This window comes from Cellulosimicrobium sp. BMG9.23 (assembly GCF_059159985.1).
The window spans coordinates 228,674-448,083 of sequence record NZ_JBZGBZ010000005.1 but is presented as its reverse complement, the minus strand read 5'-3'; the positions used below and the strand labels follow the sequence as shown (position 1 = coordinate 448,083).

General features: G+C 72.6%; 191 protein-coding genes and 2 riboswitches (1 of these 193 cut by a window edge). Of the genes, 96 read left to right on the top strand and 95 right to left on the bottom strand.

Going from position 1 to position 219,410, the window contains the following annotated elements:
• Nucleotides 1-61 precede the first annotated feature (61 nt).
• Both AC4H2G_RS10750 and AC4H2G_RS10745 read right to left on the bottom strand, forming a co-directional pair.
• Nucleotides 62-2,308, bottom strand: a complete 2,247-nt coding sequence (locus AC4H2G_RS10750; protein WP_494365746.1) for a hypothetical protein — start codon at nucleotides 2,306-2,308, stop codon at nucleotides 62-64.
• On the bottom strand, nucleotides 2,305-2,634 hold the full coding sequence (locus AC4H2G_RS10745) for a hypothetical protein (protein WP_494365745.1): 330 nt from the start codon (nucleotides 2,632-2,634) through the stop codon (nucleotides 2,305-2,307). Before AC4H2G_RS10745 ends, AC4H2G_RS10750 begins: the two co-directional genes overlap by 4 nt.
• A 248-nt stretch (nucleotides 2,635-2,882) precedes the next feature.
• Here AC4H2G_RS10745 and AC4H2G_RS10740 point away from each other — a divergent pair, with 248 nt between their 5' ends.
• Complete coding sequence (locus tag AC4H2G_RS10740; RefSeq protein ID WP_494365744.1) at nucleotides 2,883-3,974, top strand: ribokinase; 1,092 nt, start codon at nucleotides 2,883-2,885, stop codon at nucleotides 3,972-3,974.
• A gap of 143 nt (nucleotides 3,975-4,117) precedes the next feature.
• Here AC4H2G_RS10740 and AC4H2G_RS10735 read toward each other — a convergent pair whose 3' ends face one another.
• Nucleotides 4,118-5,725 (bottom strand): asparaginase, encoded by a 1,608-nt coding sequence (locus AC4H2G_RS10735; protein ID WP_494365743.1) that lies wholly within the window; start codon nucleotides 5,723-5,725, stop codon nucleotides 4,118-4,120.
• 204 nt (nucleotides 5,726-5,929) lie between these two features.
• Between AC4H2G_RS10735 and AC4H2G_RS10730 the strand changes: the two genes are divergently transcribed.
• From AC4H2G_RS10730 to AC4H2G_RS10715, 4 genes are all read left to right on the top strand, one after another.
• Nucleotides 5,930-6,889, top strand: a complete 960-nt coding sequence (locus AC4H2G_RS10730) for a WXG100 family type VII secretion target (RefSeq protein ID WP_494365742.1) — start codon at nucleotides 5,930-5,932, stop codon at nucleotides 6,887-6,889.
• A 52-nt stretch (nucleotides 6,890-6,941) separates the two neighbouring features.
• Entirely contained in the window at nucleotides 6,942-7,574 is a 633-nt protein-coding gene (locus AC4H2G_RS10725; RefSeq protein ID WP_494365741.1) for a hypothetical protein, read from the top strand.
• Nucleotides 7,571-7,834 (top strand): hypothetical protein, encoded by a 264-nt coding sequence (locus tag AC4H2G_RS10720; RefSeq protein ID WP_494365740.1) that lies wholly within the window; start codon nucleotides 7,571-7,573, stop codon nucleotides 7,832-7,834. Before AC4H2G_RS10725 ends, AC4H2G_RS10720 begins: the two co-directional genes overlap by 4 nt.
• Nucleotides 7,835-8,194: 360 nt before the next feature.
• On the top strand, nucleotides 8,195-9,364 hold the full coding sequence (locus AC4H2G_RS10715; protein WP_494365739.1) for a pyridoxal phosphate-dependent decarboxylase family protein: 1,170 nt from the start codon (nucleotides 8,195-8,197) through the stop codon (nucleotides 9,362-9,364).
• A 179-nt stretch (nucleotides 9,365-9,543) separates the two neighbouring features.
• Here the strand turns inward: AC4H2G_RS10715 and AC4H2G_RS10710 are convergent, their stop codons facing one another.
• The 3 genes from AC4H2G_RS10710 to AC4H2G_RS10700 form a co-directional block, all read right to left on the bottom strand.
• Nucleotides 9,544-10,761 carry a ScyD/ScyE family protein gene (locus tag AC4H2G_RS10710; RefSeq protein ID WP_494365738.1) on the bottom strand — a complete coding sequence of 406 codons (1,218 nt, stop codon included), beginning with the start codon at nucleotides 10,759-10,761 and terminating at the stop codon, nucleotides 9,544-9,546.
• 314 nt (nucleotides 10,762-11,075) lie between these two features.
• Nucleotides 11,076-12,194, bottom strand: coding sequence for an endonuclease/exonuclease/phosphatase family protein (locus AC4H2G_RS10705; protein ID WP_494365762.1), 1,119 nt, complete (start codon nucleotides 12,192-12,194; stop codon nucleotides 11,076-11,078).
• Nucleotides 12,195-12,510: 316 nt separating this feature from the next.
• Complete coding sequence (locus AC4H2G_RS10700) at nucleotides 12,511-12,696, bottom strand: hypothetical protein (protein WP_435737398.1); 186 nt, start codon at nucleotides 12,694-12,696, stop codon at nucleotides 12,511-12,513.
• Between the two features lie 180 nt (nucleotides 12,697-12,876).
• Here AC4H2G_RS10700 and AC4H2G_RS10695 point away from each other — a divergent pair, with 180 nt between their 5' ends.
• A complete protein-coding gene (locus AC4H2G_RS10695; RefSeq protein WP_494365737.1) occupies nucleotides 12,877-13,722 on the top strand; it encodes a VOC family protein in 846 nt (281 codons plus the stop codon).
• Between the two features lie 144 nt (nucleotides 13,723-13,866).
• Here AC4H2G_RS10695 and AC4H2G_RS10690 read toward each other — a convergent pair whose 3' ends face one another.
• The 3 genes from AC4H2G_RS10690 to AC4H2G_RS10680 all read right to left on the bottom strand — a co-directional run bounded on the left by AC4H2G_RS10690 (nucleotide 13,867) and on the right by AC4H2G_RS10680 (nucleotide 18,296).
• A complete protein-coding gene (locus tag AC4H2G_RS10690; RefSeq protein WP_494365736.1) occupies nucleotides 13,867-15,834 on the bottom strand; it encodes a glycerophosphodiester phosphodiesterase family protein in 1,968 nt (655 codons plus the stop codon).
• A 402-nt stretch (nucleotides 15,835-16,236) separates the two neighbouring features.
• Entirely contained in the window at nucleotides 16,237-16,965 is a 729-nt protein-coding gene (locus AC4H2G_RS10685; RefSeq protein WP_494365735.1) for a histidine phosphatase family protein, read from the bottom strand.
• 98 nt (nucleotides 16,966-17,063) lie between these two features.
• Nucleotides 17,064-18,296: a hypothetical protein gene (locus AC4H2G_RS10680; protein ID WP_494365734.1), complete on the bottom strand. Its 1,233-nt coding sequence runs from the start codon at nucleotides 18,294-18,296 to the stop codon at nucleotides 17,064-17,066.
• A gap of 199 nt (nucleotides 18,297-18,495) precedes the next feature.
• On the opposite strand from AC4H2G_RS10680, the gene AC4H2G_RS10675 reads away from it, so the two are divergent.
• Entirely contained in the window at nucleotides 18,496-19,362 is an 867-nt protein-coding gene (locus tag AC4H2G_RS10675; RefSeq protein WP_494365733.1) for an alpha/beta fold hydrolase, read from the top strand.
• Between the two features lie 93 nt (nucleotides 19,363-19,455).
• Here AC4H2G_RS10675 and AC4H2G_RS10670 read toward each other — a convergent pair whose 3' ends face one another.
• The 3 genes from AC4H2G_RS10670 to AC4H2G_RS10660 form a co-directional block, all read right to left on the bottom strand.
• On the bottom strand, nucleotides 19,456-19,845 hold the full coding sequence (locus tag AC4H2G_RS10670) for a hypothetical protein (protein WP_494365732.1): 390 nt from the start codon (nucleotides 19,843-19,845) through the stop codon (nucleotides 19,456-19,458).
• Complete coding sequence (locus tag AC4H2G_RS10665; RefSeq protein ID WP_494365731.1) at nucleotides 19,805-20,092, bottom strand: hypothetical protein; 288 nt, start codon at nucleotides 20,090-20,092, stop codon at nucleotides 19,805-19,807. Before AC4H2G_RS10665 ends, AC4H2G_RS10670 begins: the two co-directional genes overlap by 41 nt.
• Before the next feature lie 152 nt (nucleotides 20,093-20,244).
• Nucleotides 20,245-21,393: a saccharopine dehydrogenase NADP-binding domain-containing protein gene (locus tag AC4H2G_RS10660; protein WP_494365730.1), complete on the bottom strand. Its 1,149-nt coding sequence runs from the start codon at nucleotides 21,391-21,393 to the stop codon at nucleotides 20,245-20,247.
• A 524-nt stretch (nucleotides 21,394-21,917) separates the two neighbouring features.
• Here AC4H2G_RS10660 and AC4H2G_RS10655 point away from each other — a divergent pair.
• The 5 genes from AC4H2G_RS10655 to AC4H2G_RS10635 all read left to right on the top strand — a co-directional run bounded on the left by AC4H2G_RS10655 (nucleotide 21,918) and on the right by AC4H2G_RS10635 (nucleotide 32,503).
• Nucleotides 21,918-23,054: a multicopper oxidase domain-containing protein gene (locus AC4H2G_RS10655; protein WP_494365729.1), complete on the top strand. Its 1,137-nt coding sequence runs from the start codon at nucleotides 21,918-21,920 to the stop codon at nucleotides 23,052-23,054.
• A gap of 153 nt (nucleotides 23,055-23,207) precedes the next feature.
• Nucleotides 23,208-27,131 (top strand): ThuA domain-containing protein, encoded by a 3,924-nt coding sequence (locus AC4H2G_RS10650; RefSeq protein WP_494365728.1) that lies wholly within the window; start codon nucleotides 23,208-23,210, stop codon nucleotides 27,129-27,131.
• A 144-nt stretch (nucleotides 27,132-27,275) separates the two neighbouring features.
• Nucleotides 27,276-29,747: an OmpL47-type beta-barrel domain-containing protein gene (locus tag AC4H2G_RS10645; protein ID WP_494365727.1), complete on the top strand. Its 2,472-nt coding sequence runs from the start codon at nucleotides 27,276-27,278 to the stop codon at nucleotides 29,745-29,747.
• Between the two features lie 235 nt (nucleotides 29,748-29,982).
• A riboswitch (SAM riboswitch) is annotated at nucleotides 29,983-30,099 on the top strand.
• A gap of 68 nt (nucleotides 30,100-30,167) precedes the next feature.
• Nucleotides 30,168-30,773, top strand: a complete 606-nt coding sequence (locus tag AC4H2G_RS10640; RefSeq protein ID WP_494365726.1) for a hypothetical protein — start codon at nucleotides 30,168-30,170, stop codon at nucleotides 30,771-30,773.
• Entirely contained in the window at nucleotides 30,770-32,503 is a 1,734-nt protein-coding gene (locus AC4H2G_RS10635) for a nuclease-related domain-containing DEAD/DEAH box helicase (protein WP_494365725.1), read from the top strand. The genes AC4H2G_RS10640 and AC4H2G_RS10635 overlap by 4 nt, the downstream gene beginning before the upstream one ends.
• Before the next feature lie 15 nt (nucleotides 32,504-32,518).
• On the opposite strand, the gene AC4H2G_RS10630 is transcribed toward AC4H2G_RS10635, so the two are convergent.
• Nucleotides 32,519-33,643: a PDDEXK-like family protein gene (locus tag AC4H2G_RS10630; protein ID WP_494365724.1), complete on the bottom strand. Its 1,125-nt coding sequence runs from the start codon at nucleotides 33,641-33,643 to the stop codon at nucleotides 32,519-32,521.
• 138 nt (nucleotides 33,644-33,781) lie between these two features.
• On the opposite strand from AC4H2G_RS10630, the gene AC4H2G_RS10625 reads away from it, so the two are divergent.
• The 4 genes from AC4H2G_RS10625 to AC4H2G_RS10610 all read left to right on the top strand — a co-directional run bounded on the left by AC4H2G_RS10625 (nucleotide 33,782) and on the right by AC4H2G_RS10610 (nucleotide 36,043).
• Nucleotides 33,782-34,315, top strand: a complete 534-nt coding sequence (locus tag AC4H2G_RS10625) for an MmcQ/YjbR family DNA-binding protein (RefSeq protein ID WP_494365723.1) — start codon at nucleotides 33,782-33,784, stop codon at nucleotides 34,313-34,315.
• 23 nt (nucleotides 34,316-34,338) lie between these two features.
• A complete protein-coding gene (locus AC4H2G_RS10620; RefSeq protein WP_494365722.1) occupies nucleotides 34,339-34,914 on the top strand; it encodes a nucleotidyltransferase family protein in 576 nt (191 codons plus the stop codon).
• Between the two features lie 73 nt (nucleotides 34,915-34,987).
• Nucleotides 34,988-35,626 carry a nucleotidyltransferase domain-containing protein gene (locus tag AC4H2G_RS10615; RefSeq protein ID WP_494365721.1) on the top strand — a complete coding sequence of 213 codons (639 nt, stop codon included), beginning with the start codon at nucleotides 34,988-34,990 and terminating at the stop codon, nucleotides 35,624-35,626.
• A gap of 231 nt (nucleotides 35,627-35,857) precedes the next feature.
• Complete coding sequence (locus tag AC4H2G_RS10610) at nucleotides 35,858-36,043, top strand: hypothetical protein (RefSeq protein WP_494365720.1); 186 nt, start codon at nucleotides 35,858-35,860, stop codon at nucleotides 36,041-36,043.
• Nucleotides 36,044-36,130: 87 nt separating this feature from the next.
• On the opposite strand, the gene AC4H2G_RS10605 is transcribed toward AC4H2G_RS10610, so the two are convergent.
• The 3 genes from AC4H2G_RS10605 to AC4H2G_RS10595 form a co-directional block, all read right to left on the bottom strand.
• The gene (locus AC4H2G_RS10605; RefSeq protein ID WP_494365719.1) at nucleotides 36,131-37,813 is read right to left on the bottom strand and encodes an SIR2 family protein; all 1,683 of its coding nucleotides are present in this window, start codon (nucleotides 37,811-37,813) and stop codon (nucleotides 36,131-36,133) included.
• 258 nt (nucleotides 37,814-38,071) lie between these two features.
• The gene (locus tag AC4H2G_RS10600) at nucleotides 38,072-39,331 is read right to left on the bottom strand and encodes an McrC family protein (RefSeq protein ID WP_494365718.1); all 1,260 of its coding nucleotides are present in this window, start codon (nucleotides 39,329-39,331) and stop codon (nucleotides 38,072-38,074) included.
• Nucleotides 39,315-41,696, bottom strand: a complete 2,382-nt coding sequence (locus AC4H2G_RS10595) for an McrB family protein (protein ID WP_494365717.1) — start codon at nucleotides 41,694-41,696, stop codon at nucleotides 39,315-39,317. Before AC4H2G_RS10595 ends, AC4H2G_RS10600 begins: the two co-directional genes overlap by 17 nt.
• Before the next feature lie 127 nt (nucleotides 41,697-41,823).
• Here AC4H2G_RS10595 and AC4H2G_RS10590 point away from each other — a divergent pair, with 127 nt between their 5' ends.
• The 4 genes from AC4H2G_RS10590 (at nucleotide 41,824) to AC4H2G_RS10575 (ending at nucleotide 44,467) form a co-directional block, all read left to right on the top strand.
• A complete protein-coding gene (locus tag AC4H2G_RS10590) occupies nucleotides 41,824-42,213 on the top strand; it encodes a hypothetical protein (RefSeq protein ID WP_494365716.1) in 390 nt (129 codons plus the stop codon).
• A 53-nt stretch (nucleotides 42,214-42,266) separates the two neighbouring features.
• A complete protein-coding gene (locus AC4H2G_RS10585) occupies nucleotides 42,267-43,355 on the top strand; it encodes a hypothetical protein (protein WP_494365715.1) in 1,089 nt (362 codons plus the stop codon).
• Between the two features lie 137 nt (nucleotides 43,356-43,492).
• The gene (locus AC4H2G_RS10580) at nucleotides 43,493-43,933 is read left to right on the top strand and encodes a hypothetical protein (RefSeq protein WP_494365714.1); all 441 of its coding nucleotides are present in this window, start codon (nucleotides 43,493-43,495) and stop codon (nucleotides 43,931-43,933) included.
• A gap of 231 nt (nucleotides 43,934-44,164) precedes the next feature.
• The gene (locus tag AC4H2G_RS10575; protein ID WP_494365713.1) at nucleotides 44,165-44,467 is read left to right on the top strand and encodes a helix-turn-helix domain-containing protein; all 303 of its coding nucleotides are present in this window, start codon (nucleotides 44,165-44,167) and stop codon (nucleotides 44,465-44,467) included.
• Between the two features lie 91 nt (nucleotides 44,468-44,558).
• Here AC4H2G_RS10575 and AC4H2G_RS10570 read toward each other — a convergent pair whose 3' ends face one another.
• Genes AC4H2G_RS10570 through AC4H2G_RS10560 form a run of 3 tightly spaced genes read right to left on the bottom strand, consistent with a single transcriptional unit; the run spans nucleotide 44,559 to nucleotide 53,781 of the window.
• Complete coding sequence (locus AC4H2G_RS10570; RefSeq protein ID WP_494365712.1) at nucleotides 44,559-44,933, bottom strand: hypothetical protein; 375 nt, start codon at nucleotides 44,931-44,933, stop codon at nucleotides 44,559-44,561.
• Between the two features lie 41 nt (nucleotides 44,934-44,974).
• Entirely contained in the window at nucleotides 44,975-47,263 is a 2,289-nt protein-coding gene (locus AC4H2G_RS10565; protein WP_494365711.1) for a 3'-5' exonuclease, read from the bottom strand.
• 17 nt (nucleotides 47,264-47,280) lie between these two features.
• Nucleotides 47,281-53,781, bottom strand: a complete 6,501-nt coding sequence (locus AC4H2G_RS10560; protein ID WP_494365710.1) for a DEAD/DEAH box helicase — start codon at nucleotides 53,779-53,781, stop codon at nucleotides 47,281-47,283.
• A 158-nt stretch (nucleotides 53,782-53,939) separates the two neighbouring features.
• Between AC4H2G_RS10560 and AC4H2G_RS10555 the strand changes: the two genes are divergently transcribed.
• Entirely contained in the window at nucleotides 53,940-54,704 is a 765-nt protein-coding gene (locus AC4H2G_RS10555) for a hypothetical protein (protein ID WP_494365709.1), read from the top strand.
• Between the two features lie 79 nt (nucleotides 54,705-54,783).
• Nucleotides 54,784-55,416 (top strand): ribonuclease D, encoded by a 633-nt coding sequence (locus AC4H2G_RS10550; RefSeq protein ID WP_494365708.1) that lies wholly within the window; start codon nucleotides 54,784-54,786, stop codon nucleotides 55,414-55,416.
• Nucleotides 55,417-55,419: 3 nt separating this feature from the next.
• Here AC4H2G_RS10550 and AC4H2G_RS10545 read toward each other — a convergent pair whose 3' ends face one another.
• The 8 genes from AC4H2G_RS10545 to AC4H2G_RS10510 form a co-directional block, all read right to left on the bottom strand.
• Nucleotides 55,420-56,175, bottom strand: coding sequence for an HIRAN domain-containing protein (locus tag AC4H2G_RS10545; protein WP_494365707.1), 756 nt, complete (start codon nucleotides 56,173-56,175; stop codon nucleotides 55,420-55,422).
• A 43-nt stretch (nucleotides 56,176-56,218) separates the two neighbouring features.
• Nucleotides 56,219-57,160: a HipA domain-containing protein gene (locus AC4H2G_RS10540; RefSeq protein WP_494365706.1), complete on the bottom strand. Its 942-nt coding sequence runs from the start codon at nucleotides 57,158-57,160 to the stop codon at nucleotides 56,219-56,221.
• Nucleotides 57,161-57,271: 111 nt separating this feature from the next.
• Nucleotides 57,272-57,691: a hypothetical protein gene (locus tag AC4H2G_RS10535; RefSeq protein WP_494365705.1), complete on the bottom strand. Its 420-nt coding sequence runs from the start codon at nucleotides 57,689-57,691 to the stop codon at nucleotides 57,272-57,274.
• A 15-nt stretch (nucleotides 57,692-57,706) separates the two neighbouring features.
• On the bottom strand, nucleotides 57,707-59,557 hold the full coding sequence (locus tag AC4H2G_RS10530; protein WP_494365704.1) for a DUF262 domain-containing protein: 1,851 nt from the start codon (nucleotides 59,555-59,557) through the stop codon (nucleotides 57,707-57,709).
• A gap of 92 nt (nucleotides 59,558-59,649) precedes the next feature.
• Entirely contained in the window at nucleotides 59,650-60,714 is a 1,065-nt protein-coding gene (locus tag AC4H2G_RS10525; RefSeq protein WP_494365703.1) for a DUF2510 domain-containing protein, read from the bottom strand.
• 66 nt (nucleotides 60,715-60,780) lie between these two features.
• Entirely contained in the window at nucleotides 60,781-61,131 is a 351-nt protein-coding gene (locus tag AC4H2G_RS10520; protein ID WP_494365702.1) for a TM2 domain-containing protein, read from the bottom strand.
• A 55-nt stretch (nucleotides 61,132-61,186) separates the two neighbouring features.
• A complete protein-coding gene (locus tag AC4H2G_RS10515) occupies nucleotides 61,187-66,127 on the bottom strand; it encodes a class I SAM-dependent DNA methyltransferase (protein ID WP_494365701.1) in 4,941 nt (1,646 codons plus the stop codon).
• Nucleotides 66,127-69,168 carry an SNF2-related protein gene (locus AC4H2G_RS10510; RefSeq protein WP_494365700.1) on the bottom strand — a complete coding sequence of 1,014 codons (3,042 nt, stop codon included), beginning with the start codon at nucleotides 69,166-69,168 and terminating at the stop codon, nucleotides 66,127-66,129. The genes AC4H2G_RS10515 and AC4H2G_RS10510 overlap by 1 nt, the downstream gene beginning before the upstream one ends.
• Nucleotides 69,169-69,476: 308 nt before the next feature.
• Between AC4H2G_RS10510 and AC4H2G_RS10505 the strand changes: the two genes are divergently transcribed.
• Nucleotides 69,477-75,746 carry a DUF4011 domain-containing protein gene (locus AC4H2G_RS10505; protein WP_494365699.1) on the top strand — a complete coding sequence of 2,090 codons (6,270 nt, stop codon included), beginning with the start codon at nucleotides 69,477-69,479 and terminating at the stop codon, nucleotides 75,744-75,746.
• A gap of 110 nt (nucleotides 75,747-75,856) precedes the next feature.
• Here AC4H2G_RS10505 and AC4H2G_RS10500 read toward each other — a convergent pair whose 3' ends face one another.
• Nucleotides 75,857-78,844 carry a DEAD/DEAH box helicase gene (locus AC4H2G_RS10500; RefSeq protein WP_494365698.1) on the bottom strand — a complete coding sequence of 996 codons (2,988 nt, stop codon included), beginning with the start codon at nucleotides 78,842-78,844 and terminating at the stop codon, nucleotides 75,857-75,859.
• The gene (locus AC4H2G_RS10495) at nucleotides 78,841-79,245 is read right to left on the bottom strand and encodes a (deoxy)nucleoside triphosphate pyrophosphohydrolase (protein ID WP_494365697.1); all 405 of its coding nucleotides are present in this window, start codon (nucleotides 79,243-79,245) and stop codon (nucleotides 78,841-78,843) included. The genes AC4H2G_RS10500 and AC4H2G_RS10495 overlap by 4 nt, the downstream gene beginning before the upstream one ends.
• Nucleotides 79,246-79,551: 306 nt before the next feature.
• On the opposite strand from AC4H2G_RS10495, the gene AC4H2G_RS10490 reads away from it, so the two are divergent.
• From AC4H2G_RS10490 to AC4H2G_RS10475, 4 genes are all read left to right on the top strand, one after another.
• Complete coding sequence (locus AC4H2G_RS10490; protein WP_494365696.1) at nucleotides 79,552-79,722, top strand: hypothetical protein; 171 nt, start codon at nucleotides 79,552-79,554, stop codon at nucleotides 79,720-79,722.
• Nucleotides 79,719-79,868 (top strand): hypothetical protein, encoded by a 150-nt coding sequence (locus AC4H2G_RS10485; RefSeq protein WP_494365695.1) that lies wholly within the window; start codon nucleotides 79,719-79,721, stop codon nucleotides 79,866-79,868. The genes AC4H2G_RS10490 and AC4H2G_RS10485 overlap by 4 nt, the downstream gene beginning before the upstream one ends.
• Before the next feature lie 331 nt (nucleotides 79,869-80,199).
• A complete protein-coding gene (locus AC4H2G_RS10480) occupies nucleotides 80,200-80,556 on the top strand; it encodes a transposase domain-containing protein (RefSeq protein ID WP_494365694.1) in 357 nt (118 codons plus the stop codon).
• 69 nt (nucleotides 80,557-80,625) lie between these two features.
• Nucleotides 80,626-84,039: a helicase-related protein gene (locus AC4H2G_RS10475; protein WP_494365693.1), complete on the top strand. Its 3,414-nt coding sequence runs from the start codon at nucleotides 80,626-80,628 to the stop codon at nucleotides 84,037-84,039.
• Nucleotides 84,040-84,045: 6 nt separating this feature from the next.
• Here the strand turns inward: AC4H2G_RS10475 and AC4H2G_RS10470 are convergent, their stop codons facing one another.
• Together AC4H2G_RS10470 and AC4H2G_RS10465 are read right to left on the bottom strand one after the other, a co-directional pair.
• The gene (locus tag AC4H2G_RS10470; protein ID WP_494365692.1) at nucleotides 84,046-85,674 is read right to left on the bottom strand and encodes an Hsp70 family protein; all 1,629 of its coding nucleotides are present in this window, start codon (nucleotides 85,672-85,674) and stop codon (nucleotides 84,046-84,048) included.
• Nucleotides 85,671-87,830: a hypothetical protein gene (locus tag AC4H2G_RS10465; RefSeq protein WP_494365691.1), complete on the bottom strand. Its 2,160-nt coding sequence runs from the start codon at nucleotides 87,828-87,830 to the stop codon at nucleotides 85,671-85,673. The genes AC4H2G_RS10470 and AC4H2G_RS10465 overlap by 4 nt, the downstream gene beginning before the upstream one ends.
• 362 nt (nucleotides 87,831-88,192) lie before the next feature.
• Here AC4H2G_RS10465 and AC4H2G_RS10460 point away from each other — a divergent pair, with 362 nt between their 5' ends.
• Together AC4H2G_RS10460 and mug are read left to right on the top strand one after the other, a co-directional pair.
• On the top strand, nucleotides 88,193-88,609 hold the full coding sequence (locus AC4H2G_RS10460) for a DUF4352 domain-containing protein (protein ID WP_494365690.1): 417 nt from the start codon (nucleotides 88,193-88,195) through the stop codon (nucleotides 88,607-88,609).
• An 82-nt stretch (nucleotides 88,610-88,691) separates the two neighbouring features.
• Nucleotides 88,692-89,294 carry a G/U mismatch-specific DNA glycosylase gene (mug, locus tag AC4H2G_RS10455; RefSeq protein ID WP_494365689.1) on the top strand — a complete coding sequence of 201 codons (603 nt, stop codon included), beginning with the start codon at nucleotides 88,692-88,694 and terminating at the stop codon, nucleotides 89,292-89,294.
• 58 nt (nucleotides 89,295-89,352) lie between these two features.
• Here mug and AC4H2G_RS10450 read toward each other — a convergent pair whose 3' ends face one another.
• Nucleotides 89,353-90,642, bottom strand: coding sequence for an FAD-dependent monooxygenase (locus tag AC4H2G_RS10450; RefSeq protein ID WP_494365688.1), 1,290 nt, complete (start codon nucleotides 90,640-90,642; stop codon nucleotides 89,353-89,355).
• 200 nt (nucleotides 90,643-90,842) lie between these two features.
• Between AC4H2G_RS10450 and AC4H2G_RS10445 the strand changes: the two genes are divergently transcribed.
• Entirely contained in the window at nucleotides 90,843-93,053 is a 2,211-nt protein-coding gene (locus AC4H2G_RS10445; RefSeq protein WP_494365687.1) for a family 43 glycosylhydrolase, read from the top strand.
• Here AC4H2G_RS10445 and AC4H2G_RS10440 read toward each other — a convergent pair.
• Entirely contained in the window at nucleotides 93,050-93,988 is a 939-nt protein-coding gene (locus tag AC4H2G_RS10440; RefSeq protein ID WP_494365686.1) for a ribonuclease Z, read from the bottom strand. The two genes, AC4H2G_RS10445 and AC4H2G_RS10440, sit on opposite strands and share 4 nt — an antisense overlap.
• A 211-nt stretch (nucleotides 93,989-94,199) precedes the next feature.
• Here AC4H2G_RS10440 and AC4H2G_RS10435 point away from each other — a divergent pair, with 211 nt between their 5' ends.
• From AC4H2G_RS10435 to AC4H2G_RS10395, 9 genes are all read left to right on the top strand, one after another.
• Entirely contained in the window at nucleotides 94,200-94,754 is a 555-nt protein-coding gene (locus tag AC4H2G_RS10435; RefSeq protein ID WP_494365685.1) for a DUF6318 family protein, read from the top strand.
• 1 nt (nucleotide 94,755) lies between these two features.
• Nucleotides 94,756-95,628, top strand: a complete 873-nt coding sequence (locus tag AC4H2G_RS10430) for a hypothetical protein (protein WP_494365684.1) — start codon at nucleotides 94,756-94,758, stop codon at nucleotides 95,626-95,628.
• A gap of 117 nt (nucleotides 95,629-95,745) precedes the next feature.
• Nucleotides 95,746-96,429 (top strand): histidine phosphatase family protein, encoded by a 684-nt coding sequence (locus AC4H2G_RS10425; RefSeq protein WP_494365683.1) that lies wholly within the window; start codon nucleotides 95,746-95,748, stop codon nucleotides 96,427-96,429.
• Nucleotides 96,430-96,598: 169 nt separating this feature from the next.
• Nucleotides 96,599-97,492 (top strand): tryptophan 2,3-dioxygenase, encoded by an 894-nt coding sequence (kynA, locus tag AC4H2G_RS10420; protein WP_494365682.1) that lies wholly within the window; start codon nucleotides 96,599-96,601, stop codon nucleotides 97,490-97,492.
• Nucleotides 97,489-98,916, top strand: coding sequence for an amidohydrolase family protein (locus AC4H2G_RS10415; RefSeq protein ID WP_494365681.1), 1,428 nt, complete (start codon nucleotides 97,489-97,491; stop codon nucleotides 98,914-98,916). The genes kynA and AC4H2G_RS10415 overlap by 4 nt, the downstream gene beginning before the upstream one ends.
• Nucleotides 98,913-100,265 (top strand): kynureninase, encoded by a 1,353-nt coding sequence (gene kynU / locus AC4H2G_RS10410; RefSeq protein ID WP_494365680.1) that lies wholly within the window; start codon nucleotides 98,913-98,915, stop codon nucleotides 100,263-100,265. Before AC4H2G_RS10415 ends, kynU begins: the two co-directional genes overlap by 4 nt.
• Nucleotides 100,262-101,272, top strand: a complete 1,011-nt coding sequence (locus tag AC4H2G_RS10405; RefSeq protein ID WP_494365679.1) for a PaaX family transcriptional regulator — start codon at nucleotides 100,262-100,264, stop codon at nucleotides 101,270-101,272. Before kynU ends, AC4H2G_RS10405 begins: the two co-directional genes overlap by 4 nt.
• Before the next feature lie 91 nt (nucleotides 101,273-101,363).
• Complete coding sequence (locus AC4H2G_RS10400; RefSeq protein ID WP_494365678.1) at nucleotides 101,364-101,594, top strand: FitA-like ribbon-helix-helix domain-containing protein; 231 nt, start codon at nucleotides 101,364-101,366, stop codon at nucleotides 101,592-101,594.
• Nucleotides 101,595-101,668: 74 nt separating this feature from the next.
• On the top strand, nucleotides 101,669-102,052 hold the full coding sequence (locus AC4H2G_RS10395; RefSeq protein ID WP_494365677.1) for a type II toxin-antitoxin system VapC family toxin: 384 nt from the start codon (nucleotides 101,669-101,671) through the stop codon (nucleotides 102,050-102,052).
• Nucleotides 102,053-102,130: 78 nt separating this feature from the next.
• Here AC4H2G_RS10395 and AC4H2G_RS10390 read toward each other — a convergent pair whose 3' ends face one another.
• Together AC4H2G_RS10390 and AC4H2G_RS10385 are read right to left on the bottom strand one after the other, a co-directional pair.
• The gene (locus tag AC4H2G_RS10390; RefSeq protein ID WP_494365676.1) at nucleotides 102,131-102,802 is read right to left on the bottom strand and encodes a sugar O-acetyltransferase; all 672 of its coding nucleotides are present in this window, start codon (nucleotides 102,800-102,802) and stop codon (nucleotides 102,131-102,133) included.
• A 137-nt stretch (nucleotides 102,803-102,939) separates the two neighbouring features.
• Nucleotides 102,940-103,614, bottom strand: a complete 675-nt coding sequence (locus AC4H2G_RS10385) for a hypothetical protein (RefSeq protein ID WP_494365675.1) — start codon at nucleotides 103,612-103,614, stop codon at nucleotides 102,940-102,942.
• A 206-nt stretch (nucleotides 103,615-103,820) separates the two neighbouring features.
• On the opposite strand from AC4H2G_RS10385, the gene AC4H2G_RS10380 reads away from it, so the two are divergent.
• Nucleotides 103,821-104,246 carry a ChaB family protein gene (locus tag AC4H2G_RS10380; RefSeq protein ID WP_494365674.1) on the top strand — a complete coding sequence of 142 codons (426 nt, stop codon included), beginning with the start codon at nucleotides 103,821-103,823 and terminating at the stop codon, nucleotides 104,244-104,246.
• A gap of 178 nt (nucleotides 104,247-104,424) precedes the next feature.
• Here the strand turns inward: AC4H2G_RS10380 and AC4H2G_RS10375 are convergent, their stop codons facing one another.
• Nucleotides 104,425-104,655: a hypothetical protein gene (locus AC4H2G_RS10375; protein ID WP_494365673.1), complete on the bottom strand. Its 231-nt coding sequence runs from the start codon at nucleotides 104,653-104,655 to the stop codon at nucleotides 104,425-104,427.
• Between the two features lie 210 nt (nucleotides 104,656-104,865).
• Here AC4H2G_RS10375 and AC4H2G_RS10370 point away from each other — a divergent pair, with 210 nt between their 5' ends.
• Entirely contained in the window at nucleotides 104,866-105,411 is a 546-nt protein-coding gene (locus tag AC4H2G_RS10370; RefSeq protein ID WP_494365672.1) for a heme-degrading domain-containing protein, read from the top strand.
• A 134-nt stretch (nucleotides 105,412-105,545) separates the two neighbouring features.
• On the opposite strand, the gene AC4H2G_RS10365 is transcribed toward AC4H2G_RS10370, so the two are convergent.
• Nucleotides 105,546-106,058, bottom strand: coding sequence for an Hsp20/alpha crystallin family protein (locus tag AC4H2G_RS10365; protein ID WP_494365671.1), 513 nt, complete (start codon nucleotides 106,056-106,058; stop codon nucleotides 105,546-105,548).
• Between the two features lie 187 nt (nucleotides 106,059-106,245).
• Here AC4H2G_RS10365 and AC4H2G_RS10360 point away from each other — a divergent pair, with 187 nt between their 5' ends.
• Nucleotides 106,246-106,596 carry a hypothetical protein gene (locus AC4H2G_RS10360; protein WP_494365670.1) on the top strand — a complete coding sequence of 117 codons (351 nt, stop codon included), beginning with the start codon at nucleotides 106,246-106,248 and terminating at the stop codon, nucleotides 106,594-106,596.
• 61 nt (nucleotides 106,597-106,657) lie between these two features.
• Here the strand turns inward: AC4H2G_RS10360 and AC4H2G_RS10355 are convergent, their stop codons facing one another.
• Nucleotides 106,658-107,653: a hypothetical protein gene (locus AC4H2G_RS10355; RefSeq protein WP_494365669.1), complete on the bottom strand. Its 996-nt coding sequence runs from the start codon at nucleotides 107,651-107,653 to the stop codon at nucleotides 106,658-106,660.
• Nucleotides 107,654-107,805: 152 nt separating this feature from the next.
• Nucleotides 107,806-109,191 (bottom strand): exonuclease domain-containing protein, encoded by a 1,386-nt coding sequence (locus AC4H2G_RS10350; protein ID WP_494365668.1) that lies wholly within the window; start codon nucleotides 109,189-109,191, stop codon nucleotides 107,806-107,808.
• A gap of 112 nt (nucleotides 109,192-109,303) precedes the next feature.
• On the opposite strand from AC4H2G_RS10350, the gene AC4H2G_RS10345 reads away from it, so the two are divergent.
• Complete coding sequence (locus AC4H2G_RS10345) at nucleotides 109,304-111,124, top strand: acyltransferase (protein ID WP_494365667.1); 1,821 nt, start codon at nucleotides 109,304-109,306, stop codon at nucleotides 111,122-111,124.
• Complete coding sequence (locus tag AC4H2G_RS10340; protein WP_494365666.1) at nucleotides 111,121-111,795, top strand: SDR family oxidoreductase; 675 nt, start codon at nucleotides 111,121-111,123, stop codon at nucleotides 111,793-111,795. The genes AC4H2G_RS10345 and AC4H2G_RS10340 overlap by 4 nt, the downstream gene beginning before the upstream one ends.
• Nucleotides 111,796-111,868: 73 nt before the next feature.
• Here AC4H2G_RS10340 and AC4H2G_RS10335 read toward each other — a convergent pair whose 3' ends face one another.
• The 7 genes from AC4H2G_RS10335 to AC4H2G_RS10305 form a co-directional block, all read right to left on the bottom strand.
• Complete coding sequence (locus AC4H2G_RS10335) at nucleotides 111,869-113,632, bottom strand: M20/M25/M40 family metallo-hydrolase (protein ID WP_494365665.1); 1,764 nt, start codon at nucleotides 113,630-113,632, stop codon at nucleotides 111,869-111,871.
• A gap of 177 nt (nucleotides 113,633-113,809) precedes the next feature.
• Nucleotides 113,810-114,280 carry a hypothetical protein gene (locus AC4H2G_RS10330; RefSeq protein ID WP_494365664.1) on the bottom strand — a complete coding sequence of 157 codons (471 nt, stop codon included), beginning with the start codon at nucleotides 114,278-114,280 and terminating at the stop codon, nucleotides 113,810-113,812.
• A gap of 104 nt (nucleotides 114,281-114,384) precedes the next feature.
• Entirely contained in the window at nucleotides 114,385-115,704 is a 1,320-nt protein-coding gene (locus AC4H2G_RS10325) for an NAD(P)/FAD-dependent oxidoreductase (RefSeq protein WP_494365663.1), read from the bottom strand.
• Between the two features lie 130 nt (nucleotides 115,705-115,834).
• Nucleotides 115,835-117,694: an AMP-binding protein gene (locus tag AC4H2G_RS10320; protein WP_494365761.1), complete on the bottom strand. Its 1,860-nt coding sequence runs from the start codon at nucleotides 117,692-117,694 to the stop codon at nucleotides 115,835-115,837.
• Nucleotides 117,695-117,754: 60 nt separating this feature from the next.
• A complete protein-coding gene (locus tag AC4H2G_RS10315; protein WP_494365662.1) occupies nucleotides 117,755-118,042 on the bottom strand; it encodes a hypothetical protein in 288 nt (95 codons plus the stop codon).
• A 12-nt stretch (nucleotides 118,043-118,054) separates the two neighbouring features.
• A complete protein-coding gene (locus tag AC4H2G_RS10310; RefSeq protein WP_494365661.1) occupies nucleotides 118,055-118,573 on the bottom strand; it encodes a hypothetical protein in 519 nt (172 codons plus the stop codon).
• Nucleotides 118,570-119,181 (bottom strand): class I SAM-dependent methyltransferase, encoded by a 612-nt coding sequence (locus AC4H2G_RS10305; protein ID WP_494365660.1) that lies wholly within the window; start codon nucleotides 119,179-119,181, stop codon nucleotides 118,570-118,572. The genes AC4H2G_RS10310 and AC4H2G_RS10305 overlap by 4 nt, the downstream gene beginning before the upstream one ends.
• Before the next feature lie 34 nt (nucleotides 119,182-119,215).
• Here AC4H2G_RS10305 and AC4H2G_RS10300 point away from each other — a divergent pair, with 34 nt between their 5' ends.
• Both AC4H2G_RS10300 and AC4H2G_RS10295 read left to right on the top strand, forming a co-directional pair.
• The gene (locus AC4H2G_RS10300; RefSeq protein WP_494365659.1) at nucleotides 119,216-119,941 is read left to right on the top strand and encodes an MOSC domain-containing protein; all 726 of its coding nucleotides are present in this window, start codon (nucleotides 119,216-119,218) and stop codon (nucleotides 119,939-119,941) included.
• A 115-nt stretch (nucleotides 119,942-120,056) separates the two neighbouring features.
• A complete protein-coding gene (locus AC4H2G_RS10295) occupies nucleotides 120,057-121,388 on the top strand; it encodes an enterochelin esterase domain-containing protein (RefSeq protein ID WP_494365658.1) in 1,332 nt (443 codons plus the stop codon).
• 41 nt (nucleotides 121,389-121,429) lie between these two features.
• Here the strand turns inward: AC4H2G_RS10295 and AC4H2G_RS10290 are convergent, their stop codons facing one another.
• On the bottom strand, nucleotides 121,430-121,999 hold the full coding sequence (locus tag AC4H2G_RS10290) for a PH domain-containing protein (RefSeq protein WP_494365657.1): 570 nt from the start codon (nucleotides 121,997-121,999) through the stop codon (nucleotides 121,430-121,432).
• Nucleotides 122,000-122,082: 83 nt separating this feature from the next.
• Entirely contained in the window at nucleotides 122,083-122,727 is a 645-nt protein-coding gene (locus AC4H2G_RS10285) for a histidine phosphatase family protein (protein WP_494365656.1), read from the bottom strand.
• 356 nt (nucleotides 122,728-123,083) lie between these two features.
• Here AC4H2G_RS10285 and AC4H2G_RS10280 point away from each other — a divergent pair, with 356 nt between their 5' ends.
• From AC4H2G_RS10280 to AC4H2G_RS10270, 3 genes are all read left to right on the top strand, one after another.
• Nucleotides 123,084-123,782 (top strand): DinB family protein, encoded by a 699-nt coding sequence (locus tag AC4H2G_RS10280; RefSeq protein ID WP_494365655.1) that lies wholly within the window; start codon nucleotides 123,084-123,086, stop codon nucleotides 123,780-123,782.
• Between the two features lie 25 nt (nucleotides 123,783-123,807).
• Nucleotides 123,808-124,482 (top strand): DsbA family oxidoreductase, encoded by a 675-nt coding sequence (locus tag AC4H2G_RS10275; protein WP_494365654.1) that lies wholly within the window; start codon nucleotides 123,808-123,810, stop codon nucleotides 124,480-124,482.
• Between the two features lie 147 nt (nucleotides 124,483-124,629).
• Nucleotides 124,630-124,800 carry a hypothetical protein gene (locus AC4H2G_RS10270; RefSeq protein WP_494365653.1) on the top strand — a complete coding sequence of 57 codons (171 nt, stop codon included), beginning with the start codon at nucleotides 124,630-124,632 and terminating at the stop codon, nucleotides 124,798-124,800.
• 76 nt (nucleotides 124,801-124,876) lie between these two features.
• Here AC4H2G_RS10270 and AC4H2G_RS10265 read toward each other — a convergent pair whose 3' ends face one another.
• Together AC4H2G_RS10265 and AC4H2G_RS10260 are read right to left on the bottom strand one after the other, a co-directional pair.
• Nucleotides 124,877-125,899 (bottom strand): DNA-3-methyladenine glycosylase family protein, encoded by a 1,023-nt coding sequence (locus tag AC4H2G_RS10265; RefSeq protein ID WP_494365652.1) that lies wholly within the window; start codon nucleotides 125,897-125,899, stop codon nucleotides 124,877-124,879.
• 137 nt (nucleotides 125,900-126,036) lie between these two features.
• Complete coding sequence (locus AC4H2G_RS10260) at nucleotides 126,037-126,642, bottom strand: ribonuclease H family protein (RefSeq protein WP_494365651.1); 606 nt, start codon at nucleotides 126,640-126,642, stop codon at nucleotides 126,037-126,039.
• Between the two features lie 278 nt (nucleotides 126,643-126,920).
• On the opposite strand from AC4H2G_RS10260, the gene AC4H2G_RS10255 reads away from it, so the two are divergent.
• Nucleotides 126,921-127,634: a DedA family protein gene (locus tag AC4H2G_RS10255; RefSeq protein WP_494365650.1), complete on the top strand. Its 714-nt coding sequence runs from the start codon at nucleotides 126,921-126,923 to the stop codon at nucleotides 127,632-127,634.
• A gap of 70 nt (nucleotides 127,635-127,704) precedes the next feature.
• Here AC4H2G_RS10255 and AC4H2G_RS10250 read toward each other — a convergent pair whose 3' ends face one another.
• Complete coding sequence (locus AC4H2G_RS10250; protein ID WP_494365649.1) at nucleotides 127,705-128,076, bottom strand: FKBP-type peptidyl-prolyl cis-trans isomerase; 372 nt, start codon at nucleotides 128,074-128,076, stop codon at nucleotides 127,705-127,707.
• Between the two features lie 107 nt (nucleotides 128,077-128,183).
• Between AC4H2G_RS10250 and AC4H2G_RS10245 the strand changes: the two genes are divergently transcribed.
• The gene (locus AC4H2G_RS10245; RefSeq protein WP_494365648.1) at nucleotides 128,184-129,296 is read left to right on the top strand and encodes a VIT1/CCC1 transporter family protein; all 1,113 of its coding nucleotides are present in this window, start codon (nucleotides 128,184-128,186) and stop codon (nucleotides 129,294-129,296) included.
• 132 nt (nucleotides 129,297-129,428) lie between these two features.
• Here the strand turns inward: AC4H2G_RS10245 and AC4H2G_RS10240 are convergent, their stop codons facing one another.
• Nucleotides 129,429-130,811, bottom strand: coding sequence for a GntP family permease (locus AC4H2G_RS10240; RefSeq protein ID WP_494365647.1), 1,383 nt, complete (start codon nucleotides 130,809-130,811; stop codon nucleotides 129,429-129,431).
• Nucleotides 130,812-130,910: 99 nt separating this feature from the next.
• A complete protein-coding gene (locus tag AC4H2G_RS10235; RefSeq protein WP_494365646.1) occupies nucleotides 130,911-131,495 on the bottom strand; it encodes a gluconokinase in 585 nt (194 codons plus the stop codon).
• 152 nt (nucleotides 131,496-131,647) lie between these two features.
• Between AC4H2G_RS10235 and AC4H2G_RS10230 the strand changes: the two genes are divergently transcribed.
• The gene (locus tag AC4H2G_RS10230; protein ID WP_494365645.1) at nucleotides 131,648-132,355 is read left to right on the top strand and encodes a FadR/GntR family transcriptional regulator; all 708 of its coding nucleotides are present in this window, start codon (nucleotides 131,648-131,650) and stop codon (nucleotides 132,353-132,355) included.
• Nucleotides 132,356-132,468: 113 nt separating this feature from the next.
• Here AC4H2G_RS10230 and AC4H2G_RS10225 read toward each other — a convergent pair whose 3' ends face one another.
• The 5 genes from AC4H2G_RS10225 to AC4H2G_RS10205 form a co-directional block, all read right to left on the bottom strand.
• Nucleotides 132,469-134,634 carry an ABC transporter permease gene (locus AC4H2G_RS10225; RefSeq protein WP_494365644.1) on the bottom strand — a complete coding sequence of 722 codons (2,166 nt, stop codon included), beginning with the start codon at nucleotides 134,632-134,634 and terminating at the stop codon, nucleotides 132,469-132,471.
• The gene (locus AC4H2G_RS10220) at nucleotides 134,634-134,759 is read right to left on the bottom strand and encodes a hypothetical protein (protein WP_494365643.1); all 126 of its coding nucleotides are present in this window, start codon (nucleotides 134,757-134,759) and stop codon (nucleotides 134,634-134,636) included. Before AC4H2G_RS10220 ends, AC4H2G_RS10225 begins: the two co-directional genes overlap by 1 nt.
• Nucleotides 134,756-135,538 carry a molybdate ABC transporter substrate-binding protein gene (modA, locus tag AC4H2G_RS10215; RefSeq protein WP_494365642.1) on the bottom strand — a complete coding sequence of 261 codons (783 nt, stop codon included), beginning with the start codon at nucleotides 135,536-135,538 and terminating at the stop codon, nucleotides 134,756-134,758. Before modA ends, AC4H2G_RS10220 begins: the two co-directional genes overlap by 4 nt.
• Nucleotides 135,535-135,939, bottom strand: a complete 405-nt coding sequence (locus tag AC4H2G_RS10210; protein ID WP_494365641.1) for a TOBE domain-containing protein — start codon at nucleotides 135,937-135,939, stop codon at nucleotides 135,535-135,537. Before AC4H2G_RS10210 ends, modA begins: the two co-directional genes overlap by 4 nt.
• 291 nt (nucleotides 135,940-136,230) lie before the next feature.
• Nucleotides 136,231-136,803, bottom strand: a complete 573-nt coding sequence (locus AC4H2G_RS10205) for a TetR/AcrR family transcriptional regulator (RefSeq protein ID WP_494365640.1) — start codon at nucleotides 136,801-136,803, stop codon at nucleotides 136,231-136,233.
• Between the two features lie 72 nt (nucleotides 136,804-136,875).
• Between AC4H2G_RS10205 and AC4H2G_RS10200 the strand changes: the two genes are divergently transcribed.
• The gene (locus AC4H2G_RS10200) at nucleotides 136,876-137,454 is read left to right on the top strand and encodes a dihydrofolate reductase family protein (RefSeq protein WP_494365639.1); all 579 of its coding nucleotides are present in this window, start codon (nucleotides 136,876-136,878) and stop codon (nucleotides 137,452-137,454) included.
• Nucleotides 137,455-137,532: 78 nt separating this feature from the next.
• Complete coding sequence (locus AC4H2G_RS10195) at nucleotides 137,533-138,027, top strand: GNAT family N-acetyltransferase (RefSeq protein ID WP_494365638.1); 495 nt, start codon at nucleotides 137,533-137,535, stop codon at nucleotides 138,025-138,027.
• Between the two features lie 170 nt (nucleotides 138,028-138,197).
• On the opposite strand, the gene AC4H2G_RS10190 is transcribed toward AC4H2G_RS10195, so the two are convergent.
• The 6 genes from AC4H2G_RS10190 to AC4H2G_RS10165 form a co-directional block, all read right to left on the bottom strand.
• A complete protein-coding gene (locus AC4H2G_RS10190) occupies nucleotides 138,198-138,758 on the bottom strand; it encodes a DoxX family protein (protein ID WP_494365637.1) in 561 nt (186 codons plus the stop codon).
• 119 nt (nucleotides 138,759-138,877) lie between these two features.
• Nucleotides 138,878-139,636, bottom strand: coding sequence for a respiratory nitrate reductase subunit gamma (narI, locus tag AC4H2G_RS10185; RefSeq protein ID WP_494365636.1), 759 nt, complete (start codon nucleotides 139,634-139,636; stop codon nucleotides 138,878-138,880).
• Nucleotides 139,633-140,496 (bottom strand): nitrate reductase molybdenum cofactor assembly chaperone, encoded by an 864-nt coding sequence (gene narJ / locus AC4H2G_RS10180; RefSeq protein ID WP_494365635.1) that lies wholly within the window; start codon nucleotides 140,494-140,496, stop codon nucleotides 139,633-139,635. Before narJ ends, narI begins: the two co-directional genes overlap by 4 nt.
• Nucleotides 140,493-142,325, bottom strand: coding sequence for a nitrate reductase subunit beta (narH, locus tag AC4H2G_RS10175; protein ID WP_494365634.1), 1,833 nt, complete (start codon nucleotides 142,323-142,325; stop codon nucleotides 140,493-140,495). The genes narJ and narH overlap by 4 nt, the downstream gene beginning before the upstream one ends.
• 28 nt (nucleotides 142,326-142,353) lie before the next feature.
• Complete coding sequence (locus AC4H2G_RS10170; RefSeq protein WP_494365633.1) at nucleotides 142,354-146,541, bottom strand: nitrate reductase subunit alpha; 4,188 nt, start codon at nucleotides 146,539-146,541, stop codon at nucleotides 142,354-142,356.
• 115 nt (nucleotides 146,542-146,656) lie between these two features.
• Nucleotides 146,657-147,769 (bottom strand): 3-keto-disaccharide hydrolase, encoded by a 1,113-nt coding sequence (locus AC4H2G_RS10165; protein ID WP_494365632.1) that lies wholly within the window; start codon nucleotides 147,767-147,769, stop codon nucleotides 146,657-146,659.
• Between the two features lie 161 nt (nucleotides 147,770-147,930).
• On the opposite strand from AC4H2G_RS10165, the gene AC4H2G_RS10160 reads away from it, so the two are divergent.
• The gene (locus AC4H2G_RS10160; protein ID WP_494365631.1) at nucleotides 147,931-148,446 is read left to right on the top strand and encodes a MogA/MoaB family molybdenum cofactor biosynthesis protein; all 516 of its coding nucleotides are present in this window, start codon (nucleotides 147,931-147,933) and stop codon (nucleotides 148,444-148,446) included.
• Between the two features lie 124 nt (nucleotides 148,447-148,570).
• On the opposite strand, the gene AC4H2G_RS10155 is transcribed toward AC4H2G_RS10160, so the two are convergent.
• Genes AC4H2G_RS10155 through moaC form a run of 3 tightly spaced genes read right to left on the bottom strand, consistent with a single transcriptional unit; the run spans nucleotide 148,571 to nucleotide 150,398 of the window.
• Nucleotides 148,571-148,807: a MoaD/ThiS family protein gene (locus tag AC4H2G_RS10155; protein ID WP_494365630.1), complete on the bottom strand. Its 237-nt coding sequence runs from the start codon at nucleotides 148,805-148,807 to the stop codon at nucleotides 148,571-148,573.
• A 2-nt stretch (nucleotides 148,808-148,809) separates the two neighbouring features.
• Nucleotides 148,810-149,931, bottom strand: coding sequence for a DUF6457 domain-containing protein (locus AC4H2G_RS10150; protein WP_494365629.1), 1,122 nt, complete (start codon nucleotides 149,929-149,931; stop codon nucleotides 148,810-148,812).
• Nucleotides 149,928-150,398 carry a cyclic pyranopterin monophosphate synthase MoaC gene (moaC, locus tag AC4H2G_RS10145; protein ID WP_494365628.1) on the bottom strand — a complete coding sequence of 157 codons (471 nt, stop codon included), beginning with the start codon at nucleotides 150,396-150,398 and terminating at the stop codon, nucleotides 149,928-149,930. The genes AC4H2G_RS10150 and moaC overlap by 4 nt, the downstream gene beginning before the upstream one ends.
• A gap of 110 nt (nucleotides 150,399-150,508) precedes the next feature.
• On the opposite strand from moaC, the gene AC4H2G_RS10140 reads away from it, so the two are divergent.
• Nucleotides 150,509-151,180 (top strand): AIM24 family protein, encoded by a 672-nt coding sequence (locus AC4H2G_RS10140; RefSeq protein WP_435737312.1) that lies wholly within the window; start codon nucleotides 150,509-150,511, stop codon nucleotides 151,178-151,180.
• 28 nt (nucleotides 151,181-151,208) lie between these two features.
• On the opposite strand, the gene AC4H2G_RS10135 is transcribed toward AC4H2G_RS10140, so the two are convergent.
• Nucleotides 151,209-152,591, bottom strand: coding sequence for a molybdopterin molybdotransferase MoeA (locus AC4H2G_RS10135; RefSeq protein WP_494365627.1), 1,383 nt, complete (start codon nucleotides 152,589-152,591; stop codon nucleotides 151,209-151,211).
• A gap of 105 nt (nucleotides 152,592-152,696) precedes the next feature.
• Between AC4H2G_RS10135 and AC4H2G_RS10130 the strand changes: the two genes are divergently transcribed.
• The 3 genes from AC4H2G_RS10130 to AC4H2G_RS10120 all read left to right on the top strand — a co-directional run bounded on the left by AC4H2G_RS10130 (nucleotide 152,697) and on the right by AC4H2G_RS10120 (nucleotide 155,403).
• Entirely contained in the window at nucleotides 152,697-153,446 is a 750-nt protein-coding gene (locus tag AC4H2G_RS10130) for a PAS domain-containing protein (RefSeq protein WP_494365626.1), read from the top strand.
• Between the two features lie 13 nt (nucleotides 153,447-153,459).
• The gene (locus tag AC4H2G_RS10125; RefSeq protein ID WP_494365625.1) at nucleotides 153,460-154,323 is read left to right on the top strand and encodes an SDR family oxidoreductase; all 864 of its coding nucleotides are present in this window, start codon (nucleotides 153,460-153,462) and stop codon (nucleotides 154,321-154,323) included.
• A 270-nt stretch (nucleotides 154,324-154,593) separates the two neighbouring features.
• Nucleotides 154,594-155,403, top strand: coding sequence for a GAF and ANTAR domain-containing protein (locus AC4H2G_RS10120; protein WP_494365624.1), 810 nt, complete (start codon nucleotides 154,594-154,596; stop codon nucleotides 155,401-155,403).
• Here AC4H2G_RS10120 and AC4H2G_RS10115 read toward each other — a convergent pair.
• Nucleotides 155,392-156,138 carry a PAS and ANTAR domain-containing protein gene (locus AC4H2G_RS10115; RefSeq protein ID WP_494365623.1) on the bottom strand — a complete coding sequence of 249 codons (747 nt, stop codon included), beginning with the start codon at nucleotides 156,136-156,138 and terminating at the stop codon, nucleotides 155,392-155,394. The genes AC4H2G_RS10120 and AC4H2G_RS10115 overlap by 12 nt on opposite strands.
• A 147-nt stretch (nucleotides 156,139-156,285) precedes the next feature.
• Here AC4H2G_RS10115 and AC4H2G_RS10110 point away from each other — a divergent pair, with 147 nt between their 5' ends.
• Nucleotides 156,286-156,783 carry a DUF6328 family protein gene (locus AC4H2G_RS10110; protein ID WP_494365622.1) on the top strand — a complete coding sequence of 166 codons (498 nt, stop codon included), beginning with the start codon at nucleotides 156,286-156,288 and terminating at the stop codon, nucleotides 156,781-156,783.
• A gap of 22 nt (nucleotides 156,784-156,805) precedes the next feature.
• On the opposite strand, the gene AC4H2G_RS10105 is transcribed toward AC4H2G_RS10110, so the two are convergent.
• Nucleotides 156,806-158,071, bottom strand: a complete 1,266-nt coding sequence (locus AC4H2G_RS10105; protein WP_494365621.1) for an MFS transporter — start codon at nucleotides 158,069-158,071, stop codon at nucleotides 156,806-156,808.
• Between the two features lie 109 nt (nucleotides 158,072-158,180).
• Here AC4H2G_RS10105 and AC4H2G_RS10100 point away from each other — a divergent pair, with 109 nt between their 5' ends.
• The 4 genes from AC4H2G_RS10100 to AC4H2G_RS10085 are packed head-to-tail and all read left to right on the top strand — an operon-like array spanning nucleotide 158,181 to nucleotide 160,869.
• Nucleotides 158,181-158,885, top strand: a complete 705-nt coding sequence (locus tag AC4H2G_RS10100; RefSeq protein WP_494365620.1) for a DUF1361 domain-containing protein — start codon at nucleotides 158,181-158,183, stop codon at nucleotides 158,883-158,885.
• A gap of 33 nt (nucleotides 158,886-158,918) precedes the next feature.
• Complete coding sequence (locus AC4H2G_RS10095) at nucleotides 158,919-159,626, top strand: hypothetical protein (RefSeq protein WP_494365619.1); 708 nt, start codon at nucleotides 158,919-158,921, stop codon at nucleotides 159,624-159,626.
• A complete protein-coding gene (locus AC4H2G_RS10090; RefSeq protein WP_494365618.1) occupies nucleotides 159,623-160,294 on the top strand; it encodes a hypothetical protein in 672 nt (223 codons plus the stop codon). Before AC4H2G_RS10095 ends, AC4H2G_RS10090 begins: the two co-directional genes overlap by 4 nt.
• Nucleotides 160,291-160,869 carry a hypothetical protein gene (locus AC4H2G_RS10085; protein ID WP_494365617.1) on the top strand — a complete coding sequence of 193 codons (579 nt, stop codon included), beginning with the start codon at nucleotides 160,291-160,293 and terminating at the stop codon, nucleotides 160,867-160,869. The genes AC4H2G_RS10090 and AC4H2G_RS10085 overlap by 4 nt, the downstream gene beginning before the upstream one ends.
• Nucleotides 160,870-160,872: 3 nt before the next feature.
• Here the strand turns inward: AC4H2G_RS10085 and AC4H2G_RS10080 are convergent, their stop codons facing one another.
• Together AC4H2G_RS10080 and AC4H2G_RS10075 are read right to left on the bottom strand one after the other, a co-directional pair.
• On the bottom strand, nucleotides 160,873-162,174 hold the full coding sequence (locus tag AC4H2G_RS10080; RefSeq protein WP_494365616.1) for a type II toxin-antitoxin system HipA family toxin: 1,302 nt from the start codon (nucleotides 162,172-162,174) through the stop codon (nucleotides 160,873-160,875).
• Entirely contained in the window at nucleotides 162,171-162,434 is a 264-nt protein-coding gene (locus AC4H2G_RS10075) for a helix-turn-helix domain-containing protein (protein WP_494365615.1), read from the bottom strand. The genes AC4H2G_RS10080 and AC4H2G_RS10075 overlap by 4 nt, the downstream gene beginning before the upstream one ends.
• A 190-nt stretch (nucleotides 162,435-162,624) precedes the next feature.
• On the opposite strand from AC4H2G_RS10075, the gene AC4H2G_RS10070 reads away from it, so the two are divergent.
• Together AC4H2G_RS10070 and AC4H2G_RS10065 are read left to right on the top strand one after the other, a co-directional pair.
• Nucleotides 162,625-163,584, top strand: a complete 960-nt coding sequence (locus AC4H2G_RS10070) for a hypothetical protein (RefSeq protein WP_494365614.1) — start codon at nucleotides 162,625-162,627, stop codon at nucleotides 163,582-163,584.
• Nucleotides 163,581-163,991 carry a GntR family transcriptional regulator gene (locus AC4H2G_RS10065; RefSeq protein WP_494365613.1) on the top strand — a complete coding sequence of 137 codons (411 nt, stop codon included), beginning with the start codon at nucleotides 163,581-163,583 and terminating at the stop codon, nucleotides 163,989-163,991. The genes AC4H2G_RS10070 and AC4H2G_RS10065 overlap by 4 nt, the downstream gene beginning before the upstream one ends.
• Here AC4H2G_RS10065 and AC4H2G_RS10060 read toward each other — a convergent pair.
• The gene (locus AC4H2G_RS10060; protein WP_494365612.1) at nucleotides 163,980-165,371 is read right to left on the bottom strand and encodes a hypothetical protein; all 1,392 of its coding nucleotides are present in this window, start codon (nucleotides 165,369-165,371) and stop codon (nucleotides 163,980-163,982) included. The two genes, AC4H2G_RS10065 and AC4H2G_RS10060, sit on opposite strands and share 12 nt — an antisense overlap.
• 82 nt (nucleotides 165,372-165,453) lie before the next feature.
• Here AC4H2G_RS10060 and AC4H2G_RS10055 point away from each other — a divergent pair, with 82 nt between their 5' ends.
• Both AC4H2G_RS10055 and AC4H2G_RS10050 read left to right on the top strand, forming a co-directional pair.
• Complete coding sequence (locus AC4H2G_RS10055; protein WP_494365611.1) at nucleotides 165,454-165,735, top strand: type II toxin-antitoxin system Phd/YefM family antitoxin; 282 nt, start codon at nucleotides 165,454-165,456, stop codon at nucleotides 165,733-165,735.
• Nucleotides 165,732-166,142 (top strand): type II toxin-antitoxin system VapC family toxin, encoded by a 411-nt coding sequence (locus tag AC4H2G_RS10050; protein WP_494365610.1) that lies wholly within the window; start codon nucleotides 165,732-165,734, stop codon nucleotides 166,140-166,142. Before AC4H2G_RS10055 ends, AC4H2G_RS10050 begins: the two co-directional genes overlap by 4 nt.
• 26 nt (nucleotides 166,143-166,168) lie before the next feature.
• On the opposite strand, the gene AC4H2G_RS10045 is transcribed toward AC4H2G_RS10050, so the two are convergent.
• The 3 genes from AC4H2G_RS10045 to AC4H2G_RS10035 all read right to left on the bottom strand — a co-directional run bounded on the left by AC4H2G_RS10045 (nucleotide 166,169) and on the right by AC4H2G_RS10035 (nucleotide 169,879).
• Nucleotides 166,169-166,441, bottom strand: a complete 273-nt coding sequence (locus AC4H2G_RS10045; RefSeq protein ID WP_494365609.1) for a DUF4235 domain-containing protein — start codon at nucleotides 166,439-166,441, stop codon at nucleotides 166,169-166,171.
• A 97-nt stretch (nucleotides 166,442-166,538) separates the two neighbouring features.
• Entirely contained in the window at nucleotides 166,539-169,076 is a 2,538-nt protein-coding gene (locus AC4H2G_RS10040; protein ID WP_494365608.1) for an ABC transporter permease, read from the bottom strand.
• Nucleotides 169,073-169,879: an ABC transporter ATP-binding protein gene (locus AC4H2G_RS10035; RefSeq protein ID WP_494365607.1), complete on the bottom strand. Its 807-nt coding sequence runs from the start codon at nucleotides 169,877-169,879 to the stop codon at nucleotides 169,073-169,075. The genes AC4H2G_RS10040 and AC4H2G_RS10035 overlap by 4 nt, the downstream gene beginning before the upstream one ends.
• A gap of 244 nt (nucleotides 169,880-170,123) precedes the next feature.
• On the opposite strand from AC4H2G_RS10035, the gene AC4H2G_RS10030 reads away from it, so the two are divergent.
• From AC4H2G_RS10030 to AC4H2G_RS10005, 6 genes are all read left to right on the top strand, one after another.
• A complete protein-coding gene (locus AC4H2G_RS10030; RefSeq protein WP_494365606.1) occupies nucleotides 170,124-170,459 on the top strand; it encodes a PadR family transcriptional regulator in 336 nt (111 codons plus the stop codon).
• A 3-nt stretch (nucleotides 170,460-170,462) separates the two neighbouring features.
• On the top strand, nucleotides 170,463-170,831 hold the full coding sequence (locus AC4H2G_RS10025) for a hypothetical protein (protein WP_494365605.1): 369 nt from the start codon (nucleotides 170,463-170,465) through the stop codon (nucleotides 170,829-170,831).
• A 6-nt stretch (nucleotides 170,832-170,837) separates the two neighbouring features.
• Nucleotides 170,838-170,942: riboswitch (TPP riboswitch) on the top strand.
• Between the two features lie 65 nt (nucleotides 170,943-171,007).
• Complete coding sequence (locus tag AC4H2G_RS10020) at nucleotides 171,008-172,096, top strand: thiamine ABC transporter substrate-binding protein (RefSeq protein WP_494365604.1); 1,089 nt, start codon at nucleotides 171,008-171,010, stop codon at nucleotides 172,094-172,096.
• A 137-nt stretch (nucleotides 172,097-172,233) separates the two neighbouring features.
• A complete protein-coding gene (locus tag AC4H2G_RS10015) occupies nucleotides 172,234-173,931 on the top strand; it encodes an ABC transporter permease (protein ID WP_494365603.1) in 1,698 nt (565 codons plus the stop codon).
• Nucleotides 173,931-175,148 (top strand): ABC transporter ATP-binding protein, encoded by a 1,218-nt coding sequence (locus AC4H2G_RS10010; RefSeq protein ID WP_494365602.1) that lies wholly within the window; start codon nucleotides 173,931-173,933, stop codon nucleotides 175,146-175,148. The genes AC4H2G_RS10015 and AC4H2G_RS10010 overlap by 1 nt, the downstream gene beginning before the upstream one ends.
• A gap of 57 nt (nucleotides 175,149-175,205) precedes the next feature.
• A complete protein-coding gene (locus AC4H2G_RS10005; RefSeq protein WP_494365601.1) occupies nucleotides 175,206-175,526 on the top strand; it encodes a DUF4235 domain-containing protein in 321 nt (106 codons plus the stop codon).
• 15 nt (nucleotides 175,527-175,541) lie between these two features.
• On the opposite strand, the gene AC4H2G_RS10000 is transcribed toward AC4H2G_RS10005, so the two are convergent.
• Both AC4H2G_RS10000 and AC4H2G_RS09995 read right to left on the bottom strand, forming a co-directional pair.
• A complete protein-coding gene (locus AC4H2G_RS10000; protein WP_494365600.1) occupies nucleotides 175,542-176,228 on the bottom strand; it encodes a response regulator in 687 nt (228 codons plus the stop codon).
• Nucleotides 176,225-177,463: a sensor histidine kinase gene (locus AC4H2G_RS09995; protein WP_494365599.1), complete on the bottom strand. Its 1,239-nt coding sequence runs from the start codon at nucleotides 177,461-177,463 to the stop codon at nucleotides 176,225-176,227. Before AC4H2G_RS09995 ends, AC4H2G_RS10000 begins: the two co-directional genes overlap by 4 nt.
• 280 nt (nucleotides 177,464-177,743) lie before the next feature.
• On the opposite strand from AC4H2G_RS09995, the gene AC4H2G_RS09990 reads away from it, so the two are divergent.
• Nucleotides 177,744-178,163, top strand: coding sequence for a DUF6069 family protein (locus AC4H2G_RS09990; protein WP_494365598.1), 420 nt, complete (start codon nucleotides 177,744-177,746; stop codon nucleotides 178,161-178,163).
• A gap of 83 nt (nucleotides 178,164-178,246) precedes the next feature.
• Here the strand turns inward: AC4H2G_RS09990 and AC4H2G_RS09985 are convergent, their stop codons facing one another.
• Nucleotides 178,247-181,270: a carbohydrate-binding protein gene (locus AC4H2G_RS09985; protein WP_494365597.1), complete on the bottom strand. Its 3,024-nt coding sequence runs from the start codon at nucleotides 181,268-181,270 to the stop codon at nucleotides 178,247-178,249.
• Between the two features lie 295 nt (nucleotides 181,271-181,565).
• On the opposite strand from AC4H2G_RS09985, the gene AC4H2G_RS09980 reads away from it, so the two are divergent.
• On the top strand, nucleotides 181,566-182,183 hold the full coding sequence (locus tag AC4H2G_RS09980; protein ID WP_494365596.1) for a dihydrofolate reductase family protein: 618 nt from the start codon (nucleotides 181,566-181,568) through the stop codon (nucleotides 182,181-182,183).
• A 124-nt stretch (nucleotides 182,184-182,307) separates the two neighbouring features.
• Here the strand turns inward: AC4H2G_RS09980 and pgi are convergent, their stop codons facing one another.
• Complete coding sequence (gene pgi / locus AC4H2G_RS09975) at nucleotides 182,308-184,035, bottom strand: glucose-6-phosphate isomerase (protein WP_494365595.1); 1,728 nt, start codon at nucleotides 184,033-184,035, stop codon at nucleotides 182,308-182,310.
• A gap of 146 nt (nucleotides 184,036-184,181) precedes the next feature.
• On the opposite strand from pgi, the gene AC4H2G_RS09970 reads away from it, so the two are divergent.
• Nucleotides 184,182-184,760 carry a dienelactone hydrolase family protein gene (locus AC4H2G_RS09970; protein ID WP_494365594.1) on the top strand — a complete coding sequence of 193 codons (579 nt, stop codon included), beginning with the start codon at nucleotides 184,182-184,184 and terminating at the stop codon, nucleotides 184,758-184,760.
• A gap of 21 nt (nucleotides 184,761-184,781) precedes the next feature.
• Here the strand turns inward: AC4H2G_RS09970 and AC4H2G_RS09965 are convergent, their stop codons facing one another.
• The 3 genes from AC4H2G_RS09965 to AC4H2G_RS09955 form a co-directional block, all read right to left on the bottom strand.
• Nucleotides 184,782-185,960 (bottom strand): GNAT family N-acetyltransferase, encoded by a 1,179-nt coding sequence (locus tag AC4H2G_RS09965; protein WP_494365593.1) that lies wholly within the window; start codon nucleotides 185,958-185,960, stop codon nucleotides 184,782-184,784.
• Nucleotides 185,957-187,192: a GNAT family N-acetyltransferase gene (locus AC4H2G_RS09960; protein WP_494365592.1), complete on the bottom strand. Its 1,236-nt coding sequence runs from the start codon at nucleotides 187,190-187,192 to the stop codon at nucleotides 185,957-185,959. Before AC4H2G_RS09960 ends, AC4H2G_RS09965 begins: the two co-directional genes overlap by 4 nt.
• 150 nt (nucleotides 187,193-187,342) lie before the next feature.
• On the bottom strand, nucleotides 187,343-187,609 hold the full coding sequence (locus AC4H2G_RS09955) for a GlsB/YeaQ/YmgE family stress response membrane protein (protein ID WP_494365591.1): 267 nt from the start codon (nucleotides 187,607-187,609) through the stop codon (nucleotides 187,343-187,345).
• 169 nt (nucleotides 187,610-187,778) lie between these two features.
• On the opposite strand from AC4H2G_RS09955, the gene AC4H2G_RS09950 reads away from it, so the two are divergent.
• The gene (locus AC4H2G_RS09950; protein WP_494365590.1) at nucleotides 187,779-188,210 is read left to right on the top strand and encodes an RNA-binding S4 domain-containing protein; all 432 of its coding nucleotides are present in this window, start codon (nucleotides 187,779-187,781) and stop codon (nucleotides 188,208-188,210) included.
• An 87-nt stretch (nucleotides 188,211-188,297) separates the two neighbouring features.
• Here AC4H2G_RS09950 and AC4H2G_RS09945 read toward each other — a convergent pair whose 3' ends face one another.
• The 3 genes from AC4H2G_RS09945 to AC4H2G_RS09935 all read right to left on the bottom strand — a co-directional run bounded on the left by AC4H2G_RS09945 (nucleotide 188,298) and on the right by AC4H2G_RS09935 (nucleotide 190,897).
• Complete coding sequence (locus AC4H2G_RS09945; protein ID WP_494365589.1) at nucleotides 188,298-189,014, bottom strand: lytic polysaccharide monooxygenase; 717 nt, start codon at nucleotides 189,012-189,014, stop codon at nucleotides 188,298-188,300.
• A 240-nt stretch (nucleotides 189,015-189,254) separates the two neighbouring features.
• Nucleotides 189,255-189,992: a lytic polysaccharide monooxygenase gene (locus AC4H2G_RS09940; RefSeq protein WP_494365588.1), complete on the bottom strand. Its 738-nt coding sequence runs from the start codon at nucleotides 189,990-189,992 to the stop codon at nucleotides 189,255-189,257.
• Between the two features lie 317 nt (nucleotides 189,993-190,309).
• A complete protein-coding gene (locus AC4H2G_RS09935; RefSeq protein WP_494365587.1) occupies nucleotides 190,310-190,897 on the bottom strand; it encodes a 1-acyl-sn-glycerol-3-phosphate acyltransferase in 588 nt (195 codons plus the stop codon).
• Nucleotides 190,898-191,079: 182 nt separating this feature from the next.
• Between AC4H2G_RS09935 and AC4H2G_RS09930 the strand changes: the two genes are divergently transcribed.
• Genes AC4H2G_RS09930 through AC4H2G_RS09920 form a run of 3 tightly spaced genes read left to right on the top strand, consistent with a single transcriptional unit; the run spans nucleotide 191,080 to nucleotide 194,695 of the window.
• A complete protein-coding gene (locus AC4H2G_RS09930) occupies nucleotides 191,080-192,309 on the top strand; it encodes an ROK family transcriptional regulator (protein ID WP_494365586.1) in 1,230 nt (409 codons plus the stop codon).
• Complete coding sequence (locus AC4H2G_RS09925; RefSeq protein ID WP_494365585.1) at nucleotides 192,306-193,229, top strand: polysaccharide deacetylase family protein; 924 nt, start codon at nucleotides 192,306-192,308, stop codon at nucleotides 193,227-193,229. The genes AC4H2G_RS09930 and AC4H2G_RS09925 overlap by 4 nt, the downstream gene beginning before the upstream one ends.
• A complete protein-coding gene (locus AC4H2G_RS09920) occupies nucleotides 193,226-194,695 on the top strand; it encodes an MFS transporter (RefSeq protein WP_494365584.1) in 1,470 nt (489 codons plus the stop codon). Before AC4H2G_RS09925 ends, AC4H2G_RS09920 begins: the two co-directional genes overlap by 4 nt.
• A 63-nt stretch (nucleotides 194,696-194,758) precedes the next feature.
• Here AC4H2G_RS09920 and AC4H2G_RS09915 read toward each other — a convergent pair whose 3' ends face one another.
• Nucleotides 194,759-195,328 carry a MarR family winged helix-turn-helix transcriptional regulator gene (locus AC4H2G_RS09915; protein ID WP_494365583.1) on the bottom strand — a complete coding sequence of 190 codons (570 nt, stop codon included), beginning with the start codon at nucleotides 195,326-195,328 and terminating at the stop codon, nucleotides 194,759-194,761.
• Between the two features lie 88 nt (nucleotides 195,329-195,416).
• Between AC4H2G_RS09915 and AC4H2G_RS09910 the strand changes: the two genes are divergently transcribed.
• Both AC4H2G_RS09910 and AC4H2G_RS09905 read left to right on the top strand, forming a co-directional pair.
• The gene (locus AC4H2G_RS09910) at nucleotides 195,417-196,346 is read left to right on the top strand and encodes an LLM class flavin-dependent oxidoreductase (protein ID WP_494365582.1); all 930 of its coding nucleotides are present in this window, start codon (nucleotides 195,417-195,419) and stop codon (nucleotides 196,344-196,346) included.
• Nucleotides 196,343-198,691 carry an LLM class flavin-dependent oxidoreductase gene (locus AC4H2G_RS09905; protein WP_494365581.1) on the top strand — a complete coding sequence of 783 codons (2,349 nt, stop codon included), beginning with the start codon at nucleotides 196,343-196,345 and terminating at the stop codon, nucleotides 198,689-198,691. Before AC4H2G_RS09910 ends, AC4H2G_RS09905 begins: the two co-directional genes overlap by 4 nt.
• Nucleotides 198,692-198,744: 53 nt before the next feature.
• Here AC4H2G_RS09905 and AC4H2G_RS09900 read toward each other — a convergent pair whose 3' ends face one another.
• Complete coding sequence (locus AC4H2G_RS09900) at nucleotides 198,745-199,950, bottom strand: benzoate/H(+) symporter BenE family transporter (RefSeq protein WP_494365580.1); 1,206 nt, start codon at nucleotides 199,948-199,950, stop codon at nucleotides 198,745-198,747.
• Between the two features lie 76 nt (nucleotides 199,951-200,026).
• Here AC4H2G_RS09900 and AC4H2G_RS09895 point away from each other — a divergent pair, with 76 nt between their 5' ends.
• Nucleotides 200,027-200,590: a helix-turn-helix domain-containing protein gene (locus AC4H2G_RS09895; protein ID WP_494365579.1), complete on the top strand. Its 564-nt coding sequence runs from the start codon at nucleotides 200,027-200,029 to the stop codon at nucleotides 200,588-200,590.
• Here the strand turns inward: AC4H2G_RS09895 and AC4H2G_RS09890 are convergent.
• The 3 genes from AC4H2G_RS09890 to AC4H2G_RS09880 form a co-directional block, all read right to left on the bottom strand.
• A complete protein-coding gene (locus AC4H2G_RS09890) occupies nucleotides 200,518-201,768 on the bottom strand; it encodes a PrsW family intramembrane metalloprotease (RefSeq protein WP_494365578.1) in 1,251 nt (416 codons plus the stop codon). The two genes, AC4H2G_RS09895 and AC4H2G_RS09890, sit on opposite strands and share 73 nt — an antisense overlap.
• A 203-nt stretch (nucleotides 201,769-201,971) precedes the next feature.
• The gene (locus tag AC4H2G_RS09885) at nucleotides 201,972-202,415 is read right to left on the bottom strand and encodes a transferase (protein ID WP_494365577.1); all 444 of its coding nucleotides are present in this window, start codon (nucleotides 202,413-202,415) and stop codon (nucleotides 201,972-201,974) included.
• A gap of 86 nt (nucleotides 202,416-202,501) precedes the next feature.
• Entirely contained in the window at nucleotides 202,502-203,503 is a 1,002-nt protein-coding gene (locus AC4H2G_RS09880; protein ID WP_494365576.1) for a LacI family DNA-binding transcriptional regulator, read from the bottom strand.
• A 209-nt stretch (nucleotides 203,504-203,712) separates the two neighbouring features.
• On the opposite strand from AC4H2G_RS09880, the gene AC4H2G_RS09875 reads away from it, so the two are divergent.
• The 5 genes from AC4H2G_RS09875 (at nucleotide 203,713) to aspA (ending at nucleotide 211,220) form a co-directional block, all read left to right on the top strand.
• On the top strand, nucleotides 203,713-204,999 hold the full coding sequence (locus AC4H2G_RS09875) for an extracellular solute-binding protein (RefSeq protein WP_494365575.1): 1,287 nt from the start codon (nucleotides 203,713-203,715) through the stop codon (nucleotides 204,997-204,999).
• A gap of 8 nt (nucleotides 205,000-205,007) precedes the next feature.
• Nucleotides 205,008-206,033, top strand: a complete 1,026-nt coding sequence (locus AC4H2G_RS09870) for a carbohydrate ABC transporter permease (protein ID WP_494365574.1) — start codon at nucleotides 205,008-205,010, stop codon at nucleotides 206,031-206,033.
• Nucleotides 206,033-206,926, top strand: coding sequence for a carbohydrate ABC transporter permease (locus AC4H2G_RS09865; RefSeq protein ID WP_494365573.1), 894 nt, complete (start codon nucleotides 206,033-206,035; stop codon nucleotides 206,924-206,926). Before AC4H2G_RS09870 ends, AC4H2G_RS09865 begins: the two co-directional genes overlap by 1 nt.
• Before the next feature lie 144 nt (nucleotides 206,927-207,070).
• Nucleotides 207,071-209,569 carry a beta-xylosidase/alpha-l-arabinosidase gene (locus tag AC4H2G_RS09860; protein ID WP_494365760.1) on the top strand — a complete coding sequence of 833 codons (2,499 nt, stop codon included), beginning with the start codon at nucleotides 207,071-207,073 and terminating at the stop codon, nucleotides 209,567-209,569.
• 115 nt (nucleotides 209,570-209,684) lie between these two features.
• Entirely contained in the window at nucleotides 209,685-211,220 is a 1,536-nt protein-coding gene (gene aspA, locus AC4H2G_RS09855; protein WP_494365572.1) for an aspartate ammonia-lyase, read from the top strand.
• Between the two features lie 95 nt (nucleotides 211,221-211,315).
• On the opposite strand, the gene AC4H2G_RS09850 is transcribed toward aspA, so the two are convergent.
• Nucleotides 211,316-212,296 carry an ArsR/SmtB family transcription factor gene (locus AC4H2G_RS09850; protein ID WP_494365571.1) on the bottom strand — a complete coding sequence of 327 codons (981 nt, stop codon included), beginning with the start codon at nucleotides 212,294-212,296 and terminating at the stop codon, nucleotides 211,316-211,318.
• Nucleotides 212,297-212,370: 74 nt separating this feature from the next.
• On the opposite strand from AC4H2G_RS09850, the gene AC4H2G_RS09845 reads away from it, so the two are divergent.
• Together AC4H2G_RS09845 and AC4H2G_RS09840 are read left to right on the top strand one after the other, a co-directional pair.
• Nucleotides 212,371-212,706, top strand: coding sequence for a cupin domain-containing protein (locus tag AC4H2G_RS09845; protein ID WP_494365570.1), 336 nt, complete (start codon nucleotides 212,371-212,373; stop codon nucleotides 212,704-212,706).
• Nucleotides 212,706-212,999 carry a DUF4287 domain-containing protein gene (locus AC4H2G_RS09840; RefSeq protein ID WP_494365569.1) on the top strand — a complete coding sequence of 98 codons (294 nt, stop codon included), beginning with the start codon at nucleotides 212,706-212,708 and terminating at the stop codon, nucleotides 212,997-212,999. The genes AC4H2G_RS09845 and AC4H2G_RS09840 overlap by 1 nt, the downstream gene beginning before the upstream one ends.
• A 45-nt stretch (nucleotides 213,000-213,044) precedes the next feature.
• Here the strand turns inward: AC4H2G_RS09840 and AC4H2G_RS09835 are convergent, their stop codons facing one another.
• A complete protein-coding gene (locus AC4H2G_RS09835; protein ID WP_494365568.1) occupies nucleotides 213,045-213,497 on the bottom strand; it encodes a MerR family transcriptional regulator in 453 nt (150 codons plus the stop codon).
• An 87-nt stretch (nucleotides 213,498-213,584) separates the two neighbouring features.
• On the opposite strand from AC4H2G_RS09835, the gene AC4H2G_RS09830 reads away from it, so the two are divergent.
• The 3 genes from AC4H2G_RS09830 to AC4H2G_RS09820 all read left to right on the top strand — a co-directional run bounded on the left by AC4H2G_RS09830 (nucleotide 213,585) and on the right by AC4H2G_RS09820 (nucleotide 216,006).
• Nucleotides 213,585-215,123, top strand: coding sequence for a SulP family inorganic anion transporter (locus tag AC4H2G_RS09830; protein WP_494365759.1), 1,539 nt, complete (start codon nucleotides 213,585-213,587; stop codon nucleotides 215,121-215,123).
• Between the two features lie 65 nt (nucleotides 215,124-215,188).
• The gene (locus AC4H2G_RS09825) at nucleotides 215,189-215,701 is read left to right on the top strand and encodes a hypothetical protein (protein ID WP_494365567.1); all 513 of its coding nucleotides are present in this window, start codon (nucleotides 215,189-215,191) and stop codon (nucleotides 215,699-215,701) included.
• On the top strand, nucleotides 215,698-216,006 hold the full coding sequence (locus AC4H2G_RS09820; protein WP_494365566.1) for a transcriptional regulator: 309 nt from the start codon (nucleotides 215,698-215,700) through the stop codon (nucleotides 216,004-216,006). Before AC4H2G_RS09825 ends, AC4H2G_RS09820 begins: the two co-directional genes overlap by 4 nt.
• A gap of 76 nt (nucleotides 216,007-216,082) precedes the next feature.
• Here the strand turns inward: AC4H2G_RS09820 and AC4H2G_RS09815 are convergent, their stop codons facing one another.
• Nucleotides 216,083-217,354, bottom strand: a complete 1,272-nt coding sequence (locus AC4H2G_RS09815) for an APC family permease (RefSeq protein WP_494365565.1) — start codon at nucleotides 217,352-217,354, stop codon at nucleotides 216,083-216,085.
• Between the two features lie 125 nt (nucleotides 217,355-217,479).
• Between AC4H2G_RS09815 and AC4H2G_RS09810 the strand changes: the two genes are divergently transcribed.
• The gene (locus AC4H2G_RS09810; protein ID WP_494365564.1) at nucleotides 217,480-217,728 is read left to right on the top strand and encodes a hypothetical protein; all 249 of its coding nucleotides are present in this window, start codon (nucleotides 217,480-217,482) and stop codon (nucleotides 217,726-217,728) included.
• Between the two features lie 11 nt (nucleotides 217,729-217,739).
• Nucleotides 217,740-218,807: a YihY/virulence factor BrkB family protein gene (locus AC4H2G_RS09805; RefSeq protein WP_494365563.1), complete on the top strand. Its 1,068-nt coding sequence runs from the start codon at nucleotides 217,740-217,742 to the stop codon at nucleotides 218,805-218,807.
• Nucleotides 218,808-218,894: 87 nt separating this feature from the next.
• Here AC4H2G_RS09805 and AC4H2G_RS09800 read toward each other — a convergent pair whose 3' ends face one another.
• Nucleotides 218,895-219,410, bottom strand: partial view of an alkyl/aryl-sulfatase gene (locus AC4H2G_RS09800; protein ID WP_494365562.1) — the 3' portion only. The gene runs 1,371 nt beyond the window's last position; the window shows 516 of its 1,887 coding nt (coding positions 1,372-1,887); its start codon lies off the right edge, out of view; the stop codon is at nucleotides 218,895-218,897.

Here is a 219,410-nt window from a genome sequence, read left to right as displayed (position 1 = left end):
TTCTTTCCGACGGGCTGTCCCACGGCGACATGCTCGACGGGGACGAGGGCCTGGTCGGCGGTCAGGGAACGGATGAGGGCGGCGGGACGGCGAGGGTCGTCCCGCGGTACGGGGCGAGGTCGGCCGCCTGCTGGAACGGGGCGCCGAAGCCGCTGCGGTCCTCGCCGTCCTCGGTCCGGACGAACGCCCCCGCCCGCTCTGCGGCGCCCTCCGGAGGCACGCCGTCCGCGACGAGCGCCGCGACGACCAGGTCGTGACTCCGTGAGCGCAGGACCATGCCCTCGGCGGTGCCCTCCGCGCTCGCGCGGTCGACCGTCGTCCTGAGGCCCGAGTCGAGGTCGACCAGGTAGCCCTCGACCACGGCGAGCGCCGGCGTCGTCAGCACGGCGGGGCCGGGGGCGACGTCGCCCGCCACGCCCATGAGGAACCCGAGGCGGGACTCGTAGCGCTCGGCGGCCTCCACGGCGGAGGCCACGTCGGCACGGTGCATGCTGCCGACGATCACCCCGGCGTCCGACAGCGCCTTGTCGTGCGCGTCGAGCGCCCGCACGACGCCGGTACGCAGCTCCGGGTCCGTCGGGTCCGGGCGCGACGGCGTCGGGCCGAGCGCGTCGACCACGGTCGTGTCGTGGTGCGCGAGCATCGTCGCGTTCCAGAACCGCACGCCCTCGGGCGACGCCATCGTCGCGGACAGCGTCCGGGACAGGGCCTCCGGCTCGAGAAGGGGGAGGGCCCGGCCGCCGCTCCCGTGGGCGCGCGGCGGACCGACGTGCACGCCGACCGCATCGAACGGCTCCTCGGCGGCGAAGCTCGTGTCGAACGCCTCGACGTAGGGCGCGTAGGCGGCCGCGAGATCCGTCTGGGCGGTGGGCGACAGGGTGGTGCCGGCGAGCCCGCCCGGAGCGTCCCACGTCACCCGGGACAGCAGCAGCGCCGCGCTCTCCCGGTCCGACGGCGCGGGGCTCGCCTCGCCGTGCTCGACGGCGGCCCGCACGACCGCCGCGACGCCCTCGCCCTCGTCGGGCCAGCCGCCGAGGGGGACGGCACCGACCCAGAGCGCGGACCGGGCGGCGAGGCGGTCGTGGTCCCCGTCGCCGGCGAGGAAGCGCAGCGACTCCTCGGGCGAGTCCGCGAGACCGCTCAGCGCGGCACTCATGACGAACCGGGCGTCGCGCTCGAACGGGAGGGTGGCGAGAGGGTCGGGGGACGCGGCGTCGGCCCGCCGCTGCGCGTCGAGGCGTTCGAGCGCGCCGGCGTGCACCCGGGGTGCGCCGCGCGCAGCCCCGAGGAGTGCCGTGGCCGTCGCCGACCACCCGAGAGGGATCGTGACCGTACCCAGGTCGTCGACGACCGCGGCGCCCAGCGCCTCCTGCTCGTCGGGAGCGAGCGAGGCCGCCCACGGGCCGAACGTGCCGGCGACCGCGAGCGTGATCGTGCCGTGGGGAGTCCCCGGGTCGAGGACCGACCCGTCGGGCGTCAGGTGGTCACCTTCGAGCAGCACGTAGAGGTCCCCGGGCGGTGTCGCGGCGTAGAAGGCGGACCAGAACGCGTCGTCCGTCCCTCCTGCCTCGGCGAGGCGGTCGAGCTCCTCGACCGCCGCCGCCTCGCCGTCGTCGTCGAGCCCGCGCCCGACGAGGCGGTCGACGAGAGCGGCGGCCGCGAGACCCGAGATCGTCGACGCCACGCTCGCCGCGGCGCCGTCGCCCGACCACGTGGTGCGGAACCCCGACGCCTCCCCGCCCGCTGCGACCCACGCGCTCACGGCGCGCACGTCCGCGAGCGGACCGAGCTGCGCCGCCGCACGCCGCGACTCGGCCTGCTTCGCGTCGCGGGCGGCGCGCCAGTCGTCCTCGGCCCGACGCACCTCGTCGCGTGCCATGACCCCGCGCCGGGCGGCGTCCCCCAGCGCGCTCCCGTGCGCCACGTCCAGGGTCTCGAGGAACGGCGTCCGGTGCAGGGCGTCCAGCTCGGCCTCCCGGCGGACCACCTCGTCCAGTGCCGACCGGCGCCGCGCGATCGCGGCGGTCGCTTCGAGCTGGCGGGCGAGGAGGAGGTCGGCCTGGCCGTGCAGGACCCGCGCCGCGGCGTCGAGCACCGCGCGATGGGTGGACGCGCGACCGGTGAGGTCGTCGAGCCGTCCCAGGGCGAGCGCCACGGCCTCGCCACGCTGGGACGCGACGGCGACCCGCACACGTGCCAGCTCGTCGCCCGCGACCCCCAGCGCGTCGCGGGCCCGGGCCAGCGCCGCGGCCGTCCCGTGCAGCGCGGCGCTGTCCCCGGTCAGCGGCAGGTACTCGACGTCGCTCACGTCACGCCACCCCGGGCCTGCGCGGGTGGGGCGGCCGACGGCACGAGGACCTCGGCGAGGCTCCGCGCCGTCCCGGCCTCGGCGCCGTCGAGAAGCGCCGCGGCCTCGCGCAGCGCCGCGGCGAGCTGGTCGAGCTCGGTGAGCAGGAGCCGCCGGGCCGGTCCCCACGCGCCGAGCAGCCCGGCGACCGCGTCGGCGAGCGCGGCGTCCCCCGCCGCGGTCGCGTCGACCGCGGCGGCCGCGGCCTGCGGACCGCCGACCGCGAGGAGCGCACCGGCGGCCCCTTCCGTCAGCGCAGCGGCGAGCGCGAGCGTGTCGGTGTCCACCGCGAGATGCCCCACCACCGGCCCCCTCCCGCCGTCGGTCGCGAGGGCCGGCGGTCCTCGATCGGTGCGACGCTAGCAACGAGGATCCCGGTGACCCGGGTTGTCCACAGGTCCAGCTGTCGGTGACCGGTGGCGTGCTGCTCGCTGCGCGCACGGTCGGCGGTCGGTACGCTGCGGGACGTCCACGAGAGCGACGTCCCCGCGGACGGTTCCACCGCGCTGGCGATCCGGAGATCAAGGGAGGCGCCATGCGCGCGAGCGGTACCACGGGAGCGGGTGACGTCACGGGAGCGGGTGGTGACCTGGGTGCGGGCGGCGTCGGGGGCCCGCCGGGACGTGGGCGCGTCGTCGTCGTGGGCTCCGCGAACGTCGACCTGGTCGTGGACGTGCCGCGGCACCCGGGCGCGGGGGAGACCGTGCTCGGCGGAGACCTGCGGCGGTCGCCCGGCGGGAAGGGCGCGAACCAGGCCGTCGCGGCCGCGCGCGCCGGGGGCGCGGACACGACGTTCGTCGGGGCGGTCGGTCGGGACGACGGCGCGGAGCTTCTCCTCGCGTCCCTCGACCGCGGGGGCGTGCGGACCGACCTCGTCGCGCGCGTCGACACGGCGACGGGCACCGCGCTCATCACCGTCTCGCCCGACGGCGAGAACGCGATCGTCGTCGCACCGGGCGCCAACGCCCACGTCCGGCTCGGCGCCGAGGACCGTGCGCGGGTCGCCGCGGCCGACGCCGTGCTGGCCCAGCTCGAAGTGCCGCTCGACGTCGTGCGCGACGCGGCGGACGCGCGCCGTCCGGGCGTCCCCCTGATCCTCAACGCCGCCCCGTCGCGGGACCTGCCCGAGGACGTGTGGGACGCCGTCGACGTGCTGGTCGTCAACGAGCACGAGGCCGCCGATCTGGCAGAGGCCGGCAGCGTCGGAGACGGCGGCACCAGCACCAGCACCAGCACCGGAACCGGCGCCGTGGGTGGCACGGGTGACACCCGCGACACGCCCCGCGCGGGACGCACCGAGGTGCTCGCGGTCTCGCTGCTCGCGCGCGTCCCGGCCGTCGTCGTGACGTTGGGCGGGGACGGGTGCCTCGTCGCCCGCCGCGGACGGGGCACGGCCGGGCCCGAGATCGTCGTCGTCCCGGCGTTCCCGGCCGACGTCGTCGACACGACCGGTGCGGGGGACACGTTCTGCGGCGTCCTCGCGGCCGGTCTCGCGCGCGGGGCGGACCTGACCACGGCCGCGCGGCTCGCGGCGGCGGCAGGTGCGCTCGCCGTCGCGCGGCCGGGCGCGCAGGACGCCGTCCCGGACGAGGCCGACGTCGTCACGCTGGCCTCGCGTCACGGCTGACGAGCACGTCGCCGACCGCCGAGCACGGGGTTGGCCACCGGAATCCTCGGGAAACGGTCGCCAACCCCGTGGTCGGTGGTCGCCGACCCCGTGCTCGGCCGCTCAGGCGTCAGCGCGACGTCGGCGCGACGTCAGCCGGGCGTTCAGCAGGACGTCGCCGGGTAGGCGGTGGCCTGCACCGTCTGGATGCCCTTCCCGTCGACGTTCTTGTACGCGGTGAGCTTCGCCTCGCCCGCCGCGAGCTCGGCCACCTTCGCCGGGAGGGTGTGCTGCACCGTCTGCCCCGCGGGTATCTTCGTGAACTTGTACCCGCCCGCCGGGCTCTCGACGCGCAGGTCGACCGGCACGGAGTCGGAGTTGGTGATCTCGATCGTCAGCTCGGCCTTCTGGGCCTTGCACGACGGCGTCGCGGTCCCGGAGAACAGCACCGCGGTGCTGCCCGGGGTGGCACCCACGACGCCGGCCGTCGCCGACTGGTCGAACGACGCGTTGCCGTACGTCGCGAACCAGCCCTGCGCCGTCGCGAAGTCCTCGGTGAAGGCGCGCGAGAGCAGCAGCAGGAGCCGCGCCTTGACCGCGGTGAGGTCGCCGCCGGCGATGAGCCCGTTGCCCGAGCCGTAGGACGACCCGGAGCCGGTACGCGTCGTCGAGACGAACCAGACGCCCTTGTCGCGGATCGCCGCGCTGCGGGCCTGGCTCATCGCGGACGAGATGCCGCCCGCGCCGGTGCCCGCCGTGACGATGCCCTGGACGCCCGCGTTCGCGAACGCCGTGACGGCCTCGCCGCCGGCCTGCTGGTACGACATGAGGATCTCGGTGCGGGGCAGGTTCTCGGGTGCGACCTTCGTCAGGTCGAACGGCGTGAACCAGTCCTCGGTGTCGCACGTCATGACGCGGGCCGGGGCGCGGCCGAGCGTGATGTCGTCACCGTCGATCCAGCCGAGCACGCCGTACTCGCGCGTCTGGAACGTGTCGGTGCGGTACGAGTTCGACTTGGTGACCTCGCGGGCCGCCTGGATCTCGTCGTTGAGCATGAGGACCGTGCCGAAGCAGTAGGTCTGCTGCGATGCCGCGACCTTGATCGCGTTGTACAGGTTGGCCGGCGCGTCGGTGCCGAAGACGAGGCTGTCGTCCGGACCCTCGCCCGACCCCCACGGGCGCATGGATCCGGAGGTCACCACGGGCTTGCGCGACTGCACCGTGAGGTCGAGCCAGTACGCGAACTCCTCCTGCGTGTCGGTCCCGGTCGTCACGACGACCGCGTCCGCCGTCTCGAGCTGCTTCTCCACCTCGAGCGTCAGGGCGTGGAACTGGGCGATCGAGTATCCGGACGAGCCGGCGTTGCCGAACTGGACGGCGGTCACGTCGGCGACGGCGTCGAGCTCGGGCCGCAGCGTGTTCAGCATGTCCTCCATGCGGTACGTGCCCGCGCGGTAGCTCGTGAACGTGTCGCGGCCGGTCGCCTTGCCCGCCATCGTCCCGCCGGTCGCCACGACGACGACCTTCGGCTTGCCGGCCGCGGCGTTCGCCGTCGCGGTGCCGTAGCGCGCGGAGGCGATGCCCAGCGGGTTCGTCGCGGCGCCCGCGGCGAGGACCGGGGGCTGCGCGCCGTCGGCCCGTGCCGCGGCCGCCGTGGCGCGCGAGTCGGCGACGGCGTACGCGACGGTCGCGACGACGGCGGCGAACGCGAGAGCGACGGTGACGACGAGCGCGACGACGCGCCCGGAGAGGGTCAGAGTGAGCGTTCTCAAAGGATGGCCTTCCGTCGGGGCCCCTGCGCGCCCGACGCTAGGCACCGATTGTTGCCTGGGGATTGCGTCGGTGTAAGAAGCCGCAGCGCGGTCGCGCCGGTCCGTGGGGAGAGGTGCCCATCGTGCGGCGCGCCCTCGGGCCGTAGGCTCACGCCCGGCGAACGGCCGCCCACCACGAGTGGCGGCACGGCGGAAGGAGAGCCCGTGGGGCAGGGGATGTGGGGCGCGGACGTCGAGGCGCTGCGGCAGCTCGCGGGCGACATGTCGACGGCGGCCGACCGGATCCGGTCCATCGGTTCGTCGACGGCGACCGTCGTCCACGCGAACCCCTGGACCGGTCCCGACCAGCAGCGGTTCGTGGGCGACTGGGACTCCGCGCTGCACCCGCAGCTCGTCGCGATCGCGCAGACGCTCACCCAGAGCGCCGAGTCCGTCCGGCGCAACGCCGACGAGCAGGAGACCGCCTCCGCCGGCGGCACAGGGACGGGTCCGGGTGGCGGACCGGGGACGGGACCTGGCGGCTGGCCGGGTGCGGGGCCCGGGACAGGACCGGGCAACGGGCCGGGGACAGGGCCGGGCTCCGGCCCCGGCAGCGGTGACGACACCTGGCTCGGCATCCTGCCCGACTGGGTCGGCGACGTCGCCAACATCGCCGGCATGGTGACCGACTTCGTCGGGTCCGGGCTCGAGGGCGCAGATCTGCTCAAGCTGCTGAAGGTGCCCGGCGCGGTCTCCGGAGCGTTCACCTGGCTCGGTGTCGGGTTCGGGCTCCTCGGCGCGTTCGAGGGCGGCTTCGAGATGGGGCAGGGCATCGCGGAGGGCAACGGGTGGATGATCGGCGACGGCGCGATCACCGCGACCATCGGCGGCGCCGGGGCTATCGCCGCCGTAGCGCTCGCGTCCAACCCCGTAGGCTGGGCGATCGGTGCGGGGATCGCCGTCGTCGGTGCCGGCTGGTGGGGGCTGCAGCAGCTCACCCCGGAGGGGATGGAGACCACGGAGTGGCTCGCCTCGATGGGCGAGAGCGCGGTGACCTCCGTGTCGAACGCCGTCGGGGACGCCGTGGACGCCGGCCGTGAGGTCGTGGACGACGTGGTCGACGGTGCCGCCGAGTTCGTCGACGACGTCACCGCGCCGCTGCGCGACCTCTTCTCGTTCGGGTAGCCCCCGGACCTCCTGAGCGGAACCAACCCTTCGACCGAAGCCGGAGCTGCCCGTGGCAACCCCCAGCACGTTTCCCCTGACCACCTTCGAGCTCGTCGCGCTGCTCTCCCTGTCGCCCGGGCCCGCGGCGGAGCAGTCGGCCGCGAGCCTGCGCGTCGCCGGGCCCGGCACCGACGCGACCGCGCAGCGCGCGGGTCTCGCGTCCCTCCTCGTCCGCGAGCTCGCGGAGGTGCGCGACGGGCTGATCACGGCGCGCGGGAACGCCGGCGGCGTCGCGGCCGTGCTCACCACCGCCACGCAGTGGGTGGAGGTCGGCGTCGCGCGGGCCGAGTCGGGCGACGGCGCGGTGCTGGTCCAGGCGCCGGGCGGCACGCTCCTCGTCACGCCGCGCGGCCTCGACCTGTGGGACGTGCTCCCGGTCGAGCCCGGCACCGACCTCGTCCGCGCGGGCGTCGACCTCGCCCGGCGCGGCGTCGACGTGACGCCGGCCGACGCCGCGGTGGCGGTCACGGTCAAGGTCACGACCTCGAGCGGCAGCACCGTCGCGAGCGCCCACCGTGCGCCCGACGGCGCGTGGCAGCTCGCGCTCGAACCCGCGGACGCGGAGGGTCGCCTCACCGTGCAGGACGACGCCCCCTCCGACGAGGACGAGGCGATGGCACGGCTCACCGAGGCCCTGCGATGAGCCACGGCGCGGGTGACGACCAGGTCGACCGGACCGCGCTCGTCCGTCCGTTCGCGGCGTTCGTCCTCGTCGTCACGGTCACGTGCCTGGTGGTCGCGCTCGTCGTCGCGCTGTTCGGGGGCGGCTCGGGCGGGGACCAGACGGCGCGATGGGTCGGCGTCGGGATCCTCACCGCCGGGGGTCTGTTCGGCATCTGGTTGCAGGTCGTGATCCGGCGCTCGGAGCTCTGGAAGCAGGCGAGGGCCCGGCGTCGACCCTGACGCCGCACGCGCTGCCGGCCGCGCGCACGAGGCGGGCGGAGCCCGTCCCTCCTGCGGGACGACGGGAATCACCCGGGCTCACGGTTGACCGCGGTCCGTGCGCGGACGAGCCTGGAGGCGGCGTCGGCGCGCGACCGGCGCGGTCAGGAGCGGTCATGGACGACCGGACCGAGGCGCTGCGCCGCGCCGTCGAGCACGCGAGCGCGTGGCTCGACTCGCTTGCGACCCGACCCGTCCCGCCACGCGTGACCGTCGAGGAGGTCGTGGCGGCGCTGGGCACGGACCTCCCCGGAGGCCCGACGCCGCCCGCGGACGTCGTGGACCTGCTCGCCACGGCGTGCGACCGGGGCCCTCACCGCGATGCCGTCGGGCCGCTTCTACGGCATGGTCATCGGCGGCAGCCACCCGGCCGCGCTCGCCGCGGACTGGCTCACGAGCGCGTGGGACCAGAACTCCGCGCTGCGGACGGTCACGCCCGCGCACACCGCGGTCGAGGACGTCACGAGCGCGTGGCTGCTCGACCTCCTCGGTCTTCCGCCCGCGAGCGCGGTCGGGTTCGTCACCGGCGCGACGACGGCGAACTTCACCGCGCTCGCGGCGGCGCGGGGCGAGGTCCTGCGCCGGGCCGGGTGGGACGTGCGCAGCGACGGGCTCACCGGGGCTCCGCGTGTGCGCGTGCTCGTGGGCGCGGAGCGGCACGAGTCGGTCGACCTCGCGCTGTCGTACCTCGGTCTGGGCGCGCCCGAGGTCGTGGCCGCGGACGAGCAGGGCCGCATCCGGACCGACGCGCTGGCCGCGGCGCTCGCCGCGGGCTCGCGCTCCGGCGGGCCGCCGCCGATCGTCCTCCTCCAGGCCGGGAACGTGCACTCCGGTGCGTTCGACCCGTTCACCGAGGCGATCGACGTCGCGCACCGGCACGGCGCGTGGGTGCACGTCGACGGCGCGTTCGGGCTGTTCGCGGCCGCCTCGCCGACGTACCGGCACCTCGTGGCGGGCCACGAGGCCGCCGACTCCTGGGCGACCGACGCGCACAAGACGCTCAACGTGCCGTACGACTGCGGCCTCGCGATCGTCGCGGACCCGGTCCCGCTGCGCGCCGCGATGGGCATGCACGGCGACTACCTCATCCAGAGCGACGCGGGCGACCCGTTCGACAAGGTCCCCGAGCTGTCCCGGCGGGGCCGGGCGTTCACGGTCTGGGCCGTGCTGCGATCGCTCGGGCGCGAGGGCGTCGCCGACCTCGTCGACGGCTTCTGCCGCCACGCGGCCACGTTCGCCGACGGTCTGCGCGCGCTGGACGGCGTCGATGTGCTGCACGACGTCGTCTTCACGCAGGTGTGCGCGTCCTTCGGCGACGACGAGCGCACGCAGGACGTCGTGCGCCGCGTGCTCGAGGACGGCACGGCGTGGATGTCCGGCTCGCGCTGGCACGACCGCGCCGTGCTGCGCATCTCGGTGAGCAGCTGGGCCACGACCGACGACGACGTCCGCACGAGCCTCGACGCCCTGCGCCGCGCTGCGTCGGCCTGACGGTCCCTCGGGCCGACGCGACGGTCGCAGGCTGGCGCAACCATCGCGCCGAGCACGACATGGCGGCCGTTCTCCGCGTGAGAACGGCCGCCAGGTCGTGCTCGGCGGCGAGCAGGATCGTGCTCGGCGTGCTCGGCGTGCTCGGCGTGCTCGACGGCGCCCGCCGGCAGGCCGGTGACTCAGCGGTCGCGGTCGAACCACCCGCCGAGGCCGTGGCGGTCGCCGCGCCAGTCGTCACGCCACGAGCCCCAGCCGCCGTGGCCGCCGTGACCCTTCGTCCTGCCGAGGCTCACGGTGGTGACGCGGCCGTCCGGAGGCACGCCCTCGCCCGGCATGACGTTCGTCGTCGCGACGAGCCCCTTGCCCGTCCACTCGACGGCGCCGGGGAGCGGCACCTCGACGAGCGTGCGGAGCCCGCCGCGCTCGACGACGGAGATCTTGCCCCCGAACAGCTCGGCCACGTAGACCGTGCCCGTCGGGGTGACGGCGAGGTCGGTGGCCGTGATGAAGCCGGACGCGATCTGGCGCACCGTGCCGCGCCACGGGTCCACCTTGAACACCACGCCGCGCGCGATGTCGGGGTCCTCCGGTCCGCCGGGGAGCGCGGTCACGTAGAGCTGGCCCCACGGCCCGATCTCGACGTCGGTCGGCACGGGCTCCCACCAGTACGTCTCGCCCACGACGCACTCCGGCCACCCGACCTGCCCGGCGATGTCTGCGGTCACGACCAAGGGCTGAGGGGGCAGGACCGCGACCGTGCGCAGGCCGCGACGGTCGTGCGCGAGGATCGCGTTCATCCCCGCGTCGGCGACGTACGTCGTGCCGAACAGGCTCGCGGTGGCGTACGGGTGGGCGTCGACGATCCCGGTGTACAGCCCGGGCAGGAAGGCGTCCTCGGGGATCTGGTCCAGGCACGCCGGGTCCGTCTCGAGCAGCCCGTAGGACACGTCCCCGTCGGGGTTGTTCGCGGTCTCGAACGCGTGCACGTCGGCCAGCACGGTCGGTGCACCCACGGGCGTGCCGCCACGGTCCGTCCGGACCGTCTTGAGCACCGCGGACAGCGACGTGTCGCTCTCGCCGTAGAAGGTCTCGGCGAAGGTGATCGTGCGGTCGGCGTACGACACGCCCGCGACGTCGTGCCCGGGCTCGGCGGTGTGGATGTCGGTGGCCGTCCCGTCGCGAGCGACGGACGTGAGCGCTCCGGCGAAGTCCTGCGAGACGTAGGTGGTGCCGTGCGGGCCGACCGCGAGGCTCAGGGGCCCGAGGAGGCCTCCCGTGACGTCCTTGACGGTGGGTGGGCGGGGTTCGGGTCTGCCGCCGCCGTGCGCGACGGCGGGGGTGGCGGCCAGCAGCAGCGTCGTCGCCGCTGCGGCCAGGACGGTGGGAACGCGTCTCATGGGTGTGCTCCAAGGTCCGGCAGTGCCCGACACCCGCAAGGGGACGGCCCGCGGTGGCGGGCGCGCGAGGTCCGGGCGTGTTCATGGATGTCGTCGGGCCGGACGACGGAGGCGCGCGTCGCGGGGCGACCGTGCCGGGGGCCGGTGGAACCGGCCGCAGAGTCGGTGAGAGCTGTCGGTGAGAGCTGGCTGTGACTCAGCAGTGAGGATGAGCCTCCACGAGTGTGCACCCCCCGGCCGGGCCCGCGCCAGAGCCCGGACCCGGCCGGAGGGGTGAGATCCCGGGTGAAGATCGTTGGTGCGAGGCCGAGCGCTCAGCGCACCGCGACGTCGACCCACACGGGGCGGTGGTCGCTGCTCGGGAACGGGTAGACGCCGGTGAGCCGGGACAGCGGGTCGGTCTGCACGGGCCAGAACACCCCGGCGTCGCGCACGCGCAGGTCGCGCGACGGCAGCACGTAGTCGGCGCGCAGGTTGCCCGGGGCGGTGTCGGCGAAGTCCGCGGTGTCGTACGCGGGGTCGCCCTGGTGCGTCGCGTTCGCGCCGCCCTGGAGCACGGCGGCCTCGACGCCGCCGTCGGAGCGCGGCGCCGGGTCCTGGACGCGCCGGTGGTCGAGGAGCTGGTCGATCGCTGCGTCGACGGAGTCGCCGTCGAGCGGGTCGGCGTTCTGGTCGCCGAGGATCACGAACGACTCGCTCGGTCGCAGCCCGCCGCGGCGGCCGTCGTCATCGTAGACGTACCGCGACGCCTTGCCGGGCGTGACGTAGTCCGCCCAGAAGCGGATCTCGTCGTGGTTGCGGCGGCCGTTGCGGTCCTCGGGGCCGTCGAACGTCGGCGGCGTCGGGTGCGATGCGAGCACGTGCACGGTCTCGCGGCCCACACGCACAGGGACGTCCCAGTGCGACTTGCTCGACAGCCGTACGACCTCGAGCTCCTCGGGCGTGAACCAGTCCGCGGGCGCCGGCGTCGTCGGGTCGTCGGGGAGGAGCGCGCCCGGCATGTCCTTCCAGAGGAACTCCTGGAACGTGCGGACGTCGCGCGTGTCGATCGGGTACCGCGACAGGACCGCCATGCCGTACTGCCCCTCGAACACGCCGAACCCCAGAGCGTCGTCCCCGCCGCCGACCGTCCCGTCGTTGTTGAGGTCGAACCCGCTCGGGACCCCGGTGTTCGACGGCGCGACGTACGCGTACCGGTACTCGATCGGCTGCGCGCCGCCCTGCGGGACCTCGAGGTAGTTCTCGCGGAACAGGTCGACGGCGCGGTGGTCGGGGACGTGGTCGAACTCGTTGAGGAGCACGACGTCCGGGCGCGTGCGCTGGAGCACCTCGGCGATCGTGGCGGCCTGCGCGTCGTCGGGCGTCGACAGGTCGGTCACGAGCTCGCCCGCCGCGGCGCGGTTGAGGCTCGCGTTGTACGTCGCGACGCGCAGCGTCGAGCCCTTGCCGGACCCGCTCCCGCCGCCGTTCCCGTTCGCGTTCCCGTTCGCGTTCCCGTTCGCGTGCCCATCGCCGTGCGCGACGGCGACGCTCGCCGACGCGCCGACGGCGCCGAGCGCGAGGGTCGCGGCGAGCGCCGCGGCGACGGCGGTGCGGGTTCGCGGGCGGGTCCGGGTACGGCTCGTGGTGCACGGTCGCGTGGTGCTCGTGGACACGGGTGGTCTCCCTCGTCGTCGACGGATCGTCCCCGCCACCGTACGAGGTCCGGGTGACGCCGGGAAGACCGGGAGGTGACGCCCGCGCGTCGGGTCAGAGGAGCCGCTTGGCCTTCTGGGCGAGCCCGTCGACGGAGCGCAGCCCGCGCGACAGCGTCGTCGGGCCGCCGTGCTTCGCCTCCGTCCGGTCCGCGACGAGCCGCGCGACCCGTGTCGCGACGGGGATGAGAACGACCGCGATGACGAGCGTGCGCAGCCGGCGTCCGAAGAATGCCCACATGGTCGTGCCTCCGGGTGTCGAGATCGTCGGATCCCCGACCGTAGGGCCGTCGACGCGCGCTCGCGCGCGGGAGGGGCGGCCGAGCCCTTGCGGATGCGGGTGCTGCGGGCCGAAGGTGGGCTGGGGGCTGCGGGGCCCCGGACGGGAGGTCGACATGACGGAGCAGGACGGGAGGTCGACATGACGGAGCAGCGACCGGGAGCGGTCCCGCGCACGTACCCGCACGGCGTGCCGTGCTGGGTGGACACGGAGCAGCCCGACGTCGACGCGGCGCTCGCGTTCTACGGCGCGCTGTTCGGCTGGGCCTTCGAGGAACGGCTCCCGCCCGGTGCGGGCGGCCGGTACGTCGTCGCGTCCCTCGGCGGCGAGCCCGTCGCGGCGATCGCGTCGCGCGCGCCGGGCGAGGGATCGCTCGAGTGGGTCACGTACGTCGCCGTGGACGACGTCGACGCGACCGCCCGAGGGGTCGAGGACCTGGAGGGCGAGGTCCTCGACGGGCCGGTGACCGTCGGTGCCGCGGGCCGCATGGCCGTGGTGCGGGACCCGCAGGGCGCGACGTGCCGGTTCTGGCAGCCCGACGGGCGCCTTGGCGCGCAGCGCGTCAACGAGCCGGGGACGTGGAACTTCAGCAACCTGCTCACGCCCGACCCTGAGCGCGCGCTGCACTTCTACGGCCCGCTGCTCGGGTGGGAGGTGAGCCCCGACCTCGGCGCCGGGATGGTGCGCGTGCCGGGCTACGGCGACCACCTCGCGCGGACGTCCGACCCCGGGATCCACGAGAGGCAGGCGAAGCTGCCTCCCGGGTTCGCGGACGTCGCCGCCGGGATCGAGCGCGCCGACGGGCCGGCGCGGTTCGTCGTGACGTTCGCCGTCGCGGACCGCGACGCGTCGGTCGAGGTGGCCGAGCGCGCAGGGGCGACGGTGCTGTCGTCGGTCGAGACGGACTGGTCGCGCGACGCCGTGATCCGTGACCCGCAGGGCGCGGAGCTCACGCTCTCGCAGTTCGCCCCGAAGCAGCCCGTCTGACCCGCCGACCCGGGTCGCGCGCGCAGACGCCGAAACCCGGGGTCGCACGTCCAGACGCCGAACCCGGGTTGCACGGCGATCGGGAGGTCGATCGACGTGCAACCCGGGGTTCGGCGGGCGGGTCAGCGGAGCGCCAGGGGCTCGTCAGCGGGAGGCGAGGTGGTCGATCTCCGCGGTGAGGCGCTCGACAGTCGCGTCGTCGTCCACGTGCTGCGCGACCGTGCGCGCGAGGCGGTCCCAGTCCTCGCGCTCGAGCGCGGAGAGCAGCTGCTGGAGCTGGCCCGTGCTGACCTCGAGCCCGGCGAGCCGGCCACGCAGGCCCTCGGGCGTCACGGTCACGACGACCGTTCGCTCGGCCGTCGCCTCCCCGCCCTCGCCGGTGGCCGTCGCGACGACGGTGTGCTCGCCCAGGGCCAGGTCGGCGGCCGGCACGAGCGCGCCGTTCTCGACCACCTCGCCGTCGAGCGTGAGCACGACCTCGTCGGCGTCCGTCGACGAGGCGGCGACGACGAGCGTGCCACCCCGCTCCACCTCGGCGCCGTCGGCAGGGCTCACGATGCTCACGGTCGGCGCGGGGGCCGGAGCAGGCTCGGCGACCTGGCCCTGGGCCTCCTTCCAGCCGACGAACGCGCCGGCGCGGTCGGTGATCACGCCGTCGACGCCGATCTCGGTGAGCCGCTTCCAGTCCGCCGCCGAGTTCACGGTGTACGGCATGACGGCGATCCCGGCCGCGTTGAGCTCGCCGACGACGCTCGGCCGCGCGAGCAGCGCGGCCGCCGACGGGTTGTACATGACCGCCCCGAGCTCCTGCGCGACGGCGACCGGGTCGGCGTCGAGCGCGCCGCGGAGCAGGCCGCGGGGGATCTGCGGCGCGTGCTCGCGTGCGGACCGGAGCGCGTTGACGTCGAACGACTGCAGGACGACGCGGTCCTCGAGCCCGGCGTCCACGATCATGTCGACGACGCGCTCGACCTCGGCGGACGTCTCGGGGCCCTTGATCTCGAGGAGCATCGTCGACGAGCCGGTCCCCATGAGGTCGAGCATGTCGGCGAACGTCGGCAGCGGCTGCCCGGCGAACGCGGGGCTGAACCACGAGCCGGCGTCGAGCCCGGCCAGGTACGACGACTGCAGCCGCGCGACGTCGCCCGACCCGTCCGTCGTGCGGTCCACGGTCTGGTCGTGGCTGACGACGGGGACGCCGTCGGCCGACGTGTGCACGTCGATCTCGACGTACTCCGCCCCGGTGCGCATCCCCGCGGCGTACGCGGCCAGGGTGTTCTCGGGAGCGACCGACGAGTACCCGCGGTGCGCGACCGTGACCGGCAGCTCGCCGTCGTCGCCGACGTACGAGGCCGGCTCGATCTCGGTGACCGTCACGTCGTCGATGCTCACGGTGGCGCCCGCCGTGACGAACCCGAGCGCGCCGCCGTCCGTCCGGTCGATGCGGCCCTCGAGCACCTCGGTGCCGTCCAGGACCCACGTCGCCTGCGCACCCTGGACCTCGACCGCGAGCGACACGTCGCGGCCGGTGCCCGCGTCGAACGGCGCCGAGGCGGTGTACGGGACGTTCCACCCGTTCGCCCGCGTGCGCTGCGCGATCTCGACGCCGTTGCTCGCGGTCGACGTGCTGCGCAGCACGGCCTGCCACCACGGGACCGCGCCGTCGGGCGCGACGTCGAGGATCGCCCCCGCCCAGCGCGACGCGTTGTCGACCTGCTCGAAGCGCAGCGTCGCCTCCAGGCGGAAGTTGTCGATCGACTCGCCGAACGTGATCCGCGCAGGGGAGGAGCCGTCGGGCGCGTCGCCCACGAGGCGGCCGTCGCGGACCTGCCAGTCACCGAGCACCGGCGTCCAGCCCTCGGGAAGGGTGTCGCCGTCGAACGTCTCGGTGAGCACGACGTCGCCCGGCACCTGCGCGAGAGCAGCGGCCACCTGGCCGGTGGCTGGGCCGCTGACAGGGCCGGCGACGGGGCCGGCAGGGGCCGCCGTCGCGGCTCCCGCGAGCCCTGCGGCGGTCGTGGACAGGACGAGCGTCCCGGCGAGGACGCCGGAGAGCACTCCGGAGCGCCTCGCGGCGGGTCCGCTGCGGGTGGTGCGGGCGGGGACGGTCATCGTCGGGTCCTCTGGGTGTGGTGCGGACGGTTGCCCCGACGACGCTAGGAACGCCGCATGGCGCCCGCACGACGTGCGGGCCAATACCGGGCGTCGGTCCGGTGACGGTCGGGCGGGTCGGCTCCCCGGGCGGACGACCGCCGGAGGAGGTGCCGGACGCCGCGCCACGCATGGCGGGCGGATCGGCCGGTGGGTGCCGCGACCCGCGCGACCGGCTCGCCCCGTGGGCGATCGCCGGTCCGCGCGTGCAGGCGACGTTCCACCCGTCGGACGGCGCGCTGCACGTCGGGCGCACCGAACTGGGCGTCATCGGCAGCGCCCGTGCCGGCGCTGGTGAGGGGCGCGGTCGCCCGCCGAGAGGTGAGTTCCGGCCCCGGAGATGCCCGAATCAGGGGCGGAAGGTCACTTCTCGGCGGGGGCCAGCGACGCCGAGCGGGCGGCGACCACGGTGGCGTCGACCGGGACGCCGCCCGCGGGCAGCGGTGCGGGGCGTGCCGCGACCGAGCCGTGGCCCGCGACGTCGACGCCGACCGAGACGGCGCGCGCGGTGCCGTCGGTCACCTCGACCGTCGAGACGGACGCGTTCGGCAGCGCGGCGAGGCACGTCGGGTCGAGCGTCGCGAGGTAGGCGCCCAGCGTCAGCCCGTGCCCGACGACGAGCACGTCCCGGTCCTGCGTCGCACCCGGGCGGGCGGCGTCGTCGTGCGCGGCGACGATGCGGTCGAACACCGCGGCGACGCGGCCCATGAACTCGGCGCCCGGCTCGCCGCCGCCGACCCCCGGGTGGGTGCCCGCGAGCACCGCCGGGACGAGCTCGGACCACGGCTCGACCGCGTCGAGCTCGTGCTCCGGACGGCGCTCGAACGAGCCGAACGACAGCTCGCGCAGGTCGTGGTCGACCGTCATCGGCAGGTCGGGGTGGTGCCGGAGGATCTCCATCGCCGTGAGGACGGCGCGGCCCTGCGGCGAGGAGTACGCGGCGTGGAAGTCGTGGCGCGCGAGGCGCTGCGCCGTGACGCGCACGCCGGCGCGGCCGGTGCGCGTGAGGGGGGAGTCGCACGCGCCCTGGAGGTGGCGACGTGCGTTGAGGACGGTCTGCCCGTGGCGGACGAGCGTGAGCGTGAGGGTCATCGTCGGTGTGCCCTTCCGGTGGTTCCCGGTGTCGCGGTCGTCCGCGACGCTAACCGCCCGAGGTGACCGGGCGGCGTCGGGCAGGGGTCCGGGAGGCGTCAGGCAGGGGTCCGCTCGGTGACGGGGCGCTCCTCGCGTGCCGTGCCCGCGTCGCGCTGCTCCGCCGACCGGTCCCCGTCTGCACGGTGGTTCCCGTCCGCCCGCTCGTCCCGGGCACCCGGCCCGGGAGTCGCGGTCCCCTCCGCGGCCACGGGCGACGGTGCGGGCCAGGGGTCCTCGACAGGTGACGTCTCCGGCACGACCGTCCCCGCGTGCCGGTGGACCAGGACGGTCAGGACCGCCACGACCCAGCCGAGCCCGATGCCCCAGGCCAGGGCGTCCTGCACCGGGGGCAGCACCTGGTTGAGGTCGGGGCCGCTCAGCGACCCGAACACCTCGAGCCGGTGCGCCACCTCGCGCACCGCGGCAGCGGTCGCCGCCGCGGCGACGCACGCGAACCACACCGCGAGCCCCAGCGCGACGCGGCCCGTCGCGGGCGGCAGCCGCCGCGTCGCGAGCGCCGCGAGCACGCCGACGACGAGTGCGACGACCGCGACCAGCCCCAGCTCGACCGGCTGGTCGAGGAGGTCCTGCGGGCTCTCGCCCCAGCGCATCGCGGGCGGCGGGACACGACCCCCGAGCGGGCGCACGACGTCGTCCGCCCACGACGTCGTGGCCAGCACCTGGCGCACGAGACCGGCGCCCGCCCACACGGCGACCGCCGACACGACGGCCGTCAGCACCGCGGGCAGGATCCGCACGTGCGGCAGCGCGCGGGCGTGCCGGGACCCTGCCGGGTCGTCGCGCCGGTCGGTGAGCGCGAGCGTCACGACGACGGCGAGGCCCACCACCCAGCCGTTCACCAGGCCCCAGTACCCGTCGACGAGCGCACCGAGGAGCCCTGACGTCCGCTCCTCCGTCCACGGCAGCGTCATCCCCGAGAACCAGCGCGCCGTCCCCGCGCCCACGGCCGCCGCCACCACCGTGAACCACACCGCGAGGAACGCCGCCCAGCGGCCCGTCCACAGCGGCAGACGCCGCACCGCGAGGAACGTGCCGAGCGCGGCGACTGCGCCCGCGAGCACCGCGGTGAGGACGGCGCTCCCGGTGAGCGGCTCGCCGCCGAGCACGAGGCCGGTCGGGTGCGGCAGGACGGTCCGGACGACCGCGCTGTGCACGAGGTAGGTGGCGTTCGCGTGCACCCAGTCCGCGGCCTGGCCCGTCAGCAGCCACAGCAGCGCGGTGAGCAGTCCGGCGACGACGACGGGTGGGGCGGTCCTCGATGACGGCATCCTGCGAGGGTAGTGGCACCCGGGTGCCGCAGGACAGGAGCCGAGCCCTCGCTGCCGACCACGACCACGCCTGGCCCCTGCGCGACGCGTCCCGGCCCGACGATCAGTTTGCGTCCGACCCCACGTCTACCGTCCATGAGCGCCGGACCCGCCCGCGCAGGGTGGCCGGGCCGGCACGACCGACGACGCGGAGGCTGTCATGAGCGAGCGCACCACCCACACCCTGGACGTGCCCGGTGCCGTCCTCACCTACGACGTGATCGAGCCCAGCACCCCGAGCGACGAGCCGCCGCTCGTCGTCATGGGTTCGCCGATGGCGGCGTCGGGCTTCACGCAGCTCGCCGAGCTGTTCGACGACCGCACGGTCGTCCTCTACGACCCGCGCGGCGCGGAGCGCAGCACCCTCGCGCCCGACGGCGAGGTGACGATGCCGCTGCACGCGGACGACCTGCACCGGATCGTCGAGGCGCTCGGCATCGGCCCGGTCGACGTGTTCGGGTCGAGCGGCGGAGGGATCGTCGGGCTGTCGTGGATCGAGCAGCACCCGGAGGACCTGCGCACCTTCGTCGCGCACGAGCCGCCGCTCACGGCTCCGCTCGAGGACCGCGAGATCGCCGACGCGGCCGAGCTCGACATCGTCGCGACCTACCACCGCGAGGGGTACGGCCCGGCGATGGCGAAGTTCATCGCGCTCGTCAGCCACGTCGGCCCGCTCCCGGCCGACTACCTCGACCGCCCCGCGCCCGACCCGGCGATGTTCGGGATGCCGACGGAGGACGACGGCTCCCGTGACGACGTCCTGCTGTCCGGGAACCTCGCGGCCCAGCCGCTGTACGCCCCCGACGTCGAGGCGCTGCGGTCGTCCGGGGTGCGGATCGTCCCCGCGATCAGCGCGGACGGCGAGGGGACGCTCGCATGGCGCGGTGGGGTCGCCGTCGCCGGGCTGCTCGGCGTCGAGGCCGTGACGTTCCCCGGCGACCACGGCGGCTTCATGGTCAGCGAGTGGTCGCCGCACAACGACCCCGCGGCGTTCGCGAAGACCCTGCGCGAGGTGCTCGCGGGCTGACGCGGGTCACGAGATCGGCAGATCGGCGTGAGACCGGTCCTCTGAAGGACCGGCCTCATGCCCTTCTGCCGATCTCACGTCTCTCTGGCAGTCTCATGGTTCCGTCGTCCCGTGGACCGGGCGCGAGAAGGCGAGGACGATCCCCAGCCCTGGGCGCGCGGCGAGGAGCGCCCGGTCGGCGGGGTGGTCCAGGAGGTGGCGCAGCACGAGGGCGACGGCTTCGGCGTCCACGAGGCCGACGGCGCCCAGGTCCGGCACGGCACCGGGCAGGCGCGCCTGCAGGAGGTCCTCGCCCTCGGCCAGGACGATGTGGGCCCCTGCGCGCAGGTCCACGGCCAGCGCGGGACGACGCTCTCCCGCCACGACCCGCACGTCCGCGACGTCGTCCCAGCGCACGACGACGCGGGTCGTCTCCGTGCGGCCTGTCGGCAGCTCGACGGTGTCAGGCCGCAGGACGACCGCCCGGCGCAGCGGGGCGCGCACGTACAGACCCAGCCCCCCCCGCGAACCCGAGCGCACCGACAGCTGCCAGGAAGGCGGCGAGCCCTTCCTCGGCGCGCAGCATGAGCACGGCGAACCACACGCAGCCGCCGAGCAGCGCGACGAGGATCAGCAGCACAGCGAGGAAGTCCATGAGCGGGCGGAGGCGCTCGCGGCCGCGGACGCCGCCCCGCACGCGCGTCCAGACCATCGTGGGGCGGCGCGCGACGGCGGGGCGAGGGCGGTTCACGCGCTCAGTGTCCCGGATCGGCGGACCGGGTGGCTCCCGGACCGCCGGATCGTGACGTCACGATCCGGCAGAGGCAGAGGCAGAGGCAGAGGCAGAGGCAGAGGCAGTGGTCCCGGGCCCGGGCCCGGGCTCGTGGGCGGTGAGGGCGCGGGTCAGCGGACGCTGACGCCTGCCTCTCGGAGCGCGTCGAGCATCGCGTCGAGGCCGAACGCGTCGACGGGACCCAGCGCGCCGATGTCACGCACGCGCCCCTCGGCGGCGCGGAGCGCGCCCCACGCGAGGAACGTGGCCGTGAGGTCGTAGGGGTCGGGGCCGTCGAGGCGGACGCGGTGCAGCAGCGCGCCGTCGGCGCCGCGGGCGTCGGCGAGGACGTGGCTGCGCGACCGTGCGCGTCGGGCGGCGTCGGGGCCGCCGGACGAGCCGGACGACCTCGCCTCGACGCCCCGGCGCACGAGGCGGCCCACGCCCGGGACGTGCAGCACTCCGTCGAGGACCGCCGTCGCCGCGGGCACGAGCCGCAGGGCGGGTCTCCTCGCCCCGATGACGACGTCCAGGTCACGCAGTCCCGGCGCCAGGCCCGGCAGCGTGAACGGCTCGGTGCCGCCCGCCGAGATGCCGCGGACGCGTCGCCCGCCGCCGAGGTCGAACGTCACGACGTGCGCGCCGACCCGCTCGGCCTGCAGGCGCCCGCTCCGGAAGGCGTACGACGGCTGCAGCACGACCAGCGCGGCGCTCGCCCGCGTCCCGCCGCTGATGCCGCCCCCGCCGCTGCCGAAGTAGCCGACGCTCAGCCGGGTCGCGGCGTCGCCCGCCGCGCGGAGCGCGAGCGCCCCGGCGACGTTGCCCGGCACCCAGTCGTGGCCGAACGCGGTGAGGAGCGCGGTGCCCGCCGCACGCGCTCGCGGACCGTACCGCTCGACGACGTCCCGGATGAACGCAGGCTCGCCCGTCGAGTCGAGGTAGACGGCGCCCGCGTCGATCGCGGCCTCGACCGCCGCCGCGCCGTGGCGCACGAACGGGCCGACCGTCGACACGAGCACGTCGCCGCGCCCGACGAGCGCGCGCACGCTGGCAGGGTCGTCGGCGTCGGCGACGGCCGTCTCGAGCCGGGGACCGGACCGAGCGCTGCCCGACCACGCGCCGTCGGACCACGCGGTCGCGCCCGCCAGGTCGTCGGCGAGCGACGCCAGCCTGTTGCGCGACCGCCCCGCGAGCAGCGGCCGCGCCCCGCGCCGCACGAGCTCGTGCGCGACGAGCGTCCCGGTGTACCCCGTGGCGCCGAGCAGGACGATACGTCGCATCCGGTGAGCCTACGAGCGCGGCGGCGTCCTCGCGCGCGCCCGGAAGCCTGCGCGGGTGGCATCGCTCCCACATGCTGAGCGCTCTGTCGATCGACAGGGGACTTTTGCATGTTGACGGCAAAACTTCCGTACATCTGTTGACACCGCTGTCTGCGTGGGGTGAGATGAATCGAAGCTGCCCCTGGAATCCACCGGGGGATCCGGACATCTGGCGCTGGGGAAGCCGGACGTCCGGACCGACCGCCGGCTCGCACGCACCGCGGCGTGCACCGGCTCGGCCCTCGCCGGCCCTGGACCTCCTCGCGCGCCGGGTACCTGCCCACCGCGAGACGAGCCCCGCCCGTCCGACAACCTCATCACGCCTCCGACGTACCTCCTGCGCGGGAACGACCCCGCGCGCTCAGCCGTGCCCTCGCGGCCCGGGCCTCGGCCCGTGACCGCTCGATCGAAAGACGTGGCACCGATCGCCGCGGCGCGCCGACGCGCCGGGTCGACTCGGCATGCCCGCGTCCGGAAGGAGAACCATGTCCGCACCGACGACAGACGGTGAGTCCCCCACGAAGCCGCTGTCCCGACGCTCGTTGCTCATCGGTGCCGGCGTCGTCGCCGCCAGCCCCGCCGCGGCGCTCGTGCTGGGCTCGGGAGGCAGCGTCGTCGCCGCCACCCCGGCGGCTGCCGCGCCCGCGGCCACCGCCGTGAGCGGCACGGTCCGCAAGATCACGATGTACGCCGAGCGCATCGACGCGAAGACCGTCGGCTACGGGCTCGAGCCCGGGAAGGCCACGGTGCCCGGCCCGATCCTCGAGATGTGGGAGGGCGAGACGCTGGAGATCACGCTGGTCAACACGACCGACCAGCGCCTGTCGATCCACCCCCACGGCGTCAACTACGACGTCAACAGCGACGGCAGCCCGTTCAACGACTCGTTCAACGAGCCGGGCGAGACCCGGACGTACGTGTGGTCCACGGTGCCCATGCGGCGCGACCGCGGCATCTGGATGCCCGGCAGCGCGGGCTACTGGCACTACCACGACCACGCGTGGGGAGAGCACGGGACGCCGGGCATCGCCGCCGGCCTCTACGGCGCGCTCGTCGTGCGCCGGATCGGGGACGTGCTGCCCGAGAAGCAGTTCACCGTCGTGTTCAACGACATGCTCATCAACAACAAGGCCGCGCCGAACACGCCGATGTTCGAGGCGAACCTCGGCGAGCGCGTCGAGTTCATCTGCATCGGGCACGGCAACACGTTCCACACCTTCCACCTGCACGCGCACCGCTGGGCGAACAACCGCACCGGGCTGCTCTCCGGTCGCGAGGACGTGAGCCAGGTCGTGGACAACCGCGACCTCAACCCCGGCGACGCGTTCGGGTTCCAGGTCGTGGCCGGGCTGGGGGTCGGGGCCGGGGCGTGGATGTACCACTGCCACGTCCAGTTCCACGCCGACGGCGGCATGGCCGGCATCTTCCTCGTGCGCAACGCCGACGGCAGCATGCCGGCCGGCGCGCAGGAGTCGATCGACCGCTTCCACGCCCACGGCGCCCACACGACGTCGGGCACGTCCGGCGGGACGACGGCGACCCCGGACGCCGGCGCGGACGCCACCCACGCGGACCACGGCGTCGCGGGCCTGCCGCCGCTGGCGGTGCACACCGACCACTGACCCGTCCCACCACGAGCCGTTCCACCGATCGGCGCCCGGTCCCGTCCGGGTGCACCGCACCGATGACGAAGGAGTTGGAGAGTGCTATCCAGACGTGCAACGTCCCCCACCACGAGAGGGCGCTCCCGACCGGGAGCGCTCCGCTCGGTCGCCGTGGGTCTGACGAGCGTCGCGCTCGTCGCGAGCGCGGCCGTGATCCCTGCGTCCGCCCAGTCCGGCCTGACCACAGGCACCACCCCGACGGCGGCCCAGCCCGCCGCCGTGAAGACGGCGACCGCCGCCGAGCCCGTCCGGGTCCTCGTGTTCCACGGCGCCCCGGACGCCCAGGACGACCCCGTCGTCGAGGCGACGCAAGCCCTCTCGCAGCTCGGAGCCGCGAACGGGTTCGCCGTCGAGGCGTCGTCCGACCCGGCGGTCTTCACCGAGGCCGCGCTGAGCGACTACCGCGGCGTCGTCATGCTGTCCGCGGAGGGCATCGAGCTGAGCGCCGCCCAGGAAGCGGCGCTCCAGGCCTACGTGAACGGCGGCGGAGGCTTCCTCGGCGTCCGTGACGCGGCGCGCGCCCAGGAGGCGTCGCAGTGGTTCACGGGCCTCGTCGGCGCCCGGATCGCCGGCGCGCAGCCGGACGCCGCGGACGTCGCCGAGGTCTCCGCGACCGCGGAGAACCCGCCGAACGAGGACGCACCGAACCTCGTCGACGGCGACCCCGGCACCAAGTGGCTCGCGTTCGCACCCACCGCGACCATCACGATGCGGCTCGAGGAGCCGCTCGAGCTCGCGCAGTACACGCTCATCTCGGCCAACGACTCCGCAGGCCGCGACCCGCAGAGCTGGACGCTGCAGGGCTCGACGGACGGCGAGACGTGGGTCGACGTCGACGAGCGCAGCGGCGAGGACTTCCCGCAGCGCTTCCAGCCGCGCGACTTCGAGGTCGAGAGCGACGCCGCGTACGAGTGGTACCGGCTCGACATCACGCAGAACGCGGGCGAGGGCCTCACGCAGCTCGCCGAGATCTCGCTGTTCGACGACGAGGCGGTGAACCAGCCGGAGCCCGAGCTGCCGGTCGAGACGCGCACCGTCGACCTCGTCGACCGTCAGCACCCCGCGACGGCGGAGCTGCCGCTCACGTGGGAGCGCGACGACAAGTGGCTCGACTGGGCCGACAGCCCGACCGGCCAGGTGCACACCGTCGCGCAGGTCGAGCCGGGCCCCGACGCCGGGCCGACGACGAACCCGTTCCACCCCGTGTCCTGGTGCCGTGACTACGACGGCGGCCGTTCGTTCTACACCGGCATGGGCGGCACGCCCGAGAGCTGGGCGGACGAGTCCTTCCGCACGCACCTGCTCGGCGCGCTGCAGTGGACGACCGGTGTCGTGCGTGGCGACTGCCAGGCGACCATCGCGTCCAACTACACGGCCGAGCGTCTGTCCGAGGTGAACACGCCCGGCACGCTGGACCAGAACGGCGAGCAGCACGGCCTGACGGTCGCGCCCGACGGCACGGTCTTCTACATCGGTCGTGGCGCGTGCGCGACCGGCCCGATCGTCCCGTGGAGCGACCCGAACGTGGGCCTCGGCTGCGGCACGATCCACCAGTGGGACCCGGAGTCGGGTGAGGCGAAGCTGCTCACGACGCTCGACGTCATGGGCAACCGCGGCAGCGGCGACGAGCTCGTGAAGAACGAGGAGGGCCTGCTCGGCATCGTGCCCGACCCGGACTTCGCGAACAACCACTACCTGTACGTGTACTGGATGCCGCACGAGAACATCGACCGTGAGCGTCGCGTCGGCTACCGCACGGTCTCGCGGTTCACGTACGACCCGGCGACGCCGACGATCGACCAGAGCACGCGCGTCGACCTGCTCGAGTGGGAGACGCAGATCCACAGCTGCTGCCACGCGGGCGGCGGCATGGCGTTCGACGACGAGGGCAACCTCTACATCGGCTCGGGCGACAACAACTCGTCCGGCGGCTCGAACGGGTACTCCGGCAACAACTGGACGCAGGAGTACGCGGGCATCAGCTTCCAGGACGCCCGCCGCACCTCGGGCAACACGAACGACCTCAACGGCAAGATCCTGCGGATCCACCCGGAGCCCGACGGCACGTACACGATCCCGGAGGACAACCTGTTCCCGGTGGGCGAGTACCCCGCGGACAAGACGCGCCCCGAGATCTACGTCATGGGCGTGCGCAACATCTCGCGCCTGCAGATCGACCCCGACACCGACTGGCTGACCGCCGCCTGGGTCGGGCCGGACGCCGGCAGCCCGAACCCAGAGCTCGGCCCGGCCAAGTACGAGACCGCGACGATCATCACGTCCGCGGGCAACCAGGGCTGGCCGTACTGCATGGGCAACAAGCAGCCGTACCGTGACCGGAGCAACGAGGACGCGAGCGTCCTCACCGGCTGGTACGACTGCGACAACCCGAAGAACACGTCGCCGCGCAACACCGGCCTCGTGGACCTCCCGCCCGTGCGGAACAACATGATCTGGTACTCGCCCTCGGGCGGCGGGCCGGTCTTCCCGGACCGCGGCAACGGCATCCCGACGTACGAGGACGAGGACGCGACCTACACCATCCCGTGGCTGCGGGGTGGCGGCCAGGCCGTCATGTCCGGTCCCACCTTCCGGCAGTCGCAGGTCGACCCGGAGTCCGACGTCGCGTGGCCGTCGTACTGGGAGGGCAAGTGGTTCATCGGCGACCAGTCGAACTCGAACAACCGCGTCGCGGTGACGGTCGACCCGGAGACCGTGGACGAGGCCGGTGCTCCTGTCTTCATGGAGGACCTGCGCCAGATCATCCCGGGCGGTCGCGGTGACGGGCTGCTGCAGAGCTGGATGGACGCGAAGTTCGGTCCGGACGGCGCGCTGTACATGGTCGACTACGCGGGCGGCTTCTTCAGCCTCGACCCGAACCAGAAGCTCATGCGGATCACGTACCAGGGCGGGGCTCCGACCCCGGCTCCGGCCGCGTCCGCGGCGAGCATCCAGGGCGACCCGCTCACGGTCTCCTTCACCGGCGCCCGCTCCGGCGGCGTGTCCTACCAGTGGGACTTCGGCGACGGCGCGACGTCGACCAAGGCGAACCCGACGCACACCTACCCCCGGGTGGGCGAGTACGAGGCGACGCTGACGGTCACCTACGCCGACGGGAGCACGGAGACGGTCACGGCCGACGCCAGCACCACGTGCACCCTGCCGGACGACCGCGCGACGGTCTTCTTCGGCGAGGTCGACTCGGGAGTCGAGAACCTCGACCTCGGCGGCTGCACGATGAACGACCTGTTCCAGGACGAGAAGGAGTGGGACACCCACCAGAAGTTCCTGCGCCACGTGCGGGCCGTCGCGAAGAGCCTCTTCGACGACAGCCGCATCACGGGCTCGGAGCGCAACGCGCTGGTGAACGCGGCCGCACGGTCGCAGATCGGCGTCGAGCCGGGCGGGTACCGGACGATCTTCGACGGCACCCAGGACTCGCTGTTCGACTGGAAGCAGGCGCCCGGCGGCAGGTTCGTGCTGCAGCCCGACGGGTCGCTCCGCTCGCAGGGCGGGCTCGGCATGCTCTGGTACGCGGGCGAGGAGCTCGGGGACTTCTCCGTGAAGCTCCTGTACCGCGACATCTCGCAGGGCAGCACCTTCGCGAACAGCGGCGTCTTCACCCGGTTCCCGAACCCCGACGCACCCGGCGACGCCGAGTGCGCCGAGGGCCAGTCCCCGGCGTGGGTCGCGATCTCGTGCGGTCACGAGATCCAGATCTACGACGGTCCGACGGGCGAGCCGCAGAAGACGGGCTCGGTCTACAACTTCGACCCGCTCGGCCTCGACACCCCGGGGCTGAAGCCGAAGGGCGAGTGGAACGAGTACGAGATCCGGGTGGTCGGCCAGCAGTACACGATCATCCGCAACGGCGAGGTCATCAACGAGTTCGAGAACTCGCCGGGCCAGGAGTCGTCGCGCGCGGGCGACCCGCCGACGGACCTGCGCCAGTTCGAGCGCGGGTTCATCGGGCTCCAGAACCACGGGAACGCGGACCTCATCGAGTTCCGTGACATCCGGGTGGCCGACCTGTAGCACCCGGCCGGGCCGGCGGGGCGACCCCCGCCGGCCCGGCACCGCGCCGCCCGCGCGGCGCAAGGGCTTTCCCGGGGTGCCGCCCCGGGGTTCTTCCGTACGACCGACCTGAACGATCTGCACATCGACGAGGAGTGCACCCCCATGGAACGACACAGCGCGAGAGCGCGCGGCGGACAGCGGCTGGTAGCCGCCGTGGTCGCCGGCCTCACGGCGGCGACGGTCATCTCCGTCGCCCCCGCGACGGCAAGCCCCCTACCCACGACGACCGCGCCGTCGGCCGTGGCACCCGCGGCCACGCCCGCGGCGCCCGACGCCCAGGTCGCGGCCGAGCAGGTGCTCACCTGGACGGCCGGCAACAGCGTCGACGACTACCTGACCTTCCCCGCCACGGCGACGGCCGGCCCGGCGACGATCGTGTTCGAGAACTCGATCGCGACCGGGAACACGTTCGGCATGAGCCACACGCTCACGTTCGACACGTCGACCCCCGGCTACAACCACGACGTGACGCTCGACATCCTCGCGAGCCCGTTCGACGCGAAGGGCGGTCTGCACGAGGCCGAGGTCGTGTTCACGGAGGGCACGTACCGCTACTTCTGCGCGATCCCGGGCCACGGCCAGATGTGGGGCGAGCTCGTCGTCACCGGTGACGGGGGCGGCGACGACACCACCGCGCCGTCGGTCACCGCCACGGTGACGGGTGAGCAGGACGGCGACGGCGCGTACGTCGGCGGCGCCACGGTCACGCTCGCCGCGACCGACGACGGTTCCGGCGTCGCGGGCGTCGAGTACGACCTCGACGGCGCGGGCTGGCAGGCGTACGACGAGCCGTTCGTCGTCGACGCGGTCGGGGCGCACACGCTCCAGTTCCGCGCGACGGACACGGCGGGCAACACGTCCGAGCCCCAGACGGCGGAGTTCACCGTCGTCGAGGGCGACGTCCAGGAGGACACGACGGCCCCGGTCGTCGAGCCGATGGTCATGGGCGAGCAGGACGAGAACGGCGCGTACGTCGGCTCGGCCGGCTACATGCTCCACGCGACCGACGAGACCGGCGGCTCCGGCGTCGCGTCGATCGAGTACGCGGTCGACGGCACGTGGCTGCCGTACACGACGACCGTCCAGTTCACCGAGCCCGGTGACTACGCGGTGCAGTACCGCGCGACGGACGAGGCGGGCAACGTCTCGGAGGTCGGCACGTCGACGTTCACCGTCGTCGCGGACGGCGGCGGTGACGACACGACGGCCCCGACCGTGGCTGCCGAGGTCACGGGCGAGCTCGACGACAACGGCGCGTTCGTCGGGTCGGCGACCGCGACGCTCACCGCGACCGACGACGCGTCCGGCGTCGAGACCGTCGAGTACGACCTCGACGGCGCGGGCTGGGTCGAGTACACCGAGCCGGTCGTCGTCGACGAGCCCGGCGAGCACACGCTCGTCTACCGGGCGACCGACGTCGCGGGCAACGTCTCCGAGGAGACGGTCACCGAGTTCACCGTCGTCGCCGACGGCGGCGAGGACACCACCGCTCCCACGGTGGCGACCGAGCTCAGCGGCACGCAGGACGAGGACGGCGCCTACGTGGGCTCCGCATCCGTCATGGTCACCGCGACCGACGACGGCTCCGGCGTCGCGTCCGTCGAGTACGACCTCGACGGCGCGGGCTGGACCCCGTATACCGAGGCCGTCGTCGTCGACGAGCCCGGTCAGCACACGCTCGCCTACCGCGCGACCGACGAGGCGGGCAACGTCTCCGAGGCCGGCACCGTGACCTTCGCGGTCGTGGCGGGCGACGGGAGCGACACGGTGGCGCCCGAGGTCGACCACCGCGTCTACGGCCAGCAGAACGATGCCGGCGAGTACGTCGGTCCCGCGTTCGTCCGACTGCGCGGGACCGACGCCGGCTCCGGCGTCGCGTCGATCGAGTACCAGGTCGACGGCGGCGAGTGGATGCCGTACTCGAAGCAGATCTCGCTGCGCACCCCGGGTGAGCACACGATCACGTACCGCGCGACGGACGTCGCCGGCAACGTGTCGGCACCGCAGAGCGTCGTCGTCGACGTCGAGGGCGAGGACCCGGACCCCGGCGGTCCGGAGGTCACCGCGGGCATCGGCGGCAGCCGCAACCGCGACGGCGCGTTCGTCGGTCGCGCGACCGTGACGCTCACGGCCGTCGACGAGGAGTCGGGCGTCGACCGCACCGAGTTCCAGGTCGACGGCGGCACGTGGCAGCGCTACGCCGCACCGTTCGTCGTCGCGGCGGACGGCGAGCACGTCGTGCGCTACCGGGCGGTCAACGGCGCCGGCGAGACGTCGCAGACGGGCGAGGTGACGTTCACCGTCGTCCAGCTGCTGCGCGACCGCTGCCAGGGCTCGGACGTGCGGCCGACCGTCATCATCGACGGCAACGACAGCACGGTCGGCAACTTCGACGACGGCGAGGGCTGCACCGTCAACGACCACATCGCCGAGGACGGCGAGTACCCGACGCACCGCGAGTTCGTCCGCCACGTGCGCGAGGTGACGGCCGAGCTCGTGGACGCCGGAGTGCTCATCGGCGCCGAGCGGCAGTTGATCATCGCTGCGGCAGAGCTGTCGAACATCGGTCGCTGAGGCGCTGACGCGACACAGCACGGAACAGCGGGCCGCGCTCCCTCGGGGGCGCGGCCCGCTGCTGTGCCTGCCGCAGCGCCCAGGCCGGGGGCCGTCCGCCGAGCACGGGCTTGGCCACCGTTCTGCGGCACATTCGGTGGGTAGCCCCGTGATCGGCGGTGACTGATCGCGTGCTCGGCGGAAGAGGTGGCACCGAGTTGCGGCGTGTCGGTGGCGTCCGGTAGACATCTCCCCAGGTCCAGAGCGACCGGCGATACGCCCTCCGCGTGCCGGTCCGGCAACCGCGCCCCTCGCGCACGGTGCCCCAGGAGGAAGACCGGCCCTGGCCGACCGGCCGCGGGAAGAGCGAGGTCGTCGTCCCTCTCGGTCGCACCGCCGTGCGTCCGACCCGACGACGGCCCTGGACGAAGGGCCTCACCGATGTCCGTCACCACCACCCACTGGGTCCGCACCGACGACGCGTGCCGCGTCCTCCTCAGCGCCGACGCGCGGCTCCTGTGCCCCGTCCACACCGGCGTCCCCCGCCCGACGCCGTCCCGCGAGTGCGGCGTGCGTGGCGGGCTGACCCTGTGCCGCGTCTGCCTGCGGGGGCGCTCGTACTTCCGCGGCACGTTCCGGGTGCAGCGCTCGGTGTGCGACGAGTGCCTCGCCGTCGACGGCAGCATCACCTCGGCGCTGGGGGTGCCGTCCCTCGCTCCGCGCCACCAGGACGACCCCGGGAACACCCGCATGGGCGCCTACGTCACGCTCGTCTTCCCCGAGCGTTGGCGCCTTGCCCGTGCCTCGGGGCTTCCCGTCCTGCGGCTCGACCCGAACGCGCCCTACTGGGGGCAGCGGACCGTGCAGGACGGCGTCATCGAGGACGCGATGTTCTCGCGCCCCGAGCGCGTCTTCACCTGGCACGACGACTGGGTCGCGCACGGCACCTTCGACGACGCCGCCCGCCGCGAGGCCTACCTCGCGTGGGCCCGCGCGGTCCACCCGGCGAGCGCCGTCGCGACGGCGGTCGCGGGTGAAATCCGATGACCGCGGCGACGATCGTGCCCGGCGCGCGTGACGTCGACAGCCACGTGCGGTACGAACGGGTCATGCCGCGCGCGTACCCGTCCGACCCGACGTTCCCCGACGACGGCGGGGCCGAGCGTGCCGTGTGGGAGGCGCTCGTCGACCAGCTGCCCGACGACGTGGTCGTCGTCCACGGGCTGCACCTCCAGGAGGACGAGCACGAGTACGAGATCGACGTGCTCGTCGTCTGGCCCGGAGTCGGGATCGCGGCGATCGAGGTGAAGGGCGGGTACGTCGACCGGGTCGACGGCGCCTGGTACCAGGGCAGCGGCGAGCGGCGGCATCGCATCGAGCCACTGCGGCAGGTGCAGGGCGCGCGGCACGCGCTGCAGGCACTCCTGCGTCGCCGGGGTCTCTGGGCGGGGGAGGCGCGCACGGCGCACCTCGTGGCACTGCCGCACCGGTACGTGCCGGCCGACTGGGCCGCGCTCGACCTGCCACGCGACATGCTCGTCGACCGGGGCGACCTCGAGCGGCCTTACGGCGTGGCGGAGCGCGTCAAGCACGCGATCGAGCGCCACGGCCTGGGCCACGCGCCGCTCGCGGCCGACGACGTCCCGGACCTCGTCGAGTCGCTCGTCGGGGGCTTCCCCAGCCAGGCGGAGCACCTCACGCTCGCGGCGCAGCACGAGACGCGGCTCGAGCAGATGACGCGCGACCAGTCGCGCACACTGGACGCGCTCTCCGGCGTGCGGCGCATGCGCGTCGTGGGCGGTGCCGGGTCGGGGAAGACGTGGCTCGCCCTCGAGCAGGCGCGGCGTCGGGCGCGAGCCGGGGAGCGCGTCGCGCTCCTGTGCTACTCGCGCGGGCTCGGGCGGTACTTCGAGCGCATCGTGGAGCAGTGGCCGGCGCGGGACCGGCCCGCCTACGTCGGCCTGTTCCACGACCTGCCGCTCGAGTGGGGCGCGGAGCCCGGAGCCGACGACGACCCGGACTACTGGGAGCGGCGGCTGCCGCTGGCGCTCGGCGAGCTCGCGGACGGGCGTGGCCCGGGCGAGCTGTTCGACGCGGTCGTGGTCGACGAGGCGCAGGACTTCGGCGACCTGTGGTGGCCGTCGCTGCTGCGCTGCCTGCGCGACCAGGACGCCGGCGGGTTGCACGTCTTCATGGACGATGCGCAGCGCGTCTTCCCCCGCGAGGGTCGCGTGCCGCTCGAGCTCGTGCCCGTGACGCTGCACGAGAACCTGCGCTCGACGAAGCAGATCGCCCAGGTGTTCGGCGCGCTCTCTCCCGAACGCATCACGCCGCGCGGGATGGAGGGGCCGCCCGTCCGGGTCGTCGACGTGCCCGCGACCGACGCGATCGGCGCCGCCGACGATGCCGTGGAGGCCCTGCTCGACGAGGGCTGGGGAATCGGACAGCTCGCGCTGCTCGCGACGGGGCGTCGGCACCCGCAGCAGGTGAACGAGGTCCAGGCCGGCGGGCACGCGGCGTACTGGGACGCGTTCTTCGCCGAGGACGAGGTGTTCTACGGGCACGTCCTTGGGTTCAAGGGCCTCGAGCGGCCCGTCGTCGTGCTCGCGGTGAACGGCGTGCGGGACGAGTCGAGGGCGCGCGAGATGCTCTACACCGGGCTCTCGCGCGCGCGATCGTTGCTCGTCGTCGTAGGCGACCGGTCCTGGATCGAGCGCGTCGGCGGCGAGGCGGTACGTCGGCGGCTCGAGCGGGCGGACGAGTGGGCCCTCGGCTGACCCGGTTGACGCGACTCAGCTGACGGTGGACATCCGCTGCACGACCGACTGGAGCCCGCGCAGGTCCGAGTCGATCTCTGCCAGCGTGGACGTCGGCGGGAGCCGGTACCGGGCGCCGAACATGCACTCGCCGTGCTTGACCGCCTGACGCATGCCGAACCCTTTCCCGAGCCACCGCGGCGCGCCTCGTTCCACGACCTCGGCCTTCCAGCGTGCCTTGTCGCCCGGATCGGGTAGGCCCGGAGCTGTCGTGCGCCACGGCCGCCCGTCGGCAGGCCGCCCCAGCTCGTCGAGGACGGTGGCGCGGAACAGCCGTACGAGGAGGGACCAGTCGAAACGCTCCGACGTCCGGACGTCCTCCTGCCACAGTCCCAACCACACGGTCGGACCCTCGAGCCGATCCCGATACGGCCGTGCCGGGTCTGGACGCCAGCCCTGGGCGGTCAGGGACTCCTCGACTTCGAAGCCGACGACGTAACCCGGCACCGCCGATCGTGTCCGCACGCGAGCCACCCAGGAACCTCCGGCCGTCGATGGCACGAGGTCGTGCTCGAGCTCGGACCAGCGCCCGATCCGCCCCTCCAGCCAGACCGCGCGAGCGCGCAGGTCCAGCTCGAAGCCTGGCGGGTCGTCCCGGACGTCGTTCCACACGGTGTCCGGGCCGACGGACGGCACGAGGGCGGCGATCTGATCGGCCCACGCGCGCGCCGTCGTGCTCACCCACGGATCCGAGCTCTCGCCGTACGCACGTAGCAGGCCCTCCCACGTGCGTGACTCCCATCGCGACCCGCGCGGCAGCGACAAAGGAAATCCCTCCAGGTGAAGGAGCCAGTACCGGTCGGCTCCGGGGAACGCGGCCTCATAGCGCTCCAGCTGTTCCTTGCCGAGACCGGACAGCACCTTCGCCTCGATGACGGCGACGGGACTTCCCGTTTCAGGGCGAGCGACGAGGAGATCGAGTCGATCGGACCGCCGATCCTCTCCGGCGACGCTGACCTCCCGTCGAACCCCGATCTCTCCGTCCGTAGCGAGGAGCGCGAGCAGCGGGGCGGGATCCGTCTCGATGAGCGTCGCGAGAAGGTCGGACCAGCGGTTCTCGTTCGCCGCTGGAACCAAGAACCGGAGCGAAGGTGCTGCCATCTGTCGAGGGTCCCAGCACAGGTCGTGGCTCGCACGGGTACTTCTCCTGCACCGTTGCGCAGCGACCCGGCTCCACAGCTCGCGAGGGGTGCCCGACACCGGGTTCCGGGAATCCGATGGCGGTGGAACTCTGATCTCATGACGACAGTCGCCCAGCTCCGCAAGGCTGCGCTCGCACTGCCCGAGACCGTCGAGAAGCCGCACTTCGGGATGGTCGCGTTCAGGGTGCGCGACATGAGTTTCGCGTCGGTGACGAAGGACGACGTCGTCCAGCTCCACCTCCCCGCCGACGACGTCGAGCGGCTGCTCTCCGAGCACCCCGGTGCGACGCGGCTGACGCGAGGCGACTCCCTGCTCGGGGCCTGCGTTCCGCTCGCCGATGTGAACGGGCAGCAGCTCAACCACTGGGTGCGCCGGGCATGGCTCCACCGGGCGCCGAAGCGCCTCGCGGCGTCGGTCACGGCGGGGGACGCCGTCGAACCCGGACAGGTCGGCGACTTGCCTGCCAGCATCGGCGGGCCGGCCACGCGTGCGCTCGCGGGCGCGGGTCTCACGTCGCTGTCCGACGTCGCGCGACTGAGCGACCCTGAGCTGCTCGCCCTGCACGGGGTCGGGCCCAAGGCCGTGCGGCTGCTGCGGGAGGCGCTCGCGGCGCGCCGACCGTCGCGATAGCATCTCCTATCGGAGGTGGGCGCATGGGCGAGCGGTCTGCGGTCGAGAGAGCGTTCGAGGAGTACCTCGGCGCCTTGTCCGGCAGGGCGGACGCTCTGCGTGCCGAGGCTCGCGAGACCCTGAAGCGCGGCGCGCGCCAGGCGGCGGCGCTGGGGTGGAGCCAGCGACGGATCGCCGGTGCGCTCGGCCGGAGCCAACCGGAGGTCAAGCGGCTCCTCGACCGTTCCACCGGCACCGGCACCGGCACCGGCACCGGCACCGGCACCGGGATCGGAGCAACCGGAGCTGGCGCCGTCGTGCGCGACGAGCGTCCCTCGGCCCTCGACGACGTCCTGCGACGCAGGCGAGACGCCCTGGTCGACGCCGCGGCACGCCACGGCGCGCGGAACGTGCGGGTGTTCGGGTCCGTGGCGTCCGGGACGAACGGCGCCGGGTCGGACGTCGACCTGCTCGTGGACCTGGACGACGGCGTCGGACTGCTGGCACTCGGCGCCCTCCAGGTCGAGCTCGAAGAGATCCTCGGTCGCCCGGTCGACGTGGTGCCGGAACGGTCCCTGCGACCGGCAGTGCGCGCGACGGTCGAAGCGATCCAGTTGTGAACCTTCTCCTCGCGCTTGCCAACATTTCGGCACTACTGCCAAGATGTTGGCACGACGAGGAGGTTGATCGCTCATGGACTGGAGGCACACGACCTCTGCTGTCATCCCTGGTCTCGAGGGGGTGGCCCTCCGCGTGCTCTGGTCCGCAGGGCGCCCATTGACGAGCGGCGATGTCCATCGAGCCGCTCGCCATGCGTCGTACTCGGGCGTTCGTTACGCCCTCGACCGCCTCGTCTCACAAGGCGTGCTGCTGGCCGAACGGATCGGTGGCACGACGGCGTACCGGCCGAACGCGAATCATCTGGCATGGCCGGCCATCGAGGCTGCTCTCGATCGTTTCGATCCGTGGGCCGACCTCGCTCGGAACGCCGAGACACTCGTCCACGACGAGGTGCCCGACGGGTTCCGAACGGCCGTCACCGTCGCGGTCTTCGGATCCGTGGCACGGGGCGAGGCGACACAGGACAGCGATCTGGACCTCGTGCTCGTCGTGCCGGACGATCTGCCGGGCAAGGTCGTCGACGTCCTGGCCGACCGGTTTCGGGTCGAGGGCGAGGTGTGGACCGGGAATGCGGTGCAGGTTTACGCGCTCCGGAACGGCGACCTCGCGGCGGCCGTTCGATCCGACGATCCGATCGTGACGTCCTGGCGCGACGACGCGCGGACATTGGTGGGCCAACCCTTCCGAGACCTCATCGGAGCTGCCGCGTGACGCCGCGGACGCCAGCACGCAGCCAGTCGATGACCGCGGCGGATGTGTCGGTGCGCGCCCAGTCTGCGCGCAAATTCCTCGGTGGCCGAGCTTGTCGCGGACGACGGCGACCGGACCGTCGCCCACGTCTCGGCGTCCCTCGCTGTCCTTGCTGGCATCGCTGCGAGTGATGCCATCTGCGGTGCAGTCTTGGGGCAGCGGCCGCAGGGGCAGGATCACAAGCAGGCAGCGGTGGTCCTCGCCACCGTACGACCCCACGGCAAGGACGCTGCGGCCGCGCTGCGTCGGCTGCTCGACGACAAGAGCAATGCGCAGTACGGGACGAGCTATCTCACGCCCGCACGCATCGACGGCATGCTGCGAGCGGCGCGCAAGCTCGTGAAGATCATGGAGGCGCAGCTTCGGCGCTCTGCGTGAAGGGAAATCTCCGCCTCCGCCTCCGCCTCCGCCTCCGCCTCCGCCTCCGCCTGCGCCTGCTCGAAGGCTCGAGATGCCGCCGAAGCGTCAGTGCTCCGCTGATCCGGCGCCGAATTGGTCCAGCACATCGGCGAACTGGGTCCAGGCGTCGTCCGTGCCGATCCGACGAGCAGTTCTTGCCATGTTCCGGAGCTCGGAGACGAGTGATGCCGCCTCGTCCCCGCGCTCGTCGGCGTACCGGTCGTCGAGGAGGTGAGGAGCGTCGCGCTCGGCGTGCATCGCGACGACGTCCAGGAACACCGTGAGGGCTCGCGCGGCTCGACGGCGCTCGGCCGCCTCGCGGTCGCGTCGCACCTCGTCCAACTCGGAGGCCTCAGGCGCCGGTGCCCCCATCCGGTCGGCGGCGTCCAGGGTGGGGACGACGACGTCGAACCGGCCCTTCCACAGGCGGCTGAACGCTGCGTCGTCGGCGAGGTGGACGACCGTGCCGATCTCCGGCGCGCTCGGGTCACGCTTCTCGATGCTCGCGCGCAGGCCGGCCACCTCGTAGGCGAAGCGCAGCAGGTTGTCGTCGGTCATCGACGCGCCGACGACGAGCAGGTGCTTCGTCATCATCAGCGACTGGACGAGCGACCCGACGGGCTTCCACCGGGTGTCGTAGTGCACGAACGAGCTGCGGGACAGCACGATCGAGCGCGCGTCGTCGACGTCGCCGTGCATCTTGAGCAACCACGGCCGGTCGGTGCTCGTGCGGTCCCACGGGAGCCGGTCGATGACGGTCCGCTGGTGGTCCGACGGGCGGCCGGCCGTCGCGGTGACGGCCTGCTCGTAGAGCTGGTCGTAGTTGGTCGTCGCCGCCTCGCGCACGCGCATGCTCGCGAGGAGAGCATGGGCCAGGCTGGGTCGTGCGGACTCCGTCGCGATGATCTTCGCGACGCGACTGCCCAGTGCCTTCTGCGTGTCCGCCTTGGCGCGCGCGGACCGGTCGGCGAGCGCGACCTGGATGAGCTCCGCCTGCTCGAGCGGACCGAGCTCGCTGATGCGTTCGCGCACGTCGCTGTCGAGGTCGAGCTTCGCGACCAGCTCGGTGAGCAGTCGGTTCCACGACGGGAGTCCCGCGGCGATGCTCACACCGGCCCCGAAGAAGAGGGCGAGGTCACCGTCGGAGGCGTGCCGTCCCAGTTCATGCGCTCGTGTCGTCGTCTCCGGCGGGAGCCCGGTGGGTCGGGCCAGCGCCCGACGGCGGTGCTGCAGCGCCGAGTAGTCCGCCCGGTTCGACGCGACGAGGGCGACGTCGACGCCGAGGTCGCGTGCGACGTCGTGCAGGGTGGTGAGGAGCGCCGAGATGACCTGGCCGCGGCGCAGCCGATGGCCGCCGTAGCCGGTGCCGATGACCGGGAGGGCGACGAGCGGCAGGTCCCGACCCGCCGTCTCGGCAGCGGTGCGGAGACGGTCGGCGGAGTGCTCGACGATCGCGGTGACGGCCCGGCGGGCGGCGTCGCCGACGCCATCCGGCGTGGTGGCGATGGTGTCGAGGAACCAGGCCTCAGGTTGGTGCTTCGCGCCACGGCGGGACGTCCGCGCAGGGAGGGCTGCGCCCTGCCCCCAGCCGCGCGGCTTGACCTGGCTCCAGGTGGTCTCGGGCTCCAGGCCGGCCGCGTCGAGCCACCAGTCCCCGACATGGAAGTCCGTGTCGGTCGGGATGATGACGGCGTCAGCGCTCAGCGCCTCGAGGCGGCCGTTGACGACGAAGAGGTGTCCGGGCGTCATAGGAGTTCCTTGATCAGGATCGCTGGTGGCTGCGCAGTTTTCGTAAACCGGGTTCTAACAACCGTCTTCTGAAAGTGCTCGGAGGGACGCGTGGTCAGCGCGCTCGTTCCGCCAGATTGCGTGGTCTACCGTCCACGGCGTCACGCGTCGCTCAGATGTCGATACCCGAGCTGCGATCGTGCACAGCAAAGGCTTGGCTCCAGCCACGTCGGTCGTGACGGACGTGCTCCTTCGTTCTGACCGGCGTCCATCGCGACCCTATGGGGCGAGAACACGGGCGCCACCGGTCGAGCGCGATCTGTCTGGGTGAAGTTGGCGTTCGTGCGCAGCCGTTTGAGCGATACGGTCCGCGAGGGTTTCGACTTGTTCCAGGATCTGCTCCAGCGGCACAGAGAGATCGAAGGCATGGAGGTGGATCCGCGGGCCGCTGCGGACGACCTGCACCGGAGCGGGAGAGGACCCATCGAGGTTCGCGTAGACGAGGTGTCCGTCGGGCAGGCCGAGAGCCGTGCAGTAGGCGAGCAGCTGATACGTGTTGTCGCCGTGCGTGTCCCGAGGCCCGACTGTCTGGTACTTGGCGTCGATCACGGCGACCGGAGCACCGCCGACGTCCCAGACGAGGTCCGGTCGGAGCGAGACGCGTCGTCCTGTATCGAGCCACCACCGGGTGTCCTGTGGACGGGCGACGCCGCCTCTGAACTCGAGTCGCTTGCCGAGCTCACGAGCGAGAAAGTCCTCGAAAACGCGCGGCATGTCGAGCGTGAGCGACCGGGCGGGCGCGCCGCCGGCCGCGACGTCGACGCCGACTCCGTCGAGCACCAGTCGTGCCAGCTCGACGACCGGGCGATAGCGCTCGTTCATCCGCGTCCAGTGGACCTGAGGTGGGCTGGCGATCGACGCTCCCGCAGTCACCGCTTGAAGTGTCATGAGGATGCGGTGCAGTCCGCGCTGTACCGGGCCGTCCGCGAGGCCCAGCCTCTGGAGCGCCGATGCGGCGGCCTTCACGACGCGGTTCTCCAGCACGTCCTCGTCGTGCTCCTGATAGTTGACTGCGAGCGGGAGGTTTCGGCCGGGACGTCGCCGGATCTGCTCCGCCAGGTCGATACGGCCGCGCACGGTCATCAGCTCGTCGTGCTGCTCTCGATAGCCGCGGAGAACTCCCTCGCTCAGGGTGCGCTCGGCGGTGAGCACGAAGAGCCGGGCCAGGGCGAGATGGACGTCGTCGCGCGCGTCCGCGGGTGCTTCGTCGTCCGTCCAGGGAGTGGCGGATGCGCCCGCGAGCGTCAGGACGTTGGCGACCGGGATGCGTGGACGCACGGCGACGATGGCTTCGTCCGTCCGAGCGACGCCGACGATCCCGCTCGGACGGACGCGCCATATCTGCCGGTCTCCCGTGACGCGCGCGGGTGAGATCTCGGCCTTGAAGACATCGCGAAGCAATCTGAGTTCGGCGATGTCGCACTCGACCTCGGTGGGCGTCCACTCGTTGAGGTGGAGGACCTCAGACGTCGTCGGCATCGTCGAGGCTCTGGGACGTCACGGACGAAGGGCGAAGTGCCTCGAGAGAGAGCAGCTCGAGAACGTCGCGGCGACCGTACAGGTGCTCGCGGAGCGTCGGCAGCACGTCGTAGGTCCAGATGCGTTCGACCAGCGCGTCGTCGAGGTCGTCGCGGAGGAAGTGACTCGGACCGATGGACGCCAACGGGTCGTCGAGGAGTGTGTTCGCCCGGTCGACGACCTCCGCCACCCACCGAAGCTGTGGATGCCTGGCGGCCAGGAACTCCGGAAGGACGCGTGACACGGGTCCGGTCGTCGGATCGAAGTCGACGAAGGAGAAGCGACGGCGCAGCGCGGTGTCGAGGAGCGCGATCGACCGATCCGCGCTGTTCATGGTCCCGAGGACCAGCAGGTTCTTGGGCAGCGAGAACGGCTCGTTCGAGTACATCAATCGGACACTGTGGTCACGGTACTCGAGCAGGAAGTAGAGCTCGCCGAACACTCGGGCGACGTTCCCACGGTTGAGCTCGTCGATGAGCAGCACGTAGGTGTGGTCGGGATCGGCGCTCGCCCGCTCGGCGATCGCGCGCAGGGGACCTGGGCGCAGCGTGAAGCCGCCCTGCTCCGTCGGGCGATACCCCTCGACGAAGTCTTCGTACGAGTACGAGGGGTGCAGCTGGACGAGGCCTACCCGGTCGTCGGCGCCAGCAAGCCATGCTGCGAGCCGACGGGCGACGAACGTCTTGCCCGTGCCCGGGTTGCCCGTGAGGATGACCTGGCGCCGGTCCTCGATCAGCGCACGGATGTCGTCCACAAACGAGGGCTCCAGATAGAGCTCGGTCGCGAGCTCCTCGATGGAGACGTCACGCAGTGCCTCGGGGGTTTCGTCCGGTGTGGCGTCGTCGGGCTGGCGCTGGCCACCCGGCGGGTCGACCTTCCTCCCGGCGCGCCACTGCTCGACGGCGGCGCGCTCGGTGGGGGACCACGACTCCGACGCCTCGCTCGTCATCGCGGTCCAGAGGAGGCCCTGTGCGTCGAGCGCGTCATCGAGGTCGATTCCGTGCCGTCTTGCCATCTCAGCGACGAGGGCAAGGAGGGCCAAGAAGCTGTCGTACACCTCGCTGTCGGGAGCGCTCGGCGCCGGCGCGCGGAAGCCGATGATGCGCGTGAAGGCGGCCACGTAGCGCGACCGCCAGACCGGCGCATCCGTCGGCTCCACCGCCATGCGCAGGAAGGAGGAGACGCTGAGCCTCGACCCACGCTGGACGAGGACGTCGGCCGGAAGCGATTCAGCGAAGCCGTTCAGTGCGGCGTCCCTGTCCGCGGCCCAGAGGCGCAACAGGGCGACGGCGGTGGTGTCCGGATCTACCTCCGCCCAGCCGAGCAGCTCCTCGTAGGCGCGGTAGTTCACGAGGTTCGTCCCGCGCACGCTCTTCCTGAGCAGCGGAAGCCACTCACCGCGTTCCGATACTGCATGCTGGACGTCTCGCAGGTGGTCGACCGTCTCGAGCTTGTATGCGCGTTCCGCCGTGTCGAGGTCGACCCGGTCGGTGAACCATCGGAACCATCGACCCGCGCGCTCCCAGGCCTCGGTGGGTGCCGACCACTGCCACAGCCACGGTGCGCGCCACAGGTCGACGAACGTCTCGGCGTCGTCGTTCTCTCTCGCGAGGGCTCGAAAGACCGAGGCGAGCCGCCGGGGCTCGGTCGAGCCCGTCGCCACCTCGCTCCAGCGCGCGACCATCGCGGCCCGTGCGTCGCGGCTGATGACGGGCGGGAAGTCGTCCGGGAATAGCAGGTGCTGGAGCGCGAGCTTCTGGATCTGCCCGCCCTCGGCGTCGTCGATCGGTTCGAGCAGCGAGACGAAGGCGTCGGGGTCTCGGAGCACGCGGGTGCGTTCGTCGAGCGGCAGACGTTTGAGTGCGACAAACGTCTCGATCAGGGTTGCGAAGAGCTTCCATCGATAGGTGCCATAGGCGGTGCCCGGGCGGACAAGGCCCGCGTCGAGTGCTGAAGCGAGGTCTCGCGGGGTCGCGTGCGTGCCTTCCCGGAGCGCGAGCACGGTATCGATGACCTCTCGCTTCTTCGCCCCGCTGACGGCGTCGGCGCGCGCGATGAGCAGGTGCACGTAGAGGAGTTCCGCGGCGAGCTGTACTGCCCCCGTCGGCGTGGTCGCCAGCTGCGTCCCGAGCTTTGTGAGAAAGCTGCCCTTGCCAGTGTCCGGACTCACAACGAAGTCGCGTACCAAGGCCTCACCGTCCGCCAGCGTCGAGCCGGGACCGTTCGAGAACAGCGAGCGATCTTCCAGGAGGGAGACGTCTCGCCAGCGGGCGACCGCCGCGTAGATCGGCTGGGCGGTCGGGTAGGGGATGCGGGTGGCTGACATGGATCTCCTCGTCGGCGAGTGGCCTTGCCACCGTATCGAGGGACCCCTGCGTCGTAGGCCGACGAGGGGGGTGAAAGTCCACGCGCACCTCTTGCGCATGTGCAGTTACTGCACGTAGTGTCTCGGCATGACCTCGAACCCGGCGCGACAGCCCCGCCCTCGCCTCGACGCCGTCCGTGCGGCGCTCGACGAGGCGACGAAGGCCGCGCCGGGAGAAGCGGTCGAGCCGCTCGCCCGGGCGCGCGGGTTCCTCGACGCCGCGCTCGACGAGGCGATGGCCGAGTCGCTGCTCGCCGGGGCGTCGATGCGGTCCGTCGCGGAGGAGGCGGGCGTCGCGCCCAACACCGTGCCGCCACGGCTCGGACGGACTGAGTCGCTCGGCGGCTACTCCGGCCCCGACGGGCGCGTCTCGGCCGAGGGAGTCACCCGGGCCCGCTACGACCGGGAGCGCGGCACCCCGCCGCCGGCCGCGCCGTCGTCCACGGAACCGTTGCGGTTCCGCCGACGCCGCAGCTGAGCCTGCACCACTCTTCAGGACCCTAGACCAGCAGCACGACGAAGGGAACCGCCATGCCTGACAACGCCCTCACCCACCTCGCGATGCTGCTCGACCGGTCCGGTTCGATGCAGGCGATCAAGGCGGCCACCGAGCAGGGCTTCGACCTGTTCCTCTCCGAGCAGCGCGAGGCGCCTGGCCGCTGCACGGTCACGCTCGCGCAGTTCGACAACGAGTACGAGGAGGTCTACACCGACCTCGACATCCGGCAGGTCCCGCCGCTCGACCTGCGTCCGCGCGGTATGACGGCGCTGCTCGACTCGATCGGCAGGCTCGTCCAGACGACCGCGCTGCGCATCGCGCAGCTGCCGGAGGAGCAGCGCCCGGGCGCGGTGATCGTCGGCATCATGACCGACGGCATGGAGAACGCGTCGAAGGAGTTCACGCACGCCGCGATCAAGGCGCACATCACCGAGCGCGAGGAGACGTTCGGCTGGACGTTCCTCTACATGGGCGCGAACCAGGACGCGATCGAGGTCGGTGCGTCGATCGGCGTGAAGCGCGAGCGGTCGCTGACGTACGAGATGGGCAACGTCGACCACGCCTACACCGCGACGTCGCGCGCGCTCCATGACCTGCGGTCGGCCGTCGCAGCCGGCGCCGCGCCCGCAGCGGCGCGCGACCGGCACGCCGTGTACTCCGAGGCCGAGCGGCGCAGTGCCGCTGCGCCCGGTGGCGGGCGGCGCGCCGCGCGCCCCACGGCTCGTCCCGAGGCGCGTCCGGCGGCCCGGCCTGCCGGTGACGGCACCCAGGCGGCGCCGTTCTCCGAGGCCGAGCTGCTCGCGCACCTGCGGTCCGTCGTGGCGTCCAGGTCGGAGTCGCTCGCGGACGCGAAGACCTACGGTGGCCGAGCGGTGGTGTGGGCGAACGTCCACGGCGTCCCGGTGTTCCTCAACGCGGACACCCCGCGGGTCGCCCTCCAGCAGCTGGTCGACGCGGCGGGGGACGGAACGCTCACGTGGACCGCCATCGCCAGCAGGACCGGCAAGGTCAACAAGGTGACCTTCCGGCGTGACGGGTCCGCGGTCCCGGGCTTCTACTGCTACACGAGCGAGGTGCAGCCAGCGGCAGGTCCGCTGGGCGGTGTTCCTGCCGCACGCTGAGTGCCCGACGACGCGTGGCGGGTCGCGGAGCGCGGCCGCCACGCGCCGTCGACCGGGGCTCCCGCTGTCCGACGCTCACCCCACCCCGGCCCGCCCCACCTGTCGGCCGAGCTCACCGTCTCTCTCGGAGGTCCGCAATGAGCAGCCCGTCCCAGCACCGCGACTCCGGCGACCTCGAGCGGGCGATCGCGCAGGATCGACCCGGCCCTGAGCGTTCGACGTTCGCGACGTTCGACGAGGCCATGGAGGACTTCGGCATGCCGGTGGAGAACCGGACGCGGTTGCGCGAGATCGCCGCGGGCCTCGAGTACACCCAGGTCTGGATCCCGCCGGCGAGGTCGTACGTCGCCGTCGGGTCTGTCGGGAAGCCCGCCGCTGCCTACTTCGGCGTCGGCTACGTCTCGATCCGACGAGGGCCGAACGACTACGAGTTCGTCGAGTTGCCGAACTTCCGCAGCGGCCCCCGCGGAGCCGGTGCGCCGGACGCGGCGCGCCGGTTGGACGAGCGGTCCTTCGGCGCCTGCCCGCGCTGCTTCACGCAGCTCCCCGCGACCGGCAGGTGCGACGAGTGCGACTGACGAGCCGCCGCGAGACACCCGCGGCACTCGCGGCGCGGAGGCGCGCCCGCATCACGCCGCACGGCTGGACGTGGGAGTCCATCGCACTGCGCACGATGCGGAGGCGTGGTTCGAGGACCTCGTCGCCGCCATTGAGTGCGCGCGCTGACGTCGATATCGACGTCGCGGCTCTCGACTTCGATAGTGAAGTCATCTAGGTTGACTTCGCTATCGACGTCATCGGAGGTGGGCATGGCGGTCCGGATCGAGATCACGAGTCCTGAGCTGCTGGGCTTCGCCCTGCAGCAGGGGCGCCTCGTCCGGGGGGCGAGCCAGCGACAGCTGGCCGACCAGCTCGGCATCGGGCAGAAGTGGGTCTGGGAGATGGAGAACGGCAAGCCCGGTCTCCTCATGGAGCGGCTCTTCGCCATGCTCGACGCGACGGGCGTGCGGCTTTGGGCCGAGATCGACGACTCGGTGCTCGACGGTGTCGGCGCGACGGGTGGCGCCGCGGGCGGCGCTGCGGCAGGTGACGAGGAACGCCGCGATGGGTGACCTGCGCGTCGAGCTGTACGGGCGGGTCGTCGGCCATCTCGTGGGGACGAGCTCGCGAACGTTCGACTTCAGGACCGACCGAGAGCGATTTTCACTCCTGGGTCTTCGACTCCCCGGTCTCGGTTGATGGGGACCATCCCCACTCGACGGTCGTGACGCCCCTCCGGAGGTTGTCGAGGGCGTTGAACTCCCCGTACTCCGGGAGGACTGGTAGTGCCTCGCCGAGATCGAAGGCGATCCTCGGGCGGGGCCCTCCGTTCGTCTCGTAGGTCTCGTCGGTCGTGTAGGCATCGAGGACTCGCCACGACGCGACGGCGACCCCTCGGGCCACCGCGACAAGCGTGTCGCACTCCTGTGCCTTGGCGAGGCTCAGCGGCCACGCGCGACGGGCGGCCTCCGCCACCTGGGCGAGGGTCATCGAGGACGAGAACGATTGGTTGACCGAGACGAACGCGATGCGACCCATGTGGATCTCCTTGTGCTGTGGATGCGGGTGCTGGCGGGTTCCTAGACCGACGATGCGGACTGGAGCGGTGCGGGAAGCAGGTCGCTGCGCCGGCCGTTCCACAGGACCGCGAGCTCGTCGCGTGCGCGCGTCGCCGCGACGTAGAGCAGCGACCTCTCGCGCAGCTCGCCATCGACCCGATCGGCCTCGGGGAGCGACGAGAGCCCCGATCCCCAGCCTCCTTCGTCCGACGAGACGCCGAACAGCACGACGCGCTTGAACTCCATGCCCTTGGAACGGTGCATCGTCATGACGAGCACGCTGCCCGATCCCGTCGCGGCGTCGTCCTGGATGAACTTCGCCTTGACCCCACGCTCGCTCAGCGCGTGGACGACCTTGTCGCCGATGTGGTTGGCGCGGACCAGCACGCCGATCGTCTCGGGAGGGTCGCCTCCGTCGCGCCAGCCGCGGACGAGCTCGGCGGCCTGTTCGTACTCGTCGAGGAGCGAGCTGGCCTTCACCTCACGCGGCACGGGCCCGGACCGCGCGGAGCGGTAGCCGGTGGCCGCGGCGTCCTCGGCCTCCATGTCGATCCACTCCTCGCCCGCGAGCACTCCGACGGCGTAGCGCAGCACCTGCGCCGTCGTGCGGTAGTTGAGCCTGAGGCGGCGTGACCGGCCCTTGATGTTGATGCCGTACCGGGAGAGCACGACCTTCTGCCCGTAGATGCGCTGCTGCGAGTCCTCGGCGAGGAAGAGGTCGTCCGGTCCCTGGGCGACGAGCGCACGCAGGAACACGAGACGGGCCGGGGCGAGGTCCTGGGCCTCGTCGACGAGCACATGGTCGGCGAGGCGCGGCTCGCCAGCCGCCGCCCGGGCGTCGAGGTGGGTGGCCGCGATCATGGTCTTTTCGTCCCAGTCGGTCGACCCCGCGGCGTCGGCGGATGCGCGGTAGGCCTCCACGACCTCCCACACGGCGACGCGCTGCAGCCGGTTCAGAGCCACGCCCCTCCCGGGCCGGCGGACGCGCAGGTACTCGTCCCGCGTCGTGATCCGGTTCGGGACGACGACGGTCGAGTACTCCGCGATGAAGAACGCCTGGCTCCGCAGCTCGGGTGCGAGGCCGGGACCAGCGGCCGAGATCGCGGCGTCCCATCGCGCGGCCGTCGTGAGATCGAGGACGTACGGCGAGCGTGGCCCGAGCACGGCGGCGACCGTCTCTCCCCAGGCGGCAGAGGCCACGTGGACGTCCTCGGCCTTCGCGAGCACGCGTCGCGAGAGCGCGTCGACGCCGGCCACGTACACGCCGGGGTCGCCGAGGTTTTTCGCGATCGGCAGGGTCGGGTCGAGGAGCTTCAGCGTCTCCTGCAGCGAGGAGGCGAGAGTCCGGTTGTACGTCGTGAGGACGACGCGCGCCGCGGGATTGGTGCGCGCGAGGTGCCGCGCACGGTGGAGCAGCACGACCGTCTTGCCGGTGCCGGCGCCCCCCGAGAGCCGGAACGAGCCGGTCCGTGCCTTGAAGGCGTAGTCGCGCTGCTCCGGGTGGAGGAACACGCGCCAGCGGCCGAAGTTGTCGTCCTCGATCGCGGCGCGCAGCGCGGCGTCGTCCTCGATGAAAGCGAAGTCCATCTGCGCCGCGGGCTGCTTGAGCGCGTCGAGCAGCTGCTCGTCGCTCTGAGGGTCGGGCTCGACGGCAGGGACGGTCAGCCCGAGCTTCTCCTTGACCGTCGCGAGTCCGGCGCCGGTCGACAGGTCGAGCAGCGCGTCACCCTGCCACGTCGCGGGGGCGCGCTCGGCGACGGCGAGCATCGCGTCCTCGGTCTCGGCCGTCGCGGCGGAGTTCGCGATCTCGACGTCGATGCCGAGGTCGACGAGGTCGGCGACGGTGATCCCCTGCGTCTGCAGCAGGGGGTACGTCGTGTGGTCGACGTCGTCCGGCTTGGGTCGCGGCTTCTCGACGACCGGCTTCTCGACGACCGGCTTCTCGACGACCGGCTTCTCCACCGCGGGCTCGACGACCGACGCAGCCTCGACCAGCTCGGCGATGCCGTTGCGGGGGTTGATCCGCACGACGGCGGTCTTGGCCCGGCTGATCGCCTCGTCGTGCGGGTAGGTGCCGAGGTACACGTAGTGCGCCTCGGCGGCCTGCCCCTGGATCTTGACGAGCAGGGCGCGCCAGAAGTCGTTGACCCGACCGGTGCGGATGCGCGAGTCTGCGGAGCCGTTGATCGGCTCGATGTGCAGGCCCGATGTGGCGTCGTTCTCCTGGAGCTTCTCGAGGAACGCGTACGCGGCCTTGCGCACGGCGCCGTCGAGCTTGCCGAACGACGGTCCGAGGATGATCTGCGGCATCGGGGATGATCTCCGGTTCAGGCGGTCAGGGCCGCGCGGAGCGCGGCAGCTTCAGGTTCGACGACGACCCAACCGGCGGCGTGGAGGGTGCGGATCGTCTCGTGGTCCAGGTCGTCGACGTGCACGGTCACCTTACGGTCTGGCCAAGACAATGAGAGAGGCACGCCGTCACCCACCTCGTCCCCGATCGTCGGTGCCTCGAGTCCCGATGCCGCGAGGTCGAGGAGCTCGACCAGCAGATCGTGCTCGGCCTCCGTGGCGAGCCGTGCCACAGCACGCCAGTCGGGGTACGTGTCGAGCCGCTCACGGAGCTCGGCCTCGACACGGCTGGACTCCTCGGCCTCGGCCAGGGAGGGCTGGGCGGCCGGCTCGGCGCCCGTGAGCATCGACCGCGTCACGATCCGCAGCGGCAGCTCCTCGCGGAAGTTCAGCAGGTTGGCGAGGCGCAGCCACTCCCGCCACGAGGTCTTCTCGTCGTGGCCGAGAGCGTCGACCGCGTCGTCGAGGACGACGGCGATCTCGAACGACTCGCCGACGAAAGACCGGACGCCGATCGCCACCGTTCCCTGAGACCACACGCCGCCGAACTTGGTCCCGGGCGGGAGACCTGCACCGTCGAGCACGTCGAGCGTGACCTGGTCCATGCCGATCTCGGCGGAGATCGCGCCGCCGTTCAACGACGGCGCGACGAGCAGAGGCAGCCACCGGGCGAGCTGTGCTCGGCCGCCGCGGTCCGGACGCTGGACCCAGTCCAGCAAGAGGTCCAGCGCGGGACGGGTCACGAGAGCGACGGTCGCCGGCGACAGCGAGTCCTTGGCCTCGCTCAGCACGGCCGCGGTCGCCTGGGGGTGCAGCCACGGTACGTCCGTCGTCGACGAGTGCTGGCGGTCGAGGTCCTCCCACGTGAAGGCGAGCACCTGGTACCCGAGGCCGCGCAGTGCCTGTCGCTTGGTGGCGTCGTCGGCGAGCCGGTTGACGGCGGGGGAGGCGTGGAACTGCCAGCCGTCGGTGTAGATCGCGGTCGGCGGGACGTCCGGGCGGTCGCTGCGCAGCACGAAGTCAGGCTTGGTCCCCGCCTGCGCGACGAGGACCTGCGGCTCGAGCCGCCAGTGCGCGCCACCGGGCATGGTGATGGACCACGTGTTGCCGTTCGGACCGGGCTTCTCGGTGATGGTCGAGCCCATCTTCTCCAGGCGCTCGCGCAGCACCTTGCGGAAGAGCAGCTCGATATGGGTTTCGGGGTCCGCCACGTCCGGCTCGTCCACGGTGACCGTCCACGGGCTCGCGGCCGGGACCTCGTCGTCGGCACCGACCTGCGACCGGCCGAGCAGGATCGACCGGAGGTGGCGCGCCGCGGAGGCCCGTGAGACGTGCTCCACCTGGTGCAGTGCGGCATGGGGGAGCAGACAGCGCTCGCAGGCGAGCTTCCCGTCGTGCTGGCAGGAGCACTCCTCGAGGTGCTGCCAGGCGTCACGCAGCATGGCCCAGACAGCCTCGTGGTCGGCGAGCTCGGCGAGGTAGCCGGTGCCGCCGCGGACGACGTCGTGGAGCAGCAGGGCCTCGGCGGGGCTGTCGGCGGCGGGGCTGGGGTCGACGACGTCCGTGACCTCTAGGTGGTCCGGGTCGCCGCCGATCCGGATGCGCAGCGCGAGCAGCAGCGCGGCGCGCAGCGAGGGGATCGAGAAGTCGTCGCCGATGGTCACCGACTCGGGCAGCCGCAGGACGAGGCCCTCGGTGGTCAGCGACCGCGCGAGCGCGACGGTGCGGACCTTCTCGTTGCTGGCCTTGCGCAGCGGGCACCACGGGCGGTGCTCGGAGGCGCGGTTCGCTCCGGTGGAGGTGTCGAGCTTGCCGCACTGCTCGCACACGCGGAAGAGGGCGACGTCGTGCGGCTGCCCGGCGAGCTCGACGGTGGCGCCCTGCGCGGAGGCCTTGCCGAGGTTGAGCCAGCGGATGGTCATCTGCCGCTGGTAGCGGGCGCCGAACCCGTAGTCCTCGACGAACCACTGGCGTGTGACGGCGGTCGGGTCGACGTCGGCGAGCGTGCGGATGGTGAAGCGCTCGCGCTCGCGCTCGTCGTGCCGGTCGTCGATGGTCGCCTCTTCGCGCCGGATGACGGACGAGACGCGCTTGAGCTCGACTACCTCGATCTGCTGCGCGATGTCGGCGATCCCGGGATCACCGCACCGCGGGCACGACGACGGCGCGCCGGTGCTTCCCGGCGCGGTGGAGTCTGTGACGTCCTGCGTGTAGCCGCACCGCGGGCAGCACGCCCAGGTACGGACGGCGTCGTCGTCCCGGCCGAGGTCGAGCGCGTCGATGGCGATGGCGTACCCGCGGGCGTAGAAGGTGGAGCCGGGCGCGAAGTCGCGCAGCGCCTGCGCCGAACCCCGGTTCAGCTCCATGTGCTCGGTGCGGTACTCCTGGGAGTCGGGGTCCACCCAGGACAGCGCGACCTCGAGCGACACGGAGTCGTCGAGGAGCGTGTAGTTGGGGAGCAGGCCGTGCTCCTCGAGCACGCCCACCCAGTGCTCGGTGGACGCCAGGGCCTTCTGGTACTGGGTGAGCTTGAGCGCGGCCTGCGCGGTGCGGAGAGCGCGCTCGTCGTCGCTCGTCGCGGCGGGCGACTCCGCCTTGATCCGCAGACCGTCGGCGGCGTTGATCGCCGTCTGGATCTCCTTCTCGCGGTACGCGAGGGTCTCCATGCGGGCTCGCCAGGCCTGGGACGCCGCGTGCGCACGTCCGGCCAGCTCGGAGGGGACGGTCTCGCCCGAGCTCGCGTCGACGGACGGCAGCGCCCATTCCCGCAGACTGTCCTTCACGGCGTCGGAGATCTCGGCGAACCCGCTCAGGAACCGGTCGAGCAGTGCAGGGCCCTCGGCCTCGGACAGGGCGACCAGCTCGCCGAGGAACGTGCCCGGGTCGCTGCTGCCGAGCGCGTCGGAGGCGGTGCGCGGGTGCGGCGCGTCGGGCCGTCGCGCGAGCTCGTCGGCGAGGGACGCGACGTACTGGCGGCGCAGGATCTCCTCGGCGTCGAGGTAGGTCGCCGGCGGGCGAACGGCGCCGTTGATGACGCTGCCAGGGTCGGCGAACCGCGGGAGCTGGTCGCCGCGTGCGGTGACGAACGCGAGCGCGAGCGCGTTGCCGGTGAAGCGCCCGGCGCGGCCGACGCGCTGCAGGTAGGACGCGACGGTGCGAGGCAGGGAGCTCAGCATGACGGCGGACAGCTCGCCGATGTCGATACCCATCTCCAGTGTGGGTGTCGCGACGAGGACGTTCGGCGCGTCGGGTTCGGGGTCGCTGGACTTGAACGCCGTCTCGTACGCCAGCCGGACCTCGTCCTCGAGCATGCTGGTGTGCTCGCGCGCGACGACGCGTGCCGGGTCGGAGTCCTCGTACATCCGGCGGTAGAAGTTGTCGGCGATCGTGTGCCGGCGCAGGCGCCCGGTGCATCGGGCGACGAGGCACGGCGCCCCGTCGAGCTGGTCGACGACGGTCGCCGTCGCGGGCACGGTCGAACCGCAGTCGCTGCACTCCAGGCACAGGGCTCCTGAGCCGAGCGTGTCCCTCGTGGCCGCCTGGACGGTGATGCTCCGCGGAGCGAGGTGGTACGTCGTGGCACCGGACGACGACAGGAGCGTGCCGACGAGGTCGAAGCGCGCGAGCTGCTTCATGAGCAGGCGCGCGAACGTCGCGGCCTCGGTCTTGTCGACGTGCAGGCACTTGTGCGTCCACGCCGCGTACCAGCCACGAGAGGAACCCACGGGCTCGAGGTCGTCGCCGGGCGCCTTCGCGCCGGCTCCGGTGGTGACGGCGCCCCCGACGCGCGGATAGCCCGGCGCGCTGGCGCCCTTGCCGAAGCCGGGCATGCCGTCGTGGCGTCGTCGGCCGCCGGTGATCCACCAGCGGTTGCCGTCCTCCTCGCGAAACTTCTTGAACCACTCGTGGTCGATCGCGCCGCGGGTGCGCATGTGCTCGAGCACGCCGCGCACCCAGGCCCGGAGGTCGGCGTCGGTGGGTGTGAACCCGTCGAGCACGCCCTGACGGTCGGCCTCGTCGAGGGGAGCGCGCGCAGCGGTGAGCAGCAGCTCGGGATCGGCTTCGACCTCGGCGACCACGGTGCCCGTCGCCTCGAGCGTGCGGCCGACGGCGGAGCGCAGCCCGTGCTCGAGCAGCACGTCGAGCAGCAGGCGGCGGCGCACGCGTCCTCGCACCGTGTGGTGGACCTTGGCCCAGGACGCGGCCTTCCAGAACGGTGCGAACTTCTCGCGGTCTGCGAGGTCCGGCGGGAGCAGCCGGTACCGCTTCTTCGCGTCGTCCCCGGCCTCGGCGATGACGCGGTCCACGAGGGTGTCGAGGTCGACGGGCTCGTCGCCGACGGCGTGGCGCAGCACGGCACGGAGGGTCAGCGCGTGCGAGCGGGACTGCACGAACCCGGCGCGGTGCGCGGCGTCCTGCACCGAGTCGGTGAAGACGAGCGCCTTCTTCTCCGCCGGGTCGAGCCCCGCGGTGCCGAACAGGCTGGACAACGACACCGACAGCAGCGTCGCGATGGCCGAGCCGAGGAACCGGATGCCGTCCTTCTGCCCGCACGACGGGCAGTCGTCGTCCTTCGAGGGCTTGGCACCGGCGTCGTCCATCGGGTGCGCGAGGACGGGGAGGGCACCCTGGTCGGCGTCCTCGCCGTCCGGCGGTGTGGAGACGAGGCGGCGCTGTCCGACGAGGAACCACCACAGGCCCTCGATCTTCTCGCCACCCTCGGCGCGCTCACCCTCGGCGGGGGCGTGGACGAGGGCGCGGAACCGCTCGTCCCCGCGCAGGTGACGGCCCCGGATGTCGTTGTCGTGCGTGTCCAGATCGGTCCCGGTCGGGGCGAGCGCGACGCCCCAGCCGGAGCGGCCGCAGTGCCGGCAGTACAGCGCGGGGAACGCACGTGACTCGTCGCCGGACTCGTCCTCGTCGGAGTCCTGCACGACGACACCGTCGTCCTGCCAGCGGAACTGGGCGACGCCCGCGGTGGTGCGGTTCAGGCGCGTCAGCTCGCGGGTCCACAGGTGCACGTCAACCGACAGTGCGCCCCGCCCTGTCTCCTTGCGCAGGTGCGACAGGGCGGAGAGCACCGCGGTGAGCGTCTGCTCGGCGCGGGCACGCCAGGCCGGGTCCGACGACGGTGGGATCACCTGGGCGGCGAGCTCGCCCAGGTCCACGGCGTGATCCGCGAGCCGGGCCAGGCCGCGGTGCCCCGAGACGAGAGGGAGCGCCTTCACGAGGGTCAGGAGGTCGTCGTTCGAGTCGCCCGACAGGTCGGGGCGGGGCCACGCGGGGTCGACGTAGCCGGCGTCGCCGGAGCCCTCGCGGTACAGGTGGGACAGCACCCTCCGGGTGAGGGCGTCGGGGTCGGTCGGGTCACCCTCGGTGAGGTCGGCGAGCAGGGCGCGTGCGACGACGTCGTCCACGTCGACCGGGTGCAGCCCGCGCGCCTCGGTCCGGGCCACCGCGTCGCCGACCCACTCGTCGAGCGACAGGCGCGACTCGGTCACCACGGACTCCGCGGGGAACTCCTCGCCGAACACCGTGCAGGCAAACTCCAGCATCGCCGTCGGGTCGCCCTTGTCGCCCAGCGTCGCGGACGTCGCGACGGGCGTGACGATCCCGAGCGGGCGGTCGACGTCGGCGTCGGTGAGTTCTGCGTCGGCCAATGCGTCGGGCTCGGTGGGCCAGTGGGACTTCAACGCGAGCCCCAACCGGCGGATGAGCATCGCGACGTCGGTACCCTGCGCGCCGTCATAGGTGTGGAACTCGTCGAGCACCAGGTACTGCAGGGAGCGGGCGCTCGCGGACCACAGCTTCGCGTCCGCGTGGCGGAGCAGCAGCTGGTCGAGCATCTTGTAGTTGGTCAGGAGGATGTCGGGCGGCGTGTCGCGGATGATCGCGCGGTCGGTGATCAGGCCGGCGGTGCTGACCTTCGAGCGAGTGCCACCCTGCTGACCGGTGTAGAGCGCGGCGGTAATGCCGCCGAGCTCGGAGTTCCTGGTGAGTAGTTCCGTGAGGCGCTTCGCCTGGTCGTTGGCCAGCGCGTTCATCGGGTAGAGGATGACCGCCTTGATACCGCCGAGGCCCGCGCGCTTGGCCCGCAGCACGTGGTCGAGGATCGGGTAGAGGAACGACTCCGTCTTGCCCGAACCAGTGCCCGTCGTGACCAGGGTGGGCTGCGGGCGGCGGAGACCGCCGTCCGGACCGAGCGACGACAGCCGCTGGAACGCCGCAGCCTGGTGCCCGTACGGCTGCGGGTACCCGCCGTACCAGTCGAGCGAGTCGCGCCAGCCGTCGTCCGCGGGGCGGAACGGGAGCCGCAGTCGCACGTACGGGCCGCGGAACAGGCCCGTCTGCGGCGAGCGCAGGAAGTCCTCGAGCGACGCCCGCGTGCTCGCGTCGGCCAGGGCGAACGTCGTGCCCAGATACTCCAGCAACGCAGCACGCAGTGACTCGGCCTGGGACACGGGGAGGAGCTCGCTCACGTGCGCATGATTTCAGACTTCTCTGGCAACCTCAGGCGGTATCTGACGTGGGCATCTGTTCTCGCCGGACTTCACCCGCCACGGCCTCGACTAGCGCGACGCCCACCGATACCGTGCAACTCGCTCGTGGGAATGTGTGCCGACGAAGGAGATCGACGATGGCGACTGAAGCCGAGGAGACCGTCCAGACCAATCCGGTCGCTCGTGCGCTCCTGGTGGGACTCGACAAGGCCGTGCAGGTCGGTCGTCCGGCGATCCTGGGCCACGTACGTGCCACGGTTCGTCGCAACCCAGAGGCGACCCCGGCTGAGGTGGTCCAGTCGCTCGGCGCGCAGTTCACCACGCTTGTCGCTGCGACGGGAGCGGCCGCCGGCGGCGGTGCGGCGGCCCCTGGGGTCGGCATTCCTGCTGGGCTCGCCTTGGCTGTGGCCGATGCCACCGCGTTCACGACGGCGGCAATGACCTACGTACTTGCGGTCGCCGAGGTGTACGACATCCCGACCGAGGACGTGGTACGCCGGCGTACTCTCCTTCTCGGTGTCATGCTCGGAGACTCCGCCACCCCCATCATCAAGGAAGCGGCCGGACGTACCGGAGCGCACTGGGGAAGGAAGGTGGTGCAGAGCGTCCCCGTCTCCGCGCTGCGGAAGGTCAACGGCGTGCTCGGGAAGAACTTCGTCACGAAGTACGGGACGAAGCAGGGGATTCTCGTCCTCGGCAAGACAGTGCCCTTCGGGATCGGTGCCATCATCGGAGCCGGTGGAAACGCGGCGTTCGCACAGTTCACCATCCGCTCGACCAAGAAGTCCTTCGGTCCTCCCCCGACCGAACTTCCTTCGTACCTGCGCTCCGGCACGGACGGCGATCACGATGAAGACGTGGTGGATGCTGGTGTGGTCGACGCCGAGATCGTCGGGGACTGAGTCAGCGCCTCATGGCAGAGATCGGTGACGGGTGGGGGCCAGCGGCTCCGACGTGGGTCGGCGACGTTAACCTCCAGGCATGGACCAGCCACAGCCTGTCCGGGTCGTGACTCGTGATCTCCCTGATCGCCTCCTTGAAGCGTATCGCCGTGCGGGGATGGTGGCATGGGACACCGAGACGTCCGGACTCCATCCGCTGAGCGATGAGCTGCAACTCTGCCAGCTTTCAGCCCGAGGTGTCGGGACCACGCTCGTCCAGATCGGGCACGAGCGGCCTGCGGGTCTGATCGCTCTGCTGGCCGATCCTGCGGTGCGCGTCGTCATGCACCATGCTCCGTTCGACCTCCTCTTCATGCGGGTGGCCTGGGAGGTGCGAGCGACCAACATCCGGTGCACGAAGATCGCCTCGAAGCTGGTTGCTCCTCAGAGCCCGCCGTCAGAGCACAGCCTGGCGGCCTTGAGCTCGCGGATGCTCGGTCGCTCGCTGACGAAGGGGGCTGTCAGGACAAGTGACTGGGGCGCGGCTGCACTGTCGGACGAGCAGATCCGGTATGCCGCCGCCGATGTCGACCATCTGCTCGACCTCTATGACGTGCTCGAGGGAAGGCTTGCCGAGGCGGGCGTCTCGGACCTCTACGACCAGTGCTGCGACTTCCTGCCCACAAGGACGGAGGTAGCCGCGCTCGGGATCAGCGACGTCTTCGCCTACTGACTGTCAACCCTCGGGAATGGTCCGCCATCGTGGGCCGGTGAAGAACTCGAACCCGTCGATGCCGGTGGCGGACAGCTTTGCGAGAACTCGCATGTGGGCGGGAGCGTCAGGGCCGTTGACCCGCTGAACCCGCACCGTGACGTCCGTCTGCCGGCGAAGCCGGTGAAGATCTTCGAGGAGTAGGTCGGGCACCCAGCCGACGACCTCTCCCGACGCGGTCACCAGGAGCGCGTTGGGGTTGTAGGAGTTCGTCGGCTCCGGTTCGAGCCGCAGCTCTTGCCCGGCAACCAGGGTCGTGAGCGTCCGCTCGACGTACGTGGGCTCGACTCGCTGCGCAATGCCGTCGCGGACGATCTCGTTCTCCGCGACGTGACGGGTGCCGTGGACGAGGAAGCTGCAACGGACGGTGCCGTCGATCACCTCCGGGACGGGGAAGAGCTGCAGGTGGTCGATCTCGCGTCGCCCGTGGGACCGCGCGATCTGCTCCCACGGCTCGTCGTCCTCTGGGGTGAGCCCGAGTTCGGAGACGTACCGCACGTAGTCAGGGCGACGAGGGCTCATTGCTCGCTGCGCGAACAGGTGGAAGAGCGTCTCGCTCGTGTACTGGCGGTCAAGGCCACGAAAGCCGAGCAGGGGACGAAAGCCCTCGATGTCTCGGACGCTCTCGAGGTAGGCGAAGCCGTAACCTGCGTCGTCGTGGGACAGCACGCCGATCGGCACGATGCGTCGCGACTGCTGGTCCTGCCACGCCACGATCATGCGTCGGTCGCCTACAGAGGAACGCTCGCGCCCACGATGTGCCTCAAGCGTTGCGGTCGCACTCACGCTGGATCCTCCTCGCGTTCTCGTCCAGTAGTCGGATGATGAACGTACTCGTCCCCTCTGACAGCCCGGGCGTTCTTTCCACCACGGTACGCGCGGTCGCCGCCGGGAGCGCGGAGGCGGTGTCCCGCCAGAACCGTAGTCCACCGTCTGAGCAGAGTGCGACGGCGTCGACGGCGAGCGTGACGAGGCTGGGGATCGAACTTGGCCCCGCGTTCTCGAACCGGGTGGCGTGCCCGCGTTCGGCGAACCGTTGGAGCAGAGGGCTGTCCGCCGCAAGTTCGCGACGCTGTTCGTCCGTGAGCCCGTAGCCGAGGGAGCTCGCGTGGTCGAAGGTCGGGCTGAGAAGGCGCCGGGCGTCGGCACCGGTCTCGGGCTCTAGCACTGCCCAGTTCTGTTCGTGCCGGTCGGCGTTGCCGATCCAGGCGTCGAGGATCAGGTAACCGACGAACACGTCGAACGCCGTCAGTTCGGGCGCTGTATCTGGCGGGGGATCGACGTCCGCGAGTGCAGCGCGGATGTTGGCGAGGGAGTGGCCGGGACGAGTCTTGCGTTCGGCGCCGACACGTTCCTCGTACGTCTTGAACCCGGGTGCACTGCAGTCGAGAAGCTGGTCGGCGCCGCTCCGGAGGGCGAAGCCAGGAGGGACAACACGTCGGGAGATCAACCCGTCGACCCCTTTCCTTGTCGCCGGTTCGACGTGCGCGTGGGGCAGTCCGAGCAGGCCGGCGAGATGCGAGGCGATCACCTCGGCCCAGTCCATGCCCATGCGGGTCCCGTTTTCGCGGAACCGCACCGGCTTGTACAGCCACCGGACGTCCTCCGGATCCGCGAGCCACCACTTCTCCTCAGCTCCTACCGGCTCTTCGGCGATGGCGCGCCAAGACGTCACGTCTATCCGTGCGAACGGGGCGAGGCTCACCCGGAGGAGGCTATGCGAAGCATCATCCGCACGCAGGTAGCCCCGTCGCGCGCCTCGTCGACCTCGTGAGAGAGCGCGGTGGCTGGTAGCCGCGTGAGGGCAAGTACTCGTTCACGAGTGCTTGCGCTCAGGCTCGCAGGGCAACGCTTGCAAGGTCTCGAGCCATGCGCGGGTGAAGCCGCGTCGGCGATCGACGCGGGGTCCCACGAACACACCGACAATCAGCGCGCCGACGACCAAGATCGCGCCCAGAAGGATGGCGATGGCGGGAACAAGGATTCCGGGGCCGGGCAACTGCAGGACGAGGGCCAGCAGCGCGACGAGCAATGCGACGAGGCTCGTCTGGCCCACCCCGAGCGCGGTACGTCCATGACCGGGAGTGTCGACCTCGAGGCGAAAGTGCAAGTACGCGAGCGTCTCGAGCCGCTCGTCGTCCGTGAGCTGTCGGAGCCGCGGTACGTCCGGTCCCGCTGGGAGCCTCGTGAGGTCGACTGCGGTCGAAGGACGCGGATCGCGGCCAATGGTCTTCATGGTGTGATCATCGGGTCAGAGATTCAGGTCCGCCTCGGCGAGGCCCTCGTCGATGCTGGTCGCGGCGACAGGGGCATCGGCAGGAGACGACGGCGCGTCGGCCGCTCGATCGACGCCGCTCGGGGCGGCAAGGCGTCGACGGATGAGCTCGGCAAGCACCGCCCGGCGAGCGTCCACGAACTCGCCGAATTCGGTGACTGACGTCGGTAACGGGGGCAGGGCGTTGCGCTCGAGGTAGTTGGCGAGCTGATGGCTGTCCGCGTACTGCGCGGCGGCCCACGAGGCTGGCACCTTGTCGGACTTCGAGATGTTCACCGTCCCTTCGAGGAGCTGAAGGTTGGGCAGGCGGTCGCGCGCGTCCTCGTACGACTCGATGGTCGTGGCGTCGAGACCGGCCGCTCGGAGCTTCGACCTGCTCAACAGCGCTGCGGGGAACACGTGGTCGACGTGATGAACGTTCCGGGTGTCGACGTGAGGGAACAGTGCCGCCAGGACCGCGAAGGTGCGGGTCCCGCCGTACGACAGGTCGAGCAGGTCGTCGATCTGGTCGGCACTCAGCGCGAGGGACTTGCCCAGCGCCGCCATGCGTCGTTCGATCTCGACCGCGGGGAAGCTGTCCGCGCCGTGATCCTTCAGCACTCGGCGCAAGTCACGGAGCAGGGAGTCGAGGCCCGACCCCCATACGCCGCGCATGACGAGAGACCGCAGGACCCACGAGCGAAGAGTGGCGCGGTCCGTGGACTCGCCCACAGATGTCCGGTACGACTGGCCCAACCCGCGCCGGTGCACGTAGTAGGCGACCGGGATCAGGACGCTGTCCGCGGCAAGCTGGCCTCCGGAGAGCCCGAAGTCGTGCAGAAGACCGGTAGCGAGGTGGAGTGACGCCGAGATCTGCTCCCACTCGATCTCGAGGGTGGCCATGTTGTCGGCCGTGAAGTTGCGGACCTTGAATCCGACGTCGGGGACGTCGGCGAGGACGAGCCCCGCCTTCAGGACGACGTCCTTGGTGAACCTGAACCCGTTCCCGGTGGCGTTGAGCCCGTCGACGAGATCGTTGACTGCCTCGCGCGCGTCGACGTTCTTCCACTGCGCCGTCGCGATCGACAGCAGCAGGTCGCTGTACGAGAGGACGGTCCCGCCGGAGTTGACACGGATGAAGATGTCGAGCACCCGCTCGATGTCCTGCTCCTCCTCCTGGTAGAAGTGCAGGTTCTGGTCGGAGTGCACGGCCGACCAGAGGCGACCGAGCATGTCGATGGCGGTCTCGTGGTTGCCGAGCTGCTGCTGCGCCAGGAGCTTCATGAGGCTGCTGACGTCTGGGGTCGTGAAGACCTTGGTCACCGGGAACCAGAAGCGGGCCTCGTCCTGTTCCATCGCCTCGATCTTGCCGTCCGTCAGGAACCGGAAGTCGTACCTCAGGCCGGCCTCGTTCTCCGCGGCCTCCTCTCGCACGTTGAGGTAGAGGCGCTGCTTGGGGTAGGCGGCGGGGTTGTTGTACCAGGCGCGGGGGAGCCGGTAGGCGTACGTGCCCCGGAGCCCGATGTTCAGCGACGTGAGCCGCTGCTGGCCGTCGAGGATCGCGGACGCTATGCGGTCCGGCTCGACGTCCAGGGCTGGGTTGTGCCTGTTGTCGAACTCGCTGTACTCCCGCATGAAGCCGTAGAAGCGGAACGTCTCGAGGGTGGGGCGTTCGATCTTCCACGAGAGGAAGCTGCCGATGGGGTACCCCCGGAGCAGCGAGTCGAACAACGCCACGATCTGCTTGGGTCGCCAGACGTACTCGCGCTGGATCGCCGGAAGGATCAGCTCCCCCTTCTGGATCCGGCGGAGCACGTCGGCGATCGTCGTCGGGGGGAGGTAGCCCATGGCGCGACGCTATCCGAGTGCGTAAACCTCGGCACCTCCGAGTGAACGGCTATCGCGTCAGGCCCATGGGGGATGCTGCACCCGTCTCGCCATCACCGGCCTCCGGCCCGAAGCCGGGGTGCGGGGACGTGGCTTCGGACTGCCGCCGCTCCCTGGATCACGGCACCGAGGCCGCCGAGAAGCCTGATCATCTCGGCGACTCCGAGGTCGCTGCGCAGGGCGGGGTTGGATTCGAGCAACAGCCTGATGCGGCGCGCGCCCTCCTCGGGCGTGAGCTGCCGGAGCTCTTGCTGCGCGGCCAGCACCGCCTGGTCCGCGTCGGCGATCTGCGCGTTCGTCAGCGTCCACCACAGCTGCTGCTCGATGGACGCAGCCGCAGCCCAGGCGCGGAAGTTCGCCTGCCACTCGGCGCCGGTCATCGCGATGCCTGGAGCCGGCTGGCCCGGCGGCAAGGCCCTCGGATGGGACGCAGTGGCAGTCTGCGGGGCCGGGGCGATACCGGCCCGCGGGGCTAGGTGGTTGGTCCAGGCCGCTCCGTCCCAGTAGCGCCTCTGCGCCCCGTTGGTCGCGGGGTCGGGATACCAGCCGGCAGGCGTCGCCGTGGCGTGGGCCGCCGGTGCGACGTGGTGGGTCCACTCGCGTCCGTCCCAGTAGCGCTGAAAGGCTGGGTTCGCCGGGTCGGGGTACCACGCGGCGGGGATCGCGGGCGCGGCGGTCTGGACCCGCGCGAAGTCGTCGGTCCAGCCCGCCCCGTCCCAGTAGCGCAGTCGGGTCGGATCAGCGGACATCCGGTACCACCCGGCCGGCGCCGAGCTCGCGGGAAGGGCGCGGTCACTCGCCACGGCCTCGGCCTCGCGCTTCCTCCTGACGTGCTGGACGGCCTTGACCCCGGCGACGCCGACGGCGATACCCGCCACGGCGACGAGCGCGAGAGGGACCAGACCCGAGATGCTCGGCTCGTCGTCGGCGTAGCTCTCGTCGTCGTGCTCGGAGATCTCGTCCCCGACCACGATGTTGGAGAGCGCGTTCGTCCCTCGGCCGCGGGCGAGAGGACTCTGCTTGCCTGGGTGGGTTCGGGACTCGGAGAAGTCCGCGTCGTCCTTGATGTAGACGGTTCGATTCTCGGCCCGGTATCCCGCGAGCGGATGGTCAGTCATCTGCTACCGCTTCCTTCGTGAGTTCGGTGCCGCGGTGATCGCGGGCGCGATAGCCATGGGCGCCGCTCATCGCAGCCCCAGTCGTCGCTCGATGTTGATGCGCCGGACCTGCGCCGGGAGCGTGAACAGGTCCACGAACCACCCGATCAGGAACCACGCGACGGTGAGGAGGTAGCCGACTCCTCGTGCGGTCTTGCCCAGGTAGAACCGGTGCGCGCCGAACCAGCCGAGGAAGAACCACCACAGGTACGCGACGGCGAGAGACTTCTCGGGCATGGCGTAGGCGGCAGGGGCGGTCGGCTGCGCGTACATCGCCGTGCCGGGGGCAGGCTGGAAGTTGACGCCGGTCCCGGGGACCGGAGGCGGCATCGACGACGGCGGGGGTGGCGGCGCGTAGCCCGGTGCCGGAGGCGGCATCGAGGACGATGCGTGCGGCGGCGGAAGATTCGGCGGCGCACTCCCGCCCGGCGCCTCATACATGACGGTCCACTCCGAGGCGGCGCTCGAACTCGGCGTAGGCCTGGCGCATGTGAGCCTCGCGGTCGAGGGTCTCGAACGGGAGCTCGTAGAGGTAGTCGACGCCACTGCCCGGGTGGGTCGAGGTGAGCTCCTCGTCCGTGTAGCGGCCGTCGTTGCCGCCCCGATTGCGCCAGAGCGTCAGGATGCTGTTGGGCACGATGCGGCCGTTGGCGTCGAAGTGGTCGCGGTTGCGGTCGTAGCCGTAGAGCACCGGGAACTGCGTGCGGTAGATGGTGCAGAGCTCGTCCGCCGTGAGACCCAGGGACAGCGCGACCAGCGCGTCGATCTCCAGGAGCGCTTGACGGCGGTCCTCCGCACGACGCAGCGGTGTCTCGGGCGTCCAGACCGGCCCCACGTCGCCGAGGTCCACGAACCCGGAACGCTCGGGCAGCCCGGTCCACGAGTCGTCGGCGAACGCCGGGTCGAAGCAGTCGGCCCAGAGGTCGGCGTAGGCGTCGGTCACGCAGTTGAGGCGGAGCGCGCGCAGGCGGAGCGCTCCGTCCAGGCGCCCCAGGTCCGGACAGGGCAGCCGCTTGAGCGTGACGAAGTTGATCTCCGACTTCGGCGATGTGCGAATCGAGAAGTCCAAGAGCATCGACGACGCGACTCCAGCGAGCCGCGCGACTTCGCTGGGTTCACGGTGCGGAAGGCTCACCGAGTAGACCGGGTGGACGTGCGCCGCGTCCGGCGGGATCAGTGCTGGCACGAGTGTGCGCTCGCCGGTGTTGGCCGCCATGCGGCGCCAGGCGAGGCGGTAGAAGCCTCGGGCCGAGACCGATTCCGTGCGGATGCGGGTGCCGTCGGCGTCGGTGCGGTGCTCGACGTTGCGCACGTATTGCGGGTCGACGGTGGGCACGGCGGCGAGGGCGGAACCGTCCAGCGCCTCGCGCACCTCGCGGGTCCAATGCGTGTACGCCGCGTCGTACGCCGCGCGGCTTCCCCGCGGCTTGTACGACGTCGCAGGGATGGCGTCGGGTGCGAGCTCCTCCAGGTCGACGGCGGACCAGTCGAGGTTGTGGAGCATCGTCGAGTTCGGCGTCTTGTAGGCAGGATTCGCTACGTGCAGGTGGGGTCCCTGAAGAATCACACTGGCCCATGAATCGGCAGGGCCCCATTCTTTCGCAAAAAAACCGTTCTTGAAGTCGGTTGTCTCGTTCCACCCCTGGGAGAACTGCAACCCAAGTGATCCGATGCGCGGCGCAAGGGCGATCTTGTCGAGCACGGCGGCCGTCGATCGGTTCACTGCATAGACCATCCGGCTCTGACGTACTGGAACCGTGTCGTTTTCCAATACCGCGTGCCAGGTACCAAGCACCGAGTCGTCGACAACGATCCTGCGCCCTTCGTGAGGACGAAGGTCCCAGTTGCCGTCTGGGTCCTTCAGTCCGGGCTCCGCACCCGAACCGTCGTGTGCAAGTGAACGCAGCGCAGTGTCCGGGTGGTAGAGCGAAGCGGCCTGCATGAACTTTGGCGAGCGCGCGGAGCCGTAGACGTGTACTCCGTAGCTTACGAGGTGGTGAACTTCGAACAAGGTTAGCTCGTTTATGAACTGCCAGTGCCGACGCAGCCGTTCGTAGGTCGCAGCACGCAACGGTCCCGCCTTCTCGTCGGTGAAGTGGGTCTCCGGGTGAATCAGACCGATTGAGCCCACAACCGAGCTGTGCCGCCACGTCTGCTCCATGAAGCAGCGATAGAGGTCCGGCCGCAGGCCGTCGAGGTGCGGATACTCCGCGGTGCTCGACACCGCCTCGCGAGTCGAGATCGTCGACGTGAGCGTATCGAGGTAGAAGGCCTTCGCCTCGGGGTTCGCGAACGTCCGCTCCCGGAGCTCTATCGCCCGCGTGGTAGCGAGTTTGCCCTCCAGCGCGAACCCGATCTCGTACTCCGCGAGCGCCGACGCCTCGTCGAAGTCAGGCCGCACCCACGGCGGGTTACCTGCCTGTAGGTCGAACCCACCGCGCCCGGCAAACACCGGCGCGAAGTCGAGCTCCCAGTGGAAGAACCCCTGCTGGGCGGCGACCTTCTCGCAGACGCCGAGCCACGGGTGCTCTGCGAGCACCTTCTCGGGGTCGAGTGCCTGCGCGAAGCCCAGGTCGAGCTCCTCGGCGGTGTTGAGCTCGTTCCAGTCGGCAACGTCGGAGAACGTCTGGTCGCCGCCGCGCCAGCGCTTGTCGGAGCCCGTGCTCGCGGCCGAGACGGTGACCCCGACGAGCTTTTGCAGCGCGTCGATCCACTCGCCGAGCGACGGCGGTTCGATCTGGACGCGACCGCGCTCGCCGCCGTCGGACACCTCGGTGCCCGCTCCCTCAGTGTCCACATTGTCGGTGCGCGTGGTCAGCTCGTCCGTGAGCGGCCAGAACCACAGCGCGCACCAGGCGTCCATGACGCGGCGTAGTCGCTGGTACGCCCCGCGCGCGTCAGCCAGGCTCGCCTCGATCTGCTCTCGGGTCACGGCCCCACCGGCAGGGAGGTCGTCGGCACCCCAGACGTCGACCTGCCGGCGGATCTCGGATTCCGCGATCGTGAGCCGCCGCAATGCGATGTCCCAGAGCTGCTCGACGCGCAGCGCGATGTCGTCGAGCGCCTTGGCCTGCGCGGCCGTCGGGCGTACGAGCACGCTCTTGCGCCACGCCTTGAGCCGAGCCAGCGCCTCGGGCGCGAGCTCCTTGGCCTCCTTCGCCTCGACGGCCGACCCCCAGCCCTCGGCCGGCAGCAGGAAGTGGTGGATGCCGCCGTCGACCCCCGACTCGGAACCCCCGGGCTCTGACGCTCCCCGCAGGAGCGACACGTCGCGCGGGATCGCCTTGAGCCAGTCCTTCTTCGTCACCTGGTCGCGGCGGAACACCGCACGCCGCGCTCCGATGAGCGAGTTGCCGCGCTTGAGGTGCAGGCCGAACCACGGTGCGCTCAGGCCCTCGCCCATGGTGTCGAGCCACAGGGAGATCTCCGCGAGCTCGACCGCGGTCGCGTTGAGGTCGACCCCGTACACCTGGTGCAGGGCGATGTACGCCTTGACCTTCTGGAGCTCGGCCGCGTACCTGTCCGGGTCGATCGACTCGCCACGCTCCGCCTGGGCGCGCTTGAGGTACTCGGCGGCGAGCTGGCGCACGGCCTCGATCGCGAACGCCCCCGACCCGAGGGCCGGCTCGCACACGGTCAGGTCGAGGATCTCCCGGGCGGACGTCGTCCGACGCACGCCGTCCGGGCCCTCCTGGTCGAGCAGCTCCTCCAACGCCTGCGACACCGTGAACCGGGTCAGCACCTCGGGCGTGTAGTACGACGCCGACTGCTGCCGCTCCCGGCCCGCGAGCCGGAACACGAACGTGCCCTGCTCGTGGACTACCGGCTTGAGCTCGCCCGTGACGGGGTCCGGCGTCTTGACGAAGTCCTTGGCCGCGATGGACTGCGACCGCACGACGGGCACCACCCACGAGCCCTTCTCGGAGTTCCCTTCCTTTGCGACCTCGTGCAGGTCCTCGGTGGCGAAGAAGCCCGTGTAGCTCATGAGGCCCTCGTACACCGCGCCGAGCTGGTTGATCCCGAGCTCGGCGTACGAGATGAACCCGCGGTCCTTGCCCTTGGACTCCTTGCTCAGCAGCAGGTGCCGCAGCACCTGTTGCAGGGCCGCGTTACCCAGGCCGACGGCGTCGATGTGGGCGGTGGCCCTCGGCAGGAACAGGTCGGCCTTGAGCGGCTGGAACGTCAGGCCGTCCGCGCCGTCGTCGACGCGCTGCACCTCGCCGTCGACCCGCTCGCCTCGTGAGGCGCCCGCAGCGCCGTCGTGCCCCTTGTCGACGAGCGCGAACAGCGTGCCCAGCGACTGGTACAGGTGCGTGCCGTGCTCGGAGCGCGGCCCGGCGATCTCCACGAGCGTCAGCTCGCGCAGCCGGTCGAGGCTGTACCCCTGCTCGTACGTCGGGTCCCCGACGGGCAGCACGCCGAGGTCCGGCGAGGCCTCCGCGAACAGCAGGAAGAGGATGCGGTAGAGATAGCGCAGCGCGTGCCGCGCGAGCTCCTGCGCCTCCGCCTGCGGCAGCGGCTCCAGCCCTTGCGCGGCACGGCGTCGCACCACCTCGTTCGCGATGATCTCGATGGACAGCCGCACGCCCTCGCGCAGGTCCTTGGACACCCCGACGGTGTGCTTCACCGACTCGTCCAGCACGGTGGGCCACCACAGGTTGCCCTCGGCGTCCGGGGCGAGCGACGCCGCCTCGACGCACGTCAGCGCGGTGTCCGTCTCGCCGCCGCGCTTGTCGTCCGCGCGCTCGGCCACGAGCTGGAGGTCGACGGCGAGGTACCGGCCCTCTGCCCAGCGGGCCTTCTCCCCGACGAGCATCCAACCCCCCGCCAGCACGAGCGCGAACTCCGGGGCGTCGTCCTGCACGAACAGGTACGACAGCAGCCGCGCCACCGAGTGGATCTGGGTCTTCTCGTCGACGTCGTACGGCTCCAGCAGCGTCCGGTCGCGGCGGGCCGGCTTGGCGGGGTCACCCTTGACCAGCAGCGACTCGACATCCTTGACCGCCACGGCCTCGACGATCACGAGCGGCGCGGCGGCCTCCAGGCCGGTCGCGTGGATCCACTCGACCGGCCCGACGCGCTTGGACTGCAGCGCGACCGTCGAGTAGCCGAGCACGTCGCGCAGCTCGGCGTACAGCTCGGGCAGCACGGCGAACCGGCCGCCCGCCTCGCCGAGGCCCGCCAGCGTGGACAGCAGGTTCGCGCGCGCGCCCACGAAGCGGGCGCGCGTCGTCTGCTCACCCTCCTTCGCGGCGTCGTCCCACGCCTTGCGGCGCTCCAGCACCTGCGAGCGGAACGACTGCTTGCCGTCCGTGCCGAAGTAGTGCTCGCTGATCCAGTCCTCGCCGACGACGATCGCGTCGCTCGCGGCCATCAGTGGTTCTCCTCGATGTGGTGCGGGACGACGACGAGCAGCGGCCTCAGCAGCGTCCGCTGCGGCGCCATCTCGCGCGCCAGGCGCGACTCCTCGTCGATGTCCGACTGGCGGTTCGTGATGCCCGCCTTGGCCGCTGCGGCCTCGCGGCTCATGAGCGCGGAAGCCTCCATGCGCCAGTGCTGACTGCGCTTGAGCCACGCCTCGACGCGCTGCTGGGTCTCGGCCTCGATCGACGCGATCTGGTCGCCGACGGCGACCTCCGCCGACCGGACCGCCTGCCGGACGAACGGCTGGAACGACTCGGCGCCGTCGATCGCCCCGGTGTTGGTGACACCGACACCCAGGAGCGCGACGGCGTCGGGCGCGGACCCGTGCTTGGTCACGAGCCCGAACGACGGGCTGTCCGGGTTGGGGAACGCCACCGTCTGGTACGACGTCGCGACGACCTGCCCCCGCGCGTTGTACAGCGCGGCCTGCACCAGGACTGTCAGGTCCTCGACGTCGCCGCGCACGGCGAACACCTGGTTGCGGCCCAGCGACGCGAGCGCCCGGTCGGACGCCCAGTCGACGATCGGGTGCAGCGGGCCGAGGAAGTGCGCCTCCGGCCAGGTGGACCGGGACTCCGCGCTCTTGGCGTTCGTCAGCTCCTGCTTGCCCTGCGCGAGCGACGTCGCCAGGCGCAGCGTCTCGGTGACGTGCCGGTCGGCGAGGTACGACTGCGGCAGGACCTCCAGGCGCTGCTGCAGGTCGCGCGGCGGCTTGAGCGACGCGATCGACTGGTGCGGGAACGTCTTCCACGCGACACCGTTCGTCGGCTCCTGGCCGGGCGTCGTGTAGATCTGGGTGAGCGCGTCCTCCAGGAACGTCAGCTCGTCGTCGTAGACGCCGGTGCGACCGCCGGTCTCCGGGGTCGTCGGTGGCTGCGCCGGGGTGGCGGGGCTAGCGCTGCCGAGGTTCATCATGCGCGCCAGGAGGCCGGCGGGGCCGTCGTCGGCGACGACCTCCTCGACCTGCTTGACGACGCTGTCCAGCGACTTCGCCTGGCGGAGCACGTCCGCGATCGCGCGCTCCTCGGCCTTGACCGAGTACTCGCCCATGAGCGACGCCGTGTCGCCGAGCGCGGTGTGCGCGTGGTGCTCGCGGTCCACCAGGCGCGTCAGGACGCGGATGTCGCCGCCGAACCGGGTCGTCGTCTGCGGGTCAAGCAGCAGCGTGGTGATCTGCGGGGGGAACTTCTGTCCGTACCGGTCGATGCGGCCGTTGCGCTGCTCGATGCGGATGAGCGACCACGGGATGTCGTAGTGCACCAGGTGGTGGCAGTGACTGTGCAGGTTCACGCCCTCGGACGCCACGTCGCCCGTCACCAGCACGCGGATGGGGGAGGACGCCAGCTTGAACGACTCGACGATCTCCTGCTGGTCGACGTCGGACAGGCCACCGTGCAGCACGACGACGTTCTCGTCGGTCAGGCCGAGGTCCTCCACGAGCTTTGCCTGCAGCCAGCCCAGCGTGGCCACGCGTTCGGCGAAGACCACGGCCCGCATCTCCGTGCCCTTGCGGACGCCGATGCCGCGCAGGTGGGCGAGCAGCGCCTCGTACTTCGCCGAGGGCTCGGACTTCGACCGCACTGCGACCTCGTGCAGGCGCGTCAACGCGGCGCGCTCGTCGGCGCGGGAGCCGGTGCCCGCCGATGCCCTGCGTACGGGGGAGGCAGGATCGGGTGACCCGATGCCGGGAAGGTGCGCGGCGCCGTCGGGCACCTGCTCGGCGCTGTCGGGTGCGACGAGCGAGTCCTCGTCGTCGGACTCCTCGCGGCCACCTTCGAGGACGCGGAGCCGCTTGCGCACCGACTCCTCCAGCGCCGCGGGGGAGGAGAGGAACGCCTTGGCGAGCGTCCACGGGAACAGCGTCGCGCCACCCTTGCCCGAGTACGGGCTGGCGCCGCCCGCCGGCCAGAGCCACGTGCGCTCCAGCTCGACCGCGATCTCCTCCTCGATCGGCGATGGCTCGACGAGCGTGTTCTGCGGCTCCTTGCGCTCCGCCCAGTCCGCGCCCACGACGGACGCGACCTCGGGGGAGTGGCGATGGCGGCGCACGATCAGCCGCTCCACCTGCTTCTCGTCCAGCTCGACACCGTCCGGCTTCACCGCCGACGGCTCGAGCATGCGGATCAGCGCCGCGAACGACTTGGGGTCGCCGTTGTGCGGGGTCGCGCTCGCCAGGATCATGGCGTCGGTCTGGCGGGAGAGCATCGTCGCGAGGCGGAAGTTCTGGGTCGAGGAGTTCGTGACGTTGTGCGACTCGTCGATGACGACGGCGTCCCACCGGTGCTTGCGCAGGTGTGCCACGTACTTGTCGGACTTCAGCGTGTCGATCGAGATGATGACCCGCTTGAAGTACGCGAACGGGTTGCGGTTCGCCGGCAGCTTCTGGCGGATGCGCTGGATCCCGGTGCTGTCGAGGCGGACGAAAGGCAGTGCGAACCGCGTCCACAGCTCGAACTGCATCTGCTCGAGCACGTGCTTGGGGGTGACGACGAGGATGCGCTCGCCGCGGCCTCGCCGGGCGAGCTCCGAGAGGATCATGCCGATCTCGAGCGTCTTGCCCAGACCCACCGCGTCGGCCAGCAGGATGCGCGGGCGCAGGTTGTCCGGGTCCAGCGCCTTGCGCACCGCGGCGAGCTGGTACGGCAGCGGGTCCGCGAGCGCACGGTGCGCGGTGGTGAGTGAGTCCTCGGCGATCGGGACCGGCGTCTTGCGCAGCATCGCCTCCAGCCACAGCCGCGACTCGCGGTACCGGGGGGAACCGTCCGCGACGACGGTCGTCTCCGCCGGGTCCGCGACCACGACGTCGTCGATCGCCGTCGAGAAGATGGCCTCTGTGTCGCGGACGAGTTCCGAGAGCCCGACGACGTGGACGAAGTGACCGTCCGTCGTCGGCTCCACCTGCGTGACGAGCCACTCCTCGTCACGGACGACCACCGTCGACCCCGGAGCAGCAGTGAAGACAGTGGTCCGTGACTCGGTCGGTGCTGCCACGCTCAGTCCTTCGGTCGTGCTCGATTCGGGCACCGTCTGTGGTGCGGTCGCTCGTGGCCGACGACACTGCGGCAGCCAGGAACCACCCCGAGGATATCCGTGGCCTGGCACGGTATGTCCCTCCTGCGGGTGAAGTCTGCTGCCCGCCACCGGAAGAACGCGGTGAGAACTGCCGGAAGAATTTCACCCGACAACGGTTGCCGAAGGACATTGCACGGTGACTTTGTGTCGGTTCGGCGCGTTACAGTCACCTCGATCACCGGCGATGGTCACCGGGAACGTGATCGTGAGATGAGCAGGAGCCTCGAGTGACGGACGTGCTGGACAGCGACCAACCCTGGTCCGAGGCAGATCCCACGGACGTTCACGTCCAGTTGCAGACCCTTGTCAGCGAGGAATGGTCCTGGGCTTCGTCGCTCGCCAAGATCCCGCAGATCACCGAAGTCACGCTGACCGTCTCCGCGCCGCTCTCCGAGGCGCGTGTCGAGGTCGCACTCGTTGACGGCGAGTTGCGCTACGGATCGACCGTCGTCCACGACGGACCGGTGCGCACCCCAACTCTGCACCTCGGTAGCGTCCACGTGCCGCTCTCTGCCACGGTCATGGCGACGATCGACGAGCGCCGGACGGCTGAGTGCGTGGTGACTGTGTCCGCGCGGGGAACCGTCCTCGCGCAGAAGGCGACCGCGGTGGACGTGCAGCCACGCGATCTGTGGAACTGGCAGGGCGACCCGCGCCGAACGCCCTCCCACCGGGCCGCCCTCCAGCGACGTGTGAACGAACTACAGGCACATGCTCAACCGCCCGGACTCTCGGGGCCCGGCACCGAGGTGGCACGCCTGACACGTCTTCTACGCGACGGTTCCGGGGGCGGTCTCGCCCGGGCACTTCTCGCCTCCTTCGTGCGGCCCAACCACCCCGAAGTCGCGGCGGTTGCACGAGAAGCCGCGGACGTGCTCGGCGCGAAGACTGGAGACCCGGGCTTCAAGGCGTTTCAGGCAAAGGATCCCGGGCTCGCGGCGAAGCGGGTCGACGACACGGTGATCGCGGTCTACGAGGCGCTCCGGGCGCGGAAGATCGCCTACTCCGAGCCTCCACCTGGATGGGACTACACCAAGGCCGGGCAGCGGGTGCGTGACCACGGCGATGTCGCGCGCGGTGGGCTCGGTACATGCATGGACACCACGGTGCTCATGGCTGCGGTACTCGAGCACGTCGGACTGCTGCCTGTGCTCGTGCTGATCCCGGGACACATCTTCGTCGGTTACTGGCGCAGGGATCCCGGACAGGGAACACACCAGGACTGGTACCCCGGCCGGCCTACCTATTTCGACGTTGCCGGCATCAGCAGCCTTGTCGAATCGGGGCTGCTCGGCGTCATCGAGACCACGACGTTCACCCTTGGGAAGGCGGTCTCACCCCGAGATGCAGGTCTCGTCGCCCGTGGAACGAACCTCAGTGACGGGCGCACCGCCGGCAGTCTGGCCCTGATCGACGTCGCAGCGGCTCGTATGGACGGTGTTCGGCCGCTGCCTGCCGTCAGCGCGCGGTCGGACGGTGTCGTGGAGGTCATCGAGTACCAAGCAGGCGAACGTCCCGCAGTGCTGCGGGTGGAAGACTCCGCCAACGGCGTCACGCCTGGCCCTCGGCATGTCGACCACCACCCGACGAGGTTCCGCACATGGAAGTCGTCGTTGTTCAGCCTGAACGCTCGTAACGCGCTGCTGAACCTTGGCCATGGACCGACCGTCCAGCCGTTCGTGCTTCCCGGAACGGCGCTCGGCGAACTGGAGGATCGCCTGAATCAGGATGTCGAGTTCAACCTCGTGCACGGCAGCGAGGTCTCCGAAGTCGACCGGGCTCAGGAGTTCCGGAACGCGCTCGAGCTCGAGCCGGAGCAGCTCCTTCGACGGTTCCAGGACCGCTCGCTCTACGTTCAACGGATCAGCCGCGCGAAGTCCACCCCGGGCGCCGTGACGAGGACAAAGTTCGTCTCAGAGCTCCGGACGATGGCCCGTCGTGCCAAGGAGGCGCGGGACGAGAAGGGGATGAACCCGCTCTTCCTGTGCCTCGGCCTCGTTCAGTGGTCCCACAAGGGGCAGGCGATGGCTGAGGCTCCGCTGATCCTCGTTCCTGTGCATCTCGCCGAACGCCGCGTCAGGGGACGGTTCTCGGTTGCGCTGGACACCTCCTCGCAGACCACGCCCAATGCTGCCCTGATCGAGTGGCTGCGGAGCGAGCACGAGCTGGTGATTCCCGAGCTGGCCGAGCCAGCCGCCGACCGTGCCGGGATTGATGTGGATGCGGTGCTTTCGGCGGTCGGGGCGGCCGTCGCCGCGCGCGGACTCCCGTTCACCGTGGCCGCGGAGGCGCGGCTCGCCGTCCTCGATCTGACCGCGTTCCGGATGTGGAGCGACCTCAACCAGCACGGCGACTCCTTCCTGGAGCAACCGCTGGTCAAGCACCTGGTGCACACGCCGACCGAGCACTTCGTCGATCCTGCGGTCGCGGGTAACGGCCACATCGATCTGTCCGCGCTGGACGACCTGCAGACCCCCATCCCCGCGGACGCCACTCAGAAGAGCGCCGTCCTGTGGGCAAAGGAGGGGCGCACGTTCGTGCTCCAAGGCCCACCCGGCACGGGCAAGTCGCAGACGATCACCAACATGGTGGCCGAGTGCGTGCAGGCCGGCCAGAAGGTCCTGTTCGTCGCGGAGAAGGGCACCGCGCTCGCCGTGGTCCAGCGCCGGCTCGACGCCATCGGGATGTCGCCCTTCACACTCAACCTTCACCACGAGGGCTCCAGCTCAGCCGTCGTGCGGGACCACTTGAAGCGCTCGCTGAGCACTCGAGCAACACCCGACCCTGTCGCGATGGAGAACGCCCAGCGGAGGCTCAAGAGCTCCCGCTACGAGCTTGGGCAGTACCCGACGCGGCTGCACCGGGAGAACCCCGTCGGCCTGTCAGCTTACGGCGCGCACGACAGGCTTCTCGTCCTCGGCGAAGGCCATGTCGTCGAGGTGCAGCCCGAGGTCGTCGCGCACCGTCCGGACCTCGTGGACCAGGTGAGGGAGGCGTTCTCGCGGCTGCCGCAGCTCGCCGCCACCGCGGACGTGCGCCACGGCCACCCGTGGCGGTTCGTCGGGCGCGCTCCGGCCGGGTCTCGTGACGTCACGACGGCTGCAACCGCGACCGTGCGGGGCATCCTCGACGGCCTGTCATGGAGCGACACACTCACCGGGCCGTTGCGCACCGCGCTGGACTCGGCGACCACCCCCGGACAACTGCGGCTTCTTGTTCTCGCCGCCGACCCCCTCCTTCCCCACGGACACGAGCTCGACGGAGTGCTGCAGCCGACCTGGCCTGACGGCGCCCGCCAGAGCCTCGAGGCGTGCGAACGAGCCGTCGCCGAGCGGCGGGCGCATCTGGGCGGGTTCCACCCGGACGTCCTTGTGCTGGACCTTCGACAGATCTGGTCCGCCTTCGAGACCGCGACGACGTCGGGGGTCCTCGGTCGCGCGAAGCGGCAGACCGCAGCGCTCGAGCCGCTTCGGGCCTACCTTCCGGCCGGGGCGACGCTCGCTCCCGGGGACGCCCGTGCCGCTCTCGGCGCACTGATCGCCGCGCAGGACACCGCACGCTGGTGCATGGAGACGCTCGCACGGACGCCGGGGCTCGCACCGGGTCAGCGGATCAACGTGTTCGTCGACGGAGTGCTCGACGGTGCCCGACGTCGGTTCGACGACCTCCGCAGCGCGACAGAGCCGCTCCGTGAGGACTCCCCGTGGGGACGGACGGTCCGTGAGGTTGCCATCACCGGGATCGGCCACCACTTGGAGCCCTTGCGCGCGTACGCGGACGCGTGGACGAGCGCGTTCGAGGTCCTGGGCGCGACGCCCGCCGACCTCGAGGTGTGGCGGGACGGGACCAGCCTGGCGTCTGCCGCCCGGCGCCACGCTGTCACCTGGCGGGGACAGATCGACCACGAGCGGCTTCTCCCGCTCCAGCGGTGGACCGAGCTCGTCGCTTTTCTCCAGCCGCTCATCGACGCGGGGATGGGTGGTGTCCGCGCTCAGATCCTCGACGGAAGCCTCCCGGCAGACCAGGTTGACGAGGCCTTCGAACGCGGGTTGGCTCGTGCGTCGGAGACCGAACGCTTGCGCACCGAAGGACTCGACCGCTTCGATTCGGAGGCGCACGACCGGCGCGTCGTCGCCTATGCGCAGGCGGAGACCGAGGCGAGACGGCAATGGGTGACGAGCGGCCCCGCCGCACTCCTCGAACGGAGGGGCGGGAAGGGCCTCGGTGCACGTACTGGCGGGCTCGCGCGCGAGCTGGAGAAGACGCGCGGGCGATTGGGTACGCGCGCGATCCTCAAGCGCTATGGCAGCGCCGTCCAGGAACTGACGCCGCTCGTACTGGCAAGCCCGTCGTCGGCCGTCGACCTCATCGCACCGGGTGTCATGGACTTCGACCTCGTGATCTTCGACGAGGCGTCCCAGATCACCGTTCCCGAGGCCGTGGGGGCGATCGGACGCGCCCGCGCCGTCGTCGTCGTGGGGGACAGCAAGCAGATGCCCCCGACCAGGAAGGTCGGTACGCGGCCCGCCACGGAGGACGAGATCGAGGATCCCGAGCTCGAGATCGTCGAGGACCAGGAGTCGATCCTCAGCGAGTGCGAGCTCGCACGGGTGCCGACGCTGCGGCTCTCCTGGCACTACCGCAGCCAGGACGAAGCGCTCATCGCGTTCAGCAACGGGGCCTACTACGACGGCGAACTCAGCAGCTTCCCGGCGCCGACGCTGCTCTCGGCAGCGACCGGGGTGGAGCTCGTCCGGGTGGACGGGTCGTTCATCCGTGCCGGGAGCAGCGAGAAACGCGAGTTCGGAACCACCGAGAAGATTGTCGCCGGCAGGGGAACCAACGCCGACGAGGCTCTCGCCGTCGTGGACACCGTCCGAGCACTTCTCGCCGTTCCGAACCCGCCCACGATCGGCATCGTGACCTTCAACGAGCAGCAGCGTCAGCTCATCGAGGAGCTGCTCAAGGACACGGGCGACCCGGCGGTCCAGGCGGCATGCAACGAATCGGCGATGGGCCCGTCGGACGTGCTCTTCGTCAAGGCGCTGGAGCAGGTCCAGGGTGACGAGCGCGACGTCGTGCTCTTCTCCGTCGCGTTCTCCAAGCAGGCGAACGGAAAGATCCCCCTGAACTTCGGGCCGTTGTCGAACCTCGGCGGTGAGCGACGGCTCAACGTCGCCGTCACGAGGGCCCGGCGCAAGAACATCGTGTTCTGCAGCTTCGACCCCGACGAGCTCGACGCGGACAGTGCCACCTACAAGGGCGTCAAGGACCTCAAGAAGTTCCTGCTCTTCGCCCGGGACGCGAACGATCGCGCCGAGGTCGGCGACGGGCTCGACCGAGTCGCCGTGCGCGACCGGCACCGCGACGACGTCGCCGAGGCACTCCGGAAGTCCGGGCTGCACGTCCTCACCGACGTCGGACTCTCCGACTTCAGGCTGGACCTCGTCCTCGCCCGACCGGACCGGCCGGATCGGCTTCTCCTGCCCGTGCTTCTCGACGGGGAGAGCTGGAGGTCTCGCGGAACGGTCTCCGACCGGGACGTCCTTCCCGTCGAGGTCCTGCGAAATCTCATGCGCTGGCCCGCCGTCGCACGGATCTGGTGGCCGATGTGGCTGCAGAACCGCCAAGAGGTCGTCGACCGGCTCCTCGCCGAGGTCGACAAGGTGGAGCTCGCGCTCGCCACGAGCGAGGAGATCGTCGGGGAGCTGGAGCGCCGCGACGAGGTGTCGGCTGCCCCGGTCTCGTCGACGGTCCGAGCGACCGAGGAGCGCGACGAGTTCACCTACGGCCAGGTCCACAGCCTGTTCGGCGCCACGCCCGATCTCTTCGAGGCGCCTGACGAACTGCCCCACAACCGGCCTGACGTCACCGCAGGCATCGACGATCGGTTGGTCAGCACGCTCACCGTTGTCCCGTCGGCGGATGGCGGCGCGAACGCGGCAATGCCCGGCACTCCCGACCGGGCCATCCTCTCCCCAGCGACAGCCCAGGTCGGCGTCTTCGTGCCCGCGCACACCGAGGTCGTGGGCAGTCGCGACGTGCTCGATGCCCTGCCCGACCGTGCGGCTGCGGTCGCTGTTCGAGCACAGGTCATGGACGTCATCACGGTCGAAGGGCCGGTGGCGCTCGACCGCCTGGTGCGTATCGTCGGACGCCGGTTCGGCCTCACCGCGGTCCGGGCGTCGCGAGCGCTCGACATCGCGAAGCTTGTTCCGCGTGCTCAGATCCGCAAGAGCGCGCTCGGTGTCTTTGCCTGGCCGATCGAGGTCGACCCCGACTCATGGAGGGTGGTCCGGACACCTGACGCGGATGCCACTCGTCGGTTCGACGAGGTCGCTCCCGAGGAGATTTCCAACGCCATGCGAGCCCTCGTCGACGCCGATGCTGCGCTCAACCACGAGGAGGTCCTCCGCCAGACCGCCGCCGTCTTCGGGCTGTCGCGACTCAGCGCCGGCGCGCGGGGGAGGCTCGAAGCTGTCGCCGGACATCTCTGAGCAGGCGCCACGCCCGAGAGCAGGCACGGACCCGTGGTGTACCGCCGGACGCCTGCGCTTCAGCGGTGCGGCGAAGGTCCCGGTCTGCGTCAGTCGATCGCCTGGGCCGTTCAACTGAGGACTGTCGGGTGGAAGTAGTCGTAGAGAGCGGACTCGATTGGTGAATTGAATCGCAGAACCATGCGTACGACGGGCAGGCCCCCGCCCGTTGAGCTGGGCATCTTTGTCTCCTCCGCATCATGAGACGTCGCCTGACCGAGGAAGTAGAAATCAGTACCTTCTGCATCGTCCTTCTTGACAAAGACGTAGATCCCCACGTCGTTGGAGACGATCGGTCTGACTTCGCTACTCGACAGGGTGCGGCGGCTCCGCGTGTACCAGAGCATCGATGACGGGTCGAGCAGCGTGTCCTCGTACGCGGTGCTGGCAGAGACTTCGTTGGACTTATGCAGCGTTACGAAAATTGGGCATGCAGGTGCCGGCCCGGTAGAGTGGTCAACCTTGTAGCCGTAGACGGTCGAGGCCCACTTGCGTGGCCAGCAGAGAAGACGCAAAGCCTCCTTGCGTGAATACTGTCGTCCTGGAGTGAAGGCCGATGACGGGTTGTAGTTCTTGTTCACGAGGGCGAGACCGGTTTCCAGGAGGTCGTCCGCTGCCCTCGAGAAGACCGAGTTCGACCGGTAGGCAGTCGCGACCTCCGGCCTGAGTGCGACCGCGAATTCGCCGTCGCGATCGACGATCCCGCCGCGGTATCGCTTCCAATCAGCTTCAGCGAAGCCGTCCAGCGTGAGCGTGTCGATCGCGCTCTGAACGTGGGCTCTGCTCGCGGGAAGGCCACGGTCGCGGAACATGGACTCTAATCGCGGTAGCGGGACGCGAACGTCGTCGAGCAGCGCTCTGAGCAGGACGAACTCGTGGGCACGCTTGGCGGGAAGCACTTCGTGGGACAACAGCTGGAGAGTGCGGCCTGCCTCCCCAGGCAGCTCGACATCGACCTTCAGCGCGCTCTCGACAAGCGCAGGATAGTGTTCCTTCTTCGTCGCGAGCAGCACAGGGTCGACTGACTCGAAGCGGAAGAAGTCCCACAGTTGGGGCACGCCGCCGACCCGGTTGCGCATCGCGACGACGGCAGCCTTGAGACGTGACATGTCGTCGAGCTTGGTATCCCGTATCGAGGAAAGCACCCGTTCCTGAGAAATTTTGTCGAACTGAACGCTCGACAGTCCTGGCAGTGCGCCAGCCTCCTCGGCAGCGATGAGGTTCTGCCGCAGTGACTCCTTGTTGAGTGAGTTGTCGCCAAACAGCGCGATGGGGATCAGAAAGTTGTTCGCGTAGTTCCCGATAAAGTCAATGACGACGAGGTACTCCTTCTCGTCGTACTTGCGCAGGCCACGGCCGAGCTGCTGGACGAAAACGATCGCCGACTGTGTCTGTCGAAGCAAGATGACCTGGTTGATCGAGGGGATATCGACGCCTTCGTTGAAGACGTCGACGGTCAGGATGTAGTCGAGCTCGCCGCGTTCGAGCCTCTCGACGGTCTTCTCGCGTTGCTCGATCGAGTCCTCGCCAGTGAGAGCCGCGGTGCGCAGCGTCCGACCGCGCAGGCTGTTGCCGTTCAGCGCGTCTGAGAGCCGTCGCGCCTCGTCCTTGCGGCTGCAGAAGATCAGCCCTCGCGGGAGGACCCCTGCGTGTCCGTAGGTCTCGATTGCCCAAATTAGGTGCGAGATCCGGTCGGGAGAGATGAGTAGGTTGAGGTCGCTCTGTGCATCGACGGTGGAACTGTCGCTAAACGTAACGTCGGTAATCCCGTAGTAGTGGAACGGCGCGAGCATGTCCTCTTCAAGCGCATGGTTGAGCCGGATCTCGTACGGGACGTTGTAATCGAACAGTTCGTAGACGTTGAACCCGTCAGTCCGTTCGGGCGTCGCTGTCATACCGAGCAGGAAAACTGGGTCGAAGTGCGCGATCACGCGCTGGTGCGTTGCAGACCCAGAACGGTGAGCTTCGTCGATGATGACGTAGTCGAATGTGTCGGCAGCGAAATGCGCAAGAACGTCCGGTTGCGAGAGCGTTTGAACTGTGGCGAACAGGTATCGGGCGCCGAAATGCTTTGATGACCCGGTCAGTTTCCCGTAGTCATGCAGCTCTCCACCAAGGACGTAGCTGTACTCCTGGATTGTCCGGTCGAGGATCTGCTCCCGGTGCACGACAAAGAGCAGTCGCCGGGGGTTGACAGATCGGACGTCGAGGGCGGACAGGATGGTCTTTCCCGTACCGGTCGCGGAAATGACGATCGCGCGCTTCTCGCCGGACTCCCGGACGAGCGCGAGTGCGTCCAGTGCAGCCCTCTGCATCATGTTCGGCTCGATGCTCGGAGTGCCCGCCTGAACGGCGGGTACGAAGAGCCGCGCCGGGTCGCGCAACGTAGGGTTGACTGGAGCCGGAGTAGTCGTTGACACCAGAGGCGAGATGTCACGCGGAGCCCGCGGCGGGCGCCCACTCGGCCGCACGTAGCTCTGGGCGTAAAGCTCTATCCACTCGGTCGTGATCGGGAGAGAGTCCGCGATTTGGCGCTCGATGAGGTCGCTCACCTGAGCCGCGAGATCGCTATCGGGCGCAGCGGATACCTTGAGATTCCACTCGTGGTTCCTCAGTAGGGCGCTCGGGGTGAGATTCGAGCTCCCCATCATCGCGGTGACGGCGTTGTCGTGCTCGAAGATGTAACCCTTCGGATGGAATCCCTCGGCGTTGTGTAACCGCACATCAATACCGAAGTTTTGCAGGTTGCGCAGTTCGGCGAAAGCTTCCGGAGAGTTGAACCCCAGGTAGTCCGACGTGACGATGCGGCCCACGCCGTCGAACTCCACGAGGTCCTGCTTGAGTAGAGCAATCGCTCCTGGCGACACGAAGGCCACGGAGAAGGTGAACGATGTGCACCTCCGGAGTTCGCTACGGATCGCCCGCAGCACGGTACTGCCGTCGCTGTTCAGCACGATGCGCGGGTTGTGGCTCCGTGGAGCCCCGTGGGTGGAGGTGCTGAGGAACCCGTAATCGACGTCGAGCTTGAACCGCTCGCTCCAGACAAAGTCGGCGGTCACGGCGCGTGGTCTCCTTGAATCCTCTCGACAGCCGGCACGTCGGCAGGCGCCCACTCGAGCGTGCCAAGGTCTGCTGGCGGCAGCCACTGGACTGCTGAATGTTCGGAGAGAGTGGGCGTACCGGAGACGAGCTCGCAGTAGAAGGTGGTGAGTGTCACGACCCCAAAGTCGTACGCGTGGCTGGTCGTCTCGACGTGTTCACCGACGCGAACAACGCAGCTGAGCTCCTCGTCGATCTCTCGTTGGAGCGCCTCGCGTGGTGTCTCGCCCGGCTCGATCTTTCCGCCCGGAAACTCCCACATCCCCGCGAGGCTTCCCTTCGCTCCACGTTGCGCGCAAAGAACTAGCCCTTGATCCATGATCACTGCACCGACCACGTCGATCCGCTTCTCTGAAGGCACACGCGGAGCTTCGCACGGACGGCGGCCGCAGCCCAATCGACTGGCCGAAGGATCCGGGTGCGCCGACGATCGGCCGCGCGACTTGTCACGCTGCCGCGGGCGGTGTTGCGCCCCGGGTCCGATGGAGACTCTCAATCCACGCAAGGATGAGAGCAATGGCTGCGCCGAGGAAGTACCCGCCCGAGTTGCGGTAGCGGGCGATCCGGATGGCTGTCGATCTGCGACGTGATCCGGCGTTGAGGACCTAGGCGTTGCGCCGGGTCGCGGAGCAGCTCGGGATCGATGCCGAGAGGCTACGGAACTGGGGTGCCCCATGCCGAGGTCGATGCGGGCGACCGGCCCGGGACGACCACCGCGGAGCAGGCGCGGATCAACGAGTTCGAGCGGGCGGTCCGCGAACTGTGGCGGGCGAACGAGTTCTTGCGGACGGCGTCGGCGTCTTTCGCCGCGGCGGAGCTCGATTGCAAGCTCAGGTGAGCACGGCCGTGCTGGTCGAGTACATCGACCAGCACCGCGAGAGGTTCGGGGTCGAGCCGATCTGCCGGGTCCTTGCCGGTGCAGGGATGCAGATTGCGCCGAGCGCGTACTACGCGACCAAGACGCCTGCGCCGTCGCGTCGGTGACCGACGCGGCTCCGACCACGCTGATCGAGCGGGTGCAAGCGGATACTTTGGGGTCTACGGCGCCCGCATGATCGACGCACCACGATCGGCGGCCCGGGAACCGCGATCCGCTCGGACCTGGTCGAGCGCAACTTCCCGCCGACGCCCCGAACAGGCTATTGGTCTGCGACTTCACCTACCGCCGCACCTTCTCCGGCTGGGCCACTGCCTTTGTCACGGACATCGTCCCGGCCGGTGGTCAGATGGCAGCTGTCGAGGTCGCTGCACACTGACCTCGCAGTGGACGCCCTGAGAGATTGCGATCTCGACGTACATGCTCGAGGGGCGCGACGTGACCGGCCTGACGCACCACCGCGATAAGGGCATCCAATATGTGCGGTTCACTAAGACCCACCGGCTCGCCGGGGCCGGCATCGTCGCCTCGGTCGGGTCCACCGGCCATTCGTACGACAACGCCGCCGCCGAGACGTCAGCTCGCTGTTCAAGGCCGGGCTGGTGTGCGACCGCGAGCCCCTGGAGGAACATCGACGACCTCGACACTGCCACCGCCGAGTACATCGACTGGTTCATCCACCGACGCAAACACGTCGAGATCGGCATGACGCCGACCGCCCAGCTCGAGGACGACTACTACCGTCGCAACACCACCCCAGCTACCGTCGAGGCGTCAGTTCCGAGCCTCCACTGAACCCGGGGCGCAACGCCCGTGTGGAATTTGCGACCGCATGTCAACCGTCGAGACAACCAAAGGACTGCCATGGATGACCTTCTCTACCTGCCCTGGAGTGCAGGGCTGGACTGGATCGAAGAGAACGACCTCGAACGCCTGCTGGTCGTGGGAACTGGATCCGAGGAGGACGTCCAACGGCTCGTCGGTCGAGCGCATGAAACTCGTGAAGTACCGCGTGACGCCGAGATCGACCTCCCTCGGGGCGTCTATGCGAAGTGGTTTCGCGGCCGCTGGTACGCCGTAGCGCGCGCTACCGGCGCTCAGGAAGAGGCGCCGCAGGCGTTCCGGTCCAGACGAGCCACGCCAGCGTCAACTGGCCGCATCGACAGGTCGCTGACCGCCCTGGACGGGTGCTGGGACGGAGCCTCGGTCATGCAGCCGGCGAGCGACATCCAGGTAGGAGACACGGTTCGAGTGGTGGGGTCGGGCGAAGTTGGCGCCGTCCTGAAGGTGACACGCTTGCGTTCCGGGTACCAGATCGCCGTCTCGGTCTCTGGACGGTCGCGGAACTTCCGCCCCGAAAGCCTGGAACGAATCCAAGGTGACCCCTACGACCCAAAGTTCTGGATTCAGCAGGGTGCCGCTGCGGCCGACGACGTGGCGCTGACTATGACTTACACCAAGCTGCGCAATCCACTAACCGACGTCCTGTACTCGTATGCAGCGAGCAAGACGATCTTCCGTGCCTATCAGTTCATCCCCGCCATCCGGATGCTCACAGGAGGGACCGGACGTCTTCTCGTCGCTGACGAGGTCGGTTTGGGAAAAACCATCGAAGCAGGTCTGATCTGGAACGAGCTGGACCAAAGGTTCGGCCAAGACCAGGCAACCGGCGGGTATCTGCGGCGAGCGCTGGTGATCGCGCCGGCGAGCTTGGCGTACAAGTGGCGCGACGAGATGGACCGTCGATTCGACCGGCCGTTGGAGATCATCAAGCCCGATCGCCTCGGTAAGATCGCCGCCGACGTGGCGTCCGGCGGCGACCCCAGTATCAATGCCGTGATCAGCGTCGAATCCCTGCGGGCGCAGGAGGAGATCCTCGAGCTCCTGAGCGAGGCTCACGTGCGGTTCGACCTCGTGGTCATCGATGAGGCGCACCAACTTCGGAACAGGGGAACGAAGACAAACGACATGGGCAGGCTCTTCTCTCTGTTGGCCGACAACCTCCTCCTGTTGTCCGCTACGCCGGTGAACCTTAGGACGACCGACCTCTTCAACTTGCTCAACCTGCTCGACGAGGGCACCTTTCCCGATGAGGAGACCTTCAATGCGCTCGTCGAGCCAAATGCCGCGTTGAACCGGGCGCTCCGATCGGTGCTTCGCGTGGAGCCTGGCCGGAATGCCCTCCGGGAGCTGGATGCACTGGGTCAGGGGGGGCGTGCCGGTCCTCGCGGTAGCGTGGGCGGAGCGCTCCGTGAGCGCCCGATCTTCCGGACGCTCACTTCGCTGCTGGATACTGACGAACCGCTCGACCCGTCGGCTCGGGCCGAGGCCCGGGCGATCATCACCGACCTCAACCCGCTCGGCAGCGCTCTTACGCGCACGCGTAAAGTCGACCTCCACGACGACCGGGCGGTACGTGAGGCGCAGCAGGTCCAGGTGCGGTGGAGTCCGGCAGAAGCCGAGCTGTACGACCTCGTCTGGGAGTTCTTCAGGGCGCGCGCAAGGGAGTCCAACACCCCTCCAGGCTTTGCCATGCAGATGCCGCTCCGTCAGGCAGCGAGCTGTCTGCCTGCGCTCCAGCGTCGAGCGCGGAATGCCGCGATGGAACAGGCGCGCCTCGATGACGATCCGGACGAGGTCGAAATTGGCGGCGCGGAGCGGGCGAGTGCTTGGGCCGAGCTCGCTGCGCAGCACCCAAAGATCCTCACCCCGATCGTTGGCGACGCCAAGTACGACGCCTTCGTCATCAAGCTTCAGCAGCTGAAGTCGGCCGGGATCGTGCAGTACATGGTCTTTTCGACCTTCCCTGGCACCCTTGACTACCTGCAGGAGCGGCTTGTGAGGGACGGGTTCGACGCTCGGGTAATGACCGGTCAGACGAAAATGGATCAGCGCGCCGACCTCATGAACCAGTTCCGGGAAGGGAAGTTCGAGGTGTTCTTGGTCAGCGAGGTCGGTTCCGAAGGGCTGGACTTCCAGACGTGCAACGTGGTGGTCAACTACGACCTGCCGTGGAACCCGATGCGTGTGGAACAGCGCATCGGTCGGGTGGACAGGTTCGGTCAGGAGCAGGAAAAGATCTTCGTGATCAACATGCATGTTCCTGGAACGATCGAGTCGGACATCTTCGAGCGCCTCTACTCGAGGATCGACATCTTCCGTGACTCCGTCGGCGACCTCGAGCCGATTCTCGAGTCGGAGATGGCCGAAGTTGCGCGCCAGGTTCTCGACCAGACCTTGAACAAGCAGCAGCGGAAGCAGTTGATTGACTCCAAGGCGACTGCGCTTGAGAACCACAAGAAGGACCTCCAGCGCCTAGAGGACTCGCGGGCCTACCTCGCGAGCCTCGACAGTCTGCGTATCGCAGGGATGAGTGAGAACGGTCCCGACGGAGGGCGGTTCGTGGGTACCGCGGAGCTCGAACGGTTGCTTCGCCGCCTGATCGAACCACTTGGCGGCACCCTAAAGTCGTCGAAGGTGCCGCATGTCTGGCAACTTCGCGGTACGCCAGACGTCGCTGAACGCATCGCGGAGATCGCGCGCCACCGTCGGAGCGACCGCAACCGATACAACCGCTTGGAGGTTGGCCTGCGCAACGGAGGCGTGCTTGACGTGACCTTCGATGCGTCAACCGCGAGCAAGCAGAACGTCGATCTAGTGTCGGTCCGGCACCCGTTAATCGAGGCCGCGCTTCGAGAGGTAGAAAACGACGCAATGGGCTTGAACCGCTATGGAGTGGTTTACGTGCCCGGACTAGAACTCGGGTCTTGCTATGCGGTCCAGCTCGACCTGGCCGAGAGCACGGGAATTCGGCCCAGACTGGAGATGTGGGCGACTGCTATCGACTGTGCCACACTCGAGCCTGCTCTAGATGTCGAGAATCTCTTGCTCACGGCCCTGGCCTCCGGGACGTTGGTCGATGGTGCGGTACCGGACGGCGTGCACATCGCCGACTTCCTTGATGACCTTGCCAACGAGGCGTGGGACCGGCACTCCCTCACGGAACAGAAGCGCTCAGCAGATAACAGGGCCCTGGTCTCGGCGCGGCTGGGCGCCAAGGAACGATCACACGACGCTCAGCGCAAAAGGTGGGTGGAAGATCTAACGAGCGGCAGCGGTCGATCGCGTGACGACCGCATGATTCGCATGGCACGCGGCGCGATCAGGAACATCGACGCCCAGTGGCAGCGTGAGAGCCGAGCGATCAGGTCCAAGGCGAAACTTTCATTGGACCTTAGTACTGTCGCGTACCTCCTTGTCGTAGGTGACGCAGCCTAACTCGATCTACTGACCGGCCTCGTAATCACGCCACGTCTTTCTTGACGATTCGCCGAAGTCGCCCTTCTGCTTCATGACACGGAGCGAGTCGCCATAGCCAGGACCTTTCAGGACGGGCCAGCGGTCCAGCTTCAGCAGCCGGTCCGAGCTCCTGTCTTGAATGATGATCTGTCCGTTCTGCGAGAGGACGAAGCCAAAGCGCGGTCCGAAGCTGACGGGGATCTCTTCGAGTGCAATATTGCCGGGAAATGTGAAGTTGACACGCTCGCCGTCAAGCGATCTTACTGAGAGTCGCCCTTCGCCGGCGACGGGTAGAATGCGGCCGCGATCGCGAAATGAGTACTTTGCTGTGTCTGCGTTGAAGACCTGCAGGCCGGAGTAGAACGGTGTGTACGCCTCGTAGATGACGTGCTCGCGCGACTTGCCGCGGTCCTTCCACTCGAGGACAAAGTCAAAGCCCGGCCGGTGCAGCGACAGGCGTTCGTAGGTGTCCGTCTCCGCCAGCCCCACCGCGATCGCCTCGTCGGGCGGTATGTCCGCAATGGTATGCATCTCAGCGTCAGGGAAGAGGGAACGGAGATGCTGCTCTACCGCCGGCGTGCGGCTCATGCCGCCGGCCAGGAGCACGTAGGAGATGGATGAGCGGATTTCTTCGTCGCTCATCTTGCGGAGTTCCATCGGCGTGTACTGCCGATGGTTGGCATCGAGAGTTTCCGTGAGCAGCGATGCCCGGATCGCTTCGTGCGCCGTCTGGGTCGAGCGATCAAGCTGGGGAGTGATGATTGTTTCGAACTCTGTGCGCTCGATCTCGAGGTCAGGTAGAGGGTCGCCTGTCGACTCGACGTGGACGGAGGTTCTCAATGCTCTCGTCAGGTCAAGCTTTGCCTCGCGGGCTGCTCGGAGAAGGTAAGCCTGCGCGACGGGTCGACGTTCCAAGCCGAGATGCTCGATTTCGTTCGTCGCTAGGTAATGCTCGACGATTGTCTGGTCGACCATGTCGCCCGCTTCGGCGGTGCCATGCGCTGCCAGCACATTGATCTCGGGATCTGTTCCCGGGCCCCCGGCGACGTGCAGCACCGCCACGTCCAGAGTTCCTCCTCCCATGTCGTATACGAGGACCTTGCCTTCGGTGTGTACTCCCAAGTTGCGAGTTCGCTGCATGATCCAGGCCACGCCAGCCGCGATGGGCTCGTCGATGAGAGTTCCGGGCTGGACCGTGATACCGGACTTCTTCGCAAGACGGATGAGCCGAGCTCGCTGGGCACCGGTCCACATGGCGGGGCACCCGAGGCGAACTGAACCGTTCTGGAGGTCAAGTCCCAGGTTGACGGCGCGGTTGCGCAGTTCGGTCAGGACGGCGGAGATCACTTGGTTAACCTGGTCCTCCGTCAGTCCCTCGTCTGCGAAGTCGCGGTTCTCGGTGATGGCTCGCTTGATGGAGCGGATCAAGCTCTGGGGCGCACGACGCTCCGCCTCTTCACCGGCAAGAATCCGGCCATCGACCTGGGCGGCGATCGACGGCATCCATGCCGTGGTCTCTCCAATGGGCACCGTTCTGGGATCGCGGCTTGTGCGCCCTTCGGCGACCAGAGATGTCGACGTTCCAAAGTCGACCCCAATGGCGTACTCGGTCAATCGTGCTCCTTAGGTACTGGACGCTCGACGTCGGCGCGCATCAGGACGATCTGCTCGCTGCCGTGCGCCCAAATATACCCGGAGGTTCTGACAACAACGTCGTCTCCGGGTTCGAGTTCCGGTTCGACACTCAGGTGGCGACCAGGATCGAAACGGGAGTCCAGTCCCATCTCTCCGATCGGCTCGATGCCTTCACGTCCCGCGAGGAGTCGTGCCCGCGCGCGGAGCGAATCGATGCCCGCGATTTGCGATACGTCGATCTGCCGGAGGAGGCGAGCGAGAGCCCGCATGGCATCGATCTTGAGCTGACGCTCCTCGGCACCTCGACGATCGCGCTGGTCCGAGCGCAGGCTCTTTGCGGCCGCTTCTGCCTTCTCAGCGCGAGCCTTGAGGGCTGTGATCTCGGCTTGGGCGCGACCGTGCGAGTTCTCGGCGGCCGCGGTTGCCAATCTCTGGTTCGCGATATCGCTCTTCAACGCCTGGCGCTCCGCTGTGTGGGTGATCTCGTTCGCCCAGGCGCCAAGTGCCTCATCCTGGCGGGAGACGCGGTCGAAGGCTGCGCTGACTTGGGAGGCGTTCAGTTGCTCGACGACTGCCCGCGCACCGCCGAGGATCTGGAACAGGTCTTTCCTAGTTGACACTTCGAGCACGGCGGTCTGAAGTCTGGGTCGAACCTGGGACCCGGCGACCTCCTGGTCGGTGAGCACTGGCGCAAGGATGTTGCCAGACTCGAGCAGGTCTACCAAGGATACGTTTTTCCACCAGACATCGTCGCTCACGGCATGGCCGTCCGTCCGAAAGATGTTGGCGATGAGCTCCTGGCGTGCTCGGGACGTGCGGAGAGTGAATTGCGCCGCACTGCGAGCCAGTCGAAGCCGCCCATCGCCATCGAGGCTGTCCCAGCTCAGGGGAACGAGTGACGAGATCTTTCTGAGGACGAGTTCGCGGTCTTCAGGTTTGGAGATGGCCGTCGCGCCCGCCTCGAGAACCGTGGCCAGCACGGAAATCCGGGCGCTTTCGGCCAGGGCCGAAGTAGTGCGCTTTACCAGCTGCCGTAGTGCCGATTTCGTCGTTTTGGCAGCGTTTGGGCCTTGCGCGAGTGGAATTAATGTGGTGATCGTCGCTTCAACCGCATCGGCGAACCTGAGCTCGTCGTCGGTTGTGGCCGGTGCTGGAGCAGCGATCGCCTTGCTCTCCTGCGGGTATGCGGCGAGCAGCGCGCGGACCACAGGCTGACGGGCGATCAGGGACGCTTCCGCGACTACTTCATCTGGCAGCGCCGCGATGAATGTTATGAAGGCGCCCGGGTCCTCCTGGAGAGCCTGTACTCCGGTGGGTGCGGGGTTCCCGGCGAGTAGTTCCCCGATCAGCTGTGCGTAGGGATCGCCGACTGATGCCAGGACGTTGTCGACATGGCTGCGGCGCTGATCAGGCGGAAGAGCAACGATGTCGGCGAGATCGGCCGCAATCCCCTTGGGATTGAGATGCGCCCGATCGTGTGTGACCTTTGCGCCGCGATACGGCGTCGCGGCTGGGGATTCGTGGCGGCCGCTCGAACTGATGCCTTGCGCCGAATCGGGACTGTTCTTCTTTGGGTCTGACCGCGCGGTAGAGGCCCGCCTAGACTCTTCGCCGCCTTTAGCGGTGTCGTGCACGGCGGTGCCCTGAGAATCGGAAGTAGCTCCTTGGGAGGATTTTTCTGTGTCGTCCATGAGTCGCTTGACGCCGGGAGTCAGGATGCCGTCCGGGCGGATCCTCTTGCCGTGTCGCACGGCGAAGCCGGTGTCGACCAGGCGGTCGAGAGCGGACGAACAGTTCGCCTCGAGCCACCCCTGAGAGACGCCCTCCTTGAGTGCCTCCTTCTGCAGGGCGGCGATGGTCATCCCGTCGGGTCGCCCGCGCAAGAGGCGGTGCACCATCTCTGCGGGATCCTTCTGGGCCAGGCCTGTCCATCGTGCCTTGTCGGTCCACTGGAGGTGGATGAGGCTACCTTCGGGCGTCCGAGTGAGACGCCCCTTCGCCGGAACGGTCTCGATCGTGCCGTCCGACCACCGCACCGCCGTGTCGCCATCTGCGAGTTGCTCCAGTACGACGCCGTGCCGCGCCACCGTCTTGGTCTTGAAGTCGATCTGTAGGGCAGCTTCAGGAATCGTCACCCTCCGATGCTACGAGGCGAACGGTCGAGAGCCTGCGCGGTCGCAGTCTCGACGGGTGGTCTGGCCATGAGTGCGGTTGGCCTTTCCGAGCGCACAATGATCCTTCACCGGGTGGCTCTGGGTGGCGTCTCCGAAGCGCGTGCACAGGATGCCGTCTCGTTCGGTCGAGAGCTGCGCCAGTGGCCGTGCCGGATCGGCCTGATACTACGCCGCGCACGCTCAGATCGGGCTTCTCGTAGTTGAGGAGTTTTCGTAGTCGTGCAGCTCGCCGATGCTTCTCAGGACCTTCTCGAAGCAGAGGACGTCGTGCCGGTGTCCCGCGGTACTGCGGGACGCGGATCGCGCCACGGTCTTGAAGGGCCATGTTCTCTCGATCGGGCCACGCGTGGAAGTGTCGGAGACCCATAGGCTGGCACACGTACACCGGGAGCTGGCCGCCGGGTCGGTTCGACTTGCGATGCTTGGCCTTGGCGAAGCAGGACGAGCACCAACCGTGCTTGGGATCCTTGGTGCATATGACGGTGACAAGCACCAGCGACGAGGCGCAGATGTTCGACGGGTCGAGCCAGGAGCTCACCGACACCGTCGGCCGCACGCACTCCTCTGACGGCAGCGCAGCGATCTACCTCGGGGACGCGAACAGCTTCCTCACCGACATCAACCACGGCAACTCCGTCGAGGGGACCGTCGTGTTCGACATCCCCGCCGACGCCGTCCCGGCGTCGATCGACCTGCACGACTCGTTCCGCTCCGGCGGCGTCGAGGTCGCGCTCGGCTGACGTCCGTACGAGGAGGCTCTGCCGCACTGGGCCGGGGCGACGTCCACGTCGACCCGGCTCCTGTGCGCGCCAGGATGGTGCCGTGCCTTCCCACAGCCCCGATGCCTGCCCGGCGCCGCCCTACCCGCGCCCCACGCCGGCCGAGCTCACCGCCGCGCGCGACCGCGAGATCGACGACTGGCTGCGCCCGGACCTCGACGTGCTGTTCTGCGGCATCAACCCTGGCCTCTACTCGGCGGCCGTCGGGCTGCCGTTCGCCAACCCGGGCACCCGGTACTGGAAGGCGATGCACGCGGCCGGCTTCACCGACCGCGTGCTCGGCCCGTGGGAGCGCGACGCGTTCCTCGACGCGGGCCTCGGCATGACGAACGTCGTGCGGCGCGCGACGGCCCGCGCGGACGAGCTCGCGCCCGAAAAGATCGTCGACGGCGGTCGCCGGCTCGAGGAGACGGCCGAGACCTGGCGCCCGCGTTGGGTCGCCGTGCTGGGGCTGGGCGCGTACCGCACGGCGTTCGGCGATCGCCGCGCGACGACGGGCCCGCAGGAACGGCGCATCGGACCGGCGCGCGTGTGGCTGCTGCCCAATCCCAGCGGGCTCAACGCGCACCACACGGTCGCGACGCTCGGGGAGGCGTACGCGGAGCTGCGCGAGGCGGCGGGCCTACCGGATCTCCGTCGGGCCTGAGGCGCCGCGTCCGCGATCGAGCGGCTCCTGCTGCGTCCGGGCGAAGCAGGGGCGTGCTTCAGGCACCGGTCGTCGGCGGTCGCCAGCCCATGACGCCGTCGAGCGCGCGGGTCCCGAGCGTCGCCGCCCACGTAGCGGCGGCACGCGCACCGAGGTCGCGCGCGCCGGTGAGCACGGGCGACGTCCACCGCGTCGGGACGGCGACCTGCGCGGACAGCTTCATGACCTTCTCGACCCGCGGTCGGCGCTCCGCCGACCACGCCTGCAGCGCCGACGCGACGTCGAGCCGGCCGGACCGGCGCGCCGACGCCGGCACCCGCGCACCCAGCACCACCGCGTCCTCGAGCGCCTGGCACCCGCCCTGCCCGACGTTCGGCAGCATCGCGTGCGCCGCGTCGCCGACGAGCGCGACGCGTCCGGTCGCGAGCGTCGCCGGGGGAGCGGGGAGGCGCCGCAGCGCGTGCCGCAGCACCTGCTCGGGGTCCACTGACGCCAGCAGCTCCGGGATCGGGTCGTGCCAGCCGGCGAGCCGTTCGCGCAGCTCGGCGAACGACTCGGGCACCCCGGCGGCGTCGGCGATCGAGACGTAGGCGTACACGCGCCCGTCGGCGAGCGGCACGATCCCGACGACGATCCCGCGGCCCCACGTCTCGCTCCCCACGACGCCGCCGTCCGGCGCGGGGGCGACGAGCCGCCACGCCGTCAACCCGCCGTGGACGGGCCGCGGCGCGTCCGGCCACCAGCGCGTCCGGATCGGGGAGTCGATGCCGTCCGCCGCGACGACGAGGCCGGCCTCGACCGTCTCACCGGACGGTGCGGCGCCGGGCTCCGTCCCCGCCGTCCCCTCGCCCTCCGGACCGGACGTCCCCGCCAGCCCTTCGCCGCCGGACACGGCCTCGTCTGCCGACCCCGCGGCGTCGGACACCCGGACCACCGCGGGCCGCCCGCCGTCCCCCGCGCGCACGACGGCGGCGCTCGCCCCGAGCCGCAGCGCGCCGTCGGGCAGGGCGTCCGCGAGCATGCCGACGAGCTGTGCGCGGTGCAGCACGAGCGTCTGGTCCCCGAACCGCGCGCCCGCCTCCGCGGTGTCTGCGCGCACGAGCCACCGGCCGTCGGGGCGGCGCATGCCGACCTCGCCCTGGAGCGTCGCGAGATCGCGCAGCGCGTCGCCGAGGCCCAGTGCGACGAGGGCGCGCACGGCGTTGGGCGCGACGGCGATCCCCGCCCCGACGGGCTCGAGCGACGTCGCGCGCTCCAGGACGGAGACGTCCCACCCCGCGCGCGCGAGCGCGACCCCGGACGCGAGCCCGCCGATCCCGCCGCCGACGACGACGGCTCGTGCGGTCATCGTCGTCCGTCCGCGGGTGCAGTCACCCGCCGACCGTACCGTTCGCCGCTTCACGACGACGCCGTCCCACCCGAGGCCGGACGTCGGCGTGTTCAGTCCTGCCCGAACTTGTTGACTCGTGTTCGTTCGACGACGAGACTCGAGAGTCCCTAGGGGCGACGCCGCCCCGGGGACCGCCGCTCACCGTCGAGAGGACACCGATGAGGCCACGCACCCGGACCACCCGTCCACCTTCCGCGCTCGCTGGCCTCGCGACGAGCGCGCTCGTCGCACTCGGGCTCGTCGCGTCCGGGACGACCGCCACCGCGGCCGCCCCGAGCGCCGCGGCCGCCCCGAGCGCCGCGACCGCGGGTCACGTCGCGGCACAGGCCGCTGTCGACCCGGCACCCGAGATCGAGCCCGTCATCGACGACAACTTCCCCGACCCCGACATCCTGCTCGTCGACGGCGTCTACCACGCGTACGCGACGAACTCCGACGGGGACAACGTCCAGCACCGGACGTCGACGGACCTCGTGACGTGGACCGAGCAGCCCGACGCCGCGCCCGAGCTCGGCGACTGGGTCGGTGAGTGCAGCTTCAGCCCGGGCGGCGCGACGGACCGGTGCGTCTGGGCGCCCGAGGTCGCCGCGGTCGAGAGCGGCTACGCGCTCTACTACACCGCGCGCGACGCGACGACGGTGCGCCAGTGCATCGGCCTCGCGCTGTCCGACACCCCGGACGGGCCGTTCGTGCCCGTCGGCGACGACCCGATCGTCTGCCCCAACGGCGAGGACGGCACACAGGACCTCGGCGGTGCGATCGACGCCGGCACGTTCCAGGACGGCGACCAGCTCTGGCTGCTGTGGAAGGCGGACGGCAACTGCTGCGAGGGCAAGACGGCGATCATCTTCGCCCAGCCGCTCTCCGCCGACGGGACGACGCTCACCGGTCCGCCCACGGAGCTGATCCGGGTCGACCGCGCGAACGAGGGTCGCGTCGTCGAGGCGCCGACGATCGTCGAGCGCGACGGCACGTACTACCTCTTCTACTCGGCCAACGACTTCTACGGCGGCGCGTACCGGACGGCGTACGCGACGTCGGACAGCGTGACCGGCCCGTACACCAAGGCGACGACGGAGCTCATGACGAGCGATCGGTTCCGGGGCGACGTGCGCGGCCCCGGCGGGCAGGACGTCGTGACGACGCCCGACGGCGGCACCGCGATCGTCTTCCACGGCTGGAACGAGGCGTTCACCTACCGCGCGATGTACCTCAGCGGCCTCGAGTGGTCGGAGGACGGCGTACCGTCGGTCGCCGCCGCGTCCGACCGCTACCAGGCGGAGGACGGCGTCGTGACGAACGCGCGCGTCGTCCAGGACGGCAGCGCGTCGGGCCTCGCGAAGGTCGGCGGGCTCGACTTCGCGGACAGCTCGGTCTCGGTCGAGGTCTACGCCGAGGAGGCCGGCCCGGCCCTGCTGGGCATCCGGTACGCGAACGGCTCGACGGACGGCGCCGAGCGCGTGCCGTCGACCCACACGATGACCGTGAACGGTGAGGACGCCGGGACCGTGACGTTCGCCCACACGACGTGGGGCAACTGGCAGACGGTCGAGCACGTCGCCGAGCTGGACGCCGGCTGGAACACCGTCACGCTGACCCGCGCCACGTTCTTCGCCGAGATCGACGCGATCGACGTGTTCCCCGTGCTCGACGAGCCGCGGACCGTCGTCCCGCCGGTGATCCCGGACGCGGTGCGGTACGAGTTCGAGGACGGCGTGATCGTGCGCGGCGCGGTGGGCTCGGCGGCGGGCGCGTCGGGTGGCGAGAAGGTCGGCGGCCTCGACTTCGCCGACAGCTCCGTCACGCTCCAGGTCCAGGCCGAGGAGGCCGGGCCGTACACGCTCGCCGTGCGGTTCGCGAACGGGTCGGAGCGCGGCGGGTACACGCTGTCGTCGACCGACTTCGTCACGGTCAACGGCGAGGACGCCGGGGTCGTCACCTTCCCGCACACGACGTGGGGCAACTGGCAGAGCGTCGAGCACGGCGTCGAGCTCCGGGCCGGCCTCAACACCGTGACCTTCACGCGCGGCACCTGGTACACCGAGCTCGACGCGCTCGACGTCTACCCGCGCGAGGAGCCGCCGACGGAGATCGACGTCGCGGTGACCGCGCAGACCCGCTGCCTCGGCAATGCGGCCTTCGTCGCGGTGCGGGCGACCAACGACGGGGACGAGGCGCTCGCGCTGACGCTCTCGACGCCGTTCGGCGACAAGAGCTTCGCCCAGGTGGAGGCCGGAAAGAACGCGTACCAGTCCTTCAAGGTGCGCGGCACGGAGACGGCGGGGGAGGCCACGGTCACCGCGACCGCCCCGGACGGGACGTCGCAGACGTTCACCGCGGCCTACGACGCGCCGGGCTGCGGCGCCTAGCGGGAGCGGCGCCGGGGGACCGGCACGCGGTCGAGGTCCTGCGCAACGGTGAGGCCGCCGTCGAACACGGACCTCGCCTCGCGCTCGAACTCGCGCGGGTCGGTGTAGCGCTGCGAGAAGTGTGTGAGGACGAGGTGCCGCACGCCGGCGTCGGCCGCGACCTTCGCCGCCTGGAATGCTGTGAGGTGGCCCCAGCGCTCGGCCTGGTCGAGGTCGCGGTCGAGGAACGTCGACTCGATGACGAGCAGGTCGACGCCCACCGCGAGCTCGAGCACGGCGTCGCACAGGCGCGTGTCCATGACGAACGCGAACGACTGGCCGGGCCGCGGCGCGCTGACCTCCTCGAGGGTGACGGTCCGGCCGTCGGGTGCGCTGACGACGCCGTCGCGCTGCAGGATCCCGACGATCGGCCCCGCCAGGCCGTGCTGCGCGAGGAGCGCGGGGTCGAGGCTGCGACCGTCGGGCTCGTCGAGCCGGTACCCGACCGCCTCGAGCGTGTGGTCGAGGCGGCGGTGGCTCAGCGTGAAGCCCGGTTCGGGTCGGTCGGGCGCGGGTGGGACCACCCCGTCGGTCGTCAGCGGCTGCTCCAGGAGGTGGCCGCGGCGGTGATGCGCGGACGCGTCGAGCAGGTGGTCGATCCACCGCTGGCCCGACGCCGGGTACGACACCGGGATGGTGTGCCGCACCCCGTCACCGCTGATGCGCTGCGCGACGCCCGCGAGCCCGAGGCTGTGGTCGCCGTGCAGGTGCGTGATCGCGATGCGCGTGAGGTCGGTCGCGGACACGCCCGCGAACGTCATCTGCCGCTGCGTGCCCTCGCCGGGGTCGAAGAGGATCGCCTCGTCGTCCCAGAACAGCACGTACCCGTTGTGGTTGCGCGTCCGGGTCGGGACCATGCTGGCCGTCCCCAGCACCACGAGCTCCCTGCGCGACATGCCGACAGGGTGCCACGCGACGTCGTTGTCCACAGACCGAGAACACGGGTTCCATGCGGGGCCGGGGTTCGCTAGGTTCTGGGGCAGTTCGTGCGGCGCGGCCCGGATCCGGGGTGCGTGGGGGTCGTCACCAGGGGGTTGCATGCGTCTCGCGTCACGTTCGTCGTCCCGTGCCCGACGGCGCGTGCTCGGCTGTGGGGTCGTTCTCACCGTGGGGCTGGTGGTCGCCGGGTGCACGGGAGATGAGCCGGCCGAGCCGGAGCCGTCGTCGAGCACGACGGAGTCACCGGAGGTCACCGAGGAGCCCGAGCCGACGCCGACCAAGTCAGGCCCGGTGAAGCCTGAGCGCCCCGCCGCGATGGAGCAGCAGGACGCCGAGGGGGCGGCGGCGGCTGCGGAGTACTTCATCGAGCTCTACGACTACGTCATGATCACCGGTGATACGGCCGAGTGGGAGTCGATGTCACACGAGATGTGTGGCTGGTGCGCTGCCAGCATCGAGCAAGCGAAGACGATAGCGAAACGTGGCGATGTGTATGTCGGTGAAGGCATCCAGGCGAGCATCGCGGATCCTCGGTACTACATGCGTGACGAGGCGACTGGCATCTTTCCACTGGACGTGGAGATGGTGGAAGCGGCGGCGACGATTTCCAGCGAAAGTGGCGAGGAACTTTACTCTGCGGCCGAATCGATACAGACGAATCGAGTGGAAGTGGGTCTCCAATCGGGCAACTGGGTGATCGTTGAAATCGCGGCGCTCGACTGAGATGGCCATCTTCTTCGAGCTCTCGGGCGCGGTACTCCTATCAAGCCTGCTTAGCATCTCCGCAGATAGCCCGGTGTACGGAGGTGGAAACACTGAGGCGCGAGGCGGCTCAATCACGGTCGAAGCGGCTCGGGAAGGGACTCGGGGCGGCGATGTCTACGTCCCCGCGGGCACCGATGTCCCGCCCGATCGCTACTTCTCGGCGACTCCTGCGCTGTGCGCGCTCGTCGACAACCTCGACGGCCCGTCGACTCGCTATGACTTCGCGTGCACCGAGGGCGAGCAGCTCGCCTACGAGGGCATCGAGTGCGGTCCGGACGAGTTCGCCGAGGGTGCGCTCTTCCGGGAGGTCCGGCAGCCGGACGGTTCATGGGGGCCGCCCGAGCTCGTCGGTGACGAGGGCTGTGTGACGCCGGCGGACCTGCTCGCCGAGGCGGAGCGGGAGTTCGCGACGCTGCCGATCGCGCCGTCGTCGATCGTGGTGCAGCCGCCGGACGGGTGGACGTTGGTGAACGTCCCGACCATCACGTACACCGAGTCCGCGGAGCAGACGTTCGACGCCACGCTGCTCGGCATCCCCGTCCAGATCCGCGCGACGCCCGAGTCGTTCGCGTGGGACTACGCCGACGGCAGCGCACCTCTCGTCACCTCGGATCCCGGCGCTCCGTACCCGGACCACACGGTGCATCACACGTACGAGCAGCCGGTGGAGTCGCTGACGATCGGGCTCACCACGACGTGGTCGGGGCAGTTCCGCATCGCCGGGTCGCCGACGTGGACGGACGTGCCCGGCAAGGCGACGACGGCGAGCACGGCCGAGCCGCTGCAGGTGTACGAGGCGCGCTCCCGGCTGGTGACCGACCCGCTCGGGTGAGGTCGCTCCCCACGGAGGGCGCCGGCGTCGGACGTGGCGCCGGCCACAGCCACGGCGAGCACGCAGGCGCGCGACCCGGATCGTAGGGTGGCAGGTACCCCCACGAACCGGAGAACCATGCGCCTGCTGCTCGTCCGTCACGGTCAGACCCCGTCCAACGTCGCCGGCCTGCTCGACACCGGTCACCCCGGTCCGGGGCTGACCGCGCTGGGCGCACGCCAGGCAGCGGCGCTCCCCGACGCGCTGTCGGAACGGGTCATCGACGGGATCGCCGTCTCGACCCTCGTCCGCACCCACCAGACCGCCGCGCCGCTGGCCGAGCACCGTCAGCTCGAGCCGGTCGAGCTCGACGGGTTGCGCGAGGTCGAGGCGGGCGACCTCGAGATGTCCGACCGGCACGAAGACCACGTCCTCTACCTCGAGACCGTGTTCGCCTGGGGCGGCGGCAACCTCACGCGGCGGATGCCCGGCGGGCCCTACGGGACCGAGTTCGTCGCCCGCTTCGACGACGCCGTCGCGAAGATCGCGTCCACGGGCTGGCAGACCGCCGTCGTCGTCTCGCACGGTGCGGCCATCCGCTCGTGGACCAGCATCCGCGCCGAGGGTGTCGACCTCCACGCCATGGCGTACACGCCGCTCGAGAACACAGGGCTCGTCGAGGTCGTGGGCGACCCGGAGAACGGCTGGCGCTACGTCGGCATGAGCGCCGGTCCGCTCGGCGGCCACGTCCTTGCGGACGAGCTCGCCGACGACCCGACCGGGGAGTCCGTCGCCGAGGAGCGCGCCGACGCCGAGTCCTGACTACCGCTCGTTGCGCGAGCGCCGACACCGAGATCGGCAAGCCGGCGTGAGACCGGTCCTAAATCGTGCCGACCTCGCGCAAAGCAGCCGATGTCGCGGTGAGGTGCCGATCTCAGGCGGTATTGCATTTTCATGGCTCCCGTCATGTCCGTGACATACGCTCAGGTGCATGGCCGAACCGTCACAGCACGCGAACCCGTCCTCGAACGAGCGAGCCCTCGAGCCCGACATCGTCACCGACCTGCGCGAGCGCATGACCTACGGGTCCTACCTCCACCTCGACACGCTGCTCGCGGCGCAGGAGCCCATCAGCACCCCGGCGCACCACGACGAGATGCTGTTCATCGTCCAGCACCAGACCACCGAGCTGTGGCTCAAGCTCGTGCTCCACGAGCTCGTCTCCGCCCGCGACCTCCTCGCCGCCGACGAACTGCAGGCCGCCCTCAAGCGCATCGCCCGCGTGAAGCACATCCAGCGCACGCTCACCGAGCAGTGGTCGGTCCTCGCGACGCTCACGCCGAGCGAGTACGCGCAGTTCCGCGGGTTCCTCGGCAACGCGTCGGGCTTCCAGTCGTGGCAGTACCGCGCCGTCGAGTTCCTCCTCGGCAACAAGAACGCCGCGATGCTGAAAGTCTTCGCGTCCGAGCCCGCCGCGCACGCCGAGCTTTCGCGCCTCCTCGCCGAGCCGAGCGTCTACGACGAATTCCTGCGTTACCTCTCGCGCCACGGTCACGACGTCCCGGCCCACGTCCTCGACCGCGACGTCACGCACGCGCACGTCCTCGACGACGACCTCGTCGAGGTCTTCCGCCGCATCTACGACGACCCCGACACCCACTGGTCCGCCTACGAGACGTGCGAGGAGCTCGTCGACCTCGAGGACAACTTCCAGCTCTGGCGCTTCCGCCACATGAAGACGGTCCTGCGCATCATCGGCACCAAGCGCGGGACGGGCGGGTCGAGCGGCGTCGGCTTCCTCCAGAAGGCCCTCGACCTCACGTTCTTCCCCGAGCTCTTCGCCGTCCGCACCGAGATCGGCGCCGCGCGGCCGTCCGGCGCATGACGCACCGGCCCGTGCCCGACGGCGCCCGCCTCGTCACCGTCGACGCCTCCTGGTTCCCGGGTCGTCCTCCCACGGGTCCGACGGCGTTCCTCGCCACAGCGTCCGGCCTCGCCGACGCCCACGAGCCTCACGAGATCGACCCGAGCGGCCGAGATCGACCTTCGGTGGGTCGACGCCGCGACGCACGGGTCGATCTCACGGATCATGGGTCGCGTGAACCGGTCCATCTGCCCGGCACGCTCCTCCCGCCGTTCACGGACGCCCACGTCCACCTCGGGCTCGTCGACGCGACCGGGCTCGTCCCGCACGGCATCGCCTCCGTGCACGACCTCGGTTGGATCCCCGAGGTCGCCGCCGAGTGGGCACGCGATGGTGACCGGGAGGTACGAGCGGAGGGCGCGCGGCCTGTGCGTCCGGCGCGACGCATGCCGCACGTCTCGTTCGCCGGCGCGTTCCTCACCGCCCCCGGCGGTTATCCGTCCGACCGCTCCTGGGCGCCCGACGGCTCCGTCGAGGAGGTGGCGTCGCCCGCCGAGGCCGCCGCCGCCGTCGACCGGCAGCTCGCGGCCGGGGCGTCGTTCGTCAAGGTTGCGCTCAACAGCGCGGCGGGTCCCGTGCCCGACGACGCCACGCTCGCCGCGATCGTGGCGCGCGCCCACGCGCGGGGCCGGGACGTCGTCGCGCACGTCGAGGGTCCGGGTCAGGTGGCGCGCGCGTTCGAGGCGGAGGTCGACCGGCTCGCGCACGCCCCGTTCTCCGAGCGCCTGCCCGACGAGCTGATCCTCGCCATGGCCCGCCCCCGCTCGCGCGCCCTCCCCGGCCCGCGCCCGCCCGCCGGCCTCGAGCACGACCCTGCGCGCCGTCGAGCACGACCTGAGGGTCGGAATGAGCCCCAGAACGACCCTCACGTCATGTTCGGCGCGGAGCCGGTGAGCCGCATGACGTGGGTGAGCACGCTCGACATCCACGGGTGGGGGACGCCGACGCCCGCGCAGGACGTTGCGATCGACAACGTGCGGCGCTTCGCGGCCGCCGGCGGCTCGGTCGTGTACGGCACGGACCTCGGCAACGGACCGCTGCCGGTCGGCGTGAACGAGCGCGAGCTGCGTGCCCTCGCCGCCGCCGGGCTCGGCCCGGACGCCCTCCTGCGCACCCTCACCTCCTCCACCGTTCCCGCGACCTCCAACCGTCCCACGGCCTCCACCCTTCACGCCGAACACGACCTGGAAGACGTTACGGGCCCCGGAACGACTGCCAGGTCGTTCTCGGCGGGGCGCGTGACGTTCGTTCCGGGCGGACCGCCGGACGACCCGGACGACCTCCCGCGCTGGCTCGCCGGCGCCACCACCCTGCACCTGGCCGACGTGCTGCGGCCGGGGTTCGCCCCGCCGTCGGACACGAGCACCCGGAAGGACCAGCCATGACCGCCACGTCCGCGTCCCGCGACCACGCCGACCACCCCCGCGACCATGCCGCGGCCCGTGCCGACGACGCGACGCGCGCCGCACGGGGTCGCGAGCTCGACGCCGCCGACCCGCTCGCCCGCTACGTCGACGCGTTCGTCCCGTCCGACGACGTGGTCGCGTACCTCGACGGCAACTCTCTGGGCCGCCCGACCCGTGCCGCCGCGGAACGCCTCGCCCGGTTCGCGACGGAGCAGTGGGGCGCGCGGCTCATCCGCGGCTGGGACGAGGAGTGGTACGACCTGCCGCTGACGCTCGGTGACCGGATCGGCGCAGCGGCGCTCGGCGCAGGCGCGGGCCAGACGTTCGTCGCCGACTCGACGACCGTGATCCTCTACAAGCTCGTCCGCGCGGCGCTCGCCGCCCCGGAGAACGCGGACCGCGACGAGATCGTCCTCGACTCCGGCAACTTCCCGACCGACCGCTACGTGCTCGAAGGGGTCGCGCGCGAGCACGGGGCGACCTTGCGGTGGATCGAGCCCGAGCACGACGCCGGCGTCACGCCCGACCAGGTCGCCGAGGTGCTCTCCGACCGCACCGCGCTCGTCGTGCTGAGCCATGTCGCGTACCGGTCGGGGTACGTGAGCGACGCGGAGGCGATCACGCGCCTCGCGCACGACGCCGGCGCGCTCGTCCTGTGGGACCTGTGCCACTCCGCGGGCGCGGTGCCCGTCGCGCTGGACGCGTGGGGCGTCGACCTCGCCGTGGGCTGCACCTACAAGTACCTCAACGGCGGTCCCGGCGCGCCCGCGTTCGGCTATGTGCGCGCCGACCTGCAGGACACGCTGACGCAGCCGATCCAGGGCTGGATGGGCAGCGCGGCGCCGTTCGAGATGGGGCCGGGCTACGCCCCGCACCCCGGTCCGCGCGGGTTCCTCAGCGGGACGCCCGCGATCGTCGGGATGCTCGCGATGCAGGACATGGTCGACCTGGTGGCCGAGGCGGGTCTGGACGCGATCCGCGCGAAGTCGGTCGCGCTCACCGAGTACGCGCTCGAGCTCGTCGACGACCTGCTCGTGCCGCTCGGCGCGCGCGTCGCCTCCCCGCGCGACGCCGCACGACGAGGGAGCCACGTCACCGTCGACCACGACGCGTTCGAGGCGACGCTCCCGCTGCTCTGGGCGCGCGGCGTCGTCCCGGACTTCCGCCGTCCGAACGGGCTGCGGCTCGGCCTCTCGCCGCTGTCGACGTCGTTCGACGAGGTGCGCGTCGGCGTCGAGGCGGTGCGCGACGCGCTCGTCGAGGTGACGTCCGGCGCCGTCCCCGCCGAGCGTCTGGCCGACGCCGCGCCCGACGCCCCGACGCCGTGAACCCGACAGCCGAGCGCGACGTCGTGAGCCCGGCACCCGAGCGCGACGTCGTGAGCCCGGCGCCCCAGCCCGGCGCCGTCGTCCTCGACGACCTCGACGCCCGCCCGGGCAGCGCGACGTCCCTGCTGCGGACGGTCGTCGGGCTGTACCTGCGCGGCCTCGGCGGCTGGGTCGCGGTCGCGGACCTCGTCGCGCTGCTCGACGCGGTGGGCGTCCCGCCGGCGGCCGCGCGCAGCGCGATCTCGCGCGTCAAGGGCAAGGGGCTCCTTGTCGCCGAGGACGTCGACGGCCGCCCGGGCTACCGCCTCGCACCGGGCGCGGACGTGATGCTCGCGCGCGGGGACCGTCGCATCTTCGCCTACCGGCAGCAGACCGACGACGACGCGTGGCTCCTCGTGTCGTTCTCCGTCCCCGAGGACCGGCGCGCCGAGCGCCACCAGCTCCGCCGGCACCTCGCGGGCATCGGGTGCGGGACGGTCGCCGACGCCCTGTGGATCTGCCCGGCGCACCTGGCCGGCGAGGTCGAGCAGATCCTCGACCACCTGGACCTGCGCGACGCCGCGACGCTGTTCGTCACCGGGACGCCGCAGACCCACGGGCCCTTCGCCGACGCCGCGGCCCGCTGGTGGGACCTCGACCGGATCGCCGCGCTGCACCGCAGGTTCCTCGCTCGCCACGAGGGCGCGACGAGCGCGCCGGTGCCCGACCGCGCCCGCTCGGCCCTGCCCGACGGCGCCCCGTCGCCCCTGCCCGACGGAGCCCGCTCGGCCGGCCCCGCAGCCTTCCCGCGCGACGCGTTCGCCCGGTGGGTGCGCGCCGTCGACGACTGGCGGACCGTCCCGTACGTCGACCCGGGCCTGCCACCCAGCGCGCTCCCGGCGGACTGGCCGGGGACGGCCAGCGTCGCGCTGTTCGACGACCTCAGGACCACGTTCGGCGAGGCCGCGGCCGAGCACGCACGGACCGTCGCCGGACGAGGGCCGAGGTCGCCGGGACAGCCGAAGTAGTACCCCGGTCGGCGTGGCACAGGCCGGCACAGCGCTCGGTCGCTGCTGCAGAATGCATGCATCGCCGCCAGGATGCCGCTAGCATGCCTGCATGGTGACGATCACGATCCGCGACGTCCCGCAGGACGTTCGCGACGAGCTCGCGTCGCGCGCGGCAGGCAGCGGACGGTCCCTCCAGGAGTACCTGGCGGCGGCGCTCCGCGAGCTGGCCGCGCGCCCGTCGCTCGAGAGCGCCATGGTGGAGGTGCGGCGACGCGCTCGCGGCCTGCCGGAGCTCGAGGTCGGGGACGTGCTGGCCGACCTCGCGGCCGACCGGCGGTGAGGGGCCGGGCGCCGCGGCCTCGGGTACCGGGCGACGAACGGGTACCGGGCGACGAACGCTCGAGGCCGCTCGTCGTGGATGCCTCGGCGGTGCTCACGATGCTCCTCGACCCGGGCGCGCGCGGGGACGTGATCGCCCGTCGTTCCCGCGCGGTCGAGGTCCTCGACGCACCGGACCTGCTGCCCTACGAGGTCGCGAACGTCCTCCGCCGTCGGCGCGCTGCGGGTCTCCTGACGGACCGCGAGGGGCGGGCCGCCCTGGAGGCGTTCGACCTGCTCCCGATCCAGCTCTGGCCGTTCGCCGTCGTCACAGAGCGAGCATGGGAGCTCGGCGCCAACCTCTCGGCGTACGACGCGGCGTACGTCGCGCTCGCGGAGCGGCTCGGTGGGACGCTCCTCACCGCGGATGCGCGGATCGAGAGGGCGCCGGGCGTCCGGTGCCGGGTCGAGGTCGTCTGACCGGGGAGAAGACCGGGCTACCGTCCTGCGGCACGGGTCGACGTCCGGTGTCGATCTCCTCCCCGGCGCGTGACGGGGTCAGACGGGCTGGGCGGGCACCGTGGCCGGCACGATCCGTGGCCCCGTCCCGGGGACCTCGAGCGTGCGTGGCGCACGGTAGGTCCACTCGCGGTCGGCGTCGGTGATCTCGCGGAGCACGCGCGCCGGGACGCCCCCGACGACGGTCATCGGCGGCACGTTCCCCGCCACGACGGCTCCTGCGGCGACGATCGACCCGCGGCCCACGGTGACGCCCGGCAGGATGACCGCGCCGGTCCCGACCCACACGTCGTCCTCGAGGACGACGGGTGCGGAGAACTGGGTGCCGTCCGAGCGCAGGTCGGGGTGCAGGGGGTGGCCGGTGGTCGAGATCGTCACGTTCGGCGCGAACATCACGCGGTCGCCGACGGTGATCTCGACGTCGTCCACGAGCGTCAGCCCGAAGTTCGCGTACACGCCGTTCCCGAGGCGCGTCGTGCAGCCGTAGGCCACGCGCAGCGTCGGCTCGATCCACACGTCGTCGCCGACGGCGGCGAACAGCTCTCCCAGCAGGCGCTGCCGCTCGTCCGTCGCGGACGGGCGCGTCGCGTTGAAGTCGTAGGTCAGCTCGGTCGCGCGGGCGCGCTCGGCGGCGAGTCCGGCGACGCCGTGGTCCGTGTACAGCTCGTGCGCAGCCATGCGTCGGCGGATCTCGCGCTCGTGGTCGTCCACAGGTCGTGCTCCAGGGGTTCGGGGTCGAGGTCGGGACCAGCCTCTCGCACCGGAGGCCGAACGATGCAACCCGGGCCGAGTGGTGCGCTCCGTGGTGCATCGCCCGAACGGGAGCGCATCTCTCGCGGAGCGGGCGCTCAGGCGACGACGTCCCCGTCCGGCAGCACGAGCGTGGTCACGACGTCGGTCACCGCCGGTCGCCGCGGCGTCGACCCGAACCCGAAACGTACCGGCGGGTCGACGGACGTCAGGCTTCCCAGGGACTCACCGTCCCACGAGGACGTGACCGCCTCGAGCGCGTGCACGTCGGTCGCGCCGTAGTGCTCGACGCGGCCCGACCCGGCGCTCCCACGCGTCCGGACGCCGTGGAGCAGCGCTCGTGCGACCGGGTCGGTCACGGCGGTGAACCGTCGCGACCCGGCCAGCCGGTCGGGCACGGCGCGCAGGGCGTGCCCCAGCCCGGTGCGCTGCCCGACGGCGAGCCGTGCCTCGAGCGGTCCGGCCGCCACGTGCCACGGGGCCGGTGTGCGCCCACCGCGACCGACGACGGACGTCGCGCCGGGGTGCTCGGCCGGGAGGTCGCGAACCTCGACGGGGAGGATCTCGACGCGGTCGAAGGAGTACGTCGAGCCAACGAGGGACGCCACCGCGTCGGACGGTGCGAGCAGGACCCGCTCGCCGTCGGGCCGCTCGACCATGACGTCGGCGAACGCGCCGAACGGCGACCGGTCCCACCGCCCGACGACGACACGCGTGCCGGACGACGTGCCCCAGCCGGCGATCCGGCCGTGGAAGATCAGGGCGCGTGGCATCCGGGCAGCGTAGGGCTGCGCGGTCGAGATCGCCCGTCGGCACCCCTGCCACGCACCCACGCGCCCCGCGGACGCGCAGGAGGACGCGGCGCACCGCGGCGCGCGTCCGCCACGAGAGCCGCCGCGCTGGCGAGGGACCGCGCGAGGCGAGACGCTCGACGGGAGGCGGCGACCGCCGTCGGGCAGCGAGGTGAAGGAGGCCGACCGTGCCGAAGACGACCCGCGGCGGGGATGCGAAGGAGTCCGAGATCCCCAGCACGCTGCAGCGCTCGGACGAGAAGGCACAGCGGACGTTCGCGAAGGCCTACGACGCCGCGATGGAGCAGTACGGCTCGGCGGAGCGTGCGAGCCGCGTGGCGTTCGCGGCGCTCAAGCACACGCACGAGAAGGTCGGCGACCACTGGGAGCCCAAGGAGGAGCCGGGTCCGTCGGACGAGCGCGCGGAGGAAGGTGGCCTGGAGTCCTCGGCGGAGACGGCGGGCGGTGTGGACGCGAACGCGTCGAAGGAGCACCTTCTCGACGTCGCACGGCGGCTCGACGTGGACGGCCGCTCGACGATGACGAAGGACGAGCTGGTCGACGCGATCCAGCGCGCGAACGACCGCGCGACCCGGCACGCCCGAGGCGACTGAGCCGCGTCGACCCCACGACGGGAGACATCTCCGGCGCACGTGGAGCAACCGGGACGTGGGTTAGCAGCCCTTCAGCACCGCGAGGCCGCAGCAACCCGGGGTTCGGCGAGCGAGGTCCTCGTCCGTGACCGACCGGCTTGAGGGTGCCGGTCACCGGGTGGGACTCTGCGAGAGCGCGTCAGCGTCGGTCCGGTGGCGGGTACTGCCCGCTGCGGATCTTGCGCATCATGAGCTCGCGGACCCAGAGCACGAGCACGGCGAGACCCGTCGCCGTGAACGCGCTGAACAGGCGCGAGGTGTTCTTGCTCTCCCCGGCCCAGGCGCCGGTGAGCAGCCCGCCGAAGAGCGAGACGGCGATCAGCAGCGCGAGGATCGCGTAGATGAGCAGCCAGTAGCGCACGAACCGCACGGCGCCCTCCGGCGTGCGACCTCCGCGACGACGGCGCGCGGGCGGAGGAGGCGGCCCCGGTGGGCCGGCGGGGGGCTGCGGGCCCGTCGCGGGGTTGCTCAAGAGGGTCTCCGGCTGGTTCGGTGCCCGGTCAGGCCGGTGCTCGGCCGAACCCTGACAGTGTACGGACGGAAGAGGTTCCACCGGCCCCGCGCGTGTCACGATGACGGCATGACGACGACGCCCGACGACCTCGCCTCGACCATCGCCTCCGTCGAGGCGCAGGAGCACGAGCTCGTGCTCACCTCGTTCACGCACGACGACGCGTGGCGCCTCGGGTGCCTCCTCGTCGAGCTCGCCGCCGAGCGCGACCTCGCGGTGACCATCGACGTCCGCAAGGGCACGCAGCAGGTGTTCCACGCCGCGCGCGAGGGCACGACGCCCGACAACGACACGTGGGTCGAGCGCAAGGTGCGGGTCGTGCAGCGGTTCGGGGCGTCGTCGTACCTCGTGGGCCTGCGGGCGCGCGCGAAGGGGACGACGTTCGCGGAGCAGCACCAGCTCCCGCTCCAGGAGTACGCCGCGCACGGCGGCGCGTTCCCCGTGCGCGTCGAGGGCGTGGGCGCCGTCGGGGTCGTCACCGTCTCGGGGCTGCCCCAGGCGGACGACCACGCTCTCGTCGTCGAGGCGCTGCGGACGTTCCGCGGCTGCGCGCTCGCCGAACCTGGGATCGTGGGTCACCGCCTCGTGCCGAACCCCGGGTTACGCGGCACATGAGGCGCTGATCGACGCACAACCCGGGGTTCGGCACCTGGCCCGGGTACGACGGCGGGCCGGCACCTCGGGAGGTACCGGCCCGTCGGGATCCGGCCGCGCCAGGGCCGGGCGCGGCCGGAGCAGGTGGCGCGGCGTCAGGCCGCGCGCGTGACCTCGATGCGCTGCGGCGCACGGCCGGCGAACACGCCGGCGACGGTCACGGTGAGCACGCCCGCGTCGTAGGACGCGCGGACCGCCTCGGCGTCCGCGGCCTTCGGCAGCGTGACGGTCCGGCGGAACTCGCCGAACCGCACCTCGCGGATGCGACGGCCGACCGGCTTCTCGACAGGCTCCCGCTCGGTGCCGTCGGTCGCCTCGGAGCCCTCGGCGGGCTCGTCGGTGGCCTCGCGCGCCTCGACGACGCGCTGGTCACGACGCTCGCCGCGCACGACGAGCCGGCGACCCTCGAGCTCGACGGTCACGTCGCGCTCCGGGTCGACGCCCGGCAGGTCGAAGCGGGCGACGAGGTCGTCGCCGTCACGGTAGACGTCGGCGGCCGGCGCGTAGCCGCTCCGCTGCGCGGGGGTGGCGGGACGGGTCCACAGGTCGCGGACGAGACGGTCCGCGGCCAGGGCGCCGAACGGGATCGGGGTGAGGGTGGTGGTCATGGTGACTCCTCCGGTTCTGCTGCCGCGGTGAGCCCGCGGCGTCTGACGGGGTCAACCTTGAGCGCTCCCGACTCAATCCCGCGTTCGCGCACGACGAACGGCGGGGTGCTCGCCTGCGCCCGTCATGGACACGAGAACCCTCGGTAGGGTCGGCACGACCACGTCGGCTCGGTGAGAGGAGACGCCCATGGGATCAGGTCGCGTCGCGCGACGGTGGGTGAGCGGTGCCTCGGCGGCGATCCTCGTCGGACTCCTCGCGGTGGCGTGCGCCCCGACGGACGAGCTTCCGGGCGGCCACACCTGGGTCGTCGGCCTGAGCGATCCCGACGGGGACTGGCAGGCCTGCGTCGAGGCGTCCGACGCCGCGGTGGTCGAGACACTCGGGACCGCCGACGTGCCGCAGTCCGCGGTGTCGCTGCGCCTCGCGCCACGCACGACGCGGGACGTCGCGGAGAGCCTCGTCGCATGCATCGAGGACTCGTTCACCGTCGGGACCGTGACCCTCGAGGACGGCGGCCCGTACACGGGCGCGCCGTAGCGCCGGGCCCCGCGTTACCCACGCGGTGAGTGACCGGCGCGTGCGTGATCGTCGTCGCGCGTCACCGGCGACGTGCCGCCCGGCGGGCCTTGCGCGCCTCGGCGGCACGCTCCTCCGCCGCCTCGAGAGCGTCGTCGGCGGACTCGAGCCCGGCCTGCGCCTCGTCCTGCGCAGCGCGCGCGGCCTCCAGCCGGGAGCGCGCCTCGTCGCGCTCGTCGGCGAGGCGGGCGAGCTCGTCCTCGATGCGGCCCAGGTCGTCCTCCACCTGCCCGACGGCGTCGCTCGCCTCGCGCGCCCGCGCGTCCGCCTCGTCGCGGGCGGCCTCGAGCCGGTCGACCTCGGCCGCGGTCTCCTCGACGGTGCGCTCGGCCTCGGCGAGCGGGTCCGGCTCCTCCTCGACCGCCGGCCCGGTGTCGGCCCCCTTGCCGTCGCTGCCGTCGCTGCCGCCCCCGCCGCCGGCCTTCCCGCCCCCGGCGCTGCGGCGACCTCTCCTCGCCGGGGCGGGCTCGCCGTCGTCCCGCACCACGTGCAGCGTGACGACGTCCGCGGGCTCCCCGCCCTCGTCGACGATCCCGAACCCGACGTGCTGCAGCGCCTGGCTCAGGCGCCCGGCCTGCACGACGGCGCCCGCGTCGGGGTCCATGACGGCCGCCGTCAGCGTCTCGGCGAGGCGGTCGACGGCGCTCGCGGAGACCGCGCGCCCGGCCACCTCCCCGGCCTTCCGGACGGTCCCGACGAGCGCCTCGGCCCGCTCCCGCCGCAACCGGTCGAGCGCTGTGATCCGCGACCGGTCGCGGTCCTCGGTCGCGTCGCGCAGCTCGTCGCCGATCGCGACGAGCGCCGCTATCTCGTCGGGGTGCTCGCGCGCGACCTGGTTGACGACCCACGCGGCGACCGTCGGCTTGGGGAGCCGGCCGACTCGCTCGGCGCCGACGGCGTCGCCCGACGCCTTGATGCGCTTCGACGCCGCCGTCCGCGCGACGACGAACTGCTCGAGCGGGAGCGAGTACAGCTCGTCGAGCAGCGCGTCGACGTCGACCGGTGCGTCGGGGCTCATGGGGACAGCCTCCCCGCTGGCCGTGCGTCCCGCAGCGCCGAGCCCGCCCACGAGCCCGTGCGAGCCCGCCCGGTCCGTTGAGTGCTGGGTATTTGCTGTCTGTGCTCTGCTCGGACGACATATACCCAGCACTCAACGGGACGGGTGGGCGCTCAGGCCGTGCGGGCGACCCTTGCCGTGGTGCGCCCGACCTCGTCGAGCAGCCGGGCGAACGCGTCCTCCGTGACGATCGGGATGCCGTAGCGGCGCGCCGTCCGGGCCTTGGTGGACAGCGAGTCGGGGTCCGCTGCGACGACGAGCCGCGTCCGGCGTGTCACGTACGCCCACGGCGCGAGGCCCGCCCGGCGCGCGGCGTCCTCCCACGCGGGGCGCGTGCGGCGCATCGACCCGGTGAGCACGACCTCGTCCCCGGGGGACAGGACGAACCGTTCCCTGTGCCCGACGCCGCCGGTCGCCTCGTCCACGAGCCTCGCCCCGAGAGCGGCCTGGGACGCGGCGAGGACGTCGTCCGCGTCGAGCCCGAGCTGGCCGGCGACCTCGTGCAGCGTCCGGTCGGCCGCGAGGGCGTCGAGCACGCCGACCTCGTCGACCCGCTCTCCGAGGGCCGACGACCCCGCACCGTCGAGGACGTCGCGGGCGAGCGTCGCGAGGTGGTCGCGGTGCAGCCGCTCGACGTCCTGCCGGTCGAGCCCGGCGCGTCGCGCGGCGTCCACCAGAGTGCTGCGTTCCGTGTGCGACACGTACCCGTCGAGCAGCGCCAGGTCGAGGAGCGCGAGGTAGTCGGCCGCCGTCCCGGCCACGACGCCTCCGCCTCGGGACTGCGCCCGTCGCGCCACGCCGTCGCGCAGCGGGGCAACGGCGGAACCGGTGGGCGTCCCGGGGCTCTCGCGAGCTGTCGGGCTGTCGAGGGCAGCGAGCCAGTGGCCGTGGAGCCGGCTCGCGCCGCGTGGCACGGGCTCGACGTCCACCGCGGGCGGCAGGGTCCAGCGCACGCCGTCCGCCGCGGCGCGGGCGACGTCCCAGCACTCGTCCTCGCGCGCGACGTCGAGGTAGTGCGCGAGCAGCCCTGCCGTGGCGCGGGCGTCCCCGAGGGCCGAGTGCACGCCGTCGTGCACGACGCCGACGGTCGCGCAGCACGCGGCGAGGCTGCGCGACCCGGTGAGGTAGCGCCCGGCGAGCTGCTGCGTGCACAGGCACGCGAGCGGGTCGATCGCCGCGGCGACGCCCGCGCGGCCGAGCTCCGCGCGCAGGAAGCGCGTGTCGAACGACGCGTTGTGCGCGACGAGGACCCGGCGGTCGAGAAGCCGCAGGAGCGCCGGCGCGACGCGGTCGAACGCCGGCGCGAGCGCGACGTCGGCGGCCGCGATGCCGTGCACGTGCTGCGGACCCAGGTCGCGTCCGGGGTTGACCAGGGTGCACCACTCGTCCTCGACCTGGCCCGCGTCGTCGACCAGGACGACGGCGACCTCGGCGACCCGGTCGCCGAGGCGGGGGGAGAACCCGGTGGTCTCGAGGTCGACGACGGCGAATCCGGGCACGGGCACAGTCTGCCCGACGCCGCCGACGCCGCGGCCGTCCACGCGTGACCGTTTCCGTTCGCTTCCGCCGGGGCCGACGTCGGTCGCGGACGCCTGTGCGAGCCTGGTGCGCGTGCCCGGCCCGCTGACCCCCGACTTCGCTCCCTGGACCTTCGACACCACCGCCTCGCCGGAGCAGCGCGAGGCCAACGACGAGCGCGTCGCGTCCCTCCGCGCGGCCGGCCACACGATCGGTGCCGGCTGCGTCGTGTCGGGCCTCGCCGACGTCGATCCCGACTCCCTCGCCCTCGGCGACCGCAGCTACGTCGCCGCCCACGTGCACATCACGGGCGACGTCGCGATCGGGGCGGACTGCTCCGTCAACGTCTCCGCCGCGATCCGCGGCCGCGTGACGATCGGTGACGCCGTCCGCATCGGCAGCCACACGAGCGTCCTCGGCTTCGACCACGCGTTCGACCGCGTGGACGTGCCCGTGTTCCGGCAGGGCCTCACGTCGCGCGGCATCACGATCGGCGACGACGTGTGGGTCGGTGCGCACGTCGTGATCCTCGACGGCGTCACCGTGGGCGACCACGCGGTCATCGGTGCGGGCGCCGTCGTCACGCGCGACGTGCCCGCGGACGCCGTGGCGGTCGGGAACCCCGCGCGCGTCGTCCGGGACCGTCGCACGGGCGAGCGGCCCGCCACCGTACCCGCGACCGCCACCGCCCGCGGGGCCGCCACCGCGTCCGCCCGGCGACCGGACCCCGACGCCGAGCGTGCGCGCCGGCTCGAGCGGTTCGGTGGCGAGGCGCTCGCCGCCCTGCCGACGCTCGTCGAGCGGGCCTTCGACGGCGAGCGCTATCGCGACGCGCCCGGCTCCCGGCCGACCGTGCGCGCGCACTGCGACGCCGTCGAGCTCGCGGCGCTCGCGGGTGGCGTCCCCGCGGGTTGGTCACGCGACGAGCACGTCCGGCGCCTCACGGACCTCGTCGGCCCGGACCGCCGCGTCCAGCAGCTCGGGCACGGGGAGGAGGCCCGGCCTGACGGCGCGCGATCTGACGGCGCGCGATCTGATGGCGCGTGGGCCGAGGGCCCGGGCGCTTACCACGTGCTGTGCGTCGGGTACGCGCTCGACCTGCTCGGCGCGGCGCTGCGCGCCGTGCCGCCCGTGGCAGCGAGCGCCGCCGAGATCGTGCGGAGGCTCGAGACGCTGCCGTGGACCACGAACGCGTGGGGTGCGGGCTCGACGGTCGACACTGTCGGCACTGCGCTGACGTTCGCGCGCGCGGCCGGCGTCGACGTACCCGACGGAGTCCGTGAGGCGCTCGTCGGCTGGCTCGTCGAGCACCGCGACCCGGTGACCGGGCTGTGGGGCTCGCCGCGCGCGGCCGACGGGTGGCGCGAGCCGGTCAACGGGACGTACCGGCTCGTGCGCGGCACGTTCGCGCAGTGGCGGACGCCCCTCGGGCTCGGGCGCGAGCTCACGGACTCGGTCCTGCGGCACGCGGCCGGCGGGGTGCTCGACGCGCCGCGCGTCACCGCGTGCGACGCGCTCGACGTCGTGCACCTCCTGTGGTGGGCGCGCCGGTGCGGCGCCGACGGCTACCGCACGGCCGAGGCGGACGACGTCGCCCGCCACGTCCTCGACGGGATCGCGGAGCGCTGGACGCCGGACGGGCTGGCCTTCGCCCCGGAGGGTTCCCGGACGGCTCGGGGCAGCACGGCGTCGGGGGTCCCCGACGGGTCGCCGAGCCTCCAGGGCACCGAGATGTGGCTCGCGACCGCGTGGTACGCCGCGGACCTCCTGGGCCGCTCGGGCGTGCTCGGCTGGGTGCCCCGCGGCATCCACGCCCCCGCGCCGCGCGCCTCAGCGGCCACCCCGGGTGGCGGCAGGCCCGCTCCCGGGCCACGGTGGAGCCTCACCCAGCACCCACGGAAGGACGTCCCATGAAGGTCGCCGTCATCGGAGCGCACGGCAAGGTCGGCCGGCTGCTCCTGCCGATCCTCGCGGACCGCGGTGAGCACGCGGCGGGAGTCGTGCGGCGCGAGGAGCAGGTGCCGCTCGTCCGCTCCCTCGGCGCGGAGCCCGTCCTGCTCGACGTCGAGCACGCGTCGACCGAGCAGATCGCCGCGGCGCTCACGGGGTTCGACGCCGTCGTCTGGTCGGCCGGAGCCGGTGGCGGCGATCCGGAGCGCACCTACGCCGTCGACCGCGACGCCGCGATCCGGTCGATGGACGCCGCGGCGTCGGCGGGGGTCCGTCGCTACGTCATGGTGTCGTGGATCGGCTCGGTCCCCGAGCACGGAGTCCCCGAGGACAACGGCTTCTTCGCGTACGCCGACGCGAAGCTCGCCGCGGACGACCACCTGCGCGGGACCGGCCTCGACTGGACGATCCTCGGGCCGGGCACGCTGACCGACGACGACCCGACCGGCGCGATCACGGTCCTCGCGGACGGCGCCGAGACACCGGAGGGCGCGGCATCGCAGGTGTCCCGGGCCGACGTCGCGATGGCCGTGACGCAGGTGCTGCGCACGCCCGGGACCGTCGGCCGGTTCGTGCGGTTCACCGCCGGCGACGCGCCGATCCTCGAGGTGTTCGCGGAGCAGCCGGGCGCCTGACGTCGACCGTCGGGCACGAGAACGGCGACCGGGTCCTCGCGGAACCGGTCGCCGTCCCGGCGCTCGCTGGGCGTCAGCCGCAGCTGATCGCGTCGTACGGCACGTCGTAGTACTGGTGCCGGGGGTCGCCGTCGTTCCAGCGGTAGGCGCTGACGGTGGCGCTGCCCGCCTCGACCGAGGCGGAGCGGGTGCTGAACGACTGGTACGCGTTCTTGTCCGACCCGACCTTGGTGAACTTCTTCTGGCCGAAGTCCGTCGCGATCCGGACGTCCGCCCACCCGGTCTCGTCGTTCGTCGCGCGCACCGCGACGTACGCCGTGCCGTTCACGCAACGGGTCTCCGCGGTGAGCGCGGTGAGCTCGGGGTTGCCCGCGCCGTTGACCGCGAACGTGTCGTCGGCGAGGGACGCGACCGCGTGGGCGATCGCGCGCGACATGATGTCGAGCGCGGTCGGGTCCACGTTGTCGATCGTGTCCTGCGGCGAGTGGTAGTTCGGGTCGTAGAAGATGCCCTCGGTGCCGCCGAACAGCGCGACCTCCTCGGCCGTCTTCTGGCCGTCGGCCCCCGTGAACAGGCCGGACGACGGGACGCCGTTGTTGATGAAGGCCTGGTAGTCGGAGCGGCCCGAGAACTCGGTGTCGACCCACGGCTGCCCGATCTGGTCGAAGTAGTCCGTGAAGACGTCCTCGGTCTCCGGCGAGCCCGCCGGCACCTCGACGGGCGCCTCGTACGTCGACTCGTCCGCGTCGTACACGCCGATGATGTAGTTCGGCGACCCGACCATGTCGAAGTTCAGGTACGTCGCGATGTCGTCGAGCGCCGCGGGGTCGTTCGCGACGAGGTCGTCGACGTAGTGCGTCGACCCGACGAGCCCGACCTCCTCCGCACCCCACCACGCGAACCGGACCGCGTTGTCCGGCCAGCCGTCGGTCTCCGCGGCCGCGGCGAGCTGCACGGCGACCTCGAGGATCGCCATCGAGCCGGTCCCGTTGTCGTTGATGCCCGGGCCCTCCTCGACGCCGTCGAGGTGCGCGCCGGCCATGACGACGTTGTTCGTCCGGCCGCCCGGCGTCTGGGCGATGACGTTGAAGGTCTCGAACTCGTCGACGTGGTACTGGTAGTCGTAGGTCGCCTCGGCGGCGGCGCCCCCCTCGAGCGCGGCGAGGATCGCCTGGCCGTCGGACAGCGAGAGACCGACCGTCGGGACCCACGAGCCCGCGGCACCGAGCGTCGGGTTCAGCGGCTCGTCGACGTTGTTGTAGAGGATCACCGCGACGGCCCCGTCGGCCATGGCGTTCGTGACCTTGATCGAGAAGGCGCACGAGCCGCGGCTGACGAGCGCGACGGCGCCCGTCGCGTCGACGCCGTCCCAGTCCGCGGCGGTGCAGCCGTGGCGCGGACCGTCGACGGGCTGGACGATCGGCCCCGTGACGCCGTCGTCCGGGGTGGCGGGGGAGAACTCCGCGGCGTAGAGGTCGTCGGCCGGCGCGACGCCCGCCGCCGTGAGCGACAGGTCGTCCACGACGAAGTCCTCGAACGTGAAGTACTGGCGTTCGGGCGTGTAGCCGGCGGCCGTGAGGGCCTCCTCGACGTACACGGCGCTGGCCTCGTACCCGGGGGTCTCGAGCGCACGGCTGTTGCCGTTCGCGTCGGCGATGGCCTGCAGGTCCTCCAGACGATCCATGACCGCGTCGCCGGTGACGAGGTCCTCGAGCGGGAGCGGGTCTGCGGCGGCGCGCAGGGCGCCGGCGGGGGCAGCGCCCACCGGCGCGGCGGACAGGACCGCGAGCACGAGGCTCGCGGCGGCTGCGGACGGGACGAACGTTCGTGGTCTCACGCATCCTCCTCGGCAGTGGCCCTCGCAGGCCGCCCCCGGTCGTGCCGAGGGGTCAGCCGAGTCGCACACGAGACGCGACGCTGCGAGGACTCGTGTGATCGTGAGCGTAGGCGCTGCCGGGACCGCCGTCGAGAGGTCGACGCCTCGTGCTCCGGTGCGAGCGCGCCTCAGGGCCGGTCAGGGGCACTGGCGCGCGTTGGGCGCGGCGGCGAGCACGACCTCGGCGGACTCCAGGGTGAAGTTCCCCGCGGCGGGTTCGTGCCCGCACACGGTCCAGCCGTTCGACTGCCCCGCGACGGCGTCGCCGCGGCGGGCGTCGACGACGAGGACCGTCGTCGCGCCCTCACCGTCGAGCGTGCGCCGGGCCTGCTTGAGCGACGTCTCGACGAGGTCCGGCATGCTGTAGCCCGGCTCGATGCTGACGCGGACCTCGACGCCGTCGCTGCCGCCGGGGAGCGACGGGTCGGACGGGTCGGTGGTCGGCGTGGTCGTCGGCTCGCCGGTGGGCTCCGCCGAGGGGGTGCCGGTCGGGCTCGTCGTCGGAGACGGTCCGGGCGTCGGGGTCCCGGGCCAGGCTGGCGCCTTGCAGGCGCCCAGGACGCCCACGGCGACCACGACCGTCGCGACCACCGCGCCTCGACGTACCACGTCCAGCACCACTACCCCCGATCCAGCGGGGCGACCGCGCGGTCGCGCCCTGCGCCTCCGAGGGTACGCGAGGCGCGGGGCCCGCGAGCGCGCGGCGAGGCGGTTCAGACCGACCTGTCCGCGATGTCCGGACGGTCCGTGCCGGCGGGCTTCTTCGGGGGACGGATCGTCGGCACGTCGCCCACGATGGGGATGGGGCGGCGGTGGAACGGGAACCCGTACCGGGTGACCAGGCCCGCGAGCGTCGTCAGGCGGTTGCGCGGCCCGATGAGGCCCATGATGTGCACGAACAGCCAGGCGAGCCACGCGACCCCGCGCGTGAGGCGGATCTTCCCGACGACCTCGGCGATCGCGGCGCGTCGCCCGATGACGGCCATGGTGCCCTTGTCGAAGTAGCGCAGGGGCGTCGTCGGGCGTCCGTCGACGAGGGCCCGGACGTTGCGCGCGACCTGCGTGCCCGACTGGATCGCGGGCTGCGCGAGCTGAGGCAGACCCGCAGGCGAGACGGCGATGTCGCCCGCTGCGAACACGCCGGGCAGGCCCTCGACCTGCAGGTCCTCGCCGACGACGACGCGCCCGCCCTCGCCGCGCGGCAGGCCCCAGTCGTCGACCTCCTCGTGCGGGCTGACGCCCGCCGACCAGACGGTGAGGTCGGAGTGGATGCGCGTGCCGTCGGTGAGCACGACGGCGTCCGGCAGGACCTCCGCGACGCCGGCCCCGAGGTGCAGGCTCACGTCGCGCCGGCGCAGCTCGTCGGCGGCGTAGCGGCGCAGCCGCGGGTGGAAGGACTTGAGCACCTCGGCGCCGCGCTGGACGATCTTCACCTCGAACGCGTCGCCGTGGATCTCGGGGTACGCGGGCCGCAGCCCGGCGGTGCGCAGCTCGGCGAGCGCCCCGGCGACCTCGACGCCCGTCGCGCCGCCGCCCACGACGACGACCCGCAGCCCGTCGTCGGTGCCGGGGGTCGACGCCGCCTTCTCGAGCCGGACGAAGAGCGTGTCGCGGATCTTCATCGCCTGGGACCGCGAGTACATGGGGAACGAGTTCTCCTTGGCGCCGGGGGTGCCGAAGAAGTTGGCGGTGACGCCGTTGGCGAGCACGAGGTAGTCGTAGCCGACCCACTCGTCGTTGAGGAGCCGGATGCGCCGCCCTTCGTGGTCGATGCCGACGAGGTGCTCGTGCACGACCCGCACGTTCTTCTGCTTGAGCCGCAGCCCGCGCAGGAAGTACGTGACGTCGCCCGGGTTCAGGCCGCCTGTCGCCACCTGGTACAGCAGCGGCTGGAACGTGTTGTAGACCCGGCGGTCGACGAGCGTGACCCGTACCGGGGCCTTCGCGAGCTCCTTGACCACGGCGAGACCGGCGAACCCGGCGCCGACCACCACGACGTGCGGCAGGGCGGTGGGTGGGGCGGACTCGGGCACGGGGCCTCCTCGAAGGGCGACGGGTGGTAGGGCCCGACGGCGCCCGCCACCTGCGTCGCGGACGTCGCCGACGACGCCAGACAGGTTACGGCGGGTGCGCGCCGTCGGCGAACCGGTGGGCGCCGCGCCGTCAGCCGCGGTGGCGCTCGACGTCGTCGCGGCCGAGGAGGTCCTCGCGGACCACGCGGCGCAGGACCTTGCCGATCTGTGAGCGCGGCAGCTCCGGCACGACGGCGAGCGTCCGCGGCAGCGCGTACCGGGCGAGACGCTTCTCGCCCCACTCCCGGACCGCGGCGAGGTCGACGCGCGGCGGCGACCCGCCGTCGTCGGCCCCGACCGGACCGCCGGGCGCCTCGTCCAGGACGAGGACCGCGGCGACCTGCTCGTCCGAGCCCGCGCCGGGAAGCCCCACGACGGCGACGTCGCGCACGCCGGGCATCTGCCGCAGGTGCTCCTCGACCTGCGACGGGTACACCTTGAAGCCGCCGGTGACGATCATCTCCTTGATGCGGTCGACGAGTGTGACCGTGCCGGCGTCGGGACCGTCGAGCGGTACCTCCACGACGTCGCCCGTGCGCAGCCAGCCGTCGTCGAGGAGCTGGCCCGCGGTCTCGTCGGGGCGCTGCCAGTAGCCCTGGAAGACCTGCGGGCCGCGGACGAGGAGCTCGCCCCGGACGGTCGGGACGCCGCCGTCCGGCGTGGTGGGCTCCGCGTCGCGCAGGTCGCCCGCGTCGAGCGCCTCGGCGTCGACGACGCGGATGTCCGTGCTCGGGAACGGCAGACCGAGGGTCCCGGGGCGCCGGTCGTCCGAGCACGGGTTGCCGAGCGCGATCGGCGACGTCTCCGTCATGCCGTAGCCCTCGATGAGCAGGCCGCCTGTGGCGTCTTCCCAGCGCTGCGCGGTCTCGGCTGTGATCGGCATCGCGCCGGCGAACGCGAGCCGGATGGACGACAGGTCGGTCCGGGGCGTCACCGCCCGGCCCTCGGTGTCCTCGCCGGTCGCCGCCGTCCCTGTCGCCGCCCCCGCGGCCGCGACGATCCGGTCGAACATCGGCGCGACACCGGGCAGGAAGGTGGCGGGCCGGCGCGACTGCGCCGCGACGAACGCCTGGGGATCGAACTTCGGGAACGCGACGAGCGTCGCGCCGATCCGGGCCGGCAGCGTGAGACAGAACGTCAGGCCGAACGCGTGGAAGAACGGCAGGACGCCGTAGACGACCTCCGCGCCCTCCGTGAACGCGGCCCACGCCTGGCCCTGCACGACGTTGGCGACGAGGTTGCGGTGCGTGAGGACGGCGCCCTTGGGCGTGCCCGTGGTGCCGCCCGTGTACTGGATGAGCGCGACGTCGTCGGCGGTGGGCTGGGGGAGCGCCGGGGGCAGGCGGCGGGCGCGGCGGACGAGGTCGTGCCAGTCGGCGACGCCCGGGGGGACCGGCCCGCGCAGCGCGTCGCGCTGGGCCCGAGCGCGCGCCACGGGCAGGCGCAGGGCGAGCCGCGAACCGGCGGGCAGGTCTCGCGCGATGTCGACCGCGACGACCGTGCGCAGGTCGGGTGCCGCGTGCTCCGGGCCGCCGCGCGCAGCGAGGACCGCGGGCACGGCTTTCGTCCACACGAGGGCGACGCTCGCACCGGAGTCCGCGAGCTGGTGCGCGAGCTCGTCGGCGGTGTAGGTCGGGTTGTGCTCGACGACGACCGCGCCCAGGCGCAGCACCGCGTAGAACGCGACGACGTGCGACGTCGAGTTCGGCAGGACGATCGCGACACGGTCGCCGCGCCGCACACCGAGGTCGTGCAGGGCACCGGCGGCACGGTCGACCTCGGCCACGAGCCGCGCGTAGGTGGTCGTCGCGCCGAAGAAGTCGAGCGCGACGCGTGTGGGCCAGCGCCCGGCGGCCGCGGTGAGGGCCGCGGTGACCGGCTCGTCGGGGATCGTGATCTCGGGAGGGACGCCCGGCGCGTACCGCGACGTCCAGAGGCTCGGCGTCAGCATGTTCACCGGACCACCGTAACTTACGGTTGCGTAGGTTGTGTGCCGTCGCTGTGCCGCCGGTCAGGCGGGGTACCAGCGTGCGCCCCACCGGCGGGTCAGGCGCCTGCCCGACGTCGCCGCGAGCGTCCGCGCGCCGGCCTCCACGGCGCGTGCCACCTCGTGCGCCGCCTCGTCGCCGTCGGCGAGGAAGCGCACCGTGATCCGTGCCTCGCCCCGCACGACGCCGACGTCGTACGCCTCGACGGTCGTGCGTCGGCGTCCTGCGGCGACGGCCGTCGGCAGGACCGACTCGGGGTCCGCACCGGGCCGCAGCAGCCCGACGGCGAGCGTGACGCGGTAGGAGGGCACGCGTACGCCCCGTCAGCCGAGCGCCGGCAGGCCGGCCTCGTCGCACGGGTCGAGCGCGACGGGCCCGGACAGGTCGAGGCGCACGACGTCGCCGTCGACGGTCACGCGCACCGACCACCCGGCGGGGTCCTCGGCCTCGACGTACGCCGACCCGCCGTGCTCGGGGTGCACGACGTCCGAGGGCGCGCCGAAGCCGTGCTCCTCGAGCGTGGGGGCGATCGCGTCGGGAACGTCCTCGAGCCGGTCGTAGGGCGACGCGCCGTCGCGCGTGGCGTGGGAGTCCAGGAGGACGACTACGCAGCGGCCGTCCTCCTGCCCCGTCGCCGTGGGGACGTGGTCGTCGGCCCAGCCGTCGGCGCCGAGCACGTCCTGGACGTCGGCGTGGATCGCCTGGCCTGCCTGCGCGTAGGACGCGAGCGCGTCGGGCGGTGGCGCGGGTCCCGACGGCTCGGCGCTGCCGCCGCACGCGGCCACCGCGACGAGCACGCCGAGGGCGAGGACCGGGCCGCCCGCGCGCCGTGCGGCGCTCACGAGGCGGAGAGCACGGCGACGAGGAAGTCGGCGTCCGGGGAGTACGGGCGCAGGTCCCACGTCGCGAGGGCGAGCTCCACGCGCAGTCCCGCCGCGACGACGTCGGCCAGGAACGCGTCGTGCGCGTATCCGCGTCCGGCACCGAACCCGACGACGGCCCGGCCGCCCGGCGCGAGGTGTGCCCTGAACCGCCGGAGCACCTCGACCTCCGTGCCCGGCGCGAGGAACGTCATGACGTTGCCCGCGCACACGATCGCGTCGAACGGTTCGGCCACGCCCTCCGCGGGCAGGTCGAGCTCCGCGAGGTCCCCGACGCGCCAGTCGGGGCCCGGGTGGTCCCCGCGCGCGGCCTCGACGAGCACCGGGTCGACGTCGACGCCGACCACGACGTGCCCGCGCGCCGCGAGCTCGGCCCCCACGCGGCCGGGGCCGCAGCCCGCGTCGAGCACGCGCGAGCCGCGCGGCAGCATCGCGTCGACGAGACGCGCCTCGCCCGCGAGGTCGGCGCCCTCGGCGGCCATGCTGCGGAACCTTTCGACGTACCAGGTGGAGTGGGACGGGTCGGCGGCGACCTTCTGCTCCCAGCGGGAGGGACGGGCGGTGCTCATTCCCCGACCGTACCCGGGCTGCGACAATCCGAGGATGAGCACCGCGACCACCGCCCCCGTGACCGATCTCGCGTCGTCCGCCCCGACCGGCGCGCTGCTCGCCGTGTGCCGTGTGCACGCGCTCCTGCCCGACGCCGGCCCCATCGGTGTCACGGCGATCGACAAGCGACCCGTCGACGGCCCGGTCAAGGTGCGCCGTCTCGGGCTCTACGCCGACGTGCAGGCCGACCGCGCCGACCACGGCGGCGAGGACCAGGCCGTGTACGCGTACGGGCAGGACGACGCCGAGTGGTGGGCCGGGGAGCTCGGGCGCGAGGTGACGCCGGGGCTGTTCGGCGAGAACCTGCGCGTGCAGGGCGTCCCGGTGAGCGGCGCCGTCGTGGGCGAGCGGTGGTCCGTCGGGACGGCGTTGCTCGAGGTGACCCTCCCGCGCACTCCGTGCGCGACGTTCGCGCGGTACCTGGGCGAGGAGAGGTGGGTCAAGCGGTTCGCCGTCGCGAACCGGACCGGCGCGTACCTGCGGGTCGTGCGCTCCGGCGAGCTCCGCGCGGGCGACGCCGTGACCGTCTGCTACCGGCCCGAGCACGGCGTGACGCTCCAGGACTGGTTCGGCGCGTGGACCGGCCGCGGGTCCGACCCGGAGCGCGCCGCCGACGTCGCCCGACGTCTCCTCGCGGCCCAGCTCGGCGGCGACATCACCCTCGCGGACGAGCTGCGCGAGCGCGCCGAGATCGCCGCCGGCCACGGGGTGGACGACTGAGGACGGACGGTCGACCGAGCCAGGCGAGCGGCCGGGGCCGGCTCGGGTCGGGGTGGACCGGCGGGTCGAACGGGCCGGCGGGTCGGGCGGGCCGGGTGCCGCTACCCTTCGTCAGGTGCAGGCCACGTCACCCGCGTCCGTCGTCCGTGATCTTCGGCCGCTCCTCCGCGAGGGCCTGCGCGGGCGGCTGTCGCTGATCGCGGAGAGGCTGTGCGACGTCGTCGCCAGCCCTGCGGCAGTGGGCTCCGACGCGTGGTGGGACGAGGTCGCCCGGATCGGCACGCCGCTGCGCGTCCCCGGCCCCGGGGCGACCGACCTCACGCTCTTCCTCCACCGGGACGCGCGCGCCGCGGCCGTCTACGTCGACGTCCAGCCGTTCGCCGACCGCTCACGCCTCGCGGACGGGCTCATGGAGCGCGTGCCCGGGACGGACGTGTGGTGGGCGGCGTTCGCGACCGGCCCGGAGTGGGTCTCCGGGTACGGCTTCCTCCCGCTCGACGAGGAGCCCGTCGCCCCGGGCGCCAGGAACGACCCGGCGACCCGCGCGTGGTGGCTCGACCTCGTGGGTCGCTCCGTCCACGACGCGCTCAACCCGTCGCCGTCGTACCGGGGTCTGCGGGGCGAGGCCCGCTCGGTCGCGCGCGGCCCGCGCGCGCCGCGCCCGCCCGCACTGCCCGACGGCGCGCCGCGCGGTGTCCTCGAACGGCGCGACTGGCAGCGACCCGGCGCGGGCGCTTACCCCGTGTGGACCTACGTGCCGTCGGCCGCGGCCCACGCGCCGGTCGGGTCCCCCGTCGCAGGCCGGCGCGAGCTGCCGCTCGTCGTGCTGCACGACGGCCTGGTCTGGGCCGAACAGCTCGACGCCCGCTCGCTGTTCGACGCGCTCGTCCGCCGCACGGTCACGCCGTTCGTCGCCGTGCTCGTGGGCTCGCCGACCCCGGCCGAGCGCGGGCGGGACCTGCCCGGCAGCACGGCGTTCTACGACGACCTCGCCGACCACCTGCTGCCCGAGGTCACGCGGGACCTCGCGGACCGCGGGGTGCGCGTGACGCGCGACCCCGCGCTGACCGTCGCGGCCGGGCAGAGCCTCGGCGGCCTCGCGGCGTTCCAGGAGGTGCGGCACCGTCCGGACCGGTTCGGGAACGCGCTCGCGCAGTCCGGGTCGCTGTGGTGGCCGGACCTCGACGACGAGTCGGCGCGCGACGTCGCCGGCTGGCTCCGGACCGCGCCCCCGCGCACCGGCCGCACGGTGCTGCAGGTCGGCGCCCACGAGGGGACGATCACGGACGCGAACCGTGAGGTGCGGGACCTGCTGCGCGGCCGACGCGAGCACGTGGTCCTCACCGAGGTCGACGGCGGCCACGACTGGGCGTGGTGGCACGCGTGCCTCGGCACCGGTCTGGCGGAGATCCTCGGTCCGCCGAAGGGGACGGGGTGGTCGCGCTGAGCGTCAGCCGTCCCCCGCGTGCGGGGTGGTCGCGCTGAGCGTCAGCCGTGCTCGGCGCGCGGGATGCGCGGCGCGCGGGGACCTCGGGGTCCGCGCGACGGCTCGTTCGGCGGCCACTCGCCGTCGTCCGACCCGTCGTCGGCGCTGAAGAGGAGGTCGTGCAGCCGGACCTGCACGTTCTCGACGTCGGGGACGTCGTGCAGCTCGAGACCCGGCTTGTCGGTGGCGTCGGAGATGACGAGCGTCCCGCACCCGAAGAGCCGGTCGATCGGGCCCTTCTCGTAGTTGACGTCGTTGATGCGGTAGAGCGGGATGTCGCGGCCGGTGCGCGTGATGATGCCGGTGCGCAGCGAGATGCGCTTGTTCGTCACCGTGTACTCGGTGGTGCGCCAGCGCAGCCACGGCACGAAGACCCAGATCACGGCCGCGACGAGCGCGGCACCGGCGATCACCCAGCGCACGACCGGGTCCGGGACGAGGACCACCGCGACGACGACCGCCACGACGAGGAGCGCGAGCAGCGCGAGCGGCCAGAACAGCGCCTTCGCGTGCTCCTTGAGCTCCATGACGACGTGCTCGCCCTCGGTGAGGTGCTTCTCGCTCAGTCCCATGGGGAGCATGGTGCCACCTCGTGAGGCCCCGGCCCAGAGGCGTCCCACCCCTGTGGACGGGCCGAGGACTGTCGGCACGACGATCAGGTCGCGGGCAGGTTCCAGCCCTCGATCGTGCGCAGGCCGTGGCCGTACCCGAGCAGGCAGATCGTCGCCGTGCCGAGCTCCAGGCGTGCGCCCAGCCCCGGTTCGACGCCGAGCCACACGGTCGCGAGGACGCGCAGCACGTGCCCGTGGGCGAAGAGGACGACGTCGCCGCCGTCGCGCAGCGTCGGCTCGACCCGGGCGAGGACGCGGGCGCACCGGGCGGCCACGTCGTCGAGCGCCTCGCCGCGGTGCCGGTCGGGCGAGGACAGCACGTTGACCCCGTCCCGGAAGACGAGCCACTCGCGTCCGAGCTGGGCGGAGATCTCGCGCGTCGTGCGGCCCTCCACCGGCCCGTAGTCCCACTCGACGAGGTCGTCGTCCGTCGGGACGTCCGCGAACCCGGCGAGGTCGGCGGTGCGCCGCGCCCGCTGCCGGGGGCTGGCGAGCACGACGGCGGGGCGTCGCCCTCGCGCGTCGGCCCAACGCTGCAACCACACACCTGCCGCGACCGCCTGCTGCTCGCCCGCGACCGTGAGCGGGATGTCGCTGCGGCCGGTGTGCTTGCCCGTGGCGCTCCACTCGGTCTCCCCGTGGCGGACGAGGACGAGCTGGGGGTCGGGTGCGGTGTCGTTCGCTGTCACGGGACGCCTTCCTGCTCAGGGTCCGACGGACTCGGGCCTCCCAGCAGGATCCCCCGCGCTCCCCGCGGGCGCGCGGCGGGCCGCGCGGACGGACGGCCCGGCGTCAGTCGGGGACGCCGTCGACCCCGTTGACCGCGAGGAAGACGACGAGCGCGGCGAGGAGCACGACGGCGACCCCGGTCGCGACGAGCAGGACGGTGCGGGGACGTAGACGCACGGCGGTTCTCCGGTGGGTCTCGGCGGGTGGGGTGTCGGGTGGCGTCCGGGTACCTGGCGCGCCGGGTGGGCGGCGGCTGGTGTGGGTGCCTCGTCCTAGTCTCGCGCACGTCGGGACGGTCGAGGGTCGGGAGACGGCGATGGCGCACGCGGACGAGCACGGCACTGACGGCATCGAGGGCATTGGCGGCACCGATGGCACTGAGGCTGCCGGCGCAGAGCAGCACGGCTACGGGAGCCCTGAGTTCGACTGGTCGGTGCTCTCCGTCCCGACGGCGTCCGCCGTCGTCCGAGGTCAGCTGGGCTTCTCGTGGCTCGTCCTCGCGGACCGCCTGGCCACCGTGACGCAGGCCGAGCTCGAGTGGGAACCGGGTCCGGACGCGCTGCGGGTCGTGCGGCGCGGTGAGGAGCGTTCGTCGCGCACGCTCGGACCGGGGGAGTGGGTCATGGAGTGGCCGGCCGGCTCCGAGTCGCCGCAGCCGCGCACGATCGCGTGGCTCGTCGCACACCTCACGGAGGCGTACGTCGAGCGCTGGGAGTGGACGTTCGGCGGCCACGAGCGACGGCGGGACGCGGTGCCGTTCTCGGGCGAGGTGGGTCCCGCCGTCGCCGGGCTGCGGGACGCTGTCGAGCGCTGGCGCGCCGACGTGGACGCGCTGGCCGACGAGGACGTGTTCACGGTCGGGCTGAGCCAGGCGACGGAGATCGACGCGCAGTCCCCGTTCGCCCATCTCGTCGCGCACATGAACCGCGAGCTGATCCACCACGGCGCGGAGATCATGGTGCTGCAGGACCTCTACCGCGCGGCGCACGTCACAGCGGCGCCGGGGAATCGGTGAGCCTCCGGGACAGTTGAACCGTCACATGACCCAGAACCCCTCGACGGTGAAGATCGACATCTGGTCCGACGTGGCGTGCCCGTGGTGCTACGTGGGCAAGCGACGTCTCGAGACGGCGCTCGGGCGCCTCGAGGAGAGCGGCTTCGCGCCGCAGGTCGAGATCGAGTACCACTCGTTCGAGCTGTCCCCGGACACGCCGGTCGACTTCGACGGGACGGAGGTCGACTTCCTCGCGGGACACAAGGGGATGCCGCGCGAGCAGGTCGAGCAGATGCTCGCGCAGATGACGCAGCTCGCCGCGGCCGAGGGGCTCGCGTACGACTTCGACGCCGTGCAGCACACGAAGACGCTGGCCGCCCACGAGCTGCTGCACCACGCGAAGGCGCACGGCAAGCAGGTCGAGATGAAGGAGCGACTGCTCAAGGCGTACTTCGAGGAGGGGCGGCACGTGGGCCGTGTCGAGACCCTCGCCGACCTCGCCGCGGAGGTCGGGCTCGACCGCGAGGAGACCGTCGCCGCGCTCGAGGACGGTCGGTACGCCGACGACGTGCAGGCGGACATCGACCAGGCCCGCGCCTACGGCATCAACGGCGTCCCGTTCTTCGTCGTCGACGGACGGTACGGAGTCTCAGGCGCGCAGGACCCCGCCGTGTTCGTGCAGGTGCTCGAACAGGCGGCTACCGAGGGTGCCGCGGCCTGAGCGGCGGCGACCGGAGCGACGCACGTCACAGCCGGTGCGGTGGTGCCGAGACGCGGTATCACTGACACTGGACAGACGCCCGCACCGCTGCCGGCACCGACTCCCCCGTGCACCGGAGCCCGTGAATCCCACGAGGAGGATCTCCCGATGACCGACACCACGCTCTTCCACTCGATCGCCAACCCGCGCCGCACGACCCTCATGACGGTGTCCGCGGCCGAGGCGGCGCCCCACCACGAGGAAGTGCAGACCTTCACGATGGTCGGCTCCGACGACGCCGGCACCTGCGTCGACGGGGTGTGCGCCCTCCCGGAGTGACCGTGAGTGCATGAAAGAGTCGCCGGATCGACCGATCCTGGCGACTCTTTCATGCACTCAGCGGGTGGGGTGGCCGTCAGTTCTGCCGGTGGTCCTGGATCGAGAGCTTCGGTCCGCGGCGCGGCGGACGTGCGCGCCCGGAGGTCTCCAGGAGGCGCACCACGCGGTAGCGGTGCGGCGCGTAGGGCGCGAGGAGCTCGAGCATGCGGTCGTCGTCGACGCGCTCGCCGACGAGTGCCCACCCCACCGCCTTCGACAGGTGGTAGTCGCCGACCGACACGGAGTCGGCGTCCCCGAGCGCGCGCTGCGCGACCTCGGCCGCCGTCCAGACGCCGACACCCGGGACGAGCCGGAGCCGCGCGTGCGCTGCGGGCGCCCCCTGGGCGTCGAGCACGTCGGCGCACTCCTCGAGCCGTCGCGCGACCTGGGCCGCCGCCCGCACGGTCCGTGCGCGTCCCGGGTCCACCCCGGCCCGGTGCCAGTCCCAGCTGGGGATGCCCGCCCAGGTCGCGGCGTCGGGCACGACGAGCATGCCGACCCCGCCCGCGGGACCGGGGGCGGGCTCGCCGTACCGGCGCACCAGTGAGATCCACGAGCGCCACGCGGCGACGGTCTGCACGCGCTGCTCGAGGATCGCGGGGACGAGCGCCTCGAGGACGCGACCGGTGCGGGGCACGCGCAGCCCGGCCGCCCGGCGGTGGACGTCGCGGAGCGGGGGCGGCGGGACGAACCCGGACGCGTCGTCCTGCTCGCCCAGGAGGGCCGGGAGCCCGTCGAGCGCCTCCTCGGCCCCCGGTCCCCACGCGTGGCAGACGACGTCGCGCGGCCCCGCCTGCGCGAGGCGGTACGTGACGGGCCCGGACGCGAGGCGGCTCGTCCGCCAGATCTCCCCGCTCGCCGACAGGCGGAAGGTCGGGTCGTAGGGACCGCGCACGAGACGGGCGAGCGTGAGGCGCAGGTCGAGCGGCCGGTCGGAGGAGAGGCGCCGAGCACGCGGCTCGTCCGCCGCGAGCACGGGATCGGCCACCGGTTCCGGGCGAGAACGGTCGACAGGCCCGTGCTCGGCGGGCTCCAGGCCCGTGCTCGGCGCGACGGTCACCGTCCCATGGTCGCACCCGTCACCGTGCCCGACGCCCGAGCACGCTGCCGAGCACGACACTGCCCGCTGCCGAACACGACATGGAGGTCGTTCTCGTCGGTTTGACGACACTCATGGCGTTCTCGGCGGGCGCCCGGTCAGTCGAAGAGCGTGTCCATGCCCCAGTCGGAGGCTGCCGGGCCAGCCTTGGCTGCGGTGGCTGCGGTGGCTGCGGCGGCTGCGGCGGTCCCGGCGGACGACGGCGCGGCTCTCCCAGGAGCGGCCGTCGGGTCGCCGAGCTCGGGGACGAGCGTCCCGTCGAGATCCCCCCGGCCGGCCGCCCAGTCCTGGGCGGCGAGGCCCGCGAGCTGGTCCGCGCGCTCGTTGAACGGGTCGCCCACGTGGCCGCGGACCCACCGGAAGCGCACCGGCCCGGCGCGCTCGGTGATCGCCCGGTCGATGGCCTGCACCAGCTCGAGGTTCTTCACCGGCTGACCGCCGGCGGTCCGCCAGCCCTTGCGCTTCCACGCCACGACCCACTCCGACGCGCACTTGATCGCGTACTGAGAGTCGGACTCGATGAGCAGCGGCTCCGCGCCCGGATGCGAGCGGACCGCTTGCAGCAGGGCTGTGAGCTCGGCGACCTGGTTCGTGCCGCTCACGGCGCCACCGGAGTCGAACGACCCGTCGTGGTTGATCCACGCCCAACCGATCGCCCCGCCGGGGTTGACCAGGCACGAGCCGTCGGTGCTGACAGTGATCACTGTGCTCCTCGATCCACTGTGCTCCTCGATCACGGACGTCCCCGTCCGCGGGCTGCGGCGCGGGGAGGCGAATGCGTCGGGGCACATTGTCTCCCGTCCGAGGACGACGTCGTGCACGTGTCCGGCGTGAAGGCCGAGCGGGTCGGGTGGACCGCCCTCCTGGCCACGGCTCGACGTCGCGGACCCAGGTTCTCAAGCGGCGGCTCGGGGTCGCCTCAGGGGAGAACCGGGGGGATACCCCATGGTGGGAGGCCGGACCTGTCGTCGAGGCTGGGGGCATGGTCACGTGGGTGGGGGAGCTGTGGGGACAGGTCGAGTCGTGGTTGCTGGCGCTCGTCGACTCCGTCTGGGCGCTCCCGACGCTGTTCGCGACGACAGCGTTCGACGGCTTCTTCCCGCCGATCCCCGGCGAGACCGTCATCGTCATGCTCGCGGTCGGGGCGCAGTCCGGCGGCGGGGTGGCCTGGGGGCTCGTCCTGCTCGTCGCCGCACTCGGTGCGTGGTGCGGTGACCAGCTCGCCTACGCGCTCGGTCGCGCGCTCGGGACCCGTGCGCTCCCCGCCCTGCGGGGCGCCCGCGGGCAGCGTGCCGTGGGCTGGGCGTCGCGAGCGCTCGACCGCCGCGGCGCGTCCGTCGTCCTGGCCGCGCGGTTCGTGCCCGTGGGCCGGACGGCGGTCAACGTCACGGCCGGTGCGGTGGGCTTCTCCCGGCGTCGCTTCATGGGGCTCTCGGCGGTCGCGTCCCTGGTGTGGGCCGCGTACTCGGTCGCGATCGGCACGCTCGCGGGCGCCTGGCTCGGCGACAGCCCGCTCCTCGCCGTGGTCGTCGGGGTCGTCGGGGGAGTGCTCGTGGGCGTCGCCGTCGACACGGTGGTCCGGGTCCGCGCCGCCCGCCGGGAACGGTCCGCTCTGACGCCGGGCGTCGCAAACCCTGTCCCACCACTCCCGGAGCGGGACACGGCGCTGGCCTCGTGCTCCGCGTCGGCGAGGTAGTACCCCGGTCGCACGACCGGGGTACTACCTCGCGGACTGCGGTACTACCTCGCGGGAGCGGTCGAGCGGGTCAGGAGACGCCGAGCAGGTCGATGACGAAGATCAGCGTCTTGCCGGACAGGCGGTGGCCGCCGCCGGCGGGGCCGTAGGCGAGCTCCGGCGGCACGACGAGCTTGCGGCGCCCGCCCACCTTCATGCCGGGGATGCCCTGCTGCCAGCCCGCGATGAGGCTGCGCAGCGGGAAGTTGATCGACTGGCCGCGGTTCCACGACGCGTCGAACTCCTCGCCGGTCTCGTACTCGACGCCGAGGTAGTGGACGTCGACGGTCGAGCCGGGGGCGGCCTCCGGTCCGTCGCCGACGACGACGTCCTCGACGACGAGCTCGGTGGGTGCGGGACCTTCGGGTGCGTCGATCTCGGGGCGTTCAGGCTGTGTGGTCATGCCGTCGATCCAACCACGCGCGGACGGACGGCGTCCGACGGGCGCCCCCGTCCGCCCGTTCGGGCAGGCGAAACACCGGGACGCGAAAGATCGTCATCATGGGAGGCATGGCCACCCCTCCCGAACCCCCGTCCGGCGCGCCCGCGGACCGCGTCGGCCACCCGAGCGCGCGCGACGTGCGCCGGTGGCGCCGGTACCTCGCGGACGAGCGCGCGGAGGCGGCGTCGTACCGCGACCTGGCGAGCCGCCGCAGCGGCGAGGAGCGCGAGATCCTCCTCGCCCTCGCCGAGGCCGAGCGACGCCACGAGCAGCACTGGCTCGACCTCCTCGGAGACGACGTCGGGCGGCCGCTGCGCGGCGACTGGCGCACCCGCAGCCTGGGCTGGCTCGCGCGGCGCTTCGGCGGCGTGTTCGTCCTCGCGCTCGCGCAGCGGGCCGAGTCGCGCTCGTCGTACGAGACCGACGCGGACGCGACGGCGACCATGGCCGCGGACGAGCGCATCCACGAGGAGGTCGTGCGTGGCCTCGCGACGCGCGGACGGAACCGCATGTCGGGGACGTTCCGCGCCGCCGTGTTCGGCGCGAACGACGGTCTCGTCTCGAACCTCGCGCTCATCCTGGGCATCGGAGCGTCGGGTGCCTCGAACCAGACCGTCCTGCTCTCCGGGCTCGCCGGGCTCCTGGCCGGTGCCCTGTCGATGGGCGCGGGGGAGTACGTCTCTGTCCGGTCGCAGCGCGAGCTTCTCGACGCCTCGACGCCGAGCCCGCACGCCTCGGCCGCGCTGCCCGACCTCGACGTCGACGCGAACGAGCTCGCGCTGGTCTACCGGGCGCGCGGCATGACGGCGGGCGAGGCCGAGGCGCACGCGTCCGAGGTGCTCTCCACCTACACCGCTCAGACGGAGATCGCGCCGGCTCCGAACGCCGACGAGCACGAGACCCACGGCACGGCGATCGGTGCGGCCGTGTCGTCCTTTCTCTTCTTCGCGTCCGGCGCGCTCATCCCGGTGCTGCCCTACCTGCTGGGCCTGACCGGAGCGGCGGCCGTGGCGGTCGCCGCCGGTCTCGTCGGGATCGCTCTCCTCGCGACCGGTGCGACGGTCGGCCTGCTGTCAGGGACGTCGCCCGTGACGCGCGGGCTGCGGCAGGTCGCGATCGGGTTCGGCGCCGCGCTCGCCACGTACCTGCTCGGACGGGTGTTCGGGGCAACGGTCGGCTGAATCGCCGACACCGGCGCTCAAGCGCCGGTCTGCTCGGACGGGAGCCGGGCCCACCCCGGAGGCGCGGGCGGCGTCGCGCACGTGGTGCGCGACGCCGTTCCCGCACGCCCGGTCAGCGGGCGCCCCCGCGCGTCAGGCGATCACGAACACCAGGCCCGCGATCGCGAAGCCCATCACACCGATGGCCGTCTCCATGACGGTCCAGGTCTTCAGCGTCGTCTTGACGTCCATGTCGAAGAACCGGCCGACGAGCCAGAACCCGGAGTCGTTGACGTGGCTGAGCACCACGGACCCGGCGGCTACCGCCACGACGATCGCGGCGAGCTCGACGGGGTTGAAGCTCCCGGCCTCGACCGCCGGGGCGATGAGCCCGGCCGCCGTCGTGAGCGCGACGGTCGCCGAGCCCTGCGCGACGCGCAGGATCGCGGCGATGAGGAACCCGGCGACGATCACCGGGAGGCCGAGGTCGCCGAGCACGTCCGCGAGCGCGTCGCCGATGCCGGTGGCGCGCAGCACACCCCCGAACATTCCGCCCGCACCCGTGATGAGGATGACGGAGCAGACCGGCCCGAGCGCGGAGTCGAGGGTCTTCTCCAGCGCCGTCCCGCCCACGCCCCGGCGCTTGCCGAGCACCCAGGAGGCGACGAGCACGGTGATGAGCAGCGCGACGGGCGTCGCGCCGATGGCCCGGAGGGCGAGCACGCCGGGGTTCTCGCGGTCGACGGCGCCCGCGGCCCCCAGCGCGTCGAGTCCCGTGTTCGCGAAGATCAGGATCAGCGGCAGCAGGAGGATCGTGATGACCGTGCCGAACTTCGGCGGGTTCTCGAGCTGGTCCTCGTCGGCCTTGCCGAGGATCGCGGGGATGGGGAGGTCGATGCGCTTCCCGACGTAGCGGCCGAACAGGTAGCTCGTGACGTACCACGTGGGGATCGCGACGACGAGCCCGAGCAGGATGACGATGCCGATGTTCGCGCCGAGGAACTCGGTCGCGGCGACCGGGCCGGGGTGCGGCGGCACGTAGATGTGCATGACGGAGAACGCGCCCGCGACGGGCAGGCCGTAGAGCAGGAGCGAGCCGCCGAGCTTGCGGCCGACCGAGAAGACGATCGGCAGCATCACGACGAGGCCGGCGTCGAAGAAGATCGGGAACCCGAAGATGAGGGACGCAAGCCCGAGAGCGAACGGTGCTCGCTTCTCGCCGAACTTGTCGATGAGGAAGTCGGCCATGACCTGCGCGCCGCCGCTCGTCTCGACGAGCCGGCCGAGCATCGCGCCGAGCCCGACGAGCAGGGCGACGGTGGCGAGCGTCGTGCCGAAGCCCGCCGTGAGCACCTCGATGACGGACCCCGTGGGGATGCCGGCGACGAGCGCGGTGAGCAGGCTGACGACGATCAGGGCGAGGAACGCGTGGAGCTTGAGCTTGATGATGAGGAAGAGCAGGAGCGCGATGGCGCCCGCGGCGATCGCGAGCAGCGGGCCCGCGGTCAGGGTCTGGGTCCAGTCCTCGGGGGGCATGATTGTCTCCGTCGACGGTCGGGTGGTGGGCACTGGGCCCCGGGCATGGTCTCGATGCGGGTCCTGCAGGTCGTGCGGGTCGGCCGGGCGGGAGACGCGTCAGCGCGCCTCGGCGGTGCCGCGCAGGTGTGCGCGCGCCAGGATCTCGTCCACGAGCTGCTCGGGCGGCGCGGCGATGTCGAGCCGGAAGCCGCGCTCGTCGTCGGTCAGGGGTTCGAGCGTGGCGAGCTGCGACGGCAGGAGCGACGTCGGCATGAAGTGCCCGCTGCGGTGCTGCATGCGCTCGCCGAGGAGCTCGGGCGAGCCGTCGAGGTGCACGAAGCACACCTGTCCGCGCGCGGTGCGCAGCAGGTCGCGGTACGTGCGCTTGAGCGCGGAGCACGTCACGACGCCGGAGCGGCCGGCGTCGGCCTCGGTGCTCAGCCAGTCGCGGATCGCCTCGAGCCACGGCCAACGGTCGTCGTCGGTGAGCGGGGTGCCCGTGCTCATCTTGTCGATGTTGGCCTGCGGGTGGAACTGGTCGGCCTCGGCGTACGTGATGCCGAGGCGCTCGCCGAGGAGCGTCGCGACCGTCGTCTTGCCCGAGCCGGCCACGCCCATGACGACGAGGTGCTCGGGATCTCGGCCGGTGCCGGGCGGCTGCGTCGGCGTGCCGGGTGCGGTGTCGCGGTCCGTGGTGTCCATGCGGGTTCCTGTCGGTCCGGTCGGCTCCGACGTCGTCCGTCCGACGTCGGTGTCGTGGCGCGTCCGTCGCGCCGTGCGTACGAGGATGCCTGATTGATAACACCATTGGCAAGTGATTGATCACACCAATAGTCCCCACTAGGCTCGGCGTCATGGCGACGACGGTCCTGCACACCACGGTGCTCGACTCCCTCGGTCGTCGCATCACCAGCGGCGACGTCGCCGCCGGAACGCCCCTCACTCTCGACGCGATCGGGACTGAGTTCGGCGTCTCGCGCACCGTCGCACGCGAGGTCATGCGCCTCCTCGAAGGGCTCGGGCTCGTGCGCTCCGGGCGGCGCGTCGGCATCGTCGTGCTCGGCATGGAGGCGTGGAACGTGCTCGACCCGCGCGTCATCCGCTGGCGCCTCGAAGGACCCGGTCGCGACGCGCAGCTCCGCACGCTCACCGAGCTGCGCCACGCCGTCGAGCCGCTCGCCGCGGCCGGCGCCGCGCGGAACGCGACGCAGGAGGTCCGCGACGAGCTCGTCGCGACCGCTGCCCGCATGCGGATGCTCGGCGAGGCAGGGGACCTCGAGGAGTTCCTCGCGCTCGACGTGCGGATGCACGAGCTCCTGCTCCGGTCGAGCGGCAACGAGATGTTCGGGGCGCTCGCGGACGTCGTCGCCGCGGTGCTCTCCGGCCGGACGCACCTCGGGCTGATGCCCGCGTCGCCCGTGCCCGAGGCGCTCGACCAGCACGAGGCCGTCGCGCACGCCGTCGCGGACGGCGACGCGGAGCGCGCCGAGGCGGCGATGGCCGCGCTCGTCGGCGAGGTGCGCAGCGCGCTCGGCGGCGTCGACCGGCCCACGGGCGGCTGAGGACCCTACCGAACCCCGGGTTGTGTGTCGTTCAGGCCGCTGATCGCGGTATAACCCGGGTTCGGCTGACGCGTCGCCCCGGGCGCTACAACGTTCCGAGGGGCGCGATCCGGTCAGCGCGCGTAGATCCGGACCTCCGCCGCCTTGACGACGAACCAGACGCTCTCGCCGGGCGCGAGGCGCAGCTCGGCCACGGCGCGCGGGGTGAGGTCGGCGGCGAGGCGCGGGGCGTCGTCGCGCACGACGGCGGTCGCGGCCGCGGGGGTCCGCGCACGCGGCCCGTCGCTCACCACACGCGCCCACGCGCGCAGCAGCGGGCCGTGCGGCTCGACGCTCGTGACGACCACGCGCCAGGCGTTGCGCGGGCTGCCCTCCGGCGTCGCGCGGTGGACCGCGACCGCCCGCGGCTCGAACACGGCGACGGCTGCGGAGCCGACGGCGAGCGGTTCGCCCGACGTCCCCAGGACGCCGGTCTCGGTGCCGTCGATGGTCAGGCTCGCCTCGTGATCGACGGCGTCGACATCCCCGGTGACGTCGGAGGCCACGCCGGCGAGCAGGTTGACGCCCGCGAGCCTCGCGGCGAACCGGGACCGCGGGCGCGTCAGCACCTCGGTGGCAGGGCCGTCCTCGACGACCCGCCCGTCCTCGAGCACGACGGCGCGGTCCGCCAGGAGCAGCACGTCCAGCAGGTCGTGGGTGACGAGCAGCGTCGTCCGCGGCCGGTCGCGCTGCGCGTCGTGCAGCACCGTGCGCACACGCTGCGCGACGCCGACGTCGAGCGACGCGAGCGGCTCGTCCAGCAGGAGGACGCGCGGGGCCGTCGCGAGGGCGCGCGCGATCGAGACTCGCTGCGCCTGGCCGCCGGAGAGGTCGGTCGCCCGGCGTCCAGCGAGGTCGTCTGCGCCGACGTGCGCAAGGACGTCGAGCGCGGTGGTGCGAGCCGCCCCGCGCCCGGCACCGCGAGCGCGGAGACCGAACGCGACGTTGCCGACGACCGACAGGTGCTCGAACAGCAGCGGTCGCTGGCTGAGCCACGCGACGCGTCGGGCGCGCGGCGGCTCGCGGGTGACGTCGGTGCCGTCAACGGTGACGCGCCCCGCCCGCATCTCGTGAGAAGACAGCAACCCGGCGACCGCCTGGAGCAGGGTCGACTTGCCCGAGCCGTTCTCCCCGAGCACGGCGACCACCTCGCCGGGCGCGACCGTGAGGTCGACGTCGAGCCCTCGCCCCGGCACGACGACCCGGACGGCGAGCGAGGCCGGCGGCTCGGCCGCTCCGGCGACGTGTGCGGCGACCCGAACGGTGGGGGCGCTGTGGGTGCTCGGGCTGGCCGCGTCGTCACCTCGGGCGTTCGGCTGTCCGTAGCCGCGCGCGGCTTTTACGCCCTTCGCATCCGACACCGCCCCCACCGCTCGTTCCTCGATCCGTCCCGACCCCCGCCCCGGACCTGAGCGACGACGCCTTCCCGGGCGACCGGGACCCCCGCCGTCGAGCACGCGCGGACCGTGCACGGCGGCCGTGATGACGACCGCCACGACGACGAGCACGAACGACAGCGCGACGGCGGCGTCCGGGTCGGCGCTGCGCTGGAGGTAGATCTCGAGCGGCAGGGTCTGCGTCACGCCCTGGAGCGCGCCCGCGAACGTGATGGTCGCGCCGAACTCGCCGAGAGCCCGCGCGAACGCGAGGACGGAGCCGGACAGCAGCGCCGGCAGGACGCGGGGGAGCGTGACGCGACGCAGCACCGTCGTCGGGCGGGCGCCGAGCGTCGCCGCGACGTCCTCGAACCGGGTGTCCTGCGTGCGCAGCGCTCCCTCGAGGCTCAGCACGAGGAACGGGAGCGCGACGAACGTCTGAGCCAGGACGACCGCGGTCGTCGTGAACGCGATCTCGATCCCGAGCACCTCGAGGTGCTGCCCGATCAGGCCGCGCCGCCCGAACGTGTACAGCAGCGCGATGCCCCCAACGACGGGCGGCAGCACGAGCGGGAGCAGGACCAGCGCCCGCGCGAACCGCTGCCCGGGGAACGTCGTGCGCGCGAGGACGAGTGCCATCGGGGTCCCGACGACGACGCAGCACGCCGTGGCGACGAGCGACGTCCGCAGCGACAGCCAGAGCGCGTCGAGCGCGGTCGGCGAGGACACGAGCGACCAGAGCCCGCCCTCGCCGTCCGGGCCGGGCGCGACGTCGACGCGCGCGACCATCGCGACGAGCGGCACGACGACGAACAGCGCGCCGAGCACCGCCGGGACGAGGAGCCAGCGGGGGAGCGAGCGCATCAGCCGGCGCCTGTCGCCGGGCAGGTCTCGGCGCCGCTCAGGAGACCGACCTCGGCATCGGTCATGACGCCGGTCAAGGCGCTGTTCTCGGTGCTGGTCGCGGTGCTGGTCTCGGTGCTGGTCACGGCGCGCCGAAGCCCGCCTCGGTGAGCGCGGCCTGGCCGGTCTCGCCGGTCACGAGGTCGACCCACGCCTGAGCGAGTTCCGCCTGCTCCGCCCCGGCGTCGGCTGCTGCTGCGACCACGGCGATCGGGTAGGTGTTCAGCGCAGCGTCGGTCTTGGGCACGTCGACGACCTCGACGTCGTCGCCCGCGAGCGTCGCGTCCGTGACGTAGACGAGCCCGGCGTCCGCTTCGCCTGCTGTGACCTTGCCGAGCACGTCGGTGACGCTCGCCTCCTCGCTCACGCGGTGGATCGTCACGCCCGCGGCGTCGGCGACCGCGTCCGTCGCGCTCCCGCACGGCACCTCGGGCGCGCACACGACGACCTTGACGTCGTCGCGCGCGAGGTCGGCGAACGACCCGACGTCTCCAGGGTTGCCGGGCGGCACGACGACCGTCAGCGTGTTCGTCGCGAACGCGACCGGGTCGCTCGCGTCGCCGGCGTCGACGACGCGGTCCATCGTCCGCTCGTCGGCGGACGCGAAGACGTCCGCGGGCGCGCCGGCGAGGATCTGGTCGCCCAGGTCCGACGACCCCGCGAACGACAGCGAGACCGTCACGCCGTCGTGCTCCGCCTCGAAGTCCGCCGCGAGGTCGGTGAACACGTCGCGCAGCGACGCCGCCGCGAGCACGGTGAGCGTGCGCTCCTCCGCGGGCGCGCCGCCGTCCGCGCTGCACGCCGTGAGGCCGACCGCGAGGGCCAACGACCCCAGTGCCGCCGTGCCGCGGGTGGCTGCGCTCACGCGGCGCCACCGGGGGTCTCGACGATGACGGTCGTCGCCTTGACCACCGCGACGGCGAGGCTCCCGGGCTCGAGCCGCAGCTCTCGCACGGCCTCCGTGCTCATGAGCGACACGACGCGCTGACCACCGCAGAGCATCTCGACCTGCGACATGACCTGGTCGCTCACGACGCCCGTGACGATCCCCACGAACCGGTTGCGGGCCGACCGTGCGACGCCCGACGGGTCGGGCGTCGGGTGCGACTGCGCGACGGCGAACCGCGCGAGCTCCGCGCCGTCGACCACCTTGCGCCCGGCGTCGTCGGCGCTCGCGCCGAGGTCCCCGGCGTCGACCCACCGCCGGACGGTGTCGTCACTGACGCCGAGCAGCGCGGCAGCGTCACGGATCCGAAAGTGCGGCATAGAATCCATGATAGGCCCGCAGGTGCGGAGACGTTCTGTCGTGGGGTGCGCGGGCGGTGCGGCGCCGGTGCTCGGGCTGTCCGCGCCGTCACCTCGTGCGGTCGGCCGTCCGCCTGAGGAGCGCGGCCTCTACGCCCTTCGCATCCGACGCCGCACCGCCCGCTGGGCCTTCGCCTCGCCGAGGTCTCCGTCGTGCACGACGCCGCACTGTCCGCTCGGGCCTTCGCCTCGCTGTGGTCTCGGTCGTGCACGACGGCGCGGCGTCCGTTCCTCCGTCGTCTCGACGAGGGGTCATCGCGCCGGAAGGAGACCTGCCACGAGTGCGTCGATCACGTCGTCGATCGGGATCTCCGGGTCGACCGGCGTGGTCAGCCGGTCGAAGAGGAGCCCGTCGATCGCGTAGTGGAACAGGGCGATCTCCCGGCGCCCGCCCGGCAGGCCGGCTGACCGGTTGAACTCCACGTCGGCCTCGAATCCCGCGCGCAGCCACGGCTCGAGCACGGCGGCGAGCTCGGGCCGGCGCCCGGAGGCGAGGCGCAGCTCGAACAGTGCTCGCGTGACATCAGATTCTGCGGACAGCCGACGCACGATGTCGCGGAGGTAGTCGGCGAACAGCGCGCGGCTGGGCTGCTGTGCTGCTCGCCGCGCCAGGTCCTCTGGTGTGGGAGCGAGTCGCTCCCCGATGCGCTCGAACAACCCGGCGACGAGCGCGTCACGGCTCCTGAAGTAGTTCGACGTCGTTCCCGTCGGGACCCCGGCCTCGTCGTCGATCGCACGATGCGTCAGACCGCGCGACCCCTCGCGCGCGAGCACGGCGATCCCCGCGTCCGCCAGCGCGCTGCGTCGCGCCGTGTTCTTCGCCATGCGCTGACGATAGCTCAACCACTTCACCTGTTGTACTCTTCAACCACTGCACCTGTAGTTATTGGAGACGCGATGCGAGAAGTGACCTACTACGTCGCCGTCAGCCTCGACGGATACATCGCCGGTCCGCACGGTGAGTTCGACGCCTTCCTCGCCGAGGGCGATCACATGGAGCCGATCTGGGCGGGGTATCGCGGCACCGCGCCGACGCGCCTGGCCGAGGCCGCCGGCCTCTCGGTCGCCGACGGCCCGTTCGACACCGTTCTCATGGGATGGAACACCTACGCCGTCGGCCTTCCCGACCACCACCTGCCGAACCCGTACGAGCACCTGCGGCAGATCGTCTTCTCCCGTGCGCACGAGGCGCCTGCCGGGAGCGAGGGGGTGCGCGTCACGGACTCCGACCCGGGGGAGACGGTCCGTGCGCTCAAGCAGGAAGTCGGGAAGGGCATCTGGCTGTGCGGCGGGGGCGTGCTCGCCGCGGTGCTCGCCGACGAGATCGACCGGCTCGCGCTGAAGATCAACCCCGTCATGCTGGGTGGGGGGATACCGCTGTTCGGCGCGCGCGACTACGCGCCGCAGCGGTGGGAGAACATCAGCACGCAGACCTTCGGCTCCGGTGTGACCTTCGCGGAGTACGCCCGGTCGTGAGGTCCGCGGCCGTCGTGGGGAGGACCGTGCGGCCCGAGGGTGCGTCTCCGGCTCGGAGGCGTGTGCGACCCTCGTCCCGTGAACGAGACGACCATCCGGGGCGACGTGCGCGTCGCCGTCGAGGACCCGTCGGCTGCCGACGTCCTCGCGCTGCTGCAGGAGCACCTCGACGACATGTTCGCGACGTCGCCGCCGGAGAGTGTGCACGCGCTCGACGTCGAGCGGTTGCGCGTCCCGGAGATCACGTTCGTCACGGCGCGTTCGGCGGACGGGGGGCTGCTGGGGTGCGGTGCGCTGAAGGCGCACGCGGGCGGGCTCGGCGAGCTCAAGTCGATGCGCACGACGGCGGCCGCACGGGGACGGGGGGTCGCTTCGACGGTGCTCGCGTTCCTCCTCGACGAGGCGCGAGGCCGCGGGATGAGTCGAGTGAGCCTGGAGACCGGCGCAGAGGACTACTTCGTTCCCGCGCGACGGCTCTACGCGCGGCACGGGTTCGTCGGGTGCCCGCCGTTCGCCGACTACACCGACGACCCCAACAGCGTCTTCATGACCCTCGACCTCCACGCCGGCTGACCCCGAACTGGCCCCGTAACCGCGAGAAGTGAGCTTCCGCCCCGGAATCAGCAGGATGTGGGGCGGAAGCTCACTTCTCGGCGCCCGGCTCGCGTGGCGCGCTCGACGGCTGGCTCGGGCTGGCTGGGCGGCCGGCTCGGGTGGCTGGCTCGGTGTCGGTTGCGCTGCGGTCATGCCTCGAGCTTCAGGCGTGCACCCAGCGCGACGGCCGCGACGACGGAGGCGCCGGCGACGAGCACCGCGTCCTTGAGGACGTACTGGCCCATGAGGGTCACGCCGTCGCCGAAGAGCTCGCCGAAGAACAGGACGAGCGGGGACAGGATCCCGGCCATCGCGACCGCGAGCGCCAGCAGGCCGACCTTGAGGAAGCGGCCGGTGATCAGGCTCAGGCCGATGAAGGTCTCCAGCACCGCGGTGAAGAGGACGGCCGTGGTGCCGCCGACGAGCCCGAACGTGAGCGTCTCGACGGTGCGTGCGGCGATGGTCTCGGCGGGGCTGCCGCCCGGCACGAACTTCAGGATCCCGAAGCCGAGGAAGATCATGCCGATCGCGACGCGCAGGGCCGGCACCGACCACCGCGTGAGGAACCGGGCGGTCGCGGCGACGGCGGTGTCGACGTGCCCGGTGACGGTGGCGACGAGATGACGCGTCGCCGGGGCGGCGGGGCTGGCGGTGCCGGTCGGACGTGGTGCGGCGGCCGGCGTGGCGGGCGTCGCGGCTGCGTGGAACATGGTGAAGCCTCCTCCAGGTGGTGGGAGCAGCCGGTGTGGCCGCCTCTGGAAGGAGGGATCCGCACGACGCCTCGGGGCGTCCCCGCGCCGTTTTCACCCAGGGAACGGAGGTGCCGCCGTCACCGCCGGTTCGGCGGGGAGGACGGGTCCCAGCCCGGCCGCGGCTCGCGCGAGGTCGTCGACGCGTCGCGTGAGCGGTACACGACGTAGGGCCTGAACAGGTACGGGACCGGCGCCGAGAACGCGTGCACGAGGCGCGTGAACGGCCACACGGCGAAGAGGAGCATCGCGGCGACGACGTGCACCTGGAACGACGCAGGGACCCCGGCCATGAGCGCGGGCTCCGGCTGGAGGTACCACAGCGACCGGAACCACGGCGAGATCGTCTCCCGGTAGTCGTAGCCGTGCCCGCCCGCGAGGATCTGCGTCTGCACCGTGGCCCACGCGCCGGACAGGATCGACGCCGCGAGGAACACGTACATGCCCTTGTCCACGCGCGTCGTCGCGAGGAACACGGGCCCGGTCGTGCGCCGTCGGTAGATGAGGATGAGGAGCCCCGCGACGGCGACGACGGCCGCGACCGTCCCCATCGACGTCGCGATGAAGTGGTAGAACCCTTCGCTGATGCCGACGGCCTCGGTCCACGACTTCGGCACGACGAGCCCCAGCAGGTGCCCGAGCACGACGAACAGCAGCCCGAAGTGGAACAGCGGCGAGCCGAGTCGCAGGAGCCGCTTCTCGTAGAGCTCGCTCGACCGGGTGGTCCAGCCGAACTTGTCGTAGCGGTAGCGCCAGATCGACCCGACGACGAGCACCGCGAACGTCACGTACGGCAGCACGACCCACAGGATGATCTCGCTCGCGCTCACCCCGCTCATCGCCGACCACCCCTCTCGTCCGTCTCCGTCGGACCGAACGGCGCGAGTCCCTCGAGCCCCACCATCTCGCTCGGCGGTCCGGCCGTGACGAGCGCCTCGTAGCGCCGTTCCATCGCCTCGTCGAGCGGCGGGAGCGTGAGGCACACGGCCTCGACGACGGCGGCCCAGGGCGACCCCGTGTCCGCGAGCGCCGCGCGCAGCACCTCGATCCCGTCGCGGTGCGAGCCGAGCAGCCCGGCGGCGATGGTCGCGTCGTCGCCGGTCGTGCGCGCCGAGAACTCGAGCACGGTCGGCAGGTAGTCGGGCAGCTCCGGTCCGCCCGCGGCGGTCCGGGCGGCGAGCTCCCAGCCCGCGGCCCGGTACGCCTCGACGAACCGGACGAGCGCGATCCCGCGGCGTCGGGTGTCTCCGGCGGCGTAGTACGACAGGTACATCGAGCACTTGCGCTTGAGGTCGAACGTCGCGACGTACCGCGCCTGCAGGTCGCGCAGCCCGCCGCGTCCCGATCCGTCCTCGCCCGATCCGTCCTCGCCCGATCCGTCCTCGCCCGATCCGTCCTCGACCGGTCCGCCGTGCCCGTCCGTGCCCGACGCCGCGTGGTCCAGCAGGTCGCAGAACCCCCCGAGCCGCTCGGCGACCGGGGCCGGCAGCCCGGGCAGCGCGGGACGGACGGCGGCAGCGGCGGCGAGCACGTCGTCGTCGGGATAGGCGAGCAGGAGCGAGGCCGCCATGTGCGCGGTCCGGCGCTGCGCCGCCGTCGTGGGGACGGGAGCGACCGCCCGGGCGGCGTCGTCGCCGGACCCGGCACTGCGGCGTCGGGCACCCGGGCGCAGGCGGGGCAGCGGCAGGAGCGAGGTCACCGCGCACCGCCCGGGGTGTCCGGGATCCCGGGATCCGGCGGCTCGCCCGACGACTCCACGCCGTCGACCGCGTCGAAGCGCGCGTCCTGCCGCCCGCCGGGCAGCGTGCCGAGCGCGCCGGGCGGGGTGCCGCCGCCCTGGCCGACGTCCGCTGCGTGACCGGACTCCAGCTCCGGCGGGAAGAGCCCGGCGGGGCGTCCGCGGCCGTCCCAGTTGAGCAGGTTCACGCGCGACGTGGTCGACGGCTCGTGCGGCGAGTTCCCGGTCTGGCGGGCCTGGAGCACGTGGAAGTTCTCGACGGCGACGGGCATCGGCTGCCCGGAGGACGAGCCGAACGGGCCACCGCCGGACATCGTCGTGCCGCCGTACCCGCCCATGCCCGGCCCGCCGTCGACGTCGAGCGAGCACGCCATCTCGTCGAGCTCGCGCGCGATCTCGGTGTGCGCGGTGGGGATGACGTAGCGCTCCTCGTACTTCGCGATCGCGAGGAGCCGGTACATCTCCTGCACCGCGGCGCCCGTCATCCCGACGGCGGTCGCGTTCTCCTCGGGGAACGGGTTGCCCAGGTTGACCTCGCGCATGGCCGAGCGCATCGCGGCGAGGCGGCGCAGCACCTTCTCGACGGGCGCGGTGTCGCCCGCGGTGAACAGCCCGGCGAGGTACTCGAGCGGGATGCGCAGCTGGGAGATCGCGGCGAACAGCGTGCGCCCGTCCTCGCCGTCGTTGCCGGACGCCGTGACCGTGTCGACCACCGGCGACAACGGCGGGATGTACCAGACCATCGGCAGCGTGCGGTACTCGGGGTGCAGGGGGAGGGCGACCTCGTACTCGGAGATGAGCTTCCAGATCGGCGATGCCTGCGCCGCGGTGATCCAGTCGTCGGGGATGCCCTCGTGGCGGGCCGCCGCGACGACCTCGGGGTCGTGCGGGTCGAGGAGGATCGAGCGCTGCGCGGCGAGCAGGTCGTGCTCGTCCTCGGCGGCCGCGGCGGTCGAGACCCGGTCGGCGTCGTAGAGCACGAGGCCGAGGTAGCGCAGGCGACCGACGCACGTCTCCGAGCACACCGTCGGCAGGCCGACCTCGAGCCGCGGGTAGCACAGCGTGCACTTCTCGGCCTTGCCGGTCTTGTGATTGAAGTACACCTTCTTGTACGGGCACCCGGTCACGCACATGCGCCACCCGCGGCACTGGTCCTGGTCGACGAGCACGATGCCGTCCTCGGCCCGCTTGTACATCGCGCCCGACGGGCACGACGCGACGCACGCCGGGTTGAGGCAGTGCTCACAGATACGCGGCAGGTAGAACATGAACGTCTTCTCGAGCTCTTCCGCGACGTGCTCGCTCATGTGCTGGAGCACCGGGTCCTGCTGCATCGTCGCCGTGGAGCCCCCGAGGTCGTCGTCCCAGTTCGCCGACCACGAGATCTGCATGTTCTCGCCCGTGAGCAGCGACTTCGGCCGCGCGACGGGAGTGTGCTTGCCCTGCGGCGCGGACAGCAGCATGTCGTACTCGTAGGTCCACGGCTCGTAGTAGTCGTGGATCGACGGGAGCTTCGGGTTGGAGAAGATCGTCGCGAGCTTCTTGAGCCGCCCGCCCGCGCGCAGCTTGAGCTTCCCGCTCCTCGTGCGGACCCAGCCGCCCTCCCACTTGTCCTGGTCCTGGTACGTCCGCGGGTAGCCCAGGCCGGGCCGCGTCTCGACGTTGTTGAACCACACGTACTCCACGCCCGTGCGGTTCGTCCACGCCTGCTTGCACGTCACCGAGCACGTGTGGCACCCGATGCACTTGTCGAGGTTCATCACCATCGACATCTGCGCCATGACCTTCATACGCCTGCCCTCCGCGTCGCCCGTCCCGTCACGAGTACCGCACCTCCTGCGACCGACGCCGGATGACGGTCATCTCGTCCCGCTGGTTGCCCGTCGGCCCGAGGTAGTTGAACGCGTACGACAGCTGCGCGTACCCGCCCGCGAGGTGCGTCGGCTTGAGGAGGATGCGCGTCAGCGAGTTGTGGATCCCGCCGCGCAGACCCGACGTCTCGGCGAGCGGCACGTCGATCGTCCGGTCGGTCGCGTGGTGCATGTAGACCGTGCCCTCCGGCATGCGGTGGCTCACGACCGCGCGCGCCACGACGACGCCGTTGCGGTTGTACGCCTCGATCCACTCGTTGTCCGCGACGCCGATCTTCGCCGCGTCGGCGGGACTCATCCACACGTTCGGCCCGCCGCGCGAGAGCGACAGCATGAAGAGGTTGTCCTGGTACTCGGAGTGGATCGACCACTTGTTGTGCGGCGTGAGGTACCGCACCGCGACCTCCGCGTGCCCGTCCGAGCCCGGGTAGCCCGACGGCGACGTGTCGCCCACCACGGGCGAGTCGCCGAACAGCCGGTGCATGTCGAGCGGCGGCCTGAAGACCGGCAGGTGCTCGCCCAGCTCGATCATCCAGTCGTGGTCGAGGTAGAAGTGCTGCCGCCCGGTGAGCGTGTGCCACGGCTTGAGCCGCTCCACGTTGACCACGAACGCCGAGTACCGGCGCCCGCCGTGCTCCGAGCCGGACCACTCGGGAGACGTGACGACCGGCGTCGGGCGCGACTGCACGTCCGGGAACGTGATCCGCACGCCCTCCTCCTCGCGGGCCAGGTCCGCGAGCGGCGTCCCCGTGCGCTTCTCGAGGTTCTCGAACCCCTGCACCGCGAGGCGGCCGTTCGTCGTCCCGGACAGGGCGAGGATCATCTCGCACGCGTGCGTGTCCTTGTCGAGGCGCGGACGCCCAGCGGCCGGCCCCTCCTGGACGACGCCGTTGCGCCGGCCCAGGTTCCGGACCTCCTCGTCCGGCATGAACGCGACGCCCTTCGTCGCCATCCCGGCGGTGTCGGTGAGCGGCCCGAGCGCCGCCATGCGTGCCGCGAACGCGGGGTAGTCGCGCTCCACGACGACGAGCTTCGGCATGGTCCGGCCCGGGACCAGCTCGCGCTCGGTCATCGGCCGCCCGGAGTCGGTGAGCGCGCCGTGCGGCACCGCCATCTCGTCCGGGGTGTCGTGCTGCAGCGGCACGGCGACGAGGTCCTCGCGCACCCCGAGGTGCGTCACGGACATCTCCGAGACCTTCGCCGCGATCGTGTGGAACGTCGCGAAGTCCGTGCGCGTCTGCCACGGCGGGTCGACCGCCGGGTTGAACGAGTGCACGAACGGGTGCATGTCCGTCGACGACAGGTCGTGCTTCTCGTACCAGGTCGCGGCGGGGAGCACGACGTCGCTGAAGAGGGTCGTCGACGTCATGCGGAAGTCCATCGTCACGAGCAGGTCGAGCTTTCCGCGGGGCGCCTCGTCGCGCCACGTCATGGTCTGCGGACGCCGGTCCGGCCCGGACTCCGCCGCGTTCACCGCTGCGTCCGTCCCCAGCAGGTGCTTGAGGAAGTACTCGTTGCCCTTGCCCGACGACCCGAGGATGTTCGCCCGCCACACCGTCACGACGCGCGGGAAGTTCTGCGGTGCGTCCGGGTCCTCGCACGCGAACCGCAGGTTTCCGGCCCTGAGCTCGTCCACGACGTGCTGGGCTGGCTCCTTGCCCGCCGCGCGCGCCTCGTCGACCAGGTCGAGCGGGTTGCGGTCGAACGTCGGGTAGCTCGGCATCCACCCTCGCTGCGCCGACTCCACGAGCGTGTCCGCCGTCGTGCGCCCCGCGAACTGGCCCTGCGCGAGCGGCGACGCCAGCGCGTCCGCCGGCAGCCCGTCGTACCTCCACTGGTCCGTCGCGAGGTACCAGAACGCCGTCCCGATCATCTGCCGCGGCGGGCGCACCCAGTCCAGCCCGCCCGCGTACTGCGCCCAGCCCGTGACCGGACGGCACTTCTCCTGCCCCACGTAGTGCGCCCAGCCGCCGCCGTTCACGCCCTGGCACCCCGTGAGCGTCGTCAGCGCCAGCATCGCGCGGTAGATCGTGTCGGAGTGGAACCAGTGGTTGGTCCCGGCGCCCATGATGATCATCGAGCGCCCGCCCGAGTCCAGCGCGTTCTGCGCGAACTCCCGGCCGATGCGCTCCGCGGCCGGCGCGGGCACGCCCGTGAACTGCTCCTGCCACGCCGGGGTGCCCGGCGTCGACGGGTCGTCGTAGCCCTTCGGCCACTCGCCCGGGAGGCCGAGCTCCGGCCGGTCGACGCCGTACTGCGCGAGCATGAGGTCGAGGACCGTGGTCACCACGTGGTCCCCGACGCGCCGCACCGGCACGCCGCGCACGACGACGCCGGAGCCGCCCGTGTGGGCGGACGCGTCGTCGCCCGGCGTCGGGTCGAGGTCGAAGCGCGGGAGCGCGACCTGGACGGTCTCGTAGGTCGTGGTCGCGCTCGTGGCGGGGTCGGGCCCGGCGGGGACGGGGGCGGCGTCGGGTTCGGCGGGGACGGTGGCGGCGTCGGGGCTCGGGCTACCATCCGGAGCCCTCGTTCCTCGGGCTCCTCCCGCCAGGCCCACCACGCCCTTCGCCTCCGACGCCGCCCCCGGCCCCGCCTCCGCTGCCGTCTCGCCGCGGGCGGTGGTCGGGGCCGTCGTGCCCGACGGCGCGGGCGCGGCTCCCGCGACCGGGTCGCCTTCGTGCGGTGCCGAGGTAGAGCCCTGGTCCGGCGAGGTAGAACCGTGGTCGGTCGAGTCGCGGGTCGGGGCGGCGCCCGGGGCGCCGAAGAAGGCGCCGTGCGGGTCGGCGACGGAGAGGAGGGGGTCGATGTCGCCCAGGTCGAGGTTCCAGCGGCCCGCGTCGGCGTCGCCGTAGCGGTGGCCGAGGGAGCCGTTCGGGATCCGGGGGGTGCCGTCGGCGTCGAGGACGACCGTCTTGAACGCCGCGTTCGCGGGCGCGGAGCCGTCGGCCGCGGGCGTCGCCGCGGCGGCGGCGAGCATGCTGTCGGGCAGGTCCGCCGCCGTGAGGAACTTGGCAGGGACGTAGGTGCCGTCGTCGCGCTGCTCGAGGCGCACCAGGTGTGGGAGGTCCGTGAAGCGGGCGCCGTACTGCGCGAACTGGGGCGTGCGGCGTCGGGCGTAGTGCTCGGTGAGGATCACGTGGCCCATGGCCTGGGCGAGCGCGCCGTCCGTGCCCGGTTGCGGCGCGAGCCACTCGTCGGCGAACTTCGTGTTGTCCGCGTAGTCCGGCGAGACGACGACCACCTTCTGGCCGCGGTAGCGCGCCTCGGCCATGAAGTGGGCGTCCGGGGTGCGGGTCACCGGGACGTTCGAGCCCCACATGATGCAGTAGGTCGAGTTCCACCAGTCGGCAGACTCGGGGACGTCGGTCTGGTCGCCGAACACCTGGGGCGAGGCCACGGGGAGGTCGGCGTACCAGTCGTAGAACGAGAGCATCGTGCCGCCGAGCATCTGCACGAACCGCGCGCCGACGCCGTGCGACACCATCGACATCGCGGGGATCGGGGAGAACCCGGCGACGCGGTCGGGGCCCCACCGTTTGATCGTGTGGACGTGCGCCGCGGCGACGATCTCCGCCGCCTCGTCCCACGTCGCGCGCACGAGCCCGCCCTTGCCGCGCGCCGACTTGTAGGCGCGCGACGCGTCCGGGTCGGACATGAGGAACTGCCACGCGAGCACCGGGTCACCGCCGACCGTCGCCTTCGCGCGGCGGTACAGGTCGAGCAGGACGCCGCGCACGTAGGGGTAGCGGACGCGCGTCGGCGAGTAGGTGTACCAGGAGAACGCGGCCCCGCGCGGGCACCCCCGCGGCTCGTACTCCGGCGAGTCGGGGCCCACCGACGGGTAGTCCGTCTGCTGCGTCTCCCACGTGATGATGCCGTCCTTGACGTACACCTTCCACGAGCACGAGCCCGTGCAGTTCACGCCGTGCGTCGAGCGCACCACCTTGTCGTGCGACCACCGGTCTCGGTAGAAGACGTCGCCCTCGCGGCCGCCGCGCAGGAACACCTGGCGCAGGTCCTCGGACACCTCGCCGCGGCGCAGGTGCTTGCCGAGCCGGAGCAGGGCGTCCTCGACCGGACCTGCGGGGACGGGCCCGGCCGGTGCCCCCGGGGACGGCACGGTGGACTGCGACATGCGGCCTCCTGGGTGAGCAGGGCGGGCTGGTGCGATCCCTGCCCACTATGCCCAGGAAGGTGGGGGAGCGCGCGGTGAGCGAGGGATCGGACGCGCCGCCCGGCGGCGGGGTGGGTCAGCCGCAGTCCGTCGCCGGGTACGGCGTCTCGACGACGACCGGCTCGCCGTCGTCCCCGGTGACCGTGAGGGACACGACCCCCGCCGCGACCGAGGTCGAACGGGCGTTGAACGCCTGGTAGGCGCTGCGCTCCGGCTGGACGTCGGTGAACTCCCGCTGCCCGGCGGGGGTCGCGAGCGTCACGTCGACGGCGGCGTCTCCGACGTTCTGCGCGCGCACCGCGACGTACGCCGTCCCGGCGAGGCAGCGGACGCTCGCCTCGGTCGTCACGGGCGGCAGCTCACGGACCGCGATGTCGCGGTACGACACGACGTCCGGCGCGGAGCCGTGCGCCTGCACCCCGACGTACCCGACGAGGCCGCGGCTGCTCGAGTCCGGGTCGTTCGGGCGACCCGGGAACGGCACGCCGGGCAGGTTCTCGTACTCGTTGATCACGACGCCGTTGCGGATCACCGTGTAGTGCTGCCCGACGACGCGCACCTCCAGCTCGTTCCACGTCCCCTTGGGCGTCGGCATGGCCTGGTCGAGCCCGATGTCGGCGAAGCCGTAGATCGAGCCGGTCTTGCGCGGGTCGTTCGAGCCACCCTCCGGCGAGTCGTTCACCTGGATCTCGTGGCCGCAGTTCACCGCGATCCACGACAGGTTGCCCGTCTCGTTGCCGTTGAAGGTCGTCGGGCACCCCTCGACCGGACCAGTCAACGCGGGGAAGCGGACCTGCACGCCGCTGTTCCCGCGCAGGTCGCCGGGGGCGTCGTCGCGGAACTCGAGCGTCAGGGAGAAGTCGCCGTACTGCCGGACGGGGTACCACAGCGTGCCGAACCCGCCGTCCTCGCCGACGCGGCTGCGGATCGTGCCGTCGTCGACCAGGTCGAACCCGCCGTCCCCCGCGTACTCCCACGCGTCGAACGACTCCTGCGTGCCGTCGAAGATCACCTCGTAGCCGTCGTCGGGGGCCTGATCGACGTCAGGGGCGGCGGCGAGCGGGGCGGCGGACGCGGGCGTCGCGAGGGCGAGCGCCACGACGACCGCGGTGCCGCCCGCGAGCCGGGCAGCGTGCCGGGCTCCTCGCAGGGAGGCACGGCGGGGGGTGGCGGACCGGGCGGTGCTCATCGGAACTCCTTCGTTCGACGGGGGCTCGGGGGATCGGGGGGGCGCGGCTCCGACGCCGTCGCTCCTCCTCCCCACCCTAGGCACGTGCCCCGCGGTCACGCGCGACGGCTTCGGAGGCAGCCGACCACTCGGGCGTCGGTACGGTGCCCTAACGTGCCCCCATGAGCGAGCACCCGCGACAGCCCCCTGCCGACGTCCGCGTCGCCGTCGTCACCGTGTCCGACCGCTGCTCGCGCGGCGAGGCCGAGGACCGTTCCGGCCCGCTCCTCGTCGGGCTCCTCGCGGACGTCGGGTATCGCCAGGTGAGCACCGATCTCGTGCCCGACGGCGCCGCGTCCGTCCGCGACGCCGTCGCCCGGGCCGTGGCCTCCGGGGCGCGCGTCGTGCTCACGACGGGTGGGACCGGCGTCGGGCCGCGCGACCTGACGCCCGAGGGCACGCGGCTCGTCGTCGACCAGGAGGTGCCCGGCATCGCCGAGGAGCTGAGGCGGCGCGGTGCCGCGCACGTGCCCGTGGCGGTGCTGTCGCGCGGGGTCGCGGGGACCGCACCCGGCCCGGACGGCCGCGTGCTCGTCGTCAACCTGCCCGGGTCGACCGGCGGGGTGCGCGACGGCTGGGCCGTGCTCGAACCGCTCGTGCCGCACGTGCTGTCCCAGCTCGGCGGCGGCGACCACTGACCTGTCAGCACCGAGCGGGTCTGCGTGCCGGTCGCGCGCTGACACGTTCTGCGGGTTGCTCGCTGTCAGCACCGGGCCGGTCCAGGTACCGGTGTGATGCTGACAGCTCGCGGCTCGGGGCGGGTCAGCCCCCGGCGAAGGGCGGCAGGACGTCGACGGTCTCGTCGGCGCCCACGGGGGCCGCGTCGTCGGACGCGCGGACGCCGCCGACGAGCAGCGAGCAGCGCGGCAGGACGTCGGTCAGGGCGGGGTGCCTGGAGACGAGCGCCGCGTGCAGCGCACCGACGGTCGTCGCGGCGACGGTCTCCGACTCGACCCCCGCAGCCTCGCGAGCACCGGCGAAGTACCGGACGGTCGCCACGGTCAGGCCTCCGGCGACTCGGTCGCCGGCACGTCGGGGATCTCGGGCAGCTCGGGTGCAGCGGTCCAGGCGAGGGCGAGCTCGGTGGCGCGGGCCAGCACGTCCTCGATCGGGTGGTCGGCCCCCTCGCCAGCCGCCATCCCGGCGACGTACCCCGCGATGAACGTCGTGAGCGGGGCCGCGGGGCGCTCGACGCCGTGCGCGGCGTCGCGCGCGAGGTCGAGGACGGCACCGATGTCGACGACGTCGGGGTCGAGGTCGTACTCGTCGACGAGGGCGTCCACCCAGCGCTCGAGGTTGGTCATCGCGGCCTCCTGTCTGTGGTGGTGCCGTGCGGCGGGCGGGCGGGCGTCCGTCGCGGGGCCGGTCCCGGCGCGACGGTCGTGCTCGTGGGCATCCTGCCACGTGTCCACGTCGTCCGTGAGGCCCGCGGCGTCCTCGACGGTCCGCGCGGCGAGGCCGCCGAGCAGGCGGTGCACCGGCGCGCCGTCGACGCCGCCCGCCGCCCGCAGCCGGTCGACCGCGGCGTCGAGCGCGGAGCGGCGGTGGAGGCCGACGAGCCACTGGTCGCGTCCGTCCCGGGCGGCGCGCACCGAGTCGACCTGGACGCCGGTCGCGTCGGCGTCCGCGGCCGCCGCGAGCAGGAGCGGGACCGCGTCCACGGCGCGGGGGACGTCGCAGGCGAGGACGAGCACCCAGGGCGCGGGGTCGCCGTCGGGCAGGGCGGTGCCCGCAGGGGCCGCGGTCTCGGTCAGGGCGGTCTGTCGGTCGGCGGGCAGGGCTGCGAGGCCCGCGGCGATCCCGGCCACGGGCCCGCCGAACGGCGGGTCCTCACGTGTCAGCAGGTAGCGCCCCGGTCCGTCGGCGGTGTCGGCGAGCTCGTCCGGCCCGACGACGACCGTCGCCCGCGCGCCCGACGTCGCCGCGAGCGCGTGCTCGAGCAGGGGCCGGCCGGCGACGACGAGGCCCGGCTTCGGCGTCCCGAGCCGCTCCGCACGCCCGCCGGCGAGGACGACGGCGTCGTACGACAGGCCACCGGACAGTTCGGCGCCCGCTGCGGGAATCGGCGGTTGCGGCTGCCGAACCCGAGCACCGGCTGCCGAACCGTCGTCGCGCCGGGTCACGGCTCGCGGTGCCAGTCGCCGGACTTCCCGCCGGTCTTCGCGACGAGGCGGACGTCGGTGAGCTCGACCGACTTGTCGAGGCCCTTGACCATGTCCACGACGGCGAGGCCGGCGACGGCGACCGCGGTGAGCGCCTCCATTTCGACGCCCGTCCGGTCGGCGGTGCGGACGGTCGCCGTGACGTCGACCCCGTGGTCGCCGACGGTCAGGTCCACCACCGCGCCGTGGACGCCGATGACGTGCGCGAGCGGCAGGAGCTCGGCCGTGCGCTTGGCGCCCGCGATCCCGGCGACGCGCGCGACGGCGAGCACGTCGCCCTTCGGGACGGCGCCGTCGCGCAGCGCCGCCACGACGTGCGGCGAGCACCGCACGACGCCGGTAGCCGTCGCGGACCGGACCGTCGGCTGCTTCTCGGTGACGTCCACCATGCGCGCGTGGCCGCGCTCGTCGAGGTGCGTGAAGCTCATGCGCCCACTCTTCCACGGTCGTCCCGTGGTTCCACGTCGCCCACGGTCTCGGCCGCGTCCCCGGCGCGTGACCGTTGCCACCGGCGCCGGAGTGCCGCAGGATCGAGGCCATGCGCAGCTCACTCCTCGACCACGCCGAGCGCTCCGTCGAGCCCGGCAGCTTCCAGCTCCAGAACGACCGCATGCTCAAGGTGGACCTGTCCGGCACGGGCGGGTTCTTCTTCGCCAAGCAGGGCTCGATGGTCGCCTACCAGGGCGACGTCGACTTCGCGTACGAGGGCTCGGGCGGCCTCGGCAAGATGTTCAAGAAGGCGTTCACCGGTGAGGGCATGTCCCTCATGAAGGTCTCCGGGAGCGGCGACGTGTTCCTCGCCCAGGACGCGGACCAGGTCTTCGTGCTCCACCTCGAGGACGAGGGCGTCACGGTCAACGGCGCGAACGTGCTCGCGTTCGAGAGCTCGCTGACGTGGGACATCAACCGCGTCGAGGGCGCCTCCATGATGAGCGGCGGCCTGTTCAACACGACCTTCCGCGGCACGGGCTCGATCGCGGTCACGGCGTACGGCACGCCGGTCGTGCTCAGCGTCGACGTGCCGACGTTCGTCGACATGCAGGCCGCCGTCCTGTGGTCGACCTCGCTGCAGTCCTCGGTCCGCAAGACGGCGAAGCTCGGCGCCGCTATCGGGCGCGGGTCGGGCGAGGCGTACCAGCTCGCGCTGTCCGGGCAGGGGATCGTCGTCGTGCAGGCCTCGGAGGGCCACCCGATCCCGACCGCGAAGTAGTACCCGGGTCGCCCCGGCCCGTCGCGCGCTAGGTGTCCAGGAGGAGCACGCGGACCGCGTCGCCCTCCGTCACGATCGTCACGTCCGCCGGCACGACGGCCACCGCGTCGGCGGACGCCAGCGCGGAGAGCCGGTGCGAACCCGAGCCCTGTGCCCCGGAAGTCGCAGCGCCGCGCGCGAGGACGACCCGCGCGTCGTCGGGCCCCGCGTGCCGCACGAGGACGAGCTGTTCCCGTCCGGGGGGCGACGCCCACCCCTCGCCCGCCATCCGGGTGACCAGGGTGCGCCGGGGCTCCGGGCAGCCGCGCAGCCGGTCGACTACCGGGCGGACGAACAGCTCGAACGACACGAACGCGCTCACCGGGTTCCCGGGCAGCGCAAGCCACGGGACGCCCCGCCAGCGCGCGAGGCCCTGAGGCTTGCCGGGCTGCATGCCGACGGCGACGAGCTGCGCGTCGGTGACCGCGTCCTCCCAGGGCGTGCCCGCCCGGGTGGCGGGGTCGAGCAGCCCACGGACGACGTCGAACGCCCCGGCGCTCACACCGCCCGTGGTGACGACGAGGTCCGGGGGTGCGACGGCGCCGTCGGGCCACGCGCTGGAGAGCAGCCCGTCGAGCGCGGCGCCGAGGTCCTGGACCGTGTCGCCCACCGCGCCGCGCCGCACGACGTGCGCCCCCAGCGACCGGGCCGCGGCGGCGACGAGCACGGAGTTCGAGTCGGGGAGCATGCCGGGCTCGGGAACCGTCCCGGCGGGCACGAGCTCGCTGCCCGTCGAGACGACGGCGACGCGCGGCTCGCGGTGGACGGGCAGCGTCGCGTACCCCGCGGACGCGGCCACGGAGACGTGGCGCGCGCCCAGCCGCGTGCCCGACCGCAGCACGACGTCGCCGCGCCGCACGTCCTCGCCCCGCCGCCGGACGTGCGTGCGTCGCGCACCGCCCCGGACCGCGACGGGAAGCGTCACCGTGCCGGTCCAGGCGCCCGGGGACGCGCCCGAGCCCGCGACGAACCGGCCCGTCGACGTCTCCTCGACGGGCACGACGGCGTCCGCGCCGGCCGGGACGACGGCGCCCGTCATGATGCGCGCCGCCTCCCCGGGGCCGACGCGCGGCCCGGCGGCGCCCGGTCCGCCGTCCGAGCCGTCCGTCGCGCCCGCCGGGACGTCCGCGACGACGCGCAGCGTCACGGGGTTCGCCGGCGTGGCGCCCTTCACGTCGGCGGTCCGGACCGCGTACCCGTCCATCGCCGAGGAGTTGGACGCGGGGGAGTCGAGGAGCGAGACGACGTCGGCGGCGAGCACGCGACCGAGCGCGTCGTCGAGGTCGCGTTCCACGACCGGCAGGGGGTCGACGAGCGCGAGCGCGGCGTCGACGTGCTGCGCGACGGTCCGCCGGTCCTCGGGAGGGGTCATGGGCGCACGCTACCGAAGTGCGGGTGCCGTCCGTCGGCCTCTGAGCTAGGTTGGAGCCGGAGTCAAGAAGCGGCCCGAAACACCCCCTGGATCCAGGAGGACCACATGGCCCCGAGCTCCGTGACCACCGACAGCCCCGCGCAGACCGCCCCCGTGCGCCCGGCGTCCCTCGCCGAGGTTCTGGCCCTCGGCACGCACCTCCTCGTCGGGCAGTACCGGGTCGAGATCGGCACCGGCACGTGGTGGTGGTCGGACGAGGTGTACACGATGCACGGCTGGGAGCCCGGCGACGTCGAGCCGGGGCTGGACGTGCTGCGCTCGCGCAAGCACCCGGACGACCGCGCCCGCGTCGTGCGCGCCGGGACCGAGGCGCTGCGCACGGGGCGTCCCTTCTCGTGCGCCCACCGGATCGTCGACGGCCACGGCCGCGCGCGGACGGTCGTCATCACCGGGCAGGGGCGACGCGACGCCAGGGGGCGCGTCGTCGAGATCGCCGGATACGTCGTCGACGTGACGCCGGTGCAGCGCGAGGTGCTCGACCGCGAGGCGAACCGCGCGGTGACCCGGGCGTTCGTCACCGCCGCGGCCGTCGAGCAGGCGAAGGGCGTCCTCATGGCCGTCCACGGCGTCGACGACCTGGAGGCCGCCCGGCTGCTCGCGGAGGCCGCGAGCGAGGCCGGGACCCCCGTGCACGACGCCGCGGCCCAGGTGATGGCCGCCCTCACGAAGGCGGGCGGCGTCGGCCCGACGGCCGAGGCCACCGTCGCCGGAGCGCTCGCCGCGGTCAAGCCGCCGGCCCGGCCGCGCGCCCACGACGCCCAGCTCGCCCGACGCCGCGAGCCCGCCCGCGGCTGAGAAGGAGAACGAGATGACGGACGACACGACCGCGTTCCCGGCCCAGCAGCAGGAGCCGCCCGGACTGACCGGACCGATGGACCCCACGCCGGACCACGGCGAACGCTCGTACCGTGGCAGCGGCCGGCTCGAGGGCCGGCGGGCGCTGATCACCGGAGGCGACTCCGGGATCGGCCGGGCCGTCGCGATCGCGTTCGCCCGCGAGGGCGCCGACGTCGCGATCTCGTACCTGGCCGAGGAGCAGGAGGACGCCGAGGAGACGGCACGGTGGGTCCGTGAGGCCGGCCGCACGATCGCTCTCCTCCCCGGCGACCTCACCGACGAGGCGACGGCGCGCGCCCTCCCGGGACGGGCCGTGGCGGAGCTCGGGGGCCTCGACGTGCTCGTCAACAACGCGGGCTTCCAGTACGCGCGGCGCGAGTCGTTCGCGGACGCGACGACGGACGAGTTCGACCGCGTGCTGAAGACGAACCTCTACGCGCTGCTGTGGGTGACGCAGTCGTCGCTCGAGCACCTGGGCGAGGGGGCGAGCGTCATCAACGTCTCGTCGATCCAGGCGTACCAGCCGTCGACGTCGCTGCTCGACTACGCGTCGACGAAGGCCGCGATCAACAACCTCACGGTCAACCTCGCGGCCGAGCTCGGCGCGCAGGGCATCCGGGTCAACGCAGTGGCTCCGGGGCCGATCTGGACGCCGCTCCAGCCGGCGACCCAACCACCCGAGAAGATCGAGAAGTTCGGCCAGGACACGCCGCTCGGTCGTGCGGGGCAGCCGGCGGAGGTCGCGCCCGCGTTCGTGTTCCTCGCGTCCGCGTCGGACGCGAGCTACGTGTCGGGGACGGTGCTCGGGGTCACGGGCGGCAAGCCCGTGTTCTGAGCCCTGAGACCTCCCCCGGGGCCGCGGCTGCTCGGCCGATCGCCGCAGCCCGTCGGGAGGACGGAGGACGAGCCCGCCGTGCTCGTCCGGGAGCGGGTCCTTCGCGAGAGCGACGGCGCCCGTGGTCGGGACCCAGCCGCCACGCCTTGTGCGGGCGAGACGGCCACCGCTCCCGCCTCGCCCGGGCCTCGTGCCCGGGCGGGGTTCCGGCGACGGCCGCCGGTCGAGTCCGACGTACGCTTGTACCGGACTGACCGAGAAGGAGCCCCCATGACGAGCATCGAGCAGAGGACGGCCGTGCCGGGCACGGCCGTCGAGAGTGCGCCCAGCACCGCCGACGTGGCGCCCGGCGCCGCGCTCGTCGTCGACGGGCTCACCGTGACGGGACGCGTCGCCGACGCGGCGCGCGCCCTCGCGGACGAGCCGACGCTCCAGCAGACGCTCGACCGGGTGGTCGAGCTCGCCGTGTCGATGGTCGACGGCTGCGAGTCCGCGGGCATCTCGCTCATCTCGCGGGGGCGCATCGACAGTCCCGCGGTGTCGGACCCGCTCGTCGCGCGCGGGGACGAGCTGCAGTACGAGCTCGGCGAGGGCCCGTGCCTCGACGCGATCCGTGAGGCACCCCTCGTGGAGTCCGGCGACATCGAGGCCGACGTGCGCTGGCCCCGGTGGTCCCCGCAGGTCGCGGACGAGCTGGGCGTTCGCTCGATGCTCTGCGTCCAGCTCTACACGTCGGAGAGCGCGCACGGCGCGCTCAACATGTACGCGACGACGACGCACGCGTTCGGACCCGAGGACCACCACCTCGCCTCGACGTTCGCCGCCGTCGCCGCCGCCGCGATCTCGGCAGCGCGGACCGAGGAGCAGCTCCAGTCGGCCGTCCAGACGCGCACCCTCATCGGCCAGGCGCAGGGCATCCTCATGGAGCGCTTCTCGTTGTCGTCGAGCCGAGCGTTCGCCGTGCTGAGCCGGGTCTCCCAGGACTCGAACGTCAAGCTGGTCGACGTCGCGCGGGAGATCGTCGAGACGCGTCGCGTCCCCGGGATCGACCGCCCCGACGCGGCGATGTCAGGATCCTGATCCCTCCAGGCACGTATCGCCGGCGGCTCCCGCGGCAGGAGCGCGCTCGGCGTCGGTGAGCAGCGCGTCGACGCGTTCCCGGGCCGCCTCGACGACGTCGCCCGACGTGCCCAGCCCGCCGACGAGCCGCCGCGCCAGCTCGCGCACCGCGACGTTGGCGTCGTTGGACCGCTTGCGCAGCAGCTCGAACGCCTCGTCGGCGTCGACCCCGAACGCGACCATGAGCACCCCCTTCGCCTGCTCGATCACCGATCGCGACGCGTCGGCGGCGCGGATCGAGGCCGTCGCCTCGCGCCGGGCGGCCTCACGGTGGTGCTCCGTGACGTCGACGAAGTAGCCCGAGAGCTCGACGACCTCCCCGGTCGTCCTGTTCCGCCGACCCTGCGCGACGACGGCGAGCGTGCGTGTCCGTCCGGTCGCGTCCACGATGCGGTGCATGGAACCGAACGGGTGGCCGTCGCGTGCGGAGAGGATCAGGGCGCGCACGCCGTGCTCGCGCTCGTCCGGGTGGGTGTGCGCGCGCAGGAGCGAGGTCGTCGGGACGACCTCGCCGGGCGCGAACCCGTGCATCGCGAACACCTCGTCCGACCACCACCACCGCTCGGTGGCGAGGTCGACGCGGAATCGACCGACAGGCTGAGGTTCTCCTGCGGCGAGCGCGGCGAGCACGGCGACGAGGCGGCTCGGGAGGGTGATCGCGGGTTCTGGGTCGGCGGAGGGCAGGACGGCGTCCATCGATGGGTGTCCCCGGGGGTCGAAGCAGGACGGAGCCGATTCCTGACCCCAGCAGTGGAAGATTAGCCCAGCGCGCGGCCGAAGGCGGTCTGCGGCGGACGAGACGGTCGAGCGGGTGGGACCCGCTCCGACGGACGGAGGGACGACATGGGTGTGGACGCCGACGAGGCACGGGCCGGAGCGGACGACCGGGGGCGGGACGAGACCCCCGACGAGCGGTCCGACCGCAACTGGGTGGAGCTGCTGCAGGAGCTGCGCGTCATGCAGACGGGCGTGCAGATCCTCACCGGGTTCCTGCTGACGCTGCCGTTCCAGGCGCGGTTCGCCGACCTCGACGCGTTCCAGGTGGGGGTCTACCTGACGCTCGTCGGGCTGTCCGTCCTGACGACGGGACTCTTCGTCACTCCGGTGAGCATCCACCGGGCGCTGTTCCGCAAGCACCGCAAGCCCGAGCTGGTGACGCTGAGCGACCGCGTCACCCGCGCCGGGATCGTCGTCCTCGCCCTGGTCTTCACCGGCACGGTCCTGCTCGTCGTGGACGTCGTCGTCGGACGCACGGCGGCGCTCTGGGCGAGCGGTGCGGTCCTGGTGCTGCTGGCGGCGCTGTGGCTCGTGCTGCCGAGGGTCGCGGTGCGCGCAGCCTGAGCGAGACCGGCGCGCGGGGCGGTCAGGCGGACGCCGCCGCTTCGCGCGCCCGCACGCCGCGGCGGACCGGGCCGAGCGTGAAGAGGAGCGTGACGAGCGCGGTGAGGGCGAGCAGCCCGAAGCCGAGCCCGTACGTGCCTTCGAGCTGGTAGACGGCGCCCATGAGCAGCGGCGGGATGAACCCGCCGAGGCCACCGGCGGCGCCGACGAGCCCGGTCACGGCGCCGACCTTGTCGGGCGGCGCGGCCTTCGCGACGAGCCCGAACGTCGCGCCGGACGACGCGCCGAGCGCAGCGGCCAGGCCGAGGAACGCGATCGTCCCCACGGGGACGAGCGACGGCTGGAACGCGACGACGGCGGCGAGCGCCGTCACGACGGCGAAGCACACGACCGACACCGGGACGCCCCCGAACCGGTCCGACAGCGTGCCGCCCACGGGGCGCATGACCACGGCCAGCACGACGAACCCCGCGGTGCGCGCCGCGGCGTCGGACACGGTGAGGTCGTAGGCGTTGACGAGGAAGGTCGGCAGGTACACGGAGAACGCGACGAAGCCGCCGAAGCCCACGGCGTAGAGCCACGAGAGCTGGAGCGTGACGGGCATCCGGAACGTCGACCACGTGCGGGCCCAGAAGCCGCCGCCGGTCCCTGCCGCCCGCCCGGGCGCGTCGCGCAGCAGCAGCCACGACACGACGGCGAACACGGCGAGCATCGCCGCGACGAGCAGGAACGGCGCGGCCTCGCCCCAGGCGTCGCGGATGCGCACCGTCGTGAACGCGGAGATCGCCGTGCCGCCCATGCCCATGCCGAAGATCCCGATCGCGGTGCCGCGCCGGGCGGGCGGGTACCACGCGTTGACGAAGGGCACGCCGACGGCGAACGCCGTGCCGCCGAGGCCGAGGAAGAAGCCACCCACGAGGAGCGCGACGAAGCTGTCCGCGACGAGCCCCACGAACAGCACGGGCACGATCGTGGCCGCGCTGACCAGCGGGAACATGACCCGGGCGCCGAACCGGTCCGTGAGGGCACCGACGGGGATGCGGCCGAGCGATCCCACGACGACCGGCACCGCGACGAGCACCGAGACCTGGACGTCGGTGAGGTCGTACAGCTGGCCGTACGCGGCGCCGAGCGGGCTGATGAGCGCCCAGGCCCAGAAGTTCACGGCGAACCCGACGGTCGCCAGGGCGAGCATGAGCGTGGGGGACGTGCTCGGTGCGGGTGGACCGGAAGGGGCCTCGGGCGCGAGGTGTCGGGGCGCCGCCGGGTTCTCGTCCTGCCGTGCCATGTCGCTCCTGGGGGGAGGTGCCCGTCGTCGGGCACGGGGAGGTTCGCCGCTCTCCACGCTATCGGCGGCGTCCCAGGCCCGCGCGGCGAGCCGCCCGTAGCGTAGGGGCGTGCTCACCTGGCTCTTCGGTGGCGTCGCGCTGCTCAACGTCTACGCGCTGGTGCTCATCGTGTTGCGCGCCGTCGTGTACCGCACGGCGGTGTACCGGCCGATGCTGCTCAACCTCGGGCTCTCGATCGTGCCGGTCTTCGTGCTCGGCGCGGTGGTCCTCGTCGACGCCGCGCTCCTCGCCGCCGGGGTGACGCCGTGGGTCGTCACGACGGTGGCCGTGCTGGGCGCGCTCGTGTGGCTCGTGCTCCTGCCGAACGCCGGCTACCTCGTCACCGAGCTGAACCTCAACCACCGCCAGGAGGGCGAGGGCGTCCCGCTCTGGTACGACATCGTCGCGGTGCTCACCCTCGCGCTCTCCGGGGTGCTCAACACGGTCGTCAACGTGCTGGTCGCCCAGATGCTCTACGCCGTCCTGCGCTACCCCGACGACGACGCGCCGTTCGCCCGGCCCGGATCCTGGCTCGCCGTGGCGGCCGTGCTCGTGCTCGTCACCGTGGGGATCTACCTCGGCCGCTACGTGCGCTTCAACAGCTGGGACCTGCTGCACCCGGCCCAGTTCGTGCGGAAGCTCGTGCGCCATCTGCGAGAGCCCGGGGCGCTCGGGCAGGCGGTGCTGTTCTGCGTGCTGCACTCGGTGCTGCTCGCCCTCGTCTACGTCGTCGTCGTGGGACCGATCACGACCGTGTTCGTCCGCGGCGCCTGACGGCACCGCCCGCGCCACCGTAGGATGCGCGGCGTGACCACGACGCCGCCGAGGGCCGCCCGCGCCGTGCCCGTGGCGCGCGCCGTCGTCGGCACGTGGCCGCGCCGGACGGCGCTCGCGGTCGTGCTCGGCGTCGTGGTGGGCACGACGGCGGCCGGGGGCCTCGCGCAGCACGTCGCCGTCGACGCGGGGCCGGTCCGGGCCGCCGCGGGCGAGCCGGTCCCGACCGGGCCGTTCGACCTCACGGTGCGGTCGTGGTCCGTGACCGACGACGTGCAGGTCTCCGCGCTCGAGGACGCCGGGGCCGACGCGTGGCTGCTCGTCGTCGTGGGTGCGCTCGACACCGACCGTGAGTCGCGCCGCCTCGACGACACCGCGGTGACGCTCCCGGCGGACCTGCCCGCCGGTCTGGCGCTCGCGGGCGAGGCGGAGCCCGACCGTCCCGGGACGACGCTCCTCGTGCGCGACGCCTCGCTCTTTCCCGTGCTGCAGCCGGGGCTTCCCGAGGACGTCGCGCTCCTGTGGCCGGTGACGGTCGAGGAGCCGGGCGCCGCGTCCGACGGGCCGACCACGCCCGACGAGCCGCTCACCGTGACCCTCCCGACGTTCCGGTACCGCGACATGACGATCGGCGGTGGTCGGCGATGGGCCGAGACGGGCGAGGTGGTGCTCGTGGACGCCCCTCCCGGTGACGTTCCGGCGGAGGTCGTGGACCCGCCGGAGGAGGAGGTCGACCGGTGAGCGACCAGACCACCGAGACGGCCGTCGTCGGGTCCGCGCTGTCCGGGGCTTCCGGGGCGCCCGGAGCGCCCGCGACCCCGCGGCCGCGCCGGGCCGACCGGGTCGTGACCGTCGTCCTGCTCGTCCTCGCCGTCGTGGTCGGGGCGGCCGTCTCGCGCGTCGACACGTGGTGGCCCACGCTCACGTCGACGACGACGCGCGGCGCCGTGGGCGAGGTCGTCACCGCGGGCCCCCTGCGCGTGCGCGTCGACGACGTCCGTACCGGCACGGTGCTCGAGGACGGCTTCGACACGCTCACCACCGACGGCGCCTGGGTCGCCGTCGACCTCGCGGTGTCCGGCACGACGCAGGAGGCCGGCATCGAGGTGCTCGAGCTGCGTGACGCCGACGGCCGCGACCACGAGGCCTCGCACCGGGTGAGCAACCCGATGATGAGCACGTTCGTGGACCCGGACGTCCCCGAGGCGGGGACCGTCGTCGTCGAGGTGCCGGCCCGGGCGCTCGAGGGGGACGTCGTGCTGCGCGTGCTCACGGAGCACCAGGACGCCGACATCGACCGCCCGCAGGCGATCGCCGAGATCGACCTCGGCCGGGTCGAGGTGCCGTCGGACGGCGACACCGTCGAGATGCTCGCTCCCGCGCTCCTCCCGGGCGGGTGGGACAGTTGAGCGGCGGCGGCGGCGGCGGCGTCGTCGGCGGCGTCGGATGGTGGCGCGCGAACCGCTGGTGGCTGGTCGTGCTCGTGGTCGCGCTCGCGGCGCTCGGTGCCGTCACCTGGCGCTCCGACGCCGTGCAGGGATGGTGGACGTCGGAGCCGCACCGCGGCCACGCGGCGGACGCCGAGGGCTGGGCGCAGGTCGGCGACGTGCGGGCCCGCCTCGCCGGGATCGAGGTCGTCGACTGGCTCGACGACGGCTACGACGGCCGCGTCGAGGCCCCGGACGGGTACACGCTGTGGGCCGTCGACCTGTCGGTGCGCTCGGACGCCGTGCCCGGCGCGGCGAGCGCGGAGGAGGCGTACTCCTCGTGCGAGGTCCTGCTGGTCGACACGTCCGGCCGCCAGTTCACGGCGGGCGCGTCGTCGCTGCCCGGCATGCCGATCACCGACCCTCCGGTGTGCACGGGTGCCGTCTCGAGCCGCGCCACGCAGCACTTCCTCACGCCCGACGACGCCGAGCCCGCCGAGGTGCGCCTCGTCGAGCCGGAGCTCCTCCCGGACTACTGGTCGCTCTCCGTGCCCTGATCGCTATCTCGGCCGTGCGTCGCTATCTCGCGTCGCCCGCTGGGATCGGAGGACCTCGCAGGAACGGGCGACCTGGTCGAGCATCCGCGTACGCAGCTCGCCGACCTCGGGATCGCCGCGCTCCTCCTCCGCCGAGAAGGCGTCCGCCATGGCGTCGGGGAGTCGCTCGGCGAGGCTGAGAACCCTGCCGGTCACCTCGTCGGGGTCGAGGCGTGCCTCCCGTGCGAACCGACTCCAGCGACCGAGGTCGATCTGCACGAACTCACGCCGACCGCCCACCGCCATCGCCGAGGTGCGCAGGCCGGTCTGGTCCCTGGAGTCGTACGGCGCACCGGACGCGACGTCGTACAGCGGGGCCAGCTGCACGGCGCTGTCGGCCAGCAGGATCGAGTAGTTCTTCGCGTGCGCGTCGGGGGCCTGGATCAAGACGTTGAAGGCCAGCGCGTCGACGAACGCGTCCAGGTTGCCCTGGCGGTAGCGGCGCGTGCTCTGGGTCCGCAGCAGGTCGACGATCCGCACCGCCCGGGGCCCGCCGTCGGACTCGTACTTGTCGCCGGGGTAGGTGGCGGTGGCCTGGCAGAGGTCTTCTTGGTGAACCCGGCTCGGAGTCCCGTCGTCGTGGCGGCGGTCGTATCGCTCGACGATCAGCGCCGACTCGTGACCGAACCGCTCGAAGCGCGAGCGGGCCGCCGACAGGCCGGCTCGCCGCGCGGTCTGCAGGCTGATGTGCTCGTTGAGCGCTTGGGAGCGGAAGCCGTCCACGCCGGGCTTGAGGATGTGGGTCGTCGGCTCGGCCCCGGTGGCTTCGTACCACATGTCTCCCTTGCGCCGCAGCGCAAACTTCGCTTGCGCGCCGGCCAGCGACCACCGCTCGCGCGGAGCGAGCCAGCTGGCGCCGGGGTTGGTCCGCAGCTCGGTCAGACGTGCTTCGATGTCGTCGTCGGTGAGCGGCTCGAGGGTGCCTCGGCGGGCCAGGACGTCCGGCACCTCGTCCTCGCCGCAGAACTGCACGGCACCGGCGCAGTCCAGCCCCATGTTGGCCAGGAGCGCGAACGGGTTGCGGGCGGACACGTCGAACTCGCGCGACATCGCCTCCCGGGCGGCCTCGCGCTCGGGCAGCAGCCCGTCCAGGAAGGGGTCGACGACCCGTTGCCCGAAGGGCCCGCCCGCGAGGGGCATGGTCAACGAGATCGGCGTCGTGCCTGGTTCCTCGCGGTAGTGCAGGAGATGCTGTCCGCCCCGAGTCTGCTCGAGGTCGGCGACGTGCTGGCCGTACAGCAGCACGGCCAGGTACCGGCTGCTCACAGGTGCTCCAGGAGGTCGGAGAGGCCGCTCTTCTCGCGCGGCGTGGTGGTCATCGTGAGGTCGAGCCCGAGCGCGTCGAGCGTGTCCAGGACCTTGCCGAGCTCGGCCCGTTCCGAGTGTCCGCTCTCGAGCGTGATCAGCCACCGGCGGCTGACGCCGGCACGCTCGGCCAGCTGGTTCTGGGTGAGACCCTCGCGCCTTCGGGCGCTCCGGATCGCGGCGCCGATCTGGGCGGGCGTCGTGAGCGCGATGAGAGCCATCCTGTGATGGTACGTGCACTTCTGAAGGATGTGCAAGAACGGTGACATCGCAATGAAGTGCATGAACGGTGACATCGCCTGCGGACGGGCGGGTGCAGGGGGAGAGTCCTGGTTGCGCTGAAAGCGAGTTGACACCCGGCGACCGAATGAGCATAGTTCATGATCAATAGTCTCTCAACGGAGGTGAATCGTGAGCTGGGTGTCGTGGATGCTCGGGAACCCCCTTCCCTTGCCAGTGGCTCTCGCCGCAGACCTCGGGCTGCTCGCCGCGGTGGTGGTCGCCGGGCTCCTGTGGTGGGACGGTCGGCGCGCCGTCGTCCCGAGCACGGCGGGCCGGCGCGCGGTGCGGCACGCGGCCCTGACGACCGCCGGGGCGGCGCTGCTCGTCGCCGGCGGCATCGCCCTCCCGCCGCTGTACCTTTACCTCGGGCTGTCGGCGCTCGGCGCCCGCGCGACAGTCGTCCTGCCGCTGGTCGCTCTTGTCGCCGCGCTCGGGGTCCACGCCGCGGGCGAGCTCACCTGGCCCCGCCCGCTGCACCGGCAGCGCGAGGCGCGGCTCGTCGCGCGCTCGGCCGCCGACGTCGTCCCGACCACCACCCGGCGCGTCGCCTGGGGATGGGGCTTCGGGATCGTCGTGGCGGGCGTGGCCTTCGGGCTGCTGTCCGACGGCCCGCGCTCGATCTCGCGCATCACGGGACCTAACGAGGCGTACACCGTCGCACCCTTCCCCGGCTGGCTGTGGACGGTGCCGGTCGTCGTCGCGGCGGGCGTCGCCGTCGTCGCCTCCGAGGTCGTGCTGCGCCTCGTCGCGTCACGGCCGGCGGTCGAGGACGTCTCCGAGGAGTGGGACATGTGGCTACGACGTCGGGTCGCGCGCCGCGTCGAGCGCGCCACGCAGCTCGTGCTCGGCCTGACTCTCGGTGGCCTGGTCGCCATGGCTGGGCTCTCGCTGCGCTGGCTGGGCCTGGGGAACGGCGACAGGGTCGGGACGGATCCTGGGCTGAGCCCGGGCCATGTCACCGCCGGGAACGTCCTGCTCGTCGTCGCGCTCGTCGTCGTCGTCGTGGCGCTCACCGTCGCGGTATGGCCGGCGCGCGACCCGGCGCCCGCGCCGGCGGCCGAGCGCGAGCCGGCGGAGGTTCCCGCGTGAGCCTCGCCGTCCGCATCGACCTCGACTCTCCGACACCCCACTACGAGCAGCTCCGCGCGCAGCTCGCCGCGCTCGTGACCGCGGGCGACCTCGCGGACGGGCAGCGCCTGCCGACCGTGCGGGCGCTCGCGAACGACCTCGGGATCGCGCCCGGGACGGTCGCGCGGACCTACCGCGACCTCGAGGCCGCGGGGCTCGTCACGACTCGGCGACGTGTGGGGACGCTCGTCACCGCGCCCGCGGCGACGCTCGACCGGGCGGCCGTCACGGAGGCGGCGGTGCGGTTCGTGCGGCTCGCGCGCGACCACGGGCTGACGGACGTCGAGGTGCGGGACGCCGTCGCTGCCGCTCTGCTCGGCGATCGGCGTGCCGACGACCGCCAGGGTGCCGTCGTCTCAGCGGAGTGACGCGCCGTCGACCTCCGCGTCGAACATGGTGCCGACCTCCGTCCGGGACCGCGCCGCCCGTCGCGTGCGCAGCGCCGACGGCAGGCCGAGGTTCGCGAGCAGCGCGTCGGCGGCGGCGGCGAGCAGCACGGTCGTGAGCACCTGGACGACGACGGTCCCGACGGTCTCGAGCGTGCCGATCACCGCGCGCCACGCGACGATCCCGGGCTGGCCGAGCACCGCCTGGGCCGCGGTGAACACGACCTGCTCGGCGAGCGTGAGCAGCGCGAACGCGACGCAGAAGAGCAGCACCGCGCTCCACCGGCTGCGCCACAGCATGCCGAGCGCGCCGACGAGGCCGCCGAAGCGCCGGCCCGGGTCGAGCATCAGCTCCCAGGCCCTGCGTGCGCCCCTCGTGCCGAGCGTGCGGTTGAACCGGTCGACGGCGCGGGCGGTCCGTCCCGTGGCGTCGGCCGGCGCGTGCACGGGGTCGACGACGTCGATCGCCTCGACGCCGTAGACGATCGTGCCGAGCGTGAGCCACGCGAGCGGGACCACGAGCCCGGTGACGATCCCCGCGAGCAGCAGTGACGTCGTCGGACCGAGGGCGTCGACCAGCGGCTGGAGCACGTCGACGCGCGCGACGACGCCGTCCCACCACGTCGTCACCTCGACGACGACGACCCGCGACGTCCACCACTCGCGGACCTGCCCCACGACCGCCGTCACGGTGAACGCGCCGACGACGATCCAGACGACCTCGCAGTATCCGGCGACGATGCGCACGGCGGCCGTGCGTGCGCTGCGGCGGGCTTCCCCGCCCGACTCGACGACGCCCCGCTCCAGGCGCTTCGCGACGCGCTCGAGGAGGGTGCGGGCGAGCAGCGCGCCGGCCACGAGGAGGACGACGGTGAGCCCGAAGCCCTCGGGGACCGGATCGGCGGTCTCGATCCCCGCGCCCGCGGCGAACGCGTGGTCGAGCGCCGCGGAGTCGACGTAGGCCTGCCAGTCGGAGGACAGCCCGCCGTAGAACTCGTAGATGACGAGGTAGGGCACGAGCACGGACGCGATCGACCCGAGCAGTGCACGGACCTCGATCCGGTCACGGTCGTCGCGCGGCTCGCGGCGTAGCACGTGGAGCATGACGACGATCCCGACGACCGTCGCGAGCGGCGAGAAGCACAGCACGAGCAGCCCGAGCTCGCCCGACGACGGCGCGACGGCGAGCGCGGCCCGCAGCGCGAGCTCGTGCAAGACCTGGGCGAGCACGGCGATCGCGAGGAGAGCCGGCCAGTGCCGCGCGAGCAGCCGACCGGCGTCGGCGAGGACGCGCAGGCCGGAGCGCAGGACCGGGTCGTGCAGGGCCGTCGTCGGGCTCGCGTTCGTGGTGGGCGCCGTCACGCGCGCCAGGCTACCCGTGCGGCGGAGCCTCCCGGGTGGGAATCGCGTAGAACTCGGTAGAACGACGTTCTACAGTGGCCACATGAGCTTTCCACAGCAGGTGCCGACCGTCGGCGTCCGCGATCTCAACCAACGGACGAGCGCGGTGCTGAAGCTGGTGCGTGGCGGGACCTCGGTCGTCGTGACCGACCACGGACGTCCTATCGCACGGATCGTGCCCATCACGTCGAGCCCGTTCGAGCAGCTCCTCGCGGAGGGAGAGTACGTTCCGGCGACGACGTCGACGCTCGTCGCGCCTCCGGCTGAGGTCGGCGTCCGGCCGACGGCGGAGGTGCTCGCCGAGCTGCGCGAGGACCGAGGGTGAGGGCGCTGTACGTCGACACGTCGGCCGCGCTCAAGCAGGTCCGCAGGGAGTCCGAGACGGACGCGTACCTGGACTTCCTGGCAGCACAGGCGAGCGACGGCGTCGTGCTGACGTCCTCGCTCCTGCTCGACGTCGAGCTCGCGCGCTTCGCCGTGCGGGAAGGGCTGGACCACGACGAGCGGATCGCGCCGGTCCTCGAGGCGCTCACCCGTCGACAGATCAGCCCGGCGGTCGTCCGCGCTGCCGCGGCGATCGAGATCCACGTCCGCAGCCTTGACGCCATCCACCTCGCGACGGCAGCGGCGCTCGGTGCGGACCTCGTCGCCGTCGTGACCTACGACCGGCAGATGCTGACCGCCGCCCGGGCGCTCGGCCTGTCGACCGCGGCGCCGGGCACCGCCGCGTAGGGCCGCCGCGGCGCGGTGCCGCGACCTCAGGTGCGCGAGATCAGGCGGGTGACGACGCGCTTGGCCTCCTTGCCGGCGAACCGGCGCGCGAGGACGCCGACCCCTGCGGCGACGGCGGCGAACGTGACGGCCGAGACGATGCCGACCTCCTCGTCGTCGAGGTCCTTCGGGGCGTCGTGGCCAGTGACCTTGGCCCACACGACGGTGACGAGCTTCTGCGCCGCCCAGCCCGCGGCGAACGTCAGCGCGACGGTCCCCACCTTGACGGCGAGAGTGGCCTTCTCCTCGGTGTCTGGCACGGGTGCTCCTCCATCGGTCGACGTCCCGGTGGTGCCCGGGTGTGCTGCGACCACCGTAGTAGGAAGTCCGCAGCCGGCGCGCGTGCGCGGTGACCGATCACTCCTGGCTCACGGCGTCGAGCACGGGCAGGCGCGCCGCGCGGACCGCCGGCCAGACCGCGGCGACGACGCCCACGACCGCGGCCAGCCCGAGCATCGCGCCGAGCTGCGCCCACGGCACGGCGAGCGTCGTGAACCCCTCGTCCGCGAGCACCGACGGCAGCGCCGCGGCGAGGCCGGTCCCCACGACCAGCCCGACCGCCGTCCCGAACACCGCGACGAGCACGGACTCGATGACGATGGTCCCCCCGAGCTGGCCGCGGCCGAGCCCGACGGCGCGCAGCAGCCCGATCTCGCGGGTGCGCTCGACGACGGACAGGGCGAGCGTGTTGACGATCCCGAGCACGGCGACGAGCAGCGAGAGCCCGAGGAGGGCGTAGACGATCGCGAGGATCGACTCGACCTGGGACGCGATCTCGCCCGCGAACTCCTCCGCGTCGAGCACCGACGCGACGACGTACGGCGCGACGGCGTCGGCCACCCCGGCACGGACGACGGCCGGGTCAGCGTCCTGCTCGACGTCGAGGAACAGCATCTCGGGCGTGGTCGCGCCGACCGCGGCGGCGACGTCGGACGGCAGGAGCATGTCGACGCTGAAGGCGCTCGAGTCGATCACCAGCCCGATGCGCACCTCCTGCGTGGGGACGTCGGGGCGTGCGGGGTCGGCGACCGTCACGACGTCGCCGAGCGCCCACCCGTGCTCGTCGAGCGCGTCGGCCATGACGGCGGCGTCGCCGCGCGCGTACGCGTCGAGGTCGCCCTCGGTCGCGGTCGTGCGGACGGAGCGACCGAACCCCTCGGCGGGGAAGCCGACGACGAGCTGCGGCTCGTCGTCCACGACCACCTGGCCGTAGGTCGTGAGGTCGGCGGACGCGACGCCGTCCACGGCCCGGACGTCGTCCGCGACGCCCTCGGGGAGGTAGGGGGTCGCGGACCGGACGACGAGGTCGGCCGCGGTCTCCTGGTCGACCACGTCGGTCACGGACGCGCGCGCCGAGAAGGCGAGGACCGACGTCGTCGACACGAGCGCCATCCCGACGACGAGCGCCCCGGCGGTCGCGGCCGTGCGGCGCGGCTGGCGCGTGACGTTCCCGCGCGCGAGGCCGCCGAGCGGGCGGACGAGCGCGACGAAGGGGGCCGCGAGCACGCCCAGCACAGGACCGACCGCGAGGGGAGCGAGCAGCAGGACGCCCGCGATCACGGCGACGGCACCGAGCCCGAGCAGCGGCGCCCCGCCGCTCCCGGCCGCCGCCGCACCGACGACGAGGCCCGCGCCGCCGAGCAGCGCGAGCGCGCCCAGGACCGTGCGCACGACGCCCGGACCGGCGGGCCGCACGGCGTCCTGACGCATCGCCTCCACGGGCCGCACGAGGGCCGCGCGTCGCGCGGGCAGGGCGGCCGCGACGACCGAGACGACCACGCCGACCACGAGCGGGACGACGATCCCGGCCGTCGTCACGGGCAGCGAGCCGGAGAGCTCCATCCCGACGGCGCCGATCCCGGCGCGCGCGAGCTCGGCGAGGCCGAACCCGGCGGCCACGCCCAGCACCGCGCCGACGACCCCGACGACCGCGGCCTGCCCCAGGACCGAGGCGAACACCTGCGCGGGCGACGCACCGACCGCCCGCAGGAGCGCGAGCTCGCGCGTGCGGCGGCGCACGTGCATCGCGAACGTGTTGGTGATGATGAACGTCCCGACGAACAGCGCGAGCGCGGCGAACACGAGCAGGAACGTCGACACGAAGCCGAGCTGGTCGGCGATCGCGCTGCTCGACTCCGCGCGCAGCTCCGCGCCCGTGACCGCCTCGGCGCCGTCGGGCAGGTCGGTCGAGACGGCGTCGCGCAGCGCCTCCGGGTCGGTGCCGTCCGCGGAGTACAGGGCGATCGACGGGACGAGGCCGTCGGGCGCGAACGTCGCGGCGGCGGTCGCGGCGTCGACCAGGACGATCGTCGCGCCCGCCATCGGCGTGGACAGCGAGAGCTCGCCGACCACGCGGACCTGCTGCACCCCGTCGCCCAGCACGACGTCGGTCGTGTCGCCCACGGCGAGCCCGGACGCCTCGAGCGTCCCGGACTCGAGCGCGACCTCCCCGGCGTCGACCGGGCCGCGCCCGTCGACGACCCGCGGGCCGGGGTCGCGCGGGTCGTACGCGACGGCCATGCTCGGCGCCTGCGCGCTGAGGACGGCCGTGCCGTCGGCGCCCACGAGGACCGCGGGGCCGCTGATCTCGGGGAGCGCGAGGGCGACGTCGTCGTGCGCCGCCAGCTCGTCCGCGAGGTCGGCCGGGACGAGGCTGCGCGCGCCGCCGAGCTGGGCGGACGACGACTCCAGCGCGCCCCCGGTGCTCGTCCCACCCCGCACGTACGCGTCGGCCTGGATCGAGGACGCGACGATGCCGTCGAACGTCGACGCGAGCATCGCACGCAGCGCGAACGTGCCGGTGACGAACGCGACGCCGATGGTCACCGCGAGCACGGACAGCACGAGCTGCGCACCGTGCGCGCGCACGCCGCGCAGCGCGATCCGGCCCATCATCGGACGGACGCCGTCGCGTGCGCGGGGTGGCCGGCGGATGCCGACACCGCCGGAGAGAGGTCGCCGAGCGTGTCGAGCACGGCCTGCGGCGTGGGGTCGCGCAGCTCCGTGACGAGGCGCCCGTCCGCGAGGAACAGCACCCGGTGCGCGTACGACGCCGCGGTCGGGTCGTGCGTGACCATCACGACCGACTGTCCGAGGTCGTCCACCGAGGAGCGCAGGAAACCGAGCACCTCCGCGGCCGCGTGCGAGTCGAGGTTGCCCGTCGGCTCGTCCGCGAACACGACCGCGGGCCGGGACACGAGCGCCCGCGCGCACGCGACGCGCTGCTGCTGCCCGCCGGAGAGCTCCGCGGGCCGGTGCCCGAGCCGCGGACGCAGGCCCACGGCGTCGACCACGCGCTCGAACCACTCGCGGTCCACGGGCCGGCGCGCGATCGCCAGCGGGAGGACGATGTTCTCCTCCGCCGTGAGCGTCGGCACGAGGTTGAACGACTGGAACACGAACCCGATGCGCGTCCGGCGCAGGCGCGTCAGCCGTCGTTCGCTCATCGCCGAGACCGTCTCGCCGTCGACGACGACGGTGCCCGCCGTGGGCGAGTCCAGGCCAGCCAGGCAGTGCATCAACGTCGACTTGCCCGATCCCGACGGACCCATGATGGCCGTGAGCCGGCCCCGCTCGAGGTCGACGTCCACCCCGTCGAGGGCACGGACGCTCGCGGCGCCCCGCCCGTAGGTCTTCACCAGACCGCGAGCCGTGGCGATCGCGGTCGAACCACCGGACGCTGCGCTGCTCATCGTCATTGCCCTCCTGCATGGGGAGCCCGGCGTGCTGCCGGGTCCTTCCGACCTTCTCGTCGGAGGGTGACGCGGGGCATCAGGGGTCGGCCCGGACGTGTCCCTGGTCTGGCGCGGCGCTCTTCCGGGGAGCGTTCAGGGTGCTCTCAGGGTTGTCCCGGAACCCTTGGCGCGACCCCGGGACGCGCCTCAGCTAGGGATCGAGCTTTAATAGGTTGAGATTCACACTAGTCGCGTCTAGGGTCGTCGCATGGCGTCGACGGACACGGTCGAGAACGTGCAGCGGGCGGTGCTGCCGACCGCGGTGCTGTCCGCGCTCCGGGTGTCCCCGAACCACGGCTACGCCCTGGTGGCACAGCTGCGCGCCGCGGGGTTCGCCGGCGTGCAGGGCGGGACCCTCTACCCCCTCCTGCGGGAGATGGAGCACCAGGGGTTGCTGACGTCCCGCTGGGACGTGGACGGCTCGGGCCCGGCGCGCAAGGTGGTCGAGCTGACGGAACGCGGCGCCCAGAGACTGCACGAGGACCGCGAGGCGATCCGCACGGTGCTGGCGCAGGTCGATGCGCTGGCGGACAGGGGGGACTGAGGCATGTCGTACCAACGAGACCTGGCGTTCGCGCTGCGCCTTCGAGGCGTCGCGGAGAAGGAGGTGGCCGACATCGTCGCGGAGGTGGACGCCCACGCGCAGGAGGGCATCGTGCTCGAGGAGTACTTCGGCACGCCCGACGAGTACGCCGCACGATTCCCCGAGGGGCCGGAGCGGCGGCGCGACGCGGTGTGGTGGACGAAGGTGGGTGCCGTCGTCGGCGTGGCGTGGATGGTGGTCGTCACGGCGCTCGCCGCGCTCGGCGCCGAGCTGCCCGTCCGGTTCGGCGTCGTCGCCCTGTGGCCCCCGCTGGGCCTGATGCTGCTGGGCATGGTCGTCGACATCGTCTGGGCCCACCGCCGCCCGGTGTAGGCTCGCCGGGAACGACAGGGGAGCTCCTGGAGGAGCTGAGAGTGCGGACCACCGCAGACCCTCGAACCTGATCCGGTTAGCACCGGTGGAGGAAGTCGGGAATCTCGATCACCCGTCCGCGTCGGCCACGGCCGGCGCGTGCGGATGGACCCCTCCTGAACGTCCTGGGAGGACACATGCAGCACACCACCCGCCGTCGGGCGGCCCGGACCGGCCGTCACGTCACGACGGCGTCCCTCGCCGTGGCCACCCTCCTCGCCGCTGCGGCGTGCAGCGCGGGCGACGACACGGCCGGGGGCGACGACGCGTCGTCGGGCACCGTCACGCTCGTCACGCACGACTCGTTCGCCGTGAGCGACGACGTGCTCGCCGCGTTCGAGGAGGAGAGCGGGCTCACGGTCGAGCAGGTCGCGCCCGGCGACGGCGGCGCGCTCGTCAACCAGCTCGTGCTCACGAAGGGCTCGCCGCTCGGCGACGTCGTCTTCGGGATCGACAACTCGTTCGCGACCCGCGCCATCGACGAGGGCGTGCTCGACTTGTACACGCCCGCCGACCTCCCCGCGTCCGCCGAGCAGTACGCCGTCGGCGACGGCGAGCTCACGCCGGTCGACCTCGGCGACGTCTGCATCAACGTCGACCACACATGGTTCACCGAGGCCGGGGTGCCGGAGCCCGAGACGCTTGAGGACCTGGCGGACCCGGCCTACCGCGACCTGCTCGTCGTGACCAACCCCGCGACGTCGTCGCCCGGCCTCGCGTTCCTCCTCGCGACCGTCGGTGCGTTCGGCGAGGACGGCTGGGAGCAGTACTGGGCCGACCTGCGCGAGAACGGCGTCAAGGTCGTCGACGGCTGGTCCGACGCGTACTCCGTCGACTTCTCCGGCGGCGAGGGCGCGGGCGACCGCCCGCTCGTGCTGTCGTACTCGACGTCGCCCGCGTTCACGGTCTCCGAGGACGAGACGTCGTCGACGACGGGCGCGCTGCTCGACACGTGCTTCCGCCAGGTCGAGTACGCGGGCGTCCTCGCCGGCGCCGAGAACCCCGAGGGCGCGCAGCAGCTCGTCGACTTCCTCGTCAGCGAGACGTTCCAGGCGGACGTGCCGGGCCAGATGTACATGTACCCCGTCGACGACACCGTCGCGCTGCCCGCCGAGTGGGAGCAGTTCGCGCCGCTCGCCGACGAGCCGTTCGACGTCGCGCCCGAGGAGATCGACGCGCACCGCGACGAGTGGATCAAGGCGTGGACGGCGACGGTCGTCGACTGACCACCGCCCAGCCGGCTGCCGAGCACGGGGATACCCACCACTTCCGGGCGAATCCGGTGGGCAGCTCCGTGCTCGGCGGTGGATGGTCCCGTGCTCGGCGTGGCGTCCTCCGGGGGGTCGCGGCGGCGGTGCCGCTCGTGTTCCTCGGGGTGTTCTTCGCGTGGCCGGTGGTGGCGCTCGTCGCGCGCGGGTTCGTGGGGCCCGACGGCGGCCTCGACCTCTCGGGGTTCGCGGAGGTGTTCTCCGCTCCCCGGACCTGGCGCATCGTCGGGCTGACGCTGTGGCAGGCCGTGCTCGGCACGACGCTCTCCCTGCTGCTCGGGGTTCCGGGCGCGTACGTGCTGTACCGGTGCCGGTTCCGCGGGCGACGCGTGCTGCGCGCGCTCGTGACCGTGCCGTTCGTGCTGCCCACGGTCGTCGTGGGCGTGGCGTTCCGCACGCTGCTCGTCGAGGGCGGGCCGCTCGGGTTCCTGCGGCTCGACGGGACGTTCGCCGCGATCGTCGTGGCGCTCGTGTTCTTCAACTACTCCGTCGTGGTGCGCACGGTCGGCGGGCTGTGGGAGCACCTCGACCCGCGCGCGGAGCAGGCGGCGCGCGCGCTCGGGGCGACGCCGTGGCGCGCGTTCCGGACGGTCACCCTGCCCGCCCTCGCTCCCGCGATCGCGAGCGCCGCGTCCATCGTGTTCCTCTTCTGCGCGACGGCGTTCGGCGTCGTCCTCGTCCTCGGCGGCATCCGCTACGGGACGATCGAGACGGAGATCTGGATCCAGACGACCCAGTTCCTCGACCTGCGCACGGCTGCGGTCCTGTCGGTCGTGCAGCTCGTCGTCGTGGTGGCGGCGCTGACCGTCGCGAACCGGACGCGCGCGAAGCGCGAGCGGGCGCTGACCCTCACCGCCGCGTCGAGCGCCGCGCACCCGCTGCGGCTGTGGCAGCGTGGACCGGCGGGTGGACCGGCCGGTGGATCGACGGGTGGTTCGGCCGGCGGTCCGGCCCGTGGACGCCCCGGCGGCGACCTCCTGCCCGCCGTGGTGACCGCCGTCGTCGTCGTGGTGCTGGTCGGGCTGCCCCTCGCGACGCTCGTCGTGCGGTCGTTGCGCGTGCCGGGCGGCGGCTGGGGGCTCGACAACTACGCGAACCTCGGCACGACGGGCGGGCGCAACGCGTTGTCCGTCACCGTGTGGGAGGCGGCGGGGAACTCGCTGCGCACCGCGGCGCTCGCGACGCTGCTCGCGGTGGTGATCGGCGGGCTCGTCGCGCTCGTCGTGTCCCGGCGGCCGCGGTCACGCACGGGCCGCCGGGCGATCGCCGCGCTCGACTCGCTGTTCATGCTCCCGCTCGGCGTCTCCGCCGTGACCGTCGGGTTCGGGTTCCTCATCACGCTCGACCGACCGCTCGGGCTCGACGTCGACCTGCGCACCTCGGGGCTCCTGGTCCCGATCGCCCAGGCCGTCGTCGCGATCCCGCTCGTCGTGCGCACCGTGCTGCCGACGCTGCGCGCGATCGACCCCCGGCTCCGCGAGGCCGCCGCGACGCTCGGCGCCGCGCCGGGCCGCGTGTTCCGCAGCGTCGACGGCCCCATCGCCGCGCGGTCGCTCGGCCTCGCCGTCGGGTTCGCGTTCGCCGTGTCGCTCGGCGAGTTCGGCGCGACGTCGTTCCTCGCCCGCCCCGACACCGCGACCCTGCCCGTGGTGATCTTCCGGCTCGTCGGCCGTCCCGGCGCCGAGAACCAGGGCATGGCGCTCGCGGCGAGCGTCGTGCTGGCCCTGCTGACCGCCGTCGTCATGCTGCTCGCCGAGCGGTTGCGCGGCGACCGCCCCGGAGGAGAGTTCTGATGGTGCAGACCGACCCGACCACGCGGCCCCACGTGCCCGGCGCCGAGCCGCGCCCGGCGCAGCACCCGGGTGGCGGCGCGGGGCTCGAGGTGCGCGACGTCGTCGTGCACTACGACGGCGCCTCGCGCCGGGACCCGCGCACGACGGCGGTCGCGGGAGTCTCGCTCGACGTCGCGCCCGGTGAGGTGCTCGCGCTGCTCGGGCCGAGCGGGTGCGGAAAGTCCAGCCTGCTGCGCGCCGTCGCGGGTTTGGAACCGGTCGCCGCCGGCACGGTGCGCTTCACGGGCGACGACCTCGCGGGCGTGCCCGTGCACCGGCGCGGGTTCGGGCTCATGTTCCAGGAGGGTCAGCTCTTCCCGCACCGCGACGTCGGGGGCAACGTCGCGTACGGGATCGCGGACGTGCCGCGCGCGGAGCGGGACGACCGGGTGCGCGAGCTGCTGGGCGTCGTCGGCCTCGCGGGGTACGAGCGGCGGCCGGTGACGACGCTCAGCGGCGGCGAGCGCCAGCGCGTCGCCCTCGCGCGGTCCCTCGCGCCCGGTCCGCGCCTCCTGCTCCTCGACGAGCCGCTCTCCGCGCTCGACCGCGGTCTGCGCGAGCGGCTCGCGCTCGACCTGCGCGCCGCGCTGCGGGCCACCGGCACGACCGCCGTGTTCGTCACCCACGACCACGACGAGGCGTTCACCGTCGCCGACCGCGTCGCCGTGATGGACGCCGGCCGCGTGCTGCAGGTCGCGCCGCCCGAGGAGCTGTGGCGCGCGCCGTCGTCGCGCCGCGTCGCGGAGTTCCTGGGCTACCAGGCGTTCGTCCCGCTCTCCGACCTGTCAGCCCTCGAGGTGGCAGGAGTGTCCTCTCGCCCTGACACGCGGGGCGCCCAGGTCCTGGCGATCGGGCCGCGGGGCCTGCGCGTCGCGGAGCCTCTCGACATGTCAGGGCCACCGGTCACCGGGGTGACCTCTCGCCCTGACACGTGGCGCGGGACGGTCGTCGGGAGCGTGTTCCGACGCGGCGCGACGGAGGTCACGGTCGACGTCGTGCTCCCCGGGAGTGAGCGCCGCGTCCGCGTCGTCGCGCTCGCCGGAGCACCCGTCGCGACGGCGTCACCCGGCGTCCCGGCGGACCTCGCCCCCGGGCAGCCGGACGCGCGACCGTGGTCCGCGGGCGACGAGGCGACCGTGGCGCTCGACCCGGCCGGGTGCGCCATCGTGCCGGCCTGAGCGCGTCCCGCCGCCGTTCGGCGCGCGGCGACGTCGGGCACGTCCTAGCGTCAGGGGATGAGCGACGCATCGATCGGGGAGCAGCTTCCCGAGAAGGACGGCGGCAAGGCCGCCAAGATCCTCTACCGTCCGGTCGGGCTCGTGAGCTCGATCGTCGGCGGGCTCGTCGCGGGGCAGGTGTTCAAGCAGGTCTACAAGCGCGTGGCCCCCGGAGACCGCAAGGATGCCCCGACCCCGTTGCAGTCGGAGTACCCGCTCAAGGAGATCCTGCTCGCGGCCCTCGTCCAGGGCGCGATCTACGCCGTGGTCAAGGCGCTCATCGACCGGGGCGGTGCCCGCGCGTTCGAGCGCTGGACGGGGGAGTGGCCCGGCGACTGACCGCCGTTCGCCCTCTCACGCCTCCGTGTCCGCGGCCGCGTCGTGCACGACGAGCGCCACCTGGGTCCGGTTCTCGACGCCCAGCTTGAGCAGCACGTTCGACACGTGCGCCTTGACGGTCGCGACGGAGAGATAGAGGCGTGCCGCGATCTCCGCGTTGCTCGCGCCGCGCCCGATCTCGACCGCCACGTCCCGCTCGCGCGCGGTGAGCCGGTCGAGCGTCGCGAGGGCCCGCTCGCGAGCGCCGCCCGCCGACGCCGCGGACGTCATGAGCCGCCGCGCGATCGCGGGTGAGAGCACGGGCTCGCCCGCGGCCGCGGCGAGCACCGCGGCGACGATCCGCTCGGGTGCCATGTCCTTGAGCAGGTAGCCCGACGCCCCGGCGTGCAGCGCGCCCGCGACCTCCTCCTCGGAGTCGAACGTCGTGAGCACGACGACGGCCGGTGCGTCCGCCCGAGCCCGCACCCGGCGCGTCGCCTCGATCCCGTCGACGCCGGGCATCCGCAGGTCCATGAGCACGACGTCGGCCGGGTGCGCGTCGAGCACGCCCGCGACCGCACCGCCGTCGTCGGCCTCGCCCACGACCTCGATGCCGCTCGCCCCGTCGAGCAGCATCCGCAGCCCGGACCGCACGAGCGCGTCGTCGTCGACGACGACGAGCCGCGTGCGCCGGGGCTGCTCCGTGGGCGTGTCGGCGCTCATGCGCCCCACGGTAGCCGGGCGTCGAGGACCCAGCCCGCGTCGTGCGGGCCGCCGCGGGGCCCGGCGTCGAGGCGCCCGCCCAGCAGGTCGACGCGCTCTCGCAGGCCGACGAGTCCGGTCCCCGTGCCGACCCCGGGGACCGGGGGACCGCTCCGCACGAGGCGAGCGCCGGCGTCGGACACGACGACGCGCACCTCGCCGGGCGACACCGCGACCCGCAACGTCACCGGGCTGCCGGGCGCGTGGCGCCGGGCGTTCGTCAGGCCCTCCTGCGCGACGCGGTACGCCGCGACGGCGACGGCGGGCGGCGGCACGACGTCGCCCGTCCGCTCGTAGGCCACGTCGCCTCCCGCCGCCCGGACCTCGGCGACGAGCCGGTCGACGTCGGCGAGCGTCGGCTGCGGCGCGAGCCGGAGGTCGTCCGCCGGTCGGTCGTCGTCCGGCAGGTCGCGGAGCACGCGCACGACGTCGCGCAGGTCGTCGAGCGCCGCGCTCACGCCCTCGCGCACGAGTGCCGCGGCGGCCGCGAGACGCTCGGGAGGGGCGTCGGGCCGGTACTCGAGCGCGCCCGCCGTCGAGGCGAGGAGGGACAGGCGATGGGCGAGCGTGTCGTGCATCTCGCGCGCGATGCGCGTGCGCTCGGCGAGGCGGGCCTCGACGACGCGGCGCTCGGCGTCGGCCTCGGCCCGGTGCGCGCGCCCGCGCAGCGACCGGAGCAGCTCGGCGCGCGCCTGCCAGTACGCGCCCCAGCCGAGGAGGGCCGCGTGGACGGCGAGGTCGCACAGCAGCCACCAGCCGATCGGCAGGGCGACGGGCCGCCAGAGCGCCTGGACGGCGTGACCCAGGAACCCCGCGAGCGCGACCGGCAGCGCCGTCCGCACGGGGTACCAGCGCGCGACGTGCAGCGTCGCGACGGTCGACGCTGGCGTCGCGGCGCCGGACACCGCGACGAGCGCCGCGAGGGCGACGGCCACCGAGATCGGTCGCCGCGTCCACAGCAGCGGCAGGGCAGCGACCGCGGCGACCGCGACGGCGATGTCGACCCCTGCGGCGGGGGGCTCGTCCCCGACCACGAGGGGCACGAGCGAGAGGAGCGTCAGGACCGCGACGGCAGCCCACGCCGCGGCGACCCACGACCACGGCATGACGCGAGCCATGGGGTCGTGGCGCGCGGAGGAGGTTGCGAGGACCGGGGGCCCGGCGAGGGGCGCGCAGTCGAGGGCGGGGGCGGTCATCGGAGTGATGGTCGGGTCGACGGCCGCGGTGACGGATGGACCGCTCGAGGTCGGGGAGGTCGGACGGGGAGTGCTCATGTCGGTGACGCTAGGCGGCGCCGCCCCTGGCGGATACCGACCAAGGTCGGGGGTCGCGGTCGGCCCGTCGGGGGTCGCCCCCACCTCCGGGTGGGCCGGTCGCCGACGTCGGACGGGCGCGGCGGTGCCGCGACGCGCGACAGCGTGGAGGAGTCGGCACGAGGCCGGCCGCGGCTCCGGCCGCGTGACGAAGGAGGCCACCATGACCACGTCGCAGAACCCCGCCCAGGACACGATCGCTGTCCGACGCCGCGTGCCTCGCTGGTCCGTCCCGCTCGCCGCCGCCGTGGCCGCGGCGGTCGTGCGGCTCGTCGGGACGGCCGCCGGGGTGGACGTCGCCGTCCGGTCCGGCGCGACGACGCGGGACGTCGGACTCGTCGCGGTGGTCGTGGCCGCGCTCGTCGTCGGGTTTGCCGGGTGGGGCGTGCGCGCGCTGCTCGGGCGGCTCCGCGCGGCGAGACAGGACCGCGGTGAGCGAGCCTGGCTCGTGACGTGCGCCGTCGTGCTGCTCGTGTCGCTGCTCGGCCCGCTCGGCGGCGTGAGCGCCGGGGCGGTCGTCGTGCTGCTCGCCGAGCACGTCGCGGTCGGCGCCGTCGTCGCGCTCGGTCTGCGCCGCGCCTGACGCACCGAGCACGGGATCAGCCACCGTATCCGGTCGGAGGCGGTGCCTGATCCCGTGCTCGGCAGTGGCTGGTCCCGTGCTCGTCAGAAGCCCGAGTTCCCGCTCCCGCGGTTGAGCACGTAGCCCATGTCGTTGAGCAGGCCGCCGCTCCCGGAGCCGGACACCGTCGTACCGGCGAACGACGCGCTGCCCGACGCGTGGATCTCGATGCCGTAGGTCCCCGAGCCCGTGATGCGCACCCGGTCGAAGCTCACCTGCCGGATCGGCTTCTGCCACGACATGAGGATTCCGGCGTAGGTGCTGTCCACGATGTCGATGTCCCGCACGACGATCGGCGCGTCGATCGCGTGCACGTCGGCGTAGATCCACAGCGCGCCCAGCTCGGCGGGCCAGTTGGGCTCACGGCTGCCGGTGCGGACCAGGGTGTTGCGCTGCACGGTCGTCGTGCCGCTGAACGGCACGCCGAAGCGCGTGCTGATCGCGATGCCTGCCGCGGCGTTGACGGTGTCCGCCACGACGTTGTCCTCGACTCGGTTGCCCGACCCGCCGTAGACCGCGAGCCCGTTCGCGAGCGCGGGCGCCTGCACGGTGTTGAAGGCGAACACGCTGTTCGACACGGGGCCGCCGTCGGACCACATGGCGAGGCCGTCGTCGCCGGTGTTGCGGAACGTCGACTGGACCACCTGCGAGTTCGCCACGCTGGTGCGGAAGTTCACGCCGTCCGCGTACGTGTCACGCACGCGCAGCCCGACAGCGAGCACGTCCCGCGATCCCGGGCGCACCCAGAGCGCGACCTTGGTGTGCTGGACCCACACGTTCTGGATCAGGGTGTCTCCGCCGAAGTCGCCCTCGATCGCGGCCTGGGAGTTCGCGTCGTCGCGGACGGTCGCGTCCCCGAAGATCGCGAGGTCGGCGACGGTCACGCCGCCACCGGTCCCGTAGAACCCGCCCTTGGATCCGGTGCCCTGGAGCACCGAGTGCCACGGGCCGGCGCCGAGCACCGTGACGCCCGAGACCTGGATCGCGTCGTTCACGTGGAACGTCCCGGCGGGGATCCAGACGGGCGCGCCCGCGCTCTTCGCCGCCGCGACACCCGCCCGGATCGCCGCGGTGTCGTCCCCGCCGCCCGACGTCGCGCCGTGCGACGTGATCGACACCGCGCCCGCCGGGGCGGTGAGTGCCGCGGGGACGACCTCCGCCTCGACCAGGTCGACGTCGACGTACGCCACCGCCGTCGAGTCCTTGCGCAGCATGATGACCGTGCCGGCGGGCCGGTCGCCGATCGGCACGCGCAGCTCGTCGTAGTAGCGGTGCGGGCTGCCCAGCGACGGGTCGTTGTGGAACGGGTACGCGCCGTAGACCCACGCGTGCCTCGACGTGAGTGTCGCGTCGGTGACCTTGGTGCCGTTCGCGTAGATCCCGAGCGGCGACGTCCGGCCGTTGCCGGCCGCGTCGTCGGGGATGGAGTAGCGCAGCACCAGCCCGCTCGCGGGCTTCGTCAGGGTGATGCTGACCTGCTCGCCCGTCGCGTCGAGCCGCACGGCGCGGCGCCCGCTCGACTCGGCCTGCACGGTCCCGTACGTGCGCGACGCCGCGAGGACCGTGCCGCTCGTCGAGCCCGACTCGGCCTCGTACTGGGTGTACGGCGTCGTCGCGCCGCGCGTCGCGAGCGCCGTCTCGCCGGTGGCGACGAGGCTGTCGACCGCGACGTCCGAGCCGGTCGACGGCGCACGCAGGGCGACCGTGTTCACCCCGGCGCGCAGCGGGACCTGGACCGTGGCCGTGCGCCAGCCGGACCCGGAGGTCAGCGACACGGTGCCCGCCGCGCGGCCGTTCACCACGACGGCGAGCGTGCGGGCGGATCCCGAGGTGTTCGCGTACCGCACCGTGAGCGTCTGCGTGCCCGACGCCGTCGCCGCGAGCGTGCGCACCACGCGCGCCCCCGTCGTGGTGAAGCCGGTCGCGTAGCCCGACCCGGCGTGGCCGGCGATCGCGGTCGACGTCGTCGTGCCGCCCGCGAGGTACGCCGACTCGGCCTCGCCCGCGCCGCCCGACGGGGGCTCGGGGTCGACCGGGTCGACGGGGCCGACCGGCGCGGCCGACACCGTGAGGCTGTCGAGGTTCGCGTTGCCGGAGTCGGCGGAGCCGTAGGAGTACGCGAGCGTGTGGTCGCCCGCCGCAAGCGTGACGCGCGTGGTCACGGTGCCCCACGCGGCCCAGCCGGAGGTCGCGGGGAGCGTGACCTGCTGGGTCGCGCCGCCGTCGACCCGCAGAGAGAACGTCCGCGCCGAGCCGGTGCCGTTCGCGTAGCGCAGCGCGAGGTCGTACGACCCGGCGGCCGTGGTCCGCACCGCGAACGCCGCCGACGCCGCGCCGCGGTTGCCGTCGGTGAAGCCGCCCACGAACCCGCTGCCCGTGTACCCGGCGTGCTCGGTCGACACGACCGTGCCGCCTGCGAGCGTCGCCTGCTCCGCCTCGAAGAGCGGACCGGCTCCGGGGCCGGAGCCCGGGGAGGGCGGCGTCACGTCGAGGTGGTCGAGGTTGACGTTGCCCGAGTCGGCCGTCCCGAACCGGTACGCCACCGCGTGGCTCCCGGCGCTCAGCTGGACGCTCGTCGACACCGTGCCCCACGCGTCCCAGCCCGCCGTCGCGGGGAGCGTCACCTGGCGAGCGACCCCGCCGTCGACGACGAGGCTCATCGTCCTCGGCGCGGTCGTGCCGTTGGCGTAGCGCAGCGTGAGCGTGTGGTCGCCCGCGGCGCTCGCGGCGACCGTGAACGTCGTCGCGGCCGATCCCTTGTTGCCGTCGGTGTACCCGCCGACGAAGCCGGAGCCGGTGTGCCCGGTGTGGTCCGTCGCGACGACCGCGCCGCCCGAGCGGGCGGCGGACTCGGCCTCGTAGCGCGTGGGTGCGGCGCTCGCGGGCGACGCGACGAACCCCAGCAGCGTCGCGGCGAGGGCACCCGTGGTGAGCGCGGCGACGAACCGGGCGAGGCGCCTGGATCCGGGTGCGCGGGATCGTCGCGCGCGGTCGCGGGTGGTCTGTGGATGCTCTGCAGCATGTTCGGCGGTGAGGCGCACGGTGGCCCGCTTCCTGTCAGGAGCCACCTCCTTTGGTGGCCCGGGAGCGTCGCGAGGACCGGGGGTGGTCCGCACCGACCTGTCCCGGAGAGCAGAGTTTAACGCTAAACCTGCGACTGATCTCGAACTTATCACCGGCGCGCTCCCGGTGACCAGACCCGCGTGCGTTCGTCGATGCTCGTACCGAGGACGACGTGCCGCCCGACCCCGTCTCGAGTCAGGTCCACCGATGAGTTCCGTGCGCGGGCGTGGTCCACCTCCGAGTCCGCGCAGGACCCCGTCCGCTCACGACCCGCTCGTACCCGCACACCCGGAGGAACCCATGGCGACGCTCGTCTCGACCCTGTTCATCTCGCTCGACGGGGTGGCCGAGATCGACCCGGAGTGGCACTTCCCCTACTTCGACGACACCATGGCGGCCGCGGTCGACGACGACTACCAGGAGGTCGACGTCCTGCTGCTCGGGCGCGTGACGTACGACAGCTTCGCCGGCGCGTGGCCGGACCGGGAGGCCGCGGGCGAGGAGGACGCGGAGTTCGCGAAGCGCCTCGGGGACACGCGCAAGGTCGTGGCGACGCGCGGCGACCAGGACCTCGGGTGGCGCCACGTCGAGCGCCTCGACGGCGACCTCGTCGAGGCGGTGCGTGCGCTGAAGGCCGAGCCCGGGACGCGCCGGATCCTCGTCGCCGGGTCGATCTCGGTCGTGCGACAGCTCCTCGCGGCCGGGCTGCTCGACGAGCTGCGCCTGCTCGTCCACCCCGTCGCGGCGCGCACCGGCGAGCGCCTTTTCGACGAGGGCGAGCCGCGGTACCCGCTGACGCTCCTGCGGTCCGAGGCGTTCCCGACGGGCGTCGTCCGGCTGATCTACGCCCCGGCCGAGGCGCCCGTCGACACGTCGTACGAGGACGTCAAGGACAAGGTGCCGTCCGGGACCGAGTGAGCGGGCGTCGTCGGGCAGGAGCGGCCCCTCACGGAGAGCCGAGCACGGGCTTGCCGACCCACGAGAACGGGGTTGGCCACCGGATCTCGTGAGATCCGGTGACCAACCCCGTGTTCGGCCCAGGTCAGTCGCGCAGCTCGAGGTAGCGCGTGATGAGGGCCTCCGTCGAGGGGTCCTGCGCGGCGAGCGCGGCCTCGTCGCCGGCGACCGCGGGCGCGATCTCGAGCGCGAGCTTCTTGCCGAGCTCGACGCCCCACTGGTCGAAGCTGTCGATGCCCCACACGACGCCCTGGACGAACGTGATGTGCTCGTACAGCGCGATGAGCTGACCCAGGACAGACGGCGTGAGCGCGGGGGCGAGGATCGACGTCGTCGGGCGGTTGCCCGGGAAGGTGCGCGCGGACACCAGCGACTCGTCCGTCCCCTCCGCGCGGACCTCGTCCGCCGTCTTGCCGAACGCGAGCGCCTTCGTCTGCGCGAAGAAGTTCGCGAGGAACAGCCCGTGCACGTCCGCGCCCGGCTGGACCGCGCCGCCGTCGCCGACGTCGTCCGTGAGCGGGTGCGCCGGGTTCGCGACGGCGATGAAGTCCGCCGGGATCAGCCGCGTGCCCTGGTGGATGAGCTGGTAGAACGCGTGCTGGCCGTTCGTGCCGGGCTCGCCCCAGAAGATCTCGCCGGTCTCGGTCGTCACGGGGGAGCCGTCCCAGCGCACGCGCTTGCCGTTCGACTCCATCGTCAGCTGCTGCAGGTACGCCGGGAACCGGTGCAGGTACTGCGCGTAGGGCAGGACGGCGTGCGTGTGCGCGTCGAGGAAGTTGACGTACCAGACGTTGAGCAGGCCCATGAGGACCGGCACGTTCTGCGCGAACGGCGTCGTGCGCACGTGCTCGTCGATCGCGTGGAACCCCGCGAGCAGCTCGGCGAAGCGCTCGGGGCCGATCGCGATCGCGAGCGACGTGCCGATGGCGGAGTCCACCGAGTAGCGCCCGCCGACCCAGTCCCAGAAGCCGAACGCGTTCGCCGGGTCGATGCCGAAGGCGGCGACCTTGTCGAGCGCGGTGGAGACGGCGACGAAGTGCTTGGCGACGGCGTCGCGACGCGCCTCGTCGGTGTCGTCGAGGGCGCCGACGTCGGCGAGCGACGTCCACAGCCAGTCCCGCGCGAGGCGCGCGTTCGTCAGCGTCTCGAGCGTGCCGAACGTCTTGGACGCGACGATGAACAGCGTGGTCCGCGGGTCGAGACCCGCGGTCTTCTCCGCGACGTCCGTCGGGTCGATGTTCGAGACGAACCGGACCTCGATGTCCTCGTGCTTGTACGGCAGCAGCGCCTCGTACGCCATGACCGGCCCGAGGTCCGAGCCGCCGATGCCGATGTTCACCACGGTCCGCACGCGCTCGCCCGTGACGCCCGTCCACTCGCCCGACCGGACTCGGTCGGCGAACTCGTACACCTTGTGCAGCTCGGCGTGCACGTCCGCGTCGACGTCCTGGCCGTCGACGACCAGGTGCTCGTCGCCGCCGAGCGGCGCCGGGCGGCGCAGCGCGGTGTGCAGGACGGCGCGGTCCTCCGTGACGTTGATGTGCTCGCCGCGGAACATCGCCTCCAGTCGGCCGTCGAGGTCCACCTCGTCCGCGAGCCGTGTGAGCAGCTCGAGCGTCTCGTCGGTGACGAGGTTCTTCGAGAGGTCGACGGTGAGGTCGGCCGCCTGGTGCGTCAGCCGGTCCGCGCGCTGCGGGTCGGCGGCGAACCAGCCGCGAAGGTCCGGGTCCAGCGCGTCGCGGTGGGCAGTCAGCGCGTCCCAGGACGCGGTCGTGGTGGCGTCGACGGGAGGGGGTACGGGCGAGGTGGTCATGCGGGCCACGCTACTGACCGACGACGCCGCGCGCCCACCCCGACCGTCCCTCGGTCGGTCGCACGAGCGGCGGGCGGCCGCGTCACGCACCACGATGGGACAGGGCGGTGCGGCCGCGCCGCGAGGACCGACGAGACGGAGAAGACATGGCTGAGGTGCTGCTCTTCCACCACACCCTGGGCGTCACGGACGGCATCGAGGAGATCGCGGGCCTCCTGCGGGACGCGGGGAACGTCGTGCACGTGCCCGATCTCTTCGAGGGCCAGACGTTCGACACCATCGAGGACGGGATCGGGTACGCCGAGGAGCTCGGGTTCGACACGCTCGTCGACCGGGGGCGTTCGGCTGCCGACGGGTTCGGACCCGGGCTCGTCTACGCGGGCATCTCGTTCGGCGTGCTGCCCGCGCAGATGCTCGCCCAGACACGCGCGGGCGCGAAGGGCGCCGTGCTGCTCGAGGCGTGCGTGCCCGTCTCCGAGTTCGGCGAGGCGTGGCCCGACGGCGTCCCGGTGCAGGTGCACGGGATGGACGCCGACCCGTTCTTCGTCGGCGAGGGCGACCTGGAGTCGGCGCGCGAGCTCGTGGACTCCACGCCCGACGCCGAGCTGTTCCTCTACCCCGGCGACCAGCACCTCTTCACGGACCCGAGCCTGCCGTCCCACGACGCCGAGGCCTCCGCACTGGTCGTGGAGCGTGTGGTCCGGTTCCTCGACGGCATCCGCTGACGGGACCCCGTCGCTCGGCGCTCAGTCGGCCGCGTCCCCGGCAGCCTCCAGGCGGAGCTGCCACTCGGCGTCGACGCTCGCCGGCGCGAACCCGAGCGCGACGTTGATCGCGAGCATGTGCGCGTTCTCCTGCGCGTTCCACGTGTGGACGCGCCGCGACGTGGGGCGCGAGCGGGCGAGCTCGTCGAGCACCGCGACCTTCACGAGCAGGCCGAGCCCGTGGCCGCGGTGCTCGCGCAGCACGAGCGTGTCCTCCTGGAACACGACCTCCGGCTTGTCGTGCGGGTAGGCGACCATCGAGAACCCTGACAGCGTCCCGGTCGCGACGTGCTCGGCCGCGGCGATGACGTAGCCCTGGCCGCGGTCGTGGATCTCCTGGGACGCCGTGCGCACGCGCTGCGCGTCCCACGGGTCCTCCTCGATCTCCAGGCCCGCGCTCGGCGCGTCGGTGCTCATGCGCGTCTCGAGCACGGCGAACTGGTCGATCCAGGCGTCCGGCACCTCGTCCGTCCACACGTGCACGCGGTACCCGTCCGCGCGGCGACGGGCGTCGTCGCGCAGCGGGTCCAGGCGCTCCGCGGGGACGGGCAGCTCGAGCGTCGAGTGCCGCAGGACCTGCTCGAGCACGAAGCCGCGGCCGAGCACGAACGTCGTCGCGGCGTCGTGCCGGGGGATGCGGCCGCTGCCGGTCGGCGCCTCGATCGCGTCCGGCCCGGGCGGAGGCTCGGGCGCGAAGGTCGAGTCGGCCATGACGACCCGTCGCCCCGCCTCGCGGGCGATCGCCAGCGCGTCCTCCCACAGCGCGGCCCCGACGCCGCGGCCGCGGTGGTCGGGGTGCACGCCCACGTAGACGATCGCGGCGTGGGTGTTGCCCTGCAGCGGCAGGGCGATCATCGACCGGCCGACGACGTCCTCGGGGCGCGGCCCCCCGCCGTCCGCCGAGACCTCGGAGCCCGCGGTGCCGTCGCTGCCGTCGACGACGGCGACCCGCCGGACCGTGCGGCGGTACTCCCCGCTGGCCACGGTGCCGACGACCGTGCCGGCGTCGAGCGCGAGGTCGGTGTGGCCGTAGACGTCCCGGTCGATCGCCTCGCTGACGAGGACCGTGCCGTGCGCAGCCCAGGCGTCGGGGGCGTCGAGCGACACGGGGACGGCGTCGATCCGGATCGCCGTCGTGCTCGGACGGGTCGTGCTGCTCATGCGTCCTCCTGCTGCGTGCCGGCAAGGCTGCCGGTGGTGCTGCCGGCGGTGGTGCCGGTCTTCTTCTGCCACGCCGCCCAGCCGCCCGCGGGCCGGAAGCCCAGGGCGACGTTGATCGCGAGCATGTGCTCGTTCTCCTCGGCGTTGCCGGTGTGGATGCGCCGCGTCGCCGGGCGGGCGGCGACGAGCGCCTCGAGGTTCGCGACCTTGACGAGCATCCCGAGCCGGCGGCCGCGGTGCTCGCGCAGGACGAGCGTGTCCTCCTGGTGCGCGAACTCCGGCCGGTCCTTCGGGTACTCGAAGAGCGTGAACGCCGCGAGCCCGCCGGACGGCACGTGCTCCGCCGCCGTCATGAGGAAGCCGTAGCTCCGGCCGCGCAGCTGGGCGACCCACGTGCGGACGCGCTGCGCGTCCCAAGGGTCCTCCTCGTAGTCGACGCCGCCCACCGGTGCGTCGGTGCTCATGCGGGTGAACAGGACGGCGACCTGGTCCACCCACGCGTCCGGGACCTCGTCGGACCAGGTGACCAGGCGGTAGTCCTCGCCCGCGGCCGCGCGCGACTCGGCGCCGAACCGCTCGAGCAGGCCGTCGGCTACCGGGAGCTCGAGGACCGAGTGCCGGTCGACCTGCTCCAGCACGTACCCGTGCGCGAGCGCGAACCGGGTCCCGGGGGCGTCGGCGTCGACGCGCCCCGCTCCCGTCGTCGCGGCCACGGTGCCCGGCCCCGGGGCGGGCTCGGCGCCCTGCAGGGTGTGGCTGAGGAGCGACGTGCGCCCGGACTGCGCCGCGAGACGCTCGGCGAGAGCGAGGAGAGCCGTGCCGATGCCCTGCCCCTGCGCGGCCGGGCGCACGAACGGGTACAGCTCGGCCAGGCGCGGGTTGCTCGTGGTGGGGCAGGCCACGAACAGGTGCGCGACGACGTCGCCCACCGCGGGCGGCGGGCCGCCCGGGCGCAGGGACTCGGCGCGCGCGACGACGAAGCGCCGCTTCGTCGCGTACTCCTGGTGCCGCATGCCGGAGAGCGCGTCGCGTGCCTCGAGCGCCATGTCGTCGTAGCCGTGGGTCTCGCGCTCGAGCTCGTGGTCGATGTCCGCGATCGCACGGTACGCCCAGGCCTCGGGGGCGTTGGGGGAGCTCACGGGAGGGTCGTCGGCGAGAACCTCGACGAGGATCAGTCCCGGCGCGAGGTCGACGTCCGTGAGGGTCGCCGCGGTGCTGCTCGTGCTGCTCATGCTCTCAGGGTCACGCCGACCGCAGTTCGTGTCCACGGCTTTAGCCGCCGGGCGGCAGGGCGGCGACGTGGGGGCTCCCGACGACGGCCCGGCCCCGAAGGGCCGAGCCGTCGTGGTGGCTCTCGGTCGGCGGGCCGACCGGGCGGGCCGTCAGGCGCGCTTGCGGTTGGTGAACCACGACCAGATGAAGACGACGATGAGCGAGCCGAGGAGCGCGAAGCCCCATGTGCCGAGATCGAAGAACTCCTCGTTCACGTCCGTCCCGAAGATCGCTGTCCCGATGAAGCCGCCCAGGAGGGCGCCGAGGACGCCCAGGATCAGCGTGACGATCCAGCCGCCCTGCTGCTTGCCCGGGACGATCGCGCGGGCGATCGCACCCATGATGAGCCCGATGAGGATCCAGCCGATGATTCCCATGTCACGTCTCCGTTCCTGTAGGACACATCCCGCCAAAACGGGGCGGTCACCCCGAATGGCGTCGCTTCACCGTGGCACGCACGACCGCTTCTCGCACGCCGAGAAGACGTCGTGGGGCATGTCGTGGCAGGTCACGGGAGCAGGACGCCGGACCTCGTAGGCTCGGGACATGGCGACAGGCGGTGCTCCAGGCAGCTCGACGCGCGGTGCTGCGGGCGGGTCGACGGGCGGGACCGCGGCGAGCGCGCGCGTCGACAGCTGGCTGTGGGCCGTGCGCGTGTACAAGAGCCGGTCGCAGGCGACAGCCGGCGTCAAGGCCGGGCACGTGCGCGTCAACGGCGAGCGCGCCAAGCCGGCGACGAACGTCAAGGCGGGGGACCGCGTCGTCGTGCGCGGCGGTCTCGCGGAGAAGGTGCTGGTCGTGGAGAAGGTGCTGGTCAAGCGCGTCTCCGCCGCCGTCGCGGCCGAGGCGCTGACGGACCAGAGCCCGCCCCCGCCGCCGCGCGAGCTCTCCGTGCCGCTGGCCCTGCGCGACCGCGGCGCCGGCCGCCCGACCAAGCGCGAGCGGCGCGAGATCGACCGGCTGCGCGGCCGCGGCTGACGGTCATGCCCTGGTGACCGCCGACCGTGCGACCGTGGACCGTCCCGAGCCCGGGACGGTCCACGACGACCTGGTCGGCGGTGGGGATCAGCAGGCGCCGAGATCCTTCCAGACGCCCCACTGGCCGCTCTGGGCGGGGTTCTCGCCCGTCGTCCACCACTTGGCCTCGTAGGTCTTCCCCGCGTGCGAGACGCGCGCCCCACCGAGGTAGACGCCGCTCGTGGACCAGGCGGGTGCGGTGCACTCGCCCGGCGGGTCGGTCGGCGGGTCGGTGGGTCCGCCGCCCCCGGTGCCGATCGTCAGGTCGACGCAGTTGTAGAACGCCATCGGCGTGTTGGACACGTTCCAGCGGGCGAGGATCGTGTGGTTGCCCTGCGGCAGCCCGGTCAGCGTGTGGGAGATGTTGCTCGGCGGCTGCGCCCCGCCCTGGCTGAAGGTCTTGAACAGCACACCGTCGACGAAGTACTCCCACGTGCTCGTGTTGTGCGCCGCGGTGAGCTTCCACTGGAAGGTCACCGACGACCCGACCTGGGTGCGCGGCCACGGCTTGCTCGCGTCGTCGAGGATGCTGAAGCCGCTGCCGCCGGAGCACTGCATCGAGCCCTTGGCCGCCTCGACGCTCTGCGGCTCGTACTTGATGGGCCCGCAGTCGAACGACGTGGTGCCCTTCGCGCAGTGGTCCTGGCGGCTCGGTGGTGACGTGATCCAGCCGTGCGCGGACGCGCTCGGCGCGACGGCGACGGGGGCGATGATCGCCAGCGCGCCGACCACGGCGGCCACGAGGGTTGCTCTGAGCTTTCTCATGATGTATCGCTCTCCATCCGGTGGTGCGTGGGTCCTCACGGGCCCGCCTCGTCGCGGGCCGCACTCGGAGTCGAACCCTTCGACGCTACGAAAAAGGGAGGACCGCGGACAATCCGGTGAAGCACGTAGGTGGTTCCGCGTAGCGCGTCGTCCCGCGCACCCCCTGCACGCGCGGGACGGGGCACGACGGCGGCCGGGCAGGTCCTCGGGACCGGCCCGGCCGCCGTCGGCCTCAGTGCGTCAGCAGGTGCCCGTGAGCTTCCACGGTCCCCACTCCTCGGTGCCCGGGACGCTGTTCTGGGTCCACCACTTGGCCTCGTAGACGTTGCCGTCGTGCGAGACCTTCGCCCCGCCCGTGTACACGGCGGACGCGGACCACGCGGCGTCGGTGCACTCGCCCGGCTCCGGGTCGACGGGCGGGTCGGTCGGGTCGGGGTCGGGCTCGCCCGGGTCGGTGCCACCCGCCGTCACGGTGACGTCGACGCAGTTGTAGAAGGCGTTGACGGTGTTGGACACGTTCCAGCGCGCGAGGATCGTGTGGTTGCCCTGGGGCAGCCCGGTGAGGGTGTGCGAGATGTCCTTCGGGGGCTGCACCCCGCCGCCGTCGAACGTCTTGAACAGCTTGCCGTCGACGAAGTACTCCCACACGCTCGTCGCGTGGTTCGCGGTGAGGTTCCACTGGAACGTCACCGTGCTGCCCGTGGTCGTCCGCGGCCACGGCTTGCTCGCGTCGTCGAGGATCGAGTAGCCGCTGCCACCCGAGCACTGCATCGAGCCCTTGGGCGCCTCGACGCTCTGGGGCTCGTACTCGATGGACCCGCAGTCGAAGGACGTGGTGCCCTTCGCGCAGTGGTCCTGGCGGCTGGGCGGCGACGTGATCCAGCCGTGCGCCGACGCGCTGGGCGCGATCGCGATCGGGGCGACCAGGGCCGTGGTCGCGACGGCGACGGCGACGAGCGCCGCGCGGAGTCGTCTCATGGGGGACTCGCTCTCTGTGTCGGGAGGGCCGACATTCGTACGGAGTCCGTACAGTCGGCGGTGACCCGACGAACGGTATGCATGCCCTGCCCTCCGGACAACGCCGAGCGGCATCAGCCCCGCGCCTACGGGGATCCCCGTACGAGGGCGTCGCGTTCGCCGGGATCGCGCCCGTCCGGGCGGGCCCTCGGCCGGTCCGTCCCCCCCGGGCGGAGCACGTCGCCGGCGAGATCGTGTGGGGATCACGTACCCGGGGCCGGGCCCCGGGCCAGGACTGCGGACGACCGTCGCCTCGGAAGCGTCGGGCGGGCGACGCGTCAGGGCGCGGCGGGCGGCGCGTCCTCCTCGCGCAGGCGCGGCTCGGTGCGCGACGCCGGGTGCAGCCCGGACTTGTCGGCGTAGAAGGCGCGCACGACGTCCATGTCGGCGCGCACGTCGCCCGTGAGCTCGATCGTCGGGCCGAGGCCGGTGGTCATCGTCGTGCGGTCGACGTACCCGAGCGTCACGGGCAGCCCGGCCTCGCGCGCGATGCGGTAGAAGCCCGACTTCCAGTAGCTGCCGGCGCCGCGCGTGCCCTCGGGCGTGACGACGAGCGAGAAGACCTCACCCGCGGCGAGGCGCGCGACGACGTCGGTCACGACCCGGCTCGGGTCGCGCCGGTCGACGGGGATCCCGCCGAGCGCGCGCATGACCGGGCCGGCAGGCCCGGCGAACAGCGAGTGCTTGCCCAGCCAGCGGAAGCGGATGCCCGTGCGCCACGCGATCGCGAGCATGAGGACGAAGTCCCAGTTCGACGTGTGCGGCGCGCCGATGAGGAGCGTCGGACGCCGGGTGTCGTAGGGCTGGGAGCGCAAGGTCCAGCGGCTCGTCGCCCAGAAGGCGCGGGCGAGGGCTCGGCGGATCACCCCGTCACGGTACCCGTGGGGCGCGCCGGGACCGCCATCGGGGCGGCCCGGCGCACGACGGTCCACAGCGCGGGTGGATGCCGTCGACAACCGTCCCGGTGGATCGCTACCCTCCCGAGAAGGTCGGCCATCCCGACCGAACGCGCCGCGACCCGGCGCAACCGACCGTCGACGGAGACCAGATGGACACGCTGCCCGCAGGTTCCCCCGCGCACCTGCGCACGCTCAACGCCCGCGCAGTGCTGGACGCGCTGGGCCGCGACGACGCGCTCACCCGGCCCGACGTCGCGGCGGCCACCGGGCTCGCGCGGAGCGCGGTCACGCAGACGCTGCGCGCGCTGGTCTCGACGGGCGCCGTGGCAGAGGCCGGCCTCGACCGCGAGCGCCGTGGCCCGGCGGCGATCCTCTACCGCGTCGACCCGGACCACGCGTTCGGGCTCGGGGTCGAGGTCGCACGCGACCGTGTGCGGGTCGCGCTCGTCGACGTCACCGGCGCGGTGCGGGCGCGCGCGGAGCGCCGGGACGTCGCCGCGACCCCCGTCGCCCGGGCGCGGGCCGCCGCCGAGCTCGGGCGGGGCTGCGTGGCGGACGTGGCGACGCGCCTCGGGCGGGAGACGGGCGTCGAGGTGAGCCGCGCGGTCGCGGCGGTGCCGGCGATCGTCGGGAGCGACCAGGCGACCGTGCGGCGCGTCCCGGGCTACGAGAAGGGCGGGACGACGCTGCACGACGCGCTCGTCGACGCCCTGGGCTGCCCGGTCACGCTCGAGAACGACCTCAACCTCGCCGCGCTCGCCGAGCAGCGCGTCGGCGTCGCCGTCGGCGTCCCGACCTTCGTCGTGCTCGGGCTCGGCGGAGGCTTCGGCGCCGGGATCGTGGTCGACGGAAAGCTGCACCGGGGCGCCGCGGGCGGGGCGGGCGAGATCTCGTTCCTGCCGCACCCCGAGCGTCCCCTCGGGTCCGAGGTGCTCGGGGAGGGGTCGCTCCGGGTGGTCGCGAGGGAGTACGGGCTGTCCGACGACGTGACGGTACGCGACGTCGTCGACCGCGCCGAGCGGGGCGACGGGGCCGCGTCCGACGTCCTGGACCTCGTCGCGGAGCGGATCGCCGTCGTCGCCGGGACGATCGCCCTCGTCGTCGAGCCCGAGCTGTTCGTCCTCACCGACCAGGCGGCACGGGCACCGATCGCGGACCGCGTGACGCGCTTCCTCGCCGACCGGGTCGCCGTCCTCGGCCTGCGCGTTGCCCCGTCCACGCTCGGCCCCGACGCGGTCGTCGTGGGCGCCGCCCGCGCGGCGAGCGACGCGCTGCGCGACGACGTGGTCCGGGCCGCCGTGGCCGTCGACGTCGCCTCCACGGACGGCGCGACCGGCGGGGAGGCCGACGAGCCCGGGACCGACGAGGCCGCGTCGTGACCGCGCCGCTGACGTCGCGCCTCGGCCTCGACCCAGGCACGCGCGCGATCATCCTCAACGCCGACGACTACGGCATGTGCCGCGCCGCGAACCGCGCGATCGAGGGGCTGCTGCTCGCCGGGCACGTCGACTCCGCCTCGCTCATGGTCCCGTGCGCGTGGGCGCCCGACGCGCTCGCGTTCGCCGCCGCGCACCCGCAGGCCGACGTCGGCGTGCACCTCGTCCTGACGAGCGAGTGGACGCGCTACCGGTGGCGCCCGCTCACCGGGACGGGCACGTCCCTGGTCGACGCCGCGGGGTACTTCCCGGCGGACGTCGCCACGGTCGAGCGGCAGGCGCGCGACGAGGACGTCGCGGCCGAGCTGGCCGCCCAGGTCGAGGCGGCGCTCGCGGCGGGGGCGGACGTCTCCCACCTCGACAACCACATGGGGTCGGTCTACGGCCTCGAGACGGGGCGCTCGTTCCTGCCCCAGGTGCTCGAGCTCGCGGCGCGGCACGGACTGCCGTTCCGGCTCCCGCGCACGACCGACGGGATGGACCTGCCCCCGGGCGACCTCCAGCCGGTCCTCGACGAGGCGACGGCCGCGGCGGACGCCCTGGGCGTCGTCCTGCCCGACCGCCTGTGGACGCACCCGTTCGCGCTCGCGGGCGAGGGCACGCCCGGCGAGGAGGACTACGCGGAGGTCAAGGCCGGCTTCCTCGACCTCCTGCGCCGCGTCCCGGCGGGGGTCACCGAGATCTACCTGCACCCCATGCTCGACGACGACGAGCTCGCGGAGGTCGCCGACTACGGGGTGCCCAAGCGGGGCTTCGAGCACCGCCTGCTCGCCGACCCCGACGTCGCCGCGCTGATCGCCGCCGAGGGCATCGTCCGGGTCGGCTGGCGCGACCTGCGCGCGGTGCAGCGGGGCGAGAGGTGAGCACCTCGCGGAGCGAACCGTCGGTCCCGGGCGACCCCGCGACGTCGGGCACGGGGTTGCTGGCCCGGGTGCGCGACCGACGGCTCGTCGGCGCGCCGTCGCGCGCGCAGGTGGTCGCGTACGGGGCGTCCGCGTTCCCGGCGAACCTGCTGCTGCAGACCTTCTCCGCGTTCGTCGTGTACTTCTACGTCGACCACCTCGGTGTGCCCGCGGGCTGGGTCGCGGGCGCGATGGTCGCGCACGGGATCCTCAACGCGCTGCTCAACCCCCTCGTGGGCGCGGCGTCCGACCGGCGGCGCACGCGCTGGGGCCGGCGCGTGCCCTGGATCGGGCTGGGGGTCGTCCCCCTGGTCGTGGCGTTCGCCCTCGTGTGGATGCCGCCGCCGTTCGGGCCGGCGGGGCTCGTCGCGTGGTTCCTTGTCGTCGTCGCCGTGTACGACGTCGCGTACGTCGTCGTGGTCCTCAACATCTCGGCGCTGTTCCCCGAGATCTTCCGCACGACGGCGGAGCGCGCCCGGGGCAACGTGCCCCGCCAGATCTTCGGGCTCGTGGGCATGATCCTCGGCACGGCGGGTGCGCCGCTGCTGTACGGGACGCTCGGCTGGACGTGGATGGCCGTCGCGCTCGCGGTCGTGAGCCTCGGGTTCTTCGCGTGGTCGCTCCCCGGGATGGTGGAGCGGCCGGTGGACGAGGCCGCGATGCGCGAGCGCGAGGCGCGTGTGGGCCTGCGCGACCAGCTGCGCTACACGTTCGCGAACCGCGCGTTCGTCACGTACGTGCTCGGGTCGCTGCTGCTCCAGAGCACGACGGCGATCGTCCTCGCCGCCGTGCCGTTCTACGTGCGGTACGTGCTCGGCGGGGTCGAGGCCGACGCGACGCTCCTCCTCGCGCCGATCTTCGTCGCCGCGATCCCGTCGATCCTGGGCTGGTCGTGGGTCGTGCGCCGCGTCGGGCCGCGGACGGCGATGCTCTGGGTCGTCGCGGTGTACGGGCTCGCGACGACGCTGTACCTGATCCCGACCACCGTGCTCGGGGCCGCGCTGGCCGGCCTCGCGGTGGGGGTCGGTGTCGCCGGGCTCATGCAGGTGCTCGAGGTCGCCCTCGCGCAGGTCATCGACGACGACGAGCGCCGGACCGGGCTGCGGCGCGAGGGCATGTACTTCGGGGCGAACGGCTTCGTCGTGCGCGGCTCGGTGATCGTGCAGGCGGTGCTCGTCGCAGCCGTCCTCGGCGCGAGCGGGTACGTCGAGGGGGCCGCAGACTCGGTGGTCCAGCCCGAGAGCGTCGCGACGGGCGTGCGGCTCCTCCTCGGCGCGGTCCCCGTGGTGCTCGCGGCGCTCGCGTTCGTGTGCTTCTGGCTCTACCCGCTGCGCGGGCGGGGTGACGGTGAGGGCGAGGTACCGGTCGCCGACGCTATCGCCGATGCCGCCGCCTCACCGAACACCGCGGACCCGCTGCCGAGGTAGAACCCTGGTCCGCGAGATAGAGCCCTGGTCTGTGACCGGGGCTCTACTTCGCGGACTGGGACTCTACTTCGCGGACTGGGGCTCTATCTCGCGTGCGGCGAGCTCGTCCTCCGCGACGGCGCACGGGTCCGTGCCCGCGTCGACGTCGCGCAGGTCGCACGCGACGCGCCGCATGAGCGTCCGGAAGGCATGGCGCTCCTCGGGCGAGAGGCTCCGCAGGAGCGAGTCCTCGGCGTCGTGCACCTGGGCGGCGAGGTCCGCGAGCCGACGGCGCCCGGTCGCCGTCGCGACGACACGGCGCGCCCGGCGGTCGGCGGGGTTCTGCTGGCGCTCGACGAGGCCGGCCGTCACGAGGTCGTCGACGAGGTACGTCATGACCGTGCGGTCGATGCCGTGGTACTCGGCGAGCGCGAGCTGCGTGGGCTGGTCGCCCTGCACGACCGAGACCAGCACCTGGTATCCGCGGGTGCCGTGCGGCACGTCGACGAGGGCGTCCTCGACGGCGGCGCGATAGGCGCGCAGGAGCACGCCGAGGTGCCAGCCGAGGTCCTCGTGCCGACGCGGTGCCGTCGTGAGGGTCGGGGCGTCGTGCGGCCCGTTCGGGTGCGTCGTCGGCTGTGTGGACGTGGACATGCGACCAGGGTAGCGCGGGAATGCTGTTGCACCACCTATCTGTTGTAGATATGTTCTGCTCAACAACACATCTTCGGATCGAGGACGCATGGACTACGGCCACGAGCTCCGCTTCGGCTCCTTCATCACCCCGTCGGCCGCGTCGCCGCGCGACGTCGTCGACCTCGCCGTCCTCTCGGAGCAGGTCGGCCTCGACCTGGTGACGTTCCAGGACCACCCGTACCAGCCGGGGTTCCTCGACACCTGGACGCTCCTGAGCTGGGTCGCGGCCCGCACCGAGCGCGTGCGGATCGCCGGCAACGTCCTCAACCTCCCGCTGCGCCCGCCGAGCGTGCTCGCGCGCTCGGTCGCGAGCCTCGACCGGCTCACCGGCGGCCGGGTGGAGCTGGGTCTGGGCGCGGGCGGGTTCTGGGACCCGATCGTGGCGATGGGCGGCGAGCGCCTCACGCCGGGGGAGAGCGTCGACGCCCTCGAGGAGGCGATCGACGTGATCCGCGGGCTGTGGGACACGTCCACGCGCGAGCGTCTCGTCGCCGGCGGCGAGCACCACCGGGTCGACGGCGCCAAGCGCGGTCCCGCCCCCGCGCACGACGCCGAGATCTGGGTCGGCGCCCTCAAACCGCGCATGCTGCGCCTCGTCGGCCGGACGGCGGACGGCTGGCTGCCGTCGCTCGCCTACCTGCAGAGCTTCGAGGCGCTCGCGCGCGGCAACGCGACGATCGACGACGCCGCGCGCGACGCCGGCCGCGACCCCTCCGCGGTGCGCCGCCTGCTCAACGTCGGTGGCCGCTTCACGGCCGACAGTGGCAGCGGCTTCCTCCAGGGGCCGCCGCAGCAGTGGGCCGAGCAGGTCGCGGCCGTGACGCTCGAGCACGGCGTCTCGACGTACGTCGTCATGGGCGACGACCCGACGACCCTCGCCGTCGTCGGCCGAGAGGTCGCCCCCGCGGCGCGCGAGCTCGTCGCGGCCGAGCGCGGCACGACCGGCACGGCACCGGCCGAGGAGGCGCGCGCATGACCGACTACGGACACCCGCTGCGGTTCGGCACGTTCGTCACGCCGCTCGCCGACGACCCCGACGCGACGGTCGCGCGGGCCGTGCTCGCGGAGGACCTCGGCCTCGACCTCGTGACGTTCCAGGACCACCCGTACCAGCCGCGGTTCCTCGACACGTGGACCCTGCTGACCTACGTCGCCTCCGCGACCGAGCGGATCCACGTCGCGCCGAACGTCGTGAACGTGCCGATGCGCCCACTCGCCGTGCTCGCGCGCGCCGCTGCGAGCCTCGACGTGCTCTCCGACGGTCGCGTGGACCTCGCGCTCGGCGCCGGTGCGTTCTGGGACGCGATGGAGTCGATGGGGGTGACGCGGCTGTCCGCCGGCGAGAGCGTCGACGCGCTCGCCGAGGCGGTCGACGTGATCCGCGCGATCTGGGGCGAGGACGTCGCGCGCGCCGTCCCCGCGGGTCCGCGCGGCGGCGTCCTGCTGCCCGGGGACCACCACCGCCTCGAGGGAGCCGAGCCCGGACCGGCGACCACGCGCCGCATCCCCGTGTGGCTCGGCGCGCTCGGGCCGCGCATGCTGCGGCTGACCGGTCGGGTCGCCGACGGCTGGCTGCCGTCGTTCGGGCGCGTCGGGATCGACGGCCTGCGCGCGGGCAACGCCGCGATCGACGCCGCCGCGATCGCGGCCGGTCGCGACCCGCGCGAGATCACGCGTGTGCTCAACGTGTCCGGCGTCTTCTCGGTAGTCGAGGCGACGCCGCGCGGCATGGGCGCCCCCGACCTCGCCGGGCCGCCGGAGGCGTGGGTCGAACGGCTGCTGCCGCTCGTCGTCGGCGAGGGCGTCTCGACGCTCGTGCTCGCGTCCGACGACGAGGTCACCACCCGTCGTTTCGCCGAGGAGGTCGTGCCGGCGCTGCGGGCGGCGGTCGAGCGTGAGCGCACCACGACCGGCACCGACACGAGCCGCGTCGTCCCGACTGCGATGCGCGCCGCCCGCCGGTCGGGCATCGCGTACGACGACGTCCCGGAATCACTCGCCGAGCGCGCCGTCGAGCCCGGCGACGCCCAGCACGCGGCCGTGCGCTCGACGTACCTGCGCGGTGGCTCGCCGGGCCTCGTGCTGCGTCCGCGCGACACGGCCGAGGTCGTCGAGGCGCTCGCGTTCGCCCGCGACCAGGAGGTGACGCGACGGGTCCCGCTGTCCGTCCGCTCGGGCGGCCACGGGATCAGCGGCCGCTCCACCAACGACGGCGGGATCGTCGTCGACCTCGCCGCACTGGCCGGGATCGAGGTGCTCGACGACGCCACGCGCCTCGTGCGCGTGGGGCCGGGTGCGCGGTGGGGCGACGTCGCGACGGCGCTCGCTCCCCGCGGCTGGGCCATCTCGTCGGGCGACTCCGGGGGCGTCGGCGTCGGCGGGCTCGCGACCGCGGGCGGCATCGGCTTCCTCGGGCGCGCGCACGGTCTGACGATCGACCACGTGCGGGCCGTCGAGATGGTGCTCGCCGACGGCTCGGTGGTCCGCGCGAGCGACACCGAGAACCCGGACCTGTTCTGGGGAGTGCGCGGGGCCGGGGCGAACCTCAGCGTCGTCACGTCGTTCGAGCTCGTCGCGGACGAGGTCGGAGCCGTCGGGTTCGCGCAGATGGTGCACGACGCGTCCGACACCGCGAACTTCCTCGAACGCTGGGGAGCGACCGTCGAGGCCGCGCCACGCGACACGACGAGCTTCCTGCTCATGGGGCGCCCGCGCGCGGGGCAGCCCGTGGTCGCGCAGACGATGACGATGGTCGACTCCGACGACCCGGACACCGTGCTCGCGCGACTCCAGCCGTTCGCGGCGATCGCGCCGCTCCTCCAGCAGGCACAGGCGCAGATCCTGCCGTACGACGCCGTCGTGCAGGCGCCGCCGCGCGGGCCGCACGGTGGGTCGGGCGAGCCGGTGGCCCGGTCCGGCCTGCTCGAGCACCTCACGCCCGCCGCCTCGGCGCGGCTCGCCGGCCTCGTCGCGAGCGGTGACACGTACTTCTTCCAGATCCGCTCGACGGGCGGCACGGCGTCGGACGTCCCCGCCGACGCGACGGCGTACGCGCACCGGTCGGCGAACTTCGCGGTGAGCGCGATGGGCGCGAGCCGCGCGCGCCTCGACGCGCGGTGGGACGCGCTCGCCGAGGTCTTCACGGGCTCGTACCTGAGCTTCGAGACCGACCCCCGTCCGGAGCGGGTCGAGGACGCGTTCCCGCCCGCGACGCTCGACCGGCTGCGCGCGCTCAAGCGTCGTGTGGACCCTGGCAACCTGTTCCGCGACAACTTCTCGGTGCTCGGACCCGACGCGCTCGAACCGGCTCCCGCGAGGTAGAACCCCAGGTCGCGAGGTAGAGCTCCGGAAGCTCTATCTCGCGGTCTGCGGTTCTACCTCGCAACAGGCGGTTCTCTCTCGGCGGGCGGTGCCGGTGCCCGACGGCGCACGTGCAGCACCGCGTGGACGGCCAGTCCGGCGAGGATGGCCCAGAAGGCCGCGCCGATGCCGCCGACGCTCACTCCCGCGGCCGCGACGAGCAGCGTGACGACGGCGGCCTCACGACCCTGCGCGTCGGCGAACGCGCCCGCGAGCGCGCCGCCGAGCGCCCCGACGAGCGCGAGTCCCGCCGCGGCCTCGACGAGACCCGCGGGCGCGGCAGCGACGAGCGACGCGAGGCCGGCCGACGCGACGGCGAGCACGAGGTAGGCCCAGCCCGCGGTGTGGGCGGCGACCCAGCGCCGTCGGGCGTCGGGGTGGGCCTCCGGCCCGGCGGCGAGCGCGGCGCTGATCGCGGCGAGGTTGATCGCGTGCCCGCCGGCGGGCGCGCCGACGAGCGTGCCGAGGCCCGTGACGGTCATGGCCTCGCGCCACGGCACGCGGTAGCCGAACGACGCCATCACGGCGACGCCCGGCACGTTCTGCGACGCCATCGTCACGACGTAGAGCGGCACCGCCATTCCCGCGACGGCCTGCCACGAGAGCGCCGGGGCCGTGAGGTCGAGGCGAGGGACGGCGTCGGACCACGCCAGCGCGCCGGAGCCCGCGGCCGTCACCACGACGATCGCGAGCGTCACGCCGAGCGCCGCCGGAGCGGCCCACCGCGGCGCGAGGCGCAGCAGCACGAGCCAGACCACGACGACGGGCCCGACGAGCAGCGGCAGGTCGACGAGCGCCCGCACGGGCGCGATGCACAGCGTGAGCAGGACCCCGGCAAGCATGGCTTGCGCGACGGGCCTCGGGATGGCGCCCACGAGCTCGCCGAGCCGGGGCCACAGGGCGGTCAGCAGCACGAGCGCGCCGACGAGGCAGAACGCGCCGACTGCCGCCGGCCACCCTCCGGCGACGGCACCCGTCGAGACGAGCAGCGCCGCGCCCGGCGTGGACCAGGCGAGCGTGATCGGCGTGCGGTGGCGCCACGTGAGCCACAGGATGCCGACGCCCTGCGTGACGCACAGCGCGAGGAGACCCGAGGCCGCCTGCTCGGGCGTCGCGCCCACGGCCCGCAGCCCGGCGAGCACGACGGCGAACGAGCTCGTGAACCCCACGAGCGCGGTGACGAGCCCGGCGAGGACGGGCTGCGTGCGGTCGGACGGCATGACGGCTCCTCGGTGCGTTCTGTTCGTGGAACGGTACCAGGCAACGTTCCGTCGACGGAACGGTAGGCTCGAGGGCGTGAGCCACGACGACGCGTCGCGCGACCGGGAAGACGTCGCGCACGCCGTCGCGCGACAGCTCCGGACGCTGCGCACGGAGCGGGACCTGTCGATCTCCGGCCTCGCCGCGGCGGCCGGCATCGGCAAGGGCTCGCTTTCGGAGATCGAGCAGGGCTCGCGCAACCCGACGCTCGCGACGCTCTACGCCCTGGCCGGGGCGCTCCACGTCCCGCTCGCGGTGCTGCTCGCGGAGCGGGTCGGCACGCAGGTCTCGTCGGAGGGCGTCACCGCGCGCCTGCTCGACGCCCACCACGTGCCCGACGGGACCGCTGTCGAGGTCTACCACCTGCACCTCGACGCGGGCTCCCGCCGGGTCTCACCCGCGCACGGCCCGGGCGTCGTCGAGCACCTGCTCGTCACGGCCGGGACGCTCCGCGCCGGTCGCTCCGGAGCCGAGGCGGAGATCGGCGTGGGCGACGAGCTGCGCTGGGTGTCCGACGTCGAGCACTCCTACCAGGCGCTCGGCGGCCTGTCGGTGGACGCGGTCCTCGTCATCAGGACGCCGCCCGGCGCCGAGACCTGAGGCGCGCGGGCGAGGAACGCGGCGCGCGTCGTCGCCATGAGCGTGAGCAGCGCGCGCCGCTGGCCCTCCACGCGCCACGCCTCGACGATCCCGCGCGCCACGCGCTCGTGCAGCAGGGCGAGCTCGGTCGCGGCCTGCTGGTAGTCGCGCATCGCCCGGGCGGCACCGGGTCCGGCGGTGCGGCGGGCCCACTCGCGGGCCTGGCGCCGCGCCGCGAGCGTCGAGAGCATCGCGAGGTCGGGCGGCCCGACGAGGCCCGTCGCCCGGTACGGCGCGAGGTTGCGCGCGATCGTCGCGACGGTGCGGCGGCGGTCCGCGACGAGCACGGCGACGAGCGTCGCAAGGACACCGAGGCCCACGAGGTACGCGAAACCGAGACCGAGGTAGCCGAAGCCGGTCGACCCGTTCCACAGCGCGTGCAGCGCGATGGCCGCGAGGAGCCCGCCGATCGGCGCGAGGACCCGGCGCGGGCCGCGCGCCGTCATGGCCGCGCTGGCGACGCCCAGGCCGGTGAGGGCCGTGCAGAGGGGGTGGAGGAGCGGCGAGACGACGGCGCGGAGCACGAACGTCGGGCCCAGCGAGTCCGTCTGCACGGCGGTGATGAAGTAGGAGACGTTCTCGACCGCCGCGAACCCCAGCGCGACGACCGTCGCGTAGATGATGCCGTCGGTCCACCCGTCGAGCTCGTGCCGCCGGAACCACAGCATCCCGAACAGCACCGCGCCCTTGAGGATCTCCTCGATCACGGGTGCGACGACGGTCGCGACCGCGTACCAGCCGGTCTGCGCGCCGAGGAGCGGGCTCGCGATGAGCTCGAGGCCGAGCGTGTTGACGATCCCCGCGAGGAGCGTCGCGACGCCGGCGCCCCACAGGAACGCGGCGACGAGCGCGCTCGGCGGCTCGGGCTCGAGGCGGTCGAGCGCGAGCACGACGGGGAGCCAGATCCCGAGCGGCAGCAGGGCGAGCACGAGGCTCAGGCCGAACGACGCGCCGTCGAGCAGCGCGAGGGGGACCAGGCCGAGCAGCAGGCACACGCTCGACACGGCGATCGCGACGATGAGGCCGACGGGCGCCTTGCCGGGCAGCCGCCCGTCCAGCACGGCACGCGGGTCGAGGGGCTGCGGGCCGGGCCCGTGCTGCGGGGGTCCCGGGACGTGGCCGGGCTGCGGGTGCGTCACCCGCGGGATCGTACGCACCCCGCGCCGATCCGGACAGGGCTGTCCGCCTGGCAGGTCCGTCCCGCAGGTCCGTCCCGCAGGTCCGTCCCTCAGGTCCGGTGCCGAACCCCGGCCTGTGTCGCCGTCAGCCGCGTGATGGGCACTCAACCCGGGGTTCGGCGGGCGAGCCCGGCACCGCTACCGGTGGCGCGAGCCCGTCACCGCTAGGCGGCCTGGGACCACGCGGCCCGGCCGGCGGCCCGACGGCGCACGGTCGCGTCCTCCTCGACCACCGCGTCGGGCAGGACGACCGCGCCCGGCTCGACGACGACGTGTCCGCCGACGCGCGCGCCGCTCCCGACGCGGGCGCCGTCGCCGACGCGCGTTCCCGGGCCGAGGCGGACGTTGTCGCCGACGGTGACGTCGCGGCCGACGAGGCAGTCCTCGTCGAGCCAGCTCCCGACGCCGACCCGACAGCTCGGTCCGATCCTCACCCCGGCCTCGACGTACGTGCCGTCGCCGAGGGGGACGTCGTCGGGGACGCGGGCGCGCGGCGAGACGAGCCCGCCTCCGGTGTGGCGGACGTAGTGCAGGATCTCGCCGAAGTCGTTCTCGACCTGGACGCGACGGGCGACGCGGCGGCGGGTTCCGCGGGCAGCCTGGACCATGTGACCTCCTCGGGTCGGCTCGACAGGTTCTGCCTGACATAACGCCGATCCAGGGCGCAGGATTCCGGCGCACGGCGCCGGACGGGTCACAGGGCGCGGGTGCTCGCGCGCACGACGAGGTCCGTGGGGAGCCGCAGGTGGGCGTCGCGCGGCCGCCCCTCGAGGAGGTCGACGAGCATGCGCAGCGCCGCGGCGCCCATCTCGTGGATGGGCTGGCTGACCGTGGTCAGGGGTGGGTTGGCGAGCACCGACTCGGGCACGTTGTCGAACCCGACCACGGAGACGTCGTCGGGCACCCGTAGACCCAGCTCGGTCGCGACCTCCATCGTGCGGATGGCCGACAGGTCGTTGGCGGCGAAGACGGCGGTCGGCCGGTCCGGCAGCATCAGGAGCTCGTGCGCGGGGGAGTCGGCGAGGTCGGGGCGGTAGCCGCCGACGCGCATCAGCGCGGGGTCGACCGCGATCCCCGCGTCCTCGAGCGCCTCGCGGTAGCCCTGCTCGCGCAGGCGCGCGGACTCGAGGTCGGGACGGCCGCCGAGGAACGCGATGCGGCGGTGACCGAGCCCGAGGAGGTGCTCGGTCGCGGCGCGCGCGCCCGCGAGGTTGTCGGAGTCGACCGTGGGGGCGCCGGACAGCCCGCGGTGCGGGTCGACGGCGACCACCGGGACCGTGTCGCTGGGCGCCACCACGGTCGGGGTCACGATGATCGCGCCGTCGATCAGGGTCCCGGCGAGGCGTGACAGGTAGCGCTGCTCCCACCCGACGCGGTCGTCGCGGCGCAGGCCTCCCGAGTAGGCGAGGAGCTCGTACCCGGTGTCCTCGACGGCCTCGGAGATGCCCTTGAGGAGCTCGGTCGAGAACGGCTCGAACTCGGCCACGAGGATGCCGATGACGTTGGTGCGGCGGCTGCGCAGGCTGCGCGCGACGATCGACGACTCGTAGCCGAGGTCGGCGATGACCTCGTGGACGCGCGCGGACGTCTGGGGCGCCACCCCGTACCGGTCGTTGATCACCTTGGAGACGGTGGCCACGGAGACGCCGGCGGTGCGCGCGACGTCGCCGATGGTGACCCGCCCGGACGCTCGCATGGCATGACCCTAGCGCCTGGCCGGAGAGGCGGGCTGCCACGACACCCCTCCGCCCACAGCGTTTCGAAACCGTTATCGACAACGATTGACACGACCGCGCACGGGCTGCCAGTCTCGGATGCACCCGCTGCCGACGACGTGTGGCGGAGCGGTCCCCGACCGTGCAGCGACGGACCTGCAGTCTCGACTCGACGAAGAGGACGGATCTCATGAAGGCAAGGAAGCTCCTGGCGGTCACGACCGCCGTGGTCGTCGGAGGGCTCACCCTCGGCGCGTGCGGCGGGGGAGACGGCGGCGGCGCGGACGACGGCTCGACGGCGATGACGTTCTGGCACAACTCGACCACCGGCCCGGGCAAGGCGTACTGGGACGACACCGTGGCCGCGTTCGAGGAGGCCAACCCGGGCGTGACGATCGAGATCCAGGCGATCCAGAACGAGGACATGGACGGCAAGCTCCAGACGGCCCTCAACTCGGGCGACGCGCCCGACATCTTCATGGCCCGTGGCGGCGGCAAGCTCGCCGACGTCGTCGAGGCCGGCCAGGTCAAGGACCTCACCGACCTCGTCGACCCGGACGTCGAGGCGGCGGTCGGCGGCGCGCTGAGCGCGATGACCGTGGACGACACGGTCTACGGCCTCCCGGTGTCGATCCTGCCGGGCGGCATCTTCTACAGCGGCGACCTGTTCGAGCAGGCGGGCGTCACCGGTACCCCGGAGACGATCGCAGACCTCGAGGCAGCGGACGACCAGCTCAAGGCGGCCGGCATCGCGCCCGTCGCCCTGGGCGCCAAGGACGCGTGGCCTGCTGCGCACTGGTACTACTTCTTCGCCCTGCGGTACTGCTCGCAGGACACCATGAACGAGGCGACCGAGACCCGCACGTTCGACGCGCCGTGCTGGACCGAGGCCGGCGAGGCGCTCGCCGACTTCGCCGGGACCGAGCCGTTCAACGAGGGCTTCCTCACCACCTCGGCCCAGCAGGGCGCCGGCTCGTCGGCCGGCCTGCTCGCCAACCACCAGGCCGCGATGGAGCTCATGGGTGCCTGGAACCCCGGCGTCGTCGCGTCCCTCACGCCCGACGAGCAGCCGCTGCCCGACCTGCAGTGGTTCCCCTTCCCCGCCGTCGACGGTGGCGAGGGCGAGCCGGGCGCGATGATGGGCGGCGTCGACGGGTACTCGTGCCACGTGGACGCCCCCGACGCGTGCGCCGACTTCCTCAACTTCGCGCTGTCCAAGGAGTCGCAGGAGGCGTACGCGGACGCGTTCCAGACGCTCCCCGCGAGCACCGAGGCGCAGGGCGTCGTCACCGACCCGGCGCTCGTGTCGATCCTCGAGGCGTACAACGAGGCGCCCTACGTCTCCGTGTGGCTCGACACCCTCTACGGCCAGAACATCGGCAACGCGCTCAACACGGCCGTCGTGAACCTCCTCGCGGGGCAGGGCACCGCCGACGACATCGTCACGGCCGTCAACGACGCGGCCGCCAAGGAGTAGCTCGAACCATGACCGTGTCCCAGGGCGAGATCTCGCCGAGCACGACGACGCCCGAGGACAGGGCCGGGTCCGGGGGCGGTGCGTCCGCACCGACCTCGGACCGGTCCGAGCGGCCCCGGCGCGGACGGCACGGGCGCTGGCAGCAGCGCGCCGAGGTCGCCGTCCTCGCCGGGCCGGCGCTCGTCGTCTTCATCACGTTCGTCATCGTCCCCGTGGTGATGGCGGCCTACTACGGCTTCTTCAAGTGGAAGGGCTTCGGCCCGCCGACCGAGTTCGTCGGGTTCGAGAACTACCTCATCATCTTCCAGGACGCCGAGTTCGTCGCAGCGCTGCGCCACAACGCGTTCATCGTCGTGATGTCGCTCGTGGTGCAAGGCCCGGTCGCGGTCGCGGTCGCGCTCATGCTGAACCGGCGCATCCGTGGGCGCTCGATCATCCGCGTCCTCGTGTTCGTCCCGTACGTGGTGTCCGAGGTGATCGTCGGCACGGGCTTCAGCCTCATGCTCGCGACCAACGGCGCCGTCAACGACCTGCTCGACAAGATCGGCCTGTCGTTCCTCACGGCCGACTGGCTGGCCGACCCCGACATCGCGATCTGGACGCTGCTCCTGATCATCTCGTGGAAGTACGTCGGCTTCGCGGTGATCCTCTTCCTCGCAGGGCTCCAGGGCGTGCCCGACGAGCTCTCGGAGGCGTCGGCGATCGACGGCGCGTCGTACTGGCAGACGCAGCGGTTCATCACCCTCCCGCTGCTGGGCCCGACGCTGCGCATCTGGGCGTTCCTGTCGATCATCGGCTCGCTCCAGCTCTTCGACCTCGTCTACATCATCTGGGGCCAGTACGTGGCCTCCACCGCGGGGACGTCGACCATGGCGACCTACATGGTCGGGAGCGGCCGGCTCGCCGGGAACTACGGCTTCGGCAGCGCGGTCGCCGTCGTGCTGTTCCTCATCTCCCTCGCGGTGGCGCTCGTCTACCAGCGGTACGTCCTGCGCCGCGACACCGAGGGCGCGCTCACGGAAGGGAAGAAGTGATGGCCACCGTCACCGCGGCACCGACGCCCGCGCGCGCCCCGGGCGCCCCGGCCCCGAAGCCCTCCCGCGGCTCCGGCCTGGGCAAGGGCGGCCCGCTCACGTACGTCGTGGCGTACCTGTTCGTCGGGCTCTGCCTCGCGCCCATCGCGTACATCGTCATCGGCGGGTTCCGGACGAACGCGCAGATCACGGCCGACCCGTCCGGGCTGCCGTCGCCCTGGCAGGTCTCGAACTACGTCGACGTGCTCTCGGGCTCGCTGTTCTGGCAGCAGCTCGGCAACTCCGTCGTCGCCGGTCTGCTCACGACGATCGGCGTCGTGGTCCTCGGCCTCATGGCGAGCTACGTCCTCGCGCGCTACGCGTTCTTCGGCCGGGCCGCGATGTACTCGCTGTTCGCCGCGGGACTCATGTTCCCCATGACGGTCGCGATCACGCCGCTGTACATCATGATCCGGTCGCTCGGGCTCATGAACAGCATCGGCGGGCTCGTGCTGCCGCAGATCGCGTTCGCGCTCCCGACGACCGTCATCATCCTCGTGCCGTTCCTGCGGGCGATCCCGCGCGAGCTCGAGGAGGCCGCGGCGATCGACGGCGCGGGCCGGCTCGGCTTCTTCTTCCGCATGGTCGTGCCGCTGTCGCTCCCCGGCGTCGTCACGGTCGGCATCCTCGCGTTCGTCGCGAGCTGGAACAGCTACATGCTCCCGCTCTTCATCCTCAACGACGAGACGTCGTACACGCTGCCTCTCGGCGTGCAGGCGTTCGCGTCGCAGTACTCGGTGGACACCGCCCGGGTGCTCGCTTTCACGTCCCTGTCGATGATCCCCGCGCTCGTCTTCTTCTCGCTGTTCGAGAAGCGCATCGTCGGCGGCCTCACCGGCGCGGTCAAGGGCTGACCCCCGCCCCGTCCGCCGCCCCACCGCACCAAGGAGAACCCGTCCGTGACCGACGTCGTCCCTGCCGTCCCGACGGCACCCGCACCGCCCGCAGCCCTCGCCGCGGCCGCAGGAACCAGCCCGTCCGCAGCACCCGCAGCACCCCTGGCGCCGCCGGTCTCCGAGCGCGTGCGCGCGCTGCACGCCCGCATGACGCTCGAGGAGAAGCTCGCGCAGCTCGTCGGCTACTGGCTCGACCAGAACGGCACCGTCGCGCCGATGCAGTCGGAGATGACGGCGGGCCAGCAGGACGCGGGCCTGCTCCCGGAGATCACGCGGCACGGGATCGGGCACTACACCCGGGTCTACGGGACGCGTCCCGTCGACCCGGCGGAGCGCGCGGCGTGGCTGTGGGCCGAGCAGCGCCGCCTGCAGCGCGAGACCCGGCTCGGCATCCCGGCGCTCGTCCACGAGGAGGCCCTGCTGGGCCTCGCCGCGTGGAAGGCCGCGACGTACCCGACGCCGCTCGCGTGGGGCGCGTCGTTCGACCCGGCGCTCGTCGAGGAGATGGCGTCCCAGGCGGGTGGCTCGATGCGCCGGCTCGGCGTGCACCAGGCGCTCGCGCCCGTGCTCGACGTCGTGCGCGACCCGCGCTGGGGCCGTGTCGACGAGTGCATCGGCGAGGACCCCTACCTCGTCGGCACGGTGGGCACCGCCTACGTCCGCGGCCTGCAGGGGGCGGGCGTGCACGCGACGCTCAAGCACTTCGCGGGCTACTCCGGGTCGCACGCGGGGCGCAACCACGCCCCCGTGAGCGCAGGCCCGCGCGAGCTCGCCGACGTCTACCTGCCGCCGTTCGAGATGGCCGTGCGCGACGGCGGCGCGCGCTCGGTGATGAACTCGTACACCCAGGTCGACGGCGTCCCCGTCGCCGCGAACCCTGAGCTCCTCACGGACGTGCTGCGCGGGCGGTGGGGGTTCGACGGCGTCGTGGTCGCCGACTACTTCGCGGTCGCGTTCCTCGAGGTGATGCACCGCGTCGCGGCGGACCGCGGCGAGGCCGCAGGGCTCGCGCTCGCGGCGGGCATCGACGTCGAGCTGCCGTCGGGCGACGCCTACCTCGAGCCGCTCGCGGAGCGCGTGCGCGCGGGGCTCGTGGACGAGGCGCTCGTCGACCGCTCCGTGCTGCGCGTGCTCGCGCAGAAGGAGGAGCTCGGTCTCCTCGACCCCGACGCGTTCGCCGGCGGCCCGCCGCAGAGCATCGACCTCGACCCGCCCGCGCACCGCGCGACGGCCCGCCGGCTCGCGCAGGAGTCGCTCGTGCTGCTCTCGAACGACGGCGTCCTGCCACTCGGCGGTGGCGGGACGACGCCGGGCGCGACGCCGGGCGCGACGTCCGGCCCGAGGTCCGGCGCGACGTTCGGCACGGCACTGCCGAGGGTCGCGGTCGTCGGGCCGAACGCCGACCGCGCCGAGGCGCTCATGGGCTGCTACTCGTTCGTCAACCACGTGCTCGCGCACCACCCCGGCACGCCGCAGGGCATCGAGCTGCCCACGGTGCTCGACGCGCTGCGCGACGCCCTGCCGGGGACGGACGTCGTGCACGCGCCGGGCTGCGCGGTCGACGGCGACGACTCGTCGGGCTTCCCGGCCGCGGTCGACGCCGTGCGGGGCTCGGACGTCGCGGTCGTCGTCCTCGGCGACGACGCGGGCCTGTTCGGCCGCGGGACGGTCGGCGAGGGCAACGACGTCGAGACGCTCGAGCTCCCGGGCGTGCAGCGTGCGCTCGTCACGGAGCTCGTGGCGACGGGCACGCCCGTCGTGCTCGTACTGCTCACGGGGCGCCCGTACGCGATCGGCTGGGCGCTCGACGGCGCGGCGCCGGGCGGCACCGCACGGGGAGGGGTGGACGACGCCGGGCGGCGACCGGCCGCCGTCGTGCAAGGGTTCTTCCCCGGCGAGGAGGGCGGCCGCGCGGTCGCCGACGTGCTCACCGGCGCCGTGAACCCCTCCGGGAGACTGCCCGTCTCGCTCCCGCGCGCCGCGGGCGCGCAGCCGTACACGTACCTGCACCCGGTGCTCGGCGGGCCGTCCGACGTCACGTCGACCGACCCGACGCCCGTGCGCCCGTTCGGGTTCGGGCTCTCGTACACGACCTTCGCGTACACGGACCTGCACGTCGACACGTCCGCGCCCACGGACGGGGTGTTCGACGCCGCCGTGACCGTGACGAACACGGGCGACGTCGCGGGGACGGACGTCGTCCAGCTCTACGGGCGCGACGTGCTCGGGTCCCTCCCGCGGCCGGTCGTGCAGCTGCTCGGCTACGCGCGCGTCGACCTCGCCGCCGGGGAGTCGCGACGCGTGCGCTTCCGCGTCCCGGCGGCGCGCCTCGCGTTCTCCGACCGGCGTCTCGTGCGCGTGGTCGAGCCGGGCGACGTCGAGGTGTGGGTCGCCGCGCACGCGGGCGTCGCGCCCGCGGCGCCCCTCGGCGACCTGACCGGTGGTGCGATCGTCGCGCACGGCGCGACCGCGCGCCGGGCGGTCGCGGGCGAGGCGACGCCGCGCGCCGTCGTGACGCTCACGGGTGACGTCCACGAGGTGTCGGCGGCCGACGCGCGGATCGTCGACGTGGAGGTGGAGCGGTCGGCTCGGACGCGCTGACCGCCCACCGCCTCACCCGCCGAGACGTGAGTTTCTGCCCCTGATCCGCCCCGATCGAGGGCGGAAGCTCACGTCTCGGCGCGTGCCGCGCGCCCGGCGGCGATACGGTCGAGGCATGTCGTCGAGTGCCCGGACGCGGATCGAGGAGGACCTGCTCGGCCGGACCGAGGTGCCGGCAGACGCCTACTACGGCATCCACACGGTCCGCGCGACGCGGAACTTCCGCATCTCGGGCACGACGATCGGCGACGTGCCCGAGATGGTCCGCGGCATGGTCATGGTGAAGAAGGCTGCGGCGCTCGCGAACCGCGAGCTGCGCACGATCCAGCGCGACATCGCGGACGCGATCGTCGCGGCGTGCGACGCGATCCTCGTCGACGGACGCTGCCTCGACCAGTTCCCCGTCGACGTGTTCCAGGGCGGCGCCGGGACGAGCGTCAACATGAACACGAACGAGGTCGTCGCGAACCTCGCGCTCGAGCTCGCGGGGTTCGACAAGGGGCGCTACGACGTCATCAACCCCAACGACCACGTGAACCGGTCGCAGTCCACGAACGACGCCTACCCGACGGGGTTCCGGCTCGCCGTGCACGTGCTCGTCGGGCGGCTGCAGGGCGAGGTCCGGCTGCTGGAGCGCGCGTTCGACGAGAAGGCGTCGGAGTTCGCCGACGTCCTGAAGATGGGCCGGACGCAGCTCCAGGACGCCGTGCCGATGAGCCTGGGCCAGGAGTTCGCGGGGTTCTCCGTGAACGTCGGCGAGGAGGTCAAGCGTCTCGCCGCCGCGGCCGACCTGCTGCTCGAGGTCAACCTCGGCGCGACGGCGATCGGCACCGGCCTCAACACGCCGCCCGGGTATCCGAAGGTCGCGACGCGCCGCCTCGCCGAGGTCAGCGGGCTCGCGACGGTCCCGGCGGAGAACCTCGTCGAGGCGACCTACGACAACGGTGCCTACCTCGCCGTGCACTCCGCGCTCAAGCGCCTCGCGGCCAAGCTCTCGAAGATCTGCAACGACCTGCGGCTGCTGTCGTCGGGACCGCGCGCCGGCCTCGGCGAGATCAACCTGCCCGAGCTGCAGGCCGGCTCGTCGATCATGCCCGCCAAGGTGAACCCGGTGATCCCCGAGGTCGTCAACCAGGTGTGCTTCAAGGTCATGGGCAACGACGTGACCATCACGCACGCGGCCGAGGCGGGGCAGCTCCAGCTCAACGTCATGGAGCCCGTGCTCGCGCAGGCGATGTTCGAGTCGCTGCGGCTGCTGACGAACGCGTGCGAGTCGCTGCGCACGGCGTGCGTCGCGGGCATCACCGCCAACGTCGAGGTGTGCCGACGGCACGTGCTCGACTCGATCGGCATCGTCACGTACCTCAACGAGATCATCGGGCACCGCAACGGCGACCTCGTCGGGGCAGAGGCGGCGCGTACGGGAGCGTCCGTGCGCGACGTCGTCGTGGCGCGCGGGCTGCTCACCGCCGCGGAGGTCGACGCCGTCCTCACGACGGAGAACTTCCTGCGCCCGCGGTACACCGGCCGCTACTTCGAGCCCGACGAGCGCGGGCTGCCGGCAGCGGGGGAGGAGGGCGAGTCGTCGCGGGTCGTCGAGTCCGACGACGCGGGCGGCGCGCCGAGCGACCCGGAGCCCGAGGGCGTCTGACGGCCGGCCCGCGAGGTCGACCCGTCCGTCGTGAGATCGACCCACTGAAGGTCGATCTCGCGACGGACGGGTCGATCTCGTGCGTAGCCGGCTTCTCAGCCGCCGACGAGCGCCTCGCCGAGCGGCGTGCGGACGTGCATGACGCGGTGGCCCTCGCGCCGCGCGTCGACGAGCCGCGACGCGCGGAGCACGGCGAGGTGGTGGGAGGCGGTCGAGATCGCGAGGCTGCCGGCGGCGGCCACCTCGCTCGTGGACATCGGCCCGCTGAGCCCCAGCAGGACGCGCGCCCGCCCCTCGCCCAGCAGCGCGGCGAGGGCCGCGGAGAGGTTCGCGCCCGCCGTCGTCCACGTCTCCGAGACGCCGAGCGCCGGGTAGAAGAGCGTGGGCTGCGCCGGTCTCTCCGTGAGCGCGGCGCAGGCCCGGGACATCACGGAGGGCACCAGCACCAGGCCGCTGCCCGCGCAGTCGAGCACCTCCTCGTGCTTTGCGAGGCGCACTCGGACCGCGTCCGAACCCCACGTGACGGCCTCGTTGAGGGTCGCGACCATCGCGCCCAGGCCGTGCGTCGTGACGCGCCGGGACCGGAGGCCGATGTCCGCGCGCAGCAGCCGCTCGACCTGCGGCCAGAAGGGCGCGAGCGCCGCGTCCCAGACCTCCTCCCAGGCGTCTGCGACCGCGGACCTCGTCCCCGCGGGGTCGTCGGCCATGGCCTGGAGGGCCTGCCGCTCGGCGCCGGACGTCCGGAGCACGCGCTTGCCGAGATCCACGCGCATCGGCCCGACGTCGGCGCGGCGCGGCCGGTCGAGCTCGTCGCCGGGGCTCAGGTCCCAGTCGGGCGCCGAGGTGAGGAAGTCCGGGAGGTAGCCCTCGGTGCCCACGACGAGCCGCAGGAGCTCGAAGGGCGCCCGAGGAATGCGTGCACGGGTGCTGCGGAGCCAGCCCCACTGGAGCGGGTGGTGCTGGGGGCGGGCGAGCACGCGGACCGCGTGCGCGAGCTCGTGCCCCGGCGACAGCCCGAACCGGATCGCGGACAGGTCGTCGGGCGCGAGCCGGAACTCGACCATCTTTCGATGCACGTCGAAACAGTAGCGGAGGCGTTTCCCCGCGCGGCACCGTGGGCGCACGCACACCGACAGAGGAGGCCACCACCATGGCAGGCGTCATCCCCGCCGAGGACATCCGCATCACCGGCTCGCGCACCCTGCGCTTCGAAGGGGCCGACCACGGCTCCGGCATCTCGTTCTTCCTCGTGACGAACGAACCGGGTCAGGGCCCCGGCCTGCACCGGCACCCGTACTCCGAGACGTGGACCGTGCTCGAGGGCGAGGCCACGATCACGGTCGGCGACGAGCGGGTGGTCGCCCGCGCGGGCGACACCGCGGTCGTCGGGCCGCACGTCTGGCACGGCTTCACCAACACCGGCGGCGGCACGCTGCGCCTCATGTGCGTCCACGCGTCCCCCACGATGATCCAGGAGAACCGCTGATGTCCTTCCAGGCCTACCTCGACGCCGTCGAGACGAAGACCGGTCTCACCCCGCGCGAGCTCGTCGAGCGCGCGCACGAGCAGGGCTTCGGTCCTGACACCAAGGCGGCGCCGATCGTGGAGTGGCTCGCCGCCGAGCACGGGCTCGGGCGCGGTCACGCCATGGCGATGGTGCACGTCATCACGAAGGGCGACCGGATCAGCACGAAGCACGTGGGCACGGACGGCACGCACCGCGACGAGAGCGACCGGCTGTGGCTCGACGGCAAGGCCACCAAGCCCGCGGACTGGTGAGCCGGCCGGTGCGCGGTCGGGCGCGCGGGGCGCGGGCGGCCGCGTTCAGCGCGAGCGCAGGAGCGCGATGAGCTCGTCGGCCCACTCGAGCTTGCGGGCCAGGTCGGCGCGTCGTTCCTCGGCGGCCCGCACGTAGGCCGCGAGCCGGTCGCGGAGGTCGTCGTCCGCGCCTCCGCCTGCCGGGCCGGCCGCGTCGGCCTGGTCGGCTGACGACGTGTCGCCGTCGTGCCCGGCGAGGCGGTCCGCGACGTCGAGCAGGTCGGCCATCTCCTCGAGCGAGAAGCCGAGCGGCTTCATCCGGCGCACGAGGAGCAGACGCTCGACGTCGTCCTGGGTGTAGAGGCGGAAGCCGCCGTCGGACCGGCCCGACGGCCGCACGAGCCCGAACTCGTCGTAGTGGCGCAGCGTCCGCAGCGACAGGCCGGTGCGCTCGGCGACGGCGCCGATGTGCATGGTAGGCCGCGCGGCGGGTGTGCCGGTGCGAGAGGAATCGCTCATGGGGGACAGTCTCCCGGATCGACGGGACACGAACTCTACCCTCACGTAAGGGTAGAGTTCTCGCTCGTGCCACACGACGCCCCGCTCATCCCCGGTCCCGACCGCGCCACCGCTCCCGCCGGTGCGCCCGAGGCCGACGAGTCCTTCTCCGTCCTCGCCGCGCTGCGGTCTCCGCGCCGGCTCAAGACCGAGGTGCTCGGCGGCCTCGTCGTGGCGCTCGCACTCATCCCCGAGGCGATCGCGTTCTCGATCATCGCGGGCGTCGACCCGCGGCTCGGGCTGTTCGCGTCGTTCACCATGGCCGTGACGATCGCGTTCGTCGGCGGTCGCCCCGCGATGATCTCCGCCGCGACGGGCGCCGTCGCGCTCGTCGTCGCGCCGGTCGCGCGCGAGCACGGCGTGGACTACCTCGTCGCGACGGTGATCCTCGCCGGCGTCATCCAGGTCGCGCTCGGCCTGCTCGGCGTCGCGCGGCTCATGCGGTTCATCCCGCGCTCCGTCATGGTCGGGTTCGTCAACGCGCTCGCGATCCTCATCTTCCTGTCGCAGGTGCCGCACCTCGTGGGAGTGCCGTGGCAGGTGTACCCGCTGGTCGCCGTCGGCATCGCGATCCTGGTGCTCCTGCCGCGCTGGACGACCGTCGTGCCCGCGCCGCTCGTCGCGATCGTGCTGCTCACCGGGGCGACCGTCCTGGGCGCGATCGCCGTCCCGACCGTCGGCGACGAGGGCGCCCTGCCGGAGTCGCTCCCGTCGCTGCTGTTCCCCGACGTCCCGCTCACCCTCGAGACGCTGCAGATCATCACGCCGTTCGCGCTCGGCATGGCGCTCGTCGGCCTCCTCGAGTCGCTCATGACGGCCAAGCTCGTCGACGACGTCACCGACACGCACTCGAACAAGACGCGCGAGGCCTGGGGACAGGGCGTGGCGAACGTCGTCACCGGCTTCTTCGGTGGCATGGGCGGCTGCGCGATGATCGGGCAGACGATGATCAACGTCAAGGCCTCCGGGGCGCGCACCCGGATCTCGACGTTCCTCGCCGGGGCGTTCCTGCTGAGCCTCGTGGTCGGGCTCGGCGACGTCGTCGCGGTCATGCCGATGGCCGCGCTCGTCGCGGTGATGATCATGGTGTCGGTCGGCACGTTCGACTGGCACTCCGTCCGACCGTCGACCCTGCGCCGCATGCCGCGCTCGGAGACGACGGTCATGCTCGCGACCGTCGTCGTCACGGTGTGGACCCACAACCTCGCCTACGGCGTGGTCGTGGGCGTCCTCGTCGCGACCGTGCTCTTCGCCCGGCGCGTCGCGCACCTCACGACCGTCACGCCTCGGGACGCGCAGCCGGGATCCGGTGCCGACGGCGACGTCCGCACCTACGTCGTCGAGGGCGAGCTCTTCTTCGCGTCGTCCAACGACCTCGTCCACCGGTTCGACTACGCGGGCGACCCGGACCGTGTCGTCCTCGACGTGTCGAAGGCCCACGTGTGGGACGCCTCGACGGTCGCGGCCCTCGACGCGATCCGCACGAAGTACGCCGCGAGGGGCAAGACGGTGACGATCGTCGGCGCCAACCCCGACACGGCGGAGCGCCTCGACCGCCTTGCGGGGAAGCTCGGGGCGGGTCACTGAGCCGAGGCCCCCGGCCGTCGAAGAGTTTGTTGCCAACCCGGCAAGTCATACATAGACTTGCCGACATGGAAAATGACAATCGGGGCGACGGCTCCCAGCGCCCCGTGTCCGGCCCTCGTGTCCGGCCCACCGCGGCCGAGGCGCGGGAGGCGCTCGCCGGGCTCGGGGCCGACGACGCGCGGCTCGCCGAGCGCCTGGTCACCCCGCGGTGGTACCACCCGGTGCTCGGTGCGATCGTGGCCGTGATCGTCTGCACGCAGGCCCTGCCGTCCCCGGCGTCGGTCGCCTTCGTGCCCGTCGGGATCTTCGCGCTGCCGGCGCTCGTCCTCGTCTACCGCCGGCGGTACGGTCTCTGGATCGGCCAGCCGGCAGGTCCCCGGTCGAAGCGCATCCTCTGGATCATGGTGGTGCTGCTCGTGCTCTCTCTCGGCGCAGCCGGGGTCGTCAAGTTCACCGCGATCGCGTATGCGTGGGTGCTGCTGCCCGCGGCGGTCGGGTTCGTCGGGTCCGTGGTGCTCGGCCGCCGGTACGACGACGCCCTCCGCGCAGAGCTGGGAGGGGCGGTGGGCGGGGCGTGAGCGCCGGCACCGCGCCCGCGTTCGACGAGGTGATCCACTCGCCCGTGCGCCTGCGCATCTGCGGGGTGCTCCGGCGTGGCGCGGAGCTCGAGTTCGCGCTGCTGCGCGACACGCTCGGCCTGACCGACGCGAACCTCTCGAAGAACCTCCGGGTGCTCGCCGACGCCGGCTACGTCAGCGTCCGCAAGGAGAGCTCGCCCGCCCGCACGGACGCCCGCCGCCTCACCTGGGTCACGCTCACGCCGGACGGGCGTCGCGCCGTCGAGGCGCACCTCGCCGCACTGGCCCAGATCGCCGAGGGCTGAGGTCGCCGCCGGGTCCTCGGTCGGGCGGCGCGGGTCAGACGGCGCGTCTCAGGCCGCGCAGGTCAGGCCGCGCGAATCATGCCGCGCGGCGCTCCGGGCGTCGCACGCTCCACCACCGCACGACGACGCCGACGGCGAGCACGCCGGCCCCCGTGGCGACGGCGGGCAGCGGCAGCGTCACGACGAGCGCGACGCACCCGACGACCCCCAGCACCTGGAGAGCCCGTGGGTACAGGCGGTGACCGCCGGTCTGCCGCAGCGCCGACAGGTTGGCGACGAGGTAGTACACGAGCACCCCGAAGGACGAGAACCCGATCGCCCCGCGCAGGTCCGTCGTGAGCACGAGCGCCACGACGGCCGCGCCCACCACCAGCTCGGCGTGGTGCGGCACCGCGAACCGGGGGTGCACCGCGCCGAGCCACCTCGGCAGGTCGCCGGCGCGTGCCATCGCGAGCGTCGTGCGGCTCACGCCGGCCAGCAGGGCGAGCAGCGCGCCGACGCTGGCCGCGACCGCGCCCACGGCGACCACGGCGGGCGCCCAGTCCCACCCGCCGGCCGCCGCGGCGTCGGACACGGGGGCGGACGACGCCGCGAGCGCGTCCGGACCGAGCACCGCGAGGAGCGTCGCGGCGACGATGCCGTAGAGCACGACGACGACGCCCAGGGCCAGGAGGATCGCGCGGGGGATCGTCCGCCGCGGGTCCCGTACCTCCTCGCCGAGCGTCGCGACGCGCGCATAGCCGGCGAACGCGAAGAACAGCAGACCCGCGGACTGCAGGACGCCGTACCAGCCGCCGTGCGCGCCGTCGGCGTCCAGGACGGTCGACCAGTCGGCGTCCCCGCTCGTCGCGCCGGCCGTGACCGCCACGGCGAGGGCCACCAGGGTCAGGGCGACGAGCAGCCGCGCGGCCTGGGCCGTGCGCGTCACCCCGCGGTAGCCGACCGCGGTGAGCACCACGACGACGGCCACCGCGACAGGGCGCTCCCACCCGGGTGGTGCCGTGTACGCGGCGACGACGAGCGCCATCGCCGCACAGCTCGCCGTCTTCCCGACGACGAACCCCCACCCCGCGACGTAGCCCCACCACGGGCCGAGGTGCTCGCGCCCGTACACGTACGTGCCGCCCGAGGTCGGGTGCTGCGCCGCGAGCTGCGCGGACGACGTCGCGTTGGCGAGCGCCACGAGCGCGGCGAGCGCAAGCCCCACGAGCAGCCCCGTCCCGGCGGCCGCGGCGGCGGGCGCGAACGCCGAGAAGACGCCGGCTCCGATCATCGACCCGAGGCCGATCGTCACGGCGTCGGCGGTGCCGAGGCGTCGGGCGAGGCGTGGTCCGTCGGAGTGCTGCACGGGCACAGGGTGGCAGACGCAGGTGGCGCGCCGGTGAACGCCCCGAGTTGTGGGTGCCGCGGACCGACCTAGGTTCGGGGAAGGGCGTCGGCGTGGGCCGACCACCACGACGAAGGGGACCTCTCATGAGCAAGACGGAGCCGGACGCCCGCGGGACGGGCGAGGAGCAGGACTGGCGCGACGAGGGTGCGCAGGGCGAGCCGGACATCGGCACCGCGGGCGCCTTTCCCGCGCTCGCGAACGACGCCCTGCCGAAGGACCCCGACGTCCCGACCGACGTCGACCCCGGCGACCCGCGCCGTCCTGCGGACGGTGGCGAGCTCGACGACGACAGCGGTTCCCCATCCGACGTGCCGTCCGGCACCGACGACTGAAGAGGGGCGACATGACCGACAGCGACCGCGCGGGCCAGAAGACGGACGCCCCCGCACCGGACGACAGCCGCAAGCCCGATGCCCCGACCGACCTGCACGCGCCGTCGTGGAAGTACTCGCTGAAGAGCACGGTGAGCCAGTTCTCCCGGGACCAGTGCCTGGACCTGGCCGCGGGCCTGACCTACTACGCGGTCCTGGCCGCGGCGCCCGCGCTCCTGGCGCTCGTCTCGCTCCTCGGCCTCCTGGGCGACGCGGAGAGCATGGTCAACCGGGTGATGACCTTCCTCGAGGGGATCGTCCCGGAGGACACCCTGAAGACCATCGAGCCGCTCGTCGAGAACGCCGCCGGCGGCGGCGGGCGCGCAGGCCTCGCCCTGATCATCGGTGTCGCGCTCGCGCTGTGGTCGGCGTCGGGGTACGTCGGCGCGTTCGGCCGGGCGATGAATCGCATCTACGAGGTCGACGAGGGACGTCCGATCTGGAAGCTGCGCCCCGTGATGCTGCTCGTCACGGTGGTCACCGTGGTCCTCGCGGCGCTCGTCATCGCGGCGCTGGTGCTCACCGGGCCGATCGCGCGCTCGGTCGGGGACGCCATCGGTCTCGGCTCGACGGCCGTCACCGTGTGGAACGTCCTCAAGTGGCCGGTCGTCCTCGCGCTGGTCGTGGTGCTCCTCGCGGTCCTGTTCCACGCGACGCCGAACGTGCGGCAGCCGAAGTTCCGCTGGATCAGCGTCGGCGCGGTCGTGGCGCTGCTCGTGTGGGCGATCGCGTCGGCCGGCTTCGGGTTCTACGTCGGCAACTTCGGCAACTACGGTGCGACGTACGGCTCGCTCGCGGGCGTCATCGTGTTCCTGCTGTGGCTGTGGATCACCAACCTCGCGATGCTCTTCGGCGCGGAGCTGGACGCCGAGCTCGAGCGGAGCCGCGAGCTGCAGGCAGGGATCGCCGCCGAGGAGAGCATCCAGCTGCCGCCGAAGGACACGAAGGCCAGCGACAAGCGCGAGGCGAAGCGGCAGGAGGCCATCGAGCAGGGCCGCGGCATCCGTGAGTCCGCGGCGGAGAAGACGACGGAATCCTGAGACGCCGAACCCCGGGTTGTGTGTCCTTCACCGACGTGAAGGGCACACAACCCGGGGTTCGGCGTCTCGGCAGCGGCTGCCGGGACCTCAGGGGGTGACGATCGCGAAGTTCTTGTCGCCCGGGTCGAGGACCGCGGCGAGCCGGGCGAGCACCGAGGCGTCACCGGTCAGCTCGATACCGGCCTTCGCGAGAGCGTCCGCGCCGGGCGCGGCGAGCGCAGGCAGCGAGCGCTTCGTCGCCGTCAGCGTGGCGTCGGCGTCGCCCTGCTGCGCGGCCGCGCTGTAGGTGAGGACGCCGTTGGCGAGGCGCAGGCGGTAGCGGGCGTCGACGTCGGTCAGGACGATGTCGATCGACAGCTTCTCGTCCCACGCCTTCGGGCCGTCCACCTGGATCGCGATGGCGTCGAAGAGCATCTCCGGGGTGAGGTTGGCGATGACGTCGGGAGCGTTCGTCTCGGTCGGGGTGCCGAACTGGCCGTCGCGCAGCTCCATGGCGCCAGCGAGGTAGAAATCGCGCCACGTGCCGTTCTCCGAGCCGTAGCCCAGCTGCTCGTACGTGTCGGCGAGCACCTCGCGCGCGGCGGCGTGGTCCGGCTGGGCGAA

Coding starts and splice junctions, on each gene's coding strand:
- AC4H2G_RS10355 (WP_494365669.1), bottom strand. CDS start 107,653: ATGAGCCCCGACGCACCGGTCGACGTCGACGCGCTGCTCGACGAGCTG.
- AC4H2G_RS10110 (WP_494365622.1), top strand. CDS start 156,286: ATGGGTGTGGACGCCGACGAGGCACGGGCCGGAGCGGACGACCGGGGG.
- AC4H2G_RS10675 (WP_494365733.1), top strand. CDS start 18,496: ATGAGCGAGCGCACCACCCACACCCTGGACGTGCCCGGTGCCGTCCTC.
- AC4H2G_RS10205 (WP_494365640.1), bottom strand. CDS start 136,803: ATGGCGAAGAACACGGCGCGACGCAGCGCGCTGGCGGACGCGGGGATC.
- AC4H2G_RS10190 (WP_494365637.1), bottom strand. CDS start 138,758: ATGTTCCACGCAGCCGCGACGCCCGCCACGCCGGCCGCCGCACCACGT.
- AC4H2G_RS10715 (WP_494365739.1), top strand. CDS start 8,195: ATGCCGTCGGGCCGCTTCTACGGCATGGTCATCGGCGGCAGCCACCCG.
- narH (WP_494365634.1), bottom strand. CDS start 142,325: ATGAAGGTCATGGCGCAGATGTCGATGGTGATGAACCTCGACAAGTGC.
- AC4H2G_RS09880 (WP_494365576.1), bottom strand. CDS start 203,503: ATGCGAGCGTCCGGGCGGGTCACCATCGGCGACGTCGCGCGCACCGCC.
- AC4H2G_RS10140 (WP_435737312.1), top strand. CDS start 150,509: ATGCGCAGCTCACTCCTCGACCACGCCGAGCGCTCCGTCGAGCCCGGC.
- AC4H2G_RS10710 (WP_494365738.1), bottom strand. CDS start 10,761: ATGAGACGCGTTCCCACCGTCCTGGCCGCAGCGGCGACGACGCTGCTG.
- AC4H2G_RS09955 (WP_494365591.1), bottom strand. CDS start 187,609: ATGGGAATCATCGGCTGGATCCTCATCGGGCTCATCATGGGTGCGATC.
- AC4H2G_RS09950 (WP_494365590.1), top strand. CDS start 187,779: ATGGCGACAGGCGGTGCTCCAGGCAGCTCGACGCGCGGTGCTGCGGGC.
- AC4H2G_RS10340 (WP_494365666.1), top strand. CDS start 111,121: ATGAAGGTCGCCGTCATCGGAGCGCACGGCAAGGTCGGCCGGCTGCTC.
- AC4H2G_RS10035 (WP_494365607.1), bottom strand. CDS start 169,879: ATGACGATGAGCAGCGCAGCGTCCGGTGGTTCGACCGCGATCGCCACG.
- AC4H2G_RS10360 (WP_494365670.1), top strand. CDS start 106,246: ATGGGATCAGGTCGCGTCGCGCGACGGTGGGTGAGCGGTGCCTCGGCG.
- kynA (WP_494365682.1), top strand. CDS start 96,599: ATGGCCGAACCGTCACAGCACGCGAACCCGTCCTCGAACGAGCGAGCC.
- AC4H2G_RS10125 (WP_494365625.1), top strand. CDS start 153,460: ATGACGGACGACACGACCGCGTTCCCGGCCCAGCAGCAGGAGCCGCCC.
- AC4H2G_RS10160 (WP_494365631.1), top strand. CDS start 147,931: ATGAGCGAGCACCCGCGACAGCCCCCTGCCGACGTCCGCGTCGCCGTC.
- AC4H2G_RS09845 (WP_494365570.1), top strand. CDS start 212,371: ATGGCAGGCGTCATCCCCGCCGAGGACATCCGCATCACCGGCTCGCGC.
- AC4H2G_RS10385 (WP_494365675.1), bottom strand. CDS start 103,614: ATGCCACGCGCCCTGATCTTCCACGGCCGGATCGCCGGCTGGGGCACG.
- AC4H2G_RS10555 (WP_494365709.1), top strand. CDS start 53,940: ATGGCGACTGAAGCCGAGGAGACCGTCCAGACCAATCCGGTCGCTCGT.
- AC4H2G_RS10105 (WP_494365621.1), bottom strand. CDS start 158,071: ATGGCACGGCAGGACGAGAACCCGGCGGCGCCCCGACACCTCGCGCCC.
- AC4H2G_RS10245 (WP_494365648.1), top strand. CDS start 128,184: ATGGCCACCCCTCCCGAACCCCCGTCCGGCGCGCCCGCGGACCGCGTC.
- AC4H2G_RS10740 (WP_494365744.1), top strand. CDS start 2,883: ATGCGCGCGAGCGGTACCACGGGAGCGGGTGACGTCACGGGAGCGGGT.
- AC4H2G_RS10320 (WP_494365761.1), bottom strand. CDS start 117,694: ATGCTGACGCCGAGCCTCTGGACGTCGCGGTACGCGCCGGGCGTCCCT.
- AC4H2G_RS10055 (WP_494365611.1), top strand. CDS start 165,454: ATGAGCTTTCCACAGCAGGTGCCGACCGTCGGCGTCCGCGATCTCAAC.
- AC4H2G_RS09960 (WP_494365592.1), bottom strand. CDS start 187,192: ATGAGCAGCACGAGCAGCACCGCGGCGACCCTCACGGACGTCGACCTC.
- AC4H2G_RS10620 (WP_494365722.1), top strand. CDS start 34,339: ATGGGCGAGCGGTCTGCGGTCGAGAGAGCGTTCGAGGAGTACCTCGGC.
- AC4H2G_RS10305 (WP_494365660.1), bottom strand. CDS start 119,181: ATGAGCACCGCCCGTCCCTCCCGCTGGGAGCAGAAGGTCGCCGCCGAC.
- AC4H2G_RS10225 (WP_494365644.1), bottom strand. CDS start 134,634: ATGCGCTCGCTCCCCCGCTGGCTCCTCGTCCCGGCGGTGCTCGGCGCG.
- AC4H2G_RS10605 (WP_494365719.1), bottom strand. CDS start 37,813: ATGACGCCCGGACACCTCTTCGTCGTCAACGGCCGCCTCGAGGCGCTG.
- AC4H2G_RS09825 (WP_494365567.1), top strand. CDS start 215,189: ATGGAAAATGACAATCGGGGCGACGGCTCCCAGCGCCCCGTGTCCGGC.
- moaC (WP_494365628.1), bottom strand. CDS start 150,398: ATGAGCTTCACGCACCTCGACGAGCGCGGCCACGCGCGCATGGTGGAC.
- AC4H2G_RS10250 (WP_494365649.1), bottom strand. CDS start 128,076: ATGACCACACAGCCTGAACGCCCCGAGATCGACGCACCCGAAGGTCCC.
- AC4H2G_RS10525 (WP_494365703.1), bottom strand. CDS start 60,714: ATGACTGACCATCCGCTCGCGGGATACCGGGCCGAGAATCGAACCGTC.
- AC4H2G_RS10120 (WP_494365624.1), top strand. CDS start 154,594: ATGACGAGCATCGAGCAGAGGACGGCCGTGCCGGGCACGGCCGTCGAG.
- AC4H2G_RS10270 (WP_494365653.1), top strand. CDS start 124,630: ATGACCGACACCACGCTCTTCCACTCGATCGCCAACCCGCGCCGCACG.
- AC4H2G_RS10275 (WP_494365654.1), top strand. CDS start 123,808: ATGACCCAGAACCCCTCGACGGTGAAGATCGACATCTGGTCCGACGTG.
- AC4H2G_RS10075 (WP_494365615.1), bottom strand. CDS start 162,434: ATGGCTCTCATCGCGCTCACGACGCCCGCCCAGATCGGCGCCGCGATC.
- AC4H2G_RS09810 (WP_494365564.1), top strand. CDS start 217,480: ATGAGCAAGACGGAGCCGGACGCCCGCGGGACGGGCGAGGAGCAGGAC.
- AC4H2G_RS10290 (WP_494365657.1), bottom strand. CDS start 121,999: ATGGGACTGAGCGAGAAGCACCTCACCGAGGGCGAGCACGTCGTCATG.
- AC4H2G_RS10635 (WP_494365725.1), top strand. CDS start 30,770: ATGACCGCGGCGACGATCGTGCCCGGCGCGCGTGACGTCGACAGCCAC.
- AC4H2G_RS10200 (WP_494365639.1), top strand. CDS start 136,876: ATGCGAGAAGTGACCTACTACGTCGCCGTCAGCCTCGACGGATACATC.
- AC4H2G_RS10630 (WP_494365724.1), bottom strand. CDS start 33,643: ATGGCAGCACCTTCGCTCCGGTTCTTGGTTCCAGCGGCGAACGAGAAC.
- AC4H2G_RS10235 (WP_494365646.1), bottom strand. CDS start 131,495: ATGGACACCACGGACCGCGACACCGCACCCGGCACGCCGACGCAGCCG.
- AC4H2G_RS10400 (WP_494365678.1), top strand. CDS start 101,364: ATGGTGACGATCACGATCCGCGACGTCCCGCAGGACGTTCGCGACGAG.
- AC4H2G_RS10230 (WP_494365645.1), top strand. CDS start 131,648: ATGGCGACGACGGTCCTGCACACCACGGTGCTCGACTCCCTCGGTCGT.
- AC4H2G_RS09915 (WP_494365583.1), bottom strand. CDS start 195,328: ATGTCCACGTCCACACAGCCGACGACGCACCCGAACGGGCCGCACGAC.
- AC4H2G_RS10685 (WP_494365735.1), bottom strand. CDS start 16,965: ATGACCCTCACGCTCACGCTCGTCCGCCACGGGCAGACCGTCCTCAAC.
- AC4H2G_RS10165 (WP_494365632.1), bottom strand. CDS start 147,769: ATGAGCACCGCCCGGTCCGCCACCCCCCGCCGTGCCTCCCTGCGAGGA.
- AC4H2G_RS10115 (WP_494365623.1), bottom strand. CDS start 156,138: ATGGACGCCGTCCTGCCCTCCGCCGACCCAGAACCCGCGATCACCCTC.
- AC4H2G_RS10280 (WP_494365655.1), top strand. CDS start 123,084: ATGGCGCACGCGGACGAGCACGGCACTGACGGCATCGAGGGCATTGGC.
- AC4H2G_RS10255 (WP_494365650.1), top strand. CDS start 126,921: ATGGTCACGTGGGTGGGGGAGCTGTGGGGACAGGTCGAGTCGTGGTTG.
- AC4H2G_RS10530 (WP_494365704.1), bottom strand. CDS start 59,557: ATGGGCTACCTCCCCCCGACGACGATCGCCGACGTGCTCCGCCGGATC.
- AC4H2G_RS10615 (WP_494365721.1), top strand. CDS start 34,988: ATGGACTGGAGGCACACGACCTCTGCTGTCATCCCTGGTCTCGAGGGG.
- kynU (WP_494365680.1), top strand. CDS start 98,913: ATGACCGCCACGTCCGCGTCCCGCGACCACGCCGACCACCCCCGCGAC.
- AC4H2G_RS10690 (WP_494365736.1), bottom strand. CDS start 15,834: ATGACCGTCCCCGCCCGCACCACCCGCAGCGGACCCGCCGCGAGGCGC.
- AC4H2G_RS10645 (WP_494365727.1), top strand. CDS start 27,276: ATGGAACGACACAGCGCGAGAGCGCGCGGCGGACAGCGGCTGGTAGCC.
- AC4H2G_RS09905 (WP_494365581.1), top strand. CDS start 196,343: ATGACCGACTACGGACACCCGCTGCGGTTCGGCACGTTCGTCACGCCG.
- AC4H2G_RS10300 (WP_494365659.1), top strand. CDS start 119,216: ATGAGCACCGCGACCACCGCCCCCGTGACCGATCTCGCGTCGTCCGCC.
- AC4H2G_RS10430 (WP_494365684.1), top strand. CDS start 94,756: ATGGCCATCTTCTTCGAGCTCTCGGGCGCGGTACTCCTATCAAGCCTG.
- AC4H2G_RS09980 (WP_494365596.1), top strand. CDS start 181,566: ATGGCGACGCTCGTCTCGACCCTGTTCATCTCGCTCGACGGGGTGGCC.
- AC4H2G_RS10590 (WP_494365716.1), top strand. CDS start 41,824: ATGACCTCGAACCCGGCGCGACAGCCCCGCCCTCGCCTCGACGCCGTC.
- AC4H2G_RS10580 (WP_494365714.1), top strand. CDS start 43,493: ATGAGCAGCCCGTCCCAGCACCGCGACTCCGGCGACCTCGAGCGGGCG.
- AC4H2G_RS10005 (WP_494365601.1), top strand. CDS start 175,206: ATGAGCGACGCATCGATCGGGGAGCAGCTTCCCGAGAAGGACGGCGGC.
- AC4H2G_RS09965 (WP_494365593.1), bottom strand. CDS start 185,960: ATGAGCAGCACGACCCGTCCGAGCACGACGGCGATCCGGATCGACGCC.
- AC4H2G_RS09870 (WP_494365574.1), top strand. CDS start 205,008: ATGACCGTGTCCCAGGGCGAGATCTCGCCGAGCACGACGACGCCCGAG.
- AC4H2G_RS10020 (WP_494365604.1), top strand. CDS start 171,008: ATGCAGCACACCACCCGCCGTCGGGCGGCCCGGACCGGCCGTCACGTC.
- AC4H2G_RS10030 (WP_494365606.1), top strand. CDS start 170,124: ATGGCGTCGACGGACACGGTCGAGAACGTGCAGCGGGCGGTGCTGCCG.
- AC4H2G_RS10565 (WP_494365711.1), bottom strand. CDS start 47,263: ATGCCGCAGATCATCCTCGGACCGTCGTTCGGCAAGCTCGACGGCGCC.
- AC4H2G_RS10720 (WP_494365740.1), top strand. CDS start 7,571: ATGAGCCACGGCGCGGGTGACGACCAGGTCGACCGGACCGCGCTCGTC.
- AC4H2G_RS10535 (WP_494365705.1), bottom strand. CDS start 57,691: ATGAAGACCATTGGCCGCGATCCGCGTCCTTCGACCGCAGTCGACCTC.
- AC4H2G_RS09930 (WP_494365586.1), top strand. CDS start 191,080: ATGGACACGCTGCCCGCAGGTTCCCCCGCGCACCTGCGCACGCTCAAC.
- AC4H2G_RS10415 (WP_494365681.1), top strand. CDS start 97,489: ATGACGCACCGGCCCGTGCCCGACGGCGCCCGCCTCGTCACCGTCGAC.
- AC4H2G_RS09995 (WP_494365599.1), bottom strand. CDS start 177,463: ATGACCGCCCCCGCCCTCGACTGCGCGCCCCTCGCCGGGCCCCCGGTC.
- AC4H2G_RS10365 (WP_494365671.1), bottom strand. CDS start 106,058: ATGACCACCACCCTCACCCCGATCCCGTTCGGCGCCCTGGCCGCGGAC.
- AC4H2G_RS10425 (WP_494365683.1), top strand. CDS start 95,746: ATGCGCCTGCTGCTCGTCCGTCACGGTCAGACCCCGTCCAACGTCGCC.
- AC4H2G_RS09875 (WP_494365575.1), top strand. CDS start 203,713: ATGAAGGCAAGGAAGCTCCTGGCGGTCACGACCGCCGTGGTCGTCGGA.
- AC4H2G_RS10370 (WP_494365672.1), top strand. CDS start 104,866: ATGACGACGACGCCCGACGACCTCGCCTCGACCATCGCCTCCGTCGAG.
- AC4H2G_RS10655 (WP_494365729.1), top strand. CDS start 21,918: ATGTCCGCACCGACGACAGACGGTGAGTCCCCCACGAAGCCGCTGTCC.
- AC4H2G_RS10440 (WP_494365686.1), bottom strand. CDS start 93,988: ATGTCGCGCAGGGAGCTCGTGGTGCTGGGGACGGCCAGCATGGTCCCG.
- AC4H2G_RS09835 (WP_494365568.1), bottom strand. CDS start 213,497: ATGAGCGATTCCTCTCGCACCGGCACACCCGCCGCGCGGCCTACCATG.
- AC4H2G_RS10700 (WP_435737398.1), bottom strand. CDS start 12,696: ATGTGGGCATTCTTCGGACGCCGGCTGCGCACGCTCGTCATCGCGGTC.
- AC4H2G_RS10460 (WP_494365690.1), top strand. CDS start 88,193: ATGTTCTCTCGATCGGGCCACGCGTGGAAGTGTCGGAGACCCATAGGC.
- AC4H2G_RS10520 (WP_494365702.1), bottom strand. CDS start 61,131: ATGCCGCCTCCGGCACCGGGCTACGCGCCGCCACCCCCGCCGTCGTCG.
- AC4H2G_RS10575 (WP_494365713.1), top strand. CDS start 44,165: ATGGCGGTCCGGATCGAGATCACGAGTCCTGAGCTGCTGGGCTTCGCC.
- AC4H2G_RS10240 (WP_494365647.1), bottom strand. CDS start 130,811: ATGCCCCCCGAGGACTGGACCCAGACCCTGACCGCGGGCCCGCTGCTC.
- AC4H2G_RS09865 (WP_494365573.1), top strand. CDS start 206,033: ATGGCCACCGTCACCGCGGCACCGACGCCCGCGCGCGCCCCGGGCGCC.
- AC4H2G_RS09910 (WP_494365582.1), top strand. CDS start 195,417: ATGGACTACGGCCACGAGCTCCGCTTCGGCTCCTTCATCACCCCGTCG.
- AC4H2G_RS10515 (WP_494365701.1), bottom strand. CDS start 66,127: ATGGCCGCGAGCGACGCGATCGTCGTCGGCGAGGACTGGATCAGCGAG.
- AC4H2G_RS10210 (WP_494365641.1), bottom strand. CDS start 135,939: ATGCCGCACTTTCGGATCCGTGACGCTGCCGCGCTGCTCGGCGTCAGT.
- AC4H2G_RS10570 (WP_494365712.1), bottom strand. CDS start 44,933: ATGGGTCGCATCGCGTTCGTCTCGGTCAACCAATCGTTCTCGTCCTCG.
- AC4H2G_RS10025 (WP_494365605.1), top strand. CDS start 170,463: ATGTCGTACCAACGAGACCTGGCGTTCGCGCTGCGCCTTCGAGGCGTC.
- narI (WP_494365636.1), bottom strand. CDS start 139,636: ATGAGCGGGGTGAGCGCGAGCGAGATCATCCTGTGGGTCGTGCTGCCG.
- AC4H2G_RS10130 (WP_494365626.1), top strand. CDS start 152,697: ATGGCCCCGAGCTCCGTGACCACCGACAGCCCCGCGCAGACCGCCCCC.
- AC4H2G_RS09885 (WP_494365577.1), bottom strand. CDS start 202,415: ATGGTCCAGGCTGCCCGCGGAACCCGCCGCCGCGTCGCCCGTCGCGTC.
- AC4H2G_RS09970 (WP_494365594.1), top strand. CDS start 184,182: ATGGCTGAGGTGCTGCTCTTCCACCACACCCTGGGCGTCACGGACGGC.
- AC4H2G_RS10585 (WP_494365715.1), top strand. CDS start 42,267: ATGCCTGACAACGCCCTCACCCACCTCGCGATGCTGCTCGACCGGTCC.
- AC4H2G_RS10040 (WP_494365608.1), bottom strand. CDS start 169,076: ATGATGGGCCGGATCGCGCTGCGCGGCGTGCGCGCGCACGGTGCGCAG.
- AC4H2G_RS10000 (WP_494365600.1), bottom strand. CDS start 176,228: ATGAGCGCCGACACGCCCACGGAGCAGCCCCGGCGCACGCGGCTCGTC.
- AC4H2G_RS10695 (WP_494365737.1), top strand. CDS start 12,877: ATGACGGAGCAGCGACCGGGAGCGGTCCCGCGCACGTACCCGCACGGC.
- pgi (WP_494365595.1), bottom strand. CDS start 184,035: ATGACCACCTCGCCCGTACCCCCTCCCGTCGACGCCACCACGACCGCG.
- AC4H2G_RS10595 (WP_494365717.1), bottom strand. CDS start 41,696: ATGTCAGCCACCCGCATCCCCTACCCGACCGCCCAGCCGATCTACGCG.
- AC4H2G_RS09805 (WP_494365563.1), top strand. CDS start 217,740: ATGACCGACAGCGACCGCGCGGGCCAGAAGACGGACGCCCCCGCACCG.
- AC4H2G_RS10625 (WP_494365723.1), top strand. CDS start 33,782: ATGACGACAGTCGCCCAGCTCCGCAAGGCTGCGCTCGCACTGCCCGAG.
- AC4H2G_RS10445 (WP_494365687.1), top strand. CDS start 90,843: ATGAGGCCACGCACCCGGACCACCCGTCCACCTTCCGCGCTCGCTGGC.
- AC4H2G_RS10600 (WP_494365718.1), bottom strand. CDS start 39,331: ATGCCGACGACGTCTGAGGTCCTCCACCTCAACGAGTGGACGCCCACC.
- AC4H2G_RS09990 (WP_494365598.1), top strand. CDS start 177,744: ATGACCACGTCGCAGAACCCCGCCCAGGACACGATCGCTGTCCGACGC.
- AC4H2G_RS10475 (WP_494365693.1), top strand. CDS start 80,626: ATGGATGACCTTCTCTACCTGCCCTGGAGTGCAGGGCTGGACTGGATC.
- AC4H2G_RS10545 (WP_494365707.1), bottom strand. CDS start 56,175: ATGATCGTGGCGTGGCAGGACCAGCAGTCGCGACGCATCGTGCCGATC.
- AC4H2G_RS10135 (WP_494365627.1), bottom strand. CDS start 152,591: ATGACCCCTCCCGAGGACCGGCGGACCGTCGCGCAGCACGTCGACGCC.
- AC4H2G_RS10170 (WP_494365633.1), bottom strand. CDS start 146,541: ATGTCGCAGTCCACCGTGCCGTCCCCGGGGGCACCGGCCGGGCCCGTC.
- AC4H2G_RS10450 (WP_494365688.1), bottom strand. CDS start 90,642: ATGACCGCACGAGCCGTCGTCGTCGGCGGCGGGATCGGCGGGCTCGCG.
- AC4H2G_RS10680 (WP_494365734.1), bottom strand. CDS start 18,296: ATGCCGTCATCGAGGACCGCCCCACCCGTCGTCGTCGCCGGACTGCTC.
- AC4H2G_RS09900 (WP_494365580.1), bottom strand. CDS start 199,950: ATGCCGTCCGACCGCACGCAGCCCGTCCTCGCCGGGCTCGTCACCGCG.
- AC4H2G_RS10660 (WP_494365730.1), bottom strand. CDS start 21,393: ATGCGACGTATCGTCCTGCTCGGCGCCACGGGGTACACCGGGACGCTC.
- AC4H2G_RS10640 (WP_494365726.1), top strand. CDS start 30,168: ATGTCCGTCACCACCACCCACTGGGTCCGCACCGACGACGCGTGCCGC.
- AC4H2G_RS09945 (WP_494365589.1), bottom strand. CDS start 189,014: ATGAGAAAGCTCAGAGCAACCCTCGTGGCCGCCGTGGTCGGCGCGCTG.
- AC4H2G_RS10010 (WP_494365602.1), top strand. CDS start 173,931: ATGGTGCAGACCGACCCGACCACGCGGCCCCACGTGCCCGGCGCCGAG.
- AC4H2G_RS10550 (WP_494365708.1), top strand. CDS start 54,784: ATGGACCAGCCACAGCCTGTCCGGGTCGTGACTCGTGATCTCCCTGAT.
- aspA (WP_494365572.1), top strand. CDS start 209,685: ATGTCGTCGAGTGCCCGGACGCGGATCGAGGAGGACCTGCTCGGCCGG.
- AC4H2G_RS09940 (WP_494365588.1), bottom strand. CDS start 189,992: ATGAGACGACTCCGCGCGGCGCTCGTCGCCGTCGCCGTCGCGACCACG.
- AC4H2G_RS09840 (WP_494365569.1), top strand. CDS start 212,706: ATGTCCTTCCAGGCCTACCTCGACGCCGTCGAGACGAAGACCGGTCTC.